At 72.6% G+C, this 224,991-nt stretch carries 186 protein-coding genes, 6 pseudogenes and 2 riboswitches; of the genes and pseudogenes, 92 read left to right on the forward strand and 100 right to left on the reverse strand.

Annotation, left to right across the window (positions count from 1 at the left end):
• Positions 1–200: 200 nt before the first annotated feature.
• Positions 201–704: pseudogene (locus AQI95_RS03365) on the forward strand (RNA polymerase sigma factor); the annotation flags it as partial.
• A gap of 163 nt (positions 705–867) precedes the next feature.
• The gene (locus tag AQI95_RS03370; RefSeq protein WP_067117103.1) at positions 868–2,010 is read left to right on the forward strand and encodes a CU044_5270 family protein; all 1,143 of its coding nucleotides are present in this window, start codon (positions 868–870) and stop codon (positions 2,008–2,010) included.
• Positions 2,011–2,096: 86 nt separating this feature from the next.
• Here AQI95_RS03370 and AQI95_RS03375 read toward each other — a convergent pair whose 3' ends face one another.
• The 3 genes from AQI95_RS03375 to AQI95_RS03385 form a co-directional block, all read right to left on the reverse strand.
• A complete protein-coding gene (locus AQI95_RS03375) occupies positions 2,097–2,945 on the reverse strand; it encodes a bifunctional 5,10-methylenetetrahydrofolate dehydrogenase/5,10-methenyltetrahydrofolate cyclohydrolase (protein ID WP_067117106.1) in 849 nt (282 codons plus the stop codon).
• A gap of 25 nt (positions 2,946–2,970) precedes the next feature.
• A riboswitch (ZMP/ZTP riboswitch) is annotated at positions 2,971–3,051 on the reverse strand.
• 338 nt (positions 3,052–3,389) lie between these two features.
• A complete protein-coding gene (locus AQI95_RS03380) occupies positions 3,390–3,755 on the reverse strand; it encodes a nuclear transport factor 2 family protein (RefSeq protein WP_067117109.1) in 366 nt (121 codons plus the stop codon).
• Between the two features lie 144 nt (positions 3,756–3,899).
• A complete protein-coding gene (locus tag AQI95_RS03385) occupies positions 3,900–4,679 on the reverse strand; it encodes an acyltransferase domain-containing protein (RefSeq protein WP_067117111.1) in 780 nt (259 codons plus the stop codon).
• Between the two features lie 284 nt (positions 4,680–4,963).
• Here AQI95_RS03385 and AQI95_RS03390 point away from each other — a divergent pair, with 284 nt between their 5' ends.
• The 5 genes and pseudogenes from AQI95_RS03390 (at position 4,964) to AQI95_RS03410 (ending at position 9,166) form a co-directional block, all read left to right on the forward strand.
• Entirely contained in the window at positions 4,964–5,476 is a 513-nt protein-coding gene (locus AQI95_RS03390; protein ID WP_067117114.1) for a cupin domain-containing protein, read from the forward strand.
• A 149-nt stretch (positions 5,477–5,625) separates the two neighbouring features.
• On the forward strand, positions 5,626–6,714 hold the full coding sequence (locus AQI95_RS03395) for an S-(hydroxymethyl)mycothiol dehydrogenase (protein ID WP_067117117.1): 1,089 nt from the start codon (positions 5,626–5,628) through the stop codon (positions 6,712–6,714).
• Positions 6,714–7,343 carry an MBL fold metallo-hydrolase gene (locus tag AQI95_RS03400; protein WP_067117120.1) on the forward strand — a complete coding sequence of 210 codons (630 nt, stop codon included), beginning with the start codon at positions 6,714–6,716 and terminating at the stop codon, positions 7,341–7,343. Before AQI95_RS03395 ends, AQI95_RS03400 begins: the two co-directional genes overlap by 1 nt.
• Positions 7,344–7,430: 87 nt before the next feature.
• Positions 7,431–8,345, forward strand: a complete 915-nt coding sequence (locus tag AQI95_RS03405; protein ID WP_067117123.1) for an SDR family oxidoreductase — start codon at positions 7,431–7,433, stop codon at positions 8,343–8,345.
• A 31-nt stretch (positions 8,346–8,376) separates the two neighbouring features.
• Positions 8,377–9,166: pseudogene (locus AQI95_RS03410) on the forward strand (SDR family NAD(P)-dependent oxidoreductase).
• Here the strand turns inward: AQI95_RS03410 and AQI95_RS03415 are convergent.
• Positions 9,120–10,181, reverse strand: a complete 1,062-nt coding sequence (locus AQI95_RS03415) for a LysR substrate-binding domain-containing protein (RefSeq protein WP_079071027.1) — start codon at positions 10,179–10,181, stop codon at positions 9,120–9,122. The pseudogene AQI95_RS03410 and the gene AQI95_RS03415 overlap by 47 nt on opposite strands.
• Before the next feature lie 70 nt (positions 10,182–10,251).
• Between AQI95_RS03415 and AQI95_RS03420 the strand changes: the two genes are divergently transcribed.
• Positions 10,252–10,902, forward strand: a complete 651-nt coding sequence (locus tag AQI95_RS03420) for a maleylpyruvate isomerase family mycothiol-dependent enzyme (protein WP_067117129.1) — start codon at positions 10,252–10,254, stop codon at positions 10,900–10,902.
• A 113-nt stretch (positions 10,903–11,015) separates the two neighbouring features.
• Complete coding sequence (locus AQI95_RS03425) at positions 11,016–11,711, forward strand: L,D-transpeptidase family protein (RefSeq protein WP_067117132.1); 696 nt, start codon at positions 11,016–11,018, stop codon at positions 11,709–11,711.
• Between the two features lie 43 nt (positions 11,712–11,754).
• Here AQI95_RS03425 and AQI95_RS03430 read toward each other — a convergent pair whose 3' ends face one another.
• Complete coding sequence (locus AQI95_RS03430) at positions 11,755–12,957, reverse strand: Gfo/Idh/MocA family protein (protein WP_067117134.1); 1,203 nt, start codon at positions 12,955–12,957, stop codon at positions 11,755–11,757.
• 127 nt (positions 12,958–13,084) lie between these two features.
• Between AQI95_RS03430 and AQI95_RS03435 the strand changes: the two genes are divergently transcribed.
• Entirely contained in the window at positions 13,085–14,233 is a 1,149-nt protein-coding gene (locus AQI95_RS03435) for an ROK family transcriptional regulator (protein ID WP_067117137.1), read from the forward strand.
• Positions 14,234–14,333: 100 nt separating this feature from the next.
• Complete coding sequence (locus AQI95_RS03440) at positions 14,334–14,528, forward strand: hypothetical protein (protein ID WP_067117140.1); 195 nt, start codon at positions 14,334–14,336, stop codon at positions 14,526–14,528.
• Positions 14,529–14,638: 110 nt separating this feature from the next.
• Here the strand turns inward: AQI95_RS03440 and AQI95_RS03445 are convergent, their stop codons facing one another.
• Together AQI95_RS03445 and AQI95_RS03450 are read right to left on the reverse strand one after the other, a co-directional pair.
• Positions 14,639–16,018, reverse strand: coding sequence for a S1 family peptidase (locus AQI95_RS03445; RefSeq protein ID WP_067117143.1), 1,380 nt, complete (start codon positions 16,016–16,018; stop codon positions 14,639–14,641).
• A 140-nt stretch (positions 16,019–16,158) separates the two neighbouring features.
• Positions 16,159–16,989: an SAM-dependent methyltransferase gene (locus tag AQI95_RS03450; RefSeq protein ID WP_067118618.1), complete on the reverse strand. Its 831-nt coding sequence runs from the start codon at positions 16,987–16,989 to the stop codon at positions 16,159–16,161.
• A 242-nt stretch (positions 16,990–17,231) separates the two neighbouring features.
• On the opposite strand from AQI95_RS03450, the gene AQI95_RS03455 reads away from it, so the two are divergent.
• Positions 17,232–17,627 carry a PPOX class F420-dependent oxidoreductase gene (locus AQI95_RS03455; protein ID WP_067117146.1) on the forward strand — a complete coding sequence of 132 codons (396 nt, stop codon included), beginning with the start codon at positions 17,232–17,234 and terminating at the stop codon, positions 17,625–17,627.
• 21 nt (positions 17,628–17,648) lie between these two features.
• Here the strand turns inward: AQI95_RS03455 and AQI95_RS03460 are convergent, their stop codons facing one another.
• The 3 genes from AQI95_RS03460 to AQI95_RS03470 all read right to left on the reverse strand — a co-directional run bounded on the left by AQI95_RS03460 (position 17,649) and on the right by AQI95_RS03470 (position 21,934).
• On the reverse strand, positions 17,649–20,420 hold the full coding sequence (locus AQI95_RS03460; RefSeq protein WP_067117149.1) for a hypothetical protein: 2,772 nt from the start codon (positions 20,418–20,420) through the stop codon (positions 17,649–17,651).
• Positions 20,421–20,621: 201 nt separating this feature from the next.
• A complete protein-coding gene (locus AQI95_RS03465) occupies positions 20,622–21,041 on the reverse strand; it encodes a Zn-ribbon domain-containing OB-fold protein (RefSeq protein WP_067117152.1) in 420 nt (139 codons plus the stop codon).
• A gap of 158 nt (positions 21,042–21,199) precedes the next feature.
• A complete protein-coding gene (locus tag AQI95_RS03470; protein ID WP_067117156.1) occupies positions 21,200–21,934 on the reverse strand; it encodes a TetR family transcriptional regulator in 735 nt (244 codons plus the stop codon).
• A gap of 185 nt (positions 21,935–22,119) precedes the next feature.
• On the opposite strand from AQI95_RS03470, the gene AQI95_RS03475 reads away from it, so the two are divergent.
• The 7 genes from AQI95_RS03475 to AQI95_RS03500 all read left to right on the forward strand — a co-directional run bounded on the left by AQI95_RS03475 (position 22,120) and on the right by AQI95_RS03500 (position 29,003).
• On the forward strand, positions 22,120–23,229 hold the full coding sequence (locus AQI95_RS03475; RefSeq protein WP_067117159.1) for a substrate-binding domain-containing protein: 1,110 nt from the start codon (positions 22,120–22,122) through the stop codon (positions 23,227–23,229).
• A 150-nt stretch (positions 23,230–23,379) separates the two neighbouring features.
• On the forward strand, positions 23,380–24,690 hold the full coding sequence (locus AQI95_RS03480; protein WP_067117162.1) for an ABC transporter substrate-binding protein: 1,311 nt from the start codon (positions 23,380–23,382) through the stop codon (positions 24,688–24,690).
• Between the two features lie 257 nt (positions 24,691–24,947).
• Complete coding sequence (locus AQI95_RS03485) at positions 24,948–25,940, forward strand: carbohydrate ABC transporter permease (protein WP_244188604.1); 993 nt, start codon at positions 24,948–24,950, stop codon at positions 25,938–25,940.
• Positions 25,937–26,863 carry a carbohydrate ABC transporter permease gene (locus AQI95_RS03490; protein ID WP_079071028.1) on the forward strand — a complete coding sequence of 309 codons (927 nt, stop codon included), beginning with the start codon at positions 25,937–25,939 and terminating at the stop codon, positions 26,861–26,863. Before AQI95_RS03485 ends, AQI95_RS03490 begins: the two co-directional genes overlap by 4 nt.
• A 2-nt stretch (positions 26,864–26,865) precedes the next feature.
• Positions 26,866–27,909, forward strand: coding sequence for a hydroxyacid dehydrogenase (locus tag AQI95_RS03495; RefSeq protein WP_244188605.1), 1,044 nt, complete (start codon positions 26,866–26,868; stop codon positions 27,907–27,909).
• Between the two features lie 33 nt (positions 27,910–27,942).
• The gene (locus AQI95_RS46265) at positions 27,943–28,110 is read left to right on the forward strand and encodes a hypothetical protein (RefSeq protein WP_425264856.1); all 168 of its coding nucleotides are present in this window, start codon (positions 27,943–27,945) and stop codon (positions 28,108–28,110) included.
• A gap of 50 nt (positions 28,111–28,160) precedes the next feature.
• Entirely contained in the window at positions 28,161–29,003 is an 843-nt protein-coding gene (locus tag AQI95_RS03500) for an ATP-grasp domain-containing protein (RefSeq protein WP_067117165.1), read from the forward strand.
• On the opposite strand, the gene AQI95_RS03505 is transcribed toward AQI95_RS03500, so the two are convergent.
• From AQI95_RS03505 to AQI95_RS03530, 6 genes are all read right to left on the reverse strand, one after another.
• Positions 28,990–31,407, reverse strand: a complete 2,418-nt coding sequence (locus AQI95_RS03505) for a polysaccharide lyase 8 family protein (protein ID WP_067117168.1) — start codon at positions 31,405–31,407, stop codon at positions 28,990–28,992. The two genes, AQI95_RS03500 and AQI95_RS03505, sit on opposite strands and share 14 nt — an antisense overlap.
• A gap of 477 nt (positions 31,408–31,884) precedes the next feature.
• Positions 31,885–32,265 (reverse strand): hypothetical protein, encoded by a 381-nt coding sequence (locus tag AQI95_RS03510; RefSeq protein WP_079071029.1) that lies wholly within the window; start codon positions 32,263–32,265, stop codon positions 31,885–31,887.
• Positions 32,266–32,728: 463 nt separating this feature from the next.
• On the reverse strand, positions 32,729–33,646 hold the full coding sequence (locus AQI95_RS03515; RefSeq protein WP_067117171.1) for a MurR/RpiR family transcriptional regulator: 918 nt from the start codon (positions 33,644–33,646) through the stop codon (positions 32,729–32,731).
• 78 nt (positions 33,647–33,724) lie between these two features.
• Complete coding sequence (locus AQI95_RS03520; protein ID WP_067117174.1) at positions 33,725–35,479, reverse strand: ArnT family glycosyltransferase; 1,755 nt, start codon at positions 35,477–35,479, stop codon at positions 33,725–33,727.
• A 92-nt stretch (positions 35,480–35,571) separates the two neighbouring features.
• Positions 35,572–35,751 (reverse strand): hypothetical protein, encoded by a 180-nt coding sequence (locus AQI95_RS03525; protein ID WP_067117177.1) that lies wholly within the window; start codon positions 35,749–35,751, stop codon positions 35,572–35,574.
• 30 nt (positions 35,752–35,781) lie between these two features.
• The gene (locus AQI95_RS03530; protein WP_067117180.1) at positions 35,782–36,681 is read right to left on the reverse strand and encodes a BadF/BadG/BcrA/BcrD ATPase family protein; all 900 of its coding nucleotides are present in this window, start codon (positions 36,679–36,681) and stop codon (positions 35,782–35,784) included.
• A gap of 199 nt (positions 36,682–36,880) precedes the next feature.
• On the opposite strand from AQI95_RS03530, the gene AQI95_RS03535 reads away from it, so the two are divergent.
• Positions 36,881–38,764, forward strand: coding sequence for a hypothetical protein (locus AQI95_RS03535; protein WP_067117182.1), 1,884 nt, complete (start codon positions 36,881–36,883; stop codon positions 38,762–38,764).
• Positions 38,765–38,767: 3 nt separating this feature from the next.
• On the opposite strand, the gene AQI95_RS03540 is transcribed toward AQI95_RS03535, so the two are convergent.
• Positions 38,768–39,430: a nucleoside/nucleotide kinase family protein gene (locus AQI95_RS03540; RefSeq protein ID WP_067117185.1), complete on the reverse strand. Its 663-nt coding sequence runs from the start codon at positions 39,428–39,430 to the stop codon at positions 38,768–38,770.
• 128 nt (positions 39,431–39,558) lie between these two features.
• Here AQI95_RS03540 and AQI95_RS03545 point away from each other — a divergent pair, with 128 nt between their 5' ends.
• Positions 39,559–40,299: an HAD family hydrolase gene (locus AQI95_RS03545; RefSeq protein WP_067117188.1), complete on the forward strand. Its 741-nt coding sequence runs from the start codon at positions 39,559–39,561 to the stop codon at positions 40,297–40,299.
• Complete coding sequence (locus AQI95_RS03550) at positions 40,296–42,659, forward strand: glycoside hydrolase family 65 protein (protein ID WP_067117190.1); 2,364 nt, start codon at positions 40,296–40,298, stop codon at positions 42,657–42,659. The genes AQI95_RS03545 and AQI95_RS03550 overlap by 4 nt, the downstream gene beginning before the upstream one ends.
• 36 nt (positions 42,660–42,695) lie before the next feature.
• On the opposite strand, the gene AQI95_RS03555 is transcribed toward AQI95_RS03550, so the two are convergent.
• Both AQI95_RS03555 and AQI95_RS03560 read right to left on the reverse strand, forming a co-directional pair.
• Complete coding sequence (locus AQI95_RS03555; protein WP_067117193.1) at positions 42,696–43,589, reverse strand: M56 family metallopeptidase; 894 nt, start codon at positions 43,587–43,589, stop codon at positions 42,696–42,698.
• Complete coding sequence (locus AQI95_RS03560) at positions 43,586–43,969, reverse strand: BlaI/MecI/CopY family transcriptional regulator (protein ID WP_079071030.1); 384 nt, start codon at positions 43,967–43,969, stop codon at positions 43,586–43,588. The genes AQI95_RS03555 and AQI95_RS03560 overlap by 4 nt, the downstream gene beginning before the upstream one ends.
• A gap of 177 nt (positions 43,970–44,146) precedes the next feature.
• On the opposite strand from AQI95_RS03560, the gene AQI95_RS03565 reads away from it, so the two are divergent.
• The 3 genes and pseudogenes from AQI95_RS03565 to AQI95_RS44425 all read left to right on the forward strand — a co-directional run.
• The gene (locus AQI95_RS03565; protein WP_079071086.1) at positions 44,147–45,631 is read left to right on the forward strand and encodes a hypothetical protein; all 1,485 of its coding nucleotides are present in this window, start codon (positions 44,147–44,149) and stop codon (positions 45,629–45,631) included.
• A 59-nt stretch (positions 45,632–45,690) separates the two neighbouring features.
• Positions 45,691–46,638, forward strand: coding sequence for a lysylphosphatidylglycerol synthase transmembrane domain-containing protein (locus AQI95_RS03570; RefSeq protein ID WP_067117199.1), 948 nt, complete (start codon positions 45,691–45,693; stop codon positions 46,636–46,638).
• A 65-nt stretch (positions 46,639–46,703) separates the two neighbouring features.
• Positions 46,704–46,982, forward strand: a pseudogene (locus AQI95_RS44425) (hypothetical protein); the annotation flags it as partial.
• A 15-nt stretch (positions 46,983–46,997) separates the two neighbouring features.
• Here the strand turns inward: AQI95_RS44425 and AQI95_RS03575 are convergent.
• The 8 genes from AQI95_RS03575 to AQI95_RS03610 all read right to left on the reverse strand — a co-directional run bounded on the left by AQI95_RS03575 (position 46,998) and on the right by AQI95_RS03610 (position 54,145).
• Positions 46,998–47,936, reverse strand: coding sequence for a sigma-70 family RNA polymerase sigma factor (locus AQI95_RS03575; RefSeq protein ID WP_067117201.1), 939 nt, complete (start codon positions 47,934–47,936; stop codon positions 46,998–47,000).
• Between the two features lie 10 nt (positions 47,937–47,946).
• Positions 47,947–49,137 (reverse strand): NAD(P)/FAD-dependent oxidoreductase, encoded by a 1,191-nt coding sequence (locus AQI95_RS03580; protein ID WP_067117205.1) that lies wholly within the window; start codon positions 49,135–49,137, stop codon positions 47,947–47,949.
• Positions 49,138–49,311: 174 nt separating this feature from the next.
• Positions 49,312–49,971 carry an MSMEG_1061 family FMN-dependent PPOX-type flavoprotein gene (locus tag AQI95_RS03585; RefSeq protein ID WP_067117208.1) on the reverse strand — a complete coding sequence of 220 codons (660 nt, stop codon included), beginning with the start codon at positions 49,969–49,971 and terminating at the stop codon, positions 49,312–49,314.
• Positions 49,972–50,130: 159 nt separating this feature from the next.
• Positions 50,131–51,504 (reverse strand): sensor histidine kinase, encoded by a 1,374-nt coding sequence (locus AQI95_RS03590; RefSeq protein ID WP_067117211.1) that lies wholly within the window; start codon positions 51,502–51,504, stop codon positions 50,131–50,133.
• A complete protein-coding gene (locus AQI95_RS03595) occupies positions 51,501–52,178 on the reverse strand; it encodes a response regulator transcription factor (RefSeq protein WP_067117216.1) in 678 nt (225 codons plus the stop codon). Before AQI95_RS03595 ends, AQI95_RS03590 begins: the two co-directional genes overlap by 4 nt.
• Positions 52,132–52,887 carry a phosphatase PAP2 family protein gene (locus tag AQI95_RS03600; RefSeq protein ID WP_067117219.1) on the reverse strand — a complete coding sequence of 252 codons (756 nt, stop codon included), beginning with the start codon at positions 52,885–52,887 and terminating at the stop codon, positions 52,132–52,134. Before AQI95_RS03600 ends, AQI95_RS03595 begins: the two co-directional genes overlap by 47 nt.
• Positions 52,884–53,486: a phosphatase PAP2 family protein gene (locus tag AQI95_RS03605; protein WP_067117222.1), complete on the reverse strand. Its 603-nt coding sequence runs from the start codon at positions 53,484–53,486 to the stop codon at positions 52,884–52,886. The genes AQI95_RS03600 and AQI95_RS03605 overlap by 4 nt, the downstream gene beginning before the upstream one ends.
• A complete protein-coding gene (locus AQI95_RS03610) occupies positions 53,483–54,145 on the reverse strand; it encodes a DedA family protein (protein ID WP_067117225.1) in 663 nt (220 codons plus the stop codon). The genes AQI95_RS03605 and AQI95_RS03610 overlap by 4 nt, the downstream gene beginning before the upstream one ends.
• Before the next feature lie 223 nt (positions 54,146–54,368).
• Here AQI95_RS03610 and efeU point away from each other — a divergent pair, with 223 nt between their 5' ends.
• From efeU to nicT, 3 genes are all read left to right on the forward strand, one after another.
• Entirely contained in the window at positions 54,369–56,399 is a 2,031-nt protein-coding gene (efeU, locus tag AQI95_RS03615; RefSeq protein ID WP_067117228.1) for an iron uptake transporter permease EfeU, read from the forward strand.
• 56 nt (positions 56,400–56,455) lie between these two features.
• On the forward strand, positions 56,456–57,730 hold the full coding sequence (gene efeB / locus AQI95_RS03620; protein WP_067117231.1) for an iron uptake transporter deferrochelatase/peroxidase subunit: 1,275 nt from the start codon (positions 56,456–56,458) through the stop codon (positions 57,728–57,730).
• A 168-nt stretch (positions 57,731–57,898) separates the two neighbouring features.
• Complete coding sequence (gene nicT / locus AQI95_RS03625; protein ID WP_208614067.1) at positions 57,899–59,050, forward strand: Nickel transporter NicT; 1,152 nt, start codon at positions 57,899–57,901, stop codon at positions 59,048–59,050.
• A gap of 107 nt (positions 59,051–59,157) precedes the next feature.
• Here the strand turns inward: nicT and sthA are convergent, their stop codons facing one another.
• The gene (gene sthA, locus AQI95_RS03630) at positions 59,158–60,564 is read right to left on the reverse strand and encodes a Si-specific NAD(P)(+) transhydrogenase (RefSeq protein ID WP_067117234.1); all 1,407 of its coding nucleotides are present in this window, start codon (positions 60,562–60,564) and stop codon (positions 59,158–59,160) included.
• A 133-nt stretch (positions 60,565–60,697) separates the two neighbouring features.
• Here sthA and AQI95_RS03635 point away from each other — a divergent pair, with 133 nt between their 5' ends.
• Positions 60,698–61,831: a molybdopterin-dependent oxidoreductase gene (locus AQI95_RS03635; protein WP_067117237.1), complete on the forward strand. Its 1,134-nt coding sequence runs from the start codon at positions 60,698–60,700 to the stop codon at positions 61,829–61,831.
• Between the two features lie 93 nt (positions 61,832–61,924).
• On the opposite strand, the gene AQI95_RS03640 is transcribed toward AQI95_RS03635, so the two are convergent.
• Positions 61,925–62,131, reverse strand: coding sequence for a hypothetical protein (locus AQI95_RS03640; protein ID WP_067117240.1), 207 nt, complete (start codon positions 62,129–62,131; stop codon positions 61,925–61,927).
• A 147-nt stretch (positions 62,132–62,278) separates the two neighbouring features.
• Here AQI95_RS03640 and AQI95_RS03645 point away from each other — a divergent pair, with 147 nt between their 5' ends.
• The gene (locus tag AQI95_RS03645; RefSeq protein WP_067117243.1) at positions 62,279–64,120 is read left to right on the forward strand and encodes a glycoside hydrolase family 15 protein; all 1,842 of its coding nucleotides are present in this window, start codon (positions 62,279–62,281) and stop codon (positions 64,118–64,120) included.
• A 158-nt stretch (positions 64,121–64,278) separates the two neighbouring features.
• Here AQI95_RS03645 and AQI95_RS03650 read toward each other — a convergent pair whose 3' ends face one another.
• Together AQI95_RS03650 and AQI95_RS03655 are read right to left on the reverse strand one after the other, a co-directional pair.
• Positions 64,279–67,017 carry a SpoIIE family protein phosphatase gene (locus tag AQI95_RS03650; RefSeq protein ID WP_079071032.1) on the reverse strand — a complete coding sequence of 913 codons (2,739 nt, stop codon included), beginning with the start codon at positions 67,015–67,017 and terminating at the stop codon, positions 64,279–64,281.
• Between the two features lie 83 nt (positions 67,018–67,100).
• Entirely contained in the window at positions 67,101–69,611 is a 2,511-nt protein-coding gene (locus tag AQI95_RS03655; protein WP_067117246.1) for a SpoIIE family protein phosphatase, read from the reverse strand.
• A 386-nt stretch (positions 69,612–69,997) separates the two neighbouring features.
• On the opposite strand from AQI95_RS03655, the gene AQI95_RS03660 reads away from it, so the two are divergent.
• On the forward strand, positions 69,998–71,560 hold the full coding sequence (locus AQI95_RS03660; protein ID WP_067117249.1) for a hypothetical protein: 1,563 nt from the start codon (positions 69,998–70,000) through the stop codon (positions 71,558–71,560).
• A 156-nt stretch (positions 71,561–71,716) separates the two neighbouring features.
• On the opposite strand, the gene AQI95_RS03665 is transcribed toward AQI95_RS03660, so the two are convergent.
• Positions 71,717–72,004, reverse strand: a complete 288-nt coding sequence (locus AQI95_RS03665; RefSeq protein WP_067117252.1) for a DUF1232 domain-containing protein — start codon at positions 72,002–72,004, stop codon at positions 71,717–71,719.
• 4 nt (positions 72,005–72,008) lie between these two features.
• Positions 72,009–73,253 carry a hypothetical protein gene (locus AQI95_RS03670; protein ID WP_079071033.1) on the reverse strand — a complete coding sequence of 415 codons (1,245 nt, stop codon included), beginning with the start codon at positions 73,251–73,253 and terminating at the stop codon, positions 72,009–72,011.
• Positions 73,254–73,463: 210 nt separating this feature from the next.
• Between AQI95_RS03670 and AQI95_RS03675 the strand changes: the two genes are divergently transcribed.
• Positions 73,464–73,853: a PadR family transcriptional regulator gene (locus tag AQI95_RS03675; protein ID WP_067117255.1), complete on the forward strand. Its 390-nt coding sequence runs from the start codon at positions 73,464–73,466 to the stop codon at positions 73,851–73,853.
• Positions 73,850–74,851, forward strand: coding sequence for a hypothetical protein (locus AQI95_RS03680; protein ID WP_067117258.1), 1,002 nt, complete (start codon positions 73,850–73,852; stop codon positions 74,849–74,851). Before AQI95_RS03675 ends, AQI95_RS03680 begins: the two co-directional genes overlap by 4 nt.
• Before the next feature lie 221 nt (positions 74,852–75,072).
• On the opposite strand, the gene AQI95_RS03685 is transcribed toward AQI95_RS03680, so the two are convergent.
• Positions 75,073–76,437, reverse strand: coding sequence for an FAD-dependent oxidoreductase (locus AQI95_RS03685; protein ID WP_067117261.1), 1,365 nt, complete (start codon positions 76,435–76,437; stop codon positions 75,073–75,075).
• Positions 76,438–76,655: 218 nt separating this feature from the next.
• Here AQI95_RS03685 and AQI95_RS03690 point away from each other — a divergent pair, with 218 nt between their 5' ends.
• Complete coding sequence (locus tag AQI95_RS03690; RefSeq protein WP_244188606.1) at positions 76,656–77,714, forward strand: NAD-dependent epimerase/dehydratase family protein; 1,059 nt, start codon at positions 76,656–76,658, stop codon at positions 77,712–77,714.
• 48 nt (positions 77,715–77,762) lie between these two features.
• Here the strand turns inward: AQI95_RS03690 and AQI95_RS03695 are convergent, their stop codons facing one another.
• Positions 77,763–79,043: a C40 family peptidase gene (locus AQI95_RS03695; protein ID WP_244188607.1), complete on the reverse strand. Its 1,281-nt coding sequence runs from the start codon at positions 79,041–79,043 to the stop codon at positions 77,763–77,765.
• Between the two features lie 385 nt (positions 79,044–79,428).
• Between AQI95_RS03695 and AQI95_RS03700 the strand changes: the two genes are divergently transcribed.
• Entirely contained in the window at positions 79,429–81,426 is a 1,998-nt protein-coding gene (locus AQI95_RS03700; protein WP_067118642.1) for a DUF1996 domain-containing protein, read from the forward strand.
• On the opposite strand, the gene AQI95_RS03705 is transcribed toward AQI95_RS03700, so the two are convergent.
• Positions 81,420–82,127: a lipoprotein gene (locus AQI95_RS03705; RefSeq protein ID WP_067117266.1), complete on the reverse strand. Its 708-nt coding sequence runs from the start codon at positions 82,125–82,127 to the stop codon at positions 81,420–81,422. The two genes, AQI95_RS03700 and AQI95_RS03705, sit on opposite strands and share 7 nt — an antisense overlap.
• A gap of 92 nt (positions 82,128–82,219) precedes the next feature.
• Complete coding sequence (locus AQI95_RS03710; protein ID WP_244188610.1) at positions 82,220–83,230, reverse strand: GNAT family N-acetyltransferase; 1,011 nt, start codon at positions 83,228–83,230, stop codon at positions 82,220–82,222.
• 103 nt (positions 83,231–83,333) lie between these two features.
• Between AQI95_RS03710 and AQI95_RS03715 the strand changes: the two genes are divergently transcribed.
• Positions 83,334–83,792 carry a flavodoxin family protein gene (locus tag AQI95_RS03715; protein ID WP_067117269.1) on the forward strand — a complete coding sequence of 153 codons (459 nt, stop codon included), beginning with the start codon at positions 83,334–83,336 and terminating at the stop codon, positions 83,790–83,792.
• A 179-nt stretch (positions 83,793–83,971) separates the two neighbouring features.
• Positions 83,972–85,849, forward strand: a complete 1,878-nt coding sequence (locus tag AQI95_RS03720) for an acetoacetate decarboxylase family protein (protein WP_067117272.1) — start codon at positions 83,972–83,974, stop codon at positions 85,847–85,849.
• 40 nt (positions 85,850–85,889) lie between these two features.
• On the opposite strand, the gene AQI95_RS03725 is transcribed toward AQI95_RS03720, so the two are convergent.
• The 4 genes from AQI95_RS03725 to AQI95_RS48275 all read right to left on the reverse strand — a co-directional run bounded on the left by AQI95_RS03725 (position 85,890) and on the right by AQI95_RS48275 (position 89,074).
• Entirely contained in the window at positions 85,890–86,441 is a 552-nt protein-coding gene (locus AQI95_RS03725) for a GNAT family N-acetyltransferase (protein ID WP_067117274.1), read from the reverse strand.
• A gap of 84 nt (positions 86,442–86,525) precedes the next feature.
• The gene (locus AQI95_RS03730) at positions 86,526–87,341 is read right to left on the reverse strand and encodes an SAM-dependent methyltransferase (RefSeq protein WP_279616992.1); all 816 of its coding nucleotides are present in this window, start codon (positions 87,339–87,341) and stop codon (positions 86,526–86,528) included.
• Between the two features lie 68 nt (positions 87,342–87,409).
• Positions 87,410–87,967 (reverse strand): GNAT family N-acetyltransferase, encoded by a 558-nt coding sequence (locus AQI95_RS03735; RefSeq protein WP_244188611.1) that lies wholly within the window; start codon positions 87,965–87,967, stop codon positions 87,410–87,412.
• 501 nt (positions 87,968–88,468) lie between these two features.
• Positions 88,469–89,074, reverse strand: coding sequence for an ATP-binding protein (locus AQI95_RS48275; protein ID WP_244188612.1), 606 nt, complete (start codon positions 89,072–89,074; stop codon positions 88,469–88,471).
• A 453-nt stretch (positions 89,075–89,527) separates the two neighbouring features.
• On the opposite strand from AQI95_RS48275, the gene AQI95_RS03745 reads away from it, so the two are divergent.
• The 4 genes from AQI95_RS03745 (at position 89,528) to AQI95_RS03760 (ending at position 92,581) form a co-directional block, all read left to right on the forward strand.
• Entirely contained in the window at positions 89,528–90,403 is an 876-nt protein-coding gene (locus AQI95_RS03745) for a helix-turn-helix domain-containing protein (RefSeq protein ID WP_067117281.1), read from the forward strand.
• Between the two features lie 55 nt (positions 90,404–90,458).
• Positions 90,459–91,274 carry an SAM-dependent methyltransferase gene (locus tag AQI95_RS03750; protein ID WP_067118654.1) on the forward strand — a complete coding sequence of 272 codons (816 nt, stop codon included), beginning with the start codon at positions 90,459–90,461 and terminating at the stop codon, positions 91,272–91,274.
• A gap of 139 nt (positions 91,275–91,413) precedes the next feature.
• Positions 91,414–91,902 (forward strand): SRPBCC domain-containing protein, encoded by a 489-nt coding sequence (locus tag AQI95_RS03755; RefSeq protein ID WP_067117284.1) that lies wholly within the window; start codon positions 91,414–91,416, stop codon positions 91,900–91,902.
• Positions 91,903–92,080: 178 nt separating this feature from the next.
• Positions 92,081–92,581, forward strand: coding sequence for a hypothetical protein (locus AQI95_RS03760; RefSeq protein ID WP_067117287.1), 501 nt, complete (start codon positions 92,081–92,083; stop codon positions 92,579–92,581).
• 176 nt (positions 92,582–92,757) lie between these two features.
• Here AQI95_RS03760 and AQI95_RS03765 read toward each other — a convergent pair whose 3' ends face one another.
• From AQI95_RS03765 to fae, 6 genes are all read right to left on the reverse strand, one after another.
• Entirely contained in the window at positions 92,758–93,909 is a 1,152-nt protein-coding gene (locus AQI95_RS03765; RefSeq protein ID WP_067117291.1) for a PP2C family protein-serine/threonine phosphatase, read from the reverse strand.
• A 165-nt stretch (positions 93,910–94,074) separates the two neighbouring features.
• Entirely contained in the window at positions 94,075–95,232 is a 1,158-nt protein-coding gene (locus AQI95_RS03770) for an iron-containing alcohol dehydrogenase family protein (RefSeq protein WP_067117294.1), read from the reverse strand.
• 29 nt (positions 95,233–95,261) lie between these two features.
• Positions 95,262–96,197 carry an NAD(P)-dependent oxidoreductase gene (locus AQI95_RS03775; RefSeq protein WP_067117297.1) on the reverse strand — a complete coding sequence of 312 codons (936 nt, stop codon included), beginning with the start codon at positions 96,195–96,197 and terminating at the stop codon, positions 95,262–95,264.
• A gap of 53 nt (positions 96,198–96,250) precedes the next feature.
• A complete protein-coding gene (locus AQI95_RS03780) occupies positions 96,251–97,771 on the reverse strand; it encodes an aldehyde dehydrogenase (RefSeq protein ID WP_208614068.1) in 1,521 nt (506 codons plus the stop codon).
• Positions 97,768–98,880: a mandelate racemase/muconate lactonizing enzyme family protein gene (locus AQI95_RS03785; protein WP_067117300.1), complete on the reverse strand. Its 1,113-nt coding sequence runs from the start codon at positions 98,878–98,880 to the stop codon at positions 97,768–97,770. The genes AQI95_RS03780 and AQI95_RS03785 overlap by 4 nt, the downstream gene beginning before the upstream one ends.
• Positions 98,877–99,422, reverse strand: a complete 546-nt coding sequence (gene fae / locus AQI95_RS03790) for a formaldehyde-activating enzyme (RefSeq protein WP_067117304.1) — start codon at positions 99,420–99,422, stop codon at positions 98,877–98,879. Before fae ends, AQI95_RS03785 begins: the two co-directional genes overlap by 4 nt.
• Before the next feature lie 234 nt (positions 99,423–99,656).
• On the opposite strand from fae, the gene AQI95_RS03795 reads away from it, so the two are divergent.
• From AQI95_RS03795 to AQI95_RS03815, 5 genes are all read left to right on the forward strand, one after another.
• The gene (locus AQI95_RS03795) at positions 99,657–100,442 is read left to right on the forward strand and encodes an IclR family transcriptional regulator (protein ID WP_067117307.1); all 786 of its coding nucleotides are present in this window, start codon (positions 99,657–99,659) and stop codon (positions 100,440–100,442) included.
• A gap of 130 nt (positions 100,443–100,572) precedes the next feature.
• On the forward strand, positions 100,573–102,051 hold the full coding sequence (locus AQI95_RS03800; RefSeq protein ID WP_067117310.1) for an NAD-dependent succinate-semialdehyde dehydrogenase: 1,479 nt from the start codon (positions 100,573–100,575) through the stop codon (positions 102,049–102,051).
• 34 nt (positions 102,052–102,085) lie between these two features.
• Entirely contained in the window at positions 102,086–103,444 is a 1,359-nt protein-coding gene (locus AQI95_RS03805) for an MFS transporter (RefSeq protein WP_067117313.1), read from the forward strand.
• A gap of 431 nt (positions 103,445–103,875) precedes the next feature.
• Positions 103,876–104,766: a hypothetical protein gene (locus AQI95_RS03810; protein ID WP_067117316.1), complete on the forward strand. Its 891-nt coding sequence runs from the start codon at positions 103,876–103,878 to the stop codon at positions 104,764–104,766.
• A 158-nt stretch (positions 104,767–104,924) separates the two neighbouring features.
• Positions 104,925–108,299: a pyruvate carboxylase gene (locus AQI95_RS03815; protein ID WP_067117319.1), complete on the forward strand. Its 3,375-nt coding sequence runs from the start codon at positions 104,925–104,927 to the stop codon at positions 108,297–108,299.
• Between the two features lie 77 nt (positions 108,300–108,376).
• Here AQI95_RS03815 and AQI95_RS03820 read toward each other — a convergent pair whose 3' ends face one another.
• From AQI95_RS03820 to AQI95_RS03850, 7 genes are all read right to left on the reverse strand, one after another.
• Positions 108,377–109,354: an SMP-30/gluconolactonase/LRE family protein gene (locus AQI95_RS03820; protein WP_067117320.1), complete on the reverse strand. Its 978-nt coding sequence runs from the start codon at positions 109,352–109,354 to the stop codon at positions 108,377–108,379.
• Between the two features lie 142 nt (positions 109,355–109,496).
• Positions 109,497–109,961 carry a hypothetical protein gene (locus tag AQI95_RS03825; RefSeq protein WP_067117322.1) on the reverse strand — a complete coding sequence of 155 codons (465 nt, stop codon included), beginning with the start codon at positions 109,959–109,961 and terminating at the stop codon, positions 109,497–109,499.
• A 93-nt stretch (positions 109,962–110,054) separates the two neighbouring features.
• The gene (locus AQI95_RS03830; RefSeq protein ID WP_067117325.1) at positions 110,055–110,831 is read right to left on the reverse strand and encodes a polysaccharide lyase family 7 protein; all 777 of its coding nucleotides are present in this window, start codon (positions 110,829–110,831) and stop codon (positions 110,055–110,057) included.
• 111 nt (positions 110,832–110,942) lie between these two features.
• Positions 110,943–112,151, reverse strand: coding sequence for a carbohydrate-binding protein (locus AQI95_RS03835; RefSeq protein ID WP_067117327.1), 1,209 nt, complete (start codon positions 112,149–112,151; stop codon positions 110,943–110,945).
• Between the two features lie 130 nt (positions 112,152–112,281).
• On the reverse strand, positions 112,282–114,903 hold the full coding sequence (locus AQI95_RS03840) for a glycoside hydrolase family 31 protein (RefSeq protein ID WP_067117330.1): 2,622 nt from the start codon (positions 114,901–114,903) through the stop codon (positions 112,282–112,284).
• 278 nt (positions 114,904–115,181) lie between these two features.
• Positions 115,182–115,397, reverse strand: a complete 216-nt coding sequence (locus AQI95_RS03845; RefSeq protein ID WP_067117333.1) for a tautomerase family protein — start codon at positions 115,395–115,397, stop codon at positions 115,182–115,184.
• A 42-nt stretch (positions 115,398–115,439) separates the two neighbouring features.
• Positions 115,440–116,093, reverse strand: coding sequence for an SDR family oxidoreductase (locus AQI95_RS03850; RefSeq protein ID WP_067117335.1), 654 nt, complete (start codon positions 116,091–116,093; stop codon positions 115,440–115,442).
• 141 nt (positions 116,094–116,234) lie between these two features.
• Here AQI95_RS03850 and AQI95_RS03855 point away from each other — a divergent pair, with 141 nt between their 5' ends.
• The 3 genes and pseudogenes from AQI95_RS03855 (at position 116,235) to AQI95_RS03865 (ending at position 121,240) form a co-directional block, all read left to right on the forward strand.
• The gene (locus tag AQI95_RS03855; RefSeq protein ID WP_067118660.1) at positions 116,235–117,107 is read left to right on the forward strand and encodes a helix-turn-helix transcriptional regulator; all 873 of its coding nucleotides are present in this window, start codon (positions 116,235–116,237) and stop codon (positions 117,105–117,107) included.
• 276 nt (positions 117,108–117,383) lie between these two features.
• Positions 117,384–118,502, forward strand: a complete 1,119-nt coding sequence (locus AQI95_RS03860; RefSeq protein ID WP_067117339.1) for a GNAT family N-acetyltransferase — start codon at positions 117,384–117,386, stop codon at positions 118,500–118,502.
• A 105-nt stretch (positions 118,503–118,607) separates the two neighbouring features.
• A pseudogene (locus AQI95_RS03865) lies at positions 118,608–121,240 on the forward strand (beta propeller repeat protein).
• A gap of 59 nt (positions 121,241–121,299) precedes the next feature.
• Here AQI95_RS03865 and AQI95_RS03870 read toward each other — a convergent pair.
• The 6 genes from AQI95_RS03870 to AQI95_RS03895 all read right to left on the reverse strand — a co-directional run bounded on the left by AQI95_RS03870 (position 121,300) and on the right by AQI95_RS03895 (position 127,367).
• Positions 121,300–122,052, reverse strand: coding sequence for an ABC transporter ATP-binding protein (locus tag AQI95_RS03870; protein ID WP_067117342.1), 753 nt, complete (start codon positions 122,050–122,052; stop codon positions 121,300–121,302).
• 3 nt (positions 122,053–122,055) lie between these two features.
• A complete protein-coding gene (gene mdlC, locus AQI95_RS03875) occupies positions 122,056–123,663 on the reverse strand; it encodes a benzoylformate decarboxylase (RefSeq protein ID WP_067117345.1) in 1,608 nt (535 codons plus the stop codon).
• Positions 123,660–124,490, reverse strand: a complete 831-nt coding sequence (locus AQI95_RS03880) for an ABC transporter permease (RefSeq protein ID WP_067117348.1) — start codon at positions 124,488–124,490, stop codon at positions 123,660–123,662. Before AQI95_RS03880 ends, mdlC begins: the two co-directional genes overlap by 4 nt.
• Positions 124,487–125,287 (reverse strand): ABC transporter permease, encoded by an 801-nt coding sequence (locus AQI95_RS03885; RefSeq protein WP_067117351.1) that lies wholly within the window; start codon positions 125,285–125,287, stop codon positions 124,487–124,489. Before AQI95_RS03885 ends, AQI95_RS03880 begins: the two co-directional genes overlap by 4 nt.
• Positions 125,284–126,249, reverse strand: coding sequence for an ABC transporter substrate-binding protein (locus AQI95_RS03890; RefSeq protein ID WP_067117354.1), 966 nt, complete (start codon positions 126,247–126,249; stop codon positions 125,284–125,286). Before AQI95_RS03890 ends, AQI95_RS03885 begins: the two co-directional genes overlap by 4 nt.
• A gap of 110 nt (positions 126,250–126,359) precedes the next feature.
• On the reverse strand, positions 126,360–127,367 hold the full coding sequence (locus tag AQI95_RS03895; RefSeq protein WP_067117356.1) for a Ppx/GppA family phosphatase: 1,008 nt from the start codon (positions 127,365–127,367) through the stop codon (positions 126,360–126,362).
• Positions 127,368–127,563: 196 nt separating this feature from the next.
• Here AQI95_RS03895 and AQI95_RS03900 point away from each other — a divergent pair, with 196 nt between their 5' ends.
• From AQI95_RS03900 to AQI95_RS03920, 5 genes are all read left to right on the forward strand, one after another.
• Entirely contained in the window at positions 127,564–128,745 is a 1,182-nt protein-coding gene (locus AQI95_RS03900; protein WP_067117360.1) for an FAD-dependent oxidoreductase, read from the forward strand.
• Positions 128,746–128,923: 178 nt separating this feature from the next.
• Entirely contained in the window at positions 128,924–130,702 is a 1,779-nt protein-coding gene (locus tag AQI95_RS03905; RefSeq protein ID WP_244188614.1) for an RICIN domain-containing protein, read from the forward strand.
• 68 nt (positions 130,703–130,770) lie between these two features.
• Positions 130,771–131,586, forward strand: a complete 816-nt coding sequence (locus AQI95_RS03910; protein ID WP_067117363.1) for an inositol monophosphatase family protein — start codon at positions 130,771–130,773, stop codon at positions 131,584–131,586.
• 44 nt (positions 131,587–131,630) lie between these two features.
• Positions 131,631–132,986 (forward strand): FAD-binding protein, encoded by a 1,356-nt coding sequence (locus tag AQI95_RS03915; RefSeq protein WP_067117366.1) that lies wholly within the window; start codon positions 131,631–131,633, stop codon positions 132,984–132,986.
• A gap of 145 nt (positions 132,987–133,131) precedes the next feature.
• Positions 133,132–135,303, forward strand: a complete 2,172-nt coding sequence (locus tag AQI95_RS03920) for a discoidin domain-containing protein (protein ID WP_067117369.1) — start codon at positions 133,132–133,134, stop codon at positions 135,301–135,303.
• A gap of 235 nt (positions 135,304–135,538) precedes the next feature.
• On the opposite strand, the gene AQI95_RS03925 is transcribed toward AQI95_RS03920, so the two are convergent.
• Positions 135,539–136,558, reverse strand: coding sequence for an acyltransferase family protein (locus AQI95_RS03925; RefSeq protein ID WP_244188615.1), 1,020 nt, complete (start codon positions 136,556–136,558; stop codon positions 135,539–135,541).
• A gap of 591 nt (positions 136,559–137,149) precedes the next feature.
• On the opposite strand from AQI95_RS03925, the gene AQI95_RS03930 reads away from it, so the two are divergent.
• The 3 genes from AQI95_RS03930 to katG all read left to right on the forward strand — a co-directional run bounded on the left by AQI95_RS03930 (position 137,150) and on the right by katG (position 141,433).
• On the forward strand, positions 137,150–138,310 hold the full coding sequence (locus tag AQI95_RS03930) for an abortive phage infection protein (protein ID WP_067117374.1): 1,161 nt from the start codon (positions 137,150–137,152) through the stop codon (positions 138,308–138,310).
• 441 nt (positions 138,311–138,751) lie between these two features.
• A complete protein-coding gene (locus AQI95_RS03935) occupies positions 138,752–139,189 on the forward strand; it encodes a Fur family transcriptional regulator (protein ID WP_067117375.1) in 438 nt (145 codons plus the stop codon).
• 33 nt (positions 139,190–139,222) lie between these two features.
• The gene (gene katG, locus AQI95_RS03940) at positions 139,223–141,433 is read left to right on the forward strand and encodes a catalase/peroxidase HPI (RefSeq protein ID WP_067117378.1); all 2,211 of its coding nucleotides are present in this window, start codon (positions 139,223–139,225) and stop codon (positions 141,431–141,433) included.
• 115 nt (positions 141,434–141,548) lie between these two features.
• Here the strand turns inward: katG and AQI95_RS03945 are convergent, their stop codons facing one another.
• Positions 141,549–142,115 (reverse strand): GlcG/HbpS family heme-binding protein, encoded by a 567-nt coding sequence (locus AQI95_RS03945; RefSeq protein WP_067117382.1) that lies wholly within the window; start codon positions 142,113–142,115, stop codon positions 141,549–141,551.
• A 265-nt stretch (positions 142,116–142,380) separates the two neighbouring features.
• On the opposite strand from AQI95_RS03945, the gene AQI95_RS03950 reads away from it, so the two are divergent.
• Together AQI95_RS03950 and AQI95_RS03955 are read left to right on the forward strand one after the other, a co-directional pair.
• Positions 142,381–143,526, forward strand: a complete 1,146-nt coding sequence (locus AQI95_RS03950; RefSeq protein WP_067118663.1) for a sensor histidine kinase — start codon at positions 142,381–142,383, stop codon at positions 143,524–143,526.
• On the forward strand, positions 143,523–144,176 hold the full coding sequence (locus AQI95_RS03955) for a response regulator (RefSeq protein ID WP_067117385.1): 654 nt from the start codon (positions 143,523–143,525) through the stop codon (positions 144,174–144,176). The genes AQI95_RS03950 and AQI95_RS03955 overlap by 4 nt, the downstream gene beginning before the upstream one ends.
• Before the next feature lie 127 nt (positions 144,177–144,303).
• On the opposite strand, the gene AQI95_RS03960 is transcribed toward AQI95_RS03955, so the two are convergent.
• Together AQI95_RS03960 and AQI95_RS03965 are read right to left on the reverse strand one after the other, a co-directional pair.
• Positions 144,304–145,239, reverse strand: a complete 936-nt coding sequence (locus AQI95_RS03960) for a serine hydrolase (RefSeq protein ID WP_067117388.1) — start codon at positions 145,237–145,239, stop codon at positions 144,304–144,306.
• Entirely contained in the window at positions 145,236–146,222 is a 987-nt protein-coding gene (locus tag AQI95_RS03965; RefSeq protein WP_067117390.1) for a LysR family transcriptional regulator, read from the reverse strand. The genes AQI95_RS03960 and AQI95_RS03965 overlap by 4 nt, the downstream gene beginning before the upstream one ends.
• 203 nt (positions 146,223–146,425) lie before the next feature.
• Here AQI95_RS03965 and bla point away from each other — a divergent pair, with 203 nt between their 5' ends.
• Entirely contained in the window at positions 146,426–147,328 is a 903-nt protein-coding gene (gene bla / locus AQI95_RS03970) for a class A beta-lactamase (RefSeq protein WP_067118666.1), read from the forward strand.
• Positions 147,329–147,431: 103 nt separating this feature from the next.
• On the opposite strand, the gene AQI95_RS03975 is transcribed toward bla, so the two are convergent.
• The 4 genes from AQI95_RS03975 to AQI95_RS03990 form a co-directional block, all read right to left on the reverse strand.
• Positions 147,432–147,821, reverse strand: a complete 390-nt coding sequence (locus tag AQI95_RS03975) for a VOC family protein (protein ID WP_067117392.1) — start codon at positions 147,819–147,821, stop codon at positions 147,432–147,434.
• 101 nt (positions 147,822–147,922) lie between these two features.
• On the reverse strand, positions 147,923–148,552 hold the full coding sequence (locus AQI95_RS03980; protein WP_244188616.1) for a hypothetical protein: 630 nt from the start codon (positions 148,550–148,552) through the stop codon (positions 147,923–147,925).
• A 277-nt stretch (positions 148,553–148,829) separates the two neighbouring features.
• A complete protein-coding gene (locus AQI95_RS03985) occupies positions 148,830–150,401 on the reverse strand; it encodes an amidohydrolase (RefSeq protein WP_067117398.1) in 1,572 nt (523 codons plus the stop codon).
• A 35-nt stretch (positions 150,402–150,436) separates the two neighbouring features.
• Positions 150,437–151,987, reverse strand: coding sequence for an APC family permease (locus AQI95_RS03990; protein WP_079071039.1), 1,551 nt, complete (start codon positions 151,985–151,987; stop codon positions 150,437–150,439).
• Positions 151,988–152,123: 136 nt separating this feature from the next.
• Between AQI95_RS03990 and AQI95_RS03995 the strand changes: the two genes are divergently transcribed.
• Both AQI95_RS03995 and AQI95_RS04000 read left to right on the forward strand, forming a co-directional pair.
• Positions 152,124–152,744 (forward strand): TetR/AcrR family transcriptional regulator C-terminal domain-containing protein, encoded by a 621-nt coding sequence (locus tag AQI95_RS03995; RefSeq protein ID WP_067117402.1) that lies wholly within the window; start codon positions 152,124–152,126, stop codon positions 152,742–152,744.
• A 135-nt stretch (positions 152,745–152,879) separates the two neighbouring features.
• Positions 152,880–153,062, forward strand: coding sequence for a hypothetical protein (locus AQI95_RS04000; RefSeq protein ID WP_067117405.1), 183 nt, complete (start codon positions 152,880–152,882; stop codon positions 153,060–153,062).
• 5 nt (positions 153,063–153,067) lie between these two features.
• On the opposite strand, the gene AQI95_RS04005 is transcribed toward AQI95_RS04000, so the two are convergent.
• The 6 genes from AQI95_RS04005 to AQI95_RS04030 form a co-directional block, all read right to left on the reverse strand.
• The gene (locus tag AQI95_RS04005; RefSeq protein ID WP_067117408.1) at positions 153,068–154,057 is read right to left on the reverse strand and encodes a hypothetical protein; all 990 of its coding nucleotides are present in this window, start codon (positions 154,055–154,057) and stop codon (positions 153,068–153,070) included.
• A 176-nt stretch (positions 154,058–154,233) separates the two neighbouring features.
• Positions 154,234–155,271 carry an aminoglycoside phosphotransferase family protein gene (locus AQI95_RS04010; protein ID WP_067117410.1) on the reverse strand — a complete coding sequence of 346 codons (1,038 nt, stop codon included), beginning with the start codon at positions 155,269–155,271 and terminating at the stop codon, positions 154,234–154,236.
• An 87-nt stretch (positions 155,272–155,358) separates the two neighbouring features.
• On the reverse strand, positions 155,359–157,182 hold the full coding sequence (locus AQI95_RS04015; protein ID WP_067117413.1) for a phospholipase C: 1,824 nt from the start codon (positions 157,180–157,182) through the stop codon (positions 155,359–155,361).
• 176 nt (positions 157,183–157,358) lie between these two features.
• Positions 157,359–158,585: an iron uptake transporter deferrochelatase/peroxidase subunit gene (gene efeB, locus AQI95_RS04020; RefSeq protein WP_067117416.1), complete on the reverse strand. Its 1,227-nt coding sequence runs from the start codon at positions 158,583–158,585 to the stop codon at positions 157,359–157,361.
• Entirely contained in the window at positions 158,582–159,790 is a 1,209-nt protein-coding gene (locus AQI95_RS04025) for an EfeM/EfeO family lipoprotein (protein WP_067117419.1), read from the reverse strand. The genes efeB (AQI95_RS04020) and AQI95_RS04025 overlap by 4 nt, the downstream gene beginning before the upstream one ends.
• Before the next feature lie 158 nt (positions 159,791–159,948).
• Complete coding sequence (locus AQI95_RS04030) at positions 159,949–160,728, reverse strand: polysaccharide deacetylase family protein (protein ID WP_067117421.1); 780 nt, start codon at positions 160,726–160,728, stop codon at positions 159,949–159,951.
• A gap of 186 nt (positions 160,729–160,914) precedes the next feature.
• Here AQI95_RS04030 and pip point away from each other — a divergent pair.
• Both pip and AQI95_RS04040 read left to right on the forward strand, forming a co-directional pair.
• Positions 160,915–161,880: pseudogene (gene pip, locus AQI95_RS04035) on the forward strand (prolyl aminopeptidase).
• Positions 161,881–162,071: 191 nt separating this feature from the next.
• Positions 162,072–162,698 (forward strand): DinB family protein, encoded by a 627-nt coding sequence (locus AQI95_RS04040; protein WP_067117424.1) that lies wholly within the window; start codon positions 162,072–162,074, stop codon positions 162,696–162,698.
• An 18-nt stretch (positions 162,699–162,716) separates the two neighbouring features.
• Here the strand turns inward: AQI95_RS04040 and AQI95_RS04045 are convergent, their stop codons facing one another.
• Entirely contained in the window at positions 162,717–163,316 is a 600-nt protein-coding gene (locus AQI95_RS04045) for a TetR/AcrR family transcriptional regulator (RefSeq protein WP_244188617.1), read from the reverse strand.
• On the opposite strand from AQI95_RS04045, the gene AQI95_RS04050 reads away from it, so the two are divergent.
• Positions 163,297–164,163: an alpha/beta fold hydrolase gene (locus AQI95_RS04050; RefSeq protein WP_067118669.1), complete on the forward strand. Its 867-nt coding sequence runs from the start codon at positions 163,297–163,299 to the stop codon at positions 164,161–164,163. The two genes, AQI95_RS04045 and AQI95_RS04050, sit on opposite strands and share 20 nt — an antisense overlap.
• 51 nt (positions 164,164–164,214) lie before the next feature.
• Here AQI95_RS04050 and AQI95_RS04055 read toward each other — a convergent pair whose 3' ends face one another.
• A complete protein-coding gene (locus AQI95_RS04055; protein ID WP_067117430.1) occupies positions 164,215–164,979 on the reverse strand; it encodes a GNAT family N-acetyltransferase in 765 nt (254 codons plus the stop codon).
• A gap of 369 nt (positions 164,980–165,348) precedes the next feature.
• The gene (locus tag AQI95_RS04060) at positions 165,349–166,140 is read right to left on the reverse strand and encodes an SDR family NAD(P)-dependent oxidoreductase (protein ID WP_067117433.1); all 792 of its coding nucleotides are present in this window, start codon (positions 166,138–166,140) and stop codon (positions 165,349–165,351) included.
• Between the two features lie 83 nt (positions 166,141–166,223).
• On the opposite strand from AQI95_RS04060, the gene AQI95_RS04065 reads away from it, so the two are divergent.
• Positions 166,224–166,844: a TetR/AcrR family transcriptional regulator gene (locus AQI95_RS04065; protein ID WP_067117436.1), complete on the forward strand. Its 621-nt coding sequence runs from the start codon at positions 166,224–166,226 to the stop codon at positions 166,842–166,844.
• Here the strand turns inward: AQI95_RS04065 and AQI95_RS04070 are convergent.
• Both AQI95_RS04070 and AQI95_RS04075 read right to left on the reverse strand, forming a co-directional pair.
• Complete coding sequence (locus tag AQI95_RS04070) at positions 166,821–168,752, reverse strand: glycoside hydrolase family 5 protein (protein WP_067117439.1); 1,932 nt, start codon at positions 168,750–168,752, stop codon at positions 166,821–166,823. The two genes, AQI95_RS04065 and AQI95_RS04070, sit on opposite strands and share 24 nt — an antisense overlap.
• A gap of 147 nt (positions 168,753–168,899) precedes the next feature.
• Positions 168,900–170,963 (reverse strand): SpoIIE family protein phosphatase, encoded by a 2,064-nt coding sequence (locus AQI95_RS04075; protein WP_079071041.1) that lies wholly within the window; start codon positions 170,961–170,963, stop codon positions 168,900–168,902.
• 185 nt (positions 170,964–171,148) lie between these two features.
• Between AQI95_RS04075 and AQI95_RS04080 the strand changes: the two genes are divergently transcribed.
• Positions 171,149–173,608 (forward strand): SpoIIE family protein phosphatase, encoded by a 2,460-nt coding sequence (locus AQI95_RS04080; RefSeq protein ID WP_067117442.1) that lies wholly within the window; start codon positions 171,149–171,151, stop codon positions 173,606–173,608.
• 86 nt (positions 173,609–173,694) lie between these two features.
• Entirely contained in the window at positions 173,695–174,510 is an 816-nt protein-coding gene (locus tag AQI95_RS04085; protein ID WP_067117445.1) for a maleylpyruvate isomerase family mycothiol-dependent enzyme, read from the forward strand.
• Positions 174,511–174,551: 41 nt separating this feature from the next.
• Here the strand turns inward: AQI95_RS04085 and AQI95_RS04090 are convergent, their stop codons facing one another.
• Together AQI95_RS04090 and AQI95_RS04095 are read right to left on the reverse strand one after the other, a co-directional pair.
• A complete protein-coding gene (locus AQI95_RS04090; RefSeq protein ID WP_067118676.1) occupies positions 174,552–175,646 on the reverse strand; it encodes a PP2C family protein-serine/threonine phosphatase in 1,095 nt (364 codons plus the stop codon).
• Between the two features lie 145 nt (positions 175,647–175,791).
• On the reverse strand, positions 175,792–178,692 hold the full coding sequence (locus tag AQI95_RS04095; protein WP_244188619.1) for a lectin: 2,901 nt from the start codon (positions 178,690–178,692) through the stop codon (positions 175,792–175,794).
• Positions 178,693–178,964: 272 nt separating this feature from the next.
• On the opposite strand from AQI95_RS04095, the gene AQI95_RS04100 reads away from it, so the two are divergent.
• Positions 178,965–180,800, forward strand: coding sequence for an arabinofuranosidase catalytic domain-containing protein (locus tag AQI95_RS04100; protein ID WP_067117450.1), 1,836 nt, complete (start codon positions 178,965–178,967; stop codon positions 180,798–180,800).
• A 4-nt stretch (positions 180,801–180,804) separates the two neighbouring features.
• Here AQI95_RS04100 and AQI95_RS04105 read toward each other — a convergent pair whose 3' ends face one another.
• Together AQI95_RS04105 and AQI95_RS04110 are read right to left on the reverse strand one after the other, a co-directional pair.
• Entirely contained in the window at positions 180,805–182,241 is a 1,437-nt protein-coding gene (locus AQI95_RS04105) for a HAMP domain-containing sensor histidine kinase (protein ID WP_244188620.1), read from the reverse strand.
• Positions 182,238–182,960 (reverse strand): response regulator transcription factor, encoded by a 723-nt coding sequence (locus AQI95_RS04110; RefSeq protein ID WP_067117453.1) that lies wholly within the window; start codon positions 182,958–182,960, stop codon positions 182,238–182,240. The genes AQI95_RS04105 and AQI95_RS04110 overlap by 4 nt, the downstream gene beginning before the upstream one ends.
• 64 nt (positions 182,961–183,024) lie before the next feature.
• Between AQI95_RS04110 and AQI95_RS04115 the strand changes: the two genes are divergently transcribed.
• Both AQI95_RS04115 and AQI95_RS04120 read left to right on the forward strand, forming a co-directional pair.
• The gene (locus AQI95_RS04115) at positions 183,025–184,191 is read left to right on the forward strand and encodes a UDP-N-acetylglucosamine--N-acetylmuramyl-(pentapeptide) pyrophosphoryl-undecaprenol N-acetylglucosamine transferase (protein ID WP_067117456.1); all 1,167 of its coding nucleotides are present in this window, start codon (positions 183,025–183,027) and stop codon (positions 184,189–184,191) included.
• Between the two features lie 129 nt (positions 184,192–184,320).
• Positions 184,321–185,319 carry an SDR family NAD(P)-dependent oxidoreductase gene (locus tag AQI95_RS04120; RefSeq protein ID WP_067117459.1) on the forward strand — a complete coding sequence of 333 codons (999 nt, stop codon included), beginning with the start codon at positions 184,321–184,323 and terminating at the stop codon, positions 185,317–185,319.
• A 158-nt stretch (positions 185,320–185,477) separates the two neighbouring features.
• Here AQI95_RS04120 and AQI95_RS04125 read toward each other — a convergent pair whose 3' ends face one another.
• The 3 genes from AQI95_RS04125 to AQI95_RS04135 form a co-directional block, all read right to left on the reverse strand.
• The gene (locus AQI95_RS04125; protein ID WP_159056452.1) at positions 185,478–186,446 is read right to left on the reverse strand and encodes a trypsin-like serine peptidase; all 969 of its coding nucleotides are present in this window, start codon (positions 186,444–186,446) and stop codon (positions 185,478–185,480) included.
• Between the two features lie 186 nt (positions 186,447–186,632).
• Positions 186,633–187,922, reverse strand: a complete 1,290-nt coding sequence (locus tag AQI95_RS04130) for an alpha/beta hydrolase family protein (RefSeq protein ID WP_067117465.1) — start codon at positions 187,920–187,922, stop codon at positions 186,633–186,635.
• Between the two features lie 121 nt (positions 187,923–188,043).
• On the reverse strand, positions 188,044–190,038 hold the full coding sequence (locus tag AQI95_RS04135; protein ID WP_341849450.1) for a glycoside hydrolase: 1,995 nt from the start codon (positions 190,036–190,038) through the stop codon (positions 188,044–188,046).
• 281 nt (positions 190,039–190,319) lie between these two features.
• On the opposite strand from AQI95_RS04135, the gene AQI95_RS04140 reads away from it, so the two are divergent.
• Positions 190,320–190,892 (forward strand): hypothetical protein, encoded by a 573-nt coding sequence (locus AQI95_RS04140; RefSeq protein WP_159056453.1) that lies wholly within the window; start codon positions 190,320–190,322, stop codon positions 190,890–190,892.
• 234 nt (positions 190,893–191,126) lie between these two features.
• Here the strand turns inward: AQI95_RS04140 and AQI95_RS04145 are convergent, their stop codons facing one another.
• A complete protein-coding gene (locus AQI95_RS04145) occupies positions 191,127–191,678 on the reverse strand; it encodes a TetR/AcrR family transcriptional regulator (RefSeq protein ID WP_067118688.1) in 552 nt (183 codons plus the stop codon).
• Positions 191,679–192,037: 359 nt separating this feature from the next.
• Here AQI95_RS04145 and AQI95_RS04150 point away from each other — a divergent pair, with 359 nt between their 5' ends.
• Entirely contained in the window at positions 192,038–193,057 is a 1,020-nt protein-coding gene (locus tag AQI95_RS04150; protein WP_067117471.1) for an aldo/keto reductase, read from the forward strand.
• Between the two features lie 106 nt (positions 193,058–193,163).
• Positions 193,164–194,042 carry an LLM class flavin-dependent oxidoreductase gene (locus AQI95_RS04155; protein ID WP_067117474.1) on the forward strand — a complete coding sequence of 293 codons (879 nt, stop codon included), beginning with the start codon at positions 193,164–193,166 and terminating at the stop codon, positions 194,040–194,042.
• A gap of 95 nt (positions 194,043–194,137) precedes the next feature.
• On the opposite strand, the gene AQI95_RS04160 is transcribed toward AQI95_RS04155, so the two are convergent.
• On the reverse strand, positions 194,138–194,473 hold the full coding sequence (locus AQI95_RS04160) for an antibiotic biosynthesis monooxygenase family protein (protein ID WP_067117477.1): 336 nt from the start codon (positions 194,471–194,473) through the stop codon (positions 194,138–194,140).
• Between the two features lie 636 nt (positions 194,474–195,109).
• Here AQI95_RS04160 and AQI95_RS04165 point away from each other — a divergent pair.
• The 3 genes from AQI95_RS04165 (at position 195,110) to AQI95_RS04175 (ending at position 198,298) form a co-directional block, all read left to right on the forward strand.
• Positions 195,110–196,309 (forward strand): CaiB/BaiF CoA transferase family protein, encoded by a 1,200-nt coding sequence (locus tag AQI95_RS04165; protein ID WP_067117480.1) that lies wholly within the window; start codon positions 195,110–195,112, stop codon positions 196,307–196,309.
• A gap of 218 nt (positions 196,310–196,527) precedes the next feature.
• Positions 196,528–197,694 (forward strand): acyl-CoA dehydrogenase family protein, encoded by a 1,167-nt coding sequence (locus tag AQI95_RS04170; RefSeq protein WP_067118691.1) that lies wholly within the window; start codon positions 196,528–196,530, stop codon positions 197,692–197,694.
• A gap of 121 nt (positions 197,695–197,815) precedes the next feature.
• Positions 197,816–198,298 carry a carboxymuconolactone decarboxylase family protein gene (locus AQI95_RS04175; protein ID WP_067117483.1) on the forward strand — a complete coding sequence of 161 codons (483 nt, stop codon included), beginning with the start codon at positions 197,816–197,818 and terminating at the stop codon, positions 198,296–198,298.
• Between the two features lie 439 nt (positions 198,299–198,737).
• Here AQI95_RS04175 and AQI95_RS04180 read toward each other — a convergent pair whose 3' ends face one another.
• A complete protein-coding gene (locus tag AQI95_RS04180) occupies positions 198,738–199,559 on the reverse strand; it encodes an NAD(P)H-binding protein (RefSeq protein ID WP_067117486.1) in 822 nt (273 codons plus the stop codon).
• 97 nt (positions 199,560–199,656) lie between these two features.
• Here AQI95_RS04180 and AQI95_RS04185 point away from each other — a divergent pair, with 97 nt between their 5' ends.
• The 3 genes from AQI95_RS04185 to AQI95_RS04190 all read left to right on the forward strand — a co-directional run bounded on the left by AQI95_RS04185 (position 199,657) and on the right by AQI95_RS04190 (position 201,916).
• The gene (locus tag AQI95_RS04185) at positions 199,657–200,271 is read left to right on the forward strand and encodes a TetR/AcrR family transcriptional regulator (RefSeq protein WP_244188621.1); all 615 of its coding nucleotides are present in this window, start codon (positions 199,657–199,659) and stop codon (positions 200,269–200,271) included.
• Positions 200,272–200,641: 370 nt separating this feature from the next.
• The gene (locus AQI95_RS50280; RefSeq protein ID WP_351032151.1) at positions 200,642–200,722 is read left to right on the forward strand and encodes a tryptorubin family RiPP precursor; all 81 of its coding nucleotides are present in this window, start codon (positions 200,642–200,644) and stop codon (positions 200,720–200,722) included.
• Between the two features lie 147 nt (positions 200,723–200,869).
• Positions 200,870–201,916, forward strand: coding sequence for a cytochrome P450 (locus AQI95_RS04190; protein ID WP_067117492.1), 1,047 nt, complete (start codon positions 200,870–200,872; stop codon positions 201,914–201,916).
• Between the two features lie 88 nt (positions 201,917–202,004).
• Here the strand turns inward: AQI95_RS04190 and AQI95_RS04195 are convergent, their stop codons facing one another.
• The 5 genes from AQI95_RS04195 to AQI95_RS04215 all read right to left on the reverse strand — a co-directional run bounded on the left by AQI95_RS04195 (position 202,005) and on the right by AQI95_RS04215 (position 207,270).
• Positions 202,005–202,886, reverse strand: a complete 882-nt coding sequence (locus AQI95_RS04195) for a DMT family transporter (RefSeq protein WP_067117495.1) — start codon at positions 202,884–202,886, stop codon at positions 202,005–202,007.
• A 247-nt stretch (positions 202,887–203,133) separates the two neighbouring features.
• Positions 203,134–203,913 (reverse strand): SDR family NAD(P)-dependent oxidoreductase, encoded by a 780-nt coding sequence (locus AQI95_RS04200; protein WP_067117498.1) that lies wholly within the window; start codon positions 203,911–203,913, stop codon positions 203,134–203,136.
• Between the two features lie 7 nt (positions 203,914–203,920).
• Complete coding sequence (locus AQI95_RS04205; protein ID WP_067117501.1) at positions 203,921–204,601, reverse strand: TetR/AcrR family transcriptional regulator; 681 nt, start codon at positions 204,599–204,601, stop codon at positions 203,921–203,923.
• 104 nt (positions 204,602–204,705) lie between these two features.
• Positions 204,706–206,454 (reverse strand): carbohydrate binding domain-containing protein, encoded by a 1,749-nt coding sequence (locus AQI95_RS04210; protein ID WP_067117504.1) that lies wholly within the window; start codon positions 206,452–206,454, stop codon positions 204,706–204,708.
• Between the two features lie 207 nt (positions 206,455–206,661).
• The gene (locus AQI95_RS04215) at positions 206,662–207,270 is read right to left on the reverse strand and encodes a flavin reductase family protein (protein WP_067117507.1); all 609 of its coding nucleotides are present in this window, start codon (positions 207,268–207,270) and stop codon (positions 206,662–206,664) included.
• A gap of 131 nt (positions 207,271–207,401) precedes the next feature.
• Between AQI95_RS04215 and AQI95_RS04220 the strand changes: the two genes are divergently transcribed.
• The gene (locus tag AQI95_RS04220; protein WP_244188622.1) at positions 207,402–208,304 is read left to right on the forward strand and encodes an EamA family transporter; all 903 of its coding nucleotides are present in this window, start codon (positions 207,402–207,404) and stop codon (positions 208,302–208,304) included.
• Between the two features lie 46 nt (positions 208,305–208,350).
• Here AQI95_RS04220 and AQI95_RS04225 read toward each other — a convergent pair whose 3' ends face one another.
• On the reverse strand, positions 208,351–209,139 hold the full coding sequence (locus AQI95_RS04225; RefSeq protein WP_067117510.1) for a thioesterase family protein: 789 nt from the start codon (positions 209,137–209,139) through the stop codon (positions 208,351–208,353).
• 70 nt (positions 209,140–209,209) lie between these two features.
• Between AQI95_RS04225 and AQI95_RS50285 the strand changes: the two are divergent.
• Positions 209,210–209,536 (forward strand): annotated as a pseudogene (locus AQI95_RS50285) (AzlC family ABC transporter permease); the annotation flags it as partial.
• Between the two features lie 200 nt (positions 209,537–209,736).
• Positions 209,737–209,895, forward strand: coding sequence for a hypothetical protein (locus AQI95_RS04230; RefSeq protein ID WP_425264865.1), 159 nt, complete (start codon positions 209,737–209,739; stop codon positions 209,893–209,895).
• A gap of 57 nt (positions 209,896–209,952) precedes the next feature.
• Here AQI95_RS04230 and AQI95_RS04235 read toward each other — a convergent pair whose 3' ends face one another.
• Positions 209,953–210,603, reverse strand: a complete 651-nt coding sequence (locus AQI95_RS04235) for an FMN-dependent NADH-azoreductase (RefSeq protein ID WP_067117513.1) — start codon at positions 210,601–210,603, stop codon at positions 209,953–209,955.
• 145 nt (positions 210,604–210,748) lie between these two features.
• Between AQI95_RS04235 and AQI95_RS04240 the strand changes: the two genes are divergently transcribed.
• Positions 210,749–211,141: a winged helix-turn-helix transcriptional regulator gene (locus tag AQI95_RS04240; RefSeq protein ID WP_067117516.1), complete on the forward strand. Its 393-nt coding sequence runs from the start codon at positions 210,749–210,751 to the stop codon at positions 211,139–211,141.
• 143 nt (positions 211,142–211,284) lie between these two features.
• Positions 211,285–212,658, forward strand: a complete 1,374-nt coding sequence (locus AQI95_RS04245) for a S41 family peptidase (protein WP_067118694.1) — start codon at positions 211,285–211,287, stop codon at positions 212,656–212,658.
• 6 nt (positions 212,659–212,664) lie between these two features.
• Here AQI95_RS04245 and AQI95_RS04250 read toward each other — a convergent pair whose 3' ends face one another.
• Together AQI95_RS04250 and AQI95_RS04255 are read right to left on the reverse strand one after the other, a co-directional pair.
• Positions 212,665–214,143 carry a glutamate-cysteine ligase family protein gene (locus AQI95_RS04250; RefSeq protein ID WP_067117519.1) on the reverse strand — a complete coding sequence of 493 codons (1,479 nt, stop codon included), beginning with the start codon at positions 214,141–214,143 and terminating at the stop codon, positions 212,665–212,667.
• Between the two features lie 393 nt (positions 214,144–214,536).
• Complete coding sequence (locus tag AQI95_RS04255; protein WP_067117522.1) at positions 214,537–215,340, reverse strand: SAM-dependent methyltransferase; 804 nt, start codon at positions 215,338–215,340, stop codon at positions 214,537–214,539.
• Positions 215,341–215,457: 117 nt separating this feature from the next.
• A riboswitch (cobalamin riboswitch) is annotated at positions 215,458–215,669 on the forward strand.
• A 64-nt stretch (positions 215,670–215,733) separates the two neighbouring features.
• Here AQI95_RS04255 and AQI95_RS04260 point away from each other — a divergent pair.
• From AQI95_RS04260 to AQI95_RS04270, 3 genes are read left to right on the forward strand one after another with little or no spacing between them, the layout of a single operon-like run.
• The gene (locus AQI95_RS04260) at positions 215,734–216,771 is read left to right on the forward strand and encodes an ABC transporter substrate-binding protein (RefSeq protein WP_067117525.1); all 1,038 of its coding nucleotides are present in this window, start codon (positions 215,734–215,736) and stop codon (positions 216,769–216,771) included.
• Entirely contained in the window at positions 216,768–217,781 is a 1,014-nt protein-coding gene (locus tag AQI95_RS04265; RefSeq protein ID WP_067117528.1) for a FecCD family ABC transporter permease, read from the forward strand. Before AQI95_RS04260 ends, AQI95_RS04265 begins: the two co-directional genes overlap by 4 nt.
• On the forward strand, positions 217,778–218,641 hold the full coding sequence (locus AQI95_RS04270; protein ID WP_067117531.1) for an ABC transporter ATP-binding protein: 864 nt from the start codon (positions 217,778–217,780) through the stop codon (positions 218,639–218,641). The genes AQI95_RS04265 and AQI95_RS04270 overlap by 4 nt, the downstream gene beginning before the upstream one ends.
• A gap of 224 nt (positions 218,642–218,865) precedes the next feature.
• Here the strand turns inward: AQI95_RS04270 and AQI95_RS04275 are convergent, their stop codons facing one another.
• Positions 218,866–219,993, reverse strand: a complete 1,128-nt coding sequence (locus tag AQI95_RS04275; RefSeq protein ID WP_067117534.1) for a 4Fe-4S binding protein — start codon at positions 219,991–219,993, stop codon at positions 218,866–218,868.
• A 161-nt stretch (positions 219,994–220,154) separates the two neighbouring features.
• Between AQI95_RS04275 and AQI95_RS04280 the strand changes: the two genes are divergently transcribed.
• From AQI95_RS04280 to AQI95_RS04290, 3 genes are all read left to right on the forward strand, one after another.
• The gene (locus AQI95_RS04280; protein ID WP_067117537.1) at positions 220,155–220,859 is read left to right on the forward strand and encodes an SDR family oxidoreductase; all 705 of its coding nucleotides are present in this window, start codon (positions 220,155–220,157) and stop codon (positions 220,857–220,859) included.
• 310 nt (positions 220,860–221,169) lie between these two features.
• On the forward strand, positions 221,170–222,156 hold the full coding sequence (locus tag AQI95_RS04285) for an aldo/keto reductase (protein WP_067117540.1): 987 nt from the start codon (positions 221,170–221,172) through the stop codon (positions 222,154–222,156).
• Between the two features lie 152 nt (positions 222,157–222,308).
• Positions 222,309–223,274, forward strand: a complete 966-nt coding sequence (locus AQI95_RS04290) for a threo-3-hydroxy-L-aspartate ammonia-lyase (protein ID WP_067118697.1) — start codon at positions 222,309–222,311, stop codon at positions 223,272–223,274.
• A 111-nt stretch (positions 223,275–223,385) separates the two neighbouring features.
• Here the strand turns inward: AQI95_RS04290 and AQI95_RS04295 are convergent, their stop codons facing one another.
• Positions 223,386–224,171, reverse strand: coding sequence for an SDR family NAD(P)-dependent oxidoreductase (locus AQI95_RS04295; RefSeq protein WP_067117544.1), 786 nt, complete (start codon positions 224,169–224,171; stop codon positions 223,386–223,388).
• 160 nt (positions 224,172–224,331) lie between these two features.
• On the opposite strand from AQI95_RS04295, the gene AQI95_RS04300 reads away from it, so the two are divergent.
• A complete protein-coding gene (locus tag AQI95_RS04300) occupies positions 224,332–224,991 on the forward strand; it encodes a TetR/AcrR family transcriptional regulator (protein ID WP_067117547.1) in 660 nt (219 codons plus the stop codon).

Genomic DNA, 224,991 nt, shown 5'->3' on the forward strand with positions numbered 1-224,991 from the left:
CGGTGACCAAATAGAGCGTTCCGATCGTCTTGTGATCGGTGGTGGTGAGCCACCGCACGGCCCTGCTGCCCCTGATGTCTCTGATCCTCTTCACGCCCCGCCTGTGTCCGCGCCGGGCCCACCGGTCACACTCGGACGACGCGAGGAGCATCACGGAAGAAGGGTGTGACGATCCGGGCCGTGCCGGACACGAACCGAACATGAGCAACGACGAGATCTTCGCCGCTGCCTATCGCGAGCACTACTGGGCGGTCAGCCGCTATGTCGCGCGACGGCTGCCCGGACGGGCCGACGAGGTGGAGGAAGTGGTGGCGGAGGTGTTCACGGTCGCCTGGCGGCGCCGGAGCGACCTGCCGGACACACCGCTGCCCTGGCTGTACGGGGTGGCACGCAACTGCCTGGCGAACGCGGTACGCGGATTCGGGCGCAGGCGACGGCTGGTGGACCGGCTCGGCAACGACGAGGCCGCGCACGGCAGGCACATCGTGGACAGCCCGGACGCGGAGGGACCGGGCGCCTGGGTGCACGAGGCCCTGGGCCGGCTCTCCCCGCCCGACCAGGAGGTGCTGCGCCTCGCGGCCTGGGAGGAACTCGACGCCGAGCAGATCGCGGTCGCGCTGGGCTGCGGCAGACGCGCCGCCACGATGCGGCTGCACCGCGCCCGCCGTCGGCTGCGCGCCGAGATCGACCGGATGCGCCCCGCGGCGCCCACGGCTCCCTCACCCCCCGGGCAGGTGCCCGGCGACGGACGCACCGCCGTACCCGGCCGTGGCGACGACGGACCGTCCGCCGGGCAGGGCGGCCTCTCCCGGCACCTGTCGTATGCCGCCGGACCCGCCGCCGTACCCCCGCGCGAGGACCCCCGCCATGTCTGAAGAACTCGACCTCCTGCGCCGGGCCGACCCGGTACCGGCCCACGGCCCGCACTTCGGCGACGGCCCGCTGGACCACCGCGCCGAGCAACGCCTGGAGTTGCTGCTGCACGCGGACGACGAGCGCGGCACCCGGCGCGGAACCCCGGGCACCCGACCGCCGATCCCGGGTACCCGGCCCCGAATCCCGCGTGCCCGGCCCCGAATCCCGCGTGCCCGGCCCCGAATCCCGCGTGCCCGGCCCCGAATCCCGCGTGCCCGGCCCCGAATGCTGAGCGCCCGGCGCCGGACGCCGCGCGCCCGGCTGCTGTGGGGTCTCGCCGCGACCGCCGTCGTCCTCGCGACGACCCTCACCGCACTGCTCGCCGGCCCGAACAGCCAGCCCGCCGTCGCCGCGCCCCGGCCGCTGGCCGTCCGGGCGCACTCCACCGCCGTACCCCTGCACCAAATGGCCGAACTGGCCGCCGCGGCCGCCGCCGACGGCTCTCCCGGTCTGCGCAGGGGCACCCATGTGCAGTCCTGGAGCCTCGCCATGAGCGACGGCAAGCCGCCCGTGACCCTCCCCGAGGAGCGCGTCGTGCGCTGGAACGCGGACGACAGCCACACCGAGGTCGTCGTGGCCACCGACCCGAGCCGTCCGGGCCGCCCGGTCCTCACCGACGGCGACGAGGACGGCGCTCCGCGCCTGGTGGAGGACGGGAAGGTACTGAGCCGGACCACTTACCCGCCGAGCTGGAGCGATGCCCCGCCCGAGGCACGCCCCCCGCACGATCCGGCCGCCCTGCGCGCCTATCTGGCGGAGACGCTCCACCCCCGAACAGGCTCCCTGGCGACGCCCGAACTCCTGGACACCGTGAAGGAGTTGCTGGATCACTGGACCCTGGGAGCCCGCGAGTCGGCGGCGCTGGTCCGGATCCTCACGGACGCGGGGGGCCTGCGCCCCGTCGGACAGGTGACGGACCGGCTCGGGCGACCCGGGCAGGCCTACGTGAACGACGGCCCGGGGGAACGGCGCATGCTGATCCTCGAGCCGCGCACCGGTGCCGTCCTGGGGATCGAAACGACCTTCGCCCGGGACGACCCCCGGTACGGGGTGAAGGCCGGTGACGTGATGGAGTACAGCGCCTGGATGCGCTGACCCCCGCAGCCCCCGGCCCCGCCCCGGCCGACTCATGTGCGCCGCCCCGTGTGCACCCCGTGTGCGCCGAGCCGCGGGGCGGGCGGCTAGGCGCCGATCTGCCGGGCGGCGGCCTCCACGGTCTGCTCCAGGAGCGTGGCGATCGTCATGGGCCCGACACCGCCCGGCACCGGAGTGATCAGCGAGGCCCGCTCCGCGGCGGAGTCGAAGTCGACGTCGCCGACGTTCCCGGGGTTGTAGCCGGCGTCGATCACGACCGCGCCGGGCTTGATGTCCTGCCCGCGGATCAGCCGCGGCCGGCCCACGGCGGCGACCACGACGTCCGCCTCGCGGACCGCTGCCGACAGGTCCGCCGTCCGAGAGTGGCAGTACGTGACGGTCGCGTCCCGGGCCAGCAGTAGCATGCCCACCGGCCTGCCGAGGATCGCGCTGCGGCCCACGACCACGGCCCGCTTGCCCGCGGGGTCGACGCCGTACTCGTCCAGCAGTCGCAGGATGCCGCCGGGCGTGCAGGAGACGAAGCCCGGCAGGCCGAAGCTCATCGTGGCGAAGGAGGCGAAGGTGACGCCGTCGACGTCCTTCTGCGGGGCGATCGCCTCGAACGCGGCCCGCTCGTCGATGTGGTCGCCCACCGGGTGCTGGAGCAGGATGCCGTGCACGGCCGGGTCGGCCGACAACTCCCGCAGCGTGCCGACGAGTTCGCCGGTGGTCGTGGTGGCGGGCAGGGTCACGTGCCGGGAGGCGATGCCGGCCTTGCGGCAGCGGTTCTGCTTCATGCGGACGTAGGTCACGGACGCCGGGTCCTCGCCGACCAGGACGGTCGCCAGACACGGGGCGGTACCGGTCCGCTCCGTCAGGTCGGCGGCCTTCTTCGCGGTGTCCTCGACGATGCGGCGGGCGAGAGCGGTGCCGTCCATGAGACGGGCCTGGGTCATGCTGCACACTCCTGAGCTGGATCGACTCTCTCGCCCAGGCGCGCGGCATCTCTCCCGGGCCGCTCCCCGGTGGTACTCCACCTCAGCGCCAGTCACGGCCCGGGTACAGCGTAGCCGAGCCCGCGCACGGCTCCCGGCCCGCGCCCACCGACGGGTGCGCGGCCGTCGGGCCGGGACGCTCGCCGCGGTTCACCGAGGCCGGCCGTGCCGCGTCCGCACCGCGTGCGGCAGCGGCGGGCGGGGGCGACGGCGCGCCGCCCTCAGGGCCGAGCGCAGCAGGGCGGCGGGCACGGGCACTACCGCCGCGGAACCCGGTACGGGCCGTCGGGCGTGGGCCCGGGGCAGCCGCCCCAGGCTCGCCCGGACCGAGAAGGTCCAGGTCAGCCGGGAGGTGACCTGGACCCTGGCGAATCTTCTTCCGGCGCCTGCCATATCGGGGTGTGCCTACTCGTCCCAGGCCTGGATGATCAGCTGGTCGGCTATCTTGCCGTCCCGCAACGTGACCATCGACTCGGCGAGGACACGGGTGCCGTCGCCGTACTGGCAGGACTCGGTGAAGGCGGCGTGCTCACCCTGGACGACGCACTGGTCCAGCTTGTGGGTCATGTCGCGGCGGTAGATGTCGTCCAGCAGCACGGCGATCTCACTCCGGCCGCGCAGGACGGTGGGGTGGCTGGGCTGGCTGTTGTGGTCGACGATGCGGATCACGGCGTCGTCGGCGTAGAGGGACAGAAGGGTGTTCCCGGTGGTTCCCTCTATGCCCCGGCGCAGTGTCTCGGTGTCGAAGGCGGAACCTGTCGCGGTGCCCATGGTGACCTCCTTCGGGCGCCCTCGGCCCGGTGGGGCGCGGACCGCACGGACCCCCACCCTTCGAGACTCCTCCGGCCCGGCGGCCACGGCAAGCCCGGATGACGGGCTCCACCGCTCGCGGAGAGGGGTCGCGGAGGGCGGCGCTCAGCCCGGTGCGGTCCCGGAGTCCGCGCCCGGACCCGACCGCAGCGCCGCCCAGTCGCGGGACAGCGCGAAAGCCGCGGCCGTACCGTCCGGGAGGCACTGCGGGAGCAGCCGGGTGAGCCGGTCCCCGGGGCCCAGCTCCAGCCAGGTGCGCACGCCCGATCGGTGCAGCAGGCCGACGGCCTCGGCGAGGCGCACCGGTGCGCGCCGCAGCCAGAACTCCGGCTCGGCGGTCTCGGCGCCCACCGGGCGGGCGGTGACGTCGCAGACGAGGGGGAGGCGTGGCGCACCTGGGCGCAGGGTGGCGAGCGTACGGCCGTAGGCGTCGAGGATGCCGTCGAGGCGCGGGGGGTGCGGCCCCTGGGCGGGCAGGCCGCCCAGGAGGCGGGCGAGGGTGCCGACCGCGTGGCAGGCCTCGGCCAGCGAGAACACACCCGCGGCATATGCGGCGGCCATCCGCCCGGCCGCCTGCCCGAGGACGACGTCCGGCCGGACCCCCCAGCTGCGCACCAGCCGGTACTGCGCCACCTGGAGCGCGAAGACCGCCGGCCCGGCGAACGACTCCCGATCCAGCAGCGCGGCCGTCCGCGTGCCGTCGTCCGCGAACATCACGCATTTCAGGGGGAGTTCGAGATACGGATCGAGGCGTGCGCAGACATCGTCCAGCGTGTCGGCGAACACCTGGCCCGCCGCCAGGAGTTCACGGCCTGTTCCGGGTCGCGGTGCGGCGCCGGACGAGAACAGGAATGCGGTACGTCCGAGCGGGCCGTCGAGGGACATGCCCCCATTGAGGCACGACCGGGCCGACGCCCACACCAGGCAAACTCATGCACCCAGCAAAAAGATTGTCATCATGGAATGACGATATTCGGTCATATTCTTACTCGATTCGAAGTGCTCCCGGAGAGCCGGGTCTCAGGACCCAGGACCCGAGACCGAGAACTCCTGGTCCCGCCGTCCGCGTGATCGATACTGCGGTCCGATGCCGCCGGTGGGTGCCGGGGGGAGACAGTGGCGCAGTCTCTTACCGAAGAAGGCGCCATTTCTTACGAAGGAGTCGGCACATGTCGAATCCGCACCCGCGCTACCTCGGCGACAAGGGCGAGATCAGCGCGGTCTTCCGGCCCGCGGACACCGCACCCGACCTCACCTCCGGCGCGACCGCCACACATTGTCTGGCCAGTCACGCCACCACCGGCGGCGAATTCGGCCTCTACCGCGTCGACATGGGCCCCAAGGCCCCCGGCGCCCGGACACACTTCCACCGGGCCATCTCCGAGTCCTTCTACGTCCTCTCCGGCGAGGTCCGGCTCTACGACGGCAGCGATTGGCTCACCGGACGGCAAGGTGACTTCCTCTACGTCCCCGCCGGCGGGCTGCACGCCTTCAAGAACGACACCGACGAACCCCTCTCGATGCTCACGCTGTTCGCCCCGGGCGCACCCCGCGAGGAGTATTTCGAGCGCGTGGCGGAGTTCGCGCGGCGCGGCCCGCAGGAGCTGAAGGCCTTCCAGGTGAAGCACGACAGCTACTTCCTCGACACACCGGAGGAGCCCGGCCCCGAGACCGCCCGCTGATCCGGGCCCGGCCCGGCCGGCGCGCTCGCGCCCTTCCGGGCCGCGCGCCGGGCGGCCCGAAAGATCCACGATCACCGCCGTGGTCCACCCCCTCTCGATCGGTCGCGCGTAGGGTCGGCCGGGAAGACAATCGAGGAAGGGGCCAGTCCATGGCGCAGGAAGTACGCGGCGTGATCGCATCGGGGAAGGACGAGCCCGTGCGGGTCGAGAAGATCGTGGTGCCGGATCCGGGGCCCGGTGAAGCCGTGGTGCGCGTCCAGGCCTGTGGCGTCTGCCACACCGATCTGCACTACAAGCAGGGCGGCATCTCGGACGACTTCCCCTTCCTCCTCGGCCACGAGGCCGCCGGTGTCGTGGAGTCGGTCGGCGAGGGCGTGACCGACGTGGCGCCCGGCGACTTCGTCATCCTCAACTGGCGTGCCGTGTGCGGGAACTGCCGGGCCTGTCTGCGGGGCCGCCCCTGGTACTGCTTCAACACGCACAACGCCAAGCAGAAGATGACCCTCGCGGCCACCGGCCAGGAGCTGTCCCCGGCCCTCGGCATCGGCGCGTTCGCCGAGAAGACCCTCGTCGCGGCAGGGCAGTGCACCAAGGTCGACCCGGCCGTGTCCCCGGCCGTCGCCGGCCTGCTGGGCTGCGGCGTCATGGCCGGCCTCGGCGCCGCCATCAACACCGGCGGCGTCGGCCGGGGCGACTCCGTCGCCGTCATCGGGTGCGGCGGCGTCGGCGACGCGGCCATCGCCGGATCGAACCTCGCGGGCGCGGCGCGGATCATCGCCGTCGACATCGACGACAGCAAGCTGGACAAGGCCCGCACCCTGGGCGCCACCCACACCGTCAACTCCAAGGAGACCGATCCGGTCGCGGCGATCCGCGAGCTGACCGGCGGCTTCGGCGCCGACGTCGTCATCGAGGCCGTCGGCCGCCCGGAGACCTACCAACAGGCCTTCTACGCCCGCGACCTCGCCGGCACCGTCGTCCTCGTCGGCGTCCCCACCCCCGAGATGAAGCTGGAACTGCCCCTGCTGGACGTCTTCGGCCGCGGCGGCGCCCTGAAGTCCAGCTGGTACGGCGACTGTCTGCCCTCCCGCGACTTCCCCATGCTGATCGACCTGCATCTGCAGGGCCGGCTCCCGCTCGACGCGTTCGTCACCGAGACCGTCCGACTGGACGAGGTGGAGCAGGCGTTCGAGCGGATGCACCACGGCGACGTGCTGCGTTCGGTGGTGGTGCTCTGATGACCGTGCGCATCGAACGCCTCGTCACCTCCGGGCAGTTCAGCCTCGACGGCGGCACCTGGGACGTGGAGAACAACGTGTGGATCGTCGGCGACGAGCGGGAGGTGATCGTCATCGACGCCGCCCACGACGCCGAGGCCATCGCCCGCGCCGTCGACGACCGGCGCCTGACCGCCATCGTGTGCACCCACGCCCACAACGACCACGTCAACGCCGCACCGCGACTGGCCGAACTCACCGGTGCCACCATCTGGCTGCACCCCGACGACCTGCCGCTGTGGAAGATGACCCACCCGGACCGCGACCCCGACCGGCATCTCCTCGACGGCCAGGTCATCGAGACGGCCGGCGCCGACCTGACCGTGCTCCACACCCCGGGTCACGCCCCCGGCGCCGTCTGCCTCTACGACCCCGGGCTCGGCACCGTCTTCACCGGCGACACCCTCTTCCAGGGCGGACCGGGCGCCACCGGACGCACCTACTCCCACTTCCCTACGATCATCGACTCCATCCGCGGCAAGCTCCTCACCCTCCCGCCGGACACCAAGGTCCTCCCCGGCCACGGCGACTCCACCACCATCGGCGCCGAGGCACCCCACCTGGACGAGTGGATCAGGCGCGGACACTGAGAACGCCCCCGTAAGACCGACAGAGGATGTCCGGTTTCCCCGGGACAGTGGACGGCGACAGCAGTCGCACCACACGGGAGGCCGGACATGTCGGGACCGCTGCAGGACAAGGTGGCGCTGGTCGCGGGCGCGACCCGGGGCGCCGGACGCGGCACCGCCGTGGAACTCGGCGCGGCCGGCGCCACCGTCTACGTCACCGGCCGCAGCACCCGGCAGCGCCGCTCTGAGTACGACCGCCCCGAGACCGTCGAGGACACCGCCGAACTCGTCACCGCGGCCGGCGGCCACGGCATCGCCGTCGCCGTCGACCATCTCGACAAGAACGCCGTACGGGCCCTGGTGGACCGCATCGCGGACGAGCGGGGCCGTCTCGACGTCCTCGTCAACGACATCTGGGGCGGCGAGAAGCTCTTCGCATGGGACACCCCCGTGTGGGAGCACGACCTCGACAACGGGCTCAGACTCCTCCGGCTCGCCGTCGAGACCCACGCGATCACCAGCCACTGCGCCCTGCCCCTGCTGCTGCGCCGTCCGGGCGGCCTGGTCGTGGAGATGACCGACGGCACCGCCGACTACAACCGCGACACCTACCGCGTGAACTTCTTCTACGACCTCGCCAAGGCCTCCGTGCTGCGCATGGCGTTCGCCCTCGGTCATGAACTCGGCCCGCGCGGCGCCACCGCGCTCGCCCTCACCCCGGGCTGGCTGCGCTCGGAGATGATGCTCGACGCGTACGGCGTGAGCGAGCACGACTGGCGCGACGCCCTCGCCCGCCAACCGCACTTCGCCATCTCCGAGACCCCGCGCTACGTCGGCCGCGCCGTCGCCGCCCTGGCCGCCGACCCCGACGTGGCCCGCTTCAACGGACACTCCCTCTCCAGCGGCGGCCTCGCCCAGGTGTACGGCTTCACCGACCTCGACGGCAGCCGGCCCGACGCCTGGCGGTACCTGGTCGAGGTGCAGGACGCGGGCAAGCCGGCCGACGTCACCGGATACCGGTGAGACGGCGCCCGCCGGGCCGTACGGTCGGCGCATGACCGATCACACCCGCTTCGCAGGACACGGAGTTCTCGTCACGGGCGCGGCCCGCGGCATCGGCGCCGCCGCCGCCCGCAGGCTGGCCGAGGAGGGGGGGACGCATCCTGGTCACCGACCGGGATCTGCCCGAGGCCGAGCGGACCGCCGCCGCGCTGCGCCGCGACGGCCTCGCCGCCGAGGCAGCGGTCTGCGACACCGCCGACCGCGCCTCGGTGGAGGCGGCCGTCGCCCACGCCGTCGCCGTGTTCGGCTCGCTCGACGTGCTGGTCAACTGCGCCGCCCACTGCTCCCCGGACGTGCCGCTCTTCGAGGACGACCCCGACGACGCGTGGGCGCTCGACCTCGATGTCACCCTCACCGGCGTCCACCGCTGCTGCCGTGCCGCGCTGCCCCATCTCGCCGCCACCGGTCGCGGCGCGATCGTCGGCATCGGCTCCGTCAACGGCCTGCAGGACTTCGGCAACCACGCCTACAGCGCCGCCAAGGCCGGCCTGGGCTCGCTCACCCGTACCCTCGCCGGGCACGCCGCGCCCCGGGGTGTGCGGGTGAACCTCGTGGTGCCGGGCACGGTCCGCACCTCGGCGTGGGAGGGGCGCGGCACCGAACTGGACGCGCTCCGCCCGCTGTACCCGCTGGGCCGGGTCGGCGAGCCCGAGGACATCGCCGCCGCGGTCGCCTTCCTCGCCTCCCGCGACGCCGCGTGGATCACCGGCACCACCCTGGTGGTGGACGGCGGCCTCACCGCGGTGAACACCACGTTCCACGCGGCCCTGCGGCGCCCGTGAGCCGACGGCACCGAGGCTCCCCGAGGGGCCCGGCGCCGCATCGACGTCCGGCGCGCCGCGTGGGCGCGAGCCACCGGCCACGGACCCGCCCGCCGCGACGGCCGAGGACCTCTCCCCGGCGCTCACCCGCCCTCTCCCGCAGCCGTCGCAGAAGTTCCCGGGCCGCCGGAGCCATGGGCCCCTGGGCGCGCCAGGCCAGGCCCACCCGGCCGCGCGCGTCCGGCGCGTCGACGGGCAGGGTGCCGAGGCCGGGCCGGGGGCCGAGCCCGGGCAGCAGGGCGACCCCGAGGCCGCGGACCGCCAGGCGGGCCAGTGCGTCCGGGGTGGCCGCCTCGAACGCGATGTGCGGGCGGAAGCCGGCCTCGGCGCACAGCCGGTCCAGCACACCCCGCATCCCGGTCCCGCGGGGCATGCTGATCAGCCGGTGCCCGCGCAGGGCGGACGGCGGGGCCGCGCCGGCGTCCGCGTGCTCGACGAGCAGGGGATGTCCGGGCGCGGCCGCCGCGACCAGCGGCTCGTCGATCACCACATGCAGGGCGACGCCTGCCGGCGGTGTCCCCTTCGCGACCCCGATCACGGCGAGGTCCAGCTCGCCCCGGCGCAGCGCCGCCAGCATCCGGTCCGAGGTGTCCTCGGTGAGGGTGACCTCCACCTGAGGGTGCGCGTCGTGGAAGTCTGCCAGCCGCCCTGCCACGTCGAAGGCGTGGGCGAGGGTACCGGGGACGAGTCCGACGGCGACCCGGCCGCGCAGCAGGCCCGTGTGCTCCTGCACCGTCTGCCGCATCCCGTCCACGGCCGCGAGCGCGGCCCGCGCGTACGGCAGCACGGCCTCACCCACCTCCGTCGGCCGCACCGAACGCCCCGACCGGTCCAGCAACGGCTGCCCCAGCTCCCGCTCCAACTGCCGTATCTGCGCGCTCAGTCCGGGCTGGGCCAGCTGCAACCGATCGGCGGCCCGGGTGAACTGAGCCTCCTCCACCACCGTCACGAAGTACCGCAGCTGCCTCAACTCCACAACCGGTCATGCTCGGTGGCAGACGGATCATGTCTTGGACTTCCCGTCGCGGCGGCAACACGCTCAAGACATGGGGAAAACAGCACGCACCGCGCCGGACCGGGCCGCCATTGCCGCCGCCATCGCCGCCGAGCGCTACGAACTGGCCGACTTCTTCGAGTCGTTGACACCCGAGCAGTGGGACGCGCCCAGCCTCTGCGCGGGCTGGCGGGTGCGCGAGGTCGTGGCGCACCTCTCGATGGGGTTCCGGTATCCGACGGCGAAGGTGCTGCGGGAACTGGTCAAGGCACGCGGCAGCCTGCACCGCACGACCGACCGGCTCGCCCGCCGCGACGCGGCCGCCCACTCGGACGCCGAACTGGCCGGCTTCCTGCGCACCCATGCCCACCATCCCTGGACGCCCCCGATCGGCGGCCTCGTCTCGGCCCTCGGCCACGACGTGGTCCACGGCCTGGACGTCTCCGTCGCGCTCGGCGTGGACCGCGAGGTGCCCGAGGACCGGCTGCGGATCCTGCTCGACGCCGTCGACCCGCGGGCCTTCCGGATCTTCGGCACCGACCTCGCCGGTGTACGGCTGTGCGCGAAGGACCTCGACTGGTCCTTCGGCTCGGGTACGCCCCTGTACGGCCGTGGCCAGGACCTTCTGCTCGTCGCCTACGGCCGCGGCCTCCCCGCCGGCCGGCTGCGAGGTGACGCAGTTAACCGTTTCGTCACGGACTGACCGGAAACACAACCCTTACGCCCCCGCGGGGGTCTAATACTCCGACATCGCGGGCATCGCGCAGGGAAGCACCCGGGGCAGACCCTGGGCGACAAGGGGAGAAGAGGTTGTACATGGGGGTCATAGGCAGACGGGGCGTCGTCGGGCTGGGCGTCACGGGACTCGTGGCGCCGCTCACACTCGCCCTGACCGCGGCACCGGCCCAGGCCGCGAGCTGCACCACGCAGGCGGGGCCGCATCAGAAGCAGGTGGAGAAGTTCCTCGGCCGGCCGGTCGACGGCAAGCAGTCCGCCGCCGACTGCAAGGCGATCAAGGCCTTCCAGGACAAGCACGGCATCACGCCCGACATCGGCTACGCCGGCCCCGTCACCTGGGGCGTGATGGACCTGATGAACAAGCAGAAGGCCGTCGGGAGGAATCCCGGCAAGGACGGCGCGTGCCCGGTGAACAAGGGCCGTATCGCCTGTGTGAACCTCACGCTCCAGCTCAGCTGGATCCAGGACGGCAAGAAGCTCGTCTACGGCCCGGTCCCCGTGCGCACCGGCCGCAAGGGCTTCACCACCCGCACCGGCCTGAAGAAGATCTACTGGCGGGACGTCGACCACGTCTCGACGCTCTACAACGTGCCGATGCCCTACAGCCAGTTCTTCAACGGCGGCCAGGCCTTCCACTCGGTGGGTCTCAGCATGTGGAACCCGCCGGGCTCGCACGGCTGCGTCAACATGACCACCAAGGACGCCAAGGCGTACTGGTCCCTGCTGAAGACGGGCGACGACGTCTTCGTCTACGGCCGCAAGCCGGGCACCTGAGCCGCCACCGGGGCCGGCGCTCCTGCCGTCGCCGCCCCGGCCGTCACCCCTGCGGCGCGTCCCCGAAATCGGGGATGCCCAGCCGGACGCCACCCTGCCGCGCGGACTCGTGCGCGACGATGCCCGGCAGGGTGTAGCGGGCGGCCACCCATGCGTTCACCGACGGCAGGGAGCGGGTGTTGACGGCGGTGACGAAGTCGTCCGCCAGGAAGTGATGACTGCCCTCGTGGCCGTTGTGCAGACGATCGAACTCCCGGGGCAGTCGCCCGCGGTCGTGCACCGGCGCCGAACCCGAGGTGAAGGCGGCCCGCAGCTCCGGGGCGATGTGTGTCAGGGACGGATCGTCGGGGGCCAGCGCCGGCTTGGGCTCCAGCAGCTCGCTGATGTCCTTCACCCCGTTCTTGTCCTGCCACAGCGCCACCGTCGCCAGCTGCTCCATGCTGGCCTCCGTACCGAAGAACCGGAACCGGGACTCTCGGATGTGCGAGGGGTAGCCGACCCGCCGGAACTCGTTCGTACGGAACGATCCGCCGCCCGCCACCTCGAACAGCGCGGTCGCGTTGGACACGTCGTTGTCGAACTGGCTGACCGAACGGTCGAAGACGCCGTCGCCGCGATCGTCCCGCACGCCGATCGCCGACACGCTCACCGCGTGGGTCCGCCAGGCCCCGAGCACTCCGCCCACCGAGTGCGTCGGGTACAGCAGCGGGGGATAGCTGGCGGTCGCCTTCCAGTCCTCGCCGCCGCTGTACCGGTAGGCGTCGTAGAAGCCGAGGTCCATGTCGTGGACGTAGTCGCCCTCGGCGTAGAAGAGCCGGCCGAAGGCGCCGCGGGCGATCTGGTTGCGCGCGTGCACGGTCGCCGGGTTGTACTGGCTGGTCTCGCCCATCATGTACGTGAGCCCGGTCGCCCGTACCGCGTCGATGATCGCGGAGATCTCCTCCACGGTGATCGCCATGGGGACCGCGGAGTACACGTGCTTGCCGGCGCCGAGGCCCTGCAGGACCAGCGGACCGTGCGTCCAGCGCTGGGTGAAGATCGCGACCGCGTCGACCGCCTTCGACTCCAGCATGGCCTCGTACGACGGGAAGGTGCCGGCGAGACCCTGCGCGGCGGCGAGCCGCTCGGCCCGCTCGGGCAGCAGATCGGTGACATGGACGTCACGGACACCGGGATGGGCCTGGAACAGCGCGGCGAACCGGCCGGAGAACTGGCCGGCACCGACGATGCCGAGAGAGAAAGTCATGCCGATTACTTTTGTGGTGCAAGAATCTGACCGTCAAGTGGTGGGCGGAAGCTTCTGTGGTGCGCGTGGCGTGACGTAAGGTGACCTGGTTGCTTCTGGGTCGGAAGAAAAAGAAGGGCCGGATGCCATGACCAGCTGGCTGCCGCTCAGCCCCGCCGAACGGTCGGTGGCGATCGAGGTGCTCGTGCACGGTCCGCTGTCCCGCACCGAGCTGGCCCGGCGCCTCGGGCTCTCCCAGGGCAGCCTCACCCGGCTGACCAAGCCGCTGACCGAGTCCGGGCTGCTGGTCGAGGCCCCGGAAGCGGGCGGCGTGGCCCCGGCGCGGCAGGGCCGGCCGTCGCAGCCGCTCGGGGTCGTGGCCGACGCCTGCTCCTTCCTCGGCTTCAAGATCACCGGCGACATGGTCTACGGCGTCGTCACCACGCTGCGCAGCGAGGTCACCGGCCGGCTCGACCGCCCGCTGGCCACGCGCGACCCGGACGCCGTCGCGGCACTGCTCGCGGAGATGGCCGCCGCGCTCACCGAGGACCGCCCCGCCCCGGCCGGTATCGGCATCGGCGTGGGCGGTCTCGTGCGCGAGCGCGCGGTGGTCGCCCAGTCGCCGTTCCTCGACTGGCGGGAGGTGCCGCTGGCCGCACTGGTGCGGGAGCGCACCGGGCTGGCGGTCGTCGTGGAGAACGACGTCGCCGCCCTGGTCGAGGCCGAGACCTGGTTCGGCGCGGGCCGCGGACTCGACCGCTTCGCCGTCCTGACCATCGGCGCCGGCATCGGCTACGGACTCGTGCTCGGCGGCCGACGTGTGCCGTTCACCGAGGACGGCCGAGGCTTCGGCCGGCACTGGATCATCGACCCGGCCGGCCCGCTCACCCCCACCGGAGAGCGCGGCAGCGCTGTGTCCTTGCTCACCGTGCCCAGCATCGAGTACCAGATCCGCGCCGCCACCGGCCGTGACATCTCCTACGAGGAGATCCTCGCCGGAGCCGAGGCGGGCGAACCCATGGCCGCCAGGGTCGTCGGCGAGGCCGCCCGCGCCCTCGGCGTCCTGGTCGCGCAGATCGCCAACTTCGCGATGCCGCAGAGGATCCTGCTCGCCGGAGAGGGCGTCGGGCTGATGGATGTGGCCGGGAACACGGTCCACGAGACCATCCGCGCCCACCGGCATCCGCACGCCGACCCGGTCGACCTGGAGACCAAGGTGTCCGACTTCCACGACTGGGCGCGCGGCGCCGCGGTGTTGGCGATCCAGGTGCTCGTCCTCGGTGAGGGCGCGGTGTGAACTCCCGCCTCCCGCTTGACACATTGACGTGATGAGTAACACGGTCCGGAATGTCCCTATCCGGTGTGCTTGCTCACAGCGCCTTCACGTCGATCGGCATATGCTTCACAGCATGTCCACCACTGTTGAAGCCGCCATTGATCGCTCCGCGCGATCGGCCGCGGAGGTCAACGAGGAGATCAGGGCCCTGTGGCGCCGGTCTGGCGGGACACTGACCACCGAGCAGCGCGCGGAGTACCAGCGCCTCGTGATGGAGTGGGCCGCCGCGACCCCGCGGTCGCAGCGGGCGGCCTGATCGACCTCGCGCGGACCGCGCCGCCATCGCCGTATCGTCCAGGGCACCCGTGAGCGCACGGGTGCCCTTCTCGCCGCGGTTCCGGCGGGCGCAGGCCCCCCGTCCGCTCGTCAGCCCCAGGTCGCCGAGTAGTACCGCTGATAGGCCTTGCGGTCCCGTTCGGCCCGGATGTAGCGGGTCGCGACCAGCGCGATCAGACTGCCCGCGATGACCAGCAGCCCCGGACCGACGTTGCGGGTGTCCGTCAGCCGCGCCAGCAGCGTCTGCCCCGGTGCGCCCGTCACCGGCGCCGAGGAACCGGGCGAGGCCGCGCTCGGCGTGACCGCTCCTTGGGCGGCCGACGTCGACGGCGCGGGGGAGGCGCTCGAGCTGCCACCGCCGGCGTTCTGCGCCGCCACGATCAGCTTGACGTTCAGCGCCGTCATCGCCCTCGTCACCGGCTGGAAGAACGTCGTCCCGCCCTTCGTGCAGTCACCGCTGCCGCCGGAGGTCACCCCGAGCGCGATCCCGTCGGAGAACAGCGGCCCACCGCTGTCGCCCGGTTCGGCACACACATTGGTCTGGACGAGCCCGGTGACCGTGCCCTCCGGGTAGTTGACGGTCGCGTTCAACGCGGTCACCGTGCCGTCGTGCAGGCCGCTGGTGCTGCCGCTGCGGAACACCCGCTGCCCCACCGCCGCGTCGGCCGCCCCCGTGATCCGCACCCCGTTCCCGCCGCCGATCGCGACGACGTCGGCCCCGTCACCGGCCTTGCCGCTCGCGTACTGCACGAGCGAGAAGTCGTTGCCGGGGAACGTACTGCTCACCGTCCGCCCGAGCTGCTGATCGCCCTGGTTGTCGGCGAACCAGGTGGATCCCGAGGGGCCGCAGTGACCGGCCGTGAGAATGAAGTCGCTCCGCCCGTCGGTCACATTGAACCCCGCCGAACAGCGGCCGCCGGTCGACAGGATCGGCTGGGCGCCGTTCAGGCGCGTGGTGAACGTGCCCGTCGTGCGCCGCATCCGCACAAAACTGCCGATCTGCGCGGCGACCCGGCTCATCCGGGACCAGTCACCGGCGGACACCGTGCTGTCCGCGCTCACCACGACCCGGTTGGTCCGGTAGTCCACCGCCCACGCGGTGCCCGCCACCCGCGGCGCCGAACGCAGCGCGGCCGTCGCCGACTTCAGCTCGTTCATGCTGTGCGCGACGACCTTCGCCTCGGCTCCCGCGCGCCGTACCTCGCGCGCCGTGGCCTCGTCGGTCACCGCCACCACCGGCCGCCCGTCGGCGCCGATCCAGTCGCCCGCCGTCCGCGCCGTGCCGAGCCGCGCCACCAGCGCGCCGCCGGTGTCCCCGGCACCGGCGGCCGAGGAGAGCGTTCTGCCGGCCGCTGGTGGTGTCTGGCTCGCCATGGCCGCCTGGGTGACCATCGCGCCGCCGAGGAGGAGTCCGCCGACCGCCGCCAGACGTGTCACCCGCCTGACGATCCGTCGTCGTGCGTGCCGCATGCAGGGCTCCCGTGGCCGGACCGGACGCGCGGTGCCGGTGGCCGGCGGCGCGAGACCCTCGGGTCGTCGAGGGCCCGCACCTCCATACGCGGCCCACGGCCCTGGCGTTCAGCGACAGCGTGGATCGCCACCGGCAGGACTCAGTTCTTGCGGGCCACCCCGCCGAACATCGCGACCTCCTCCGCCTCGGCCCCGTGGTCGTGCTCCGGGCGCCAGCGCGAGCAGGACACCACACCCGGCTCCAGCAACTGGAGACCGTCGAAGAACCGGGCCACGTCGTCGGGCGTGCGCTGGGTCAGCTTCGGGGTGCCGTGCTCGTTCCAGAACTTCACCGCCTCGTCCACGTCCGGCATCGACGGATGGGTGACGGTGTGCGACAGCACCAGATGGCTGCCCGCCGGCAGCCGATCGGTCAACTGCCGCACCAGACGGTACGGGTCCTCGTCGTCGCCGATGAAGATGACCACACCGAGCAGCATCAGCGCCACCGGCTCGCTGAAGTCGAGGACCCCGGCGGCGTGTTCGAGGACCGCGTCGACGTTGCGCAGATCCGCGTCCAGGTAGTCGGTACGGCCCTCGGGCGTGCTCGTCAACAGGGCACGCGCGTGCGCGAGGACCAGCGGGTCGTTGTCGACGTACACCACCCGCGCCTGCGGGGCGATGCGCTGGGCGACCTCGTGCGTGTTGTCGGCGGTGGGCAGCCCGGTGCCGATGTCGAGGAACTGCCGGATGCCCACCTCGCCGGCCAGATGGCGCACCGCGCGGCCGAGGAAGAGCCGGTCGGCGCGCGCGTACTCCCCGATGCCCGGGTGCAGTCGGCGTATCTGGTCGCCGGCCGCGCGGTCGACCTCGTAGTTGTCCTTGCCGCCGAGCCAGTAGTTCCAGATCCGGGCGGTGTGCGGCCGGTCGGTGTTGATACGGGCGCGCAGCGACACGGCCACGTCGTCGGTGGCAGCCGGGTTGTCGGTCACGTGGGTCAGCTCCTGGGTACGGATGAGATGCCGGACGAGAAGGTGATGCACCGTCATGATGCAATCTAGACGCCCGAGTTCACCTCCGCGCCGATCCGTCCCGGGCATCCGGGCCGCTCACGCGCCCCCACCCCTCGCCGCACCTGCGCCCCCGCGCCGTCGCCGAGGCCCCCGCACCCGGCGACACCCGGGCGGACGACCTTGTCGTTCCCCCGTGCGGACCGGCTCCTAGACTGCCGGGCATGGACGACACACGGCTGGATCGGCTCGGCTCCGGCAAGTACCTGCTGGTGACCAGCCACCGCAAGAACGGCACCCCGGTCGCCACCCCGGTGTGGGTGGTGCGTGACGGCGGCACCCTGGGGGTCTGGACGGCCGCCGACAGCTTCAAGGTCAAGCGGATCCGGCGCCGCCCCGACGTCCTCGTCGGCCCCTGCGACCTGCGCGGCAACCCCACCGGCGAGCAGCTGCCGGCCACCGCGGAGATCGCCGACACCGCCACCACCGCCCGCTACCGGGACCTGATCGCCCGCAAGTACGGCATCGTCGGCCGTCTCACCCTGCTGGGCAGCCGGCTGCGGCGCGGCCTGGACGGCACCGTCGGGATCCGGGTGACCCTCGAGGAACGAGAACGGTGAGGGCCACCCGGGACACGCGCGCTACGACGCGTCGCGCACCGAACCGGTCAGCACCAGTCCATCGGGCTTCGGCTCACCGGTGCTCATGTCGACCTGCTGGAACCGCACCGACTCGGTCGGCTCCTTCACCGTGTCCTTGACCGTGGGCACGGCGACGTCCACGCTCGTCCTGCCCGGCTCGATGTCCACCCACACAGAGATGCCCGCCTTGGACAGCGCACGCTCCGGGTCGGGCTTCACCCCGCCGGCCTGCTGCAGCCAGCGCGCCGAGACGTCCTTCGTCGACAGCTCCGGCCCGGTGCCCGGCACCACGGTGAACATCTGGCTCAGACCCACGTCGACCGCCTCCGACAGGGTCAGCCGCCACTTCAGGGACTGCCCCTCCGCGACCCGGTCGGCGACCGGCGTGACGGTGATCTTCGGCGCCGGATCGTCGTCGTGGACCGTGATCCCGCCCCGGTAGGAGCCGACGACCGCACCGCGGACCGCCTTGACCAGGACGTCGTGCGACACGTCCAGGCCGTAGCGCGTGTTGCCCTTCACCCGGACCGGTACGTCGATGTCGTGCCCGCCCGGGCGCACTGTCACCAGCCGGTCCGTGGCCGCGCCGGTGGCCGGGTCGAATACGTACACCCGGACCTGTCCGCTGCCGTGGCCGCTCACCTGGACCGGGACGCGGTAGGTGCGCACACCCGAGTCGCCCTCGTTCACCGTCATACGGCCGACGTCCACGCGGGGCAGCACGGCCGCCCGCGCCGTCGGCGTCCCCGGCCGCCAGCCCCAGGCGTCCATCAGCCAAGCCTGCCCGGACGCCGAACGCGACGTCAGCTCCATGGACTTGACCGAGCCGAGCCTGAGCCCGGCGCGGGTGGCCGCCGTCAGCGGCACCCGGAACTCGCGCGCCCAGTACGACGCGGTCCGCCCGCTGCCGGGCAGTCCGTCGGCGCTGATGCGCCCCAGCTTCGCCTTCCGGCCCGAGGTGTCGGTCAGGGACACGTCCAGCTGCGTGCCCCGGGAGTTCGGCGGCACGAACAGCCGAAGCGCCAGCTCCTCGGCACCGGCCAGCGACACCGGCCGCGGGACGCTGACCCGCGCCGCGGTGCCGGCGCGCGTCCAGCGCAGCGCGATCGCGTGCCGGCCGGGCTCCCGGTCGGTCGCCCACTGCGCGAAGTGCGGCGACATCCCCTTCGCTCCCTCGCCCAGGCAGGACCTGGCCGGGCTGGGGTCGACCGCGTCGCACAGCCGGGCCCCGGTCACCGACACCCCGCCGTCCGGCAGGAACCCGCCACCCCGGCGCGCACCCACCGCATGGCTGAGGACCCGCGCAGGGTCCGCCGACGGCGCCCGCTTCCCGGAGCCGTCCAGCAGCGGCCGTACCCGGTCGTCCCCGGCCAGGAACAGCCGCGCGGCGGCCGCGATGTACGTCGAACCGGCCCGGTGCTGCTGGTCGGCGGTGAGCCGGGTCGCCGCACGCTTGTCGCACACCGCGTCCGGGTGGTGCGGGTCGTCGCCGAAGTCGTCCTCGGAGGGCGCCGCCGACTGGCCGGGCGTCCACTCGGAGTTGAAGAAGTTGTGATCGGCGCCGATGACATACACGGCGCTGTGCAGCGCGCTGCCGTTGCTCACCGCGCGGGTGCCGTCGACGTACAGCTCGCCCTGCAGATCGGAGACGTCACCGTCGCAGCCGGGCAGGATCGTCACCGACGGCACGTCGGGCGCCGGGTTCTGACCGAAGACGGTGGGGCCGATGAGGACCGTGCCGCGGACCTTCCAGCGGACCGGGCCGTGGTAGCCGTCCTCGCCGGCCGGGGGCGGGTACAGGCTGTCCAGGGCCGCCCGGTCGACGCCCTCGCCGCCCCGGGAGTGCCCGACGAGCAGCACCTCGGACAGATCGGCGCGCGGTGACCGGCGTACGACGGACGGCGCGGTCTCGGGGTGCGCGGCCCAGTCGGCCCAGCGGGCCAGGTGCAGCCGCACGAGCGAGGAGCGGGCCTGGGCGCCGCCGTCCTCGGCCGCGAAGTCCTGGCCGTTGATGCCGTTGGCGGAGATCGAGACGGTCATGTAGCCCTGCGAGGCGAGGAGCCTCTGGTCGCGCAGGTACCCGCGGTGGCTCGGTATGGGCTGCGTGCCGCTCTTGCAGGGCCAGGCGCCGGTGGTGTCGTGGCCCTTGTAGCAGGTGGAGTGACGGCCGTGCAGGAAGAGCGCGAGCGGACGCTTGCCCGACGCGCCGACGGGGGCGACGACCACCGCCCGCATCTCCACCGGCGCCGCGAGGCCCGGCAGTTTCACCGACTTCAGGCTGTACTCGCCCGTCCGCGTCCGGTACGAGCCGGGCTTGCCCGGATCGACCGGGTTCGCGGGCAGCGGGGCCGGCAGGGCCGACGGACGGGCCGCGGCCGTGGCGCCGGCCGCGGCGGGGTTCCGCTCGTCCAACCGCCGCCCGCCTGACCACACTTCGAGCCCGCTCAGCTCGCCGCCGCCGTGCCCGTCCAGCGGCAGTTGGAAGGTGTGCCCGTCGGCACCGGGCCGCGGCGCTCCCAACAGGCGCCCGTCCGACCGGAATTCGACCCGGGCGTCGCCCATCGGGACCGGCCGGTCCGACCGCCACTCCAGCTCGGGCGCGGACCGCCCGCCGGCGATCCGCCAGCCCGGTGGCAGTGCCGTGCCGTCCGACGCCGCCGACCTGTCCACCGGTGACGGTGGTTGCCCCTGTGCGACTGCCACCCCTGGGGACGCACCCGCCACCGCGAGCAGCGCGGTGGCGGTCACCCATATGCGCCGGGCACGGACCACAGTTCCTCCTCGACCCCCGACCTCTGGCGTCCCGGCCGTCCCGGGAGCCCCTCGCCCCCGGAGGACGGAAGGTGAAGCCTGTGGGTTGCCTGTGGAGAAGAAGTGATCGATCACATGGCCGAACTACGGCAACGGTGGCCTGAGTCCGTCCAGTTGCCCGGCGAGCCTCTCGCTCGCGGTCCCGGCCGTCGTACGGAGGCCTCAGGTCCAGGCGCCCCGGTACGGCTCGTCCAGCAACTGGAAGACCGGCTCGCCCCGCACCGGATCCTGGGCGGTGGACAGCCGGACCCGGTCGCCGCTGTGGATGCCGACCGGCGGGCCCATGACCCGGCCGCGCACGACGAACCCCTCGGCCATCTCTATCAGGGAGACATTGCGTGCCGCGGGTGTGTTGCGGTGCACCACGGTGGAGTGCCGTACCGTCCCGACGCCCTCACTGCGCTCGGTGCGCAGCTCGCTGCCCTGGCACACCGGACACAGCAGCCGGTGGAACATCGCGGTGGCGCACCAGGTGCACCGCTGGAAGTGGATGGCGTCCCTGGAGTCCGCGGGGACGGGATCGAGAACACCCGCCGCGGAGCCGGCCGCCGGATGCGAGGCATGTGATGAGTGGTGGTACACGCTGGTCAACTCCCTGCGCTCGGCCGGAATCCCGCGTGCCCGGCGCGCACCGGGCACACGAGTGCGCGGCGAACGTGCCACCGTGCACGGCGCCAGCGTATGGCACTCAGTGTCACTCGTAAAGGCACTCCGTACCCCCATTTTGCGACGCGAGAGGCTCACGTCCGGCCCCGTGCCGCCTCCAGCTCCTGCACCACCCGCCACAACGGGGCGTCCCGCCGGGACACCAGCACCACCACGTCCTCGGGGCGCCCCGTCGGGAGCGGGCCGATGCGGGTGGGCGCCGACGCGGGCCCGGCCGCCCGCCCGAACGTCTTCTGCACATGCCCGAGCGCGTGGTCCAGCGCCGCGCCCGCGTCGCCCAGCCCGTCCGAACGCAGCCAGGAGCGCAGGGCGTTGTTGTGTGCGGCGACGACCGCGGCCGCGACGACGTCCGCCCGCAGCGTCCCGTCCGGCCGGTCCGCGAACCGGTCGCGCAGATACCCGGCGAGCGCGCGCTCGTAGCGCCACACCACCGACAGCTCGTAGGCCCGCAGGCCCGGCACCTGTTTGGTGAGGCGGTAGCGCTGCACCGAGAACGACGGGTTCTCCGCGTACATCCCCAGTACCAGCCGGGCCGCGTCGCACACCCGCCGCACCGGTTCGTGCTCCTCGTCGTCCGTCGCGAGGAAGGCGGTCATGTCGGCCAGGCAGCGCTCGTGGTCGGGGAAGACCACGTCCTCTTTCGAGGGGAAGTAGCGGAAGAACGAACGCCGGCCGACCCCGGCCAGGGCGACGATGTCGTCCACGGTGGTCTGCTCGTAACCGCGTTCCAGGAAGAGCTGGAAAGCCGCCGCGACGAGGGCCTCCCGCATCGGCGGCTTCGCGGCCGGCGCCGCGCTCGTGGAGCTCATGGAGGGGAACGTAGCACCCGGATGGGACGTATGGCACTCAGTGCAGTCCGAGTGACCTCATGGGGGAACTGAGTGCTTTTGGAGTGTGCGACCGAACACGGGAGCGATCGATTTGATTGGAATCGATCGATACGATTGTGGGCGTAGAGTAGGCGACTCGGGATCACTGTGCCAGGGGGAACCCCATGCGACTGCATGTCGACCAGCGCCACGAGCGGGTGCTCGAACTCGTCCGGGAGCGGGGCAGCCTCCGTGTGGCCGAACTGGCCGCCGAACTCGGTGTCTCCGCCGTCACCCTGCGGCGCGACGTGGAGGCGCTCGCGGCCCAGGGTCGGGTGCAGCGCCTGCACGGCGCGGTGGTCTGGCCCGGCGAACGCGTTCCCGCCCCCGCCGCGGGCGCCGGACCTCGGCAGGAGTCCCTGGAGGGCACCGTCATCGGCATGATCGTGCCGACCACGGTCAACCTCTTCGCCGACATCGTGCGCGGCGCCCGCGAGGCCGTCGGCGCCCGGGGCGGACGGCTCGTCCTCGGCCTCTCCGGCTATGTCGACACCGAGGACTGCGTGCAGGCGGAGCACCTGATCGCGGGCGGTGCGCAGGGGCTGCTGGTGGCGCCCAGCTGGTTCGTCGGCGTCCCCCGGGACGGTCAGGAGAAGTGGCTGATGGAGTGCGGGGTGCCCACCGTCCTGGTCGAGCGCTCCGCCCCGCCCGGCAATCCCGCCGCCGACCTCGACCGGGTCCGCACCGACCGGGCCCACGGCGCGGCCCTCGCCGTCGGCCATCTGGCCGCCCTCGGGCACCGCAGGATCACCGCCGTCCTCCAGGAGGGTCCGCACGCCGTCCAGATCGACGCCGGTTTCCGGGCCGCCGTCCGCGCGCGTGGCATCGAGGTCGACGACAGCGCCCCGAACGTGCGCGAACACGGCGACTACGACGCCTGCGTCGACTATCTCGTCCGCGCGGTCCGCGAACGCGGCGTCACCGCGGCCCTCGTGCACAGCGACGAGGACGCCATCGTGCTCGTGCCGCGGCTCCAGGCGCACGGCGTCCGGGTGCCCGGGGATCTCGCCCTCATCGCCTACGAGGACCAGGTCGCCGGCCTCGCCGACGTCCCGCTGACCGCCGTCGCGCCGCCCACGCGCGCGGTGGGCGAGCTGGCCGCGAGCCTGCTGCTGCGCCGCCTCGCCGAGAAGGGCACGGGCGAGCGGCCCGGTCCGCGTCAACACGTCGACCTGCTCCCGGAGTTGCACATCCGGTCTTCGTGCGGCGGACAGGCCCCGGCCGACGGCTCCTGATCTTCTGGTCGACCCATCGCACGCCATGAATCGATCACTATGGCGATCGTTTTGATTATGTTGGTCGAATGCTCTTGACGCTGATCGCACCTGCACAAAAGATGTCCTGCGACCGCCTCTTCCCGTACGAGGTCTCGTAGGAGCCGTGCCATGACGCGTACGTCACGATCGTTCCGCACAGTCGCCGCCACCGCCGCCCTCGCCGCGCTGGGTCTGCTCGCCACCGCCTGTGGCGGCGGTGGCGGCTCGACGGACGCCGCTTCCGGCGGCAAGCCCGTGACCATCGACTACTGGACCTGGACTCTCGGCGCCAAGTCGACCGTCGACGCCTTCAACCGGACCCACAAGGACGTCAAGGTCCGATTCACCGAGATCCCGAGCGGCACCGAGGGCTACAGCAAGCTGGCCAACGCGGTGAAGGCGGGCAACGCGCCCGACGTCGCCACGATCGAGTACCAGATGGTCCCCGAGTTCGCCAGCCAGGGCAATCTGATCGATCTGACCAAGTACGCCGGCGAAACGGTCAGGACGAAGTTCCCGAAGTCCGTGCAGTCCATGGTGACCTTCGGCGGCCGTACCTGGACCGTCCCGTACGACATGGCACCGCAGCTGCTGTACTACCGCACCGACCTCTTCAAGAAGTACGGCATCGCCGTCCCCAAGACCTGGGACGACTTCAAGAAGGCTGCCGAGAAGGTGAGGAAGGAGAACAGCGGCACCCGACTGGCCTCGATGCCGAAGAACGACCCCGCCCTGCTCGCGGCCCTGGCCTGGCAGGCCGGCGGCAAGTGGTTCGGCACCCAGGGCGACGCCTGGCGGACCGGCGTGGACGACGCCGCCACCAAGAAGGTCGCCGCCTACTGGGACGGCCTCGTCAAGGACGACCTCGTCCAGACCTTCACCGGCTACAGCCCCGAGGAGACCAAGGCCCGCGCCCAGGGCACGACCCTCGCCTTCCTGGGCGCCTCCTGGTCCGCCGGCGGAATGAAGACGGCCCTGCCCGACCTCAAGGGCAAGTGGGCCGCCGCCCCCCTGCCCAACTGGGGCACCCCGGCCAGCGGCAACTACGGCGGCACCTCCTACGGCGTCCTCAAGGGCAGCGAGCACGTCGAGGCCGCCGCCGAGTTCATCACCTGGCTCACCACGAACAAGTCCGGCGTCGAGGCCCGGCTCGCCGACCTGACGTCCCCGAGCAGCGCGCTGCCCGCCGACCAGGACATGCGCAAGGTCGCCGCGGCCAGGTTCGACACCTCCTACTTCGACGGCCAGGACCTGTACGCCCTCGCCTCGCAGCAGGCCGACACCATCGTGCCCGGCTGGACCTGGGGCCCCGACCAGATGGACGTCTACACCGCCGTCCAGGACACCACCGCCACGTCGGGCTTCTCCGCGGGCGTCGAGGCGGGCGAGCGCAAGGCCGAGTCCGGCATCACCGACCGGGGCCTCAAGCTCCGCAAGTGACGCGCCCTCCGGGGCGAGGGGCCGTTCGTCCGCCCGCTGGAGCCGTCCGCCGACCGGGGGCACCCGGCGGCTGGTCCCGCCCACGCGGCGGAACCGCACCTCGTAACAGCCCCGCGCCCCCAAGGGAGTTGCCGTGCCGTCGGGCCTCAGGGTGCCGCCCCGCGCCCACCGCAGCCCGTCCCACCGCAGCTCGCACCCGCAGCCTGTCCTCCACCCCTTCCTCCCGCCCCCCTTCCCTCGACCTCGAAGGAGCCGCCGTGGCAACACCCTCGGCACGAACCGCCGGACCGCCGGCCGGACACGCCGCCCCGGCCGGGCCGGGACGGTCCGCCGCCGGCGAGCCGACCGGCGGCGTGCGGCCCGGGCGCGGCCGGCGCAGAGCCGCGGCCCTGCTCATCACCCCGTTCTTCGTCCTGTTCGGCGCCGTCATGGTCGCACCGATCGGCTACGCGCTGTGGATGAGCCTGTTCCGGGAGCGCTCGTCGGGGCTCGGCTTCGGCGGCACCCGGAGGGTGTTCGCCGGACTCGGCAACTACACCACCGCGCTCTCCGACGCCGGATTCCGCGCCTCCTTCGCGCACATCGCGCTCTACTGCCTCCTGTACATCCCGGTGATGATCGGCGGTTCGCTCGCCCTCGCCCTGCTCGTCGACTCCGCCCTCGCCCGCGCGAGACGGTTCTTCCAGCTGGCGCTCTTCCTGCCCCATGCGATCCCCGGACTGATCGCCTCGATCATCTGGATCTACCTCTACACCCCGGGACTCAGCCCTGTGCTCGACTGGATCCAGGCGGCCGGCGGCAGTTGGGACTTCTACGCCAACGACCATGTGCTGCTGTCGATGATCAACCTGTCCGCCTGGCAGTGGACCGGCTACAACATGGTCATCTTCTACGCCGCACTGCAGGCCGTACCGCGTGAAGTGATCGAAGCGGCCGTCGTGGACGGCGCCGGCGCACTCCGCACCGCCCTGCGCATCAAGATCCCGATGATCGCCTCCGCGATTGTCATGACCGTCCTGTTCACCTGTGTCGGCGCGATCCAGATCTTCACCGAACCGAAGGTGCTCAATCAGCGCGGTGCACCCTCGATCGACACCGAGTGGTCGCCGACCCTGTTCATCTGGAAGGCGGGATTCGTGCAGCACGACTACGGCCTCGCGGCCGCCGCGTCCCTGATGCTCGCCGCCCTCGGCATCGCCCTGTCGTTCGTCGTCACCCGGCTCGGAAACCGCTGGAAGGCGGCGGTATGACCCTCCTCGCCCGCGGCACCGCCGCCCCCGCCCGCCGGCCCTCCCCGGGCAGCCCCGCCAGGACCGGCGCCCGGCGGCGCGCCCCCGCGCACGCCCTGCTGTCGAAGACCGTCGTCAACGGGCTGCTCGCACTCGCCGCCTGCTACACCCTGCTGCCCGTCAGCTGGCTGCTCATCGCCGCCACCAAGAACCACCGCGACCTCTTCGCCACCTCCGGCTTCGCGTTCGGCGACGTCGACCTCGTCGCCAATCTGCGGCACCTGTTCGCCTTCGACGACGGCATCTATCTGCGCTGGCTCGGCAACAGCGTCCTGTACTCCGTCGTCGGCTCCGCCGCCTCCAGCCTCATCTGCGTCGCCACCGGGTACGCCTTCGACAAGTACGACTTCAAGGGCAAGGAGAAGCTGTTCGCCCTCGTCCTCGGCGGTGTCCTGGTTCCCAGCACCGTCATCCAGCTGCCCATGTACCTGCTCGCCACCAAGGCCGGCGTGGTCGACACCTACTGGGCGCTGCTGCTGCCCGCCCTCGTCAACCCCTTCGGCGTGTATCTGGCCCGGGTCTTCTCCGAGGGCTATGTGCCCGACGAGGTGCTGGAGGCCGCCCGCGTCGACGGCGCCGGCGAACTGCGCACCTTCGCCCGCATCGGCCTGCCCATGCTGGCCCCCGGCTTCATGACGATCTTCCTGTTCTCCTTCACGGCCAGCTGGAACAATTTCTTCGGCGCGCTCGTCATGCTCAACGACGACCGTCTCTACCCGGTCAATCTGGGCCTGTTCATGTGGAACAGCGTCACCCAGCAACAGCCCGAGTACTACGCGCTCGTGATCACCGGCTCGCTCGTGGCCGTCCTCCCGTTGATCGCCGTCTTCGTCTGCCTGCAGCGCTTCTGGCGCTCCGGCCTGACCGCCGGCGCGGTGAAGTGAAGGTGACCGTGACTTCCGCCCCCGCCCGTACCTCGCCCCGCCCGCGCACCGCCCTCGCCATGGGAACGGACATCCACCGGGCCCTGCTCGCCGACGACCTCCTCGACCGCCTCCGCGAGGTCGCCCGCGTCGACACGACCACCACGATCACGACGATCACCGACGCCGACCCGGCCGCGGCCCTCCGGCTCGCCCACGCCGAAGTGCTCTTCACCCACTGGGGCGCACCGCCGCTCACCGAGGAGGCGCTGCACCGCATGCCCCGGCTGCGGGCCGTCGTGCACGCGGCCGGTTCCGTCAAGCACCATGTCACCGAAGCCGTCTGGGACCGCGGCATCGCGGTGTCCTCCGCGGCCGCCGCCAACGCCGTCCCGGTCGCCGAATTCACCCTGGCCGCCGTTCTGTTCGCGGGCAAACGGGTCCTCGACATCGCCCGCGACTACGCCCGCGCCCGCACCGCGCCCGGCCTCCTGCCGTACTACAGCGGGCACGGCAACTACCGGCGCACCATCGGCGTCGTCGGTGCCTCCCGGGTCGGGCGCCGGGTGATCGAGCTGCTCCGCCCGTTCGACCTGCACGTCCTGCTGTACGACCCCTACGTCGACCCCGTCGAGGCCAGGGCGCTGGGCGCGGAGCCGACGGACCTGGACGAACTCGCCGCGCGCAGCGACGTGGTGACCATCCACGCCCCCCAACTCCCCGAGACCCGGCACATGTTCGACGCGCGTCGCCTCGCCCTCCTGAAGGACGGCGCGACCTTGGTCAACACCGCCCGGGGCTCCCTGGTCGACACCGCCGCCCTCACCGAGCACCTGCTCACCGGCCGTCTGCACGCCGTCCTCGACGTCACCGATCCGGACGTGCCCCCCGCCGAGTCACCCCTCTACACGCTGCCGAACGTCCTGCTCACACCGCACATCGCCGGCTCGCTCGGCAACGAACTGGGCCGCATGACCGACTGGGCCGTCGACGAACTCGACCGCTACGCCCGCGGTCTGCCCTTCGCCCACCCCGTCGGCCCCGAGGAACTCACCCGCTCCGCCTGAGAGCCACGACCCGCGCCTCCCGAAGGGACGTCCATGCCGGCCCGCCGCGTCCTCGTCGTCGGCATCGGCGGCGTACGCCTCGACCCCCTGGGCCGTCTGTCCACCCCGCACCCCGACGCGCTCACGGCCGGCGGCTTCCTCGCCCCGGTCGAGGCGGACGACGGCACACCTCGCGGAGGCGACGGTCACGCCCCGGCGTAACCTTTCCTCACCCGCCGCCGACACGGCCGAAGCGCCCGAGGAGATCCCGCATGCCCGCCGCCCGCCCCCGCCTGCTCTACGTCACCGACCTGGCGTACGAGGCCCGCGGGCGCCGCTACTGCGACGAGGACATCTTCCTCACCTCCCGGCTCCGCGCCCGCTTCGACCTCGCCCTGTGCCATCCGATGGACGCCGCCGCGCTGATGGACGGCTTCGACGGGGTGGTCGTGCGCAACAGCGGGCCCGTCCTCGGCCATCAGCAGGCGTACGACGCCTTCCGCGCGCACGCGCTCGCCACCGGCGCGCGCGTGTACAACCCGCTCACCGGCAAGGCCGACATGGCGGGCAAGGGGTATCTGCTCGACCTGAGCGCCGCGGGCTTCCCCGTCATCCCGACGGTCGGCCGCGCCGAGGACCTGCGCCTGCTGCCCGCCGCCGAGCGGTACGTGGTCAAGCCGATGCTCGGCGCGGACTCCCTCGGCCTGCGGATCGCCCCGGCCGAGCGGGTCGCCGCGCTCGCGGTCGGCGAGGTCCTGATCCAGCCCTGTGTCGACTTCGTGCACGAGGTGTCCTTCTACTTCGTCGACGACGACTACCAGTACGCGCTGTACGCCCCCGACCCCGAGCGCCGCTGGGAGCTGCGGCCCTATGCGGCCACCGCCGCCGACCTGGAGTTCGCGCGGCGGTTCATCGACTGGAACGATCTCGGCCACGGCATCCAGCGCGTCGACGCCTGCCGCACCCGCGACGGCGACCTCCTGCTCGTCGAACTGGAGGACCTGAACCCCTATCTGTCCCTGGCGGCCCTGCCGGAGGAGGCCAGGGACGCCTTCGTGACCGCGTTCACGGCGTCCCTGAGCCGGTTCGTGCACGGAGCGCTCAACCCAGCCTGACCGTGACCCGCTGGGAGGCGCCCGCCATGCCCGTGAGATCGCCGAAGGACAGCGTCAGGGCGGCTCCGGTGGCCGCCGAGGCGAGCGTGCCCGGCGCGGACGTCACCGCGGTGACCGCCCGCCGCCAGGTCAGCGTGAGGCTCGTGCGCATCCGCATCGGATCGCTCACGGCGATCACGGCGGTGCCGTCGTCGCTCTCGCTGATCATCACGCAGCACGGATCGCTCGCGGTGAGCGTTCCGACCGTACCGCCGAACCAGAAGTTCACCCCGGTGAAGCCGAGCGAGCGCACGAGGACGCCCTGCTGACTGTCGGTGTTGGCGAGCACGGTCAGCCAGTTCGGGTCCGCGGCCCGCGCCCGCGTACCGGCCGCGGTGGCCCCGGGCAGCAGGAGGTAGGCGTACGAGGCGTTCACCGGGTCGGTGCCGTGATCGACGTACATCGTCAGGTACTTGCGGTTGAGCACGGTGGTCGAGCCGCCCTTGTTGATGGTGCTCCAGCTGCCTTCACGGGCCTCGCGCAGCGCGCGCACCGCCGCCCCGCCGGGGAAGACATAGCCGCCGTGCCCGCCGATGTGCGCCCACTTCGCCCCGGTGAGCGTCGCCGACCAGGGGTAGGAGGCGGGCTCGACGGTGCCGTCGACGGTGAAGGGGGCGCCGCCGGTGGGGCCGAGGTTGCGGTTCTCGACCGTCGTCTCCACGGCCGTGCCGTCGGTGCAGCCGATGCCCGCGCCGAGGCAGACGACCGTGTCGTCCAGGAAGAACCACGACTTCTTCGCCACGAGCGTGGACTGCAGGCCCTTCAGATACTGCCCGACCGCGGCCCGCTGACCGTCGGTCGCACCGCCCACCCAGTTCACGTCCGGTTTCGAGGCGCCCCAGTCGCCGCCGGCCGCGTCCGCGAGCGCCTTGCGCGAGGCGGTCGTACCGGGCAGCCGGTAGGGGTCGACCGTGGGCCAGAAGGCGTCGCTGTACTGGCCGTTGGCGAAGGTGTCGCCCCACCAGTACAGCATCCCGGAACCGGTGTGCCAGCCGCGCAGGTTCTCGCCGTTGCCGGTCTCGTAGTACGTGATCCGCTTGTCGGCCATGCTCAGCGAGGCCGCCCAGCCGGGCCTGCGGTGCGTGGCCCGCTCCATGGACGGGAACAGCCGGTGCCCGGTCGGCTCGGCGACCGCCGTCACCGACCCGTCGTCCTGAACTGCCTTGAGCCGGGCCAGATGGGGCAGGCTCAGCACCGGGTCGGCGAGCGGCGCACTGTAGTAGTCGCGCTGCATCCAGCCCTTCACCAGAGCACGCCAGCGGGTGCTCTCGGCCGTGCTCGCACCCTGCCCGAGCAGCACGATCGAGGCGAGGATCGGATGGCCGCGCAGATGGTCGTCCTGCTGGATCTGCTTCGGGTCCGCCGCGGTGAGCCCCCGGCTGATCGCCCGGCCCGCGACGCCGTCCATGACCAGGCCGTTGTAGAGGAACGGCGCCCAGGCGTGCTCCACCGAGTCGAACACGATCTGCCGGTTCGGGTCCGTCACCGCCCAGGTGGAGCCCGCCAGCAGCGCGAACAGCAGCCCCAGCCCACCGAGCATGACCGAACCGTAGGAGCCGGTGTACGGCACCGTGGTGTGCTGGACGAACGAGCCGTCGGCGTACAGCCCGTCGCCCGAGGTGACGTACGGGTACACGGCGGAGAGGGCGTCGCGGGCGAGCGCCACCTTGGCCGCGCTCGCCCCGAGCACGCCGCGCAGCGCCAGCACCCGGCACAGATCGACCCGGTTCGCGCCGGTGCTGGTCCCGCTGTAGCTCGCCACCGCCGAGTCGGGCACGAAGTGGTCGACGGCGGCGAGGTAGTCGGCGAGCTGCGCGGCCGACAGGGCGTCGTACAGCAGCACGCAGGTGTCCAGCAGCGCCTGCGGGGCGCCGATCTGCCAGTTGTACCAGTTGCCGTAGCGGGTCTGGCCCGCGTTGTAGACGTCGTCGTGCAGATGATCGAGACCTGCGACGATCGCCGCCCGCAGGCCCGGGTCGCCGGTCAGGCCGGTGCCCGGCTGGGAGTAGGCCTGGGCGAGTGTGCTCAGCCGCGTGTAGCTGGTGTTCATGTTGCCCGAGTAGCCGTACGACTCCTGGTCGGTGTCCGGATCCGGGTCGGCGTAGACCAGGTCCGGCCACAGGGAACCGGTGGCGGGGGCCATCGTGGCCCGGTACTGGCTCGCTGTCGTGCCCAGGTCGGCGAGCCTGCTCTTGAAGGGGTCGGCGGTCGGGTCGAATCCCTCGCCGAGGGTCAGGGTGCGCCATCTCGCGCGGAGCGTCGCGAACTCGTCCGTCGCGGCCAACGCCCGGGTGCCGAGACCCAGGGCGACAGCGGTTCCCGAACAGACGGTCAGAAAGCCACGGCGTGACCAAGGAGTCGTCATGACGGCGCTTTCTAGCACGCGCTTTCTTAAACGCTCAATGGTTTAGGCAGAGTTGAGCGTTTCGATCGTTCGGTAGTTCTGGCTGGGGGAGGGGCGACACTCCCCGTCGAACGTCGGGCAAGGCTCAGGGAAAGCCATGGATGCGAGCGGGGCTCAGGCCTCATCATGGGCAACCCGCGGCCGACGGTCGCGTGCTCCGCCGCACCACAGAAAGCCAGGCCGATGACCGGCTCCCGCATTCCGGGCCTGATCGTGCCCGCCGTGTTCCTGCTGGCGCTGGTCGTCGGCGTGTACTGGTACTGGCGCCACCGCGACGACGACTGACCCTCGCCCCGGCCTCGTTGCCCGCTCCGGCGCCCTTACCCGTTCAGCCCCCCTGCGCGCACGCGCCTGCGCGTCCGTGCCCGCCTTCGCGCCTGCCGCGCGACTCCCGGCGGCACGCCTGCCCGCGTCCAGCGGCGGTGCGGAAGCTGCCGGTCAGCGGCCCGCGCCGCGGCCGGCCAGCGCCTCGCTGACCGCGCGCACGCTGCGGGCGATGTGCTGCAGCTGCATGACCTCGGCGGCGTACAGCTTGATCGTGTGCTCGATGACCGACTCCGGCAGCCCGAGCATCGGCAGCTCCGCCCGCGCCGTCTGCAGCGCGGTCCGGGCCACCCGCACCTCCTGCTGCACCTGCAGCTGGGCGTGCCGGGCGAGCAGCACGGGGTGGCGGATGAGGGCCGGATAGCTGGCGTAGCGCGCGGGGATCAGCTCGCGCAGCCACCTGGCCGCCGAGCGCTCCCAGTCGAACGAGCCCGGGGGCTTCACCTGACAGGGCCAGTCGGTGCTGATACGCGTGCTGGTCAGAGGCATGATCATCGCTTCCGGTGGGCGGCGTCGTGAGGGTGGTCCGACGGGTGCGGGGCGGCCCCGGCCTAGGGGATGGCCGGGGCCGCCCCGGGCGCGTCGCGCAGACGATGCGCCCCGGTACACCCCAGGCGCCGACGTGGGTAGGAGACGGCGGCCGGGAGTGTCCGTGTGGGAGCCCCGGGCATCGGGAACCGGCAGTGCGTGAAGGCTTGCGTACGCATGGGCGGTCCGTCGGCTTTCTCGGGGCGGTGTGCGAGCGGTGAGTCCGCTGGTGCGGAACGTGCCCGGAGTGAGCCGGGGCGATCCGTGAGCAGTATTTATATATGCCGTCCGCTTTGCAAGGCGTATGAAAACATTCATGCGTGATTTGTCGTGGATGATCCCCGTCCATGGCATGGGAGACCGCAAGATCTTCACCGTGCCCGGCCCGTGCGGGCGCGGCCCGCGCGTGCGCGGACCGGCACGGCCGGAGTCAGTCCTTCAGGAAGAACTGGTGCTGGTCGGAGAGCTGCTCGTACTTCTCCAGCCGGGCCTGGGTGCGTTCCGGATCGGCGTCGGTCATGGCCTGCAGCAGGGCGGCCGCCATGATGCCCGGCGCGGCGTAGGAGTCGAACACCAGCCGGGATCCGGTGCCGGTGGCGAAGGTGATGTCGGCCTCGTCGGCCAGCGGTCCGAGCGCCAGATCGGTCACGAGCGCGACCTTCAGACCGGCGCCGCGCGCCACCCGGACCGCCTGCAGCGTCTCCTGGGAGTGCCGGGGCATGGCGAAGGCGAGCACCCAGGTGCCGCCGGCCTCGCGGCACTGCAGCAGCACGTCGTAGGCCACGCTGCCGCCCCGGGTGACCAGCCGGACGTCGGGGTGGATCCGGCGGGCGGCGTAGCCGAAGTACTCGGCCAGCGACACCGAGATGCGCAGGCCCAGCACGGTCAGCGGGGTGGAGCGGGACAGCTCGCGGCCGATCCGGATGATCTGGTCGGGGTTGCCGAAGTCGCGCCGCAGGTTCTCCAGGTTCGCGATCTCGGCGTCGACGGCCGCCTGCAGCTCGTTGGCCCGGTTCTCCTCGCCCGCCCCGCCGGCCAGCGTGCTCAGCGCGATCGACTGGAGCTTCTCGCGCAGCGCGGGATAGCCGCTGAAACCGACGGCGGCGGCGAAGCGGGTGACGGACGGCTGGCTGACCCCGACACGGTCGGCCAGCTCGGTGATGGACAGGAACGCGGCCTCGGTGATGTGCTCGATCAGATACTGGGCGACACGCCGCTGCCCCGGCGACAGACGGGGGCCGTCGAAGAGTTCCCGGAGCTGCGAGGTCGGCGCGGCCTCGGTCGCGGGCACGGTCTTGCCGGACGTGATCGCTGATGCCTGTGCGCGTGCCTGCTGCGGCGAGGGCACCGGCTCGCCTCCTTTGTCTGCCACAAGCATTCAACATAGCTCACCCAGTGTCATGAACAGGGGGTTGAGCAGGAGGTTTCAACGCCGGAAGAGGCTGATCGAATGGCCCACGTCACCGGCCGGACGGCTGCTGTCGATCAGCTCGGCGAGCCGTCCGCGCGCCTTGGCGAGCGCCGAGTCCGACACCGCCAGCAGACCGTGCACCCGCCGCACCGGCACCGTGCGCGGATCGGCTGCGTGGATGCCGTAGTACGACGGCACGCCGCTGCCCTTGTACACCAGCCACACCCGCTCGCCCGGATACCGCCGGCGGAGCCGGACGGCGAGCCGGCCGAGGTCCTGCCCCCAGTCCACATTGGAGTCGTGCAGCAGCCGGTGGGTGTGCGCCGGGCCGCCGAAGGCCTCGTTGGAGTACGGCAGGTAGTACGGGAACGTCCGCAGCGAACTCACCGCCGTGCACAGCACCAGCGCGGCCGTCGCGACGACCGTCCACCGCCGGCCGGGCCGCGGCGCACAGGCCGCCGCCACCGCGAGGAACATCGGGACGAACAGCGCGTACCGCGTCCCGAAGTCCCGCGACCCCGTCATCGCCGCCGCGAGCAGCACGCCGGGCGGCAGCAGCAGGTACGGCGCCGAGGGCCGCAGCCGCCGCACCGCCACGGCCGCGACGGCACCGGCCGCGCCCAGCGCGAGCAACCCGAGCGGCGTCTTCACCGCCAAAGCCGCCGGCAGGTAGTACCAGAGCGAACCGGTGTACAGATGCCCGAACAGATAGCCCTGCCACGGCTGGTCCTCCAGCCCGAACTGCACCCGCATGCCCGCTCGGTAGGCATCCGGCACCGGCAACAGGTCCACCAGCCGGCCGCGCAGCCCGTGGAGGGTCGGCACCGGTTCGGCGGGGGAGAACCGCAGACGCGGATCGACGGCGAGGTACGCGGCCCAGACGACGGCGACCGCCACCAGCGCCACGACGGCCGCACCGCCCAGTCCTTCCGCCACGGTCCGCCGCCGACCGCCGACAGCACCGGTGACCGGAAGCGGAACCTCGCGCCGACGGCTGTCGGCCCCGTTCATGAGGGCGGGCAGGTCCCGCCCCCGCCCCGCGGCGACGGTGGACACCGCTGCCAGTCCCATCAGTACCGGCACCGCCGGCAGTGCGCTCATCTTGGTGGCGACGGCCGCGCCGAGGGCGGCGCCGGCGAGGGGCAGATACGGCACGGGGCGCCGCCGCGCCCGCCACACCAGCCAGGCCGACGTCAGCACGAACCCGGCCGTCGGCACGTCCAGCGTGGCCAGCGAGCCGTGGGCGACGAGGTCGGGCGAGAACGCGTACAGCGCGAGCGCCGCCAGACCGCCCGCCGTGCCCGTCAGCTCACGGGCGAACGCGAAGGCGACCAGCCCGAACAGCAACGTCAGCACGATCACCGGGAGCCGTGCCCACAGCATCAGCCGCCACGGGTCGTTGCCCGACTCGTACAGCAGATGGCGGCCCACGTCCCCCTGGGTGCCGGGGGACGAGGGGTCGTAGTGCGGGCCGGCCACCGCCACCCCGGCCGCGATCAGCAGTTTGCCGAGCGGAGGATGCTCGGGGTTGTAGCGGATCCGGTGCTCGCGCAGATAGTCGGTGGCCGTCGCGACGTACACCGGCTCGTCGATGGTGGGTGTCTGCCGAACGGCCGTCGTCACCATCGCCGCGGCCATCTGTGCCAGCAGCAGCGCCACGAGCAGCGGCACCAGCCGGCGCCGATGCCGGCGCACGGCGGCGTACGGGCGGGCCGCTGCTCCGGCGGGGGCCGTCCGGCCGAGGACCAGGTGCTGTTCGCGCGCCATCATCCGCCCTGCGGCGACACCGGCCGAGGGGCGGCGGGAACGGTCGAGGACCCGATCATGGCCCTACTGTCGCACCGCTCTCGCCGCTTGCGGCGTCACCGCTGCACGAGTCGTACCGGCAGACCTTCTGCCGTGTACACGGGTACGGCCCGCAGCCGGTCGGAGTTCACCTCGGTCCGGGTGAACCGGCCGTGCGGCCGGGGCACGTCGACGACCGGCAGGGCGCTGCCCTCGGCCGGGGGCCGTCCGGTGTCCAGCCGCAGCGGCAGTCCCACCGGGGACGCGCAGGAGATCCGGCCGCGGACTCACAGCAGCGAACGCGCCAGTGCCACCGCCCCGTCGACCGGTGGCACGCGCAGCGGTCGCGGCCGGGTCGCCGGGAGCGTCCCGGCGAGGGCGGCGGTGAACGCGTCGTAGAGCAGCGGCTGGGCGAGGACCGTGGTGCCCGCGACCACCACGTCGTCGGCCGCCGCTCCGCGCCGGGCCAGCAGCGCCACCAGCGCGGCCAGGGAGCGGCCCTGGGCGGCGATCACCGCGCGGGCGAGTGCCGAGCCCGCCTCGGCGGCGGCGAAGACGGCCGGTGCCCGCCCGCCCCACTCGGCCGAGGGGTCCGCAGCGCTCTCCAACGCCGCGCCCAGCGCGGGCACTTCGGGAACACCGAACGCGTCGAGCAGGGCCGCCGCCAGCGCGTCGGGAGGCTCGCCGCGGTCATGGGCCGCCCAGCAGACGCGAGCCGCCTCCCGGACCAGCCCGGCCGCGCCGCCCTCGTCCCCGAGAACCGCGCCCCAGCCGCCGACCTGCACGGGCGTGCCGTCGGCACGCCGGCCCACCGCCACCGAGCCGGTACCGGCGACCAGAGCGATGCCCCGGTCCAATCCGGCTGCGGGCAGGAGGAGTTCGGCGTCGCCCACGACCAGCGCGGGCGCGTCGACGTGGCCGCGCAGGGCCGTGCGTATCTCCGCGCACTGGCGCGGGGTCTCGCAGGCGTGCCCGCCCACGGCCAGCGCCGCCGGGCGTACCCCGGCCGGCAGCGCGTCGGCGGCCAGCGCGGCCAGCCAGCCGGCGGCGGCCGCGGGGTCGTGCGGTCGCCAGCCGCCGCTCGCGCGGACGTGGTCGGCGACGGGGGCTCCGTCGGCCACGGCGCGCAGATGCGTCTTGGTGCCGCCCACGTCGATGCCGACCAGGACGGGCGCGGAGTGCTGCACGGGACCTCCTTCGTCGGGGCGCGCTGATCCCGCAGTACACGATCTTCCAGAACCTGACCTGGATCAACACCCTTCTGACGGTGCGGTTCCCGCGCTGCGGCCCGCGCGAGCCGGACCCGGCCGTCATGATGGACGGGCCGACCCGCCGCAGAGACTGGTCGAAGGCCTGGCGACCACCGGAACGAAGGGCTGACCCACCGTGCATCTGCCCTACCAGCGCGGCCCGCTGCACGACCTGCCGGACACCCCGCAGGCGTACGACTCCGTCCTCGCCGACGCGAGCGAAGAGGCCCTCGCCCGTCTGACCCCCGAGGGCAGTCTGGAACACCCCGACGCCCACGACGACATCGGCGACACCTCCCTCGGCATCACCTCCCTGCTGGCCCTCGCCTGGCAGCGCGGCAAGGACCCCCGGCTGCCGGAGGCGGTCCGCCGCAGCCTCGACTTCCATCTGCGCGAGCGCATGTACACCACGGACAACCCCGGCTACCCGAACCTGCGCAAGCCCGGCTCCGGCCTGCCCTACGCCCGTTACGTCCTCGAAGCGGGCGCCCACCCGATCGGCGACTGGCCCAGTACGGTCTGGGCGCTGCTCCAGGCCGTGAACGTCCTCGACGCGGCCGACGGCCTCCTGGAGGACGAACAGTACGCGCGGCTACGGCAGTTGGCGCACGGCTACTGGCGCTGGCTGACCGAGGCCACCTTCTTCAACCCGCAGCAGGCGGGCAACCAGGCCATCGGCTGCGTGGTCGGCGGCCTGATGCTGGCCCGCCATCTGCCCCCGGAGGACGCGGCACCCGTCCGCTCCCGCGCCCTCGCCCTGTACACCGACGAGATCCGCGCCCACCGGGTCCCCGACCGCGGCGCCCTCCTGCCGCCCGAGCACGGCGGCGCCTACGACAACAACTACGGCCCGATCTCCCTGTCCTTCCTCGCCCAGGCCCACCGGGTCAGCGGCGAGGAGACGTTCGCCGAGGACGGCGACACCCTCGCCCGCTACATCGACGCCCGTGTGACCAGCGGCGGTTACGACTACGGCGGCCCCCGCTACAGCGAACAGCACTCCGGATTCGAATCCGTCCTGGGCCTGCGCCGCTTCGGCGCCCGCATCGGCGCCGACCTCGGCCGCTACCGGGGCGACACCCGCTGGGGCCGGCACGCCGACCGGCGGGACGGCCGGATCGACGGGCACTTCGCCTTCATGCTGGTCTGGCAGATCCAGGACACCACCCGCTGGCACCGCACCCCCTCGGCCGCGCCCGTCCGCCACCAACTGCGCTCCGGCACCGTCTCGGTGGCCTTCGACCACCGGATGACCCCCGCCCTGATCGAGGCGGCCGGCACCTACTACCTGCCCGCCGCCGTGCGCCGCCAGCACGGGTTCGGCCCGGTCACCGACGGCTTCCTGCTGTGCCGCCCGATGGGCGAGGTGCGCGTCGCGGACGCCCGCGCCGACGGACTCGCGGCGAAACTGGTGACCAAGCCGGTCGTCGGCCGCGACCACGTCCTGCGGCATGTGCGTTCGCTGTACGTCACCGACGGCACCAGCCTGTGGGTGACGGTCGCCGTGGAGCGGCTCGGCGGGGCGCCGTACCTGCTGTCCGGGCTGCCGTACGCCGCCGACGACGGCGACCGGGTGCGCCGCAGTGCCGAGGGCGAGGTCGTCTCGGCGGGCGGGCTGCGCCTCACCCACCCCGCGGACGGGGGCCCCGACCACTTCGACGCCCGCGCCGCACTCACCCAGGAAGAGGCCGCGTTCGCGCTCGCCGCCGACCCGCGCGGCTACGGCAACCCCGACGAGGGCTGGCGCCACCTGGTCTCCTCCACCGCGCTGGAGGCCGCCCCGGCACCGGGCGCCCCGGACGGGCTGCATGTGTTCGCCGTACGGTACGGGCCCGGCGGAGCGTTCGCGCCGGTCTTCGAGGCGAGCCCCGGCGCGCCCGGCGCGCCCGATGAGTCCGATGAAGCGGTCGAACCCGGCGGTTCCGGCGGGCTGCTCGTGCGCACGGAGGCGTTCACGGCGGTCGTCGGTCCCGTGGCCGGAGACAGCCGAGGAGAGCCCTCGCTCACCGTGCGCCGCTGAGCCTCATCCCTCAGGCAGCGCGACGGCGGGCAGCGCGGCGGGCGGCACCAGCAGGTCCGCCCGCCCGCGGGTCGTCGCGACCAGGTCGGCGTTGGCCTGGTCCGTGCCCAGGACCCAGGCCACGGCGGTCTCGTGGTCCTTGCCGAACTCCTCGTGGCGGGCGATCAGCCGACGGATCCGCTCGTCCTCGTCCGCCTCGCAGAACCACACCTCGTCCAGGCACGGCCGCACCCGCCCCCACGAACCCTCCGCCAGCAGAAGGTAGTTGCCCTCGGTGACCACGATCCGCGCGGCCGGCGGCACCGGGATCGCGCCCGCGACCGGCTGCTCCAGCACCCGCTCGAAGCCGGGGGCGTACACCACCTCGTCGGGGTCCTCGCGCAGCCGCCGCAGCAGCGCCGCGTACCCGGCCGGGTCGAAGGTGTCCGGTGCCCCCTTGCGGTCCCGGCGGCCGAGCCGCTCCAGTTCGGCATCGGCGAGATGGAAGCCGTCCATGGGCACGTGCGCGGCCCGGTGCGGCCCGCCGGCGTTCAGGGCGCGCACCAGATGCTCGGCGAGGGTGGTCTTGCCCGCGCCGGGGCCGCCCGCGATGCCGAGCACGGCACGCCGGCCGTCCCGTACGAGGCCACGGGCGCGATCGAGAAGGTCGTCGAAGGTCAGCGGCACAGGGGACAGTGTGGCACCGGCGGGTTCGCGCCGGGACAGGGGACCGGAACCGGAATCTTTGCCGAGAAGTGCGGCCGCTGTGGCGCGCGCCACCCACTGGAGCGCGGTCGATGGGGAAGAGTGCCGGTATGACTCAGCTCGGTCTTCCCGACGCAATCCAGGCCTGTCTGTTCGACCTCGACGGGGTCGTCACCAAGACGGCCGTCGTGCACGCGGCGGCCTGGAAGGAGACGTTCGACGCGTTCCTGCGGGACTACGAGGGGGAACAGGGGCGACCGTTCGACGCGGTGGCCGACTACGACGAGTACGTGGACGGCCGCCCCCGCGCCGACGGCGTCCGCGCCTTCCTCGACTCGCGCGGCATCCGCCTGCCCGAGGGCACCCCCGAGGACCCGCCGGACGCCCCTACTGTGCACGGCCTCGGCAACCGCAAGAACGTCCTGCTGCTGGAGAGGATCCGCACCGGCGGCGTGGAGGCCTACGAAGGCACCCTGCGCTATCTGGAGGCGGTCCGCGCCGAGGGGCTGCGCACCGCGATCGTCTCCTCCAGCGCCAACTGCCAGGACGTGCTCCGCTCCGTCGGCGCCGAGCACTTCTTCGACGTACGGATCGACGGAGTGGTCGCCGCCGAACGGCACCTGCCCGGCAAGCCGCACCCCGACACCTTCCTCGCCGCCGCCCACGACCTGGGCGTCGAGCCGGCCCGCGCGGCCGTCTTCGAGGACGCGCTGGCAGGGATGGAGGCCGGCCGCGCGGGCGGCTTCGGGTACGTCGTCGGGGTGGACCGCGTGGGCCAGACCGACGCGCTCTACGCGCACGGCGCGACCGTCGTGGTGAAGGACCTGGCGGAGCTGGGAGGCAAGCGGTGATCACCGACCGGTCGTACAGCGTGGAGCCGTGGGCCGTCCGCGAGACCGCCCTGGATCTCGATGTGCTCGCCCAGAGCGAGTCGGTGTTCGCCCTGTCCAACGGGCACGTCGGCTGGCGCGGCAACCTCGACGAGGGCGAACCGCACGGCCTGCCCGGCAGCTACCTCAACGGCGTGCACGAGGTGCACCCGCTGCCGTACGCGGAAGCGGGCTACGGCTACCCGGAGTCCGGCCAGACGGTCATCAACGTCACCAACGGCAAGGTCCTGCGGCTGCTGGTGGACGACGAGCCGTTCGACCTGCGCTACGGCCGCCTCGTCGCCCATGAGCGGATCCTGGACCTGCGCCGCGGGGTGCTGGAGCGGACCTGCGAGTGGACCTCCCCGGCGGGCTCCACGGTCCGTGTGCGCTCGACCCGGCTGGTGTCGCTGACCCAGCGCGCGGTGGCCGCGGTGGCGTACGAGGTGGAGGCCGTCGGCAGCCGCAGCCGCGTCGTGATCCAGTCCGAGCTGGTCGCCAACGAGACCCTGCCCGAGGCCGACGGCGACCCGCGCGCGGCCATGGCGCTGCAGTCCCCGCTGGAGCAGGAGGACCACTTCGCCTCCGACAGCCGGCTGCGCCTGGTGCACCGCACCCGGCGCAGCGGCCTGCGGGTGGCGGTGGCCGCCGACCATGTCGTCAGCGGCCCCGAGCGCACCACCACGCGCAGCGAGAGCGGCACCGACGTGGCCCGCCTGACGGTCACCTCCGTGCTGGAGCCCGGACAGACGCTGCGCGTGGAGAAGCTGGTCGCGCACGGCTGGTCCGGCACCCGCTCGCTGCCCGCGATGGCCGACCAGGTCGACGCCGCGCTCGCCGCCGCCGCGCACGACGGCTGGCAGGGCCTGCTGGCGGACCAGCGGACCTGCCTGGACGACTTCTGGGCCCGCGCGGACGTCGAGGTGGAGGGCGACGAGGAGGTCCAACAGGCGGTCCGCTTCGCCCTGTTCCACGTGCTGCAGGCCGGCAGCCGCGCCGAGCAGCGCGCGATACCCGCGAAGGGCCTGACCGGCTCCGGCTACGACGGGCACGCCTTCTGGGACACCGAGATGTTCGTCCTGCCCGTGCTCACCCACACCGCCCCCGCGGCCGTCGCCGAGGCCCTGCGCTGGCGGTACAACACGCTGGACGAGGCCCGTGAGCGCGCGGCCCAGCTGGGGCTCGGCGGGGCCGCGTTCCCCTGGCGGACCATCGCCGGACCGGAGGGCTCGGCGTACTGGCCGGCCGGCACCGCCGCCTTCCATGTGAACGCCGGCATAGCCGACGCCGTGGTCCGGTACGTCGAGGCCACCGCGGACACCGTGTTCGAGCGCGAGGTCGGCGTGGAGCTGCTGGTCGAGACGGCCCGGCTGTGGCGCTCGCTGGGCCACCACGACGCGCACGGCGTCTTCCACATCGACGGCGTCACCGGCCCCGACGAGTACAGCGCGGTCGCCGACGACAACACGTACACCAACCTCATGGCCCGGCAGAACCTGCTCGCCGCCGCCGACGCCGTCGAACGCCATCCGCGCGAGGCGGAACGGCTCGGCGCGGACGAGGACGAGAGCGCCGCCTGGCGGGACGCCGCCGAGGCCATGCACATCCCCTACAACCACGAACTCGGCGTCCACGAGCAGCACTCCGGTTTCACCCGCTACCAGCGCTGGGACTTCGCCGGCACCCGCGCCGACCAGTACCCGCTGCTTCTGCACTTCCCCTACTTCGACCTCTACCGCAAGCAGGTCGTCAAACAGGCCGACGTGGTGCTGGCCATGTACACCTGCGGCGACTACTTCGACGCGGGACGCGACCAGGGGGGCGCGGACCAGGTCGCCCGGAACTTCGCCTACTACGAGCCGCTGACCGTCCGGGACTCCTCGCTGTCGGCCTGCTGCCAGGCCGTCATCGCCGCCCAGACGGGCCATCTGGACCTCGCCCACGCCTACACCACCGAGGCGGCCCTGATGGATCTGCAGGACCTGGAGCACAACACACGCGACGGGCTGCACATCGCCTCGCTCGCCGGTACCTGGATGGCGCTGGTGGCGGGCTTCGGCGGGATGCGCCGCGACGGCGAGCGCCTGCGGTTCGCGCCACGCCTGCCCGAGCGGCTGAGCCGCCTCGCCTTCAACGTCGAGTTCCGCGGGCGGCGGCTGCGCGTCGACATCGGCGCGGACAAGGCCATGTACGCGCTGCTGGACGGCCCGCCACTGACTCTGCGCCATCACGGCGAGCCGCTGACGGTGTCCACCGACGAGCCGGCCGTGCGAGCCGTACCGCCGACCCTCCGCCGCCCCACCCCCGAGCAGCCCCTGCACCGGGCGCTGAACGGAGGCTGAGCGCCCCGCCGCACGTGCGGGCGGCGACGGCTCGGCTCAGTACAGCGCGCCCGACAGCTGACGCAGCAGGTCGCTCGTGGCGTCGGCGGCGAGCAGCGCGGACAGGGTGCCGAGGAGGAGGACGGCCGCCGCGGCCGGCCACAGCGGTGGCGGCGGGCTCGTCTGCAGGGCCGCGATCCGCCGGGTCACGGCCCGGTCGGTGAAGTGCAGGGCGCAGGCGCCGCGGGAGCCGCCCGCGGTGAGCGCGGCCCGGGCCAGCGCCCGGGCCGTGGTCCGCCGGTCGCCGACCGCGGCCGCCGCCTGCTCGTCGGCCCACCGCTCCACGAGGAAGCCGACGGCTCTGCGCACCGGTCCGAGCAGCGGGTCGGCTGCCGCCGCGAGCGTCGCCGCCGTGACCAACGGGCCGTGCCGGTGGGCGAGATGGGCGCGCTCGTGCGCGAGCAGCACCCGCCGCTCGGCCGGATCGAGCGCGCTCAGCATCGCCGAGGTGACCAGGATCCGGCCCGGCCGGCCCGGGACGGCGAACGCCTGCGGCACCGGGGAGGCGGCGACGATCAGCTCGGTGTCGGCCGGGTGTCCCGCGCACAGCCGGCGCAGGGCCCGCCGGGTGCGGTGCTCGGCGCGTACGGCGCGGGTCACGCGCACGGCGATCGCGACCAACGCCAGGCAGGCCGCGAGTCCGATCGCCTCGGGTACCGGATCCGCGACCGTGCGCCCGTCCTCACGGGCCTCGCGGATCACCGGCGGCGCGTCCCCGAGCAGCGCGGCGGCCAGTAGGACGAGCGACCAGGCGGTGGCGGCGGCCGTCACCACGGCCGCCGAGGTCAGCACGCGCACGGCGAGCGCCGGAGCGACCCGGCGGCCGATCACCGGCCCGAGCGCCGACAGCAGCAGGGACAGCGCCAGCGGGCTGTACACGTCGAACCTCATGCGCCTTCTCCGGCGAGCAGCTCGCGCAGCGCCCGTTCCTCCTCGGGGCTGAGCCCGGTCACGAACTGCTGGAGCGCGGCGATCGGGTCCGGGCCCCGGTCCAGGGCCTCGTGCATCGCCTCGGCGGTCAGCTCGGCCGCGTTCTTCGCCGGCCGGTACGCACCGCGCCGCCCGTCGGCGTCCCGGAGCACCAGACCCTTGTCGTAGAGGCGTTTGAGGATGGTGTGCACGGTGTTGTAGGCGAGTCCGCCGTCGATCTCGGCCTGGATCTCCGCCGGGGTCAGCGGCCGCTCGGTGGCCCAGAGCGCGGCCAGCACCTCGCTCTCCAGCGCACCGGCGCTGCGCCGCTCCGCCCTGCCGCGGGACCCTGTGCCAGCCATGCCCCAACCTTACAGCGCGTAGTGCCATCGGCCGGATGGCCCCGTCTCCCCGGCACAGGGCCGTGAATCGGGGTACTTTGTCGCTGTTTCTCCCGTGGTTGGACGGCGCGTTCGCCTGCCACCCTACGAGCTGTAGGGTGGCAGGGGTTCCGCATGCCGCGGGGCAGAGGGGTGATGATGACCGGCAGCGTGCACGCCACACTCGCCGGGCTGCGGCGCGAGCGCTCCCACCGAAGGTCCGAGGACCCCCGGTGGTCCGGTGCCACGGCCGCACCCGCGGCGGTGGCGGTCGCCTTCACCCTGGCCCAACTGCTCCTCGTCCGGCCCGGCATGGGCCTCGGCTGGGACGAGACGGTGTACGTCAGCCAGGTCGGCGCCCACGCCCCGGCCGCCTTCTTCAGCGCGCCCCGGGCGCGCGGCGTCTCCCTGCTCGTCGCGCCCGTCGCCTCCTGGTCGTCCTCCACCGCACTGCTGCGGATCCACCTCGCGCTCCTGTCCGGTCTCGCCCTGTTCCTGGCCCTGCGCGCCTGGCGCGGCCTGTTCCCGGTCCGCGTCCTCGTCCTCGCCGGCGCCCTGTTCGCCTCCCTGTGGGTGACCCTGTTCTACGGCCCGCAGGCCATGCCCAACTACTGGGTCGCGGTGGGCGCCTCGGCCACCGTCGGCTGCTTCCTGCGGGCCTGCGACGGCCCGGGGCGGGCGCCATGGTGGGGCCTGGCGGCGAGCGCCGCGCTCATGGCGGGGATGCGGCCCACGGACGCCGTCTGGGCGGCGTCGCCGCTCGTCGTCCTCGGCCTGGTCCGCCGCCACCGGCGGGCCCTGGCGGTGCTGCTCGCCGGGCTCGCGGCCGGCGCCGCCGAGTGGGTGATCGAGGCCTACGTCCGCTACGGCGGCCTGCTGCACCGGCTGTCCGAGGGCTCGGCGATCCAGGGCGGCCTCGGCTGGCACCTCGCCGTCGCCGACCAGTGGCGCAGCCTCGGCGGCCGGTCGCTGTGCCGCCCCTGCACCGGTGCACCGCCCCACCCGGTGGTCACCTTCTGGTGGCTCGTCCTGCCCCTGCTCGCCCTGCTCGGGTGCGTCGTCGCCGTCCGCGCCCGGCGTACGACGCCCACCCTGCTGCCCTCGGCCTGCGCGGCCACCGCCGCCTTCCCCTACCTCTTCCTGATCGACTACGCGGCCCCGCGCTTCCTGCTGCCCGCCTACGCCCTCCTCGCGCTGCCGGTCGCCGACGCGCTGGTGCACCTGGCCGGCGCGGCGCACGGGCGCGGGCGCCCGGTCGTCGCGACACTGCTCGGCCTCGCGCTCGCCGCCCACCTCGCCGTCCAACTCACCGTCCTGACGCACGTGGTGGACGACGCCACCGCCCAGCACCGCGGCTGGTCCCGCACGGCCGGTGCCCTGCACCGGCTCGGCGTGCGCCCGCCCTGCCTGCTCACCGGGGGCGACGCCATCCCCGTCGCGTTCGCCGCCGGCTGCGCGTCGGCCGCGACCGCCGGGCACAACGCCGACACCACCGAGCACGCCATCGCCGCGACGGCCCGGCGGATCCCGGTCGCCGTACTGGTGTCCGCGGGCGCCCGGCCCCCCGGATACGCGCACACCTGGCCGACCGCGCCCTTCGACGGAGGGCGGCTGTACTACTCCGTGCCCGGGAGCGGCCCATGACGGCACCGGACCACCGCGTGCGCAAGAAGCCGCCACCACCGCCTGCCAGGGAGCCGCAGATGACCTCACCGGTTTCACTCGCCGTCTCCCTCGGCCGGCGCCGCGCCTACTGGCACGCCGGCGTCCTGCTCGCCGTCCTGCTCGGCGGGCTCTACCTCGCCCGCCGGCACTGGCCCGCCCTGGAGAGCGGCGCCGGACGCCTGGCCGGCGCCGACCAGGGCTGGCTGCTGGTCGGCGCGACCGCGGCCCTCGCCACCTGGGCGGCGTCGGCGCTCGCCCAGCAGGGCGCGGTCCTGCGCCGACTGCCCCGACCCCGGCTCGTCGCCGCCCAGTTCGCCGCCTCCGCCGTCGGCCATCTGCTGCCCGCAGGGCTCGGCGCCGGCGCGGTGAACCTGCGCTTCCTCATGCGCTGCGGACTGCCCGCGGGCCGCTCGGCCAGCGCTCTCGCGGTCAAGGCCACTGCCGGGGCCGTCGTCCGCCTGGCGCTGATCGCACTGCTGGCCCCGGCCTGTCCGGGTCTGCTGCGCCCGCCGCACCTCACCGCGACGGCCCTCGCCGTCGCCGTGGGCGTGCTCGTGCTGCTCGGCATCCTGCCGATGACCCCCTGGTGGACGCGCTGCCGCCGGGCCCTCTGCGCCGTCCGGGCCGACATCCGCGCCCTGCACGGCTGTCCCGCGCGGGCGGCGGCCCTGTGGGGCGGCTCCCTCGCCTTCGCCGCGCTGCACTGCCTGGTCCTCATCTCCGTCACCCAGGCCGTCGCCGTGCCGCTGCCCCCGCTGCAGGTCGCCCTGGTGTACCTCGCGGGCAGCAGCGCCGCCGCCCTGCTGCCCACCCCGGGCGGCCTCGGCTCCCTGGACGCGGCGCTCGCCCTCGGCCTCACCGTCTCGGGCGCCCCCGGCGCGGCCGCCGCCTCCGCCGTGCTCGGCTACCGGCTGCTGACCGTGTGGCTGCCGCTGCTCCCGGGGCTGCTCGTGCTCGGCGTGCTGGTGCGGCGCAAGGCCCTGTGACGGACCAGGCGTCGCCGTGCGCCCCTCCCCGGGTCTCCCGAGTTTCTGACTGAGCCGGGAGATGGGGCTACTGGGTGCCCGCCCTGCTGTTCGCCGTCGCCGTCGCCGTCGCAGCCGTCGCCCTCGCCCTCGCCCGGTTCGCCCTCGGCGTGAGCGCCGTGACCAGCTTCTGGATCGCGTACGTCCTCACCCGGCCGCTCGGCGCCTCCATCGGCGACTACCTCTCCCAGCCCACCGGCGACGGCGGACTGGGCCTCGGCACCGTGGTGACCGGCGCACTGTTCCTCACGGTCATCCTCGCCCTGGTCGTCCACCTCATCGTCACCCGCAAGGACGTGACCGAGGATGCGCAGCTCTGGTCACCATGCCTCGATGACCGGCGCGTCGGGTTCGTACTGCTGCCAGGCCTCGTTGAGGCGCGTGAGCCGGTCCGCGGTGGCGATGCCGAGCAGGGACGCGACCTTGCCGTCGCCGATTTCGAACGCCACGGCGCCCACGACCCGGCCGTCGGTCACCGCGAGGACGGCTGGGGAGCCGTTGACCAGCGCGATGTGGAACGCGGGGGAGCCGCCTGCCAGCCGCCGCTTCGCCGGCGTGGGCTTGAAACCGGCCCGCACGTAGGAGGCGACGCGCTCGCGCGTGTTGTGCCGCAGCAGCCGCCTGGCCAGACCGTAGCCGTCCGAGACCGCGGTCGCGTCGTCGGTGAGCAGCGCCACCAGCCGCTCGGTGCGCCCCGACGTGGCGGCGGCGAGGAACTCCTCGACGATCCGGCGCGCGGACACGGGATCCACCTCGTCGCCGCCGCGGCGCTCGGCGGCGATCCGGATCCGGGCCCGGTGGACATGCTGCTGGCTCGCGGACACGGTGATGTCGAGGATCTTGGCGATCTCGGCGTGGGGACAGGAGAAGGCCTCGCGCAGGACGTAAGCGGCCCGCTCGACCGGAGAGAGGCGCTCCATGAGGGTCAGGACGGCCAAGGACACCGATTCGCGCTGCTCGAAGGTCTCGGCCGGGCCGAGCATCGGGTCGCCATCGAGGAGCGGCTCGGGCAGCCAGGCTCCGGCAGCTCGCTCGTGGCGTGCCCGCGCCGAGCGGAGCCGGTCGAGGCAGAGGTTGGTGACGGCCTTGGTCAGCCAGGCCTCCGGCACCTCGATGCGTTCCCGGTCTGCAGTCTGCCAGCGCAGGAACGTGTCCTGCACGGCGTCCTCGGCGTCGGCGGCCGAGCCGAGCAGACGGTACGCGAGCGAGGCCAGCCGGCCCCGGCAGGCCTCGAACCGATCGATGGCTGCGCTGTCCATGCGGAGCAGCCTATGCGGCGGCCCTCACACCGCCCCGGTCGGGCGCGGTGGCCAGACGGCGCTTGCGCTTGGGCATGCCGAAGGTCGGGTGGTCGATGCCCCACCCGGCCCCCTTGAGCACGCCCGACTTGAGCCGCGCGGCGGTCCGGCCGCCCAGGTACCAGGACTTCGACCGGACGTCCCCGTCCACCATCTGGAAGATCGCGTCCCGCCGCCCGAGGCTGATGTGGTTGCCGTGGTACTTCAGCCCGGTGGTGGGGACCTTGCCGCCCGTCAGGCGCGCGACGATCGCGGCGGTCGCCTGCATGTTGGTGTAGCCGGCCGAGGCGCAGGACATCGGCAGCGGCCGGCCGTTCTCGCCGATCGCGTAGGCGCTGTCACCGGCGGCGTAGACGTCCGGGTGCGAGATCGAGCGCATGGTGCGGTCGACGGCGATCTGGCCGGTCTCGGCCACCTCCAGGCCGCTGGCGGCCGCGATGGGGTGTACGGCGAACCCGGCCGACCACACGGTCACGTCGGCCGGGACGGACGTACCGTCGGCGGCGATCGCCCGTGTCGGCTCGACCGCTTCGATGCCGGTGTGCTCGTGGACGGTGATGCCGAGTCGGTCGAAGGCCCGGTGCAGGTGACGGCGGGCCTTCGGAGAGAGCCAGGCGCCCAGCTCGCCGCGGGCGGCGAGCGCGACCGAGAGGTCGGGCCGGGACTCGGCGAACTCGGTGGCGGTCTCGATGCCGGTCAACCCCTCACCGACGACCAGCACGGTGCCGCCCTCGCCCAGGCCGGCCAGGCGTTCGCGCAGACGCAGCGCCGAGGACCGGCCGGTCACATCGAAGGCGTACTCGGCCGCGCCGGGGACGCCGTGGTGGGCCACGGAGCTGCCGAGCGCGTAGAGAAGGGTGTCGTACGCGAGCTCGCCGTCGCCGTCCTCGCCGGTCGCGGCGACGGTCCTGCGCTCGGGGTCGACGCAGGTGACGCGCGCCAGGCGCAGCCGTACGCCGGTGCCCGCGAACACGTCGACGAGCCTGCGGGACGCGAGATCCTGGCCGATCGCGAGCTGGTGGAGCCGCATCCGCTCGACGAAGTCGGGCACGGCGTTGACGACGGTGATCTCGGTGTCGGCCGGAGAGAGCCGGCGGGCCAGGTTTCCGGCGGCGAAGGTCCCGGCGTATCCGGCGCCGAGTACCACGATGCGGTGCTTCATGGCGTTGCTCCTGTCTCGTTCGCGTGCCCCCTGAACGAGACGGAGCCCCGATTGCTGACAGGAACCGGGTGTGACGCGGGTCACCGCGCCGACGGGCTGCCCCGAGATCGGTCTCGGGGCGTGCCGGTCCGGGAGTCCGGCGGGCCGGTGGTTCGGCAGTCGCTGGTCGGCCCGCTACTCGTACCGGTACTTCAGTGAATCCGCCTCCGCCTGCTCGATGTCGGCGATCGTCAGCTCCGGCATCCGCAGCTGGGCCAGCGTCACCTCGGCCGAGGTCGGCTGGGCGTCCGCCGGCAGCCACTGCTCCGGCTTCCAGGCCGCGCTGCGCAGGAGCGACTTGGGGCAGTGCGGGTAGACCTCCTCGACCCCCAGCACCAGCGCACTGGCCGGCGGTTTGCCCACGGCGGTCAGCTGCGACAGCAGTTCCGGGCGGGTGGAGACGCAGGCCCGGCCGTTCACCCTGAGTGTCGTGGTGCGCCCCGGGATGACGAACAGCAGCCCGGCCCGTCCGGTGGCGACGACGTTCTGCAGGGTGTCCAGACGCTTGTTGCCGGTCGCGTCCGGTATCGCCACCGTCCGTGCGTCCAGGACCGCGACGAACCCGGCGGGGCCGCCGCGCGGGGAGACGTCGCAATTGCCCTCGGCGTCCGCGCTCGCGACCAGGACCAGCGAGGAGCAGCCGATCAACCGCCGGGTCTGCTCGGTGAGTTCGGTCATCTGCTTGCGCACGGCCGCGTCGCTGGGGAGTTCGTAGGCCCGGCGCAACGCCTCCTGGTCGGCCACCGCGTCGAGGCGGAGCGAGTCGAAGGCACTGCCGGCAAGGGGTGTTGTCATGCCTGCGACCCTAACCTCCCTGTTTCGCGTCGAGTGGCTGAGCTGGGCCGATGGCGGCGGACCGGCGGTACGGGCGCCGAACGCACCCCGCCGGTCCACCCGATGGTGACCCACGAGGACGTCACCGAGCAGCGGGCCGTCGCGCCGAGCCGGGCGGGATCAGCCCGCCGGCAGGATCACCACGAACCGCGCCCCCGGCCCGTGCCCGGGTTCGTAGGACACCTCGCCCCCTGCCGACCTGGCCAGGCGACGGGCCAGCGGCAGCCCGAGGCCCGCGCCGGTGTGCCCGTCGCCGGGGTCGGCCCGCCTGCCGGGCTGGAAGAGCAGCTCGGTGAAGGCGGCGGGTACACCCGGGCCGTCGTCCGTGACCTCGACCCGTATACCGCTCTCCGACCGGGACGCGCTCAGCGTGACCGTCGTACGGGCATAGCGCACCGCGTTGGCCAGCAGCGGGCTGACGATCCGTTCGAGGAGCGCCGGCTGCACGCCGACGGTGAGCGGCACCGGCCCGTCCGGTACGACGATCCGCACCGCACCGGGAGCGTCCGCGCGTGCCGCCAGCCGGTTGAGCACCAGCGGCGCGTCGGCGGTGCCGGGGGCCGTGGGCATGCCCTCGCGGGCCTCGTCCAGCAGCGTGTCGCAGATGGTGCGCATCGACTGCGCGGCCTCCGCCACGACCTCGTGCGAGGCCCGGGTCTCGGCCCCGGAGCGCGGGCGGGCACGCCACCAGTCCAGCTCGGCGACGATCCGGCTGAGCGGAGTGCGCAGTTCGTGCGACAGCTCGCCGGTCAGCTGCCGCTCGTGCCGCAGCACCGCCCGGATCCGGTCCAGCAGGGAGTCCAACGAGGCGCCCAGTGCGGCCAGTTCGGCCGGACCGCCCCGGCCCGCGAAACGCTCCTCGGAGCCCACGGCGCTCCACTGGGTCGCCTGGTCCGTCATGGCCCGCACCGGCCGCAGCGCCCGCCCCACCGCCAGCCGGGTCAGCGCATAGGTGCAGGCGAGCATCACCGCGTCCAGGGCGAGCGAGCCCAGTAGCAGTGTCCGGGCCGAGCTGCGGAACGGCGCGAGGTCCAGCGCCGTGACCACGGTGGCCCGTGCCGTGGCCCCGGGCACCGGCTGCGCGCACAGCCGTACCGTGTCGGGGCCCTGCACCGTGCGGCAGCCGCGCCGGCCCGCGGCGGCCAGGGCGTCGGCGGCACGGGTGAGCGCGCCGGACTCGGACGGGGGCTGCTCCAGCAGTCGGCCGCCGGCGTAGATCCAGGCGTTGGTGTCGAGGAGCCGGTCGCCCGAGGTCTCCAGGACGCGCACCCGGTCGTCGTGGATGTCGACGGTCGTGGCGACGGCCGCCGCACGGGTGCGCAGTTCGTCGTCCGCCTCCCGCTCCAGGCGATGGCGGACCACGGCGTTGAAGGCCACGGTGAGGATCACCATCAGCAGGGCCGCCGTGGTCAGTGCGACCAGGGAGAGCCGGCCGCGCAGGGTGCGCGGCGCGAGGCGGGCGAGCACGGACCGGGTGCGTGCGGGGAGGTTCATGTCAGGCGGTGGCCGACGCCGCGCGCGGTGGCGATGGTCAGCTCGCTGCCGGCCGCGCGCAGCTTGCGGCGCAGCCGGGTCAGGTACTGGTCGAGCGTGTTCTCGCTGACCTGTGCCCCCTCGGGCCAGCCCGCGCGGAGCAGATCGCGGCGGCGCACCAGCTCCCCGCCGGCCGCGGTGAGCGCCGCCAGCAGCCGGAACTCCGTCGGGGTGAGCTCGACGCGGCTGCCGTGCACGGTGGCGCTGTGCCGGACGCCGTCGAGCACCAGGCCGCCGGCTGCGGTGACAGGGGCGGCGGGCGTGGCCGACGGTGCCGCCCGCCGCAGGGCGGCCCGGAGCCGGGCGGCCAGCTCGGCGAGGTGGAAGGGCTTGGGCAGGTAGTCGTCGCCGCCGGCCGAGAAGCCGGACAGCCGGTCGGTCAGCCCGTGCCGCGCGGTCAGGAAGACGACCGGGGCGAGGAAGCCGTTGGCGCGCATGGCCTGGCAGACGTCGCGGCCGTCGGCGTCGGGCAGCCCGACGTCCAGCACGGCGGCTGCCACGTCCGCCGTCGCCAGCCGCAGGGCGGTGGCACCGTCGGGGGCCACCGCCGTGTCGAAGTCCTCGTCGTGCAGTCCACGGCGCAGCACGTCACGCAGGGCGTGATCGTCCTCGACGATGAGGATCGTGGGACGCATCGCTCTCCATCGGCCCGTCGGCCGTATCGCTCGGGTGGGATGTGCCCGGTTCGGGGGCACGGGGGACGTGGCGCTCGGGCAGCCAGTGGGCCACCGCGCCGATGAAGACGCCGAGCAGGCCGGCGGCGAACAGCCAGCCGCCGAGCACGTCGGTGAACCAGTGCACGCCCAGGAAGACCCGGGTCAGCCCGACCCCGGCCGCCCAGCAGGCGACCAGTACGCACAGGGCGGTCCGGCCGCGTGGGGCGCGCAGGCACAGGGCGGCGATCAGCAGGCCGGCCGTCAGCGCGGCCGTGGTCGCGTGCCCGGAGGGGAAGGACCAGCCGGAGGCATGTGTCTGCCAGTCGTACCCCGGCGGCCGCACCCTGTCGATCAGCTCCATCACGCCGTAGCGCATCGCCTGGCCGGCGCCGAGGCAGAGCGCGCCGAGCGGCACGGCCACCAGCCGCTGCCGTGCGGTGCGTCCCGCGATCAGTCCGGCCACGGCCACGAGGACGTACGGTACGACCCCCGTGCCCGTGGTGGTCAGTCCCCGGGCCAGTGCCACCGCCACCGGCGGGCGGTGCCCGACGGACCAGGACAGCAGGCCGCGGTCCAGATAGAGCGGGGCGCCCTGGTTGCTCACCACCACCGCGGCCAGTACCGCGAACGCCATCCATGTGCCGAGAGCCATGGTGCCCGCCGGTTCCTTGATCCGGCTGCGGTTCATGACACCAGGAAAGGACGCAGCCATGTCCCCGACAGCCGTTCCGCGAGGCCCGCCGGCCGGCGCCGTACGACCAGCATCGTCAGGTAGCCGACCAGCCCGCCGAGCGCCGCCCCCGCGACGACGTCGTGGGGGTAGTGCACCCCGACCCACACCCGGGAGGCCGCCATGGCGAGCGCGCACACCGACGCGACGGCGCCGAGGCGCCGGGAGACGAAGAACAGGGCGACCGCCGCGGCGCAGGCGATCGCGGTGTGATTGCTCGGGAACGACCAGTCACCGCGCGCGGGGCACGCCTCCAGCGTGCGGAAGGGCAGGCTCCGGCACGGCCGGTCCTCGGCCACCAGCGGTTTGACGGCGCTGGTCACGGCGAACGCGGCCACCACCACCAACGGCACGGCCAGCGCCGTCATGGCCGCCCCCGCCCCGTCCCGGCGGGCCTGCCACCAGCCCACCGCCATGAGCAGCGCGAACACCGCCAGGCCGTACGCCGACCACACCGCGACGGTGTCGTCCAGCCAGGCGGGGGAGTGGTGGGCGAGGTTCACCACGTCGGTGTAGAGCGGCCCGTCGACCGACGAGCCCGTCAGGGCGGTCATCATCCGCGGGCCTCCTTCGCGGCCCTGCGGGAGCGCAGCACCTCGGCGGCGAGCGGGAGCAGCGACACGACGACGATCAGAGCGATCAGCGGCAGCAGATACTTGTCGACGTTCGGGATCGAGGAGCCCAGCGCGTATCCGGCGAGGGTGAGGCCGAGGCTCCACACGAGTCCGCCCGCCGTCTGCCAGAGGGTGAAGGTCCGGGCCGGCACGCCGAGCGCGCCCGCCATCGGGTTCAGCACCGTGCGCACCACGGGCACGAAGCGGGCCAGCACGATCGCCTTCGCGTGGCCGTAGCGCTCCAGCAGCTCCTCGGCGCGCCGGGCACCCTCGCGCAGCTTGGCCGAGCGGGTGCGGGCGAGCAGGGTGCCGCCCGCCTTGCGGCCGATCAGGAAGCCGCACTGCGAGCCGGCCAGCGCACCGGCGGCGGCCGCGACGAGCAGCGGGCCGAGCGAGAGGTGCACCCCGCCACCGGCGGATCCCGTGCACAGCAGCCCCGCCGTGAACAGCAGCGAGTCCCCGGGCAGGAAGAACCCGATCAGCAGGCCCGTCTCCGCGAAGAGCACCACGCCGACGCCGAGCACGCCGAAGGCGGCGAGCAGGGAGTGGGCGTCGAGCACATTGACCGCGAGCTGCGACGCCAGGTGGGGGGAAGCGGCCATCGCCGTACACCCTTTCCATCGACTTTTCGTCGACTTCCTCGACAAGATCCGACTACATATTTGTAGACGGTCTACTGGACTGTAGACGAACGGAGAGTGCCGATCGTTCCGTGACTTTGCCTGTCCATTGCCGCTTCATGACTGACCGACTACACGGCCGTAGTCATGATGGTCCGCGAAGGTAAGGCATGCCTTCACTAAGTAGCAGGGAGGGCAGCAGGGCATGTGGGACGACGCGTTTCCGAGTTTCCTGATCGGACTCAGGGAGGGGCTCGAAGCCGGACTGATCGTCTCCATCCTGGTCGCCACCCTGGTGCGGGCCGAGGCGCGCTCCCGGCTGCCCCAGGTGTGGACCGGTGTCCTCGCCGCCGTCGCCGTGGCGATGAGCTTCGGCGCGGTGCTCACCTTCACCGCCGCGTCCATGCCGCAGACCGCCCAGGAGGCGTTCGGCGGCACGCTCAGCGTGATCGCCGTCGCGTTCGTCACCGCCATGGTGTTCTGGATGCGCCGCTCGGCCCGCGGCCTCTCCGGCGAGCTGAAGGAGAAGGTGACCGGCGCCCTCGCCATGGGCTCCGGCATGCTGATCCTGACCTCGTTCCTCGCGGTCGGCCGTGAGGGCCTGGAGACGGCCCTGTTCCTGTGGACCACCGCCCGGGCGGCCGGCGAGTCGGCCGGACCGCTGACCGGCGCCGGAATCGGCCTCGTCCTCGCGGCCGGCCTGTGCTGGGGCCTGTACCGGCGCGTCCTGAAGATCAACCTGACGAAGTTCTTCACCGCCACCGGTGTCGTCCTGATCGTCATCGCGGCCGGCGTCCTCGGCTACGGCCTGCGCGACCTCCAGGAAGGCGGTGTGCTGCCGGGCAGGACGGCCTACGCGGTCGACCTCGCGAGCAGCGTCGACGCCGGCTCCTGGTACAGCACCCTCGTCCAGGGTGTCCTCAATCTCACCCCGACCATGACCTGGCTCCAGGTGGTGGCCTACGTCGCCTACCTCGTCGTCGTCATGACCCTGTTCGTGCGCGGTGTACGGGCCTCGGCGCCGGGGCCGGCGAAGGAGCGCCCCGCGCGCGAGCCGAAGGCCGACCGGCCCGAGCGGCGCCGCCCGGTCTGGGTCGTGCCGGCCGCCGTGGTCGCCGTACCCGTCGTGATCGCCGGACTCGTCGTCGCGCTCTCCCGGCCCAAGCCCGCGGGCGACCAGACCGTCGCCGTCTCCGAGACCGAGTGCGGCAAGGGCTTCACCGCGCCCAAGCCCGGCCGGCAGACCTTCCAGATGCACAACACCGGCGGCAAGACCTCCGAGGTGTACCTGGTCGACCCGTCCACCAACGCCGTCTACGGCGAGATCGAGGGCCTCGCCCCCGGCACCACCCGTGACCTCGTCGCCACCGTCGCGGGCGGCACCTACGCCTGGCGGTGCGTGCCCACCGACGGCAAGGCCGTCACCTCCGGGTCGGTGACCGTCACCGGCGGCGGCGCGGCCAAGCCGGTCGTCCCCGTCTCCGAACAGGACCTCGCCGCCCCCCTGAAGGCGTACAAGGCCTACGTCGAGCAGGGGCTGGACACCCTCGTCGGCCAGACCCGCACGCTCGCCGACGACATCCGGGGCAACCACCTGGACAAGGCCCGCACCGACTGGCTCACCGCCCACCGCACCTACTCCTCGCTCGGCGCCGCCTACGGCACCTTCGAGGACTTCGACAAGAAGATCAACGGCCGGGCCGACGGGCTGACCGACGGCGTCCAGGACAAGGACTTCACCGGCTTCCACCGCATCGAGCACGGCCTGTGGCACGGCCGGCCGGCCAAGGAGCTGACCGGCCCCGCCCAGCAGCTCGTCACCGACGTCGCCGGACTGCGCAAGGCCTTCCCCGGCCAGGACTTCGACCCCGGCGACCTCCCGCTGCGCGCCCACGAGATCCTGGAGAACACCCTCCAGTTCGAGCTGACCGGCGACACCGACGAGGGCAGCGGCACGGGCCTCGCCACCGCCGACGCCAACCTGGCCGGCACCCGCGAGCTGCTCACCGTCCTCAAGCCGCTGCTCACCCCCCGCGCGCCCAAGCTCCTCCAGGCCGTCGACACGGACATCGCCCGCCTGCAGAGCCTGCTGGACGCCGCCCACCACGGCACCGACTGGACGCCCGTCGACCGGCTCGCCGCGCCCGACAAGCAGCGTCTCGACGGCGCCACCGGGCAGCTCCTGGAGGACCTCGCCCCGATCCCGGACCTCCTCGAGATCCGGAAGTCCGCCTGATGACCGACAGCCGCCCGACGACGCCCGCACAGCCGCACCACGAAGGGAACCCTCCGATGTCCACTGCCGAACCGTCGGCCTGCCCCGTCGGCCCCGCTCGCCGCTCCTTCGTGCGCACCGCACTGGGCGCCGGTGCCGCGGGCGCGGTCCTGGCCGGCGGCGGCTTCGCGCTCGCGCAGGAGAGCGGTGGCACCGCCGAGGCGCAGCCCTCGAACGCCGACGGCACGGCGAAGACCCCCTTTCACGGCGCCCACCAGGCCGGCATCGTCACGGCGGCACCGGCCGCCGCCACCTTCGTCTCGCTGGACGTCATAGCCGACGACCGCAAGGGCCTGACCGACCTGCTGAAGACCCTCACCGAGCGGGCCCGCTTCCTCACCTCCGGCGGCACCCCCACCGACCTGGGCGTCGGCGCGCCGCCCTCCGACAACGGCATCCTCGGCCCCGCGGTCCCCTCGGACGGCCTCACCGTCACCGTCGGCGTCGGCGCCTCCCTCTTCGACGACCGCTACGGCCTCGCCAAGGCCAGGCCCGCCCGGCTCACCCCGATGCGGACGTTCCCCAACGACAACCTGAACGCGGCCGAGTGCCACGGCGACCTGTCGCTGCAGATCTGCGCCCAGAGCCAGGACACGGTGCTGCACGCGCTGCGCGACATCGCCCGGCACACCCGCGGCGCCATGCAGATCAAGTGGCGCATCGACGGCTTCCAGAACGCCCCGCGCCCCACCGGCGCCCAGCGCAACCTGCTCGGCTTCAAGGACGGCATCGCCAACCCGGACGTCACCTCCGCCCGTGAGACGAACAAGCTGATCTGGGTCGGCGACGGCCAGGGCGAGCCGGCCTGGACGGCGGGCGGCAGCTACCAGGTCATCCGGATCATCCGGATGCTCGTCGAGTTCTGGGACCGGGTCTCGCTCACCGAGCAGGAGAAGATGTTCGGCCGCCGCAAGGACACCGGCGCCCCGCTCGACGGCGCCAAGGAGACCGACGTCCCCAACTACGCCAAGGACCCGCACGGCACCGCGATCCCGGTGGACGCCCACATCCGCCTCGCCAACCCGCGCACCGCCAGGACCGACAGCTCCCGCATCCTGCGCCGCGGCTACAACTACGACCGGGGCGTGGACAACGTCGGCAACCTCGACATGGGCCTGGTCTTCTGCTGCTACCAGCAGGACGTCAAGCGCCAGTTCGAGGCCGTGCAGACCCGGCTGATCGACGAGCCGCTGGTGGACTACATCTCACCGACCGGCGGCGGCTACTTCTTCGCCCTGCCCGGCGTCAGGGACACCGAGGACTGGCTGGGCCGGGGCATGCTCTCCGCCTGACCACCCCGCTGATCTCGCGTTTCGGCACGGCAGGCCTTTTCCTCCGCATGGGAAAGGCCTGCCTTTGCCTTTACCGCACGCGTACTGCACATGGTTTGCAGGTAGGAGAAAATGGCACGAGGCTGCGACGCGCGGCCGTACCCGCACCACCGAAGGATGCCCCTCCCGATGACGGCCGCCCCTGGTTCCGCTCCGTCCCTCCCCGTCCAGGCCGACGCCAAGCGTTCGGCCTGGCAGCGTGTCCGAGGCTCCATGACACGGCAGGAGTGGACCAGGGTCGGCGGCATGGCCGCCTTCGTGCTCGCCCTGCACGTCATCGGCTGGGGCACCCTCGTCGGCATCATCGCGCCCCAGCACTTCAGCGTCGGCAACGAGTCCTTCGGAATCGGCATCGGCGTCACCGCCTACACCCTCGGGATGCGGCACGCCTTCGACGCCGACCACATCGCGGCCATCGACAACACCACCCGCAAGCTGATGGGCGAAGGGAAGCGCCCGCTCTCGGTCGGCTTCTGGTTCTCCCTCGGCCACTCCAGCATCGTCTTCGGCCTCGCCCTGCTGCTCTCGCTCGGCATGAAGACGCTGGCCGGCCCCGTCCGCGACGACAACTCGCATCTGCACGAGGTCACCGGCCTGATCGGCACGACCGTCTCCGGCACCTTCCTGTACCTCATCGCCGGCATCAACCTGGTCATCCTCGCGGGCATCTGGAAGGTCTTCCGGCAGATGCGCTCCGGCGCCTACGACGAGGCCGCCCTGGAGCACCAGCTGAACAACCGCGGCTTCATGAACCGCCTGCTCGGCCGCGTCACCGGCTCGATCAGCAAGCCCTGGCAGATGTACCCGCTGGGCCTGCTGTTCGGCCTCGGCTTCGACACCGCGACGGAGATCGCCCTGCTGGTCCTCGCCGGCTCCGGAGCCGCCTCCGGCCTGCCCTGGTACGCCATCCTGACCCTGCCGGTCCTGTTCGCCGCCGGCATGTCGCTCCTCGACACCATCGACGGCTCGTTCATGAACTTCGCCTACGAGTGGGCGTTCTCCAAGCCGGTCCGCAAGGTCTACTACAACCTCACCATCACCGGCCTGTCCGTGGCCGTCGCCCTGATCATCGGCACCGTGGAACTCCTCGGCCTCCTCGCCGACAAGCTGGACCTCCACGGCGCCTTCTGGGACTGGATCTCCGGCCTCGACCTCAACACCGTCGGCTTCGTCATCGTCGGCCTGTTCTTCGCCACCTGGGTGATCGCCCTCCTGGTGTGGAAGGCCGGACGCATCGAGGAGAAGTGGACGGCGAACCTGGCGGAGCAGTCGGCGGACTGACCGAGCGCTTCAGCCGAGGCACGTCTCACCCACCCAGCGGCGCGGGGAACTGCGCGACCGGCCACGAAGGACCCGCGCCCGGCGACGAAACAAGAACCCCCACGGCGCTAGTCCAGTCGGTCGATCTGGCGAAGCCGGTTCGTCGCGTCCAGTGCGGCGACCTTGTACGACTCCGCCAGCGTCGGATAGTTGAACACCGCGTTGACCAGATAGTCCACCGTGCCCCCGCACCCCATCACCGACTGCCCGATGTGGATCAGTTCGGTCGCGCCCGAGCCGAAGCAGTGCACCCCGAGGAGGGTGCGGTCCACGGGGGAGACCAGCAGCTTCAGCATGCCGTGCGAGTCCCCGATGATCTGCCCGCGGGCCAGCTCCCGGTACCGGGCCAGGCCCACCTCGAACGGCACCCGGTCCTCGGTCAGCTGGTCCTCCGTCCGGCCGACGAAGCTGATCTCCGGAATGGTGTAGATGCCGATCGGCTGCAGATCGTGCATCCGCCCGGCCGGCTCCCCGTACGCGTGGTACGCGGCCGCGCGGCCCTGCTCCATGGAGGTCGCCGCGAGCGCGGGGAAGCCGATGACGTCACCGACGGCGTAGATGTGCGGCACCTCGGTGCGGTAGTTCTCGTCCACCGTGATCCGGCCGCGCGCGTCCGCCGTGAGGCCGGCCCGGTCCAGGTCGAGCTCGTCGGTGAGGCCCTGCCGGCCCGCCGAGTACATCACCGTGTCCGCGGGGATCTTCTTGCCGCTCTCCAGCACGGTGAGCGTGCCCCGCGGATGACGTTCGACGGCGGCGACGGTCTCGCCGAACCGGAAGGTGACGGCGAGGTCCCGCAAGTGGTACTTGAGCGACTCCACGATCTCCACGTCGCACAGGTCCAGCATCCCGGGACGCCTCTCCACCACGGTGACCTTGCTGCCCAGCGCGGCGAACATGGAGGCGTACTCCATGCCGATGACACCCGCGCCGACGATCACCATCGACCGCGGCACCTGCTCCAGCGAGAGCACGTTGTCGGAGTCCATGATCGTCCGGCCGTCGAACGCGACGGTGTCCGGGCGGGCCGGCCGGGTGCCGGTGGCGATGACGACGTGCCCGGCGGTCAGCAGCCGCTCCCGTCCCGAGATCTCGGACAGGGCGACGGTGTGCGGATCGGCGAAGCGGGCCGTGCCGGAGTAGACGGTCACCTGGTTTCGGGCGAGCTGGCTGCGGACGACGTCCACCTCACGGCCGACGACGTGCTGGGTGCGTGCGGTCAGATCGGCGACGGTGATGTCGTCCTTCAGCCGGTAGCTCTGCCCGTACAGGTCGCGCTGGGTGAGACCGGTCAGGTACAGCACCGCCTCGCGCAGGGTCTTGGAGGGAATGGTCCCGGTGTGCAGGGAGACCCCGCCCAGCATGTCGGGGCGGTCGACGACGGCGACGCTGCGGCCGAGCTTTGCCGCGGCGATGGCCGCCTTCTGACCGCCGGGTCCGGATCCTATGACGAGCATGTCGAAATCGAAGTCGGGCACCTTCGGGAGTCTGTCAGCCCTCCGGCCCGCTCCGGAAGATCCCGCCGCCGTCGAAATCCCCCGGACCGAAGGGGAGTTGCCGCCGGCCTTGGCCGTCCTCGCCGGACCGGTGCCCCCGGAGGACAATGGCGCCATGGGCCAGCGAACCGGCGACCTCAGCGCCCCCGCCCGGCCGGCCGCCCCTGACGAGGGGATCGGCGCCGACGAACTCGCGCTCGCCACCCGCAACCACGGTCTGCCGCTGGAGGCGCTGCGGCACGACATCACCCCGCCCGGGCTGCACTACGTTTTCACGCACTACGACATCCCGTACGTGCCCAGTGCCGGCGCCTGGCGGCTCACCGTCGACGGGCGGGTACGCGCCCCGCTCGACCTGTCCCTCGCCGACCTGCTGTCGTTCCCGCAGATCACCACCCGGGTGACCATGGAGTGCGCCGGCAACGGCCGGGCCCTGCTCACACCCCGGCCGGTCGGCCAGCCGTGGCTGACGGAGGCCGTCGGCACCGCCGACTGGACCGGCGTACCGCTCGGGCTGCTGCTCGCCGAGGCGGGCGCCGACCCGGCGGCCGTGGACGTCGTCTTCACCGGCGCCGACCACGGCGTGGAGCGCGGAGTCGAGCAGGACTACCAGCGCGCCCTGCCCCTGGCCGTGGCCCGGGGCGACGACCCCCGGGTGCTGGTCGCCACCGCCATGAACGGCGCGCCCCTGCCGCCGCAGCACGGCCGGCCGCTCCGGCTGATCGTGCCCGGCTGGTACGGCATGGCCCAGGTGAAGTGGCTGCGCTCGGTCACGGTGAGCGACGTCCCCTTCACCGGCTTCCAGCAGTCGGTCGCGTACCGGATCCGGCGCAGCGCCGACGACGAGGGCGAGCCGGTCACCCGGATCGCACCGCGCGCCCTGCTGGTGCCTCCGGGGTTTCCCGACTTCATGTCCCGCACGCGGGTGCTGCGGCCGGGTCCGGTGAGGCTCTTCGGCCGCGCCTGGTCCGGGCAGGCACCCGTCTCCTCGGTGGCGGTCAGTACCGATCACGGCGCGAGTTGGGCGCCGGCGGTCCTGGACCCTGCCGGGGGCGGGCACCGGTGGGCCTGGCGGGCCTGGCACCACGACTGGGTCGCGTCGCCCGGCACCCATGGGGTGGGCGCGTGCGCGACGGACGCCGACGGTCGCACCCAGCCGCTCGACCCGTGCTGGAACCGGAGTGGTCTCGGCAACAACGCGGTGTGCTGGGTGCGGGTGGTGTGCGGTCCCCGGGCCTCTTCGCCGTAGGGCCAGGGCCCCTCTTCCGGATCGTGCCGGGGTCGCGGGGCCGGCACCGGCTGCCCGGCCCCTTCGAAAGGGCCCTGGTCTCCCCGGAACGCCCTACGGCATCAGCCGCTCGATGGCTGTCGGGCCGTCCTTCTCCATCTTGCGGCGTGCCCAGTCGAGGTTCTTCGGTGTGACGTCCCTGCCCGCCGCCATCAGATAGTCCTCAGCGGTGACATCCCGCGCGGGAGCGGAGTGGAGCAGGGCGTCCGGGGTGCAGTGGTCGTCGGACGACCTGGACTCATCGGGTGTGGTGGTCGACATGATGCCTCCTCCTCGGTCCGGATGACCGCATCCGTGCCGGTGCCGCCGAACGGCGCACACTCTCACCATTGCCCGCATCGACGCACCCTGCATCTCCAGGCGCCCTAAGCTGGATGGCATCTCGCACTCCGCACCGGGAGGCCGCCGATGGCCGAGACCCCGTTTCCCGAGGCAGTCCGCCCCAGCCCCCGCTATCTGCCGATCGCAGAGCACGGGCTCATCGGCGACCTGCGCAGTGTGGCCCTGGTCGGCACGAACGGCACGATCGACTGGTACTGCTGTCCGTCCTTCGACGCACCCAGCGTCTTCGCTGCCGTTCTCGACGCAGAGCGCGGCGGCAGCTTCGAGCTCTCCGCCGCCGTACCCGCCCGCACCAAGCAGTTCTACTTCCCCGACACCAACGTACTGATCACCCGGTTCTTCACCGAGGACGGCGTCGGCGAGGTGCAGGACTTCATGCCGGTCACCTCCGACGGCGCGGGCGACGCGGGACGGCACCGGCTGATCCGGCGCGTGGTCTGCGTCCGCGGCACCGTTCCCTTCCGGGTGCTGGTCGCCCCGAGGTTCGACTACGGCGCCGCACCGCACACCCTGCGCACCGTCGACGGCACCCTCGTGTTCGAGTCCGCCGTGCAGTCTCTGGCGCTGACCTCCACGGTCGTCCTGGAGTGCGACGCCCGGGACGCGCGCGCCGACTTCAAGCTCGGCGAGGGCGAGACCGCGGTGTTCGCCCTCGACCAGGTCGGCGACGAGGTGGCTCCCCGCTGCTGCCCGCACGCCGAGGCCGAGCACGAGTTCAACGCCACCGTCGCCTACTGGCGGCGCTGGCTGCACCAGTCCCGCTACCGGGGCCGCTGGCGCGAGATGGTGCACCGCTCCGCGCTCACCCTGAAGCTGCTCACGTACGCCCCCACCGGCGCCATCGTCGCCGCCCCGACCACCAGCCTGCCCGAGCAGCTCGGCGGCGAGCGCAACTGGGACTACCGCTATGTGTGGGTGCGTGACGCCGCCTTCGCCGTCTACGCGCTGCTGCGGCTCGGCTTCCCCGGCGAGGCCGAGGCGTTCATGCGCTTCCTCACCACGCATGTCAGCCCCTGCGACGGCGCCGACGGCACCCCGCCGCTGCAGATCATGTACGGCATCGACGGCCGCACCGATCTGCCCGAACGCGTCCTGCCGCATCTGGAGGGCCATCTAGGCTCCGCCCCGGTCCGGGTCGGCAACGCCGCCGCCGACCAGCTCCAGCTGGACATATACGGCGCCCTGATCGACTCGATCTACCTCTACGACAAATGGGCCCAGCCGATCTCCAGCGGCCAGTGGGACGACGTGTGCAAGCTGGTCGACTGGGTGTGCCTGCACTGGGACCAGCCGGACGAGGGCGTGTGGGAGACCCGCGGCGGCCGCCGGAACTTCACCTACTCACGGCTGATGTGCTGGGTCGCCATCGAACGGGGCATCCGGCTCGCCAACCGGCGCGGGCTGCCCGCCGACCTGCCGCGCTGGCGGCAGGCCCGCGACGCGATCTACCGGCGGATCATGGACCGCGGCTGGTCTGAGCGGCGCGGCGCCTTCGTGCAGTACGAGGGCGGCGACGTCCTGGACGCCTCGCTGCTGATGATGCCGCTCGCCAAGTTCATCGCCCCCACCGACCCCAAGTGGCTGTCGACCCTGGACGCCCTCGCCGAGGACCTGGTCTCCGACTCCCTCGTCTACCGCTACGACCCGCAGTCCAGCCCCGACGGACTCCGCGGCGACGAGGGCACCTTCTCCATCTGCTCCTTCTGGTACGTCGAGGCCCTGGTGCGAGCCGGCCGGCTCGACGAGGCCCGACTGGCCTTCGAGAAGATGCTCACCTACGCCAACCACCTCGGCCTGTACGCCGAGGAGATCGGCCGCACCGGCGAGCAACAGGGCAACTTCCCGCAGGCGTTCACTCATCTCGCCCTGATCAGCGCCGCGTTCAACCTGGACCGCGCCCTCGGCTGACCCGCCCCCGCGCTCAGGCGAACCGGGAACTCGGCACGGGCCCGGCCGACCGCACCCGCGCCCGGCCACCGCGCAGCCAGGTGCCCCCGACCGCCCCGGCGAACGCGGCGAAGTCCGTGTCGTCCTCAACGCAATTCCCGCACACCCTTCCCGGCGGGCTACGGCAGCGGCTGCTCCGCCCAGATGACCTTGCCGTCGGGGGTGTACCGGGTGCCCCAGTGCTCGGCCATCTGCGCGACCAGGAACAGCCCCCGGCCGCCCTCGTCGGTGCTCGCCGCGTACCGCAGATGCGGCGAGGTCGTGCTGCGGTCGAAGACCTCGCAGATCAGCGTGCGGTCGCGCAGCAGCCGTACGGCGATCGGGCCGCGCCCGTAGCGGATGGCGTTGGTGACCAGCTCGCTCAGGATCAGCTCCGTCGTGAAGACCAGCTCCTCCAGACCCCAGTCGGACAGCTGCCGGGTCACCGCGGACCGCACCTGGGACACCGCCGCCGGTTCGGACGGCACCTGCCACTGCGCGACCCGGTCGGCGCCCAGCACCCGGGTGCGGGCGACGATCAGCGCGACGTCGTCGTCCGGCCGGGCCGGCAGCCGGTCCAGCACCGCGCGGCAGGTCTCCTCCGGCGAGGCGTCCGGCGCGCCGCTCAGGGCGTCGCGCAGCAGGCCGAGCCCCACGTCTATGTCCCGCTGACGGTCCTCCACCAGCCCGTCGGTGTACAGCACCAGCCGGCTGCCCTCCGCCAGCTCCAGCTCGGCCGTCTCGAACGGCAGCCCGCCCAGCCCCAGCGGCGGCCCCGCCGGCACCTCCGGGAACTCCACCCGGCCGTCGGGGTGCACCACCGCGGGCGGCGGATGGCCGGCCCGGGCCAGCGTGCACCGCCGCGAGACCGGGTCGTAGACGGCGTACAGGCAGGTCGCGCCGCTGATCGCCGCGGCGCCGTCCGCGGACGTCTCGTCCTGGTCGATGCGGCCGACCAACTCGTCCAGCAGACCGAGGAGTTCATCCGGCGGCAGGTCCAGCGAGGAGAAGTTGTGCACCGCCGTGCGCAGCCGGCCCATGGTGGCCGCCGCGTGCAGCCCGTGCCCCACCACGTCCCCCACCACCAGCGCCACTCTGGCACCCGACAGCGGCAGGACGTCGAACCAGTCGCCGCCCACCCCGGCCTGGGCCGGCAGATAGCGGTAGGCGATCTCCAGCGCGCCCTGCTCGGGCAGCGTGCGCGGCAGCAGACTGCGCTGCAGGGTGACCGCCATGCTGTGCTCGCGCGTGTACCGGCGGGCGTTGTCGATGGACACCGCGGCCCGCGCGACCAGCTCCTCGGCCAGGGCCAGCTCCTCGGCGTCGAACGGCTGCGGCTTCTGCGAACGCCAGAAGTTCGCCACCCCCAGCACCAGGCTGCCCGCCCTCAGCGGCACGGTGATCAGCGAATGGATGCCGTACCTCAGAACCTTGCCGGTGCGCTCCACGTCCTGTGCGCGCCAGCCCGGCGCCTCCCGCAACCGGGGCACCAGGACCGACTGCCCGGTGGTCAGACTGCGCGCCTGCGGCGATGTCGCCACGAACCGGATCCGCTCGCCGACCGGGTACAGCGGGGAGTCCTCGCGGATGCCGGAGCAGGCGGCGCGGCGCAGCGCGGTGCCGGGCTTCGGCTCCTCGCCGTGCAGCACGGCGTCGAACAGATCCACCGTCGCGAAGTCCGCGAACCGGGGCACCGCAAGCTCGGCCAGCTCCTCGGCGGTACGGCTCACATCCAGGCTGGTGCCGATGCCCACCCCGGCGTCGTACAGCATGTTCAGCCGCTCGCGCGCCACCTCCGCACGGCCCGACAGGGCGCGCAGCTCCGTGGAGTCGCGCAGCGTGGTGACGCTGCCGGCCGGGCCGCCGCGCAGATCGGTGGGCCGCTGGTTGATCGCCAGCAGCCGGTCCTTGACCAGATGCACCTCGTCCGTGGCCACCCGGCCCGAGGCCAGCAGCGCCGCCGTCTCCTCGTCCAGGCCCAGCTCCAGCACGCTGCGCCGCTCGGCGTCGGCGGGCAGGTCCAGCAGCCGGTGCGCCTCGTCGTTGGCGAGCAGCAGCCGCCCGTCGTCACCGACGATCAGCACACCCTCGCGGACCGCGTGCAGCACCGCGTCGTGGTGCTCGTACATCCGGGTCATCTCGTGCGGTCCGAGGCCGTGCGTCTGCCGCAGCAGCCGTCTGCTGACCAGGGCCGTGCCCGCGGTGGCCAGCACGAGCGCCGCCGCTGCCGCCGCGAGCAGCAGCGGCAGCTGCTGGTCGGCCGCCCCGCCCACATGTGCCGTGGTGATCCCGGCCGCCACCAGGCCCACCACCGTGCCGGCCGCGTCCTTCACCGGCACCACGACCTGCACCAGCGGTCCGATCGTGCCGTTGACGTGCTCGGTGACCGTTCCGCCGGCCAGCGCCGGGCCGATGGTGCCGACGAACTTCTTGCCGATCCGGTCCGGTTTGGGGTGTGTGTAGCGGATGCCGTCGGTGTTCATGACGACGACGAAGTCCACCCCGGTCGCCTTGCGGACCGCTTCCGCACGGGGCTGCAGCACGGCGGTGGGGTCCGAGGTACGCAGCGCGGCCGCCGTACCCGGCGCGTGCGCGAACGACTCGGCGACGGCGAGGGAACGGTTCTGCGCCTCCCGGTCGGTGTCGTGCTGCACCTGCAGCACCTGCGCCACCACCGCCGAGACGACCAGCAGCAGCACGATCACCACCTGGAGCAGGAACACCTGGCCGGCGACGCTGCGCCCGGTGACCGCCGACCACAGGGCTCCGGCCCTGCCCCGGCCTCGGCCCGCACCCTCAGGCCGCAGGGCCCGTGATGCGCGCAGATCCCCGACGGGACGGGGCGGCCGTGTCGCAGACCGGCCGGGCAGTCGCACCATGTGCCCATGTCTACACTGCCCGGCTCCCTGAGGCGAGACCGTCACCCGAGGCGGCGGCCGCCGATCGGAGCGGCGTGATCCGGTCATGGGCGGCACACGGGAGCAGAACGGCGGGCGGCGAGCAGCAGCGCCACGTCGTCGGGGCGGTCGGTGGCATGCCGGGCGCCTCCCGTGAGCCGGTCGGCGACCTCGGCCAGCGACCGCCCGCCCGGCGGCCCGGCGAAGGCCCCGGCCCCGGCGAGCGCCCGCCGCAGCGCGGTGATGCCGTCGTCGATGTCCGTGCCCGGCCGCTCCACCAGCCCGTCCGTGTACAGGGCGAGGATCGCGTCCGGTTCCAGCAGCAGCTCGGTCACCGGGTACCGGGCGTACGGATCCACCCCGAGGACCACACCGCCCGGCACGTCCACCACCCGGGTCCGCCCGTCGGGGGAGCGCAGCAGCGGCGGCGGATGCCCGGCCCGGGCGATCCGGGCACGCCCCGTCGCGGGGTCCAGCCGCAGATAGCAGCAGCTGGCGAACTGACCGGGGTCGAGGTCGATCAGCAGATGGTTGGTACCGCTCATCACCTCGTCCGGCGGCCGGTCGCTCAGCGCGAACGCGCGCACCGCACTGCGCAGTTGCCCCATGGTGGCCGCCGCCTGCACCCCGTGCCCCTGGACGTCGCCGATCACCAGGGCGAGCCCGTCGCCCGCCTCCACCACGTCGTACCAGTCGCCGCCCACGTCCATGCCCTGCGTGCCCGGCAGATACCGGCCCGCGGTCTCCACCAGCGGATGTGCCGACAGCCTGCGGGGCAGCAGGGCCTGCTGCAGTCCGCGCGCGAGCGCCGCCTCGCTGTCGTAGCGCTGCGCACGCTCCATGGCGTGCGCGATGAGCCCGGCGAGTGCGGTGAGGACCGTACGTTCCTCGGTGCTGAAGCCGCGCGGGCGGTCGAAGCCCAGGATGCACGAACCGACCGGCCGCCCGGAGGCGATCAGCGGCAGAAAGGCCCGAGCCCCCTCGTCGGCGTCCAGCGCGATGCCCGGATAGTCGGCCGGCAGCTGCTGCATCGACTCGAAGAACAGCGGCCGCCCCGTGGTCAGGCACTCCACGCCCGGCAGCCGCGCGTCCAGGCCGACGCCCTCGAACGGGGCGAGGAACCCCTGCGGGAAGCCGGTCTCCCAGGCGAGATACAGATGCCGCTCCTGGAGCAGGTAGATGGCCAGGCGCCGACCGCCGAACGCGGGCAGCAGCTCCTGCATGATCACCGCCGACACCTGCCGGGCGGTCACCGCGTCGGTCAGCGCGATCGCGAGGGCGATCGGCCGGTACAGCGGCGCCAGCGCGTGGTCGCCCGGCACCGCGTCCTGCGGGACGTGCTCCTCGGCCACCGGCTCCACCGGCGTGCCCACGCGGCTGGTCGGCACGAGCGTGCAGGTCAGCAGGTCCTCGCCGGGATGCACCGACACCGCGAGCCAGTCGCCCGCCCCGGGCTCGTCGCCGGCGCAGGCCGGTCGGCGCACATGGAAGTGCACCGGATCCGGGGTCAGCAGGGCGCCGCGCAGATGGTCGTCGCACGGCGGACCGGTCAGCCACGGCAGCGCCTCCCACAGTGTCCGCCCGATCAGCCACTCCCGCGTCCGGCCGGCGAGCCGGGCCGCGGTCCGGTTGACGTACACGACCAGTCCCAGCCGGTCCAGGCACAGCACGCCCTGCGGCAGCAGGTCGGCCGCGCCGTCCGCGCACACGGCGGGACCGGGGTCGAACACCATCCCGCCGACCCGCGTCGCGCCCGGGTCCTCCGTGACCTGCCACAGGTCCAGCAGCCGTGGCGCGCCGTCCCGGGCCCGCAGGGCCAGCGGCTCGGCAGGCGGTCTCCCGGCGGCGGTGTCGCGCAGCGCGGCGAGGATCCGGTCCGCGTCGTCCGGGGCCAGGGCGTCCGCGAGCGCCGTGTCCGTCCCCGCGAACTCGCCGGGACACAGGCCGAGAAGGGGGTACAGGCGCTCGTCCGCGCGCACCGCACAGGTCACCGGATCCCAGCCGAAGCGCGCCACGGCCGCGCGGGCGGGCCGCCACGCGGGCGGCCGGACGCACAGCGGCTCGGCGTCCCAGACGACCGCGCTCGCGTCCCCGTCGGCCAGCCTCAGCAGCTCGGCACCCAGACCGTCGGCCAGCCGCGCGAGCAGCTCCATGTCCAGCACCTCGTCCACGGAGTCGGCCACCGCCGGGCGCAGCACCGTGAGCACCCCGAGCGGCTCGCTCCCGCCAGGCACCGGCACATGCACCGACCCGAACGGGAAGGGCAGGCCCGCGGCGAACTGCGGATACCGGCGCACCGTCTCGGTGGCGTTCGCCAGCACCACCCGTACGCCGAGGCGGTAGGCGTCGGCGACCGGGAACGGACGGCCGACGTGCAGCCGCCACCAGGGCTGGAACAGCGGACCGGGCAGACCCGCGAGCACCGCGAGACGCAGCAGGCCCGGGGTGCCGGACCGCAGATAGACACCGGCCACGCGGCCCCCGGCCGCACCGAGCGCGCCGGTCGACGTGTCCGCCAGCAGCGTGGCGAGCCGGGCCCGCGTACGGACCGGCTGCTCGCCACCACTCCCAGTCATCGCCCCTACCTCGTCCCGTGCGCCTTCGGGTGGATGACACAGCAAGAATGCGCCAGGAGCACCGTGTGCCGCACCTGGGAGAAGAGGCGGAAGGACGGAATCCGTCCGCAGGAGCGGGTGCCGTCGGGCTGAGGTGTCCGCCGGGCCGGGGGAGGACACTCACTTGGCCTATCCGCTCCCACGGCCCATGCGCGAGGCGCGCGCACGGGGCGGGTGCGTGCCGTGCGGCCGCAGACGTCCTGCCCGGCCCTCGGGGGGCACCCGACCTCCTGGTACGCCGTCGCACCCGAGTGGCGGGCCCACCGACCGGATCCTAGTAATGGTGCGTAATGCCGCGGCTGGAGCCAGGGGCGCACACACGGCCGCATCCTTCGTCTGGAGGCGAGATGACACGATCTCCCACCCCCCGTCCCGACGACGCGTTCATATCCTCCATATCCTCCGCGCCGCTCCCCACCGGCGCCGCCAGTCTGTACCCCCACCTCGTCATGTGGCCGTCGCTGCACGTGAAGCCGTTCACCGACGCCCCCCACATGGGCCGGCCCGAAGTCCCCCTGGCCATCGACGAGGTCGCTGAGGCGCCCGACGAGGTCGATCAGGCGGTCTCCGACGTCGCTCCGGCCGATGACGCTCCGCTCGGCGATGCCCCGCACGAAGGTGTCCCGCACGACGGTGTCCCGCCGGACGGTGCTCTCCCGTACGGCGATCCCTTGCCCGGTCTGGTCCAGGCCGCCGTCGCCCACCGTACGGTCGAAGACGTCGTCCGGCTCATCACGTTGCTGGAGGGCTCCCCCGAGCACGCGCGGACGACGGCCGACGCGCTGCACGCGGTCGGCGTCGACCGGTCCGTGGAGGACCTCGCCCGGCTCGTGACTCTGCTGACCGAGTCGCCCCGGGACACCGCCAGCGCCGACGAGGCGATCCGGATCGCCGCCGAGCGCCGTCCGCTGGACGACGTGAGCCGGTTGATGCAGTTGCTGCACAGCACGTCGGTGGGACCGTACTGCGGGCAGGCCGCGGTGCGGGCCGTGGCCGTCAGCCGGCCGGTGGAGGAACTCCACGAGCTGATCGGCCGGCTGGCCGCGGACCGCACGGTGCGCGAGGCCCCGGGAACCCCGCTGTCCGACCCGCCGTCCGCCGACCTGCCGACGGCCGTCCCCTCGGGCGCCGACGCGGCGTCCGCCTGCCCGCCGGACGCCGTACCGCTGACCACGCAGACCGTGTCCGCGTTCGACGCCTGGGCCGCGGCGACCACCGGTGGGACGGCCGAGCGCGCCGAAGGGCATCAGAACGAAGACCTTCGGAACGAGGACCGCCGGAAGGAGGAGGCACGCAAGGAGGAAGGGCCGACGGAGGCAGGACGAGTCGAGGAAGAGCGGACCGAGGAAGGGCGGACGGAGGATCGCTCCGCGAAGGAGCGGTCGCCGGTCAAGGAGCGAGCCGCTGAGCGACATCCCCCGAAGCAGCGGTCGGTGAAGGACAGGTTCGTGAAGGACCGGCTGGCGAGGGCCTGTTCGGTCGACGACCGGAACCGGGACGGCCGCAGGGCCGCGGCTCTCCTGTGGGGTACCCGTGGCGCCGCGCTGCTGGTCCTGCTGTGCGGCGCGGCCCACGCCCCGCGCCAATGGGCCGGAGCGTCCCACGGCGTCCTCGCGGGCACCGTCCTCGCCGCGGGCCTGTGCGGGCTCCTGGCCTTCGTACTGCCCGTCCGGACGGCACCGGCCCGGCTCGTCGCGGCGACCGCCGCGTTCGGCGTCACGGCGGCGCTCGGTGTCGGGCAGCTGCTCGGCGGGCGGTTCGGCCTGCCGGACGCGCACCGGCTGTGGGACGCGACCCTCGCCCCGCCGTGGCTCGCCGCCACGGCGGCGGCAGCCGCCGCGCTCATGGCCCTGACGGTGCTGCTGGGCGCCTTGTTCACGCGCGACGCCCGCCGCGAGGGCGCGGGCTGACCCGGGCCGCCGGGCGCGCCGGATCCGCAGGCTGCGGCACCGCGCTCCCGGCGTCCACCGGACGCAGTACCTGGTGGCCGTCCTCCCGGGCGGCCACCATGGCGAACGCGTCTCGGGCGAACCGGTGCACCCGGAGCGTGCAGAGTCCTCCGTCGCTCAGGACTCGGTCGGGCCCGGCGGCAGCGGGCGGGCGGCGCGCAGGCTGCGCAGCGCGAGCAGCAGGACGCCGATGTCGTCCAGGTAGACGGGATCGGGCAGCAGGTCGGTGGGGAGCAGCAGATAGGCCACCGCGCCCCAGAACACCCAGCGCGGGCCCGTCGGCAGCCCGGCCCGCAGCAGTGTGCGGCGGGCCCGCACCAGCCGCACCAGCAGGCCGATGGCGACGGCGAGCAGCCCCGCCGCGACGACGGCGCCGATCACCAGCACGGTCGTGGTGGTGTCCATGGCGCTACGCGGGCCGGTCGGTGCCGTCGGCGGTCTCCTGGCCGCCGCTCTCCGCCGCGCGCCCGGTCGCCGAGGCCTCGGCGGGATCCTGTGGTGCTGGTGCTGGTGCTGGTGCTGGTGCTGGTGCTGGTGCTGGTGCCGGGTCCGGCTGTCGCTGGCCCTTGAACCGCAGCCGCTCGAACGTCCGGGTCAGCTGCTGCAGCGCACCCGGCGTCCGGGACTCGGGCCGCTGCTGCGGCAGCGCGGGCGCCGGGACGTCACGGTAGGCGGCGAGGGCCTCCAGGGCCTGCTCGGCGGCCTCCTTGTACAGGTCCCGTGACCTGGTCATCGACTCCAGCGCCTCGGCGTACATGGCGACCCGCTGCCGTTCGCGCTCCAACTCCTCCTGCGGGGTCATCAGGGTCCAGTTGTCCCGCAGGTCGGTCAGCGCCTCCTCGACCTCCCGGGGCATCGGCCGTGGCAGGGCGGCGAAGCGGCGCACGGCGGCGACGAGTTCGGTCGGCTCGGAACCGTCCAGGAAGACGCTGCGTACGCTGTGCTCCCGGCTGTCGTAGCCCTGCGGAGCAGGGTCCGGCGGCAGCAGCACCGCGCCGCCGCGCGGCACCTCGCAATCGAGGGCCTTCAGCGCCCAGTTGACGGCGCGGAACTGGTGCGGCGCGGCACGGTGCTCCACCACGCGGTGCCTGAGACCCGGCGGCAGCAGCCGGGCCAGCGGCAGCCGGCCCTGCTCGTCCGGGGTCATCGCCTCGTGCACGACGACGTTCACGCTCCACGCCTCGCGGGCCGCGTCCCGAAGTCGGCGCCGCATCTCCTTGTCGTCCGCGGGCAGCGCGTTGACCTGCCGGAAGCGCAGCCCGGTGACCGTGGCGTGGTGGTCCCAGGAGCCGTCGTCGCCGGTGCCGCCCTCGGGCCAGAACAGCGTCGCGGGCGACGGCCAGGCCTCGTCCCAGGGGCGCTCCGCCTCGGCGACGAGCCGCCATTCGTGCCCCTGCCGTCGGCCCTCGCAGGGTACGAGGGTGAGCCGGGCCCGCACGGTGACCGTGCCGCCGGCCCGCCAGCGCGCCTCGAAGACCCGCAGGGCCGAGTCCTCGGGCACGGCGGGTTCGGCGAAGTCGTCGATGTCGCCGCTCTCCTTGTGCCGACGGAGGGTGCGGCGGACGACCTCCTCGGGATCGGGACCGGTGTGGCGGCCGTGGGCCGTCCAGAGGGTCTGCGGGATGGTGGCGCGGTCGCCGGCGGAGTTCGACATGAGCCAATCTGCTGATGGAGGCGGGTGCGCCTTCCAGTATCACCGCTCGGCCGGGTGGCCCGTGGTCCGGGGGCGCCCGGCGGCGCGTCGCGGCCGCCGGGCGCCCCCGCGCAAGGGACGCGCGCCATGCGCCCAGCGCACAGGGATGGGCCGCCCCCTCTCGATATATATCGGCGCTCGATATATCCTGGCCGCATGACAGCGAAGAGCATGACCCGGGCGGCGTTCTTCGTCCTCACGGCGCTCGCAGACCAGCCTCGGCACGGATACGGCATCCTGCGCGAGACGGAGGAACTGTCCGGCGGCGAGGTCCACTTGCGGGTCGGCACGCTGTACGGCGTGCTGGACCGGCTCACCGCGGACGGCTTGATCGTGCTGGACCGGGAAGAGGTCCAGCAGGGCAGACTGCGGCGCTACTACCGGCTCACCGACGACGGCGTGGCGGCCCTGGATGCGGAGGCCGAGCGGATGGCCGCCGGCGCCGGGGCCGCCAGGCGGCGCATCGCGGAGGGCCGCCGTGCCGCCGCCCGCCCCGCCGCGCAGGACCCGGCCGGGCTCGAACCCCCCACCGCACCCGGACTCGCGGGAGGCTTCGCATGACCACGCTGCTGGAGACCCGCTACCGCACCGTCCTGCGCCTGCTCCCCGCCTACTACCGGCGCGAACGGGAGGAGGAGATGGTCGAGACGTACCTGGAGGACCTCGACCGCGACACACAGGACCAGAGCCGGCCCACGCTCGGCGAGGTCGTGAGCATCGCCGCCCTGGCGGTGCGCAGCCGCCTCGGCGCCGCCGGGGCGCCCCGACCCTACGTCGTCCTCGGTTCCGTCACCCGTCTCTTCGCGCTGGCCGCGGTGCTGCTCCTGGCGGCCTCCGCCGTCGTCGCACCGGTGCTTCGGCTGACCTGGTCGTTCACCCGAGGCGGTGCGCAGCGGCGGTTGTTCCTGTCGGAGTTCACCGACCACGGTGTGCTCGCCGGGACGGTCGCCGTCGCCCAGTGGGTCCTGCCGCTCGGCTGGGCGGTCGCCTACTTCGCCCTCCTGCGCGACCGTCCCCGCCTCGCCCGGCTCGGCGTCCTGGCGGCCGCGCTGCCCAGCCTGTGGCCGCTGCTGCGCTCGGTGACGGACGCGACGCCCCTCCCGGAGCCGGCGTTCGTCACGATGCTGGCGCTCCTCGCCTGGCTGCCGGCCCTCGCGCTGTGCACCGCCCACCACCGTGACGCACCCCCGGCCCGGCTGCCCGCCGGCACCCCCGGTCTGGTCTTCATGGCGACGTGCGTGGTGACGGGGGCCTCCCTGGTGCTGCTGCCCGCCGTCTCCGACCTGGTGTGGGGGCCCGTCAACTGCTTCGTCGTCGGCGCCCTCGGCCTGCTCCTGTGGAGTGTCCGGCGCACGGACCGGGGCGTACCCGGCGGCGCCCTCGCCCTCGCCGTGCTCGGCCTGCTCCTCCTGGCCGTGCGTGTCGCGGCCCTCTACCCATGGCTCCGGGTGCCCGGAGCCGCCGCCTACATCGCAGGCGGTCTCGCCCAGGCAGGCGCACTCGCCCTGCTGACCGCGGTCCTGGCAGTGGCCGGCCGCCGCGAACTCGCGGCGCGCTGAGCCGTTCCCGGGGCGCCGGCGAGTCCTTCCGGGCCGTGCCCTGGCTCCGGCCCGGCCCGGCCTGGAAAGGCTGCGACTCGCCCGGCCGCGCGGGCGGCGGCAGCCACGGCCTGGAGGGGACGGCAGCCACGGCCTGGAAGGGACGGGGGCCGGCCGGAACGGGACGAGGGGCCGGCGCAGTGGCGCCGGCCCCTCGTACGGGCCCTACGGGACCCGCGTCCTCACGCTCCGCTCTCGCGCAGCATGTCCTCGCGCTCCACGAGCTTCACGCGCTCGCGGCCCTGCGGCTCGCCCAGCGCCCGCTCGGCGGCGTCCAGCTTGTACCAGCCCTCCCAGGTGGTGAAGCGGACCTCGCGCTCGGCGAGGAAGGCGTCCACGGCCTCCGGGGCGGGCGAGGCCGGGGTGTGCAGCCTGCCGTTCGCGTGGTCGTCCAGCAGGTTGGCGACGGTCTCGTTGGCGTCGCCCTTGGTGTGGCCGATCAGACCGACGGGGCCGCGCCGGATCCAGCCGGTGACGTACGTGGACTGCAGATGCGTGCCGCCCTCCTCGACGACCCGGCCGCCCTCGTCCGGGACCGTGCCCGAGTCGATGTCCCAGGGCAGCTTGGGCAGCTTCTCGGAGAGGTAGCCGACGGCGCGGTAGACCGCGGTGACGTCCCAGTCCTTGAACTCGCCGGTGCCCTTGACGTTGCCGGTGCCGTCGAGGGCCGTGCGCTCGGTGCGCAGGCCGACGACCTCGCCGTCCTCGCCGAGGATCTCCGCGGGGGACTCGAAGAAGTGCAGGAACAGCTTGTGCGGCCGGTCGCCGACATCGCGGATGGCCCAGTTCTCCAGGGTCTTGGCGACCATGTCGGCCTGCTTGTTCCCGCGTCGGGTCTCGATCGAGCCGCCGTCGTAGTCGATGTCCTCGGGGTCGACGACGACCTCGATGTTCGGCGAGTGGTCCAGCTCGCGCAGCTCCATCGGGCTGAACTTCGCCTGGGCGGGGCCACGGCGGCCGAAGACGTGGATCTCCCTGGCCTTGTTGGCCTTCAGACCGTCGTGGACGTTCGGCGGGATCTCGGTCGGCAGCAGTTCGTCCGCGGTCTTGGCGAGGATGCGGGCCACGTCGAGGGCGACGTTGCCGACACCGAGCACGGCGACCTTCTCGGCCTCCAGCGGCCAGGTGCGCGGCACGTCCGGGTGGCCGTCGTACCAGGAGACGAAGTCGGCGGCGCCGTAGGAGCCGTCCAGCTCGATGCCGGGGATCGGCAGCTCGCGGTCGGCCGTCGCGCCGGTGGAGAAGATCACCGCGTCGTAGAAGGCGCGCAGGTCGTCCAGGCTGATGTCGGTCGGATAGTCGACGTTGCCGAAGAGGCGGATCTGGGGCTTGTCGAGCACCTGGTGCAGGGCGGTGATGATGCCCTTGATGCGCGGATGGTCCGGCGCGACGCCGTAACGGATCAGGCCGAACGGGGCGGGCATCCGCTCGAAGAGGTCGATGGACACACCGGGGTCGGCGGCCACCTCGGACTTGAGCAGGGCGTCGGCGGCGTAGATCCCGGCGGGACCGGCTCCGACGATGGCTACCCGCAGGGGGCGCGGCATGATCAGGTTCCCTTCGCGTCTGAATGGGCGACTCGATCGGGAAGCCTAAACTAAGGCAGACCTAAGTTGGTACGCGGGTCCGGTCTATGACCTCATAAGGGGATCTTATGACTTGCCCAGCGACTTCTTATGGTCGGGGGTGTTCCCCCGTCGCTGCCGGTGCCCGACCCTGTTCTGTGCGGGAGGCGGGAGCCGGACGGGACGGTGCGGGGGCGAGCGTGGACGGACGTGCGGGAACGACCGTGGCGGTGACGGGCGGCAGCGGCTTCGTCGGCAGCCATCTGGTGCGACGCCTGCTCGAACGCGGCTACCGGGTCCATGCCACTGTACGGAACAGGGCCGACCCGCCGAAGGCGCGGCCGCTGTGGGAGCTGCAGGAAGCGTTCCCCGGCCGGCTGGAGCTGTTCGAGGCCGACCTGCTGAGGGACGGCACCTTCGACGCGGCCTTCCGCGGCTGCGCGGTCGTCTTCCATGTGGCCTCGCCGTTCCTGATGCCGGAGCGGATCGGGGACGGCCGACGGGACGTCGTGGACCCTGCGCTGCTGGGCACCCGCAACGTACTGGCATCGCTCGAACGGACCCCGGACGTCCACACGCTGGTGTTCACCTCGACCGTCGGCGCGATCTTCGGCGACTACGCCGATGTGCTCGCGATGGACGGCCAGGTGCTGTCCGAGCGGTACGTCAACACCACGAGCACCGCCGAGAACAATCCCTACCACTACGCCAAGACGCTGGCGGAACGCGCCGCCTGGGACGCCGAGGCGGCGCAGGACCGCTGGCGCATGGTGTCGGTCAACCCCGGACTGATCCTCGGACCCTCGTTCACGCCCGCCTCCGACTCCGGCAGCCTCTTCCTGCTCGAGGAGCTGTTCAAGGGCTGCTTCTGCTACGGCGCCCCGGACTTCAGCTTCACCACGGCGGACGTCCGCGACGTGGCCGACGCGCACATCGCCGCCGCCGAGCACCCCGCGGCGCGAGGGCGCTACATCGTGGCCGCCGAGACCATGACCTCGTTCCACGAGATGGCCCGCATCATCCTCGCCCGCCACCCTCTCGACCTCCGGCTGCCGCGCACCAGGCTCCCGCACTGGCCGGTGCGCATCCTCGGCCCCTCCTTCGGCCTCACCCAGGACTACATCCGCAAGCACCTGGGCATCCGCTTCCGGGTCGACAACAGCCGCAGTGTGCGCGAACTCGGGCTCACCTACCGCCCGTTGGCGCAGACCCTGCTGGACCACTACGAGAGCCGCCGGGCACGCCGGCCCCGACACTGACCCCGGTTCCGGTTCCGGTTCCGGTCCCGCTCCCGGTGCGCGTGCCGGTCAGGCCGGCCGGACGACGCGGTGGATCGCCGACTCCCCGGCGCCGTAGATCGACTCCTCCCGGATCGACGACCCCGGGCCGGGGGCGTGCACCATCACGCCGCCGCCGACGTGGAGGCCCACGTGCCGGTCGTCGTCGAAGAAGAGGACGAGATCACCGGGCTCGATCCCGTCGAGGGCGACCGGAGTGCCGGCGAGCGCCTGCTGGTGCGCCGCCCGGGGCAGGGTGACCCCGGCGGCCTTCCAGGCGGCCTGGGTCAGGCTGGAGCAGTCGTACGAGTCCGGCCCGGTCGCCCCCCAGACGCACGGCTTGCCGAGCTGCGCCCGCGCGAACGCGACGGCCTTGGCGACGCGTACGACTTCCGGCGACTCGACGACCGGGGCGAGCGAGCCGGTGTCGGTGACGGAGGCCATGGGGGCGTGGGCCGCCGGATCCGGTGTCACGGGGACCGTGGGGGCGGCCCAGGTGTCCGTGGCCGTGGGCGCGGTCGTGAGGAGGGTGGACTGGACGGCCGCGGCAGACGTGACGAGTCGGGCGGCGTATCGGGAGATCACATCGCTCGCGGCGGCCAGCTTGCGCTGGTTGTTCGCCTTGGACACGGCGGGGGAGGGGCGGTCCGGCGCCGTGGTGCGGGGGAGCGTTCTCGGTTCCTGGACCGGGGCGTCCTGCGCGGCGGCGATCGCGGCCACGGGCAGAACGGCCGTCTCGACGGCGCCGAGACCGGCCGCTCGCACTGCCTCGAGGTCGGCCGAATCCGTTGATCCGCCGGGTAGTTCAGGGCGGCGAGGGCCGGGCAGCGCCGGGCGCCCGCTCCCGCGTGCGGCCAGGGCGAGGCTCTCCGGGTCCGTCGCGCGGCCGGCCGTCAGCTCGGCCACCACCCGGTCGACGGCCCGCTCCAGCGCCTCGGGCCGTCGCGCGGACCGGCCGGGCTCCAGGGCGTTCCGCACGCCGTCCGGGGCGCCGCCTTCCATCCGTTCCCGGGAACGCCCCGGAGCCACCGGGCGGTCGGGGAGCCGGTCGGCGGGCAGGACGGCGGGCACGGTCGGGCCGAACTCGGCCCGTACCGCGGCGAACCACGTCCGGGTGACCTCGTCCGCAGCGGGATCCCGGCGCCGCCCCGACCGGTCGGTCGCCGCAGCGCGCCGCGAGCGCGCCGCCGACGCCATGGCCCGGGTCGCGTTGTAGTTCCCGGTCGCGTTCTCGGCCCGGTCGTAGAGGGACTCGATCCGCTGCCGGACCTCGTCCCGCTGGGCAACCTCGTCGCGGCTCTCCGGCGCCATGGAAGACACGCTCCTTCCTTGCCCCGAAGGGCAGTTGGGCCGATTCGTCCGGACTCCTTCGAGCGCCGGGCGGCCTCGCGTCAACCTAGCCAAGGTGTGTACCTCGTGTGAAGGTCGAGGCGTGGAATGTCCGATACGTAATTGTGATGTTCGCGATGGTGTTCGAAAGGGAAACGGGTGAGGCTCACGCCTTCCTGTGAGATCCGGGTGAATTCGCGAACCCGTTGAACACGCCGGCACCGCCGCCCGTATGAGGCCGGGGCGCTCCATGTCCGGCCGGAGCCCCCGTACGACCGGCGCACACCTACAGGGGACGACCTTGGTACGCAACAGGCGCAGACGCCCGACCGGCGCACGACGCGCGACCTTCGCAGCGATGGCCCTGATGCTGGGCGGGGGCGGCCTCGTCGCGGCGAACGTCTACGCCTCGGCGACCGAGAGCTGGGGCGACGGGTCCGCCACGACCGGCACCGGACACGTCCTGTCCGCGGGCATGGCGACGATCGACTGCCCCGACGTCGGCAGCCGGCTGACCGCCGTACCGGACGCGGCCCGTCCCGACGTGGACCGCGAACTCGCCCTGCTGGACCGGCAGACGGCGACGGCCTACCGGCAGCTCCAGCAGGCGGACCGGACCGGCGGCCAGGACTCCGGCTCCGTCGACGACACGATCATGAACCCGCTGAAGGAGCAGCGGACCGCGGCGATCGGGCGGATATCCGGCGCCATCGACCGGGCCGGAGATCCCCCACAGGGCCTCGACGATTTGGCCGCCTGCACACTGCGCCCCGGCGACGACGGCGCGGGGGGCGGCGACCAGGCCACCGGCACCGCCGCGGCCACCGTGCCCGCCACCCCGACCCAGGGCGCCCAGCAGACCGGCGCCGGCCAGGGCGGCAACGGACCCGTCGTCTCCGACTACGCCGACATCACCTCCGCACAGCCCGACGTGCCGAACCCGCCCCAGCAGGCCGACGCCTCGCGCGGCAGCTTCACCTCCGAGTGCGGTGTCAACGCGAACGGCCTGTTCAACTCGGACAACGTCATCGTCGCGCCCGGTGTCTCCAACGGCGCCCATCACTTTCACGACTACGTCGGAAACCAGGGCAACAACGCCTTCGCCAGTGACGACGACCTGGCGAAGGCCGGGACGAGCTGTGCCGACCAGGGAGACAAGTCCTCGTACTACTGGCCGGTGCTGCGCCTGCAGAACGGCACCCAGGAGCGCGACGCCGGATCCCCGGGTGGCGGCACCGAGGGCAACGCGGGCCGGATCGTCACGCCCCGGCAGGTCACGCTGACGTTCGAGGGCAACCCGCGCGGCAAGGTCACCGCCATGCCGCGCCTGCTGCGCATCATCACCGGTGACGCCAAGGCCTTCGTCAACGGACCCGGCAACGCCAACGCGTCCTGGAGCTGCACCGGTTACGAGAACCGGCAGCTGAAGGACAAGTACCCGCTGTGCCCGCAGGGCAGCGACGTGGTGCGCACCTTCCGCTTCCAGAGCTGCTGGGACGGCCGCAACATCGACAGCGCCAACCACCGCACCCACGTGGCCTTCACCGGTCTCGACGGCTCCTGCCCGGCCGGCTTCCGCCCCATTCCCCAGCTGGTGCAGCGGATCGTCTACGACGTCCGGGCGCCGAGCCTGCAAGACGGCGGCCGTACGGTCCCGCTCTTCGCGGTCGACTCCTTCCCGGAGCAGCTGCACAAGCCGGTCACCGACCACGGCGACTTCATCAACGTCTTCGACGAGGACCTGATGGGCGAGATGGTCGACTGCATCAACTCCGGCCGCAGCTGCGGCCCCGACGGCGGCGGTTCCGGTACGACGGCGACGCCCACGGCGGGTTCGGGCTCGGGCCCGACGGCCGCCCCCGGGGACGGCACGACGGCGCAGCCCGGCGGCGACACGTCCGCCTCGGCCTCCGCGCCCGGTGCGGAACCGAGGACCGACGCGACGACCACACCGGGCCGCACCGGTGAACAGCCCCGGCCCACCGGGCAGTCGCACACCGGCGGGCAGCCCCGGGCCACCCGGGAGGCCCACCCGGCCAAGGAGACCCACGCCGCCGAGCGCGACCACGCGCAGCCCACGGCCACCCAGCAGGACCGGCCCTCCGCGTCGGCCTCACCCGCGGCGTCCGCCGAGGCACCTCGGCCGACCCGGCCCGCGCAGGCCACCCGGTCCGCCGAGACCATCGCGTCCGCCTCCGCCGCGGCCACCGCCGCCGGACAGGTCCCGCCCGCCGCCGCCCAGCCCCAGGGCACGCAGGGCGCGCTCGCGGAGACCGGGTCCCATCTGTGGCCCGCGGCCCTCGGCACCCTGCTCGCCCTGTCGGGCCTGGTCATGCTGGTCAGGGCCAGGCGGTTGCGCTACTGACGCAGCTGGAGCGTCCGCTTGGCGAGTTCGTACGCGGGTCGCATGGCGTCGTGCTCCTCGGTGTCCATGCCGCCGAGGTGCACGACGACCGGTCCGCCGGGCGTGCTGACCGCGAAGGCGGTCTCCTGCTTGGACTCGCCGAGGAGTTCGCTGGTGCAGAGGTACTCCACCTCCACGCCGCGCAGGCCGCCGCCCGTCGTGACGGAGTGGTACCGCTCCTTGCCGACGCCACCCTGCGCGGCGACGAACTGCCGTAGCACGCCGCCCGCGTCGGCGTTCCCCGGCTTGCCGGTCCACACCCGCAGAAAGCCGACGCGGCCCGCCGGCCGGGCGTCGATCTCGCACGCGGCGGTGACCGGCCCCTGGCGCAGGAGGGCCTCGGCGAGCGCCCCGCTCAGGTCGCCGTCGGAGCCCTTCGACGCCTTCGACGACTCCGCCCCGGAGTCGATCGCCTCGGCCTTCCAGTGCTCGGCGATGTCGAAACGGACGGGCAGTTCACAGCCCGACCCGGCCGCCCCGATCGAGCCGCCGCGCACCGTCGGCGTCGCCGTCCTCCCGGCCCCCTTGCCCCCGGCGGTCGCAGCCGAGCCGGTGGCCTTCTCCTCGTCACCGTCCGCCGATCCCACGCACCCGCCGAGCACCGCAGCCAGCGCCACCGCCACGACCGCTCTTCCCCGTACGGAACCCACCCTGACCTGCACTTCCGGCTCCCCTCCCGTTCAGGGGCGCCACTGTAACCGAGGGCACCGACAGCGCGGCACGGCATGTCCCGCGCGGGCGGGCCCGATCAGCCTCACACGAGTGCCTTGCCGTAGAGCGTGGAACTGCGCCGGACCGTCATGCCGAGACGCTCGTACATCGCGAACGCGCCGGTGCCGGAGTGCGTCCACAGCGTGCAGGCGGGCCTGCCTCGGCGGTGGAAGGTGTCGAACGCCTGCAGCAGGAGCGTGCGGGCGATGCCCCGCCCGCGGTGGTCGCGCCGTACCGCGACCCGCGCGACGTACCCTTCGGCGTCCCCCTCGATGCCTTCCGCGGCGCACCCGTCGGCATCCGCCTCGGCGTACCCGTCGGCGCCCTCCTCGCCGTGGGCCGGGATCTCCAGCGACAGCACGGCCCCGACCATCTGTTCACCGGCGAAGGCCACCGGCGATGCCGCGGGCACGAACGTGGGCCGTTCGACGGTGCGCCGGGCCCACTGCGCGTAGGTCTTCCGGCGCGGCTGCCACTCGTCGAAGGCGTCCTCGGTGAGCTGGTGGGCAGCCTGTTCGTCGCCGGGTCGGAACGGGCGTACGGTGATGCCCGCCGGCGGATCGGGCACGTGCGGTCCGTGCGGCAGCGCGACCTCCAGCAGCCACTCGGTGACCAGCCGGGAGTACCCGGCGGCCCGCAGGAGCGCGGTCGCGGCGCGATCGGTGTCCGAGACGGTCTGCGCGAGCCGGTCGCCGCCCGCCTGCCGGGTCCGGTCCTCGGCCCAGCCGAGCAGGCCGCTGCCGAGTCCCCGCCCCTGGTGGCCGGGGTGCACATGAACCCTGGCCCGTCGCCCCTGCACCCAGCAGTAGCCGACCGGTCCACCCGTGCCGTCCCGCACGAGCAGCGTGTCGGACTCCGGCCGCAGTCCGGGCAGGGACAGCTCGGCGGCGAGCCGGTCGGCGCCGGTCGTGGGGCGGCCGTGCAGCTCGCGTTCGCAGGAGGCGACCAGCCGGTGGATCGCGGCCACATCGGCGAGGGACACCGAGCGGCACCGGTAGCCGTCCGGCAGCCACAGCGGACGAAGAGCGGTCGTACGCGCACCCACGCCGGTCACGGCAGCCCCTTCCGTCCTTCCCGTGCACAGCGTCTACCCCGCCGCGCCGACCGGCACGCCCGCCGTTTGCGAGGCGCCGCCGACGCACGGCAGGGTGCGGTGTGTGCCTACCTTGCTGATCGTCCACCACACCCCGTCGCCCAACTGCCAGGCCCTGTTGGAGGCCGTCGTCGCCGGAGCCACCACACCGGAGATCGAAGGCGTCCGCGTCGTGCGGCGGGCGGCCCTGTCCGCGACCGCGTCCGACGTCCTGGAGGCCGACGGCTATGTGCTCGGCACACCGGCGAACCTCGGCTACATGTCCGGCGCGCTCAAGCATTTCTTCGACCAGATCTACTACCCCTGCCTGGACGAGACCCGGGGCCGGCCCTTCGGCTACTACGTCCACGGCGGCAATGACGTCACCGGCGCCGTCCGCGCCGTCGAGGCCGTCACCACGGGCCTCGGCTGGCGGCGCGCCGCCGACGCGGTGGCCGTCACCGGCGAGCCCGCCAAGGCCGACACACAGGCGTGCTGGGAGCTGGGGGCCACGATCGCCGCGGGTCTGATGCCCGGCGTCTGAGCGACGGGCCGACGTCCCACCGCACACCCCGCGCCGCACGCCCTGCCCGGAGGGAAGAAGGTGCGGGCCCGGTGTCCCTGGCCGACGATGGGACGGGGCCGGGTGCCGACGGCGTGGCCGTGGCCCGTGGCCCGTCCCATTCGTCGTACGTCGTACGTCACAGAGCGAGGGAGCGTCGGATGCGAGCGGACGGCCACGCACCCGGACGGCCCACGCCGGACGGCCGGGACCCCGGTCAGGTTCCCGGCCGGGACAGCCGCCAGGACTACGGGAGCCTGCCGATGCTGCGGCGCGTGCGCCGGCTGACGGCGGCCGTCGCCGATCACGGCCTGGCCGCCGCAGGGGCTCTGCGCGCGCTGCTCCGCGACCGCGGACCCCGGCGCGCCCTGTCCGGGCCGGCTCGGTCGATGGCCGAACTCGGGCTCGTCCGCGTCCTGTTGGACGAGGGTCCCGAGAGCGGTGGGACCGGCCGGACCCTCATGGCGGGGCGTGCGCCGTCGGCCGGCCCGCCGCACCGGATCCGCGCACCCCACCCCGGGCACAGGGCGAGGGGCGACGGTGCGGCCGAAGCCGTCGAACTCGTCGACCAGGAGAAGCAGTTCATCGCGACCGCGGGTTCCTTCCTCGGTTTCCTGCGCAACATCGAGGTGCTGTCCGCCGGCGGACGGATCCTCGTGCAGAACGTGCGCGGGCCCGACGGGATCGTCCGCTATGTCGTCCAGGCGCCCGGCATCGCACCGGGCCGCCCCCGCAACGACTCCCCGCAGTACCTCGCCGGCACTCGGCCCGGCGCGGACAGGGCGGCCGACTCGCCCTACATCCGCTCCGTGCTGCTCGCCCTGGAGGACTACGGCATCCCGCGCGGCGCCGACCTCGCGCTGATCGGACACCGCGAGGGCGGGCTCGCGATGCTGAACCTCGCCCAGGACGAGGAGTTCTGCCGCACCTACCGGGTCACGCACGTCGTCGCCGTCGGCTCCCGCGGCGGCCACGGCAGGCCCGCCGACCCGCGCACCTGGATCGCCGGCATCACCAACCAGTACGACGTCCTGCCCGGCCAGGACGGCCAGGACGCGGCCTCCGCGTGCGAGCCGCATCCGAACCGGTACGACGTCGACTACGCCGGGCCCACCCGCGCGGTCCCGCTGTGCCAGATGCTCCGCGAGTACATCGAGCACCTGCGCACCGTCGTCCCCGGTGCCCGCGAAGCCGTCGACACGGCGCTCACGCCGTACCGGGGCCCGATCGTGCGCACCCAGGCCTACCGGCTCAAGGACCGCGCCCGCCCGCCCGAGGGCTACCCGTTCCTCACCCTGCCGACCGGCTCGATCGCGACGACGGTCGGCCCGGTCGACGTGCCGGTGCGCTACTCCGACTCCTCCGCCGCCCACCTGTGCTTCCCCGTCTGCGCCGACACGGCACGCGGCCTGCTTCCGGACGTCCCGTGGCTGACCCCGAGCCGGCTGGGCGGGCGGGCCCTCGCCGTGCTCTCGCTCCACGAGCACCGCCGCACCACGATCGGCCCGTACACCGAGATCGCCCTGTCCGTCCTGGTCGACGACCTGTGGCGGCCCGGCCCCTACGACCTCGCCGCCGACCTGCTGCGCCGTGCCGACCTGCGCCGCACCGGCCGCCATGTCCTCTCGGTCGCCGTGACCAGCGAGGAGGCCCGGGTGGTCGCCCGGGAGATCTGGGGCCAGCCCGCGATGCGGACGACCGCCGAGGCGGACCTGACGGGCCGGGAGATCGACGTCCGCTCCCGGGACCTCGGGCTCACCGTCCGGGGCCCGCTCGGTCCGGGCATCCGCTGCCCGGAGGCCGACTGGGTCCTCTACGGCCGCCGGGGCGAGAGCACGGTACGCACCCTCGTCCGGGCCCGCGGCAGGCTGCGGCTGCACCCCGGCACCGGTGTCCGGCTGCGACTGGGCACCGCGGCGGCCGAACCGCTCGCCGGACAGCTGCGGCGGCTCGGCATCGACGCGGCCCGGCCCCTGTTCGTGCTGGCCTGCCCCCGGTTCATGCTCCACCGCAGCGCCGGCGCCGTCCTGCCGCGCTGACGGTCCTGCCCCTCGACCGGCATCCGTGTCGCGGCGGGCCTCAGCGCACCCGTTCGGCCGCCGCCCGGGTGAGGTGGCGGCGCGGTGCGGAGGCGTCACGGGCCCGCTCCGAGCCGCCCTCGGCGCCCTCGGTGAGCGGCCGTACGAAGAGGCTGACCGTGGCCTCCTCCGCGAAGCCGTTGCGGCGCATCAGCTCGGCGGAGGCGGTGTTGCGCCGCTCCACGTCCGTGACCACGCACACCGCCCCGGCCGCCGCCAGCCGCGCACAGCACTCCTTCACCAGCCGGGAGGCCACCCCGCGCCCCTGATAGGCGGGGTCGACGGCGATCCACTCGAGATAGCTCCAGTCGGCGCGCTGCTCGAAGGACGGCGAGCCGAGCACGAACCCGGCCACCCGGTCGCCGTCGAGCATCACGAGGCAGGCGGAGTCCGGCGCGTCCAGATGCTCGGCGACGGCGGACAGCGACCAGCCGGTGTAGGGCATGGCGTCCGTGTCGTACACGCGGTGGCCGAGATCGAGGACGGCGGCCAGGTGCTCGAAGCCGAGGGGCTGCAGCGTCAGCTCGTCGGGGGTGCGCGGGACGTCGGCCATGAGTACTCCCTTCGGGGCGGCATTTCGCAGCATATGTCCGCCGTGGCCGTCCGGCACGACCGACCGTTCCACGGCCTGCCCCCGTCAGGACTTGCGAGCCACCCCGACGTACACCGGCTGCTCCCGCTGGACCCGCATGCCCGGCTCGGGGTGCCAGCTCGTGGCCGGTACGACACCCGGATCGCACAGCTCCAGGCCGTCGAAGAACTGGGTCACCGCGGCGTGCGAGCGCGCCTGCACCGGGGTGCCTCCGGCGCGGTAGACCGCCTCGACCCGCTCCCGGACCACGGGGTCGAACTCGCCGCTGCCGTGGGACAGCAGCAGGTGGCTGCCTGCGGGCAGGGGGTCCAGCAGGGTGCGGACGACACCGTAGGGGTCCTGTTCGTCGGTGACGAACGGCAGCAGCGCGATCAGCGACAGGCCCACGGGCCGGGTGAGGTCCAGGTGCTCGCGGGCGTACTCCACGATCCGCTCCGGCTCGCGGACGTCGGCGTGCAGATAGGTGGTACGGCCCTCGGGCGTGCCGTGCAGCAGGGCCTCGGCGTGCCGCAGCACGATCGGGTCGTTGTCGGCGTACACCACCCGGGCGCGCGGGGCGACCGCCTGCACGACCTGGTGCAGATTCGGTTCGGTGGGGATCCCGGTGCCCACGTCCAGGAACTGGTCGACGCCCTGGCGGGCGACGAAGCGGGCGGCCCGGTGCATGAACTCGCGGTTGGCCCAGGCCGTGTCCTTGACGCCGGGGAACAGCTCCATCACCTTGCCCGCCGCCTCGGCGTCGATGGCGTAGTGGTCCTTGCCGTCCAGGAACCAGTCGTACATCCGGGCGGAGTGCGGCTTGCCGGTGTCGATCCGCTCCGGGCTGAATCCGGTGTCTGTGCTGGATCCGGTGTCTGTCACGTCGGCTCTCCGTGAAGGGTGGGGGGTGGGTGGGTGCCCCGGCGCCGGTCGTGCGCCGGAGCGGAGGGTCAGCGGCAGCGGGAGGCCGCCGCGTCGTCGTGCCGGTGCCAGACGGCCTCGACCACACGGCCGTCGGGCAGGGTGTGCCGGGGTGGCCCCTCGTCCGGCGCGAAGCCGGCGTGGAGCAGGGCGCGCCGGCTCGCGGTGTTCCCGGGCTCCGCGCCCGCCCGGACCGTGGTCAGCCCGGCGTGGGTGTGCGCGAGCGCGACTCCCGCGCGAAACAGCTCCGCGCCCAGCCCCTGGCCGCGGCAGGCCGGGGCCAGCCAGCCGCCCATCTCGCCCGTGCGGTGCTCCAGTTCGAGCGCGCCGGCATAGCCGAGGTCGGATCTGCGCACACAGACCAGGAGCAGCGGGTCGTCCGGGCCGGGCACATACGGCTGGGCCAGCTTCCGGGGCACCCGGCGGCCGTCGTCACCGGTCGGCCGCCAGGCGAGCAGTGCCCTGCGGGCGCGGGGATCGGGGACGACCTCGTCCGCCTGGGTGCCGAGCCAGCGCTGTGCCTCGGCGTCGGCGCAGGCGGCGAGCGCCGCGGCCACGTCCAGCCGGGTGCGGGGCGTGAACAGCAACAGCCGTGGGGTGGCGAGGACATGTCGGCTTGCCTCGGGCCGGCACCGGCCGGGCACGGGAAGCCCGGACGCGGCCCGCCTCCGGCGGATCAGCGACCAGACCACCCTGCACACTCCCGACGCGACGGCCCGCGCGGCGAACACGAGGCCCGTAGGGCCCCGGTTCCCCGCCCGATGCGGACGACCCGCACCGGCGGCGAATGTACCGGGGTTCGGGGGTGGATGGGGTGGAGGTGGAGGCGGTTTTGGGACAGCGCGGGGACGGGGCGCGGCGGTTCGCCGCGGCCGGGGCCGGGTGAGCGGGGGCAGCGGCGCGCGAGGGGTGTTCCGGTGCGCTGCGTCGGGGGTCAGCCGGCCTGTTCCTGGGAGCCGGGCTTGGGGCGGGTGCGGGTCCAGGACGGGTCGGCGGCCGGGGCGGGGACGGGAGCGGTGCGGTGCGGGTGCATGGGAATCCTTCGGACGAGTGGGGGATGGTCCGTACGGTGGGGGCGGATCGCGGTGTCAGGCGTGGTCGGACGACAGCTCCGCCCAGACGACGCGGGCGGGCCGGCCGGGTATCGGTGTCACGCCCCAGTCCCGGCTCAGCGCGTCGACCAGCAACAGCCCGCGTCCGTGCGGGTCGTCGGGTCCGGGGCGGCGGGCCGCCGGCGGCACGGGGCCGCCCTCCCGGTCCTCGACCTCGATGCGGACCCGGTCCGCCGTGTCGTGCAGCCGACAGACGATCCGGTCACCGGCCGTGTGCACGAGGGCGTTCGTGACCAGTTCCGAGGTCACCAGGGCCGCGTCGTCCCGGCGGCCTTCCGGTGTTCCCCAGGCGGCCAGCAGCTCCCGCACGACACGGCGGGCCGCGGCGACGGCCGCCGGCTGGGCCGGCAGCTCGAAGGCGGCGGCGCGTGGCAGCGGGGCCCCGGAGGCGAGCCGGTCGGGGCCGACGGGCCCAGGGAGTCGACCGAGCTGCTCGCCTCCGGGTGGTCCGAAGGGGGCTGCCGGGACCGGCGGTCGGTGCGGACGCTCCGTGCCGTCCGGGACGGGGCGGGTCCGCCGGGGGCCGTCCAGGGCCCGGTGCGGGCGGTCCGCCGCGGCGGGGTCCCGGTCCGGGTGGTTCACGGAGTCCGGCGTCCCGTCCGGGTCGGCGGCCGTGGACCGGCACTGGCGGGGTACCGCGGGCAGGCGCAACGGGCCGGCGGCCAGGGGCGGTTCCCCGGGTGATCGGTGCAGCGGTGGGGGGAGAGAGGGCGGAGCCATCGCCGTGTGCCTTTCGTCCGGCCTCACGCGTGGGGTGTCGGTTCCGGGCCGACCGCTCGCGCAGCAGACGACACACCGCCTGCGACGAGGCCGTACCGCGGCCCGGTCTCCCCCAACCCGGCCGTGCCGCCCGCTCCTTGGTCGGCCGGAGCAGTAGGTCCACTGTGGCATCCGCCGACAACGCTCCGCAACCGGCAAGTTGAAATTTGCAAGTGGCCAAGTGCATGCTGCTTCGGCCGGAACGTGATCGAATGGTTCGGGAAAGCGATCGCGGGTGACGGTGTCCCTGTGTGACCGGGAGAGGGGGGTGTGCGTATGACCGAGGAGACCGACTGGGGCGGTGCACCCTCCGTCCTGCGCATGATCCTCGGGCGGCAGCTGGAGGAGCTGCGCACCCGGGCCGGGCTCAGCTACGACGAGGCGGGCGCCGCCATCGGGGTCAGCCACTCCACGATCCGCCGCATGGAGGCCGCCAAGGTGGCCCGGCTGCGGCTCCCAGACGCCGAGAAGCTGCTCCAGGTCTACGGCGTCAGCGACCAGGACGAGATCGACACCTTCCTGCAGTCCGTGCGCGAGGCCAACAAACGCGGCTGGTGGCACACCTACCGCGACGTGATGCCCGACTGGTTCGCCGCGTATCTCAGCCTGGAACAGGCCGCGTTGCAGATCCGCGCGTACGAGAACCAGTTCGTGCACGGCCTGTTGCAGACCGAGGACTACGCCCGCGCCCTGCTCGGCGCCGAGAACCCGCACGCCTGTGCCGAGGCCACCGAACGCCGGGTCGCGCTGCGTATGCGGCGCCAGGAGCTGCTCGTCCGCGAGGCACCGCCCAGGCTGTGGGTGGTGATGGACGAGACCGTGCTGCGCTGGCCGGTCGGCGGCGCCCGGGTGATGCGGGCGCAGATCGACCATCTGATCGAGGTCAACCGGCTGCCCCAGGTGACCCTGCAGCTCATGCCGTTCACCCACGGCCCGCACCCGGCGATGCGGGCGGGCGCGTACCACCTCTTCCGCTTCCGGGCCCGCGAACTGCCCGACATCGTCTACCTCAACGGCCTGGTCGGAGCCGTCTACCTCGACAAGTCCGCCGACGTCGTGGTGTACCGGGAGGCGCTGGACCGGCTCGGCGCCCAGGCCGCGCCCGCGAGGAAGACCGAGTCCCTGCTCGGCGCGATCCGCAAGGAGCTGTGACGCACCAGTTCGTACGCAAGTCCCCGCCCCCCCGACCCGAATGGGAGACACGGCGTTGCCCGACAACGGATGGCCGGCCGACCGGATCGACACCGAGAACGCCCACTCAGCCCGCATCTACGACTACATCCTCGGCGGCAAGGACTACTACCCCGCCGACCAGGAGGCGGGCGACGCCATGGCACGGGAGTGGCCCGCGCTCCCGGTCCACATGCGGGCCAACCGCGACTGGATGAACCGCGCCGTGCGCCGGCTCGCCGAGGAGGCGGGCATGCGCCAGTTCCTGGACATCGGCACGGGCATCCCGACCTCACCCAACCTGCACGAGATAGCCCAGGCCGTGGCTCCCGAGTCCCGGGTGGTCTACGTCGACAACGACCCGATCGTCCTCACCCTCTCCCAGGGCCTGCTGGCCAGCGCGCCCGAGGGCCGCACCTCGTACATCGAGGCCGACTTCCGTGACCCGGCGGCCATCCTGGACGCTCCGGAGCTGCGCGAGACCCTGGACCTGGACGAGCCGGTCGCGCTCACGGTCATCGCCATCGTCCACTTCATGCTCGACGCGGACGACGCGGTCGGTGTCGTGCGCCGGCTGATGGAGCCGCTGCCGTCCGGCAGCCACCTGGCGATGTCCATCGGCACCGCCGAGTTCGCGCCCGCGGAGGTGGGCCGGGTCGCCCGCGAGTACGCGGCCCGCAACATGCCGATGCGGCTGCGCACCCTCGACGAGGCCCACGAATTCTTCGAAGGGCTCGAACTGGTCGAGCCGGGCATCGTCCAGGTGCACAAGTGGCACCCCGACGGCACCGGCGAACAGGGCATCCGCGACGAGGACATCGCGATGTACGGCGCGGTCGCCCGCAAGCCCTGACAGACGACCGGCAGGCCCGCACAGACCCGGGGCCGGGGTCCGACCCACCTCCCGGACCCCGGCCCCGCCTCCTTCTTGCGGCGGGCCGGGCGTACCCAGGTCCCGTACGGCGGACAAGCCGGCCCGCTAGCGTGAGCCCGTGTACGCCACCCGAGTCACCCGGCATGTGCAGGCACCCCCGGACGCCGTCTACCGGGCCCTGACCGATCCGGATGCCGTCGCGGCCTGGCGCGTCCCGGCCGGCATGAGTGCCCGCGTCCACACCTTCGACGCCCGGGAGGGCGGCACCTTCCGAGTCTCACTGACCTACGACGACACCGCCGCCACCGGCAAGTCGGGCGGCCGCACCGACACCTACCACGGCCGTTTCGCCCGGCTCGTGCCCGGCGCCCTGGTCGTGGAAGAGGTCGAGTTCGAGAGCGACTCCGCCTCGGTGCGCGGCCTCATGACCATGACCACCACGCTCACCGGGGCCGACGGCGGCACGGACGTCGAGATCCTGCACGAGGGGGTCCCGGACGACATCCGCCGCGAGGACAACGAACTGGGCACCCGAATGGCCCTGGACAATCTCGCCCGGTTCGTCGAAGGCCGTATCGGTGCCCGTCGGTCGCCCGAGCTGGAATGACCGAAAGGGCGCCGAAACCCGACCGGAATTCGGCCCAACCTTCCGGCTTCCTCATGTTCCGGGAATTGCGTGGAAAAAATGCGGAGGGAATCGGAACCGGTGCGAGGGAAATGCGGTCTTAAGGTCCGTCGACGGCCGGGATCGGCCTGGTCGTAACGAAACCGGGGGAATGACGCATATGTCTGTCCGGAACCACAAGACCCTGCTCACCGCCGTCGCCCTCGCCGGCGGACTCACCCTGGCCGCCGTGACGCCCGCCCTCGCGGGAACCACCGCGAGCCACACCCCCCGTGCCGCCGCCGTGTCCTCCGCCCAGGGCGACCCGCGCAACGTCACCCAGCACGTGGCCGACTTCTACGGCGCCTACATCGACGCCGTCTGGGCCACCGACGACAAGTCGGCCGGCGACGCCGCCCAGGCGCTGCGGGCCTTCTACCTCTCCGCCGCCGCCCAGAAGAAGGTCGCCGCCTTCGAGAAGAAGGAGCACGCCGACGGCATCCTCTTCGCGCAGGACGTGCCGGTGAAGTGGAAGGTGACCTACACCGGATCCGGCGCCGGCCACGCCACCAGCCGGGTCACGCTGACCTGGGGCGACGGCCCGCACGCCGAGGTCAGCAAGATCGACGTCCAGTCCAGCCTGAAGACCCTGAAGATCACCGACCTCACGTCGGTCCGCTGACCGGGGGCGTGCGTCCCGCCCCGCCCCCACTCGGGGCGGGCCTCACGCCTGCCGTGGGTACGGCCGGGGCAACGCCCCGTCGGAGGAGGGGGCGGTCACGCCGGGCACGCCGGTGCGACCGCCCCTGACGACGCCCCCGCCGTCCCCGCTCTCCGCCGCCGCGGGGCCGGCCCTTCTCACCTGGGGTGAAGGGCATCCGCGTCGGCGACCCGGCCGTGATGGCGCCGCCGGTCGACGGCCGTGCGGTGCAGCGCGATGAGGGCGGCGTCGTCGCCCAGCCGGCCCCCGGCATGGGTCAGCAGATCGCGCCGCACATGGTGCATCAGTGCCTCGGGGCTGTCGTCGGTCCAGCGCACCACCCGCTCGGTGAACGGATAGAACCGGCCACGCGCGTCCCTGGCCTCCACCACGCCGTCGGTGTAGAGGAGCAGGGTGTCGCCCGGCTCGAAGGAGAACACGTCCAGCGTGTGCTCGCTGGGAGCGTGCACCCCGAGCGGGGGTGAGGGGTGCAGGCTCGGCACGGTGACGGCGTGGCCGGGGCTCAGCAGCAGGGGCGGCGGATGGCCGCAGCTGGTCATCCGGGTGACCGGATCCCGGTCCGGGATCTCCACCAGCAGCGCGGTGGCGAACCGCTCGCCCGCCTCCTCCGACGGTTCCAGGTCCGCCGCGTAGCGGGTGACGCTCTGCTCCAGCAGTGCGGCCAGATCCGGGAGCGGAATGTGCCGGTGCGCGCTCTCGCGGAACGCGCCGAGCAGCAGGGCGGCCTCACCGACGGCGGACAGCCCCTTGCCGCGTACGTCGCCGATCAGGACGCGCACCGCGCCTTCGCACCGGGTCGCCGCGTACAGGTCGCCGCCGATCTGTGCCTCGTCCTCGGCGGCCAGGTACAGCGAGGCGATCCGCAGCGGACCGATCTGCTCGGGCAGCGGCCACATCAGCACGTGCTGGGCGGCCTCGGCGACCGTGCGGATCTGGGCCAGCTGGGCCTGCCGGCGCTCGCGCAGGGCGCTGTAGACGACCAGCAGCACCGACAGCACCGCGAGGGTGATGATCTGCACGACGTGGTTCGTCGTGCCGAGCCCGCCGTGGGTGACCCCGATGAGGATCTGGGCGGCCAGGGCGAGCGCTCCGACGGCCGCCGTGCTCCGGGGCCCGGCGATGGAGGGCGTGAGCGCGGGCGCGATCACCAGGGCCGGACCGAGGTGGACGTTGTAGGGGGCCTGCATGTCCACCACCGTGATCAACACGATGAGTGCGACGGGGAGCAACAGCAGAGCGTGCGTCGACTGCCACGGCTGCCCTGAAAACGCCCTGAGCCGGGGTCTCATTCCTACAGCGTGCTCCTGGGCCGGACGCGACGCACGTCACACCGGACGAAAAGGAATCGGGCACTGTGCCGTGACACGGACGGCGGTGCGGCCGCAGACCTACGAGGAGCCCGTCGGCGGTTCGGAGACACCCGGCCGGGCCGCCCTGATCGTCGTGTGCCCGCTTCAGAGGACCGCGTCGAGGATCTCCAGCACCTCCTGCTCCCGCGGCAGCCGCGGCGCGTTCTTCGTGACCGCGTCCGCGACCGCGCCCGCCGCGACGGCCGGCAGCAGGGCACGGTCGGCGCCCAGCTCGCGCAGGGGCCGCTTGATGTCCAGCGCCCCGGACAGCTCCCGTACCGCGGCGACGGCCGCCCGCGCCCAGTCGCCGTCGGCGGGCGGCGGCACCCGCAGCGCCCGCGCCGTCTGCTCGTACGCCTCCTGCGCCGCCGGTGCGCTGAACTCCATGACCTCCTCCAGCACGGCGGCCAGGGCGACGCCGTGCGGGGTGCCGGTGTGGGCGGTGAGCGCATGGCCGATGCCGTGCACGAGGCCGAGCCCGGACAGAGTGAGGGCCTGACCCGCGAGATGCGCGCCCATCATCAGCTCGGCGCGCGCGTCGAGGTCCGAGCCGTCCCGGTGGGCACGCGGCAGGGCACGGCCGATCATGGCCACGGCCTGGCCGGCGTACGCCATGGAGAACGCGTCGGCGCCGCGCGAGGCCAGCGACTCGATGCCGTGGACGAGCGCGTCGATGCCGGTCGCGGCCGTGGCGGCCGGTGGCAGACCGAGCGTCAGCTCCGGGTCGAGCAGGGCGACGCGGGGCTTGACGGACGGGTGGCCGATGTACACCTTGCGGCAGGCCGCCGCGTCCTCGATGACGCCGAAGCCGTTGGTCTCCGCGCCGGTCCCGGAGGTCGTCGGCACGGCGATCAGCGGCAGCCCGTCGGCCGCCTCCCAGAGGTGGTCGGCGTCGGCGGCGACCGCGTCCGGATTGCCCACCAGCAGGGATATGCCCTTCGCGGCGTCCAGCACCGAGCCGCCGCCGAGCGCGACGACCGCCGCGGGACCGAAGGCGCGGGCCCGGGCGGCGCCCGCGTCGACGTTCCCGGTGGACGGATTGGGCGCCACCTCGTCGTACACGGCGTACTCCACGCCCGCCGCGTCCAGGATCTTCAGGACGCGCTCGGCGATCCCGGCCGCGCGCAGTCCCCGGTCGGTGACGACGAACGCGCGGTGCCGGCCGGTGTCCGCGATCAGCTCGGGCAGCAGCCCGATCCGGCCGGGGCCGAACTCGACCCGGCACACGGTGTCGAGGCTCACAGGGGTGAAGCTGTCGGTCATGGGTGCGGCTCCTGAGAAGAGGGGTGGCGTCAGACCGTGACGGCGGTGGCGTCGAACGCGGCGGTCGGGGAGGGCAGCCTGAACTCCCGCCCGGCCAGCGCCTCGTAGAGCCGGACCGGACTCATCTCGCCCGCCAGTTCCCCGTGCTGGGCCTTGGAGCGGCGGTAGATCTGCTCGACCAGCGCCGACAGTTCCGTGGAGACGCCCAGGTCGCGGCCGAGATCGACGGCGAGCCCGAGGTCCTTGCAGGCCAGTGACATGGCGAAGGAGTCGTCGTAGTCGCCGTCGGCCAGCACGCACATGATGTCGCTCTCCAGGAAGTGCGACGCGGCGGGCGACGCGAGCAGGGAGTTGCGCAGCACCCCCAGGTCCACTCCCGCCTTGACGCCCATCGCCAGCACCTCGCTGGTGGCGACCAGATGGCTGAACCACAGCAGGTTGATCATGAGCTTGACGGTGTAGCCGGCGCCGAGCGGGCCGACATGCAGTACGCGGTCGGGGTCGCCGAGCGCCTCGAAGACCGGCAGCGCGATGCGGAAGTCGTCGTCCGCGCCGCCCGCGAAGATCTGCAGGGTGCCCGCCTCGGCACCCCGCGCCATGCCGCTGACCGGCGCGTCCAGCCGGCGTATGCGGCGCGCGTCCAGCACCTCGGCCGCGACCCGTTCGGCGGCGGCCGGGGTCGACGTCGACATGTCGATCCACAGCGCGCCCTCGGGCAGCGCCCCGGCCGCCCCGCCGCGCAGCAGCACATCCTCCACGATGCGCGGATTGGGCAGCATGGTGATCAGGAACTCGGCGTCCCGGGCGCAGTCCGCGGGGCTGTCCGCCCAGCGCGCGCCGAGCGCCAGATGCTCGGCGGCGGCCTCGGGCCGGGTGTCGTGCACGGTGACCAGATGTCCCGCGTGGACCAGGTGCCGGGCCATGTGGCGTCCCATGTTGCCCAGGCCGATGAAACCGATCCTCATCAGTTGTCCTCGCTCAGAAGAGAGAAGTGGTGCAGGAGAGTGTGTTCGCCGGGTCAGGCGAGGGCGATCCATGTCGTCTTGAGCGCCGTGTACGCGTCCAGCGCGTGCAGGGACTTGTCACGGCCGGCGCCGGTCGCCTTGAAGCCGCCGAAGGGGGTGATGACGTCGCTGGCGTCGAAGGTGTTGATCCACACCGTGCCGGCCCGCAGCCGGCGCGCGGTGCGGTGGGCCACGGTCACGTCCCGGGTCCACACGGAGGCGACGAGCCCGAAGTCGCTCTGGTTCGCGAGCCGTACGCCCTCGTCCACGTCGCCGTCGTACGACACGACGGCGAGCACCGGTCCGAAGATCTCCTCCTGCCCGACCACGGAGGTGTTCACCACCCCGTCCAGCACCGTCGGCTCCACATAGCTGCCGCCGGTCTCGGCGAGCACCTGCTCGCCGCCGAGCAGGACGGTCGCGCCGTCCTGGCGGCCGCGCTCGATGTAGCCGAGGACCTTGGCGAGCTGGGCCCGGTCCACGATCGGGCCCATGACCGTGGCCGGGTCCAGCGGGTCGCCGACGCGGAAGGTGCCGACGGTGATCCGGCGTACTGCGGCGAGGAGTTCGTCCTTGACGGACGTGTGCACGACGACCCGGGAGCCCGCGTTGCACGTCTGGCCCGCGTTGTAGAAGATGCCCCAGGCCACGGCCGAGGCGGCGGCCTCGATGTCGGCGTCGGCCAGGACGAGCTGGGGCGACTTGCCGCCCGCCTCGACGGCGACCTGTTTGCCGTTGGACTCGCCCGCGTACACCTGGAAGAGCCGGGCCACCTCCGCCGATCCGGTGAAGGCGATCTTGTCGACGTCCGGGTGCCGGCCGAGTGCCTGCCCGGCCGCCTCACCCCGCCCGGGGACCACGTTCAGCACACCGTCCGGCAGCCCTGCCTCGGTGGCGAGCGCGGCCAGCCGCAGCGCGGCGAGCGAGGTCTGCTCGGCCGGTTTCAGCACCACGCTGTTGCCGGTGGCGAGGGCCGGGCCCAGCTTCCAACTGGCGATCAGCAGCGCGTAGTTCCACGGCACGACGGCGCCGACGACACCGAGCGGTTCGCGGGTGATCAGCGCGAGCGCGTCACCGGGCGTCGGGGCGATCTCGTCGTAGGTCTTGTCGACGGTCTCCGCGTACCAGCGGATCGTCTCCGCCGCCTTGGCCACGTCCACGCGCAGCGACTCGGTGATCGGCTTGCCCATCTCCAGCGTGTCGAGCAGCGCCAGTTCCTCGGCGTTCGCCTCGATCAGCTCCGCCCAGCGCAGCAGGATCCGCTTGCGCTCCTTGGGCGCGAGGTCGCGCCAGCGGCCGTCCTCGAAGGCGGCCCGTGCGCAGCGCACGGCGCGGTCGACGTCCTCGGCGGAGCCGGCCTGCACCTCGGTCAGCACCCTGCCGTCGCGCGGCGAGACGCTCGGGAAGGAGTCGCCGGAGGTCGCGTCCCTGAACGCGCCGTCGATGTAGGGACGGGTCTCGAAGGCGAGCTTGTCGGCCGCGGCCCGCCACTCGTCGTACGAGCGGCTGAGCAGCTCTTCGATGCTGTACGTCACTTCACCCTCCAGCGGTCGATCGCGTCCTCGTCCAGCTGCACGCCCAGTCCGGGCCGGTCCGGCACCTCCAGGCAGCCGTCGGCGGCCACCCTGAGCGGCTCGGCGAGCATGAAGTCGCGGCGCTCGGGGGTCCAGCCGGGCGGGTCGTAGGGGAACTCGAAGTACGGGCCGGCGCCGACGCCCGCGGCGACGTGCAGGTTGGCGAGCATTCCGATGCCGTTGGTCCAGCTGTGCGGGGTGAACTGACGGTGTTTCAGCTGGGCCAGTTCGGCGAGCGTGCGGGCGCGGTGCATGCCGATCGCGAGGACGACGTCCATCTGGTAGATGTCGAGGGCGTCCTCCTCCAGGCAGCGCAGCAGCTCGGGGACGGAGTGGTGCATCTCGCCGGCCGCGATGCGCACGCCCGGGTTCTCGGCGCGCAGCCGCTTGAAACCGTCCAGGTCCGCGTAGGGCAGCGGCTCCTCGACCCAGAACACGTCCAGCTCGGCGAGCCGGGCGATGATCTTGCGGGTCTTGGCGAGATCGGAGGCGGGCGCGGTGTCGCCCGCCATCCGCCAGGACTGGTTCAGGTCGACCATGATCTCGAAGTCGTCGCCCAGCTCCTCGCGTACGGCCCGGACCGCCGCGACGCCCTCGTCGACCCGGTCCCGGTCGATGCGGATCTTCATCGCCCGGAACCCGGCCTGACGCACCTTCAGCGCGGTCGCGACCCGCTCCTCGGGGGACTTCAGCTCGCCGGAGGAGGCGTACGCGGGCAGCTTCTTCGCCGCGTTGCCGAAGAGTTCGGCGACCGGACGGCCGTGCACCGTGCCGATGATGTCCCACAGGGCGGCTTCCAGCGGCCAGTAGGGGGCGCCGTGGAAGCTGGCCGTCTCCAGCGCCCTCACATGCCGGGTGATGTCGAGCGGGTCCTCGCCGACGAACAGGTGCTTGTAGCTGTCGAAGCCGTCCATGAGATCGCCGGAGCCGATGCCGGTGATCCCCTCGTCGGTGTGCACGCGCACGATCGTGGCGTCGAAGTGGCGGCGCGGCACCGGGTCCCAGGCCGCACGGAACGGCGGGTCCAGCTCCAGGCGCAGCCGGTCGAGCGTGATGTCCGTGATCTTCATCGGGCGAGCACCTCCGCGGACGGCGTGTAGAACGGGTTCGCCGGTCCCTTCTCGGCCGCGTCCAGCACGTCGGCCACCGAGGGCGCGCCCGTCACCGCGGCGCGGACCGCGCCGTACGCCGCCGCGCGCTGGTTGCGGAAGGAGGCGTCGAGGTCGTCGACGCCCGGGTTGACCCAGACGGCCGCGATGATCAGCAGCTCGTCGGCCTCCTCGGCCGGCAGCAGCCCCTCCACGACGGCGTCGAGGACGCCCTGCGCCAGCCCCGCCTGGGCGCTGCCCCAGGTGGCCCGCTCGTGCAGCTCACCGGCTGCGGCGGCCTTCGTGACGAACAGGGTCGCCGGTTTGACCGGCACCGACGGCCGTAGAACCGTCAGGAACGGCACGTGTCCGGCGCTCGGCGTGGCCAGCGCGGTCGCCCAGGCCGTCCCGACCGGGCCGCCCTTCCGGCCGATCACGACGTTGGTGTGCGCGGCGTTCACGCCGTCGCCGACGAACGACTCGCCGATCAGCGCGCTCGCGGCGAAAGAATCCGGGGAAGGCATCGGAACTCCAGGACCTTCGGTGGCGGGGTTCGACGGGCGAACCAGGGCACGAACGGGCCGAAAACGCGTGAACCTCGCATTCGGATCACTTCTTCCGGCCCGATGCGGCGAATCTAGGTCGGGCGCCTGCCGTCGGCAAGGCGGTCCAGGGAATCGCAATGCCGGTTGCTCTCCGGACAACTCCAGCCCTGACCTGGGGGTTCTCTGCCGGTTCGACGTGCCTAGGATGGCGCCGTGACGGACACCCCCACCGCGCGCGGGCACGGTCTGCGCCGGGACATCGACCTGCTGGAAGCCCTCGCCTCCGACGAGGCGCAGCGCACCGGAGGCCTCGGCGTGGTCCGGCTCGCCCAGCTCGTCGGCCGGGAGAAGACCCAGATCTCCCGGGCGCTGAAGGCCCTGGCCGCCGAGGGGATCGTCGAACGCGACCCCGACACCCTGGAGTACCGCCTGGGCTGGCGGCTGTTCTCGCTGGTCGCCCGCACCTCCGAGAGCCGTCTGGTGCGCGTCGCGGAGCCGGTGATGCACGCGCTGTCGGCGGACCTGGAGGAGACCAGTCACCTCTGTGTCCTGCACGACCGCGAGGTGCTCACCCTCCTGTCGGTCTCCGGGCACTCCTTCCGCGTCCACGGCTGGGAGGGCCGCGGGGTGCCCGCCTGGCGGCTGTCCGCGGGCCGGGTCCTGCTGGCCGACGCCACCCCGGACGAGCTGTACGTCCGCTTCGGCACGACGGGCGAGATGCCGGTGCCCGCGCTGTGGTCGCTGATCCAGGAGGCCAGACGGCGTGGATACGCCAGCGTCAGCGAGGAGTTCGAGGCCGACCTGGTCGGGGTGTCCGCGCCGGTGCGGGACTTCCGCGGCCGGGTGGTCGCCGCGCTGAACATCTCCGCGCCCAAGGCGCGCCTCGGCGACCGGCTCGCCGACGCCGGACGGACGACCGCACGGGCGGCGGCCCGGGTCTCCGCGCTGCTCGGCTGGGAGCCACGCCTTGTGGGTCCGCCCTTCAAGACGTCCTCGTGACCGGCGAGTTGCCGTCACAGCAACCCCCGTTGCGATCCGGCTGAGTGGCCTTGTCGGCCGTATGACGCGCTCGTAAATTCACCGCGCACCGGACGGAACCCCGTCCGGCACGGAGGAGAAAGAGCAGCTCATGAACCTCGCCGGCATCGACACCCTCGCCAAGGCCCCGCTCGCCGACGGCGATGTGTTCCTCGGCGGCCGCTGGCTCCCGGCCGCCGACGGCCGGACGTACCCGGTCTACGACCCGGCCACCGGCGAGCCGGTGCGCCGGGTGTCCGACGCCGGAGCCGAGGACGCCCGCGCGGCGCTCGCCGCCGCCGAGGAGGCCGCGGCCGGCTGGCGGGCCACCCCGCCCCGGCGCCGCTCCGAGATCCTGCACGACACCTTCCGGTTGATGCTTCAGCACCGTGACACGCTCGCCGACCTGATCGTGCGGGAGAACGGCAAGGCCCGCCGGGACGCGCTCGCCGAGGTCGGGTACGCGGCCGAGTTCTTCCGCTGGTTCGCCGAGGAGGCCGTGCGCATCGGCTCCTCCTTCGGCGACGCGCCCGGCGGCGGCTTCCGGCACGTCGTGCGCCGGCACCCGGTCGGCGTCACCGCGTTCGTCACACCGTGGAACTTCCCCGCCGCCATGGCCACCCGCAAGATCGCCCCGGCGCTCGCGGCCGGCTGCCCCGTGCTGCTGAAGCCGGCCCCCGAGACCCCGCTCACCGCACTCGCGGTCGCCGCCCTGCTGGCCGAGGCGGGTCTGCCCGACGGTCTGCTGAACGTGCTGCCCACCGACCGCGCCCCCGAGGTCGTCTCCGTATGGCTCGGCGACGAACGGGTCCGCAAGTTCTCCTTCACCGGCTCCACCGCCACCGGCAAGGTCCTCCTCGGCCGGGCCGCCGCGAACGTCGTCAACGTGACCATGGAACTCGGCGGCAACGCGCCGTTCGTCGTGTGCGCGGACGCCGACGTCGACGCGGCCGTGCGCGGGGCGATGGACGCCAAGATGCGCGGCGGCGGCGAGGTCTGCATCGCCGCCAACCGGTTCTACGTCCATGAGTCCGTGGCCGCCGAGTTCACCGAGAAGCTCGGTGCCGCCATGGCCGCCGTACCCACCGGACCGGGCTCCCAGGAGGGCGTGGCCCTCGGTCCGATGATCAACCGCGCCGCCGTCGACAAGATCTGCTCCCTCGTCGAGGACGCGCTCGGGCGCGGCGCACGGATCGCCGCCCGGGGCACCGTCCCGCAGGGACCCGGCTTCTACCACCCCGCGACCGTCCTGACCGGCGTCCCCGACGACGCCCGCATCCTCCACGAGGAGGTCTTCGGGCCGGTCGCCCCGCTCACCACCTTCACCGACGAGGACGAGATGGTGAGCCGGGCCAACGCCACCGTCCACGGCCTCGCCGCCTATGTCTACTCGCGCGACGTCGGCCGCGCCCTGCGGCTGGCCGAACGCCTGGAGGCGGGGATGGTCGGCGTCAACCGGGGCCTGCTCTCCGACCCGGCCGCGCCCTTCGGCGGGGTCAAGCAGTCCGGGCTCGGCCGGGAAGGCGGCCGCGAGGGCATCGAGGCGTTCCTGGAGACGCAGTACATCGCGCTGGACTGGCCCACCGACTGAACTCTCCCGCCGTCCCCTGAAGCAAGGACCGCTCATGGCAACGACGCCTACTGCTGAACACCAGTTCGACATCCCTGAAGTCCCGTCCCCTGAGCTGCTGCGCGAACGCCGCCGCCTGCACACGAAGCTCAAGCTCGCCACGCAGATCGGCGAGGGCATCGACGGCTACATCATCGGCGGCATCGGCATGGCGATGGGCGCCCTGACCACCGATCTGCACCTGTCCACGGTCATGGAGGGCCTGGTCGGCGCCTCCCCGCTGATCGGCATCTTCGTCGGCGGGCCGCTCTTCGGCCGGCTCGCCGACCGCTACGGCCGCCGTCCAGTCTTCCTCGTCGACATGCTGATCTTCCTGATCGGCTCGGTGCTCCAGTTCTTCGTCACCGACGGCCTCCAACTCTTCGTCATCCGGCTGGTGATGGGCATCGCCATCGGCGGCGAGTACGCCATCGGCGCCCCGCTGCTCTCCGAGTACGCCCCGCGCAAGGGCCGCGGCCGGCTGCTGGCCAGCCTGGAGATCAGCTGGTACCTCGGCTACGCGCTCGCCACTGTCGTCGGTGCCGTCTTCGAGAACGTCCACGGCGGCTGGCGGTACACGCTGGCCAGCAGCGCCGTCATCGCCGTGGCCTGCGTGGCACTGCGCGGCGGCGTCCCGGAGTCGGCGCGCTGGCTGCTCAGCAGGGGCCGCCGCGAGGAGGCCGAGCGGCTCATCGCGCGCTACGGCATCGACATCGACGTCGATGCCGAGCTGGCGGACACGGCCGACGCCCAAGCGCAGGGCCTGCGTGCCCTGTTCAGTCGCCGCCACCTGCGCAGCACGGTCTTCGCGAGCGTGTTCTGGGCCGCGCTGGTGCTGCCGTACTTCGCCATCGGCACCTTCTGGACCCAGGTCTTCGACGCCCTGAACATGGGCGACAACGCGGTCGCCGCGCTGCTCGTCTACTCCTTCACCGCGGTCGCCGGTGTCACCGCCGGCTGCCTCGTCGTCGACCGCATCGGCCGCCGCAAGCTGCTGATCCCGCCGTTCTGGATCACCGCGCTGGCCCTCGCCGTGGTCGCGATGTGGCCGAAGTCCACTCCCGTCATCGTCGGCGGCTTCCTGTTCTTCATCTTCCTCAACGCCGCCTCCAGCGCACTCACCGCCGTCTACCCGCTGGAAGTGTTCCCGACCTCGCTGCGCGCCACCGGAGTCGGCTTCGCCAGTGCCATGAGCCGGGTCGGCGCGGCCATCGGCACCTTCCTGCTGCCGATGGGCCTGGACCGCTACGGCGCCCGGTTCGTCCTGTTGGTGGGCGCCGGGGTCCTCGCCCTGGGCGGCCTGGTCTCCCACTTCCTGGCCCCGGAGACGACGGACCTGGACCTCGCGAAGGCGGCGCGGACGTCGGCGCCGTGAAAGAGCGCGGGAACCGCAGCCCGCGAAGAGGCCTGTACTGAAGGACGGATCCACGGGGGCGCAGGTTGCCTGCCGCCCCCGGATTCCGGCGTCGTGGACCTGTGGGTCTTCCCACACCCGTGTGCTTCAGCGATGGATCTTGACGCCCGCCTCCCGGCTCGCTGAACTGTCACCGATCGGGCTTCACCACCACAGAGGTCCACACCCGGGGAGGGATCGGGCGCATGTCGGCACAACCGCGGCACGACCAGCCCACGAACGACGGTTTCCGGACCGCCCGGCCCCCGACGGAGCAAGATCCGTCCATCTATACGATGATCGCTCAAACGGGTGGATGACGGAAAAGTGCCCCGCGACCGGAATGCCGGCGGCGGGGTGGAGGGGGCGATGGAGATGCCGGGTGAGCCGAAGGCGATGGGCTGCCGTGCCTCATGACGACTGAAGGGCGCATCCCGTGGTGCCGCTCGCTGCCCGCACGGCTCGCCCGTTTCACCGGGCGCACCCTGTGGGCCGAGTGGCACTCGATCGTCGTCGACCCGGTGCGCCGCCTCCTGCGCCGCGGAGTCTTCGGGCTCCTGCTCGGATTCGTCGCCGCGTTCGGCGTCGTCTTCTTCCACGACATCGCCCAGCACCCGCTCGGCGCGACATGGGTGGAGCGGCTCGGCGGCGTCCGGGCCGATCTGCCGCTCTGGCTCTCCCTGTTGCGCACGCCCGTGTCGCTGTACGTCCCGGCGCTCGACCTGCCCGTGTGGGCGGGCATCACCCAGCTGTTCCTCGCCTTCGCCCTCGCCGAAGTCGTCCTGGGCCGGGCCCGCACCCTGGCGATCGCCTACGCCACCACCGTGGCGGGCACCCTCACCGCCCGTGTCATGATCGCGATGGGTCCCGGCTGGTGGGGCCTCGGGCTGCCGCCCGACTGCGCGCACGTCCTCGACACCGGCCCCTCCGCGGCCGTCGTCGGCCTGTTCACCTATCTCGCCGTGGTCAGACGCGCGCCCGTGGTGTTCACCCTGACTGGGGGTTCGATGGTGTGGGAGTCCATCGCCGTCCCCAACCTCGCCGGACGCGAGCATCTGATCGCGGTGGGCTCGGCCATCGTCCTCGGGCTCCTGCACGGCCACCGCCCACGCCTCCAGGCGCGTCTGCGGTCCCTGCTGCGGATCCCGGAACGCGGATACGCGCTCGCGCAGCCGTCGACGTCCCCGGCTCCCGGCACCGCCGGGCCGCCGGCGAGCCCGGTGCCCGCCCCGGCCGGGTCCGTGCCCCCGCCGCCGGCCGCCGGCCGCGCCCAGGACGCGGCGATGACGTCCCTGGAACGCTGACCCCCGCGCACCGGACTGTGGCGCGGCCCACTCCGTCAATGTGATGGTTTTCGCACGTCGACACGCGCGGGCACACCCTAAGGTGTGCCGCGAGGTACGGCAGGGCGTGGCTGACACCATGGTGTTCGTCGCCGGCAGGCAGCTGAAGGGAATCCAGGATGTTCCGCAAGGTGCTGGTCGCCAACCGTGGAGAGATCGCGATCCGCGCGTTCCGGGCGGGCTACGAACTCGGCGCGCGCACCGTCGCCGTGTTCCCGCACGAGGACCGCAACTCACTGCACCGGCTGAAGGCCGACGAGGCGTACGAGATCGGCGAGCCGGGGCACCCGGTGCGGGCCTACCTCTCCGTCGAGGAGATCGTGGGCGCCGCCCGCCGGGCGGGCGCCGACGCCGTCTACCCCGGTTACGGCTTTCTGTCCGAGAACCCCGAACTGGCCCGCGCCTGCGAGGAAGCGGGCATCACCTTCGTCGGCCCCGACACCCAGACCCTGGAGCTGACCGGCAACAAGGCCCGCGCGGTCGCCGCCGCCCGCGCGGCCGGCGTACCCGTACTGGGTTCCTCCCAGCCCTCGACCGACGTGGACGAACTGGTGCGCGCCGCCGAGGAGATCGGCTTCCCCGTCTTCGTGAAGGCGGTCGCGGGCGGCGGCGGGCGGGGCATGCGCCGGGTGGAGGATCCCGCCCAGCTGCGCGAGTCCATCGAGGCCGCCTCCCGGGAGGCAGCCTCCGCCTTCGGCGACCCGACCGTCTTCCTGGAGAAGGCCGTCGTGGACCCGCGCCACATCGAGGTGCAGATCCTCGCCGACGGCGAGGGCAACGTCATCCACCTCTACGAACGCGACTGCTCCCTCCAGCGCCGCCACCAGAAGGTCATCGAGCTGGCGCCCGCGCCGGGCCTCGACCCGCAGGTGCGCGACCGCATCTGCGCCGACGCCGTCCGCTTCGCCCGCGAGATCGGCTACCGCAACGCGGGCACCGTGGAGTTCCTCCTCGACCCCGACGGCAACCACGTCTTCATCGAGATGAACCCGCGCATCCAGGTCGAGCACACGGTCACCGAGGAGGTCACCGACGTCGACCTGGTCCAGGCCCAGTTGCGCATCGCCGCCGGTGAGAACCTCGCCGACCTCGGCCTCGCCCAGGACACCATCACCCTGCGCGGCGCCGCCCTGCAGTGCCGCATCACCACCGAGGACCCGGCCAACGGCTTCCGCCCGGACACCGGCCGGATCAGCGCCTACCGCTCCCCGGGCGGCTCCGGCATCCGCCTGGACGGCGGAACCACCCACGCCGGTACGGAGATCAGCGCGCACTTCGACTCGATGCTGGTCAAACTCACCTGCCGGGGCCGGGACTTCAAGTCCGCCGTGGGCCGCGCCCGGCGTGCCGTGGCCGAGTTCCGCATCCGCGGCGTGGCCACGAACATCCCGTTCCTGCAGGCCGTCCTGGACGACCCCGACTTCCAGGCGGGACGGGTCACCACCTCCTTCATCGAGCAGCGCCCGTATCTGCTGACCGCCCGCTCCTCCGCCGACCGCGGCACCAAGCTGCTCACCTACCTCGCCGACGTGACCGTGAACAAGCCGCACGGCGAACGCCCCGACCTGCTCGACCCCGTCACCAAGCTGCCGCCGCTGCCGGCCGGCGAGCCCCCGGCCGGCTCCCGCCAACTGCTCGTCGACCTCGGCCCCGAGGGCTTCGCCCGGCAGCTGCGCGAGTCGCCGACCACCGGCGTCACCGACACCACCTTCCGCGACGCCCACCAGTCCCTGCTCGCCACCCGCGTACGCACCAAGGACCTCCTCGCCGTCGCCCCGGTCGTCGCCCGCACCCTGCCGCAGCTGCTGTCCCTGGAGTGCTGGGGCGGCGCGACCTACGACGTGGCGCTGCGCTTCCTCGCCGAGGACCCCTGGGAGCGGCTGGCCGCCCTGCGCGAGGCCGTGCCCAACATCTGCCTGCAGATGCTGCTGCGCGGTCGCAACACCGTCGGCTACACCCCGTACCCGACCGAGGTGACCGACACCTTCGTGCAGGAGGCCGCCGCCACCGGCATCGACATCTTCCGCATCTTCGACGCCCTCAACGACGTCGGCCAGATGCGCCCCGCCATCGAGGCCGTACGCGAGACCGGCACCGCGATCGCCGAGGTCGCCCTCTGCTACACAGCCGACCTGGGCGACCCGTCCGAGCGGCTCTACACCCTCGACTACTACCTGCGCCTGGCCGAGCAGATCGTCGAGGCCGGCGCGCACGTACTCGCCGTCAAGGACATGGCCGGACTGCTGCGGGCCCCGGCCGCGGCCAAGCTCGTCTCGGCGCTGCGCCGCGAGTTCGACCTGCCCGTGCATCTGCACACCCACGACACGGCCGGCGGCCAGCTCGCCACCTACCTCGCCGCGATCCAGGCGGGCGCCGACGCGGTGGACGGCGCGGTGGCCTCCATGGCCGGTACGACCTCGCAGCCGTCGCTGTCGGCGCTCGTCGCCGCCACCGACCACTCCGACCGCCCCACCGGCCTCGATCTGCAGGCGGTCGGCGACCTGGAGCCGTACTGGGAGGGCGTCCGGAAGGTCTACGCCCCGTTCGAGGCGGGCCTCGCCTCCCCGACCGGCCGGGTCTACCACCACGAGATCCCCGGCGGCCAGCTCTCCAACCTGCGCACCCAGGCCGTCGCGCTCGGCCTCGGCGACCGCTTCGAGGACATCGAGGCGATGTACGCGGCCGCCGACCGCATCCTCGGCCGCCTGGTGAAGGTCACCCCGTCCTCGAAGGTGGTCGGCGACCTCGCCCTGCACCTGGTCGGCGCCGGTGTCTCCCCGAAGGCCTTCGAGGAGACACCCGACCGGTTCGACATCCCGGACTCGGTCATCGGCTTCCTCCGCGGTGAGCTGGGCACCCCGCCCGGCGGCTGGCCCGAGCCGTTCCGCACCAAGGCGCTGAAGGGCCGGGCCGCGCCCAAGCCCGCGCCCGAACTGTCCGCCGAGGACCGCGAGGGCCTCGCGAAGGACACCCGGGCGACCCTCAACCGGCTGCTGTTCCCCGGCCCGACGCGGGAGTTCGACACCCACCGCCAGGCGTACGGCGACACCAGCGTCCTGGACAGCAAGGCCTTCTTCTACGGTCTGCGCCCGGCCAAGGAGTACGCCGTCGATCTGGAGCCCGGCGTCCGGCTGCTGATCGAGCTGCAGGCGATCGGCGAGGCCGACGAACGCGGGATGCGCACCGTGATGTCCACGCTCAACGGCCAGTTGCGGCCGATCCAGGTGCGCGACCGGGCTGCGGCCTCGGACGTACCGGTGACGGAGAAGGCCGACCGCGCCAACCCCGGCCATGTGGCGGCGCCGTTCGCCGGCGTGGTGACCCTGGCGGTGGCCGAGGGCGACGAGGTCGCCGCCGGTGTCACCGTCGCCACCATCGAGGCGATGAAGATGGAGGCCACCATCACCGCCCCCCGGGCGGGCCGCGTCTCCCGCCTGGCCATCAACCGCATCCAGCAGGTGGAGGGCGGCGACCTGCTGGTCGAACTGGCCTGACGTACCGCCGACGCGAGGTACGGGCATTGCCGTGCCCACGGTTCGGGCACGGCACGGCCCTGCTCACGGTCTGCCCGTCATCCGGCTTCCCGCGGAGTGCTCCGCAGGTGAGCGAGGAGCAGGTTCGGGTCCCGTTGCGTGTAGTAGGCCGCGTTCGCCACGTACACGGTCCGGCCGCTCACGGCCACGGCCGTCGGGTTGGACAGCCCGTCCCGCGCGGACAGGACGGTCGTGGTGGCGCCGTCCGGACCCACCAGCTCCAGGGAATTGGCGGTGTCGGCCGTGGCCAGCACGCTCGTTCCGGGGCCGAGGAAGGCGAAGTCGTCGATGCCGGCGAGCCCGGTGGCCCGTGTCTCGACCGGACCGGCGGAGCCGTCCGCACGGACCGGGATGCGCAGCAGGGTGCCTCGGTCGCTGTTGGACACCCATACGGTGTCGCGGCGGATCTTCACGCCGTTGACGCCGAAGCCGCGGGCAGGATCCGGGAGCGGATCGAGGGCCGGACCGGTCGCCCACGCCGTGGCCGGGCCGCCCTGCCGGGGGAGTCGCCAGACCGTGCCGAGGACCGAGTCGGTGGCGTAGAGGACGCCGCGCTGTTCGTCGAGAACCAGGCCGTTGGGGAACCCGGTCGGCGGCAATTCGGTGATCTGCTCGGGTTCCTCGCCGGGGACCAGGCGCCAGATGCCGGTCTTCCTGGTGCCGGTGGCGTAGCCGACGTACAGCGTGCCGTCGTGTGCGCGGGCGATTCCGGTGACGACGGCGCTGTGCACCAGGGGGGTGGACGGGTCGGGCACGTCCGGCAGCGTGGCGAGGATCCGGGTGGTGCCGTCGGCGTCGACATGGGCGACCTGCCGGGCGAAGGCGAGGGTCAGGTCGGCGGAGCCGTCACGGTCGAGCGCGATGTTGTCGGGGGTCTGGCCGAGGGTCGGATCGAAGTGGGCGACGACGTGTGCGTCGTCGCCAGGGGGTTCCTGGCCGGCGGCCGGGGCCGCCGCGACCAGGCCGAGCGCGAGCACGGCCGTGGCGGCACCGGCCAGTTGAGGGAGACGGGGCATGTGACCTCTTTTGGGACGGCGCGCGGGGCGCCGCGGACAAGGTCACACCAACATGACGGGGCGCGGGTCGACGGTCCAGAGCGTCGGGGCGCAATGTCGCCCGCGCGGACCACCGACCGGCGCCGGAGGGGGTGTCAGGGTGTCAGTCCCAGAGCGGGTAGGTCACGACCTGTTTGAACGTGTCCGGCCGACCGCCGGTGTAGGTCAGGCTGATGTCGGCGAACCGCTGGAAGGAAGGATGCCTGTGCCACTTCTGCTGGCCGTTGAGCCGGATGACGACCGGGTACGCGTGGAACGTCCCGGCCGCGCAGTACGGCTTGCAGTCGTTGACCATGTTCACGCCGATGGCCTTCGCCCCGTCCGGACCCCACTCGGTCCAGTGCAGATCGATCAGCCGGCTGTTCCCGTCGCCGCACGCCAGGATGAAGTCCTCCGGGCGGACGTTGCGATGGAAGTAGCAGTCGACGAGCACCGTCGGTGCCGGCGAGGCCTTGGCGGGTGTGGAGGCCGCGGTCGGCGGACTGGCTGCCGCCGTCGTCGTCATCGCCGCTGCCAGCAGCGTTCCCGCCGCGAGGGTGACCGCCGTTCCCATCACTGATCCGCGCATGGCCGCTCCCACCGTTGTGCTGTGTCCGACCGCGTCTTCTCGACGCTACGACCCTACGGCCGTTTGCACCAGTCGCGCAGGTCGGGCCGCGTGTCAGCCGTGTTTGACGGTCAGGCCGTAGAACGCGACACGGGCGCCGTTGGTGGTGCTGTCCGACGAGGACTGGTTGTAGGAGCCGGCCTTGAAGTACTGCTTGTACTGGTCGAAGGACGACGGGATGCCGTAGTGGGTGGTGGTGCCGTTGACGGTCAGGTCGATGGTGTCACCGCCCGAGACGGCGATGGTGTAGCTCCAGGTCTTGCCGATCGACACATGGCCCACGGTGTGCGGAGTCTGCCCGCCGGAGGGCGAGTTCTCCGTGCCGAGGACGATGTCGCCGTTCGCGTGGTAGTACAGCTCCAACAGCGGCTTGGTGGAGGAGCCGCCGGTGCCGAGGTGGATCTGCCCGACGCACACGTTCTTCGTCACGGACACCACGCGCAGGGTCGCGCTCATCTTGTGCGTGCCGGACAGCGCCCAGTCGGCGGCGCTGCCGTCGCGGTTCATCTCGCGCAGCTCGGAACGGGCGTAGTTGGAGTTCGGCGTCGTGACGCCCTTCTCGGGCGCCCAGAAGGCCATCGCACCGTCGCGGGTGTCGGTGTAGAAGTACGCGTCCTGGTAGCCGTTCGCGCCCTGGAGCCTGGACGAGGCGATGGTGGTCGGGTGGCCGGGGGAGCCGACGGGCTCCTGCAGCTCCCAGACCGAGAGGTCGAAGTTGCCGCCGGGCGCGACATGCGGATCGGCGGCGCTCGCGCCGGTGCCGCCGAGCACGGTGAGCGTGAGGGCGAGGCCCGCGGTGAGCGGCATCGCGAGGAGCCGGGATCGGGTCATGGGGGGTCCCTTCGTCGGACCAGGATGCGTTCAACATGATGAACGCTGAACGCATCCTTGGTCGCCGGTGACCCGAGAAGCTAGAGGTCTGAACCAGGCACGTCAAGAGGTTCAGCAGCTGCCCTCGTCCTGCCAGGGCCCCCATTCCGAGGCGCCGGGCACCTCGTTCTGGGTCCACCACTTGGCCTTCCAGTTGTGCCGGCCGTACGAGACCTCGTTGCCGGCCGTGTACACCGCCGATGCGCTCCAGGCGGTCTGGCAGGAGGTGGGGGTGGGTGTCGGAGTGGGAGTGGGGGTGGTGGTCGGCGGGGTCACCCCGGCGAACTGCACCGAGTACTTGGCGAAGTCCCAGGAGTTCTGCGCCACGCTGGAGCATGTGCCGGAGGTGCGGCCCCCGTTGTCGGGCGGGGTGCACTGCCGGTCACGGTTCAGGGACCAGAATGTGAACCGGTCCATGTTGTGGCTCGTCGCGTAGTCCAGCACGGTCTGGAAGTCGGACTGGGTGAAGATCTCGCCCGTGTCGCTGCGGCCGTTCATGCCGGAGAAGCCCTCATGGGCGTACGCGGTGGCCTGGTCCCAGCCGAAGGTGGACTGCAGGATCGAGTTGAAGTTGGTCAGCGCGCTGGTCTGGCCGGCCGCCCCGTTGAATCCGCCGTCGAACGGCATGATGGAGAAGTTGTTCGGGGTGAAGCCCTGCGACTTCGCCTCCAGCAGCATCTGCTTGCCGAACCAGCCGGTGCCGTCCGCGGTGCCGGCCGTCGTCACCGAGACGTACAGTCCGGGGTTGTTCTGCTGGAGGATCTTGGCCGCGCCGATCTCGTTGTGGATCGCCGCCGTGTTCTCGTACTCCGGCTCCTCCAGGTCGAAGTCGATGGCGTGCAGCCCGTACTTGGTGATGACCTGCTGGTAGGCCGCCGCCGTGGACGCGGCGTCCGCGCAGGCCTGGCCGAGCTTCGTGCCGCCGTAGCCGCCGATCGAGACCGACACGTCGCCGCCCTTGGCGCGGATCGTGTTGATCATCGACTGTACGGCCGTGTCCGAGTCGACGGACGCGGTGCCGCCCCAGGTCGGGGAGCAGCCGCCGCCGTTGGGGGCGAGGATGAAGGCCAGCTGGAAGGCCTTGAGACCGGTGGCGTCCATGATGGCGGCCGGGTCCGGCGGGTCGTTGTCCAGCGGCATCAGATAGGGGGCGGCGGCGTACCACCGGTCGCCGAGCGCGGTGGTCGCGCCCGAGGCGTTGCTCGCGACGAGCGCGGTGGTGCCGGCGGCGGCGAGCGTGACGGCCGCCGCCGCGCCCAGACATGCCCGAAGACGTCTCACTGCGTGCCTCCAGAGGGTGGGGGTGGGGAGTCCCCAGGGCAGGGGAGCCCCACCCTCCGGGAGCTGTTGCGGTCACGTCAATAATCTGGACTAGACCAACGCGCTCTTTGGACTAGACCATACGATTCCTTTACCTCTTGTCGACCAGGCGCACGGTGAAGCCCCGGTCCAGCGGCAGGGCCGGCGTGGTGAGGGTCGTGACGTGCGTGCCGGCGTCGTACGACCAGGCGGAGTCGGGCAGTTGGCGCCGGTCGAGGAGGATCCGCCGGGGCGCCGCGTCGCCGTGCACCGTGAACCGGTAGCCGCGGGCGTCCACCTTGCCGGCGTAGTCACCTCGGCTCGCGCCCACCGAGACGGTCGTCCCCTGGCCGTCGGCGCGCACGGAGACCTGCTGGGCGGCGGCGGCACCCTTGGCGAAGTCGCGGGTCGCCCCGTCGTCCTCGTAGAGGGTGTAGCGGTTCGTGCCGTGGGCCGCCGGATACAGGTCCCAGTCCAGCTCGTGGGTGTCCCTCGTCTGCCAACTCGTGGTCCCCTTCGGCCACATCGGCACGATCGCGCCCTCGCGCACGAACAGCGGGAGCGTGTCGAGCGGGGCGTGGTAGCCGTTGAGCGTGGTCGGGCCCTGATAGGTGCGGCCCGTCCAGTAGTCGGTCCAGGTGCCCTTGGGCAGATAGATGCCGTCGCGGGTGTCGGAGTCCTGGTAGACCGGGGCGACGAGGAAGTCGGGCCCGGACAGGAACTCGTACTTCGCCTGGTCGGACAGGGTGCCCGGGTCGTTCGGATACTCCAGCCACAGAGGACGCACCGCGCCCACCCCCGTCTTCGCCGCCTCGGCGGACAGCGTGTACATGTACGGCAGCAACCGCTCCTTCAGCTGGAGGTACTTGCGGTTGACGGACGTGTACGGCTCGCCGTCCAGCCAGGGCTGCTGATCGGCGGGCTTGCCCGTGGTGATGTCGCTCGCCCAGCCGTCCATGGTCATGATGGCCGGCAGGAACGCCTTCCACTGCAGGTCGCGGGCGTACATCTTGGCGTCGTGGCGGTAGATGCTGCCCACGTCACCGGTGTTGTAGGCGATACCGGACATGGTCGCCCCGGCGTACGTCGGGATCTGCCAGCGGATGTAGTCCCAGGACAGCTTCTGGTCGCCGCTCCACAGCACCCCGCAGCGCTGGGCGCCCGCCCAGGACACCGGCAGCCAGACGAAACCGCGCGCGTCGCTGTTGTCCTCGATGCCCTTCTTCGCCGCGTCGCACGCGTCCAGCGCGAACTTGTAGCCGTTGCCGACCCAGGCCACGTCCAGCTTGGCCACCCGCTGGCCCGCCTTGACCTGCTCGGCGAGCTTGTCGATGCCGTCCTGGGTCCACAGGCCGAGCTGGGCGTGGTGGTCCTCAAGGCCCTTGGCGGTCTGCGCCAGGTTCTCGTAGCCGCACCCGTAGCCGTCGTTGACCAGCATCCAGCCGAGCGGCATCTGGTGCTCGGTGTACCCGTCGGCGATCTTCAGCGCGTCCAGGGTGTGCCGCTCGCCCCGGTTGGCGTTGTGCAGATAGCAGTCGGAGTCGCCGGGTTCGAGGCCGTACACCGGAGGCATGAACGGCTTGCCGACCAACGACGTGTACTTGCCGATCACCTGCTTGGCGTCACCGAGGAAGTAGTAGGCGTCCAGACGCCGTTCCTGCTGGCCCGTGGTGACCGGTTGGCCGAAGGTGTACACGCCGGGGGCGAAGGTGTTGCGGAAGACGCCGTAGCCCGCGCTGGAGAGGTAGAACGGCTGGGAGTTGTTGTAGCCGCCCTCGTCCCAGTCGAAGCTGTTGGACACGTACATGGTCTGCCCGCGGTGCGAGAAGCTGCCGTTCTGCTCGCCGCCGCCGAAGAACTGCTCGTCCGCGCCCCGTGCCAGGCTCTGCCGCATCCCGCCGGTCGACCAGCGCAGCGGCTTGTCCTCCTGCCAGATCCGGGTGCGGTTGTCGGGCTTGTACAGCCCGAAGCGCAGCGGCTTCTTGTACACCCGCAGCACGGCCTGCGGGGAGCGGATGCCGTAGTAGTCGCCGGCGTCGAAGGACGAGGTGTGCCGCTGGAGCGCGGGTTCCTTGCGGACGATCGCGGTCCCCGCGGGATCGCTGAGCGAACCGGACGGATCGGCCTGGAGCCGGAGCTGACCATCGGTCAGGAAGTCTGCCTGCGCCGTCAGTTGCCCGGCCTCGACGCGGTAGCTGCCGTCGCCGCCCGAGAAGGACGTGAGATCGCCCGCGTCGGTGGTCGCGGGCAGGTACGCGGTGCCCGTGAAGGAGTTGTCGTGCACGTCGTACGGCACGACCAGGACGTGGTACGTCCCCGACGCCCGCGGGACGACCGTGGCCTCCGGGTCGGCGGTGCCCGCGCTGGACGCCACCTGCTTGCCGTGGTCGTCGTACACGTACAGGTCGAAGTCGTCGGAGGGCTTGTCCCATTTGATCGACAGCGGGACGCCGCCCTCGGGGTTGTCGTCCCAGTAGCCGTCCGGCACCGAGACGGTCAGGTCGAAGCGGTCGCAGACCTTGTTGTCGGGGTCGGCGGCGGCGTCGGGACAGCTCTCCGTGCCCCCGCCGGTGCCCTTGGCGTAGACCGGGCTCTGCCAGCCGACGCTGCCGTGGGCCGGGTCGAGCACGGCACCGGAGGCGGTGGCGGCGGCCTGGGCGGATGCCGGGGCGGAGAGCACGGTCGCCGCCAGGGCGGTCGCCAGCCCCAGCGGTACCCAGGCCGGCCATGGCACACGGTGGCGCAGTCTTCGTGGTCTTTGCACGGCGGAACAGCTCCCCTCGCAGCACTGCGGACTGACTGTTCTTGCAGTTGATGCTCGGATGCGCTTGAAACAAGCCTCAATCGAGCAACTTCACGCACGAAGACTCGGGGCTGGCGCAGGTTCATGTCAAGGGCGGGGTGTACGGGACCCGAGCCGGACACGACGGGGGCCGGCCCCCCGCGGACAGGGGCCGGCCCCCGACGTACCCGACGCACCCTCGGGCGGATGCGGGTGGGATCGGCCGGTCGTCAATCCCGCGACGGTCGACGGAGCTCGGCCAGGGTCAGCACATCGCCCCCGATGCCCCAGCCGCCGTCGGCGACCTCCTCGACCAGGACCATCGTGGCGGCACGGGCCCGCTCGCCGTAGATCTCGACGTACAACTCGGTGGTACGGGTGACGATCAGCTCCTTCTGCTCGTCGTCCAGGGATCCGGCGGGGACCTTGAAGTTCGCGAAAGGCATGGAGGACTCCTGAGGTGAGAGGGTGTCGGTCGGCAGGACGGGTCAGACGATGCCGCCGTTGGCGCGCACGACCTGACCGTTGACCCAGTGGCCGGCCGGTGAGGCGAGGAAGGCCACCACGTCGGCGAGGTCCACGGGCGTGCCGAGGCGTTCCAGCGGCGGCTGCGCGGCCGGCCGCGCGACGGTCTCCTCGTCCTTGCCGTCCAGGAACAGATCGGTGGCCGTGGGGCCCGGGGCGAACGCCAGGCTCACGACGGAGCTGGAGAACCCGACGAAGGCGCCGCCCCGGCGCAGCGTGCGGGCCGCCTCGCGGGCGACCACGAACGTGCCCCGGATGTCGCTGCGGTGCATCGTGTCCAGCTCCGCGAGGTCCAGCTCGGCGATCGGCGCGAGACGCATCCGGCCCGCCGCGTGGACCACGACGTCGACTCCGCCGAACTCGGTCGCGGCCGCCCGGAACAACTCGGCGACCTGCCCCTCGTCGGCGATGTCGGCGCGCACGGCGACCGCACGGCCGCCGACCGCGGTGATCCCCCGGGCGGCGGCCTCGGCCAGGTCGCGGTTGCCCGCGTACCCGATCACCACGGCGAAGCCGTCCGCGGCGAGCCGGGCCGCCGTCGCCCGGCCGATGCCGCGCCAGCCTCCGGTGACGACGGCGACCCGGGGAGCCGAGGGGCTGGTTGGTTCGGCGGACATCGGATCTCCCGTGGCTGTGGGGCGTGCTGCCCGGTGCGTGACTCCACCCTGGGCCGCCGCGCCGGCGCGGACCACGGCTGCGTTCACCCTGGGGTCGGCGACCCCTGGCTACGCGTCCCGAGAAGCGTGACGATGGACGGCGTGAACCATGCCGAGCTGGCCGCCTTCCTGAAGTCCCGCCGCGACCGGGTCCGCCCCGCCGACGTCGGCCTGCCCACGGGCCCCCGCCGCCGGGTGCCGGGCCTGCGCCGGGAGGAGGTCGCCCAGCTCGCCGGGCTGTCGGCCGACTACTACACCGAGCTGGAGCGCGGCCGGGGTGCCCAGCCCTCCACGCAGGTGCTGGCCGCGCTCGCCCGCGCCCTGCGGCTCGGCGGCGACGAACGCGACCACCTCTTCCATCTCGCCGAGCGCCCGCTGCCGCTCGCCGCGAGTGGACCCACCGCGCTCGTCCAGCCCGCCCTGCTCGGCCTGCTGGACCGGCTCACCACGACCCCCGCCCAGGTCATCACCGACCTGCACGAGCCGCTCGTGCAGAACCCTCTTGCCAGGGCGCTGCTCGGCGTGATGCCGACCGGGCGCGGGCCCGAACGGAGCGTCGTGTACCGGTGGTTCACCGACCCCGCCGCCCGCGGCCTGTACCCGGCCGAGGACCATCCGCACCACTCCCGCGTCTTCACCGCCGACCTACGGGCGGTCGCGGCCCGGCGTGCCAAGGACGCGGACGCCACCCGGCTGGTGGCCGTGCTACGCCGGCGCAGCACGGAGTTCGCCGAGCTGTGGGAGCGGCGGGAGGTGGCTCTGCGGCGCACGGACCACAAGCGGATCGTCCACCCCTCGCTCGGCGTCATCGAGCTGGACTGCCACAGCCTGTTCAGCGAGGACGGCCGCCAGCGGCTGCTGTGGTTCAGCGCCCCGCCCGGCACCGAGGGAGCCGCCCAGCTCGAACTGCTGTCGGTGATCGGCACCCAGGACCTGAGCGCCGCGGCCGACGGCCTGGGGCACCGGCCCCGCTGAAGAACCGACGACTTGTCACCGATGTCCGCAGACCCGTGGCGGACCGTCCGCCGACTGAGGCACCCTTGACGGAGTGCGTACTGTTTGGCGAGGTTTGGGCAGTGGCGCACGGAGGGGAATTCTGCGCACATCGGAACCAGTGGCAGGACGCGCCCGGCGCGTCGTGGGGGGAGCGATCGCCGATGCGATCCATCAGCCATGATCCACACGCCTCACCGACCCGTGCCGGCTTCGGCACACCGCTCGTGGAGCCGGCGGAAGGGCGGGCGAACTGAGGTGGAGATCACCATCCACAGACCCGGCGAGCTGACGCCCGAGCTGCGCGGGGCCTGGCACCGCGCGATGGACGAGTCGCCCGAGTACGCCAACCCCTTCCTCGCACCGGAGTTCGCGATCGGCGTCGGCCGGTACCGGGCCGGGGCGCGGGTGGCGGTGCTGCGCGAGGGCGGGGAGCCCGCCGGCTTCTTCCCGTACGAGCGGGGCCCGTTCGGCACCGGACGGGCCATCGGGCTCGGGCTGTCCGACTGCCAGGCCCTCGTGCACCGGCCCGGAGTCACCTGGAACGCCGAGGAACTGCTGCGGGCCTGCGGGCTCAGCATCTTCGAGTTCGATCATCTCGTCCAGGAGCAGCGGCCGTTCGCCCCGCATGTGACCGGCACCTTCGCCTCGCCGGTGATCGATGTGAAACCGGGCGACGGCGGCTATCCGGAGTGGCTGCGCGGCACCTATCCGGGGCTGGCCAAGACGACCCTGAAGAAGGAACGGCGGCTCGGCCGGGACGTCGGCGAGGTGCGGTTCGTCTTCGACGAGCGCGACCCGGAGATCCTGCGCACGCTCATGCGGTGGAAGTCCGCGCAGTACCGCAGGACCGGCCGCATGGACCGGTTCGCCCGGCCCTGGATCGTCGCTCTCGTCGACCATCTCTTCCGCCTGCACGAGGAGCACTTCACCGGAGTGCTGTCCGTGCTGTACGCGGGCGACCGGCCGGTGGCGGCCCACTTCGGCCCCCGGTCGAGCACCGTGCTCGCAGCCTGGTTCACCGCGTACGACCCCGAACTGCACTACTACTCCCCGGGGTTGATGATGCATCTGCGGACCGCCGAGGCGGCCGCGCGGGCCGGGGTGACCCTGGTCGACCTCGGCCGTGGCGACAAGGAGTACAAGGACTGGCTGAAGACCCGCGAACTGCGGGTCGCCGAGGGCTTCGCCGCCCGCGCCCATCCGATGGCGCTGGCCCAGCGGTTGTGGCGCCGGCCGGTCCGCGGGCTGCGCAACACGGTGCTGGCCCATCCGGGCCTGCGCGATCCCGCCGACCACCTGCTGCGGACGGTGGGCCGCCTCCGCGTCCAGGGTGCGCCGGCGGCCGCCCGGAAGAACCGCCTCCCGGACGGCTAGCTACTGACAGGTTCTCGTCAAGAATTCGCCAAGCGGCGGACGATTTCGCGCCGGAGTGGTCGGGTCTCCTGCGTCGGCAGTGTCGATGCATCCCGGAGGTCCCTGGTGTCCGTACCATCCCGCAGAAGACGGTGGTTCACACTCTGTGCGCTCACCGCTTCCGCCGCCCTCGTCACGATCCCCCCGTCCGCCGCCTCCTCTCACTCGCCGAGCCCCTTCGGCGTCCGCGCCGTCCGGCAACTCGCCGCGGAGCGCGAGCAGTCGGTGGGCGCCATGTCCCCGCATGCGGCGGCGGACGATGGCGACGGCAACGAGGCGGACGAGATCGCCGAGGGCGCGGACCAGTACGCCGAGGCCCGCACCTCACCGGGTGTGGTCGCACCGGGCGCGTACGGCGCCGCCTGGCACGACCTCACCAACCTCCCGAGCACCGGCGGCAGTTGGCGCAACATCACCGACCTGCCGTACGACTCCGACGACCCGCGCTACCGCGACGTCGACTCCAACTCCAGCGGCGGAAGCGGCAACGTCACCGGCCGGATGGCGGCGATCGCCGCCGACGACGACGGCTACGTCTACGCGGGCAGCGCCGGCGGCGGCGTGTGGCGCTCACGCACCGGGGGCGGCCACTGGCGGCCCATCAGCGACCGGCTGCCCGCCCAGTCCACCGGCGCCCTCGCCCTCGACGGCGCGGGCCGGCTCTGGCTGGGCACCGGCGAGGCCACCACCAACTCCGACGCCTACCTCGGCAGCGGCGTCTACGTCCTCACCCACCCGCACCACGGCACCTTCTCCGAGCGCAGCCGGGTCGGCGGGGACGAGCTGGAGAGCACCACCATCCACGAGCTGCGCTTCGGCGGCGGCACGGTGTGGGCGGCCACCAGCGAGGGCGTGTGGAGCCACTCCACCCGGCGGCTGAGCGGCCCCTGGAAGCTGGAGTTCGCGCCCAACCCCGACTTCCTGCCGGGCGGTTCGCAGGCCGGCGACCCGGACGCCCCCTACAAGAACATCGCCAACGACATCGCCATCGACCCGGCGGACCCCTCCAAGGTGGTCCTCGCCGTCGGCTGGCGCGGCGGTGACGACTACAACGGCTTCTACACCAAGGTGAACGGCGCCTGGACCCGGACCACCGGCGGCCTCGGTGACCTGCCGGCCGACGCGGACGACATCGGCAACGTCACCTTCGCCCGCTCCGCCGACGGCTCCCGCTACTACGCCATCGACCAGTCCCCGAAGCAGCTGAGCACCAACCCGGACAGCGGCCTGGAAGGCATCTACGTGGCCAGGTCCGGTTCGCCGGCCGGCCCCTGGACGAAGATCGCCGACTACAAGGGCCTGGCCGCCGACAACTCCGCGCTGACCACGGCCGGTTACATGCCGGGCGTCCAGGCCTGGTACAACCAGTTCCTCGCCGTCGACCCGAGCGACGCACAGCACGTGTACGCCGGCCTGGAAGAGGTCTACGAGACCAAGGACGGCGGCGGCAGCTGGTCGACCGTCGGCCCGTACTGGAACTTCCCCTTCTCCTGCTGGAGCATCGACCCCTCCCGGCAGACCGGCGCCTGCCACCAGACCACCCACTCCGACCAGCACGGCGTCGCGATCGGCCAGTACCACGGCAAGAGCTTCGTGTACGTCGGCAACGACGGCGGCGTCTACAAGCGCCCGGTGAACGGCGCCCAGGACGGCTCCGGCCATGCCACCGACTGGACGTCCCTCAACGACGGCACCATCGACACCCTGCAGTACTACTCCGTGGGCATCGGCAAGGACCTCGACCACGGCGGGGTGTCCGTCACCGGCGGCCTGCAGGACAACGGCCAGTCCGTCCTGCGGAGCAACGACACCGTGATGGGCTCGAACTTCGGCGGCGACGGCGGCGACACGCTCACCGACCCGGCGAACGGGTGCGACATCGCGCAGGAGTACGTCTACCTGGCCGTTCAGGTCACCCAGAACTGCGCGCTGAACAACGGCAGTTGGAGCACGGACCCGACCAAGGCCACCTCGTACTCCGTCGCCCCGCCCGACAACGCCACGAGTGAGGCCCGCTTCATCGCCCCGCTCGCCACCGACCTGAGGAACGGCGACACCTGGATCGCCGGCGGCCGCCACATCTGGGTCCAGACCCATGGCTACGCCATCCGCAGCGGCTCCGAGTGGACCAGCGTGCACGACTTCGGAGCCGGCCGCACCGCGACCGCCGTCGCCGCCTCCGGCGGGAAGATCTACGCGGCCTGGTGCGGCCCCTGCAACAACCAGGGCTTCGCCCGCGGCATCGCTGTCGGCAACGCGGACGGCAGCGGCTGGCACGACATCAGCCTGCCCGTCGACGGGACCGTGCCCAACCGCTACCTGAGCGGCTTCGCCGTCGACCCGCACCACGCCGACCACGTCTTCCTCGCCGTCAACGGCTTCTCCCGGCACTGGACCGAGGGCCCCGGCGCGGGCGTCGGCCACGTCTTCGAGTCCACCGACGGCGGCACCACCTGGAAGGACATCTCGGCGAACCTCCCCGACGTGCCGGCCAACTCCCTGCTGGTGACGGCGGCCTCGCCGTCGCCACCGACCTCGGCGTCGTCCACCGCGCGCCGGGCCGCACCACGTGGCAGCGGGTCGGCAGCCTGCCCGCCGTCGCGGTCCTCCAGCTGAAGACGAGCCCCGACGGCGGCACCTTGTACGCCGCCACGCACGGCCGGGGCATCTACACCGTCAAGGTGCGCGACATGCGCTGACCGCCGCGTGCCCCGGGTGGCCCCGGTCCTGCGGGGCCACCCGTGCCGCGGCGGGAGGCTCAGCCGCCGCCGCGGACCGCACGTCCCACCTCCGTGCGCAGCGCCACGAAATCCGGCAGGCTCCGTGTGCCGATCTGGTCGCGCTCGCCCGGCAGGTCGACCCGCAGGTCCCGGACGACACGGGAGCCGGGGCCGGGGGAGAGCACGACGACGCGGTCGCCGACGTACACGCTCTCGTCGATGTCGTGGGTGACGAACACGATGGTCGTGCCGTCCGCGCGGTGGACCTCCAGCAGCAGGTCCTCCAGATCCTCCCGGGTGCCGGCGTCCAGCGAGCCGAACGGCTCGTCCATGAGCATCAGGGACGGCCGGCAGACCAGGGCACGGGCGATGGCGACGCGCTGCTGCATGCCGCCGGACAGCTCGCGGGGACGGCGCCGGGCGACCCCGTGCAGCCCGACGCGTTCGAGGATCGCCTCGGCCTCGGCCCGCCGGGCGGCGCGCCCGAGGCCCTGACGGCGCAGCGGCAGAGCCACGTTGTCGCGGACGGTGAGCCAGGGCAGCAGCGAGCGGCCGTACTCCTGGAAGACGACCGCGAGGTGCTCCGGCACCCCGGTCACCGGCGCCCCGTCCAGGGTGATGGTGCCCTCCTCACCGGGCAGCAGCCCGGCGACGGAGCGCAGCAGCGTGGACTTGCCGCAGCCGGAGGGCCCGACCACGCTGAGGAGCTGCCCGTCGGGCACGGTGAGGCTGATGCCGTCCAGGACGTGCTGGTCGCCGAAGTGCCGGCTGACGGAGTCGAGGCGCAGCATCCCTCACCCCGCCCAGGGCTCGTACAGGGTGCCGGCGCTGCCGGTGACCCGCAGGTGCAGCAGGAAGGGGCCCGCGTCGTCGCCGCGGCCGAGGGCCGCCTCCAGCGCGGCCGGCAGCTCCTCGGCGTGTTCGGCACGGGCCGCCGGACAGCCGAAGGACTCCGCGAGCGCGGCGAAGTCGATGCCGGTGATGTCCGTCCCCGGGACGGGCGCCACGCCGATCCGGCGGCCCAGCGCGCGCACGGCCGCGTAACCGCCGTTGTCCACCAGGACGTAGGTGACCGGGGCCGCGTGCCGGGCCGCGCTCCACAGCGCCTGAACCGAGTACAGCGCCGATCCGTCGCCGACCACGCACACCACCCGGCGCCGGTCGGCGAGCGCCCGGCCGACCGCGAGCGGCAGGCCCCAGCCCAGCGCGCCGCTGCCCGTCGTCAGGAAGCCTCCGCTCAGCTCGATGGGCACGCGCGCGTGCAGCGCGTCGCGGTGGCTCGGCGCCTCCTCGACGAGGACCCGGTCGTGCGGCAGCCGGGCGCGCAGCAGATCGAAGAACAGCTCGGGGGTGATGTGCCCCTCGGCGCGGGCCGGGGCGGGAGCCGGCCGGGGTGGCGGCGGATCGCGGTCGGGCTCCTTCAGCAGTTCCGTCAGCCGGGCCAGGGCCGGCCGCAAAGTGGTGACGAGGCTGGTGCCGGCGGGCAGCCAGGCGGCCTGGCCGGGGTCGCAGTCCAGGTGGAACAGCTCGGTGCCGGGCGCGAGCGGCGGCCCGTCGTCCGCCACGTGATAGGTGAACACCGGTGCGCCGAGGGCGACCACCACGTCGTACGGGGCGAGGCGCGCGGCCAGTTGACGTGCGACCGGCGGCAGGAACCCCTGGAACAGCGAATGGGACTCCGGGAACCCGGAGCGGCCCGAGAGCGGGCTGATCCACACCCCGGCCCGGAGCCGCTCGGCCAGCGCCCGCACCTGCTCCAGCGCGTCCTCGTCGTCCACGCCCGGACCCACCACCAGTGCCGGGCGCGCGCTGTCGGCCAGCCGCGCGGCGAGCGCGGCGAGGGCCTCGGGGTCGGCGGTGAACGCCGAGTGCACCGTACGGGGCGCGACGGGCTCGGCGGGCCGGTCCCAGTCGTCCTCGGGCACGGACACGAACACCGGGCCGCGCGGATGCGTCATCGCGATCCGGTACGCCTCGGCGAGCACGGCCGGCACGTCCGCGGCCCGCTCCGGCTGGCGGGCGGACTTCACGTACGGGCGGGGGAACACGGCCGGTTCGTCGGCGCCCAGGAACGGTCGCAGCTGGAGCAGTGAGCGCGCCTGCTGGCCCGCCACGATCACCAGCGGCACGCGGTCGCGGAAGGCGTTGAACACCGCGCCGAGCGCGTGCCCCACCCCGCCGGCCGAGTGCAGGCTGACGCAGGCGGCCCGCCGGGTGCCGAGGGCGTGTCCGGCCGCCATCCCGACGGCGACGGACTCCTGCAGCCCCAGCACATAGGTGAAGTCCTCCGGCCAGTCGCGGAACATCCGCAGCTCCGTGGAGCCCGGGTTGCCGAAGACCGTGGTCATGCCGGTCTCGCGCAGCAGCCGTACGACCGCGTCGCGGACCGTGGTCGTCGTCATGCCGTCCTCCCTGCGGACGTACGGGGCCCGAGGAGCCGTTTCTCGACCGCCAGCAGACCGGTGTTGAGGAGATGTCCGAGCGCGCCGAGCAGCAGCAGCGCCGACCACACGGTGAGCAGGTCGGAGCGGGTCTGGGCGTCGGTGAGCGTGAAGCCGATGCCGTTGTCACTGCCCGGCAGCAGCTCCGAGAACACCATCAGGATCAGGCACAGCGACAGGCTGAGCCGAAGCCCGGCGAAGATCCGGGGCAGTGCCGAGGGCAGGATCAGGAACCACAGCCGTTCGGGCGCCGTCAGCCGCAGCACGGCCGCAACCTCCAGCCGCAGCGGGTCGGTGGCCCGTGCGCCCTCGGCCGAGTTGACCAGCACCGGCCATACGGCGCTGAACGCGATCGACGCCACCTGCATGGGCGTACCGAAGTCGAGGACGACGACGAACACCGGCACCAGCGCGGGCGGCGGCACGGCCCGCGCGAACTGGAGCACCGGGTTGCACAGCGCGTACGCCCGGCGCGAGCGGCCCATCGCGATCCCCAGGGTGATCCCGGCGACGGCGGCGAGCGCGAACCCCGCCGCCATCCGGCAAAGGCTCGGCAGGATGGTGTCGACGGCGGCCGAGGTGAGGAACAGATGGCCGACGGGCCCGGAGAACCACAGGTCACGGGCGTGCCGGACGATGCGCAGCGGCGGCGGGAAGTAGACGCTGCCCCGCGCGCGGGCGGCCAGCTCCCAGCAGGCCGCGGCGACGAGCAGCACCGACCAGCGCAGCAGGAAGGGGACGGCGGTGGCGCGGGGCGCACCGGGCGCGGAGCCTCGTCCGTACCTCACGCTCGGCTCCGAGCCGGCTTCCGTTGCGCCGGGCCCGGTTCCCGCGCCCAGGCAAACAGCCGCCGCTCCGCGCCGACCAGCACGCCGTTGATCACCAGCCCGAGCACGCCCGCCCACACCACCCCGGCCAGCACGTCCCGGGTGCCGTCCGGCTCCGTCTGGGCCTCGGCGATGAAGATGCCGAGGCCCTGCCCGAAGCCGGAGAGGATCTCCGTCGCGACGGCGAGGATCAGGGCGACCGATGCCGAGATCCGCACGCCGGCGGCGATGAACGGGGCGGTGGCCGGCAGCTCCACCCGCAGCAGCACGGCGACCCGTCCGAACCCGAAGGCGCGCAGGGTGTCCTTGGCCAGCGGGTCGGTCTCGGCGAGGCCGTAGACGGTGTTGAACAGCACCGGCCAGAGCGAGGCGTAGGCGATCAGCGTCACCTCCGTCCGCGTGCCCGACCCGAGCAGCAGCGACACCAGCGGGATCAGTGCGACGGACGGCAGCGGCCGCAGGAACTCGATCAACGCGCGCACGGCGGCCTCCACGACCGGCACCGCGCCCAGCAGCAGCCCGAGCGGCACGGCGATCGCGCAGGCGAGTCCGAGGCCCAGCGCCCACGCCCGCAACGTCACCCCGATCCCGTCGAGAAAGGCCCGGTCACCCGCCAACCGGGCGGCACGGGCGAGGACTTCGGAGGCGGGTGGCAGATAGGCGCGCCGCACGATCCCGGCCCGGGAGACCGCTTCGCAGGCTCCGAAGGCCGCCGCCGCGCCGAGCACGCCGAGCAGGAAGTCCTGACGTCGTGTCATTTCACCAGCAGGGGCGCCGGGTCGATGTCCTTCTTCAGCAGCCCCTCGGTGCGCATGAGGCGGACGAGCCGGCGCAGCGCTGCGGGGTCGGCGCTCACCGGATAGGCCGGCAGATGGATCGACGTGGCCTGGCCGGCGCTCACCTTGGCGTACCTGGGCAGCTCCGTACGCACCGCCCCCGGGTCCTCGGCGGCGAGCTTGGAGGCGGCCTCGACGGCGCGCCGGAAGCCCTCCGCCGCCTCGGGGTGCTTCTTCACGAAGTCGCCCGTGGTGATGTATCCGCTGGCCGGCAGGCCCCGGGCCGGCCCCGAGCCGCCGTCCAGCAGCACCCGGGCCCCCGACTCGCCCTGGACGGCCGTGTCGAAGGGCTCGACCACGTGCGCGGCGTCCACCTGGCCCTTCTCCAGGGCGGGACCCATCTGCGGGAACAGGATCTGCCGGTAGACGGGCCGCCCGGCGCCCCGGGCGTCGAGGATCGCGTTCAGGGTCAGGGACTGGATGTTGTTGAGGACGGCGACGGCGACCTTCTTGCCCGCGAGGTCCGCGGGCGATTTCAGGGCGGAGTCCTTCGGCACGAGGACGTCCATCATGTGCGGGGCGATCCGGACGCCCTCGGCGAGGATGCGCAGATCCAGGGTGCCCTTCTCGTACGCCTGGAAGTAGGTGACGTAGTTCGCGCTCGCGATCACGCTCACCTGGCCCTTGAGCAGGGCGGGCAGCGCCTGGATGCTCTGCTGCACGGGCTGGATGCGCACGTCCAGGCCCTCCTTGGCGAACAGCCCGCGGTCCCGTGCGAGATAGAGGGCGGCGGAGTCGGTGAGCGGCAGTGCCGCGACGGTCAGCTGCTGCCGCCCGTCGGCGGCCGACGTGCCGCCGCTGTCGCAGCCCACGAGGACCAGCGCCGCCGCGGCCACGAGAGAGGCGAGCCGTTTCGTTCCCGAACGTGATCGACGTGATGCCATACGGGCATGACTACCCCGACATTGTCATGATCGCTACAGATCGGGCCGGATTTCGGGGCCTTTGGAGAAATACGCGGCGAGTTCGGGACCCCGGGCAGCCATGCGCCCGGTCAGACCCGTGGACCGGCGACGCGCAGGGCTGCCGCGCCGGACGGCGGCGCGGTGTCGGCGGCACCCGTGACGGCCGTCCACCAGTCCGCGCCGTCCTCGACATAGCGCAGCAGCACACCCTCGCGGACCGCCCAGGGGCAGACGACGGCTCTGCGCAGCCCCATCAGCTTCAGCGCCGTGTGCCCGACGACGGCCCCGGCCAGGCTCTGCGCGGCGCGCGGCGCGGAGATGCCGGGCAGCCGGGCACGCTCGGCGGCGGGCATCGCGGCGAGGGTGTGGACCGCCTCGCGCAGATCCCGGCAGTGCAACTCGCGCTGCACGAACGGGCCGTGCCGCCCGGGAGGCGCCCCGCACAGCCGGGCCAGCTGCTGGAACGTACGGGAGCTGACCGCGGCGGTGCGCGGCCGTTCCCAGCGGATCCGTGAGGCGACGTCCCGCAGCTCGTGGCGGATGCGGCGGCGCAGCTCCTTCAGCTCCGCGGGCCCCGGCGGGTCCTGGAGGCCGAGGTACTCCCGGGTGAGCCGGTTCGCGCCGAGCGACAGGGCGGCGGCGAAGTCGGGCAGCCGGCCCCGGCCGAAGGCCACGTCCAGCGCACCGCCGCCGATGTCGAGCACCGCGAGCGGGCCGGCCTGCCAGCCCAGCCAGCGCCGGGCCGCCAGAAAGGTCAGCTCCGCCTCGGTCGCCCCCGGCAGGGTGCACATGCGGATCCCGGTCCCGGACACCACCCGGCGCAGCACCTCCTGCCGGTTCGGCGCGCTGCGCACCACCGCGGTGGCGAAGGCCAGCGGCCCCGGCGCATGCCACATCCGGGCCGTCGCCCCGGCCGCGGCCACCGCCTTCTCCAGCCGCTCCACCGCCTCGTCGGCGATGGTGCCGTCCGGACCGACGTGTTCGGACAGGCGCAGCTTCCACTTGACGGTGTGCACCGGCAGCGGAACACCGCCCCGCACATCCGCGATCACCAGCCGAACCGTGTTCGACCCCGCATCCACCACACTCACCCGCATGGCCGGGGACTACCCATTACGCCGCCAAAAACCCGTCATGTGCGCGTTGCCTCCGCGCACGGCACGGCCCGGCGTGCCGCACGGACCCGCCGGCCACCCGCTGTCCGGATCCGGGCCCCCGGCCGTCCGGAAGCCCGCTCCCCGCCCTTGGATGCCCTTAGATGGTCACCACCACTGTCGGCGCGAGGAGCGGCACTTGAGCACGACGCAATCGACGAGGGTACTGGTCATCGGCGGCGGCATCGCGGGCACCGCGACGGCGCTCGGACTCCACAAGGCCGGGTTCGACGTCACCGTGTGCGAGGCACAACCGGACACGGCCGAGGACATCGGGGCGTTCCTGACCCTCGCGAGCAACGGGATGCGCGCCCTGGCCGAGCTGGACGCCTCGGACGCCGTCACGGCCGTGGGATTTCCGCTGACTTCGCTGCGGCTGCTCGACCACGAGGGCACCGAGCTGACGCACGCACCGCTCGGGGAGGTGGCCGACCCCGCGCTGCGCTACCGCTGTCTGCGGCGCGGCGACCTGAACGCGGCCCTGCAGGGCGAGGCGGTCCGGCGCGGCATCCGCCTGCGGCACGGCACCCGTCTGGTCGCGCTCACGGACGGCCCGCACGGCGTCACCGCCGCCTTCGCCGACGGCAGCGCGACCCACGCGGACCTCGTCGTGGGCGCCGACGGGCTGAACTCCACCGTGCGCCGGATCCTCACTCCCGGTGTCCGGCCCACGTACGCGGGCCAGCGGGTCTTCTACGGCTACTGCGGCACCGCACCCGTCGCGGACGGCACCGGTGTCATCACCATGGTCCGGGGCAGCGAGAGCGCGTTCGGCTACGCGGTGTCGCCGGACGGGCAGACGTACTGGTTCGCCCGCGTGGGCACGGAACCGCTGCCCGCGGGCCGGTCCGCGCACCGGGCCCCCTGGCGCGAGGAGTTGCTGCCGCTGCTGCGCAAGGACGCCACCCCCGCCGCGGACATCGTCGCGGCCTCCCAGGACCCCGTCATGGTCACCAACGCCACCGAGATGCCGCTCGGCGCGTTGTGGCAGAAGGGGCGCGTCCTGCTGATCGGCGACGCGGCCCACGCGGCCTCACCGGCCACCGGCCAGGGCGCCTCGATGGCGCTGGAGGACGCCGTCGTCCTCGCCAAGGCACTGCGGGACCTGCCGGACGCACCGGCGGCGTTCACCGCCTACGAACGGCACCGCCGTCCACGGGTGGAGCACAACATCACCGTCAGCGGCGGTATCTCCCGAGGCGGCCGGAACCCCTCCCGCCCGGGGCCGATCGCGACCCGGCCCGCGGCTCCGGACGAGGCACTGATCCGCCAACTGGTCTGGGACAGCAGGCTGTCCGCCGCCCCGCCCGAGGAGGCCTGAGCGGCGCACACCGGGCGGACACGCTCGGGCGGGAGTACGCAGACGGCGCCGGAGCATGCCGGGACCGTGCGCGAAAGTGCAAGAGGCGGAGCACTGGAGTCCATTGCCGGGGAAAGCGCCGGAGCCGGATCGTTCCGTGCAACCGGCCCTTCGGCAACAAGGAGCACAGTTGCGACTCTTGAGCAGAGCAGGCGGCGCCCTGGCCGCGACCGCCGCCCTGGTCCTGGGCGGCGGCATCGCGTCCCCGGCGTCGGCCGCCCCGTCCGCCGACGCCACCTACACCGTGACCGTGGGGACCCCGGTACCCTTCACGCACCCCACGGACACCCCCGCCAGCCCCTACCTGGACCGGGACGGCACCTTCCACTACCAGCAGTCCGCCGCCCTGTACGGTGCCGCGGACCCGCGCACCTGGGACTTCTACACCGGCAAGGACTTCGACTCCGCGCGCTTCGACACCGCCCTGAGCAAGGCGGTGAATCCCGCCAACTCCGCCGACCGCAACGACGACACCACCTGGCGCTGCAACAACAGCCCCACCGGCCGGGAGGCCACCTACGCCCCGAGCGGCTCCGGCTACGCCCAGAAGAACTACTGCGACCTGTCCGGGGTGTGGGTCGACCCCGACACCGGCGACTGGTACGGGCTGGTCCACAACGAGTTCACGCCGCAGCCCTTCGGCGACGGACTGCACTACGACGCCATCGACTACGCCGTCTCCACCGACCGCGGCCGCACCTGGACCGTCAGGGACCATGCGATCACCTCGCCGTACAGCACGAAGCGCGGGGACACGACGGCCTTCCCGAACCAGACGTACTCCTACGGCGACGGCGACCAGCGCCTCTTCGTCGACACCGCCTCCGGCTACTTCTACGTCTACTACGGCTCCCGGATCATCGACAAGAGCGGTGGCTGGAAGGCGTTCTACGAGCATGTGGCCCGCGCCCCGATCTCGGCCAAGATGGCCCCGGGCTCCTGGCAGAAGTGGTACGACGGCGCCTGGTCCCAGCCCGGCACCGGCGGCAAGGAGAGCAACATCGTCCCCGTCGACGCCGACCACCCCACCGGCCACACCCCCGCCTCCGCCGAGTACGACCCGGCCAACACCGGCACCGCGGCCCAGCAGATCGCGGCCGGCACGATGCCCCCGACCTCGCCGCTGTTCGTCATGAACATCGCCTACGACGCCTATCTCGGGCTGTACATCGGCGAACCGCAGGCCGTCGACCAGAGCGGGAAATCACCGCAGTACCTCTACGCCACCGACGACCTGACCACCCAGAAGTGGCACCTCATCGGGGACACCGGCAGCTACACCAACGCCTCCTGGTACCGCTGGTTCCTCGACAGCGCCAACCGCACCAGCTCCACCGTCGTCGGCAAGTCCTTCCGGTCCTACTGCGCCTTCGGCTGCTCGCACGACGCCTCCGGCGAGTACGTCGACCTCACCGTCGACTCCACCACGCCCGCCGCAGCCCCCATGGACACGGGCCGCGCCTACCGCATCGCGAGCGGCGCGGGCCGGATACTCGCCCAGTCGGCCGGCGGCAGCGCCACCACCTCGCTGACGCGGCCCGCCGGACACGGCCGCGACACCTGGGTCTTCACCCCGACCGGCGACGGCGCCTTCACCATCGCGGGCGCGGCGAACGGCCGGCTGCTCGGTGTCGACTCCTCCTCCGGCGCCGGACGCGCCTGGGGCGCCAAGCCCACCGTCACCGCGCCCCGGGCCGGCGGGCCGTCGGTCGGACAGCAGTGGTTCGTGATCGCCGACGCCACCGGGGGCGGCTACCGTCTGGTCAACCGCTACAGCGGTCTCGTCCTCGGGCTCTCCGGCAGGTCGGGCCGGCTCGCCGAGACCACGCCCGTGCGCGACTGGACGGACAGCAGCGGGAGTTCCGTCGGCGCCGGACGCACCGCCGCCGAACAGACCCTGTCGCTCACCGCGACCTGAGCGCCCCCCTGACTCTTCGGAGCGCTCAACCCTCCTGGACGGCAAGGACGTCCGACTACTCTGCGCACATGACGATCATCAACGGGGAATCCGACGCCCGCCTGGCCGTGGACGCGGCCCAGGCGGGCGCCGCCGTGGTCCGCGACCTCTACGGCAGCCGCCTCGAACGCCACGAGAAGTCCGCCGGCGACTTCGCGACCGAGGCGGACCTCGCCGCCGAGCGGGCCATCCTGGACGTGCTGCGCGCCGCCCGCCCCGAGGATGCCGTGACCGGCGAGGAGAGCGGACGCTCCGGCGCCGCCGACGCCCACCGCCGCTGGCTCGTCGACCCGCTGTGCGGGACCCTCAACTACGCCGTGCGGACCATGCTCGTCGGCGTGAACGTCGCCCTGCGCCAAGGGTCCGAGGTCACGGCCGCCGCGACCGCCGACCCGTTCGGCGACGAGGTGTTCTGGACCGACGGCGACACGGCCTGGGTCCGCGGACACGGCGCCGACGAGCGGCTGACGCCCTCCGCCGGGTCCGCTCTGGTCGACGTCAACCTCGATCCGCCCTTCCTCCACGCACCCGGATTCCACCCGGCCCGGCTCCTCGCCGACCCGGGCTTCGGTGCGCGGTTCCGGCCCCGGGTGATCTCCAGCACCCTGGCGGTCGCCTGGGTCGCCGCCGGCCGCCGGGCCGCCTATGTCACCGACGGCGACCTGCGCGACAGCGTGCACTTCGCGGCCGGTGTCGCCCTGTGCCGCGCGGCCGGCTGCACGGTCACCGGCCTGCACGGCGAGCCCGTGCTCACCGGCGCGGACGGGCTCGTCGCGGCGGCCGACGCGGACACGCACGCCGCACTCCTGGACCTCGTCAAGAAGCAGGAGGCGCAGACGCGTTGAAGGCGATCTCGACGCACCGCGCGCCCGTCTGATGTGATGCCGGCATGACGACGGCCCACGACCTCGCGGCCCGCTTCGGCCCGGCCCTGGACATCCGCCCCGAGAGCCTCGGCGAGGCCGCACAGGACTTCGGGCACCTCGTACGGGCCGAGCCGCTCGGCGTGCTGCGTCCGCACTCCGCCGCCGAGATCGGGGACCTGCTGGAGTTCGCCGGCCCCCGGGGCATCCCGGTGAGCGCGCGCGGCGGCGGCCACTCGATGTACGGCCAGGGCCAGGCGGGCGGCGGGATCGTGCTGGACCTGCGGGCGCTGGACCGGATCGGCCCCGTGACGGACACTCAGGTGACCGTGCAGGCGGGCGCGTTGTGGCGGGACGTACTGGCCGCCACCCTGGCGCACGGGCGAACCCCGCCGGTCCTCACCGACTACCTCGGCGCGGGCGTCGGCGGCACCTTGTCGGCGGGCGGGCTCGGCGGCGCCGGCCACCGGCACGGCCTGCTCGCGGACCAGGTCCTGGAACTGGAGGTGGTGACCGGATCCGGGGAGCACCACTTCTGCTCGCCCGGCCGAGAGCCCGAGCTGTTCCACGCCGTGCTCGCGGGCCTCGGCCAGTGCGCCGTCATCGTGGCCGCCACCCTGCGCCTGGTGCCCGCCCCGGACCGGGTCCGCCGCTACTGCCTGTACTACGCGGACCTCACCCGCTATCTCGCCGACCAGCGGCGGCTCGCACACGAGCAGCGGTTCACCCATCTGGAGGGCCAGGCCCGCCCGGTCGGCGAGCACGGCTGGCAGTACATGATCGAGGCCGTGGCCCCGCACACCGGGCTCGGCCCGCCCGACGACGGCACCCTGCTCGACGGACTCGCGCACGACCCCGCCGCCCTGGAGACGGAGGACCTCGCATACGGCGAGTTCGCCCACCGTGTGGACACGGACGAGGAGGTCCTGACGACGACGGGGGAGTGGCTGTGTCCGCATCCTTGGCTCAACCTGCTGCTCCCTGACGGCAGCGCCGAGTCCGTGGTCCGTGCCGTACTCGCCGATCCGGCCTTCGCCGACCTGCGCGAGACCGGCCTCGTCCTGCTGTACCCGCTGCTCTCCGACCGACTGCGCGCCCCCTTCTTCCGCCGCCCGTCCGGTCAAGTCCTGTACCTTCTCGCCCTGTTGCGCACGGCGCCGCCGGACAGCCCCGGGACCGCCGCCGCGATGGTGGCCGCCAACCGCGCCGCCTACGAACTCGCCCGAACCCAGGGCGCCGTCGCCTACCCCGTCAACGCCCTGCCCCTGTCGGACGCCGACTGGCGCGACCACTACGGGGATCGCTGGCCGGCCCTCGCCGACGCCAAACGGCGCCACGACCCCCATCTCGTCCTGGCCCGGGGACACGGCATGCGGTTCTGAGGGGCCGACGGTGCTCCAAGCCCCGCGGTTCTGAAGGTTCTGACTCCCGAAGGCTTGCCGCCCGTTTGCCTCACCACTTAAATCAACACCTGAACTAAGCCGTCGGGTCGGCCCGTTCGACCCCTCTTCCCGTTGGGAGCCGCCCATGAGAACCCGGAACAGAAGCCGTACGGGACCGAGATGCCTGGGTGTCGCGCTGGCCGCCGTGGCGGCGCTGATCACCCTGCCCCTCGCCCACCCTCCGGCCGCGGCCGCGGCCCAGACCTGCGACACCGCGAACGCCGCCCAGGGCAGGCCCGCCACGGCCTCCTCCACCGAGAACGCCGGGACCACGGCCTCCGCCGCCTTCGACGGCGACGCCGCCACCCGCTGGTCCAGCCGGTTCGCCGACCCGCAGTGGCTCCAGGTCGACCTCGGCACGGTCGAGGACCTGTGCGGGATCGACCTGAACTGGGAGGCCGCCTACGGCAAGGACTTCCAGCTGCAGGCCTCCACCGACGGGCAGAACTGGACCACCCTCAAGACCGTCACCGGCGCGACGGGCGGCACGACGTCGTACGACGTCAGCGGCTCCGGCCGCTACGTCCGGATGTACGGCACCGCGCGCGGCACCGGCTACGGCTACTCCCTGTGGGAGATGGCCGTGCACACCACGGCCACCGGAACGACCGGGCCGGTCCAGGGCGGCGGCGACCTCGGCCCGAACGTCATCGTCGTCGACCCCTCCACCCCGAACCTCCAGCAGAAGTTCGACGACGTCTTCAAGCAGCAGGAATCGGCCCAGTTCGGCACCGGCCGCTACCAGTTCCTGCTGAAGCCGGGCACCTACGACGGCATCAACGCCCAGATCGGCTTCTACACCTCCGTCTCCGGACTCGGCCTCAACCCCGACGACACCCGGATCGACGGCGATGTCACGGTCGACGCCGGCTGGTTCAACGGCAACGCCACACAGAACTTCTGGCGCTCGGCGGAGAACCTCGCCATCAAGCCCTCCGCCGGGACCGACCGCTGGGCCGTGGCCCAAGCCGTCCCCTTCCGCCGCATCCACGTCGAAGGCGGCCTCGACCTCGCCCCGACCGGCTACGGCTGGGCGTCCGGCGGCTATGTCGCCGACTCGAAGATCGACGGCACGGTCGGCCCGTACTCCCAGCAGCAGTGGTACACCCGCGACAGCTCGGTCGGCGGCTGGACCAACGGCGTGTGGAACATGACCTTCTCCGGCGTCCAGGGCGCTCCCGCGACGAACTTCGACAGCGGCCCGTACACCACGCTGGACACCACACCCGTCTCACGCGAGAAGCCGTTCCTCTACCTGGACGGCAACGACTACAAGGTCTTCGTCCCCGGCAAGCGCACGGACGCCCGGGGCGTCTCCTGGCCGAACACCCCGGGCACATCGATCCCGCTCGACCGGTTCTACGTCGTCAAGCCGGGAGCCACCGCCGCCACCATCGACGCGGCCCTCGCCCAGGGCCTCAACCTCCTCTTCACGCCCGGCATCTACCACCTCGACCGGACGATCGAGGTCACCCGCCCCGACACCGTCGTCCTCGGACTCGGCCTCGCCACACTGGTCCCGGACAACGGCGTCGACGCGATGCACGTGGCCGACGTGGACGGCGTACGGCTCGCCGGATTCCTCATCGACGCCGGACCGGTGAACTCCGACACGCTGCTGCGCATCGGCACCCCGGGCACCCACGCCGACCACTCCGCCGACCCCACCACCATGCAGGACGTGTTCATCCGCATCGGCGGCGCCGGACCCGGCCTCGCCACCAACTCCGTGGTGGTCGACAGCGACGACGCCATCGTCGACCACACCTGGATCTGGCGCGCCGACCACGGCAGCGGCGTCGGCTGGGACACCAACCGCGCCGACTACGGCCTCACCGTCAACGGCGACGACGTACTCGCCACCGGCCTGTTCGTCGAACACTTCAACAAGTACGACGTCTCCTGGAACGGGGAACGCGGCCGGACGATCTTCTTCCAGAACGAGAAGGCGTACGACGCCCCGAACGCCGCCGCCGTCACCCACGACGGCATCGTCGGCTACGCGGCCTACAAGGTCGCCGACTCCGTCACCACGCACGAGGCCTGGGGGCTCGGCAGCTACTGCAACTACACCGCCGATCCCGGCATCGTCCAGGCCCACGGCTTCCAGGTCCCGCGGACCGGCGGCGTCACGATGCACGACCTGCTGGTGATCTCCCTCGGCGGCAACGGCCAGTACGCCCACGTCGTCGACAGCACCGGCGCCCCCACCTCGGGAACGAGCACCGTACCGTCCAAGGTGACGTCCTTCCCGTGACCCGTGCCGCCCCGGTCAGCCGCCGGACGGGGTTGTGCGCGCCGGCTGCCCGGGGCGGCGGAACAGGGCCGTCCGGAGGACATCCGCCCTCGAAGTGCCCGCCGGGTGTCTGGGAGGACGGGGGAGGGGAGCGGGGCCCGCTCCCCTCGGAGGCGGCCGGCGGGCCCTCACAGGCTCAGGACGCGCCGGTACGAGGCCTTCCGCCGAGCAGCCGAGGGCACTATCCGTCCGCCGGTCAGGGCGTCCGGGCGGGACCCGGGCGGCGGCGCCGGCGCAGCAGCAGACGTCTCGCCGGACGCTCCACCGCCTCGTACAGGATCCAGGACAGCCCGAGCGACACCGCGAACGCCGTCGTGGTGACGGCCACCCCCGCCAGCAGCCCGAAGTGCGGCTTCGTCCCGAGCAGTTGGGTGGCGGAGCGCAGCACCAGCAGATGGATCATGTAGAAGGCGAACGACAGCTCGCCGAGCCGCACCAGCCGCCGGCGCCGCCACAGCGAGGGCAGCCCCTGGACGTCAGCGACGGCCGCAGCCGGGATGAGCAGCGCGAACCCGGCGATGGTGCACACGGTCGAGGAGTAACCGGGGGCGACCTGCGGGACGAGGAAATAGCCGATGATCGCCAGGGCCAGCGACGCCTCCAGGCCGGGCCCGCGCCACCGGCCGAGCAGCACCAGCCGCGCGGTGACCGCTCCGAGGACGAACTCGGGCAGCCGGGCCGCGGGGAACGAGTACAGCTCATACGTCCACCAGTGGTGGGCGTTCGCCCAGGCCAGCACCGTCACCGCCACCACCGACAGGCCGCCCACGGCCGCCGAACCGCGTGTGCCGAGCCGGCGCAGCAGCAGGATCAGCAACGGGAAGGAGGCGTAGAAGAACGCCTCGCAGGCGAGTGACCAGCTGACCGGGTTCAGCGTCTGCCACCAGGGGCGCCACCAGGAATGCAGCAACAGCACGTTGGACAGCGCCTGCTTCGGCGTCGGCCTCGGCTGGTGCGCCAGCGTGTACGCCATCACCAGGGCGAGGGCCAGAGTGACCAGATGCACCGGGTAGACACGGGCGATCCGCCGTCTCCAGAAGGCGAGTGCACGGTCGTGGGGGCGGGCCGACCAGGTCAGTACGAAGCCGGACAGCACGAAGAAGAACGACACTCCGGTGGCACCGGCACTGAATCCCCAGTTGACGAGGCGGCCACCGGTGCCTCCGAAGTAGCCGAAGTTGTTCACGTGCAGTCCGAACACCAGCAGTGCCGCCATCCACCGCAGTCCCGTCAGAGACGGGAGCGAGGGCATGAGGGCGGCCGGGGAATCCCTGGCGCTCGTATCGCCTGTACGGGCGGGCGGCGTCGTCCGGAGCGCCCGGGTCGTCGCCGTGGTCATCGAATCACCTGCGCAGAGGGTTGGCATGGGGCATGAAGGGGTATGTTGCCCGTTCGAGCCCGGTCAATTACGTCACATGGCAAACATCACACTGCTGCCGAACGACAGACCTTTCCGGATGCCACGGACGGCAGGTCCGGGTGCACCCGGACGAGTGACGCCCCACGCACCGCCTTGATCGGCCCGTCCGGGGCGAGGCACACGACCTCCCGGACGAACCCTCGGGGTTGAGGGGGTCCGAGCGGTGCACGTGCCGCAGCTGTGTCGCCGGTGAGGACGGTGACAGCTGCGTGAAGGTTCCACGCGAGAACAACCCGGCGTGTTCGAGGCCGAGTTGTTCCCCCCCTTGCGCCCGGTGCGCCGGCGGCGGTGCTCGCGACTTTCGGCGCCGGATCTCCATCCTTCGGACCCCCGCCGCAGACCGTCGGCCGACGGCGCCCGCGCGGTCGGGCCCGGCAGGGTGGCCGTATGCAGAGGACCGAGGGGATCAAACGCGCACAGTTCCTGGCCGGCATGGCGTCCGCGGGGCTCGCCGCGGCCGTGCTGCCGTCGGGCCCGGCCCGCGCCGCGCAGGGCGGCCCGGGGCGGGCCCCCGCCGCACACGGCGCGCTGCGCCATCACGGGGTCGTGTACACCGTGGGCGAGGGGGAGACTCCGGGTACGGCCTTCAGCGCCGCCCGGATGCGCAAGGACATCCGGGCCGTCCGCGACGAGCTGCACGCCGACACCGTCGACGTCACGGGTGACGGCGTCGAACGGCTCACGGCCACCGCGGCCGAGGCGGCCGAGCGGGGGCTGCGGGTCTGGCTCCAGCCGACCCTCGGCGACGCCCCCGAGCGGGACATCCTGGAACACCTCGCCGAGACCGGCCGGTTCGCGGAGGGGCTGCGTCGGCACGGTGCCGCCGTCGACCTCAGCGTGGGCTGCGAGTTCTGGCTGTTCGTGCCCGGGATCGTCCCCGGCGACACCGTCTTCGAACGCATCCGGAACCTGCTCGACGGCAAGGTCGACCCCGTGGCCATGCAACGCCGGCTGGACCGCTTCACGGCGAAGGCGGCCGCGGTCGGCCGGTCGGTCTTCCACGGTCGGCTGAGCTACGCCGCCGCCCAGGACGACAAGGTCGACTGGCGCCTCTTCGACATCGTGGGCATCGACTACTACTCGTACTTCCCCCGCAGGGCCGACTACGTGAAGGAGCTGAACCGCTTTCTCCGGTGGGGGAAGCCGCTGGCCGTCACCGAGTTCGGCACCTGCGCGTACGTCGGGGCGCCCAAGACCGCCGGCATGGGCTGGGACATCGTCGACTACGACAAGAAGCCCCCGGAGATCAAGGGCGACCTGGTGCGCAGCGAGCGCACCCAGGCGGCGTACCTGATGCAACTCCTCGACGCCTTCTCCTCGCTGAACCTGTACGCGGCGATGGCCTTCGAGTTCGTGACCCCCGACGCCCCGCACCGACCGGGCGACCCGCGCCACGACCTCGACATGGCGAGCTACGGCATCACCAAGGCCGTCAAGGACCGCCCGGACGACCCCGCCTCCGGCTGGCACTGGGAACCGAAGGAAGCCTTCCACGCCCTGGCCCACCGCTACCGTTCCGCGCGAACCGGCCGCCACCACGCCCCCTGACCCGCGCAGCCGCAGCCGCCGGGGTGCGGTCGCTCCGGCTCATCCCTTCGGAGGACCGTCCGGCTTGCCGCGCCGCCGTCGCCGATCCGGGGCCGGATGATGCGGGCATGTCCCCGCCCCGCCCCACGCTGCACCCCTCGCTCCACCCCGCGACCCGCCTCTCGACCGACCCTCTGGCCCGTCCCCTGTCCGACCTTCCCGCCTCCCGTGCCTGTGTCCGCCACGTTCGCCACGTTCGCCACGTCCGGCACGGAGACGCGGCGGCGGGAGCGTGCGCCTGGGTGATGCATGCGAAGGCAAATGTGAATGCAAATGTTCGGACGGGTGAGGGAGTGGGCGCCGGGGTGCAGGCGGAGGTGGACGGCGGGTGACGCCGCGCGACTCAAATTGCATCGTTCGTTTTCTTGAATCCCTCGTGTTTATGAGGGTAGGTTCGGCCTCATGACCGCCTCCCCGACCCCGACCACCGCCGAGGAGCTCCGCGGTGTCGGCCTGCGCGTGACGGCAGCCCGCGTCGCGCTGCTGGAGACCGTCCGGGCGGGCGACCACCTCGGCGTCGAGGCGATCGCCTCCGGGGTGCGCCACCGCGTAGGCCACATCTCCCTGCAAGCCGTCTACGAGGCCCTTCACGCGCTCACTGCGGCGGGTCTGGTCCGCCGTATCGAGCCGGCCGGTCACCCGGCCCGGTACGAGGGGCGTGTGGGGGACAACCACCACCACATCGTGTGCCGGTCGTGCGGCGCCGTCGCCGACGTCGACTGCGCCGTGGGCGACGCGCCCTGCCTCACCGCCTCCGACGACCGCGGCTTCGCCATCGAGGAGGCCGAGGTCGTCTACTGGGGTGTGTGCCCCGAATGTTCCACCGGCCGCAGTTCCTGAGCACCGAGTTCCGCACAGTTCGGAAGGAATGCCATGACTGAGAACAACGACGCGAACGTCGCAGACGCGAAGGCTGAGGGCGGCTGCCCCGTCGCCCATGGCCGCGCCGCGCACCCGACCCAGGGCGGTGGCAACCGCCAGTGGTGGCCGGAGCGGCTCAACCTGAAGATCCTTGCCAAGAACCCGGCCGTGGCCAACCCGCTCGGCGAGGACTTCGACTACCGCGAGGCCTTCAGCAACCTGGACCTCGCCGCGGTGAAGCGTGACATCGCCGAGGTGCTCACCACCTCGCAGGACTGGTGGCCCGCCGACTTCGGCAACTACGGCCCGCTCATGATCCGTATGGCCTGGCACAGCGCCGGTACCTACCGCATCAGCGACGGCCGCGGCGGTGCCGGCGGTGGCCAGCAGCGCTTCGCACCGATCAACAGCTGGCCGGACAACGCGAGCCTGGACAAAGCCCGCCGTCTGCTGTGGCCGGTGAAGAAGAAGTACGGCAAGTCCATTTCCTGGGCCGACCTGATGATCCTCACGGGCAACGTGGCGCTGGAGACGATGGGCTTCAAGACCTTCGGCTTCGCCGGCGGCCGCGTCGACGAGTGGGAGCCCGACGAGGACGTCTACTGGGGTCCCGAGACCATCTGGCTGGACGACAAGCGCTACACCGGTGACCGCGAGCTGGAGAACCCGCTCGCCGCGGTCCAGATGGGTCTGATCTACGTCAACCCGGAGGGCCCGAACGGCAACCCGGACCCGATCGCCGCGGCCCGCGACATCCGTGAGACCTTCCGCCGTATGGCGATGAACGACGAGGAGACCGTCGCCCTCATCGCCGGTGGTCACACCTTCGGCAAGACCCACGGCGCCGGCCCGGCGGACAACGTCGGCGCCGACCCCGAGGCCGCCCCGCTGGACCAGATGGGCCTCGGCTGGAAGAGCAGCTACGGCACCGGCGTCGGCAAGGACGCCATCACCAGCGGCCTCGAGGTCACCTGGACCGAGACGCCGACGAGCTGGAGCAACAATTTCTTCAAGAACCTCTTCGAGTACGACTACGAGCTGACCCAGAGCCCGGCCGGGGCCAACCAGTGGGTGGCCAAGGACGCCCCGGAGATCGTTCCGAACGCGTTCGACTCGTCGAAGAAGCAGCGCCCGACGATGCTCACCACCGACCTGTCGCTGCGCTTCGACCCGGTCTACGAGCCGATCTCGCGCCGCTTCTACGAGAACCCCGAGGAGTTCGCGGACGCCTTCGCCCGCGCCTGGTACAAGCTGACGCACCGTGACATGGGCCCGGTCGTCCGCTACCTCGGCCCGGAGGTCGCGAGCGAGGAGCTGCTGTGGCAGGACCCGCTGCCGCAGCGCACCGGTGAGCCGATCGGCGCCGCGGACGTCGCCTCCCTCAAGCAGGAGATCCTCGGCTCGGACCTCACGGTCTCCCAGCTGGTCTCGGCCGCCTGGGCCGCCGCCTCCTCCTTCCGCGGCAGCGACAAGCGCGGTGGCGCCAACGGCGGCCGCATCCGCCTGGAGCCGCAGCGGAACTGGGAGGTCAACAACCCGGACGAGCTGGCCCACGTGCTGCGCGTCCTGGAGGGCGTCCGGGAGTCCTTCAACGCCAAGGGCGGCAAGCAGGTCTCGCTGGCCGACCTGATCGTGCTCGCGGGCTCCGCGGCCGTCGAGAAGGCGGCCGAGGACGGCGGCGTCGCGGTCGAGGTGCCGTTCACGCCGGGCCGTGTCGACGCCTCGCAGGAGCAGACGGACGTCGAGTCGTTCGCCGCGCTCGAGCCGGCCGCCGACGGCTTCCGCAACTACATCGGCAAGGGCAACCGCCTGCCGGCCGAGTTCCTGCTGGTCGACAAGGCGAACCTGCTCCGGCTGAGCGCGCCCGAGATGACCGCCCTCGTCGGTGGTCTGCGCGTCCTCGGCGCCAACCACAACGGCTCCAAGCACGGCGTCCTCACCGACAGGCCGGGCACGCTGACGAACGACTTCTTCGTCAACCTGCTCGACCTGGACACCGAGTGGAAGTCGACCTCCTCCGCGCAGGACGAGTTCGAGGGCCGCGACGCCTCCGGCGCCGTCAAGTGGACCGGCACCCGGGCCGACCTGGTCTTCGGCTCGAACTCCGAGCTGCGGGCCGTCGCCGAGGTGTACGCCAGCGACGACGCGAAGGAGAAGTTCGTGAAGGACTTCGTCGCCGCGTGGACCAAGGTCATGAACGCGGACCGGTACGACCTCGTCTGACCGCCTTCGCGCCGAGCGTGACCGGCCCCGGCCGGTCCGCTGAACAGGACGTCCGGGCCCGCCCAGCAGGGCGGACCCGGACGTCCTCGTTTCGGCAGCGGCCCCGAGCGCCTCGTCAGCGGCCGAGGACCGCCGCACCGGCCTGCGCGTACCGCTCGTCCAGATCGCCGGACGGGGCACCCGCGACACCGATGCCCGCGACAGGGGCGCCCTTGGCGGTCACCGGCGCGCCGCCCGCCAGGAACAGCGTGCCCGGGATGTCCCTCAGGGTCGGCGCCTGCTCCAGCCGCTTGGCCAGCTCCGAGGTGGGCGCGTTCCAGGACACGGCCGTGAACGCCTTGCGCTCCGCGGACTCGTACGACTGCGGGCCCGCCCCGTCCCCGCGCAGCGTCACCAGGGCGTTGCCGCCCCGGTCGACGACGGCCACGGAGACCTGCCTGCCGTCCTTCGCGGCGGCGTCCACGGCGGCCTGCGCCGCCTTCGTGGCGGCGGCCAGGGTGAGATGCGTGCTCTGGGTGAGGTCGCCGCTCCGGGCCGCCACGGGGGCGGCCGCGGACGCGCCGCCGGTGGAGTCGGCGGCGTTGGCGGCGACCGTACCGACGACACCCGCGCCGACGACGGCCAGGGCGGCACCGCCCACGAGGACTCGGGTACGGCGGGAGGGCTTCTTGCGGCTGGACATGACGGGGGCCTTCCTGTGCGGGTATGTCGGGTCGGAATCGCTTCCGTCATCGATCCTGGGCCCTGATCCGCCCGCACCCCGTCGCCGGACCGGTTGTCCTGGGGGTCATCCGAACGGATGACCTCGCATGCTCCGGCCCAGGGAACAATGGAGGGTGTTTGCCCAGCTCAGCGCGGCGGCCAAGGAGGTGTCAGCGGTGCCCGTACCCGAACGCGACGACGCCCGCGCACCGGAACGCGACGACGCCCGCGCCCTCACCGTCGTCATGCACACCGCGTTCTTCGTGCTGCTCGCGGCTTCCCTCGCCCGCTATCTGGCCCGGCACGCCGACGGACCGCACACGCCCTGGATCATCGCTCTGTCCGCACTGCTGGCCGTGCTCTATGTCCTCGGTCCCGCGGTCGGCGCCCGGCCCGGCCCGCGCCGGCTGACCTGGCTCGGACTCGTCGTCGCCACCTGGGCGCTGCTCGTCGTGCTGGCCCCGAGCTTCGCCTGGTGCGCGGTCCCGCTGTTCTACACCGGCCTGCGCACCCTCCCGCCGCGCGCCGCGATCCCGCTCGTCGCGCTGCTGACGGCCCTCGCCGTGGCCGCCCAGCTCAGCCTCGCCGGCTGGCCCGACCCCAATGTCCTGCTCGCACCGCCGGCCGTCGCCGCCGTCGCCGCCACCGTGTTCGTCGTCATGCAGCGCCAGGCGGCCCGCCGGGACGCGCTGATCGACGATCTGGTGCGCACCCGCCGCGACCTCGCCGCCACCGAGCGCCGCGAGGGCACCCTCGCCGAACGCGAACGGCTCGCCCGGGAGATCCACGACACCCTCGCCCAGGGCCTGTCCAGCCAGCGCATGCTGCTGCAGGCCGCGGACCGCCTGTGGGACACGGCTCCCGGAACCGCCCGGGACCACGTCCGCACCGCGGCCGCCATCGCCGAGCGCAGCCTCGCCGAGGCCCGCCGCTTCGTGCACGATCTGGCCCCGGCCGATCTGGCGGAGGGCGGTGGTCTGCTCCAGGCCCTGCGCGCCGTCGCCGAGCGCGAGACGACACCCACGCTCACCGTCCGCGTCCACTGCGAGGGCACCCCGCCCGACCCGCTGCCCGCGCCCGTGGAGGCGGCCCTGCTGCGCATCGCACAGGGCGCCCTCGCCAATGTCCGTGAACACGCGGCCGCCACGATCGCCACCCTCACCCTGACCTGTCTGGACGACCAGATCGTCCTGGACGTCACGGACGACGGCCGCGGCTTCGACCCGCACACCGCACGGGCCGCCCCGAAATCCACCACGAGCGAGTCGCGCGGCCACGGCCTGCCCGCCATCCGCGCCCGCCTGCGGCAGCTGGGCGGCACCCTCACCGTAGAGTCGGCACCGGGCGAGGGCACCGCCCTGTCGGCGGCGATCCCCCTGGAGCCGCGATGACCCACCCGCCCGAGCCGCCCGGCCGTACACCGGTCCGCATCCTCGTCTGCGACGACCACGCCGTCGTACGCGCCGGCCTGCTCGCCCTGCTGCACAGCGCCCCCGACATCGAGGTCGTCGGCGAGGCCGGCGGCGGCGAGGAGGCCCTCGCGCTGGCCCGCAAGACCGCCCCGGACGTCGTCCTGATGGATCTCCAACTGGGTGCCGGGATCGACGGCGTGGAGACCACCCGGCGGCTGCGCTCCCTCCACCCGGCCCCGCACGTGCTGGTGCTGACCACCTACGACACCGACGCCGACGTCACCCGCGCCGTGGAGGCCGGTGCCACCGGCTATCTACTGAAGGCGGAGCGCGCAGAGGACCTCTTCACCGCCATCCACGCCGCCGCCCAGGGCCGCCCGGCGCTCTCACCACCCGTCGCCGACCGCGTCATGTCCCGCCTCCGCAACCCGCGCCCCGCCCTCACCCCACGCGAACGCGACATCCTCGCCCAGCTCGCCCAGGGCCTGCCCAACCACGCCATCGCCCGTGCCCTCTACATCAGCGAGGCCACGGTCAAGACCCACCTGCGCCGCATCTACGACAAACTCGGCGTGGACACCCGAGCCGGCGCGGTGGCAGTGGCGAAGGAGCAGCGCCTACTGCCCTGACGGAACGTCCCGACACCGTCGGCGGCAACACCCCGAAGGGGCGCGGGGAACGCCGTGACCAGCTACGACACCCCCGCACCCGCCGCCGCACCCCCGCACCCGCTCCCTCACCCCCGCACCCGCTCCCTCACCCCCGCAACGCCTCGAACGCCTCCCGCCCGGCCACCCCGATCGCAAGCTCGACATCCGGCGCAAGCCCCGCGCAGCGGTCCGCACGGGTCAACGCCGCCATCGCCACCCGGTCCCCGGACTCCGCCTCGACCACGCCGATCTCGTGCCGCAGATGCAGAAACGTGCCCGTCTTGCCGCTCCACCGCAGCGTGTCCGCGCGCAGTTCGCTCGCCAGCCGCTGTGTGAAGACCTGCAGGCTCATCAGCCGGCGCAGTTCCGCCGTGGCCGAGGGGGCGGAGATCTCGTCGCACCACACCCGCCGCAGCAGTTCCACGAGCGCCGCGGCCGAGCCGACGTTGGCGTGGGCGGGGTCCAGGGTCTCGATGGTGTGCCGGTCCGCCCGCTCGTCCCGGAGGGCCAGTTCCAGCGCGAGCGAGAAGTCGTTGCCGGCGGCACCGGCGGCGCACTCGTACATGTGGTTCATCCGGTGCCGCACCCGGATGTCCCCGCACCCCCAGGCGCGCAGCCGCTCGTCCACGTCCGCCACCGGCACCAGGCCGAGCACGGTGTCCGCCGCGGCGTTGTCGCTCACCGACAGCATCATCAGCAGCAGATCGCCGACGGCCACGATGGCCGGGTACCGGAACGCCGCGAGCCCGGTGTGACCGACGCTGCTTCGCGCCGGGTCGACGGGCACCGGGGTCGCCGGGTCGAGGTCCCCGGCCGCGATCCGGTCCAGTACGACGAGGGCGAGCGGCACCTTGACCACGGAGGCGAGCGGGATCAACTCCTCGATATCGAAGCCGAGTTGCTCGCCCGTGTCGAGATTCCGGGCGAGGAAGGAGCCGCGCACCCCGAGGGCCGCCCAGTCCGTGGCGATCGCCTCGGCGACGTCCCTCAGGGCGCCGTCGTCCCCGACGTACACCGGACGGCGCACCCCTGCCGCGCTCATCCGCGTGCCGCCAGTCGCGCCGTCGCGTCCTCGGTACGGGGCCCGGAGGGCGGCCCCTTCGGCCCGCGGGCGGCGCCCACCGCCGAGGCGAGCAGCGGGACCAGCCAGTCGGGCGCAGCCGCCGCACCGGCCCGGTCCGGGGCGGCGCGCACGTCGTACCCCCGGTGCAGCGACCGGTCGCCCAGCGGCGCCCACCGTGCCCCGTGCTGCCGGGCGAACGGCTCGGCGCACAGCAGCAGCGCGCGCCCGGCCAGTGTCTCGGCCAGCGCGGTGGCCGCGGACCCTGCCGGCCGGAACCGGCCCGGGGGCAGACCGGCTCGGGCCGCGGCACGCTCCAGCCGTTCCTCGTGCGCGGGTATCTGGTCCTCTGGCAGGGTCAGCACCGGCAGCGGGGCACCGGGTTCGGCGCCGCGACCGCGGCGGGGCCGCAGGTCCTCCAACTGGACCGCGCGCCGCGCGCCGGCGTACGCCGGGGCACACTGTCCGTCCTCCGTCTCCGGCGGGGACGCCAGGCCGAGCGGTACCCGGTGGGCGCCCCGCTCCGCGGGTACCCGCACCAGCGCGTAGGCGAGCGATCCGTCGGCCAGCCCGGAATCCCTTTCCCGGGGCGGCAGTTCACGCATGCCGAGGGTGACGCCGCGCTCGCCGGCGGCACGGATCGCGCGCCCCAGCGCCGCCGGGGCGCAGTGCGCCGGCACCCCGACGGCCCGCACGCGCGACCGCCCGGCCGCCCCCGCGACCTGCCGCAGCCGCTGGGCCCGGTCCAGCACGTCCCGCGCGTACGCCAGCAGCAGCACCCCCAGTTCCGTGGTCGTGATCTGCCGCCGTGAACGGTCGAACAGCAGTCCGCCGAAGTGCTCCTCCAGGGTCTTGACGCGGCGGCTGAGCAGCGGCTGCGCGATGCCGAGCCGGTCCGCCGCCCGGGAGAAGCTCGTTTCGTCGGCCGTCGCGACATACGCCTCTAGGTGCGCCAGGAGATCCATCCAGCACTCATATCAATAGGGAATGAGATGTTCAAAGTTCCCTCTTGGACATGAGCGCGGCCCCGGTGTTTCCCTGTCCGAGCCGAAGATCCACCAAGCCGCTCCCGGACGACCGGAGGACCGCGCCCATGGCCCGCCCCCTGCCCCATTCGAACCCGAACCCGAATCCCGACTCCGCATCCGGATCCGACCGCTCCGCCCCGATGGCCCGGCGCGGCCTGTTCAAGGCGGGTCTCGCCCTCACCACCGCGGCCGTCGCGGCCGGAGCGGTCGCCGCGCCCGCCGCGTCGGCCGCCCCGGACGGCGAACGGCGGCGCGCCGAAGCCGAGTTGGCCGAACTGGAGCGTCGGCACGGCGCCCGGCTCGGTGTGTACGCACGCAACGCGCGCACCGGGCGGACCGTGTCCCACCGTGCGGGGGAGCGGTTCGCGATGTGCTCCACGTTCAAGGCGTTCGCCGCGGCGGCGGTGCTGCGCGACCAGACCTGCCGCACCCCGCTGGACACGGTGATCCACTACCCGCCGCGCGACATCCTGGCGCACTCGCCGCGCACCGAGGAGCACGTCGACACCGGTATGACGGTGGCGGACCTGTGCGCGGCGGCGATCCAGTACAGCGACAACGCGGCGGGCAATCTGCTGCTGCGTCAGATCGGTGGGCCCCCCGGGCTCACCCGGTTCTTCCGCTCGCTCGGCGACGAGGCGAGCCGGCTCGACCGGTGGGAGCCGGACCTGAACACCGCGATCCCCGGCGATCCGCGCGACACCACGACTCCCGGGGCGCTCGGCCGCAGCTTCGAGCGGCTGACCCTGGGCCGGGCGCTCGCCCGCGCCGACCGGGAACGGCTCGTCACCTGGCTGAAGGGCAACACCACCAGCGGTGCGCGGTTCGGCGCCGGACTGCCGCGCGGCTGGGCACTCGCGGACAAGACAGGTACCGGCGACTACGGCACCGCCAACGACATCGGCGTGGCCTGGACGACCCGCGGGACGCCGGTCCTGCTGACCGTGCTGTCCACCAAGAGCGCCCAGGACGCGACGGCGGACGACGCGCTCGTCGCGGAGGCGGCCCGCATCCTGGCCCGTGTCCTCGCGCCGGGCGAGTGAGCGCCCGTCGACCGCAACGGCTCCGGGCCCTGCGGCGACGGCCCCGCGCACGCGCCCGTGAGCGAGGCGTTCGGCGCATGAATTCGGCGCACGAGGGGGTCGGCTACGACGGCCAGCCGCCGTACGGCACGGTGAGCAGCTCCATGGCGTGGCCCGCGGGGTCCAGGAAGTACACGCCACGGCCGCCGTCGTTGCGGTTGATCGTGCCGGGCTGCTTCTGGTGCGGGTCGGCCCAGTGCTCGATGCCGCGCTCGACGATACGGCCGTACGCGGCCTCGAACTCCTCCTCGGAGACGAGGAACGCGTAGTGCTGTGGTGCGATGTGTTCCTCGGGGACGCTGGCGAAGTCCAGCGTGACTCCGTTGCCGAGGCTGACCGCGACGAACGGGCCCCACTCCGGGGCGGTCTCGAGGCCGAGCAACTCGGTGAAGAAGTCGGCGGACTCCCGGTTGTTCCGGGCGTGGACGATGGTGTGGTTCAACTCGACTGACAAGGAATCCCTCCTGGTCATGTCCTGGCACCTCCATGCCTCACCCGGCCGGTGACCGACACGCGATGCCACTGTCGATCTTAGCCCGGCGGACCGCGGACGGCTCAGCCGAGTGTGTCGGACGCGGCCACGGGGTGCGCCTCCAGGTCGGCGGCGGCGAGCAGGTCGGCGATCAGTTCCTCGGACCCCCCGACATAGGTGCTGGTCAGGTCGACGTCACCGCCCAGGCACCAGGCCCGGTCCGCGGGCCACCACAGATCGGGCAGCTCGGCGAACTCGTCCAGCGACACCGGTGAGACGGCGTCGGCGAGGGCGCCGCCGAGCAGCACCTCGTCGCGGCCGGGAGTCTCGAAGCAGGGGAACCGGTCGAAGTCCCAGCGGCCGTAGCCGCTCCACAGCCCGAACCAGCACCGCTGCGCGGTCGTGGTGTGCCGGGCCAGCACGGGAAGGAGGTCCCGCGCGACCTCGGGCGGGGTCGGTCCCTCACCGGGATGCTCGTCCCAGACGCCGGGCAGACCGTATTCGGCGACGTCGTGATAGGCGCCGCCCATCCCCGCGACCTCGTGCCAGCGCGAGCCCGGCGCGACGCGGGTCCCGCGTGCGGCGGCCACCGCCGACCAGCGCACGGGCCGCTCCGCGAGGGAGGCCGGGTGCAGGATGCGGGCGTACGCGGCGAAGCCCGGACCGCTGACGCCCGCGACTGTGCCGAAGGCGCCGCGGCCCGACGCGGACACCGTCAGCCAGCGGGCGGGGGACAGGTCGTCGGTACGGACCCGCAGGCGTCCGTAACCACTCGGGTGCGGGCTCGCGGTGCACCGGTCGGAAGTCGTCCATCCGCACAGTGTGCCGGGTGGGGGCGGGCCGGTCCCGGCCCGCCTGATGGGACCCGTGGAGCGCGGCGGGCGGGACGATACGGACCGGCGTGGGTAGCGGTGGGGCCCGAGCCGGTCACCGCGGGCATCGCGGCCGGAGCCGCCGCCCGCCGCGCCGACCCGCCGCTGACGAGGGACGTCAACCGCCGCGGTGCACCACGTGTCCGCCGGTCACGGTCAACGCCACAGGCGCATCGGCGAGTTCGTCGCCGGGCGCGTGCACCGGGTCGACGGCGAGCGCGGTGAGGTCGGCCCGGCAGCCCGCCGCCACCCGGCCGGCGACGCCGGACTCGCCGCCGGCGGCCGCCGCGTGGCTGGTGCAGCCTTCCAGCGCCTGCAAGGGAGTCAGGCCCGGCCGGTGGGCCGCCGCGCCCTTCGGCCGCCGGGCCGTCGCCAGCACGGCCCGCACGTCGTAGGGGGCGATCGGCCAGTCCGAGCCGAGGGCGAGCGTCGCGCCCGCCTCCCGCAGATCGCGCAGCCGCCAGGCGCGGGCGGCCCGCTCGCCGCCCAGCCGGCGGGACCACTCGTCGGTGCCGTCGTCGCGGGTGTAGCCGGTGTGCGGCGGCTGCAGGGAGGCCGCGACCCCCAACTCGGCGAAGCGGGGAAGGAGTTCGTCGGGGACGGTCTCGATGTGCTCGATCCGGTGGGCTCCGCGCCCGCTCGGCCCGAGGGCGGCGACGGTGTCCAGGACGTGGCGGACGGCCGCGTCCCCGATCGCGTGCGTGGCGGTGCGGACGCCGGCGGTGTGCAGGGCGTGGACGGCCTCCGCGTAGCGTCGTGGGTCCGGCCAGAACGCGGCGGTGCCCTGACCGTGGCAGTCGGGGTGTTCGAGCCAGGCGGTGCCGCCCTCGACGGTGCCGTCCATGAAGAACTTCACCCCGCCGACCAGCCAGTGCCGCCCGCCCGTGCGCTGGAGCCGCACAAGCTCCCGCAGCGCGTCCTCGTCGGCGCCCGGCATGCACCAGGGCGCGAACCGCAGCCGCAGCGGCAGGACCGTCTCCTGGGCCACCTCCCGCACCAGGCCGAGGTCGCCGCCGTCCATCACATGGGCTCCGGTGAGCCCCGTCGCGGCCATGGCGGACAGCAACTCCAGCAGTCGGGCCCGCCGTTCGGCGTACGACGGCCGGGGTACGACGTCCGCCACCAGATCCATCGCGGCGTGCTCGACCAGATGGCCGGTGGGCCGGCCCGCGGCGTCGCACACCACCTCCGCGTGCTGGGCGAAGGCGCGCGGCCCGGTCACCCCGGCGGCGGCGAGCGCGGTGGCGTCGGCGAGGGCGGAGTGGCCGTCGTACAGGCGCAGGAAGGCAGGGCCGGCGCCGAGCACGTCCGCCACCAGGTCGTGATGGATGGGACGGCCCTCGAACGCGTTGTGGTCCAGGCCGTGGCCGACGATCCAGCCGTCGATCCGCTCGGCCCCGGCGAGCGCCGCGCGGAGCCCGGCCAGATCGGTCACGCCCGACAGATCCGTGCCCGTCGCCATGTCCAGCCCCCACACCGGATGGCTGTGCGCGTCGACCAGGCCGGGCACGAGGTGCGCGCCGCGCAGGTCGACGACCTCGGTGCCGGGACCGCGCCAGTCCCGTACGTCCTCCGTCCCGCCGACCGCAGTGATCACCCCGTCCCGCACGGCGACGGCGGAGGCGGTGGGGCGGGCGGGGTCGAGGGTGCGGACCTGGGCGCCGGTGAGGACGAGGTCGGCAGCGGGCATCGGATCAACTCCTGTACGCCGGGAGGGCATCGGGGTCATTCGGCGGGGGCGGTGACGGGGGCCGGTGCGGTGTCCCGGCCGGGACCGGCCCCTTCACGGGGACCGGCGGCTCCGCCGGGTTCGGTGGCTGCGTCGGGTTCGGTGGCGAAGCGGGCGTAGACGTCGGGCCGGGAGCGGCGCAGCCACCACGCCAGCGGCAGGCCCAGGGCGAAGACGGCGGGTGCCACGACGACGAGGAGGACGTTCACGGCCCGGGACGCGCCCGTGAACAGGTCGATGTGGGTCACGACCAGCGCGATCGCCGTCGTCAGCAGGACGGCGGCGAGCGCCGGCGCCAGCACCGTGCGCACCACGCCCTCGCCGTGTCGCACCCGCCGGAAGTAGCACGGGACGGCGATCGCGGCGAGCAGCTGCAGCAGCAACAGGCCGATCATTCCCGGGGTGTTCACCCACAGCAGCAGCTGCTGGTACGGGTCGGCGTCCGCGGCCCGGAACGCGAGGACCACGACGGCGCCGAGAAGGGTCTGGGCGGCGCCGGCGACGTACGGGGAGCGATGGCGCGGGTGGATCCGGCCGAGCCGGCGCGGGAGCACCCCTTCCTCGGCGAGGGCGAGGACATAGCGGTTGATGGCGTTGTGGAAGGCCAGGAGGGACGCGATGACGCTGGTGACGATGAAGACGTGCATCAGATCGGCGGCCCAGCCGCCCACATAGGTGGTGATCGCGGTGAAGAACAGCCCGGCCGGGTCCTTGCCCGCCGCGCGGACGACCTGGTCGTCGCCGAAGGCCTGGACGGCGATCCAGACGACGAACGCGTAGAACAGGCCGAGGAATCCGACGGCCAGATAGGTGGCGCGCGGCACCGTGCGCGCGGGATCGCGGGCCTCGCGGCGGTAGATGACGGTCGACTCGAAACCGGTGAACGCCGCGAAGGCGAAGGCGAGGACGGCCGCCATGCCGGGGACGAGTACGTGCGAGGGAGCCAGTGAGGCCAGGGACAGTCCGTGCGCGCCGCCCTTCACCAGCACCCCGCCGGCGAGCAGCACGAGTATGCCGGTCTCGGCGACGAGGAGGACGCCGAGGACCTTGGCACCGAAGTCGATCGAGCGGTAGCCGCCGTAGCCGATCAGCACCAGGCCGGCCAGGGAGACCGGCAGCCAGGGCACGTCGAGGCCGGCGAGGGTGTGCAGGGTGTCGCCGGTGGTGGTGGCGAGCAGGCCGTAGACGCCGATCTCCATGCCGTTGTAGCCGATCAGCGCCAGCAGCGCGGCACCGATGCCGACCGTGCGGCCGAGGCCGCGGGAGATGTAGGCGTAGAAGGCGCCGCCGCTGGTCACATGGCGGCTCATGGTGGTGAAGCCGACGGCGAAGACCGCGAGGGTCAGCCCGGCGAGGAGATAGCCGACGGGCGCGCCGACGCCGCCCAGCAGGAGCGCGAGCGGAGCGACCCCGGCCATGACGGTCAGGGGTGCGGCGGCGGAGACGACGAAGAAGGCGATGTCGGCGGTGCCGAGTGAGCCGGACCGGAGACCGGCCGTACCGGAGGGCGCTCTGCCCTCAGGCGGCTCGGAGGGGGACACGGACATGCGGGGAGCCCTTCTGGCGGCGGAGGGGAGGGGTCCCGGTGGTGGGGGCAGCCGGAGCCGTAAACCTAAAGCCTTTCGGTTTTCGCAATGTAACCTGCCGTTGGGCATCCGGGAAGACCTCAGGGGGACGCTGACCATGGGACGGCCGCGCACACCGCTCCTCGACCGCGAGCGCATCACGACGACCGCGCTCCGCCTGATCGACGAGACCGGTGACTTCAGCGTCCCGCAGATCGCCCGGCGGCTCGGCGCGCAGACGGGTTCCGTGTACCACCACGTGGACGGCCGCGACGGCATAGTGGAACTGCTGCGCGAGCGCGTCTGCGCGGCGATCGACCCGGGCACCCTCGAACTGACCCCGTGGGACACGGCCGTCGAGGCCTGGGCCCGCTCCTACCGCGCCGCGTTCGCCGCGCACCCCCGGACGATCCCGCTGCTCATGACGTCGCCGGTGCGCGCGCCACGGGTCCTGGAGCAGTACGAGCGCGCGGTGAGCCTGCTGCTCGCGGCCGGCTTCGACCGCGCCGAGGTCATGCCGCTGATCATCGCGCTGGAGAACCTGGTGCTGGGCTCCGCCCTCGACCTCGCCGCCCCCGAGACGATGTGGGAGCTGACGGACCGTGCGTCCACGCCTCGCCTCGCGGACGCCCTGGCCGCCGTCGGCGAGGGCCGGGCCGACCGCGCCTTCGAGGTGGGACTGGCCGCCTTCATGAACCACGCGCGTGCGCTGCTGCGACCGCCGGACGGTGCCTGCTGACGGGTGCCGCGGCACGGCGGTGGCGCGGACGGTACGAGTTTCCCAGTACCGCCAGTAACATGATCACCTTGTCTCTGGGTGTACCAGTCAGTCAACTAGGCGCTGTCCAAGGACGCGCCCTGCCCGGAGATCTCGATGTCCTCTCTCAACGACGTGTTGGAAAACGCGCGCCTCACCTATGAGCAGCACGTGCGGACGTGCCGTCAGTGCCATGCCGACGGCGCGGCCTGTGCCGTCGCCAAGCATCTCCTGCGGATCTACAACAACGCACGCAGGGACCACATGCGCTCGGGAGGGCAGCACGCGGCGACGGACTGACCGGGTCAGGCGCGGAAGCCGACGTGCACATGGTCGTGGTGGGTGGCGTCGCTGAAGAACTGGCCGGCGCCGCCGCCCGGCAACAGCACGGGACCACCCACGTTGTACGACCCGGCGGCCGCCGCGTCCCGCATGAACCGCTCGATCAGGCCGCGTGACGTCGCCGGGTCGACGACCGCGTGACCGTCGATCCGCCAGACGTCGAAGGCCCGCCCGCGCGGATGGTCGCTGGGCCGGCCGGTGCCGAACACGTCCAGCGGGTGCCCCGACCGCACGACGCTCACCTCCAGCCGGTACGTCCGCGCCAGGGCGAGCAGCGCCCGGGCCGCGCTGGTGTGCACCTGACCGCTGCGCAGGTCCGCCACGGCGGCGGGCGGCAGCACGATCCGGTCGTCGGACAGCGCGGTCCGGATGTCCGGCGCCAGTGACCGCAGGGCCGGTCCGGGGCGCGCCGGATACAGCGCGTCGACCGTCCAGTCGGACCCCGACCGGGACAGTCGCACGTCGACCGTGCTTCCGCCCGCGCGCGTCGTGCCGCCGCGCCGGGTCCACTGCCGGCACACCACCAGCACACTGGCCGACCGGGACAGAATCCCGCCGTACTGCGCGTACACGACCTGCAGCGCGGCCTCGTCGGCCGTCGGCAGCAGCGGTCCGGCCCGGCCCACGAGAGCCGTCGGCAGTCCGAGCGCCGCGACCCGTGCGCGCGCCGCCGCCGCACCGCCCTGCCCGGCGGCCCACGCGCCGATCGCCTCCACCAGCCGCACGGCGCGCAGCTTCGCCGCCGGCTGGACCTCGGCGGACGTCGGCCGCCAGAGCACGGTGTGCGGCAGGCCGGGGGAGGGCGACGGCGAGCCGCCGCGGGTCGGGTCCTCCTGGCGCGGGTGCCCGGCCGGTGCCGCGGTCCGGGAGCAGCCGGCCGCGCCGAGCGCGGCTGAGACGAAGGCGCCCAGCACGGCACGGCGACGGGGCGAGGAAGGGCCCGTCGGGGTCATGGGGCCCAGTGTCCGCCGGGCGGCACGGCAGGGGCCAGTCGGCGCCCTGCCGTCGGATCGGACCGGCTCGAGCCGACGGTGCCCGTCGCAGGCGTCGGCGCCGACGCGTCCGGATCGGCGGGTCGCACGCGCGGTGACGAGGACCCTGCACCGACCGTCGGAAACCCCCAACTCGCTCAGAACGGTGGGGCGTCGAGGATCTCCACCAGGGATTTCGCGCTGTGCTCGTCGCCCGAGGCCGTCCCCGACGGGTCGGGGAACGTACGGCCCCAGGACGCGGCGCGGCTCAGGGCGCTCAGCCGCCAGGCGAGGTGCGCGGCGCGCCGCAGATCCGCCGCCGTGCGGCCGGGGCCCGTCCAGGGATCCAGATACGCGTCGAGAAGACGGTCCAGGACCTGCGGGCCGTAGCGCGCAAGAGCCTTCTCGGCGGGGATCCGCAGGCTGCAGAACGGGTGGGACACGGCCGCGTCGCCCCAGTCGAAGAAGGTGAACCGGCCCGGTGCCGGCCGGAACAGCTGGCCGTCGTGCAGGTCCGCGTGGTCCAGGGTGTCCTCGACGCCGATGGAGGCGAGTTCGGCACACCACTGCGCGAGACGGGGGCGCAACCGCTCCAGCCGGGCGCGGTCCTCGGCGCCCAGCACGGTGTTCCTCGCCAGCAGCCCGTCGAACGTCTCGGGCAGGCCGAGGGTCCGGGCGGCCGGCACTCCGAGCTGCTCGATCTCGTGCCGGTGCGCGGTCACGGCCCGCTGCAGGCGCGCGTACCGGCGCAGCAGGTCCTCCCAGGCCACCGGCTCGACCGGCGCGCGGGCGAGCGCGGTGCGGAACAGCTCGCCCCCGTCGGGCAGCAGCACCCAGGCCCGCTCGGCGTCGACGGCCAGCGGCTCCAGCACATGCTCCGGCACCCAGCGGGCCAGCGCGGCGGTCAACGGGCCCTCGAAGGCGCTGCCCGGCGGATTGGCCTTGAACCAGACGGCGTCGCGCCCCTGGACGGGCACCCGCACCAGCACGGACCACGGCCGCAACCGCACCCGCAGCTCAGCGCCCATGCGCAGACCGCGCGCGGCGAGCCGCTCGGCCACCCAGTCGAGGGCCGCGTCCCGCCACGACTCCCGCTCCCACGGGGTGGCCGCGTACTGGTAGGTGTTCCGGTCCACGACGATCGAAGACTCACGGGCGATCGGACTTCCGCGGCCGGTTCGGCTCTCCCGCTCCATCGCGCCATCCCACCATCGGCCGGACGCGGCGCGCAAAGGGGCGCGCCCCCGGTCACCGACCGGGGGCGCGCCGTTGTGCGGGGAGGATCAGGCGCGCTGCTTGCGGCGCATCGTCAGGTAGGTGCCGGTCGCACCCGCGGCCAGCAGGGCACCGACGCCGAGGCCGACCGGCAGGGTCGGGAAGCCGGAGGCGTCGGTCGTGGCGGCCGTGTTCTGCATCGTGCCCCCGGTGATGCTCGTGGCGACCGGGGCGACGTGCTTGATCGGGCCGACGTGCTTGACCGAGCCGTCGGAGTTCAGCAGCACCTGCCTGTTGTTCGGGTGCCGGAAGTCGAACATGCCCGACAGGGAGCCGGCCGTCGCGTCGAAGGAGTGGTCACCGACCCGGCCGGTGCGCCAGTTGTCCTCGATGAACCGGGTGATGGAGGCCTGGTTCGACAGCGTGTGGTCGACCTTGTTCACCTTGCTGAACGGCGAGACGACGAGCAGCGGCTGACGGGTGCCCGGGCCACAGCGGTCCGCGTAACCGCCCGACGCCTTCGGGCCCTTCTGGCAGGCCGGGCCGTCGGTGGCCTTGCCGTTGGAGCCGACCGAGGAGTCCGTCGAGCCGTTCTTCGGCAGGGCGTAGGCGTGGTCGTACCAGCCGTCGGAGTCGTCGTAGGCGACCACGATCGCGGTGGACTTCCACTGCGGTGAGCTCTGGATCGCGTTGATCTGCTGCACCAGGAAGTGCTGCTCGTCGGTGGGGTCGGAGTACCCGGCGTGGCCGTCCTGGTACTCACCGGCCTTGAGGAAGCTGACGGCCGGCAGCTTGCCCGCCTTGAGCGCGGCGGAGAAGTCGGTCAGGTCGTAGTTGTGGTTGGCCTGACCGCTGTGGCCGATCTCGGAGACGCTCTTCGGGGCCAGGTGGTGCGGGTTGGCCGTCGACTTGTAGTACGAGAACGGGTTGTGGTGCGGGCTGTAGTCCGCCACGGCCGCGCCGCCCACGTTGGTGTGCGTGGTGTCGCACTTGGCGTACGAGCCGGACGTGCCGTTCCACGCGGTCGACGGGCGGAAGCCGCCCTGGAACCAGCCCCAGGACACCTTCTTGGTGTTGAGCAGGTCACCGATGTTCTTGCCCTGCAGCGACGCCAGCGCGTTGGTGCTGGTGTGGTCCTTGCCGGAGCAGTCGTCGAACGCCGGGTCGGGGTCGTTGATCACCGTGCCGACGCCCTTGGCGTCCGGCGACTGGATCGCGTACGCGTCCGGCTTCGAGGTCTGCTTGCCGGTGACGGGGTCCACGGAGACCGCGCCGTGCGTCTGACCGGAGATCAGGTTGAGGGCGCCGGGCGTCGAGGGGCCGTAGACCGAGCTGTAGGCGCGGTCGCTCAGGGAGTAGTGCTGGGCGTAGTTCCACAGCGCAGTGACGGTGTTGCCGTCGTAGTAGTCCATCGCCAGGCCGGGCTCGCCGAACAGGCCGCCGCTGCACTTGTCGACCTCGGTGTTCTGGACGAACTGGTCGGCCTTGCCACCGTTGTAGGCGTACTGCTCGGCGCCGTAGGAGTGGTTCTGGTCGCAGGTCATCGCCTGCGACGGGGAGAGCCGCTTGGGCGCGTACTGGTTCGGGTTGTGCTTCAGCAGGCCCGCGTGCGCCAGGGTGTCGATGTCCTTCGGGGTGTTCTTCGACGCGGTGAACTTCGTGCCGTCCGTGTTGGCGGCCTTCGGGTACGTCGCGAAGTAGTGGTCGAAGGAGATGTTCTCGTCGAAAAGCACGACGACGTGCTTGATCGGCGTCACGGTCGAGGAGTGCCCGCCGTGCCCGGAGGGCGTTGCCGCCCAACCGGGCGCGTTGCTGCCGAGCACGGTCAGCGCCGCGGCTCCCGCGAGCGCGCCCAGGCTCCGCATCGCGGCTCGTCTTCCTCTGCTGGCCATGGTGGTCTACCCCTTTGGACAGAACGTCTGTGCGTCGTACGAGCACGCATGCTGCGCCCACTGCGGAGCGCGTCGGCGGAGCCATGATGGCGCCCAGGTGAACACCGAGTCAGGGATGTTAGGGCAAAACTTGACGGTGTGTTGACCCTATTGGCTGATGAGTTGTCCGGACAGGTTCAGCCGAACAGGGCACGTCCGTACCAGTCCGAGGGATCCCGGACGCCGGGCAGCGCGAAGAAGTATCCGCCGCCGAACGGCGTGATGTAGTCCGTCAGCGGCTCGCCGGCCAGCCGGTGCTGCACCGCCTCGAACTGCCGCTTCACATCCTGCTGGTAGCAGCAGAACAACAGGCCCATGTCCAGGTTGCCGTTGGCGTCCATGCCCCGGTCGTAGTTGTACGCCCGGCGCAGCAGGCGCTGGTCGGTGGTCGCGGACGTGCGCGGGTTGGCGAGCCGGATGTGCGCGTCCAGCGGGATGACGTCACCCTTCGGATCGTCGGCGTAGTGCGGCGTGTCGTGCTCGTGGTCGCCGTCCAGCGGTGCGCCGGAGGAGCGGGCGCGGCCGAACATCCGCTCCTGCTCGCTGAGCGAGACCCGGTCCCAGAACTCCACCAGCATCCGGATCAGCCGCACGACTTGATAGCTGCCGCCGACCGCCCAGTCCGGCTCGCCCATGCCCTTGCCCACCCAGATCAGACGGTCCATCTCACGGCCGCTGGTGGCGTCCGGGTTGGCGGTGCCGTCCTTGAACCCCATGAGATTGCGCGGGGTTCCGGAGGGCCGGGGCGGGCTGGAGAAGCCGTCCAGCCGCCAGCGGACCTGAAGGGCGCCCCGGGTGTGCCGGGCGATGTCACGCAGTGCGTGCAGGGTGGTGTCCGGGTCGTCGGCGTGCAGGTGGAGGCTGACGTCGCCGTGGCACCAGTCGGCCCGGAGGTCGTCGTCGGGGAACCCGGGCATGGCGGTCAGCCGCCGCGGCTTCGACGCGGCAAGCCCGAACCGGTCGTCGAACAGCGAGGCGCCGACGCCCACGGTGACGGCCAGTCGACCGGACGGCACCCGGTCGCCGAGGACACCCGAGTCGCTGGGCGGGGCGGTGATGCCGGCCGGGGCCGGCGTACCGCCGGAAGTGAGGAAGCGGGCCCGGTCGGTGAGCGTGCGCAGCAGGTCGCTGAGGTCCGCACGGCTCTCGGCGGTCACGTCGAGGGAGGCGAACACGCTCGTACGGCGCGGGGCCGCGATCGCCGAGGCCTGGTGGACGCCGTGGAACGGGGCCAGGGCGTCCGCCGCGGTCGCCGGAGCGGCGGCGGGTGCCGCGGCGCTCGTGGCGAGGCCGGCGCCCGCCAGGGCGGCGCCGCGCAGAAAGCGGCGCCGGCCCACGCCGTCGGGTCGTTCGGTGCTGCTCATACGGTCCTCCGCGGGTCGCACAGGGTGGCCACCGAGGCCAGCCGCTCCACCAGATCGCCGAGCACCGCGTCGGTCTGCTCGCGCTGCGCACGGCTCAGCCGGTCCAGCGGGGTCCAGCGAGCGCCGTGCCGGAAGCCGTCGAGGGTGTGCCCGGCACGGTCCACGTCCGCCTCCAGGCCCGGCAGATCGGTGTACCGGGTGGTGAGCAGCGGACGCAGCCGGGACAGCACCTCGCGCGTGCCGTCGAGGTTGGCGCGGGCGGTGGCGAGATTGCTGCCACTGCCGTAGTCGCTGCGGCCGGTCAGCTCGAACTGCACGGTGTTCTCCAGGATCTCGTGCGCCCGCAGTCCCAGCTGCGCGGGGTCCATCCGTGTCTGCGACCAGCTGTCCCGCAGCCCGGTCACCGCCTTCACCAGGGCCGTGGCCGGAGCGCGCAGCCCGGCGGCGGATGCGCCGTGCCACAGCCCGTACTCGATGCGGTGGAACCCGGCGAAGTCCTTGTCGCGCACCCCGCCGGGCAGGCCGGCGTCGGTGCCGTTGATCGCCGCGTCCACGTCCCCGAAGGCGTCGTACGCCGCACCCAGCCGCTCGTACTGGAGATGGGCCGGCAGCCAGGCCGACCGGGCGGTCGCGAGGTCTCCCGCGTCGATCGCGTCCTTGAGTTTCGCGGTCAGCCGCACGACGTCGTCGAGGCCGCCGCCGACCCACTTCTGATAGGCGAGGGCGGGCGGGATCAGATCGTGCTCGGTGACCGGCGCGGCGCCCGGTCCGCGCTCGCCGCCGGTGATGTGCACGGTGGGCCCGGTCACGGCGTCGGCGTCGTCGGGCACGCACTTGAAGGCGTACGCCCCCTTGCCCAGCCGGACGGTCAACTGCCGTGTCGTACCGGGCCCGATGCCCTCCACCTCGCCGTACACCGCCTGGCTGCCGGGGTCCTCCAGGTAGACCTCGGCGGCGCCGTCGGAGGAGTTGTGCAGGTCGAAGGTGCGCACTCCGGGCTCGGGCCGGGTCCAGCCGTGGCCGCAGCGGCTCTGCGAGACGTCGATGACGACATGGTCCGAGGGGGCGCCGGTGGTCCGGCCGTGTCGCGGCCCGCCCAGCGTGGATGCGAGCAGCGTGCCCGCCAGGGCCACGGCGAGGACGACGAACACCGCGGGCGCCGTCCGGAGACGAACGGACCGCGTGCCGAGGCGAGGCAACGGCATGGCGAGCCTTTCCGGAACGATGTACGCAACGGCCTCATGGTAGGCGCCGTTCCGGAACCGAACATCCGTCCAGGGCGTTCGATGGCCAAGAATTCCCCTGGGGTTCACCGGCGCTTTCACGGTGAGCGGCTGGCGCCGCGTGCCGCGGTGGCCGGTGCTCAGCTCACCGGGAAACCGAAGGAGTGGCCCTGCTGCTTCAGCCACGGCAGCAGAGTGCGCAGCGCGGCCACGGTCTGCGAGCGGTCGCCGCCCGCGTCGTGGAAGAGGAGCGTCGGCCCGTTGGCCAACTCGCGCTTGACGGTGCTGATGATGGCGGCGGTGCCGGGCCGCTCGAAGTCCTTGGAGTCCACGTTCCACCCGAGCGGAAGCATCCCGTGCGAGGCCGCCAGGTGGCGGCTGTACGGGGTGAAGGCCCCGCCCGGAGCCCGGTAGTACATCGGCCGTACACCGCCGGACGCCTTGGTGATCTGCTGCTCGGCCTCAAGTATCTGCTGTGACTGGTAGGCCTCGGACTTCTTGTCCATCGTGGTGTCGTGCGACACCGTGTGGTCGCACAGTCTGTGCCCTGCCGCCACCACCTGCCGGACCAGGTCCGGGTGCGCCTCGGCCTGCGGGCCGATCATGCAGAACGTCGCCTTCACGCCGTTGGCGCGCAGGACTTGGAGCACCTGCGGGGTCCAGACCGGGTCCGGTCCGTCGTCGATGGTGATGTTGACCGCGTTCGCGCCCCCGTCCGAGGCGTGAGCGATCGCGGCGGACACGGGTGGTGTCTTCGGCGTGGTGGCACGGGCCGAGGCGCTCGCCCGGGGCGCGGGCGCGTCGCTGCCCGACTGGCCGGCCTGCGCGGTCCACACCGACGTGGCGGCCGCCACCGCCGTGACCCCGACCGCCGCCGCGATCATCCGACCGTGCCATCCCCGCCCACCATGCCCCGCCATGTCCCGCCCCGATCTCGTCCGTGTCTGTTTGGCCCCATGCACCCGTGTTCTGTGCACCTGTCAGGACGGCGAGGGTTCGAAGGGGGATCCGATTGTTACGGATCACGGACAATTCCGGGGCGGTTCCGCGACAGTGGGCCTGAGCGCGCACGGCCGGTCGGCCGGCGGAGTCGGTACGGTGCCCGGATGGCTCTCTATCCGGAGATCGAACCGTACGCGCACGGCCTGCTGGATGTGGGCGACGGCAACCACGTCCACTGGGAGACCTGCGGCAACCCGGACGGCAGACCGGCGGTCGTCCTGCACGGCGGACCGGGATCCGGCTGCTCCCCTTACCCCCGGCGCCTGTTCGACCCGGCCGCCTATCGGATCGTCCTGCTCGACCAGCGCGGCAGCGGCCGGTCCACGCCGCACGCGAGCCGCCACGACACCGACATGAGCGTCAACACCACGGCGCATCTCATGGCCGACCTGGAACTGCTGCGCCGGCACCTGGGCATCCAACGGTGGCTGGTGTGGGGCGTGTCCTGGGGGTCGGTGCTCGCGCTGCGCTATGCGCAGACCCACCCGGGTGCCGTCTCCGAACTGGTGCTGACGGGCGTCGCCACCGGGTCGAACGCCGAGGTCGAGTTGCTGACCAGGGGACTTGGCCGGATCTTCCCGGACGCCTTCGAGCGGTTCCGGTCCGCGCTGCCGGCCGGGGAACGGGACGGCAACCTCGCCGCCGCCTGCAACCGGCTGCTCGAATCCCCCGACCCCGAGGTGCGGGAGCGGGCCGCGCGGGCCTGGACCGACTGGGAGACGGCCACGATCCCGGCGCCCCCGCGCTCCGTCGACCGCTATGAAGACCCGGTCTTCCGCATGGGCTTCGCCCGCACCGTCACCCACTACTGGGGCAACGACCACTTCCTCGGCGAGGGCAACGACGAGGGCGTGGTGCTGCGCGACGCACCCCTGCTCAAGGGGATCCCCGGCACCCTGGTCCAGGGCAGCCTGGACTTCGGCAACCTCCTCGGCACCGTCTGGCGGCTCCATCGGGCCTGACCCGAGAGCGAGTTGGTGATCGTGGGCGACAGCGGCCACAACAGCGGCGCGCCGGGCATGGCCGAGGCCCTGGTGGCGGCGACCGACCGGTACGCCGCTCGGGTCTAGGACGCCGAAAGATCTCCCCGGTGCCGGAACGTGGTGGGTGCGGCGGGTGCGACCTCCGTCGAGACGGGCGCTGCCCGTGCCGGGAAACCGGGGCGCGCAGTCGGGGCGGATGTGTCAGGCTGGCCCGTCGGCACAGCCACGCACCGGCCGGCTCCGGCACGTTCCGGGGCCTTCACCTCCAGGAGTGTCCGATGACGCCGTCACCGCCCCGACTCCGCCCGCTGCTGGCCCAGTTCGACTTCGCGTGCGAGCGCCTCCTCGGCCGACTGGCCGGGCCCGTCACGGACAGCGGCGACGGCACGGACACCGAGGTCGAGCCCCTGACCGACGACGAGTACTTCTGGGAACCGGTCCCCGGCTGCTGGACGGTGCGACGGCGCGCGGACGGGCCGGGACCACGGGCGGCCTTTCTGGCCGGCGGCGGCCCGTGGGGGCGGGACGCCGCGCCGTACCCGCACCCGTGGCCGCCGCCCGTGACGACCCTCGCATGGCGCCTGAGCCATCTCACCGAGATGCTGGTGCTGCGCGCCGACCACACCGCCGGCAGCCGCTCGGCCACCCGCGACGAGCATCCCGTCAGCGGCGACGCCGCCACCGCGATCGAGGCCTTCCGCACGGGCGCGGCCGCCTGGCGCCAGGCACTGCTCGGCGCCGACGACCCGGCGCTGGACACGGTGGGGTACTGCGCCTACCCGTACGGCAGCGACGCGGAGGAACCCTTCCTCGACATCGTGTGGTGGGTCAACCAGGAAGTGCTGCACCACGGCGCCGAGATCGCCCTGCTCCGCGACCTCCACCGGGCGCACCGGCAGGCCTGACGGCCGGGTCCGGCCCGCTCACTCCCCGGCCGGTGCCGCTCGTACGATCGCCGCGGCCGCCGTGCCCGCGGCCCGCACCGGTTCGGTGCTGCGCGCGGCCCGGCCGAGCATGAAGGCGCCCTCCAGCAGGGCGATGACCGAACTCGCCGTCCTGCGGGCGACGGGCTCGGGGATGCCGCCCTCGGCGTAGTAGGCGGCCAGATGGCCGATCCAGCTGTCGAACACCTCCGAAGTGGCCTGCCGCAGCGACTCGTTGGTGCTCGCCACCTCCAACGCGACCGTCGCGATGGGGCACGGGTCGGCGAAGTCCAGTTCGGCGAGGGTGCCGGCCGCCGCGGCGAAGGCGTCGGCGGTGGCCGCCACGCGGTCCTCGTACGGCGCCATGAGTGTGGTGACGAGTTCCAGGTGGACGGCGCCCGAGGTGCGGACGACCTCCTCGCCCAACTGGGCCTTCCCGCCGGGGAAGAAGCGGTAGATCGAGCCGAACGGCGCACCGGCCGCCTCGGCGATCTGCTTCATCCCCGTGCCGGTGTAGCCCGAACGCCGGAACAGCTCGGTACCGGCGTGCACGATGCGCCGCCGCGTCTCATGGGTGCTGATGGCCTTGCCGTCGCTCACGGTGGCACCTCCGGGAAGTCGCTGCACCATCGACTACCAGGACACCGGGGGCGACGGGCTCACCGTGGTCCTCGCCCACGGCCTCGGCTTCGACGAATCGGTCGGGGCCGACGTCGTCCGCGCGCTGAGCCCCGACTTCCGTGTCCTGGTGCCCGTCCTGCCCCTCGGCAGCCACCGGCGCCCGATGCGCCCGGACGCGGACCTCTCCGCGCACGGCGTCGCCCGTGTGCTGGCCGACTTCATGGACCGCCTGGACCTGCGCGACGCCACCCTCGTCCAGAACGACGCCGGTACGGCCCAACTCCTCGTCGGCGTACGGGACGAACGCATCGCCCGGCTCGTCCTGACCTCCTGCGAGGCCCTGGACAACTACCCGCCCGGCATCCAGGGCCGGATCCTGTCCGTGGCCTGCAAGGTCCCCGGCGGCACCTTCCTCCTCGTGCAGTCCTTCCGTTTCCCCTCCCTCGTCCGTATGCGGACCTCGCTCGGCGGCATGGCGAGGACACGGCTGCCGAAGGAACTCATCGGGCGCTGGTACGGGCCGCTGTTGACGAACCGTCATGTTCGCCGGGACTTCACCCGGTTCCTCCACGCGACCCGGAAGGACTGCTATCTGCGGGCGGCCCGCAACCTCCCGGGGTTCACCCGCCCGGCACTGGTCGCCTGGGGCGCCGAGGACCGCATGATGCCGCCCGCGGCGGGCCGCCGCCTGGCCGAGCTGCTGCCGAACTCCCGCTATGTGGAGATCCCCGGAGCCCGCACCCTGGTCCCGCTGGACAACCCGGCCGCGCTCACTGACGAGATCCGCCGGTTCGCCAAGGACCACCCCCTGCCCGACGAGCGCTGACCCCGTGCGCGGGCGGGGACGTGGGTCCGTCCCCGCCCGCGCACGGGCAGGTCACCCTTCGAGGGAGACGTACAGGCGCGTGCCGCCGGGCCGGAAGCCGACCCTCTCGTACACGCGACGGGAACCCTCACCCCCGTACTCCAGCCACACGGAGCCCGCGCCGCGGCCGAACATGGTCGCGGCCAGGGTCGAGGTGACCGCGGCGGCGATGCCGCGCCCCCGGTGTGCGGGCAGGGTGCCCACGCCCGCCAGCTCGGCCGTGCCCTCGGCGGGCGCCGAGCACAGGGCGCCCCCGGCGCAGCCGCCCGGCGCGCGGACGAACCGGACGGCTCCGCCGCTCTCCTCGGTCCGCCGCAGCCGTGCCGCGCTCTGCGGCGACGGCTCCCACTCGCCGCCGAAGGCCGCGGCCAGCGCCTTGTCGAGCGCGGCGTAGTCGGCGTCCGTGGCCGGGGCTTCCACCTCGAAGGGGGCCGCCGGGCCCGGGCCTGCGCCGGGCACGGTCAGCGTGGCGGGGGTGCAGACCAGGTAGTCGTGCACCGCCTCCGTGCCGAATCCCGCCCGGCGCAGCGCGGGTTCCACGGCGGGCGCGGCGTCCGGGGCGAACTCCAGCCGGGGCTTGAGCCCGCGCTCGCGGAACGCGGCGATCAGGTCGGCCACGTCCCGGTCGGTGGGCTCGCTGCCGGGGCGGGGGGTGGCGTAGTTGACGTACGGGCTGGTCGTGGAGGCGTCGAACCCCACGACGAAGCCGCCGACTTCACGCGCCGCCGGGCGGCGCAGGAGGTTGGCGACGGCAAAGCTCTGGACATCGGTGCGCACGACGAAGACCTCATGGTGAAAGGGGCCACGGGCTGATGTGGGCCGGTGCGTGGCCGGGCATACGGGAACGGCCTCTGCGAGGAGAGGGCGGTGCAGGGGACACCGCGTCGTCGGACCGCCGTGAGAAGAAGCGAGGGGTACCGCGGAGCGCTGCCTCGGGGCAGACGGCTCAGTACCGACGGCGGCCGCTGGGGGACGCCGGAACCATGGACTTCAGTCCTTCATGAGAACGGAACGGATGCGCCTTCGAGCACAGCGATCTTGGCACGGCGGGGGAAGCGCCGACAAGCGCCGGCCCGGCGGGAATCCGCCTCGCGAGCCGGGCGTCGGTCCGCGCTGCCGGGTGCTCCCGCGAGCCGGCGCTGACCGTCACCGGCTGGAGCGCTGCGCGGCCACGATCGCGGTCACGGTCGGCTCCGCCCCCGCCAGTCGCTGCACCCGCTCCGCGAACCCCGGGAACTGCGACGCGACCTTGGTGAGGAAGCGCAGCTCGGGCGGTGCCACGTTGACCTCGGCGACATCGCGTTCGATCGCCCTGACCACACCCTTGCAGACCTGCTGCGGCGAGACGGTGCGGACCCGGCCGGGCGTCGCCGAGCCCGTCTTCGCGAACATGCCCAGCTCGCGTACGAAGCCGGGCTGGACGATCGAGACGCCGACGCCCGTGCCGTGCAGATCCTGGCGGAAGGCCAGCGAGAAGCCGCGCAGCCCGAACTTCGTCGCGGTGTACAGGGACGACGACTTGGTGGCCGCCATTCCGGAGAGGGACCCGACGAAGCAGAGGTGGCCGCGTCCGGCGGCGACCATGCGGGGAGCCAGCAGCCGGGCGAGCATCGCCGGGGCCCGCAGATTCACCGCGAGGGCCCGGTCGATCTGCTCCGGCGTGTAGTCGAGGACGTCACCGCTGGAGGGCAGGGCCGCGTTGGCGATCAGGATGTCCGTGTCCGCGGCCTCCTCGCCGAGCCGTCGCACATCGTCGGCGTCTCCCAGATCCGCCGCGATCGTCCGGGCTCCGTAGCGCTCGGCGAGGGGTTCGAGCGCGTCGATGCGGCGGCCGGTGAGCACGAGACGGGCGCCGCGGGCGGACAGTTCGGCGGCGAGCGCACCGCCGATGCCGCCGGTGACGCCGGTGAGCAGAACGGTTGACCCGGCAATGTCCACGACTACCCCTCCGTCTTGTTCGTTCGAACGAACACTAGGGACTCCGGACGTCCCTGTCCACCGGTGATGGAAGAATGCACGCCATGCCGCACGCCGCCCAATCCGCTCCCGCCGCCCCGATGCGCCAGCGCATCATCACCGCCGTCCTGCGGATCATCGGTGAGGACGGTGTCGCGGCGGTCACCAACCGGCGGATCGCCAGGGAAGCGGGCGTGTCCCTCGGCTCGGTCACCTACCACTTCGCCACCCAGCACGACCTGTTGCGCGAGAGCCTGCTGCACTTCGTGCGCGAGGAGGCGCGGCACTTCACCGAGCTGGCCGAGCAGTGCCAGACGGAGGGCCTCGCCGTCGAGGACGCGGCGTCCCTGGCCGGCCAGGTCGCCTGCGGCTCGGCGCTGGACAGCGCCCATCTCGCGCCGTTCGAGCTGTACATCCACGCCGGGCGCGACGAACGGCTGCGGGAGGCGGCGGCCGAGGCGTTCCGGGCCTACGACCTGCTCGCCGCCCGCATCCTCACCGCGCTGGGCGTACCGGACGCGCAGCGCCTGGCCGCCACCACCGTCGCCCTCGTGATGGGCCTGCAGCTGCGGCGGCTGGCCACGGGCAGTCCCGTGGACGACCTGGTCGACGCCCTCCTGCTGCTGGTGCGAGGAGCCGCCGACCGGCCGTCCACGGCCGCCTCAGGGGAGCCGGCGGCACAGTAGGGCGTCGGGCCCGGGACGGCTGCCCACCCGGGTGGTGTAGGCGATTCCGGCGGCGTATTCGTCGTCGCCGCACTGGCCCTTGTAGTCGCCGTACGCGAAGTCGCCGCCGGATGCGGCGGTGGGGCGGTTGTCGGACCGGTCGAACCACACCGTGCGGCCCGCTCCCGCCAGCGAGGTCCGGGCGGGCACGCACAGGGCCGCCGACACCCGCTCGCCGCGGACGCTGTAGCCGATGAGGAAACCGCCCTCAGGGCACTGCAGCTTGGTGTACCCCGAGGCCCAGTCGCCGCCGGCCGGGACGTAGCGCTCGTCCGTGACGACCGTCTGGCCGGCGGAGGCGGCACGCAGATCGCCGCCCGGTCCGCTGCCGTTGCCGTCCGTGCACAGGCCGCGGCCGCTGGTGTGGCCGAGGCCGGTGAGCCGCAGCCCGTCGGGGCAGGCGGCCTTGCGCGCCCCGGAGTCCCAGTCGCCCGTGGCCCGCACGCGCACCGACTCCACCGCGTCGCCGTGGTCGACGGCGAGCATCCGCCAGACCGGGACCGTCGGCACCGGACCGCTCTCGCTCGCCGCGGTCATGAGGTGCTGCCAGGCCGAGGCCCGCCAGTCGCCCGAATCGAGGATGCCGGAGCGATGTCCCGACGCGTCGTACTGCAACAGCGCCCAGTCGTCGTGTCCCGTGAAGCCGACCAGCGGCCAGAAGGCGAAGTCGGTGTCGTGGTCGGCGAAGTAGTCGGTGATGTTGCCGAACCAGGTGCGGGCGACGGGATTCGTCTCGCTCGCGCCGATGCCGAACTCGCTGACCCAGACGGGCGCGGTGTAGTGCCGGCCCGCCTCCTCCACGAAGAACGCCTCGTCCCGCAGCGCCGCGTACAGGTCGTCGCGGCTCAGGTCCTGGTAGCGGGGGTCGTGGGTCTCGCCGATACCGGTCGCGCCGCTGTGGTGGGGGCCGGTGTAGCCGTAGAAGTGCGCGGAGTAGACCAGCTTGTGGGAGTCGACGAGGGTGTGGGACAGGGTGCCGGCGGGGGTCAGCACGGGCCGGCCGTGGGGGAGTCCGTCGGCCGGGATGCCGGTCCAGTTGATGCCTTCGACGACGATGAGCAGGCGCGGGTTCGCCTCGGTGAGGATGCGGTCCGCGGCGAGCTGGGCCGCGGCGTACCAGTCGTGGTTGTCGCCCAGGCCCCAGTTGGGGTCGTCCAGGACGTCGCGCCGTACCTCGTTGTACAGGTCCGCGCCGACGACCCGGGGGACGGAGGCGTATCGGCGGGCCATGAAGACCCAGTCGTCGGCCCACGCCTGCGTCGACTGCGAGCTGTTCCAGCGCTCGTTGCCGTCGACGCCGCAGCACCAGCGCGAGGTGTTGGTGTGGTTGTTGAGGATCACGGCGAACCCGCTGTCGCTGAGCGCGTCGACGACGGCGTCGTAGATCTCCAGCGGTGTCCTGCCGCGCAGTTGGGGATTGGCGGCCACGGCGCTGTCGGGCACCGGGGTCGTGCTGTGGATCATCTCGTTCGAGAACGGCAGCCGGATGGTGTTGATGCCCGACTGGTGGAAGTCGCCGAGCAGTTGGTCCAGCGGGACGCGGTCCAGGCCGAGGGGTATGCCGTGGGAGTTCTGGCCGGCGTGGTGGTTGGCGGGATCGTCGATGCTGCCGCTGCCCGTCCAGGAGCCCTGTGCGCCGTCCCAGTTGGCACCCTTCAGCCGGAAGCGGTTGCCCTGGCTGTCGACGATGTAGCGGCCCTGCGTGGAGAGCGGGGCGGACCAGGAGGCCGGGACCGTGGCGTCAACTGCCTTTGAGGCATGTGTGGTCGGGTCCTCGGGGAGGGCGGAGGCCGTGGTGGACGTGGCGGTGACGAGCAGGAAGCCCGCGACCGCGACGGCCAGGCGCAGGACGGCAGGTGCGATCGGCATCTGGGGAGCCCTTGACGGTAGGGGGGTGGGGGAGGGCCGTGCGACCAGGGTGGCGAAGTCGGCCCGATGGGCGGAGTGTCCACCATGCGACACGGTTCAGGGAAGAGGCACGTTCTCCCGGGCGGCCGGCGGGACTTGGCGGGCGGCCTACAGGGCGCGGGCGACGAGCAGGGCCACGTCGTCGTGGTCGTCGGGGTTGCGCAGTCCGTACAGCAGGACGTCGCAGGTCTCCTCCAGCGACCGCTGCGGTTCGTCGAGGAGGTCCAGCAAGGCGTGCAGCCGGTCGTCGATGGCGTGCTGCCGGGTCTCCACAAGGCCATCGGTGTAGAGGACCAGCAGGTCACCGGGGTTCAGTGCGACCGTCGTGGTCTCGAACCGGACCCCGCCGACGCCGAGGGGCACCCCGGCCGGCAGGTCCAGAAGTCTCGGCGAGGCGTCGGGGCGTGCGAGCGCGGGCGGCATGTGCCCGGCGTTGGCGATGCTGCACCGCCCGGTGCGCGGGTCGTACACCGCGTACAGACACGTGACGATGTAGTGCTCCAGATCGCAGGTGATCTTGTCCAGGTGCTGGAGCACCGCGGCGGGGGCGAGATCGACATCGGCATAGGCGCAGGTGGCCGTGCGCAGCCGGCCCATGGTGGCGGCGGCGTCGATGCCGTTGCCCATGACGTCGCCCACGACCAGGGCGGTCTTGTCGTCGGCCAGCGGGATGACGTCGTACCAGTCGCCGCCGACCTCGCTGGTGGCCTGCGCAGGCTGGTAGCGGGAGGCGAGTTCCAGGCCCGTGTGGTGCGCCGAGTGGTCGGGCAGCAGACTGCGCTGCAGGGTGAGCGCGGTGTTGCGGACGCTCTGGAACCAGCGGGCGTTGTCGATGGCCACGGCGGCCCGGCCGGCGAGTTCGGCGGCCAGGACCACGTCGTCCTCGTCGAACGGCGCCGGGTTGTCGGTCCGCTTGAGATCGAGGGCGCCGAGCACCTCGCCGTGCGCGATCAGCGGCACGGCGAGATACGAGTGGACACCGGCCTGGGCCAGCAGGGCGCCGGCGGTGGCGTCCCGGGCGATGCGCGGCAGATCGTGCGGCCCCACATGGGACACCAGGACCGGCCGTCCGGTGTGCACACACAGCGTGACCAGGCGGTCGCCCGCATAGGCGGCCACGTCGCCGGGCGGATCGGCGGCACGCAGCGCGACCGTGGGGTGGGCCGCCTTCAGGGCCAGGGCCCGGAACAGCTCGGGGCCGTTGCCTCTGCCCTTGCGACGGCAGGACAGCGCGGCGTCCAGGACGTCCACGGCCGCCACGTCGGCCAGCGCCGGCGCCGCGATCTCGGCCAGCTCACGGGCCGTCTGCTCCACGTCCAGCGTGGTGCCGACCTGGGCGGAGGCGTCCGCGATGAGCGCCAGGCGTCGCCGCGCCCGGTCGGCCTCGGCGGCCGCCCGGTGCCGCTCGGTGACATCGACGACGGAGGCGGCCGCGCCCAGCACCCGCCCGCCGGGATCCTCCAGCCGGTAGAAGGACAGCGACCAGGCGTGTTCATGACCGGGATCGGCGGGGGGACGGCCGACGTGGTACTGGTCCAGCAGAGGCGTACCGGTGGTGAGCACCTGGCGCAGCGCGGACTCGACCGTGTCGACGTCCGGGAAGGGCAGCGTCTCCCTCAGCCGACGGCCGATGTGCTCCTCCGCGGGAATGCCGTCGATCCGCTCCAGCGCCGGGTTGACCAGGAGATACCGCAGGTCGGGGTCGAGCAGGGCCAGCCCGATCGGGGACTGGTTGATCAGCTGCTCGCACAGCGCCAGATCGGTCTCCACGCGCTGCAGCAGCGTGTGGTCGGCCGCGATGCCGAGGGCGTAGACGTCTCCGAGGTCGTCCAGCAGCCGCATGGTCCGGAACTCCGTCAGCCGGCTGCTGCCGTCCTTGTGCCGGACGGGAAAGGCGCCGGCCCAGCCCCGGCCGGTCTGCAGCACCTCCGTGAACAGACTCACCACGGACTGCAGATGTTCGGGGTGGATGAGCAGGCGCGCCGCGTGCTTGCCGAGGGCCTCCTCCGCGGAGTACCCGAAGAGTTCCTCGGCCTGCGGGGTCCAGAAGACGATGCGGCCGCGGGTGTCCAGGGCCACCGCCGCCACACTCAGCACATCCAGCAGTCCGGTCGGCCGGGGCAGCTCGGTTCTCTGCTTGTCATGGCCGGCTTCGAAGGAGTCCACTGCCATGCCGGGTCACCTCCACCGGCCGGACGGCCACGCACTGGCGCTGGGGGCCGGTCCTTCCATGGTCGCCCCGGCCCGGGCTCGGTCCAACCCCACGACGGCACGAGGCGCGGTCCCGGGCAGGGTCTCGGGCGGATCTCTGCACATCAGCGGACAAACAGGCCCATAGTGGTGTAAGGGTGTAACTGATGGAATCCGCGCGAGAGGGCTTCGCCGCAGGCACACCCGGGGCACCGGGTGATCCCTTCGACGCGTCCACCGACGCGGCTGCGGTGATATCGGAACACGGCGTCGTGGTCGGCTGGACCCGGGGCGCCGAAACACTCCTCGGCCACGCGGCAGCGGACGTCGTCGGCGCCTCCGCCGCGCGCCTGCTCGTCATGCCCGCGGACCCGGCACGGCTCGCCGGCGTCGTGGAGCGGTGCCGCGCAGGCAACGGCTGGAGCGGGCAGATCGCCGTACGGCACCGGGACGGCGGCAGCCTCGACCTCCAGCTCCGGGTCTCGGCGGCGTTCCGCATCGGCGACACCGAGTGCTTCCTGGTGTCGGCCCGCGCACAGCGGCAGCCGTGGACCATGGGCCAGTCGGTCCTGGGCGGGTTCCTCACCCGCTCGCCGGTCGGCATGGCCGTCATGGACACCGAGCTGCGGTACATCTGGCTGAACGACACCCTGGAACGCTTCGGCGGGGTCCCCCGGGACGAGCGGCTCGGGAAACGGCTGAGCGAGATGCTGCCCGGACTGCAGGCGGAGGCCCTGGAGGGCCTCATGCGCAAGGTGCTCGCGACCGGCGTGCCGGTGACCGACTACGAGTACGTGGGCTGGAGCTGGGCCGACCCGCACCGCCAGCGCGCCTACGCCACCTCGTTCTTCCCGCTGGTGGCCGCCGACGACGCCGTCACCGGCGTCTGCTACATGGTCCAGGACGTCACCGAGCGATGGAACGCCCGCCAGCTGCTGACCATGGTCAACGAGGCCGGCACCAGCATCGGCACGACACTCGACGTGATGCGGACCGCCCAGGAACTCGCCGACTTCACCGTCCCGCGCTTCGCGGACTTCGTCATCGTCGACCTGCTGGAACCCGTACTCAGCACCGAGGGCCACGGGGCATGGCTGAGCGACGCCGGACCCGCGCCCGCCAGGCCGGCCATGCGCCGTGCCGCGCTGCGCTCGGTGCGCGACGGCACCCCCGAGGCCGTCGTACAGGTCGGTGACGCGGTCGACTTCCTGCCGCCGCCGCACGACACGCACCTGCTCATCGAGGGCGAGCCGCTGCTCATCCCGATCCTCGACCCCGCCGACGAGCTGTGGGCCACCCGGGCACCCCTGCGCGCGGCACGCATCCGAGAGTTCGGCCTGCACTCGGTGATCTTCGTGCCGATGCGGGCGCGGAACACCGTCCTCGGCCTCACCACGTTCGCCCGGTCCCTCAACCCGGTCTCCTTCGGCACCGACGACGTCCTGCTGGCCCGGGAACTCGTGGCACGCGCGGCGGTGTGCGTGGACAACGCCCGCCGCTACACCAGGGAGCACACGGCGGCGATCACCCTCCAGCGCAGTCTGCTGCCACCGGCCCTGACGGGCGGTACCGCGCTGGACGTGGCCTCCTCCTACCGGCCGGCGGACCCCTCCGGCGGCGTCGGCGGCGACTGGTTCGACGTGATCCCGCTGTCCGGCGCCCGCATGGCCCTCGTCGTCGGCGACGTGGTGGGCCACGGCATCACCGCGGCGGCCGGCATGGGCCGGCTGCGCACCGCGGTCCAGACCCTCGCCGCCATGGAGATGCCCCCCGACGACCTGCTCGCCCATCTCGACGACCTCGTGCTGCGGCTGAGCGACGAGGAGGCCGTCGCGGGCGCGGCCGCCCGGAGCACCTTCATCGGCGCGACCTGCCTCTACGCCGTCTACGACCCGGTCACCAGACGGTGCGCGATGGCCCGCGCGGGACACCCGCCGCCCGTCGTCGTGGCACCCGGCGGACCGGCCTACTTCCCGGAGATCCCGGCCGGACCCCCGCTCGGGCTGGGCGGGATGGCCTTCGAGGCCACCGAGATCGAACTGCCCGAGAACAGCCTCTTCGGCCTCTACACCGACGGCCTCATCGAGGGCTGCGACCAGGACTTGGAGCGCGGCATGGCGCGGCTCGCCAAGGCCCTCAGCCGCTCCGGCGAGGACCTGGAGGCGCTGTGCACCTCCGCCGTGCGGGGGCTCGTGCCCGTGCCGCAGTCCGACGACATCGCCCTGCTCCTGACCCGCACCCATGTGCTCGGCGCCGACCGGGTCGCCTCCTGGGACGTACCCCCCGACCCGGCCGCCGTCGGCGATCTGCGCGCCCGCGCCACCCGCCAGATCGAGGCCTGGGGCCTCGGTCCGGAACTGGCCGTCACGACGGAACTCATCGTGAGCGAACTCGTCACCAACGCCCTGCGCTACGCCGCACCGCCCATCCGGCTACGACTCCTGCGCGACGCCCGCCTCACCTGCGAGGTGGGCGACGCCAGCAGCACGGCCCCCCGGCTCAGACACGCCCGGAGCACCGACGAAGGCGGCCGTGGGCTCTTCCTGGTGGCCCAGCTCGCCCACCGCTGGGGCTCCCGGTACACCGCCGAAGGGAAGATCATCTGGGCCGAACTGGAGATTCCCTGAGCCCGGATTTGCCTTCGAGCGGACTCGAGCCGACAGACTGACGGTGACGGAACCTCGGCTCACACAGAACAGGACGGCGCCGGCTGATGACAGCGACGAACGGGGCGGTGCACCCTCTGCCGTACGACACCTACCGCGAGGCCATCGCCCGCGAGACCCTGCGCTTCACCGAGGCGGTCCAGGCCGCCGATCCGGCGACCCCGGTGCCCTCCTGCCCCGGCTGGACGGTGGCCGACCTCACCCGGCACGTGGGATCGCTGCAGCGCTGGTTCGCCACCCTGCTGACGCAGCTGGTCCAGGAGCCTCCCCGCAGCCGCGACATCGAGCTGGGGCTGCCGGAGAGGGCCGAGGACTATCCGCAGTGGGTGGCGGCGGGTGTGCCGGGCGTGGCGGCGGTCCTGCGGGACACGGACCCCGACGCACCGATGTGGACCTGGGGCGAGGACGGGTACGCGCGGTTCTGGGCCCGGCGGATGCTCTTCGAGACGCTGGTCCACCGGGTGGACGCCGAGCGTGCCGTCGGCCTGCCCGGCGACATCGACCCCGTGCTCGCGGCGGACGGCGTGGACGAGTTCCTCGTCAACCTGCCCTACGCGGGTCTCTTCGCCCCCGGTGTGACGAAGCTGCGCGGCGACGGCGAGACCCTCGCGTTCCGGTGCCAGGACTCCGACGGCCCGGCCGCCGAAGAGTGGCGGGTACGGCTGGAGCAGGACGGCTTTCGCCCGGTGCCGCCGGCGGACCACGAGGCCGACGCGTCCGCGCCGGTCACGGCGGCGGTGCGCGGCCACGCGGCGGACCTGCTGCTGCTCCTGTACGGGCGGCGCTCCCACCAGGACCCCGTCTTCGAGGTCTCGGGGCAGGCCGCGGTCCTCGACAACTGGTTCGCCCACACGGCCTTCTGACACGGCGGCCGGGCCGAGGCGGCGGTCCGCCTCGGCCCGGCTCACGCGGCCGGTGACGCCACCGAATGCTCCTCGGGCACCAGGCAGACCGCGAGCGCCGCGGTGTCGTCCTGAAGACTGTTGCGGCTGTAGGAGAGCAGATCGTCGTGGAGCCGCCGGAGCAACTCCTTCGGCGGGAGCGGACCCCAGGCGCGCAGACGCTCCAGCAGGGGATAGAAGGTGCCCGTCGCGTCCCGCGTCTCCGTGACGCCGTCCGTGTACAGCAGCAGTTGATCGCCGGGCCGGAAGGGGTACTCGTCGATGTGGTAGGGGTCCTCGACCAGCATGCCCAGGTTCAGCGGCGGGGCCGACCGCCCGCTGTCCAGTTCGCGCACCTCGCCGCCGCGCAGTGAGATCGGCGGCGGATGGCCGCAGTTGACGATGCGTACGACATGGCCGTCGGTGGGGATCTCCGCGAAGACCGCCGTGATGAACCGTTCGCCCGTCTCGGTGCCGCCGAGCTGCCTCGCCCTGCGGCGCATGCTCGCCTCCGCCCGCCCGGCCAGCGCCGGGAGGTCGAGTTCGTCGTAGGCCGCCTCGCGGAACGCGCCGAGCAGGGTGGCGGCGGTCTCGACCGCCAGCAGGCCCTTGCCGCGGACGTCTCCGATGAGCAGCCGGACCCCGAAACGGGTGGGGACCGCCTCGTAGAGATCGCCGCCGATGCGGGCTTCCGCGCTGGCGGAGAGGTAGAGGCTCTCCAGGCGGAGATGGCCGAGCCGGTGCGGTACGGGGCGCAGCAGGACGCGCTGCGCGGTCTCGGCCACGAACCGCACGTCGGCGAGCGTGCGTTCCCGGCGGGTCCGGTGGGCGGCCAGGACCGTGCCGAGGCCGCCCACCAGCACCGTGCAGATGTAGGAGGCGACGTAGTGCCGGTCCCACAGATAGCCGACGGCCCGGCCCGCACAGCACGGCGTGCCGGCCAGCACCCCTTCGAGGCCGACGGAGAACACCGTGGCGGCGGCGACGACCCCCGGCCCGTGCGCGAACGCGGTCAGCACGGGTACGCAGATCAGCGCGAAACTCACCGGCCAGTCCACGGGCGTGACCGGCTCCAGCAGCAGCACGGCCACGACATAGAGGACCGGGAGCCAGCGCATCCACAGCGGAGGCGCCGGCAGCCCGGGTCGGGGCACGGCGATGTCCTCCGGCTCCCGGCCCACAGGTTCGTCCTTCACCCGACCAGCCTGGTGCGCCGCGCCGCCTTATGCCGGTATTGCTCCACTCAGCGGCATGTTCCGCCGATCAGCTCCGCCGCGGCGTCGAGGACGCTCCGCCGAAGCCGATCGCGAAGACGTGCAGGCCTCCCGACGCCACGTCGGACGGCAGCCGCACGCTGTCGACCGTCTTGCCGGGGCTCAGGGCCACGGGAGCCGTGGCGAACACATACGTCTTGGTGCTGTCGGACGCGGTGCCCGCGTGGTTGCGGTACGGCAGGGTCACCGCGACGGTGTTGTCGGCGAGCGGTGAGGCGGCGCCCGCGCTCAGCGTCCAGTCGGACAGGGCGAGCGTGACCTGCTGGGTCGTACCGTCCGTGTAGGTGACGGTCGCCGTCCCGGAGACCGGGCCGTTGTTCGCGGCCCCCAGGAAGGAGATGCCGCCGGAGCCGGAGGCCCGTACCGTCTGCCCGTTCGCCTCGTAGTTGTCCCGGGCGCCGGCCGCCACGTCCGGCCAGGTGAAGGTCACCCCGCCGACGGCGACCTTCGCACCGGGGGTGACTCCCGCGGCGGCCAGGGCGTGCGCGGAGTAGCTGAAGCCCGCGCCGTCGAAGTTCGCCGAGCCCGCGGCGGTGTCGCCGGAGGTGCCGACGCCGCTGTAGGTGGGTGCGCCCGGGTAGGAGCGCGGCGCCGCGGAGGCGGCCGATGCCCAGGAGGTGTTGGCGGACGTGCCGAGCACGTAGGTCAGGGTGCCGCCGGCGCTGAGGGCGCCGTCGGGAGCGTGCGCCGCGTTCCACTCGGCGCCGTTCCAGGTGGCCGACTGGACGTAGGGAGCGTCGTCCGCCGCGCCCGTGCCGTCGATCGTGAGGGTGTGGCCCGACGGCAGGGTGAGCACCGCCTGGGGGAAGAGCGGGCTGCCCAGCGCCAGATCGGCGGTGCCGGGGGTCTCGGGATACATGCCGAGGGCGGACCACACGTACCACGAGCTCATCTCGCCCAGGTCGTCGTTGCCCGCCAGCCCGGACGGACTGTCGGTCCAGATCTGGTCCTGGACCTGCCGGACGACCTTCTGCGTCTGGTACGGGCGGCCGATGTAGTCGTACTCCCACGGGATGTTGAGGCTGGGCTCGTTGCCCAGGTCGGTGTGTCCGCCGGCGCCGGTCAGGGAGGACAGGTCCGTGTCCAGGAACGTGGCCATGGCCGCGTCTCCGCCCATGGCGGTGGCCAGTCCGTGCAGGTTGAACGGCACCATCGGCGTGTACTGCCAGGAGTCGCCCTCGACGAAGTTCTTGCCCGAGGTGGGCGAGAACCCGCCCGTCCAGCTGCCCGAGGCCTCCCGCGGCTGGACGAAGCCGCTGTTGAAGTCGAACAGGTTCCGCCAGTCCTGCGCCCGGTCCGCGAACCGGTGCTGGTCGGCGGTCTGGCCGAGGGCGCCGGCGAAGGCGGAGATCGCGAAGTCCGCCGAGTTGTACTCCAGCGTGGTGGAGGCCGGGCCGTAGAAGTTGCAGCAGCCGTACTTGCCGTTGCTGGGCAGTCGGCCGAGCTGCTGCATGTAGGCGAGGCCGGGTCGGTTGTCGTTGGCGACGGTGGCGCCCGCGATCATGCCCTTGAGCGCGGTGGCGGTGTCGAACCTCCGGGCCCCGAAGGCGTGGTAGTCGGCGATGATCTCGTCCGCCGGATCGCCCACCATGACGTGGGTCTCGCCGTTGTTCTCCGACCACTTGGGGAACAGACCGGTCTGGCGGTAGTCGTCGACCATCGACTGGGCGGTGTCGGAGGCGACCTGCGGGGCGAGCAGGGCTTCGAGCTGGGCCTGCGAGCGGTACACGTCCCAGCCCGAGTAGTTGGCGTAGGCGGCGCCGTGGCCCTGGTCGACGGTATGGACCTTGCCGTCGAAGCCGGGGTAGCGGCGGTCGGTGTCACTGATCACGTTCGGATGCAGCAGCGAGTGGTAGAGCGCCGTGTAGAAGACGGTCTGCCGATCGGACGTGCCGCCGGCGATCCGCACCCGGCCGAGCAGGGACTTCCAGGCGTCGTGCGCAGCGCCACGCACCTTGGCAAGGTCCCAGCCGGGGTTCTCCGCCCGGCGGTTGGCCACGGCGCCCGCGGCCGAGACGTAGGAGATGCCGACCTTGGCCTGAACGGCCCGGTGGGCGGTGGTGTCGAAGGTGACGTAGCCGTCGGAGCCGCTCGCCCGGGGTGCGAAGGTGTGCGGCGTACGGGACGCGGCACCGTGCAGCACCGGCTTGTTCGGCGCCTCGGGGGTGCTCGGGGAGGCGTGGGTCCTTGGCGTGGAGGGCGTGGCGGTGGCCAGCGCGGTGCCGCTGTGGCGGAACGGCTGGTCGAAGACCATGTCGTAGTAGACGGTGTAGGAGTTGCCCTCGCCGCAGAAGTTGCCGCTCGTGACCTTGCCTCTGATCTCCGTGTTGTTCACCACGTCGAACTCGGCGGCCGTGTCGCCGTTCTCGCTGGCCGTGAGTTTGAACAGGAGGTTCGCCCGGCTGGTGGACGGGAAGGTGAAGCGCGCCATGCCGCTGCGGGTCGTGGCGCCCAGCTCCGTCTTGACGCCGTTGTCCAGGGAGACCGTGTAGGAGCCGGGCGAGGCGGACTCGTTGTCGTGCGAGAAGGTGTCCGTGGCGCCCGTGTCGACGGCGCCGACGGTCGGCAGCACCGGGATGTCGCCGGCGGCCCGGCAGCCCGGTCCCGCGATGTGCGTCAGGCCGAATCCGGTGATGGCCGAATCGGTGTACTCGTAGCCACCGCCGTCCGGCCGGTGGGGGCTGGTGTCGGGGCTCCACTGCACCATCCCGAACGGGCTGTCGGCGCCCGGGAAGTCGTCGGCGGCGTTAGAAGTCCCGATGAACGGGTTCACGAGAGAGGCCGGATCGGTGACCGGCGCGAGCGAGTCGGGATCGGCATGGACGGGGGTGGAGGCGGCGCCCAAGGCCAGGGCGCCCGCGGCCAGCACGGACAGAAGTCGGAACGGCACCATCGTGACCATGTCCCTTCGACAACGTTGTCCCGAAAAGTGGTCCCTGCGGCCCCTGCTGTCAAGGATGCGCGGTGAAGAACCAGCCGTTCGCCTGACACCCTGTCATGTCGCCGGAGAGATCCCTGCCTTGGCTCAGACTCAGAACTTTTCAAAAGGCCAAAGCAACAAATCTTGACGGCAACCACCAGCATGCGTACGTTCCGCAACGGCCGCCCGACGCTCCGACTCGACCGCCATCAGGCCGCGATCCCCCCATCGAGGAGCCCAGCATGCGCGCAAACCCCAGATCGCTCGCGTCGCTCCTGGCCGTCATCGGCCTGGTCCTGGGCGCGTTGCTGGGCCTTCCCGGACCGGCGCGCGCCGCCGGTTCGCTGCCCTGCGACCTCTACGGCGACGCCGGCACCCCCTGCGTCGCCGCGCACAGCACGGTGCGCGCCCTCTTCGCCTCCTACGACGGCCCGCTGTACCGGGTCACCCGTGCTTCCGACGGAGCCGGCACCGACATCGGCCCGCTGTCCCCGGGCGGCTACGCCGACGCCGCCCAGCAGGACAGATTCTGCGCGGACACCACATGCGCCATCACGAAGATCTACGACCAGACCTCCCGGCACAACGACCTCACCCCGGGCCCGGCGGGCACCTCAGGCATGGGCGCGGACCGCGGCGCCGACGCCTCCGAGATCGCCGTCACCGCCGGTGGGCACAAGGCGTACGGCGTGTGGATCTCGCCGGGCGTCGGCTACCGGTACTCCGGAGCCGCCTCGGGCGTCGCCGTGAACGGGCAACCGGAGGGCGCCTACATGGTGGCCAGCGGTACACACGTCGGCTCCGCCTGCTGTTTCGACTACGGCAACGCCGAGAGCACACCGGCCGACACCGGCAACGGCCACATGGACGCGGTCAGCCTCGCGACCACCTGCTACTTCGCACCGTGCACCGGCTCCGGGCCCTGGGTCGAGGCCGACTTGGAGAACGGCATGTTCCAGGGCGACAACGGCTCCAACACCGCCAACCGGGGCAACGGCAGCACCTTCGTCACGGCGCTGCTGAAGAACGACGGGCAGACGCGGTACGCGCTCAAGGGCGGCGACGCACAGGCGGGAGCGCTCACGACCTGGTGGGACGGCGCCCTGCCCACGCGCGGCGGCTATCGGCCCATGCAACAGGAGGGCGGCATCATCCTCGGCACCGGGGGTGACAACAGCAACTGGAACATGGGCACGTTCTTCGAGGGCGTGATGGTCTCCGGCTATCCGAGCGACGCCGCCGAGAACGCGGTGCAGGCGAACATCGTCTCTGTCGGCTACTCCGGCCGGACCGATGTCCCGGGCGGCCCGCAGGGCACCGTCACCGGACCCGGCGGCAAGTGCGTCGACGTCGCCGCCGATGACACCGGCACCGACGGCGCCGCCGTACAACTGTGGGACTGCCAGTCGTACGCCGAGGACCAGCACTGGACGCACCGCGCCGACGGCTCCCTCGTCACCATCGGCCGGTGTCTGGACGTCGACGGGAACGGGACGGCGAACGGGACGCAGGTGGAGTTGTGGGACTGCAATGGTGTGGGTGGTCAGAAGTGGGTGCAGCAGGGTGATGGCTCGTTGCTGAATCCTCAGTCGGGGCGGTGTCTGGACTCTCCCAGTGGTGCGACGGGCAACGGGACGCGGTTGCGGATCTGGGACTGCAACGGGTCGGCCGCCCAGAAGTTCTCGGTGGACGGCGGCGCCCCCGTCGCGGCCCCGGGCGGGAAGTGCCTCGACGTGTCGGCCGACGACACCGGCACCGACGGGGCGGCCGTACAGCTGTGGGACTGCCAGTCCTGGGCGGTCGACCAGCACTGGTACCACCGGGCCGACAGCTCGCTCGGCACCCTGGACCGGTGTCTGGACGTCGACGGGAACGGGACGGCGAACGGGACGCAGGTGGAGTTGTGGGACTGCAATGGTGTGGGTGGTCAGAAGTGGGTGCAGCAGGGTGATGGCTCGTTGCTGAATCCTCAGTCGGGGCGGTGTCTGGACTCTCCCAGTGGTGCGACGGGCAACGGGACGCGGTTGCGGATCTGGGACTGCAACGGGTCGGCCGCCCAGAAGTTCCGGCTGGGCTGAGATGTCAGGCGCTCGTGGGCGTGTCCACGGGCAGCCGCAGCCGGAACAGGGCGCCGCCGCCCGGCGCCTGATGGGCGGTCAGTTCGGCGTGATGCGTGTGGGCGATCTGCCGGGCCATGGCCAGCCCGAGGCCCGAGCCGGGCAGGGCACGAGCGGCCCGGGCCCGGTAGAACCGGTCGAAGACATGCGGCAGATCGTCCGTGTCGATTCCGGGGCCGTGGTCGCGGATGGTGATCTCCACACGCGTGCCGTCCGGTGACCGGTGCGCCGCCACCTCGACATGGCCGCCCGGCGGGGAGAACTTGGCCGCGTTGTCGAGCAGGTTGGAGAACAGCCGCGTCAGCCGGCTCGGCACCGCCGCGGCCAGCGCGGACGCGGCCGAGACATCGGTGTCGAGCACGAACGGGACGTGCGGCCAGTGATCGCGGGCGGCCCCCACCGCGTGCTCCAGCAGGGCAACCGGCTGCACCGACTCCAAGGCCTGCTGCGGCTCTTCCCCGCGGGCCAGGTCGATCAGGTCGTTCACCAGCGTGGTCACCTCCCGCAGCTGCCGGGTGAGGGCGCCGGTCGCCCGCTCCCGCTGACGTGGCGTCAGCTGATCGGCGCGCAGCAGGATCTCGGCGTTGGCGCGCAACGCCGTCAGCGGGGTCCGCAGCTCGTGCGAGGCGTCGGCGACCAGCCGCCGCTGCGCGGCCAGCGACTCCTCCAATGCGTCGAGCATGGTGTTGAAGGTGACGGCGAGCCGGGTGATCTCGTCGTCGCTGCCCCGCGGCTCCACGGGCAGCTCGATACGGAGTCCGGCGTCCCGCGTCGCGGTGATGCGCTCCGCCGTCGAGGTCAGCCGGGTCACGGGAGCCAGACCCGAACGGGACACCCAGTAGCCCAGCAGCGCCGCGACCGGCACGCCCGCCCCGCCGATCGCGGCCAACAGCCCGGCCGCCTGCCGCTCGGCCCGCTGCACCCCGTCGGAGCGGAGCGCCACCTGCATCGCCAGCCCCTTGCGGGCCGGCGTGGTCAGCACCCGCACCGGATTGCCGGCCACCGAGGCCGTGCTGAAGTACGGCGCCCGACGGCGGCCGGCGACCTCGCGCACCGCGTCGGTGACAGGCAGCAGATAGGGCTCGTGCGGGTCTTCGGCGGAGGACTCGGGCACCAGTTGGGCGCAGGCGGGTGCGGCCAGGTACCGGCACTCGCCCGCCTGCACCCCCGGACCGTTCTCCTGATGCTGCTGGACGGCCAGCGTGGCCGCCTGCGTCAGCTGCAGGTCGAACTGCCGGTGCAGGGTGTACACGGTGACGGCGTACGCCCCCGCGCACACCGCGAGCGCCACGCCCGCCACCGCGGCCGACGCGGTCAGGGCGAGCCGGCGGCGCAGCGGAGGGCGCCGATGGCGGCGGGGCCGGCTCACCGCGCGTGCGGCCCCGGGCCGACGGCGGGTCACTGCTCGTCCAGCCGGTAGCCGACGCCGTGCACGGTGTGGACGAGCCGTGAGCCGCCGCCCGCCTCCAGCTTCCGGCGCAGATACCCGATGTAGACGGCCAGGGAATTGGAGTCCGGCCCGAGGTCCCGACCCCACACCCAGCGCATGATCGTCTCCCGCTCCAGCACCTGGCCGGGATTGCGCAGCAGCAGATCCAGCAGGCTCCACTCGGTGCGGGTGAACTCCAGTCGCCGCCCGCCCCGCTGCGCCGTACGGGTCTCCGGATCGACGACGAGGTCCGCGAAGCGCAGCACCGCGGCGGACGGGGCCGCTTCGCCCGGGCCGACGCGGCGCAGCAGGGCGCGCAGCCGGGCCGCCAGCTCGTCCAGCGCGAACGGCTTGACCAGGTAGTCGTCCGCCCCAGCGTCCAGCCCGTCGACCCGGTCGCTGACCGCGTCGAGCGCGGTCAGCACCAGGATCGGCGTACGGTCGCCCAGGGCCCGCAACTGCCGGCACACCGCGAGTCCGTCCACCACCGGCATCATCACGTCCAGCACCAGCGCGTCCGGCTCCCAGTCCGCCACGGCCGCGAGCGCCGCGTGCCCGTCCGCCGCGCCCCGGACGGTGAATCCCTCCAGGGCCAGCCCGTCCTCCAGGGCAGCGCGTACCTCGGGATCGTCGTCCACGACCAGCACACGCGCGGCACCGGCGGGGGACAGGTCCTGACCTGCATCATTCATGAGACCAAGCCTGCCAAACGACCTTCTTAAAGACCTCTTAGAACAGGCCGGGACCGTGCAGGGCATGGACATTCCGCTCTCCGTCGTGATCGGTGCCGGGGGCACCGGCGGCCATATCTACCCCGGGCTGGCGCTCGCCGACGCGTTGCGCCGCCGGGTGCCCGACGCGGTGATCTCGTTCGTCGGCACCGAGCGAGGCCTGGAAACAAGACTCATCCCCGACGCCGGCTACCGCCTGCACACGGTCGACATGATCCCCTTCGACCGCTCCCTCGGCGCCCGGCGGTTCACCCTGCCCGCCGCCCTGCTGAAGTCCGCCGGCCAGTGCCGGACCATCCTGCGGGAGCAGCGCGCGCACATCGCCGTCGGCATGGGCGGCTACCCGAGCGCCCCCGTCATCCTCGGCGCCCGCCTCGCCGGGCTGCCCAGCGTCATCCACGAGTCCAACGCCGTGCCCGGCCGGGCCAACGCCTTCGCGGCCCGGCTCACCCCGCATGTCGCACTCGCCTTCGCGGCGGGCGGCGAAGCCCTGCCCGCCTCCTGCCGGCCCGAAGTCGTCGGCATGCCCCTGTCCGGGCCGCTCGCCGCCCTCGACCGCGCCGCCGAATGCGCGGACGCCCGGCGTGCCCTGGGCATCCCGTCGGACACCAGGCTGCTGCTCGTCAACGGGGGCAGCCTGGGCGCGGCCCGGCTCACCGAGGCGGCCCTCGGCCTGGCCGAACGCTGGCGGGACCGCACCGACGTACGGCTGCTGATCAAGACCGGTCCGGCGGGCCTGGACGCCGCCCGTGCCCGGCTGATGACGACCGGCGCCGATCGTGTCGCCGAGGCGGTGGCCTACCTGGACCGGATCGACCGGACCTACGCCGCCGCCGATCTGGTGGTGTGCCGTGCGGGCTCGGCGACCGTCGCCGAGCTGGCCACCATCGGGCTGCCCGCCGTCCTGGTGCCGTATCCGCACGCCCCGGGCGACCACCAGACCCACAACGCCCGCGCCCTCACCGGGATCGGGGCGGGGGTCCTGCTGCGGGACGAGGACACCACCGCCGGTTCCCTCGAAGCCATGGCCGGCTCTCTGCTCGACGACCCGGTCCGGTTGCACCAGATGTCCGGGGCCGCCGCGGCGGCGGGCGTCGGCACCCACCACCGCACCGCCGCGGACCGGCTGGCCACCAAGGTGCTCCAACTGGCCGGACACCGCTCACTGGCCGCGGTCCCCAGCCAACGGTGACCGACACCGAAACGCTCCGCGCCGAATCGCCCGGCATCGAGACGTCCGACGCCGACAAGTCCGACGCCCCCAAGTCCGACCCCTGACAAGTCCGACACCGAGAGTTCCGACCGAAAGAAAGGCATCACCATGTACGCACCCGGCTTCTTCCACGGCCGTACCGTCCTCGTCACCGGAGCCGAGGGCTTCATCGGCTCGACCCTCGTGGATCTGCTCGTCGGCGAGGGCGCCACGGTCCGCGCCATGGTCCACTACAAGCCCTACGCGGAGAAGGGCAACCTCGCCCACCTCCTGGACCATCCCCAGGTGCAGCTGATCGCGGGTGACGTGCGCGACCCGGGCCGGGTGATGGACGCCGTGGCCGGCTGCGACACCGTCTTCCACCTCGCCGCCCTCATCGGCATCCCGTACAGCTACGACTCGCCGGGCGCCTACGTCGCCGTCAACGTCACCGGCACCGAGCACATCGCCGAAGCCTGCCGGCGCCACGGCGTACGCCGCCTGGTGCACACCTCCACCAGCGAGGTCTACGGCACCGCCCTGACCGTCCCGATCGCCGAGGACCATCCGCTGCAGCCGCAGTCGCCGTACTCCGCATCGAAGATCGGCGCCGACATGATGGTGCTCTCCCACTTCAACGCCTTCGAGCTGCCCGTGACGGTCGTGCGGCCCTTCAACACCTACGGCCCCCGCCAGTCCGCCCGTGCCGTCATCCCCACCATCCTCGCCCAACTGCACTCCGGCGCACGCGAGATACGCCTCGGCTCGCTCACCCCCACCCGCGACTTCACCTACGTCACCGACACCGCCCGCGGCTTCCTCGCCGTGGCCCAGTGCGACCGTGCGCTCGGCGAGGTCGTCAATCTCGGCACCGGCGAGGAGATCTCCATCGGCGACCTGGCCCGCAAGCTGATCGCCGTCTCGGGACGGGACGCGGAGATCGTCGTGGACGAGGCCCGCCTGCGCCCGGCCGGAAGCGAGGTGCACCGACTGCTGTCGGACAACTCCCGTGCCCGTACCTGGGCGTCCTGGAAGCCCGAGGTCTCCCTGGACGAAGGCCTCAGCAACACGTCGGACTGGATCAGCGCCAACCTGCACCTGTTCGCGCCGGGCCGCTACGCGGTCTGACGGGACCTCTCTGTACCGGGCCTGTACCAGGCCTGTATCAGGCACACCGCGCCTGTCCCCTTGGGCGCCGAAGAGCGGAAGCCTCGCGGTCGTGGCCACGGTGGCGCGGTCTCGGCAGTGGGACCCGCGGGCGCTGTTTCCCGGGCCCCGCTCTCTCGTCAACCGGTGGCGGAGCGGGGGCCGGAGGGCGGCGCGCCGGTGACGGCCGCGCGGTACAGGTTCCGGGTGGCGTCGCCGAAGTAGGCGCTGTAGGAGATCTGCGGGGTGTTGCCGCCGGTGTGATAGCCGCCGATCACTCCGATGACCGCCCATCCGCCCGGCCAGGGCACGAGCATGGGGCCGCCGCTGGTGCCGCCCACGAAGGCGTCGCAGGCGATGCGCGGGAACGTGCCCGGGTCGGCCGGGTCGTCACTGTCCCAGCGGGTGGTCCAGCTCCAGCACTCCAGGGGCTTCTCGGCTCCCGCCGGGTAGCCGATCATCCGCACCGGGATGTGGTGGTAGCCCGTCCCGGTGAGCAGGCGCACTCCGCCGACCGCGTCCTCCAGGAGCGTTCCGTCCTCGTTGGGCTCGGTGACCGCGAAGGCGAAGTCGTATGCGGCGCCCGCGTGCTCGCCCAGGTCGTAGTACTCCTGCGGGACATAGACACCGTCGGTCCGCACCGGAAAGATCCCGAACGGCTTGAGGGTGTCGTGGTACTGCGGGACGAAGGCCAGATGACGCTTGGGTGAGGTGCCCGCGTACCCCTTCAGACAGTGCCCGGCGCTCAGGACCAGGTCGTGGCCGAGGCTGTGCACGACGGAGCCGCTGCAGGTGCGGCCGGTGCCGGTGGCATCCGTCCAGAAGAAGGTACCGGCCTGCGGGATGCCGTCGAAGCTCCTGCTCGGCGGGATGTACTCGCCCGGCCGAGGTCCGTCCACCGCTGGGGACGCGGTGGTCGCGGGCGTGCCGGTCTCGGTGCCTTTGAGTGTGTCGGCGGGCTGTGCGGCCGCCATGCGGGCGGGGGTCCAGTAGGCGTCGAGCCGACCGGCGAGCGGGTTCGGGTCGGTCGGGGCGCTGTCGGCGGACGCCGTGCTGGTCAGACCGGCGCAGAGCAGAAGAGCGGCCGCGCAGACGGCGGCGTATCTCACGATCCTGGTCCCGGGCTCCATCGGTTCCCCTCAGAACGGACGCAAGTGACGGCCCACCATAAGCCCGCGGCCGACGGCACGACAGCGTGCACGGCCGCATCGAACCCATGGCGGCGGCCGAAATTCCCCGGCGTAGGGCAGAGCATTCTGACTACCGCCCCTGCTCCCTCCGCGACAGCCGTGTGATCACTTCACGAACGCCATGTCTGGATACTTCGGTGACGGTCCGTCCAAAAGCCGTCCGCTGCGGCCGCGCAGCCAGTGGTCGAAGTAGGCCGAGACATATGCCTCGTTGGTGCGTATCGCGGTGGCCGGATCGATGGAGCCGATGTCGCCGGTCTGTACGGAGGGCTTCAGGTGCAGCTGCGGTACAAGTGCCTCCGCGTCGGTGAACGAGGCGTGCTCCGAACCGAGCAGGGTGAGTTGACGGTTCCAGCCCGGAGTGTGGGCGCGGAACGCCTGCCAGCCCGGACCGGTGTCGGTCTCGCCGTCCTTGCCCATGAGGAGGAAGGGCCGGTCGAGGCCGTGCTGGGCGACCGGCATCAGCGAGCCGTTGATGTAGGTCAGATTGCCGTCCATGTTGATGCCCGCGGCGATCCGGTGGTCGGCGTCCATCGCCAGCGCGGCGGCCGTCCCGCCCATGGAGTGGCCGAACATGCCCACCTCGGCCAGATCCAGCGCCCCGGTCAGACCGTCCGCCAGCGGCTCTCCGTCCACGTCGGGATTCCGGCCGTCGTTCAGCTCCTGGAGCTGGTCCAGGACGAAGCTGGTGTCGGTGACCCTGACGCCCAGCGCCTTGCGTACGAAGGCGTCGCCGTCGCCTGAGGGCAGCGACACGGTGGCGAGGGAGCCGTTCGGGAACTGGACCTCGGGAGACTCGTAGGTGTTGTCGATGGTGACGACCGCATAGCCACGACTGGCCAGATCGGCCGCCGCCGTCGTGCCCCAGGTACGCGGTTCGCCGAGCCCGGGGGAGTAGAGCACCACAGGGAGCCGACCACCGCGCCCGGCGGCCACGGGGGCGCCCTGGGTCACCTGGGTGACGGTGCGGGCCCAGTCTGCCCGACCGGCCGGCACGCTCAGCATGAGGTACTGGTTCGCCGTGACCTTGTCGAAGTGCGCAGCCGCCTTGGGCAGCATGTACGGGGCCGCCGGACGGCCGGCCGTGTGCGTCGTGGGGTAGTACACACTGACCATCAGTTCGCGCCGGTGGTGCCCGGACTGCCACGGATCGGGTCGTGAGCGGTCCACCAGATGCAACTCCACCTCCCCGACCCCGAATCGACCGGTCGGGGCGGGAAGGGAGAGGGAGCGGGCGGACGGCGGGGTCGGGGAGGTGGGGGCGTCGCGTCCGGCGCCGGTGGCCGCGACCGCAGGGACAGCGGCGGTCAGCGTGCAGAGCGTGGCGACGGTGCAGACGGCGAGGGCCCTTCGACGGGTGCCCCTGCTGCGGTTGCGCGGAAGTGGATGTGTCATGGATCAAGGCTGACGGCTCGTCGGCTCTGCGCACATCCGGGGAAGCCCCCGATATTGCCCCTCAGGGGATCCGTAGGGGACTGCCCGTCGGGCCCCGGCCGCCTGCCGAGAGCCGGACGCCTCACAGACCCGTGGGGCACAACCGGTGCCTGGCACCGCCCTTGATCACCGCGTCGACACACCTGGCGGGCAGTCCGTCGTGAGTCCTGGCGGAGAAGTTGGCCGTCACGGTCAGCACGCCGTCGCCGAACGTGGTCCGCTGCACGAGACGGTCGTCCGTCAGCCTGCGGAAGTCCGTCATCGGCTGGGTCGCCGCCGCCTTGTGCAGCGGCTCGAAGTATTTCTGCAACTGCGCGATCTGCTTGCCGTGCCGGTCCAGTTCGTCCTGATCGAGGACCAGGTTGAGGGGCACGTTGTACAGCATCGCGAGAAGGGCCCGGGTACGGCTCTGGTCCGGCAGCTTCGACCACGACAGCTCCCAGCGCTCGGTGCTGATCACCGAGTCGTGCAGGACCGTCTGATAGAGCGGCACCCGATACCTCGGGTCGTACATCGTCTTCGCGACGTCGGACGGCAGACGGACGGGCTTGAAGAAGATCGCCGGCGCGCCGGCGGGGGTGTAGCCGCCCCAGGTCGGACGGTCCTTCTCCAGCTTCCACAGCCGGTCGTCCACCGGTGTGCCCGAGCCATGGCTGAAGGACAGCACGCCGTTCGCCCAGGAACCCGCGCTCTCCGAACCGAGGACCAGGCGACGGTCGCCGGACAGCCAGCCCATGCGCTGGACGCGGTTGTGCCGGTCCTGCGCCTTGGTCATCGGATGCGCCGGAGAGTGATCGGTGAACAGCTCACCCGCCGCGTCGACGTCCAGGAAGTAGCTCGTGGCGCCGTTGGCGGTCATCTGCCGGGTGCGGTCGGCCAGGTAGTGCCGCGAGGGCTCGGCGCGCCGCAGCGCCTCGGAACTCACGTAGCAGCCACGGCCGCCGAAACCGGTGACGATCGCGCCGTTCGCACCACGCACACAGGCGTCCTGCCACACCGGGGCGGGCCAGGCGGACACGGGGCTGTCGGCCGATGCCGGATCCTGGGCGTTGGCCCAGGAGTCGTAGGGTCCGACGAGGTAGCCGGCCTGCTGGGCGAGGCGCGTCGCCTTGCGGTCCATGGGGTTGGTGTCGGAGTCGTACCCCAGCCACATGCGGTCGATCCCCAGATCCCGCAGGCGGCGGACACCCTCGGCGGTACGCGCCTGGCCCCAGGTGTAGGCGTGGAAGGCGCCGACCAGCTTGGCGACTTCGGGGTTGCGGTCGATCTTCTGCCGAAGCGTCGTGATGCCACCGTGGCCCTGGAGCCAAGCGCGATAGTCGCGCGCCGCTGCGACGGGCGATCCGTCGGTGAGCGCGAACGTCACGGTGTAGTTCTCCGTGGCCTGTTGCGGAGAGAACGCGTGCTCTGCCTCGGTGTGCAGACGTCCCCCGGCGGAGACGAAGTTGAGGGTCGTGCCGATGTCGGACTCGACGAGGTAGCTCGCGCCGTGCCGTCCGGACTGGCTGGTGCCCCAGAAGGGCATGGTCAGGCCCTCGGCCATGTCGGCTCCGGTTCCCGCCAGGCCCGCCGACGCGGAGTTCCACCACCGGTCGCCGACCGGTACGGAAAGGCCCTCACCGCGTGGGATCTGCAGCTCCTGGGTCGACCGGTCCATGCCGGAGACCGGCCAGGTCAGGTTGGCCTGTCGGGCCGAGCGCACGGTGACGGCCAGCCGCCCGTCCCGCGCGGAAGCGGTCACGGTCAACCCTCTGTCGCCGTAGCGCCAACTGGCTTTCCCACCCCGGACGGTGACCTCGCCCGGGGCGCCCAGATCACCGGACGCCGGTGCCGAGAGCTGCCATGTCCGGCCGTCGTCCGCGCGGGCCCGCACCGCCAGGGAGGTGATGTCCACCGTGGCACGGCCACCGGCGACCGGCACGGAGAGCTGGGTCCCGTGCGCCTCGATGTGCCGGGTCTCAGGCTTGCCGGTACCGAACGCGGCGGTGGTACCGAGCGCGCCGACCGTCAGCAGCGCAGCGCTCATCGCGATGAACTTCGTCTGCGGCTTCGTCTTCTTGAGCTTCCTCGCCTTCACGGCCGTGGACTATCGCGACCAAATCTAAGAGAGATGTGAGAGCCGACCGTGTCGTCGTGGCACCACTCCCGCCCGGAGCCGCCGCCGCTCATGTCCGCTGTCGCGCAGGCAGCCTGACCGGGCGTTGTCAGTGCCGGTCGCCATCATGGCTGTACGGGCCTTCGGACCCGGCCATGACCGTGGCCGGGCGCTACGGAGCCGGCGAACTCGGACACGGGGGAAGGACGAGCGGCATGGGTCTGTCCAGCTGGTGGGCGGTCGGAGCGCTGAGCGACGAGGAGGTGGCGGAGATCGCCTCTGTCGCGGGGCCGAAGATCAAGGAGATGGGGGAGTCCGCATCGGCACGGGACGCCTGGTCGCGCTGGGAGCGGGATGCGGTCCGTGGCGGCGGGGCGGTGCGGCTCTGGCGGCCGGACGGCTACAACACCGACGAGGCGCTGCATCTGTACGACATGGTCAACGTATCGGCCTTCGATGCCTTGGACGACTTGTGTCAGTTGCATGTCATGGCGTGGTGGGAGCGGTTCGACGAGGATGTCGAGCCGTTCATCACCGCTGTACGCAAGGACAATCCCGTGGCGGCCCTGTTCCACGGACTCGGTCCGCAGCGAGCCCGAGTGCTGCCGGGGTGGGCGGGCGACGCGGTACTGACCGCCGCCGAGGTGCGTGATCGTCTGGCAGCCGTCGAGGCCGTGCTCGCCCTGTCGGGAGGGGAGCGGGAGAGAGTGCTCGGTCGCATCGACGACTGGCCGGGTGACAAGGAAGCCGTCGACCTCCTGGATCAGCCGCTGCGGGTGTGGAGAGAGGTTGCGGCAGCGGGCCTGGGACTGCTGACCTGCCGCATCTGGTTCTGACCGCGACTTCACACCCGCCGTCCGAACGCCGTGCCGCGCCTGTGGCCGTGGCCGTGGCCGTGGCCGTGGCTGTGCCGGACTGGTGGTCTCCGGTGGGTCGCGCCCGCTCGACCTGCCGTCGGCGTGGTCGAGCCACGCGCCGAGTTGCGGGCCGGGGCCCTGCGCTGTCCCCTCGGCCTGACCCCTGGCTCTTGGTCCCTGGCCCCGGCCGCTGCCGCAGACGGGGCCCGTCTCTCAGTTCCGGTTGCCCGATCGATGTTCCGTACGGTCGGTGCTGTCCGTGCGCAGGCCCTTGATCAGGAGCTCGACCAGGCGGCGAGCGTCGTACCGGGGATCGCTCTCCGCGCCGATGCAGAGGTTCCCGACCCCGCGCATGAGCTGATAGGCCTGCAGGTCGGAGCGGATCTCGCCGGCCGTGGCCGCGGCTTCGAGCAGCTCGGTGCAGATGGGCACGAGCCGGTCGAGGAAGTAGGTGTGCAGGGTTTCGAAGCCGGCGTTCTCGGACTTCAGCACGGCGGCCAGTCCGTGTTTCGTCACCAGGAAGTCGACGAAGAGATCGATCCATCGCCCGAGTGCGGCGTACGGGCCGGCACTGGTCTTCAGCAGGTCGGGACCGGCCTCGGCCAGGCTCTCCACCTGATGGCGGTAGACCGCGATGATCAGGTCCGAGCGTGCCGGGAAGTGGCGGTAGATCGTGCCCACCCCGACCCCGGCCCTGGCCGCGATGTCGCGTACCGGTGCCTCCACACCCGACGCCACGAAGGCCGCCGCGGCGGCCTCGAGCAGCGTCTCCTTGTTGCGCCGGGCATCACTCCGCTTGGACTGGGTCGCACGTCCTTCGGACGGGACCGCTTGTCCTTCGGGCTGAGCCGCCTGTCCTTCGGATTCGGCCCCACGTCCCTCGGACTGGGCCGCACGCCCTGCTCTCTCGCCGCTGTCGTTCACAGCGCCGCTCCTTCCACAGCCGCACTTGCTAAACGGAACAAGGTTCCGTATCGTCGTGACCGGAACGATGTTCCGCTTGCTCATGGTCTCAGAGCATCGGCCGGCAGCCAAGCCGTGCCCGGCCCTGCCATGGCCGCGACGCCCTCTTTTCCCGTCATCAGTTGCCACCAGCGTTTCCCCCTCGATGAGGAGATACGGACATGCAGTACCGCACCTTGGGCCGCACCGGCGTGCAGGTCAGCTCCCTCGCGCTCGGCGCGATGAACTTCGGCAGGCTCGGACACACCACCCAGGACGAGGCCACCGCCCTCGTGGACGCCGCCCTGGAGGGCGGGATCAACCTCATCGACACCGCCGACAAGTACAGCGACGGCGAGTCGGAGGAAATGGTCGGCAAAGCCATCGCAGGCCGCCGCGACGACATCGTGCTGGCCACGAAGGCGGCCCTGCCCATGGGTGACGAGCGAAACCATCGGGGCGGCTCGCGCCGCTGGCTGGTCACCGCGCTGGACGACAGCCTGCGCCGTCTCGGGGTCGACCACATCGACCTGTACCAGATCCACCGCTGGGACCCGAGCACCAGCGACGAGGAGACCCTGTCGGCGCTGACCGACCTGCAACGCGCAGGAAAGATCCGCTACTTCGGCTCCTCGACCTTCCCGGCCTACCGCATCGTCCAGGCGCAGTGGGCCGCTCGTGAACACCACCTGAGCCGCTATGTCACCGAACAGCCCAGCTATTCCATACTGCAGCGCGGGATCGAGAGCCATGTGCTGCCCGTGGCGCAGGAGTACGGGATGGGAGTGCTGATCTGGAGCCCGCTGGCCTCGGGTTGGCTGTCGGGTGCGGTCCGTGAGGGCCGGGACATCGCCACCAACCGGTCGGCGTTCATGCCGCAACGCTTCGACCTCACCGTGCCCGCAAACAGGGCCAGGCTCGAGGCCGTCGAGCAACTGGCCCGAGTCGCCGACGAGGCGGGCCTCACGATGATCCAGCTGGCCCTGGGCTTCGTGACCGCGCACCCCGCCGTGACCAGCGCGCTCATCGGCCCTCGCACCCTGGACCACCTGCACTCCCAACTCGCGGCCGCCGACACGGCGCTCCCCGCCGATGTGCTCGACGCCGTCGACGCGATCGTGTCCCCCGGTGTCGACCTGGCCCCCGGAGAGAAGTTCGACACCCCGCCCGCCCTGCTGGATGCGTCCCTGCGGCGGCGCTGAGCCTCGCGGAGCGGCGCCCATGTCCCTCGGGCCGGCTCCGCGTTCGCGGAATGAACGCCCGAGGGGCGGTGAGCCGAGTTCCCCACATCGAAAGGACCAGTAGCTCATGCCGCACACATATCGGCCCCGATTCGGAATCATGACCGCCCCCTCGCAAGTCGACTACCACGACGTTCTGCGGGTCTGGCGCGAGGCGGACACCATCCCGGAGATCGAGCACGCATGGCTGTTCGATCACCTCATGCCGATCTTCGGTGATCCCGGCGGACCGACCTATGAGGGCTGGACATTGCTGTCGGCCCTCGCGGCCCACACCCGGCGCCTGCGCATCGGTGTGCTCGTGACCAGCAATCGATTCCGGCCGCCCGCGATGCTGGCCAAGATCGCCACGACCGTCGACGTCGTCTCCGGCGGACGGCTCGACTTCGGCATCGGCGTCGGCTCACGCCCCAGCCATCCGCTGGCCCGGCGCGAGTACGAGGCGCACGGCCTGCCCTTCCATGACTCCGAACACGCCGTGGGGAGCCTTGCCGAAACCTGCACGGTGATCAGGCGGTTGTGGACGGAACCCGAACCTTTCGACTTCCACGGCACCTACCACCACCTCACCGGCGCGTTCGGCAGTCCCCGACCCGTCCAGCGCCCCCATCCGCCGATCCTCATCGGTGGCCGCTCGTCCGCCACGCTGCGCGTGGTCGCCGAGCACGCCGACCTGTGGAACATCCCCGGCGGTGGTGACATCGACGAGATCGCCCGCCGTAGCGCGCTGCTGGACCGCTACTGCGCAGAAATCGGCCGCGACCCCGCCTCCATCATCCGCTCGATCCACCTGCCGGTCTCCTACGCCCAACCCGGCAGTACCCGAGAGGCGATCCACGAATCCATAGGCGCCGGCTTCCGGCACATCGTCCTCGGACTCTCGTCGCCCTATCCCACCGGCGTCGCCCAGTGGGTCGCCGACGAACTCATCGACCCGTCGGCTTGAGCCCGCTTTCGGTGCCGAGGTGCTGAAGGGCTCGGGTACTGAGGGGCGGACGGAGGTGAGGGAGGCGAGGCGCGCTCGGGTCGTACGGGGGAGCCTCAGGCTCTGTAGTGGGCCGACCGGACCTCGAAGAGGCGCGGTTGCACATCCGTGGCGATCTTGGTGGCTTGGTCCATGTGGACGCGGGCCTCGGGATTGGCGAGCATCGCCCGGTAGTGCTCCGAGGTCTCCCACTGGGCGTAGTTGATCACGCGTTCGCCGTCGAGGGACGCGTGGAAGTTGGCGCAGATGAAGCCCGGTTGGCGCCGCAAGGTCTCATCGGTCGCGCGGGCGAGCAGGGTGATCAGCTCGTCCTGGCGGTCGGGTGAGACGGTGAAGACATTGATGAGGGTGCCGACGGGATGTGCCGTGTCGACCTGGACAGTAACAGCCATGCAGTTCTTTCTCCCCTTACCGCCCGCGGGCTTGTCGCCTACGGGCTCGCATTCCCCCGATCGGAGGTGGAGCGTCCGACGGGCTTGAGACCGGGCTCGCGACTGTCCGACGCTGCCCACACCGCCGGACGCCAGGATCGGACTTTGAGCCTGCGGGCGGCTCCGGGGAGGGGGGACTCGCGGCCATGGCACTGCCCCTGTGATCGGGGACGCGGTGCGGGCCACCAAGGTGAACTGCGCTTCCGCGCCTCCCGGGACCGTGGCCGACGGCTGGCTGGAGAGATCTCCACCGGCGGCCGTCCGGACGATCGGCGGCTCCTCGTCCGAGTCGCAGAAACCGGCGCAAGCACAACAAGGCTCTGGCCACCCGCTACGACAAACGCGCCCGCCACGACCAAGCCCTGGTCACCCTCGCCTGCCTCAAACTCTGCCTGCCCTGACCTTGTGGACAGGCCGTAGGAAGCGGCGGTGTCCTTCGCGCACATCAGCCCTGCCGGCACTCCATCAGCCTGCGCACCGGGGCACCGTCGACCGCAGTGGGCATGGACCCATCACGAGGTGCTGTTTCACGCTCGCCACCCCATGTGGTCATGATGGCACTCCAGCGTGTCGAGCCCAATTCCCGGAGGTCGGTTCATGCGCGAACACCCAGCAGCCCTGCCCCTGTCCGGCATCACGGTCGTCAGCGTCGAGCAGGCGGTGGCGGCTCCCTTCGCCACTCGGCAGCTCGCCGATCTCGGTGCCCGTGTGATCAAGGTGGAGCGCCCGGGAGACGGGGACTTCGCCCGCCGGTACGACACCACGGTGCACGGCGAGTCCAGCTATTTCGTCTGGCTCAACCGTTCCAAGGAGTCCGTGACACTCGACCTCAAGTCCGGGCCCGGCCGGCGGATTCTCGAGCAACTGCTCGCGCGGGCCGATGTGTTCGTGCAGAATCTGGCGCCCGGGGCGGCGGGGAGGATGGGGCTGGGGGCAGACGCCCTGCACGAGCGGTTCCCGTCGCTGATTCCCTGCTCGATCTCCGGTTACGGCACCACCGGACCCTGGGCCGACCGCAAGGCGTACGACCTGCTGGTGCAGTGCCAGACCGGTCTGGTCTCCCTCACCGGCAGCCCCTCGGAGCCCGCGCGCGCCGGTATCTCCGTCGCCGACATCGCGGCCGGCATGTACGCCTACTCGGGCATCCTCACCGCCCTGTTCACGCGCGCCACCACCGGCGTCGCCCGCGCCGTCGAGGTGTCGCTGTTCGAGGCGCTCGCGGAATGGATGCACCAACCCGCCTACTACACCCGCTTCGGCGGCACCCAGCCTCCGCGCATCGGTACCCAGCACGCCACCATCGCACCGTACGGCGCCTACCCGTGCGCCGACGGCAAGGACGTCCTGTTCTCCATCCAGAACGAACGCGAGTGGGCCGCCCTCTGCAAGCGATTCCTCCACGACCCCGGACTGGTCGATGATCCGCGTTTCGCCACCGGCTCCGCGCGCGTGGCCCACCGCGACGAACTGAACGCGATCGTGGCCGAGCGCTGCGCCGGGTCGGACAGCGCCGAGGTGAAGAAGGCGCTGGACGAGACCGGGATCGCCAACGCCGGGGTCAATGACGTCGAGGAGTTCCTGGACCACCCGGTGCTCGCCGGCCGCGGTCGTTGGCGGGACGTGTCGATTCCCGCGGGCGTCGAGGTCCCTGCCCTGATTCCGCCGGCCGACCTGGAAGGCGTGACACCCCGCATGGATGCCGTCCCGGCTGTCGGGGAGCACACCGCAACCGTCCTCACCGAACTGGGCTACGGCCCGGCCGAGATCGAGGTCCTGCGAGCCGACGGAGTTCTCTGACACGGTCGACGCGGTCCACCGCCCGCGAGCACACAGACGACGACGGACACGCGTAACGACGGCACCCATCACGACGTGCACCCATCACGACGTGCACCCATCACGACGGACACGCATGACGACGGACACGCATGACGACGGTCACGGATGACGACGGCTCGCATGACAGCGGACACACATGGCGGCGCCACACACATGACGACTGGGAGCGACACGGCATGAGCACTCTCGGCACCCTCTCCGAGGACGAGCAGTTCGTCGTACGCACGGTGCGCGACTTCGTGGACAAGGAGGTCAAGCCGGTCGCGCGGGAGCTGGAGCACGGCAACACCTATCCCGAGAGCCTGATCGAGCGGATGAAGAAGCTCGGCATCTTCGGCCTCGCCGTCCCCGCGGAACACGGTGGCACCCCCGTCTCCATGCCCTGCTACGTGCTGATCACCGAGGAACTGGCGCGCGGCTGGATGAGCCTGGCCGGTGCGATGGGCGGCCACACGGTCGTCGCCACACTCCTGCTGCGTTTCGGTACCGAGGAGCAGAAGCGCCGGTACCTGCCGAAGATGGCCACCGGCGAGATCCGCGCGACCTTGGCCCTGACCGAGCCGGGCGGCGGCTCGGATCTGCAGGCGCTGCGCACGGTGGCCGCCAAGGACGCCGACGGATACGTGGTGAACGGCGCCAAGACCTGGATCACCAACTCCCGGCGCTCCCGGCTGATCGCGCTGCTGTGCAAGACCGACCCGGAGGCGAGCCCCGCGCACCGGGGCATCTCCATCCTCCTGGTCGAGCACGGACCGGGGCTGACGGTCTCTCGTGACCTGCCCAAGCTCGGCTACAAGGGCGTCGAGAGCTGCGAGTTGTCGTTCGACGACTACCGGGCTCCGGCGGACGCGCTTCTCGGTGGGGTCGAGGGCGAGGGGTTCGCGCAGATGATGAAGGGTCTGGAGACGGGCCGGCTGCAGGTCGCCGCCCGGGCGCTGGGAGTGGGCCGGGCGGCGCTGGAGGACGCGCTGGCCTACGCCCGGGAGCGCGAGTCCTTCGGCAGGCCGATCTGGCAGCACCAGTCCATCGGCAACTACCTGGCCGACATGGCGACGTCACTGACCGCGGCCCGCCAACTCACCCTGTACGCGGCCCGGGAGTCGGAGGCCGGGCGCCGGGTGGACATGGAGGCAGGGATGGCGAAGCTGTTCGCCTCCGAGACCGCGATGCAGATCGCCCTCAACGCGGTCCGTATCCACGGGGGTTACGGCTATTCGACCGAGTTCGACGTCGAACGCTACTTCCGTGACGCCCCGCTGATGATCGTCGGAGAGGGCACCAACGAGATCCAGCGGAACATCATCGCGAGGCAGCTCGTCGAGCGAGGAGGGCTCGACAAGTGAGCGACACACCGCCATGATAGTTTTCTATTCAACGAATATGGTGTGATCGCAGTCCGGAACCGGCCCCGCGTCCGCTCGACGGCGTGGCGTCTGCCGGTCACCGTACCCGGAGGAGTTCAGGTTGAGCAGTCCCGTTCCGGCCGGCGTCACGCGGCGGATCTTCATCGACAAGCAGAGCCCCAAGGCGTATCACGCGCTGGTGCAGACGTCCGAGGCGGTCCGGGCCACCGCCGCCGACGCCGGCCTGGAGCGGACCTTGGTGGAGCTGGTCAACCTGCGCGTGTCGCAGATCAACGGCTGCGCCTACTGCCTGCATGTGCACACCAGGGCCGCACTGCGTGCCGGTGACACCCCCGAGCGTCTTGGAGTGCTCGCCGCCTGGCGGGACACCGAGCTGTTCACGCCGGTCGAACGGGCCGCCCTGGCGCTGGCCGAGGCGACCACCGCCGCCGCGGACGCCGGGGCGCAGGACGCGGCCTACGCGGCGGCCCGGGAGGTGCTCAGTGACGATCAGACAGCGGCGGTGATCTGGGTGGCCGTCACCATCAACGCGTTCAACCGGGTCTCGATCATGAGCAGGCATCCGGTGCGCCCGGAGCACTGACGGCGCTCGCGACGATCGGCCAGGGCCCGGACGGTGTGCCCCGGCTGATCGCCGCGAGCGGCCGGGCGACGCGAGCGGCCGGGCACGCGAGGGGTGCGGTTGCCCCTGCGCCGTGCGACGGCGACCCGGGGCCGCGCCGTTCCGGGATCGATCCGGCGGAAGGCCAAGCCCTTGAGCCGGATGCGGCGAGTGCTTGCCGGTGCCACGGACACCTCGGCCCGGCGCCCATCAGGCAGCACACCTGTGCCGATCGTCCCGGCGCGCAGGGCGTCGAGTTGCGGTGCCATGGCCATCTCGTGGGTGGCGAGATGCGTTCCGGGTACGGCCTACGGAAGTCGCCCGCCAGACATGGCAGGTCCGGTAGGTCCGGCAGGCACAGCAGGCCCAGCAGGGCGATCAGGGTCGGCGAGGCCGCGAGGAAGAGCGCGTTCCCGGCGGATCAGCGGAACGCCGCCGCGTTCCGTGCCGCCCACGTGGAGAAGGGGGCGGCGGGGCGGCCGAGCAGTCGCTCGACGTCCGTGCTCACCGTCTGCTCCTCCGGGGTGGGCGTGCCGAGAACGGCGAGCGTGCCCTCGGCGACGGCGGGCGGCATGAACCGGACCATCTGCGCGTGGGCCTCCTCGCGGCTCTGCTCGACGAACGTCACCGGCTCTCCGAGTGCGGTGGCGATGGCAGCGGCCCGCCCGCGCGGGGTGGTGGGTTCCGGGCCGGTCAGTGTGTAGGTGGCGCCGTCGTGTCCGTCCCCGCGCAGCACGGCCGCCGCCACCGCCGCGACGTCGTCCGGGTCGACGAACGGCAGCGCCACCTCGGCGAAGGGCGCCGCCGCGATGCGGTACCGGCGGATCGGCTCCGCCCAGGCCAGCGCGTTGGAGGACAGGCCGCCCGAGCGCAGCACGGTGAAGGGCAGCCCCGACTCGGCCGCGGCAGCCTCGAAACGCGCCGCGTGCGCATACGCTTCCGGCCGGGTGCCCGCGCCCTGCGAGGACAGCAGCACCACCTTCGCGACTCCAGCCGCAGCGGCCTGGCTCAGGATGCCCGCCGGATCCTCGCCGGCCACCAGCAGGAAGAGTGCCTTGGCGCCCTCCAGCGCGGGCGCGAGGCTCAGCGGTCGCCCCAGGTCGGCCGGGACGGCCCGCACCTGCGTCGGGACGTCCTCGGTCCTGATGTGCCGGGCGACGGCCGTCACCGTCTCCCCGGCCTCGATCAACTCGGCGACCAGGGTCCGTCCGACGTTCCCCGTGGCGCCCGTGACAACGATCATGGCAACAGCTCTCCCGACTGAGTTACGCGACTTAGTTAGTTGACTGACTAAGTCGAACGTTAGCCCGCGACGGCCTTCGGTGTCTATCCTTAGTCAGGTGACTGACTCAGAATCTGCGGTGACGGCCGAGACGGCGAGGCCGGGGCGATCGGGGCGGAGCGGCAAGCGTGAGCGTCTGGTGCGGGCGGCCGTCCAGGTCTTCCATGAGCAGGGCGTGGAGAAGACCACCCTCGGCGACATCGCCCGTGCGGCCGAGGTGCCGCTCGGCAATGTCTACTACTACTTCAAGGCCAAGGATCAGCTCGTCGAAGCCGCGGTGGCCGCCCACTGCGAGCAACTCGACGCGCTCACTGCTCAGTTGGATGCTCTCCCGGACCCGGCGGTTCGGCTGAAGACGCTCGTCGCCGGCTGGGTGGACCAGCGGGAGACCGCGGCCCGCTTCGGTTGCCCCTTCGGCACCCTCGCCACCGAGCTGGACAAGCGTGACGACGGCCTGGACCGGGCCGCCGCGAAGGTGATGCGAGCCCTGCTCGACTGGGTGGAGTGCCAGTTCACGCAGTTGCGCCGCGCCGACGCCGCCGCTCTCGCCGTCGAACTCGTCGCTGCCTACCAGGGCATGTCCGTCCTCACCAACACCTTGCGCGACCCGGACCTGATGGCCGTCCAGGGGGAGCGCCTGCGGTCCTGGATCGACGGGATCGCGAGTCGGTGAGCCATGCGGATCCGGCCGAACTCCGGCAGGACTTCGGCCGTTGAACCGCTGAACCGTCGAACGCCGAACCCTCAGGTGTCCGCTCCCGTTGCCGAGCCGTCCGGCATCCGGACGGCGGGCGCGTTCCCTCACCAGCACGTTTGGGCCGGTGCGGGTGTGGGGCGTGCACACTCCGGGGGGCGTGGTCAAAGCGGAGCGCCGATGAACGGAGAAGGTCTGAAATCGGCCATGTCTGAAGGATTTTGATCGCTGGGGCGATTATCGGCCGGTCGGACGAGGGAAGTGTTCCGAAGTCATCGGCACACGATCTTGACCTGAGGTTCCGGCTTCGTCGTGTGTCACTCGTCCACCCTCTCCAGGAGGTGCAGTGATGAAGCTTCTCTTCGCCATCCGCAACAAGGTCGCGGCCACCAAGAGCCTGAAGGCGAACGCCTGGTACCTCTGGTACTGATACGAGGCCTCGCCGCGCAGGTGAGGTGACATCGTTGTCCGGCCGAGCGTGGTCACAACCCGGCCGGACAACGGTGGTACGCCGGGCGCGGCAGCCTGTCCTCTCACGCGCCCTTTCCCGACTGCCCGTTGACCACCGGGAGCATCCATGCCGCCGTCATCCGTCACACGTGCGCGCACCACCGTGTTCGCCCCGCGGCTCGCCGCGCTCATCGGCGCCCACACAGGACAGGACGTCTTCCGGCTGGAACCCGACACCATCGGTGTCGCAGGACACGAGGTCGCCGATCGCATCCTCGCCGCGCGCCGGGCGACAGAGACCGAACGTCCCACCTTCAAGCCGCTGCACGGGCGCTCCATCACGCGCGCCGAGGCGTCCACGGTCACCCGCACGATCGGCAACGACGTGCGCGAAGCCCTGGCCGGGCCGCTGCCCGAGGACGTGGACCTCGCCGGATCCTGGCCGCTGACCGGGCACCTCTTCCTGCGCGACCTCATCCTCGGCCAGGACCCCTACCGGCTGCGCATGCTGATGAGTCGCAATCTCGAACTCACCCCGAAACTCACCTGGTCGGTGATCGCGATCGGCGCCGCCCTGCCCGGCTGGCCCCGGCCGGGCGACCGGCTCACCACTCTCGCGGGCCGGGCCGCGCAGGCCACCGGCTACCAGGAACGCCGGTACGCCATGGGCATGTACCGCAGGGCGGCCGCTCCCGTGTGCTTCACCGTCTCCACGCTGGTGGCCAATGCGCTCTGGCTCGGTGCGCCCTTCGACGAAGCCGTGCCCCACCGCAACATCATCCTGGAGTCCCTGCGGCTGCTGCCGCCCTCCTGGAACATCCTGCGCAACGCCTCGCCCGAGTACCCGGCCGTCGACGACCGGATCGGTGCGCGGGACGACGTCCTGGTGCTGCCCCTGCTGTCCCACCGCGACCCGGCCCTGTGGGACGACCCGGACACCTTCCGCCCGGAGCGCTGGAACGACCTCGACCCCGACACGGCTCCGGGCTACCTGCCCTTCGGGCACTCCTCCGAACGCTGCTGGGGCCGGCACATGGTGATGCCGCTCGCCGAGCTGCTGCTGGACCGGGTCCGCGGCTCGGGACTCGTCGTCGACCCCGGCCGGAGCAGCGGAAAGGTCCCGTTGCTCGGCCTGCTGGGCGTGGCGGACGTACGGCTGACGCACCCCCGCTGACCGCACGGCTCGCCACCGGCAGGCCCGCGCGGGCGCGGTCGGTCGGGCGCGGTCGGGCGGCGCCCCCTCCCGCCCGCCCAGGCCGGGCTCAGGTCGCCAGACGGCGCTGTTCCGCCGGGACCGGCACCACTGTGATGTGCTGGACGGCCCGGCTGAGCACCACCACGCCCACCACGATCAGCAGCGCACCGCACACCCCCGGTACGAGCCACCAGCCGGTGCGGATCCGCTCGTCGAACAGGGTCATCCCGAGCGTCAGGCTCACCACGGCGTCGCCGATGGTCAGCGCGGGCTGCGCGGCGGCCAGCGGACCGGCCTGGAGCGCGTTCTCCAGCAGCACCACGGCGGCGACGCCGGTCAGCGCGAAGCCGTACGTCTGCCAGGACCGCAGGAACGCCGTGAACCCGTGGTCGGCGAAGGTGCCGGTGGCCGACTTCAGCAGGGCGGCGGTGAGCGCGTTGCCCGTGGCGGACGCGGCCGCGAGGAGCGCGGCGCGCCGGGCCGGCGAGTGCCCCTGGCCGGCCAGGACGACGGCCGCGGCCATCCCGCCCAGGCACAGGCACAGGGCCGGGATCCAGCGGGTGAGCGGGGCGTGGTCGACGGCGCCGTGCGGGGCGGCGGCGATCAGCAGGACCGCGAGGCCCGCCACGCAGCCGCCGACGCCCCACCAGCCCGAGCGGGGCAGCCGCTTGTGCATCAGCGGGGCGGCGACGAGCAGCGCGAAGGGCAGCTCCAGGATGAACAGCGGCTGGACCAGCGAGAGCGGGCCGTTGACCAGGGCCAGGCTCTGGAACAGCGCGGCGCAGACGACACCGCACATGCCGATCACCCAGAACGGGCGGCGCACCAGCTCGGCGAGCAGCCGGAGCCCGCCGCGACTGCTGGCGGACGCGGCCTTGCGCTGGAAGGCGGTGCCCACGGCGTTGCTCGCCGCACCCGCGACGGCGAACGCCGCGGCCAGTTCGATCACGACCGGTCTCCTGCCTGCGCACGGCCTCCCGGAGGAGCTTCGGGTCTCTTCAGCCTACGAAAGCCCGCGCCCCGGCGCCGGATCGGGCGGCGGGGGTCCAGGAAGCTGTGCGTGGCGCAGGGTGACCGCGCGGCACGTCGACGGTGCCGTCGCGCAGGCGCCGATGGGCCACGGGCGCCTCGTGCCGCGGAGAAGGCCTCCGCGTGCACCGGCACGGCGGGCTCCTGCTGCCTGCGTGCGCCGCGGGTCAGACGGTGGTGTAGGCGCCGTCGATCAGGTGGTAGCTGCCGTGGACGAAGGCGGCCCGGTCGGAGAGCAGGAAGGCGATGAGTTCGGCGACCTCCTCGGGCCTGCCGAGGCGGCCGGCGGGGTGCAGGGCCACCAGGGCCTGGTGCGCGGACTCGTTCATGGAGGTGCCGAGCAGCGGGGTCTCGATGAAGCCGGGTCCGACGGCGTTGACACGGACGCCGCGGGCGGCGTACTCGGCGGCGGCCGTCTTCGTCAGACCGACCACACCGTGCTTGGCGGCGACGTAGGCGGGTGAGCCGGCGAAGCCCACCGAGCCGAGGATCGAGGCCACGTTGACGATCGCGCCGCCGCCCGCGGCCTCCAGCACCGGAAGCTCGTAGCGCAGCGAGTAGAAGACGCCGTCGAGGTTGGTGCGGATCACCCGCTGGTAGGCCTCGATGTCGTACGCGCCGGTCGGTGTGCTCGGCCCGCCGATGCCGGCGTTGTTCACGGCCAGGTGCAGCGCGCCGAAGGCGTCCTGGGCGAACGCCACCGCCGCCTCCACGGACGCGGGCTCGGTCACGTCGACGTGCACGGCGGCGGCCGAGGCGCCCTCGGCGGTCAGGTCGGCCGCGGCCTGCTCGGCGGCCTCGGTGTGGAAGTCGGCGAGGACGACGTGCGCGCCGCCGGCTGCGAGCCGGCGGGCGGTGGCCAGGCCGATGCCGGAGGCGGCGCCGGTGACCAGGGCGGTACGGCCGGTGAACTCGGTGGCGTAGTCGGGCAGGGGCGGCGTGGTCATGATGCGCTCACTTCTCGGGGGTGCGGTCGGCGGCCGCGGACGCGGCCTCCGTGGTCAGGGCGTCGTAGGCCCGCTCGACCAGAGCGGCGAGGTCTGCGGCTCCCGTGTCGTGGTCCGCGCCGCCGCGCGCCCACAGGCGCAGCGCGGCGACGAGGACACCGGCGGCGGCGTCCACGACGACGGCCGGGCGCAGGTCCCGCAGGCCGTCGGTGCCGAGCCGGGCGGCGATGATCCGGGTCGACTCCTCCTGGGCGTCGACCCGGATGCGTTCGTAGGCGGCGAACAGCGTGGGCTCGCGCTCCAGCAGGGCGAGCAGGCGCCGCATTGCGGGGCGTGCGTGCCAGGCCGGGGAGTCCCGGTCGGCGAGCCAGGCCCGGACGGCCCGGCGGTAGGCGAGCAACGGGGGCTCCTGCGGCGGGCGTTCACGCAGCAGCGCGTTGATGCGGTCGCCGTCGGCGCGGACGAAGTCCAGCGCCGCGTCCTCCTTGCCGGTGAAGTGACGGCTGAAGGTGCGCCGGGTGACATCGGCGCGGTCCGCGATCGCCTCTACGGTCGTCTCCGCCAGGCCGCGCTCCAGGATCAGCTCCGACGCGGCCGCCGCGAGCGCGGTGCGGGTCCGGCGCGCCCTGCGGCGCCGACGGTCCTCGGGGGCGTCGGAGAGGGGCTCGGGTGGCTGCGTCGCCGTCATGGTTTCACCGTACACCTAGTAATGTCCCGAGGGGACACTTGTCTCTCCGGGACATGACTCGGCCCCGCCCGGTGAGCAGCGGGCGGGGCCGAACGGAAGCGGGATCAGCTGACGCTCAGGTCGTCGGCGGACACCGCGCCCTGGCCGTACCAGCCGTGGACGTACACCGTGACCGTGCCCGAGGTGCCGGTCGTGAACGGCACCGTGAGCTTCGACCACGACGAGGAGGAGGCCCAGGAACTGGCCGTTGCGCCCCCGCTGACGCCGAGGTAGGCGTACGGACCCTGCACCCAGCCGCTCAGTGTGTAGGCGGTGTCGGGCTTCAGGGTCAGGGTCTGCGCGCACTGGCCGGTCTGTGAGGCCGAGGGCGTGGTCTTCAGTGCGTGCGAGCCGCCGTGCACGGGGGAGGAGACGACCGCGGCCCCGGCGTCACAGGTCCACGGTGTGAGCGAGCCGCTCTCGAAGCCGCCGTTGGCGAGGACGGCCGAGCCGCCGGATCCGTTGACGGTCAGGGTGAGTGCGGAGCTGTGCCGGGTGGAGCCGGCCGTGCCGGTGACGGTCAGCGTGTAGGTGCCGGGTGCTGTGCCGGCGGCCGTCTTCACGGTGAGTGTGGAGGTGCCGCCCGCCGTGACGGAGGCCGGACTGAGGGAGGCGGTCGCTCCGCTCGGCGCGCCGCTCACCGCCAGATCGACGCTCTGCGCGCTGCCGGAGGTCACGGACGTCTTCACCGTCGCGGTCGCGGTGGCACCGGGGTCGACCGAGGTGGTCGCGGGGGACAGCGAGACGGCGAAGTCGTCGGCCGGCGGGGTCGTCGTGCCGCCGGTGAACGGCGCGAAGGTGTGGCTGAAGTACCAGGTGTCCTGGGCGATGCCGGAGCAGGCGTCGGAACCGCCGGTGCCGGGGCAGCCGCCGTTGTCGCGCTGGAGGGCCCAGAAGGAGAGGGTGTTGATGCCCTTGGCGACCGCCCAGTCGTAGACGCTCGTCGCGTCGGCGGTGGTGAAGGTCTCGGCGGCGCCGTAGTCGTCGATGCCGGGCATCTCGGTCACGCCGATCAGGTTCCACAGCTGACTGTCCGACAGGTTCGGGTACAGCGAGGCGAGTTGGTCGTGCAGTCCGCTCGCGGCCGTCTCGGTGTCGGTCGCCATGTGGTGCGTGGCCCCGTCGTAGTAGTCGAACGTCATGATGTTGACCACGTCCACCTTGGCGCCCGCGTTCTTCGCGCTGCGCAGTACGGCGAGGCCGCTGTCGGCGAGCCCGGTCGTGGTGGTCGGCAGGGTGTACGAGAACTGCACCGAGCGCCCGTTCGCGGCGGCCCAGTCCTGGACCTTCTTGATGGCCTGGTTGCGGCGGTCGATCCCGGCGGTGTCGGTGAGGGAGTTGTCCTCGACGTCCATGTCGAGCCGCGAGACGTCGTACGTCGTGATGATCTTCTCGTAGGCGGCGGCGACGGAGTCGACGTCGGTGCAGCTGTCGGCGATCTCGGTGCCGCCGTTGTCGGCCGCGTAGCCCCCGAGCGAGGGGATCACGTCGCCGCCGCGCGAGCGGATGGTGGTGAAGTCGGCGCCGAAGACGGAGGAGGCGACGGGCGTGCTGGTGTCGCCGTTCCAGTACGGGGTGCAGGAACCCTTCTTGTCGGCCTGGAGGAAGGCCATGGTCAGGTACTTGGCGCCGGAGGCCTGTGCGAGCGCGGCGGGGCTGTCGCCGTTGTAGGCCTCGAAGTAGGGCGCGAAGACGTGTGCGGGCAGCGGGGTCGCCGCGTGCGCGGTGCCCCCGGCCCCCAGGGCGAGCCCGGCGGAGGCGGCCAGTGTGGCCAGGCCTGCGAGCAGGGCGCGTACGGGTCTCGGACGTGTCATCGGGTACTCCCGGATAGCGAACGACACTGTGCGGCCCGGCCGGGGCTATTGGTCTAGGCCATGATTGGTCTGGACCAAACCTCGGTCAAGGTGCGGGACCCGCCTTTTGCTCGTTCATGGGAGAACCAACCGGTTGGATCCTGGCGGGAGTTGACGACAGCACCTCAGTCGGATGGTGAGGGGTGCCGGCCTGAGGAGACGGGTGGCTCAGTCGTGGCCGCGGTCCCGGTACGGCACCCTGGCCAGCTCATGGACGTCGCCCACCGTGCCCCACTCGTTACCGCCCAGCCGCGACAGCGGCCGCAGCCGCCCGATGTCGGGGCGGCCGTCCACCAGTACGTCCTCGCTGACCACGGCGTGCACGACCCGGCCGAACACCACCGTCGAATCGCCCAGGCGCAGCGTCGAGTGCAGCGTGCACTCGAGGGCGACCGGAGACGCCGCCACCCTCGGCGGCCGCACCCGCAGCGACGGTTCCCGCTCGATGCCCACGGCGTCGAACTCGCCCCGGTCGCGCGGGAAGTCGGTCGCGGTCGCGTTGACCTGGGCGAAGAGCGGCTCCGGGGCGAAGTTGACGACGAACTCGCCGGTCGCCTCCGCGTTGCGCAGCGAGTCCTTCCGGCCCACCGAGGTGAACTGGACGATGGGCGGATCGGTGCAGGCCACGGTGAAGAACGAGTGCGGGGCCAGGTTCGCCGGCCCGCCGTCGGGGGCGAGGGTCGAGACCCAGGCGATCGGCCGGGGGACGACGACGGCCGTGAGCAGACGGTAGAACGCCCCGGCCGGCAGGGAGTCGGGTGAGTAGTCGACGCGCATGAGAGCACGTTATGCCCTGACGGCAGGGCCTAAGGTGCGAGGGCAGTCGCACAGGAAGTTCGATACCCATCGCTCAGTACCTCACCCCGCGTGCCCGTGCCGCGCGCGCCGTCGGCCGGGGGCTCGGCGCCGTGCCGGCTCCGGGGCTCGTCCTCGGCGGGATCCTCGGTCTGCAGGGCGGAGCCGCGCTGACGACCCGGCTCTACCCAGCCGTGGGCCCGGCCGGCGTGGTCACCCTGCGGCTGGCCGTCGCGGCACTCGCGCTGACCGCGCTGTGGCGGCCGCGGATCCGCGGCGACCGGGCCACCCTCGTGGTCGCGGCCGCCGCCGGAACCCTGCTCGCCGTGCACCATCTCGCCTACTACGAGGCGGTCGCCCGGCTGCCGTTGGGCGCCGCCACCACCCTGGAGTTCCTCGGCCCCCTCGCCGTCGCGCTGTGCGGCTCGCGCCGCGCCCCCGACCTGCTGTGGGCGGGCCTCGCTGCCACCGGCGTCCTCCTGCTCGGCGGCTCGGGTACGGCCCTCGACACGACCGGCGTCGTCTGCGCCACCGTCGCCGGATGCTGCTGGGGCGGATACATCCTGGTCGGCAAGCGGCTCGCGGAGCGCGTCCCCGACGGCCGCGGCCTCGCGCTCGCCGTCGCCTGGGGAGCACTGCTCAGCCTTCCGTACGGCATCACCCAGGCGGGCACCCGCCTGCTGGACCCGGGCATCCTGGCCGTGGCCGCGGCGGTCGCCGTGCTCTCCAGCGTCCTGCCCTACACCGTCCAACTGGAGGCGCTGCGCCGGCTCACGCCCCGTGTGTTCGGCGTCCTCACCAGCATGGAACCGGCGATCGGCGCGCTGATCGGCCTGCTCCTCCTCGGTCAGCACCTGGCCGCACCCCAGTGGGCGGGGGTGGCGGCGGTGGGCCTCGCCGCGGTGGGCGCGACCCGGACGGAGGCTTCGGCGGACGCGATCCCTGCGGTGACAGAGCCTCTCGGAGAGGGCGGCGGGGACACCGGTCCGGCTGGCCGGATCGCGAGCGGCCGGTGAGCAGGGCGAGGGGACGCGGGTGAACAGGGGGCGGCCACCCCCGTCGTCACGGCCCGGGCAGCGGGCGCACCGTGAGGCTCTGCTGGGCCTGACCGACCGGGCCGTCGATGTCGTGCAGGACACTGCTGGTCAGGCCCAGGCCGGTGGGGCCGAACACGACCGTGGTGTCCAGGCCGACCCAGCGGCCCACCGGCTGCCGGTGCAGATGGATCGTCAGATCGACGTTGGGAAACATCCATTCGGTCGGGGGGCGGCGTACGGCGATGCCGTTGGCCGTGTCGATCAGCGCGACGTACGACGCCAGCGGGCTGCACGGCTCGCCGGCCACGAGGTCGAGGGCCGTGGAGATCCAGGCCGCGGCGCGGCCCGGCCGCGAGGGGCCGACCGGCCGGAAGTCGACGGACGCGCAGTGGCCGCCGGGCCAGAGCGCGCCCAGCGACCGACCCGCGAGCCCGTCCGGCGGGGTGAGGCGAGCCTCGGCACCGCCGGCCACGGCGCCGGTGTCCACCTCGGTGAGCAGCCAGGCGCGGGCCCGGACCACCGGGCGGTCCGCGATCCGTACGACCGCCTCCAGCAGCTCGATGGTGCGACCGGGCCGGACCGACTCCACCTCGATCTCGCACTCGTCCAGGGCGGGCCGCCCCAGGATGTCGAAGCTGATCCTGGACAGCAGCAGCCCGGCCGCCGGGCGCCCGGCGCGGTACCGGTCGATCGCATGGACCACGAGTCCGGCCAGCGGGCTGAAGTGCATCTCGTCGGGAGCCCAGGCGCCGCTCGCGTGCGGGGTGGGCTTGAAGCGCTGCCGATCGATGCGCTCGAAGTAGCTGGCGGCCAACGGGTTCCTCTTCTCAAGGTGTCCGGGTACCGGGGGAGTCGAGCAGATGGCTGCACCGTACACCTGGATGATGGCCGCTCATGGACCGGTCTTGATCGTCTTCGTCGTCGGATGGGAGTCGATCTTGGGTGTCGCCTTCGGCGTGCTCGTCGTCCACGCGGGAGTCGACCGGTGGTGGGCGACCCTGTCGAGTGCGCTGATCTACGGCGGGTCCTTCGAGTTCCTGCTGATCGGCATGGTCGCTGCCGCCGCGCTGCTGGCCTCGGTCGCCGTGTCGGCGTCCCTGGTGAACGTCCGGCACGTCTTCTACGCGCTCTCCTTCCCGCTGCGCCGGGTCGACGGCCCGCTCGGCAAGGCGTACGGCACCTTCGCACTGTGCGACGAGGCCTACGCGCTGACCGCCGGGGCGCTTCTCGGTTCGCTGATCCCGGACGGTGTCACCGGTCTGGACTTCGCGCTCACGGCGCTGTTCACGGTGCTGGCGCTCGATGCCGTCCGCGACCGGCGAGGCGACCTGCCCACACCGCTGTTCGCCCTGCCGAGCGCGCTCACCGCCCGGCTGCTCTTCCCGGGCAGTCTGCTGCGTCGTGTTATTGCTTGCGCGACCTGCCGCTCACCCACGCCGCCGTGCCGGCCCCGGCGGCGGCCCTGGCCGTCACGGTCGGTGTGCACCTGTGGCGCCGCAACGCCCCGCTGGGCATCCTGGTCGGCACCGCCGTCCATGCCGCGCCGGCCAGTACGGTCTTCGCAGGCTGAACGGACGGGTCCGGGCGCCGCACCGGTGCGGGCGGCGCCAGGACCGGGACGGAGGGTTCAGGCTGCGAGGCGCTCCGCGAGCTGCTTGGCCCTGGTCGCGGCCTCCTGGAGGGCGCGGTCGCGCGAGGCCTCGTACAGCGGGACCAGCTCGGACATCGCCGGGTTCTGCGGGGCCATGGTCAGCTCCGGGACGATGAAGTCGACATCCAGGCCGAGGCCGTCGGCGAGGACGGCCTTGAGGTAGTTCTGCACGTACTCGAATCCCTCGCGCGGGGTGCCCGGCCCGTACGCGCCGCCCCGGCTGGCGATCACGGTCACCGGGGTGCCCTTGGCCGACTGGGTCTCGCCCGCGGTGCGGCCGATGAGGATCACGTTGTCCAGCCAGGCCTTCAGGGTCGAGGGGATCGTGAAGTTGTACATCGGGGCGCCGATCAGCACGGCGTCCGCCCGCTCCAGCTCCTCGATCAGCCGGACGCGCTCGGCGAAGGCCGCGGCCTGCTCCGGCGTGTGCGACGCCGGGTCGACGAAGCCGGCGGTGTGCGCGGCGGCGGTGATGTGCGGGACGGGCTGCGCCGCAAGGTCGCGGTGGACGACCGTGCCGTCGGGGTGCTGCTCCTGCCAGTGCGTGCGGAAGGCCTCCGCCACGGCGCGCGAGGTCGAGACCTCGCTGGGGAACACGGACGAGTCGATGTGCAGCAGGGTGGCCATGATGACTCCCGAAAAGGATGAAAACGGGCAAGGGGTGTCAGGACCGACGGCGGTGCGCCGAGGCCTGAACTTTCGTACTGAACTATCTCTAACACAGGGACTTACTTTTTTTCATCCCCCTACGGCGAGGTAGTACCCTGATCACATGGCGGCGGACGTGAACCACGACAGTGCGGCGTGCAAACGGGTGGACGACGGCATCACCCGTGTCTTCCAGCTGCTCGGAAAGCGCTGGAGCGGCCCTATCGTGGCCGTTCTGGTGGAGCAGCCCGCACACTTCGCCGACCTGCGCCGGGCCGTCCCCGGCATCAGCGAGCGCATGCTGTCCGACCGGCTCGTGGAACTCGGCGCGGCCGGACTCGTCCTCCGCGAGGTCGACGAGGGCCCGCCGCTGCGCGTCTCCTACCGCCTGACCGCCGCGGGAGCCGCCCTGGGGCCGGCGCTGCGGGAACTGGGCGAATGGGCGAAGCTCCATCTCCCGGACGCACCACCGTGCCCCGGCGCGGCACGCGAGGGGGCCGCGGGGGCACCGGCGTAGGTCCGGTGAGCGGTGTGACCGGGGGCGCGCGAGCGCGTGCGGGGGTTGTCCCCCGCATCGACCCACCAGGTCGCCCGATGGTGCCGGGCAGGCGATTTCGGCGACGGTGGTCTCCCATGGACACTCGCCGGAAGGACCCGCTCGTGCGCATGCTCACGGCCACCGTCGCCGCCCTCACCCTTGCCGCCGCAGCGGTACCGGTCGCCGCCGCCGCGCAACCGGGCCCGCCCGCCACCGACGGGGTGTGGCGCATGGACGGCTACGGCACCGTCCTCGTCCTCGGCGGGGGAGCGCTGCAGGAGTACCAGACGACGTCCGTCAGCTGTCTGAAGGGCGACACCTCGCGGCAGACCGGTCCCGGCACCTATGCGACGACGGACGGTTCGGCGCTCACCGTACGCACCGCGCACGACCGCGATCACGCGCTGCTCGCCGCCGACAGCTCCGTGGGGCACCGCAAGCTGCACCGCCTGAGCGCCCTGCCCGCCGACTGCGGCCGCCCGGCCGCCACGGACCCGCGCACCGCCTTCGACGTCTTCTGGCAGACCTTCGAGGAGAACTACCCCTTCTTCGCCCAGAAGCGCATCGACTGGCAGGCCGTCCGCGACCGGTACCGGCCGCTGGTGCACAAGGACACCACCAAGGACGAACTCTTCGGCATCCTCAGCCGCATGGTGCGTCCGCTGTACGACGCCCACGTCGTGGTGGTGGACGGCGACCGCCGCTTCGGCCAGGTCCGCCCCGGCACGCAGATGCCGAGCCCGCAACTCGACGCCAGGGTCAAGAAGTTCATCGAGGCGCGCGACCTCAAGAACGCCTCCCACCGCCAGGACTTCGGCGCGGGCCGGATCACCTACGCCGACCTGCCGGGCGACCTCGGCTATCTGCGCATCTCCGGATTCGGCGGCTATGCCGGCGACGACGCGCCCTACACCGCCGAACAGGCCGAACTCGACCGGGCGTTGAACACCGTACTCACCGCGGGCCGTACCGAGCGCCTCAAGGGACTCGTCATCGACGTGCGCGTCAACGGCGGCGGCGCCGACACCCTCGGCATCCGGATCGCCCAGCGGCTCACCGACACGCCGTACACCGCGTACGCCAAGCGCGCCCGCAACGACCCGGCCGACCCCGCCCGGCACACCCGCCCCGAACCCGTGCCCGTCGTCCCGGCCGCAGCGCCCCGCTACACCGGCCCGGTCGCCGTCCTCACCAGCGGCTCCACGGTCAGCGCGGGCGAGACCTTCACCCAGGCGCTGATCGACCGGCCCGGGCGGACCGTACGCATCGGACAGGCCACACAGGGCGTCTTCTCGGACGTCATGGTGCGCTACCTGCCCGACGGGCTCGTCTTCGCCCTGCCCAACGAGGAGTTCCTGACCCGCACCGGACGCACCTTCGACGGCACCGGCATTCCGCCGCAGCTGACCGAACCGGTCTTCACGAAGGAGGAGTTCGCCAAGAACCGCGACTCGGCCTTCGACCGGGCGGTCGGTCTGCTGGGTGGCCGCGGTTGAGCCGGTTCAGTCCACCGGCCAGGTGTGCACCGGGGCGTTGAGGTGCATGTAGTCGATGTACAGCTGGGTCATCCGGCGCAGCGCCTCGTGGCGGCCCCTGCGCGTGGCGGCGTCGAGGTGGTGGAGCGTCTCCTTCTGCCACACGGCGCCGTTGCGGGCCGTCACACAGCGCTGCTCGATGATGCCGAGCAGCGGCTCGCGCCAGGCGTCGTCCATGCCGGACTGCTCCAGACCCCGGTGCGCCAGCGGCAGCAGTCGCCGCAGCACCAGTTCCGGCACCGGCACCTCGCCCATCCCCGGCCAGTACAGCAGGGCCTCGATGCCCTGCCGGGCGGCGGTGTGCAGATTGTCCTCGGCCGCCGAGAAGGACATCCGTGACCACACCGGCCGGTCCTCCTCCACCAGGGCCCGGGTCAGACCGTAGTAGAAGGCCCCGTTGGCGAGGATGTCGGCGACGGTCGGGCCGGCGGGCAGCACCCGGTTCTCGACCCGGATGTGCGGGACGCCGTGGGAGACGGCGTACACCGGGCGGTTCCAGCGGTAGATCGTGCCGTTGTGCAGGGTGAGTTCGCCGAGTTCGGGAATGTCGCCGCGATCCAGTGTCTCCGCCGGGTCCTGCTCGTCGCGCAGCGGGAGGAGGGCCGGGAAGTAGCGCAGATTCTCCTCGAACAGGTCGAAGACACTGTTGATCCACCGCTCCCCGAACCACACCCGGGGCCGTACCCCCTGCACCTTGATCTCCTCCGGCCGGGTGTCCGTGGCCTGCTCGAACAGCGGCACCCGGGTCTCGTGCCACAGCTCCTTGCCGAACAGGAACGGCGCGTTCGCGGCCAGGGCGACCTGGACCCCGGCGATCGCCTGCGCCGCGTTCCAGTAGTCCGCGAATTCCTCGGGCGAGACCTGGAGATGGAACTGCGTGCTGGTGCACGCGGCCTCCGGGGTGATGGTGTCGGCATAGGTGCGCAGCCGGTCCACGCCGTCGATCTCGATGTGCAGGTCCTCGCCGCGGGCCGCGAAGATCTGATCGTTGAGCAGCCGATAGCGCGGGTTCTCCGACAGGCTCTCCGCGCCGATGTCCTCCTGCCGCAGGGTGGGCAGGATCCCGATCATGATCAGCCGGGTGCCGATCGACCCGGCCCGCTCCTCGGCGTGGTTCAGCGCCGCCCGGATCTCCGACTCCCAGGCATCGGGACCGCCCGCGGTCAGCCGCCGGGGCGGGACGTTGATCTCCAGGTTGAACCGGCCCAGTTCGGTGGACCAGGCCGGGTCGGAGATGGCCTGGAGCGCGTCGCTGTTGCGCATCGCCGGCTCGGCGGTGTCGTCCACCAGGTTCAGCTCGATCTCCAGGCCCACCTGGGGCCGCTCGGACTCGAACCGGGACTCGCGCAGCATCTGCGCCAGCGCGTCGAGGCACGCGTGCATCTTGACCCGGTACCGGCGACGGTCCTCGCGGGTGAAGACGAGCGCCGGGACGTCGCGCCCCATCGGCCCTCCAGCAGTCCCCTCGTCCCCCTGGTCGGACACCTCTCCACCCAGCGTCGCACCATCGCACGACGCCCACCATGCGGGCGGCTCGCACCGACCCCGTGCGGCGGCCGGCTCGCACCGACCTCCAGCGGCGGGTGGGCACACCGGGCACGGGCGTCAACGCGGCCCCGACGCGCCGTCGTCGGAGCGGCCGCGAGGCGGTCTCACGCGGTGCTGGTCCCACGAGCCGTACGGCGACCGGCCAGGTCACCGTACGGGTCCTCGGCGGTGGTAGGCCTCAGACGATCCCGAGGACGAGGGCCGGACGGTCGCGGCCCTCGTCCCCCGGCCGGGGCGGGCCGGGATTCCACGCGGACGGCCGCGCCCGGCACGCGGTCACGGCGGACCCGGTCACTCGCCGCTCTTGCGGGCCACCCCGCAGTAGAAGCCGATCTCCTCGGAGCCGGGCGCCGGGGTGGCGTCCGGGCGCCAGAACGGAACCTGGGTCAGGCCGGGCTCGACCAGTTCGAAGCCGTCGAAGAACCGCTCGACCCGGTCGCGGGAGCGCAGGTTCATGGTGGCGGTCGCGCTGTTGTAGACGGCCTCGGCGTCGCTGCGATCGTCGGCGAAGTCGCCCGTCGCGTGCGAGAGCACGAGGAGGCTGCCGGCCGGGAGCGCGTCGCGCAGGGTGGCCACGATCCGCTCGGGCTCGTCCGTGTCGCGGATGAAGTGGAGTATGGCGACGAGGAACAGGGCGACCGGCCGGTCGAAGTCGATGATCCGGCGGACCTCGGGATGATCGATGATCGACTGAGGATCGCGCAGGTCCGCGAGGACGATGCTGGTCGTGCCGGCCCGGCTCAGCAGCGCGTCGGCGTGCGCCTTCACGATCGGATCGTTGTCGACATAGGCGACGCGCACGTCCGCGGCCAGCTCCTGGGCGACCTCGTGCACGTTCGGCGAGGTGGGCAGCCCGGTGCCGATGTCGAGGATCTGCCGGACGCCGCTGTCGACGACGTAGCGGACCGCACGGTGCAGGAAGGCGCGGTTGGCCCGCACGGCGATCCGTGCCTCGGGCGCCGCCGCGGCCAGCCGGTCGCCCGCCACCTGGTCCACCTCGTAGTTGTCCTTGCCGCCCAGGAGGTAGTCGTAGATCCGCGCCGGATGCGGCCTGCTGGTGTCGATGCGCACGGCCCGGCCACCGTCCTGAGTCACACTGGGCTCCCCTCCACGACCGCCACGGCCTCGGCACCGCAAACGGTTGGCCAAAGCTTCCCATATCAACTGCCCAGCCGGTGACCACAGTTCCGGCGACAGCGGGAAAGGACGTGCTGGTAGCCTTCCGGAGCCAGTCGTGCCACAGCCGAGGCCAGGGAATCCGGTGCGAATCCGGAACTGACGCGCAGCGGTGAGGGGGACGGGCGGGGCACAGCATGCCACTGGGAGGGACGGGCCGCCGTGAGGGCGGTGACGGACCCCTGCCGGGAAGGCGTCCCGTCCGGGCGAACCCGAGTCCGAAGACCTGCTGGCACCTTCGCGCCCCGGGCGCGGAGGACGTCCGTAGGCCAGGCTCCGCGTACGAGCCCCGACATCCTCCGAGGCACACCCGTGTTCCGTACCCCCTTCCGCCCCGCCGTGCTGCTCCTGGCCCCGGCTCTGCTGCTCACCGCCTGCGGCGGCTCCACCCGTGGTGCCACCGACCGCGCCGGGACCGCCTCCGGCTACCCGCGCACGATCACCGACTGCGGTCACCAGGTCACCCTGAAGGCGCCGCCGAAGCGGGCCGTCTCGCTCAACCAGGGCACCACCGAGATCCTGCTCTCGCTCGGGCTGGCCGACCGGACGGCCGCCACCGCCACCTGGACCGACCCGGTGATGAAGGGGCTGGAGAAGGCGAACGCGCGCGTGCCCCGGCTCGCCGACGACAACCCGTCCTTCGAACGGGTCCTGGCCGCCGAACCCGACTTCGTCACCGCCTCGTTCGTCTCCACCCTGGGCCCGGGCGGGGTCGCCGAGCGCGAGCAGTTCGAGAAGCTGGGCGTGCCGACGTACGTCTCGCCCTCCGACTGCGCCGAGGGCAAGGACAACGCGAGCGGCGGCGACGGCTCCCGGTCCGAGCCGCTGACCCTCGACGCCGTCTACGGCGAGATACGCGACCTGGCACGGGCGTTCGGTGTCGAGCGGCGCGGGGAGAGGCTCGTCGCCGCGCTGAAGGAGCGGGTGCGCAGGGCCACCGCCGGCCTGGACGCCTCCGGAGTGTCCCTCGCCTACTGGTTCTCCGACTCCCGCTCGCCGTACCTGGCCGGCTGCTGCGGTGCCCCCGGCATCATCACCCGTGCCGTCGAGGCGCGGAACGTCTTCGCCGACACCCACGACGAATGGCCGCAGATCAACTGGGAGACCGTCGCCGACCGCGACCCCGACGTCATCGTCCTCGGCGACCTCACCCGAAAGATGCAGACGGCGGAGAGCGCCCGGGCCAAGATCCGCTTCCTGGAGACCAACCCCGCCACCCGCAATCTGACGGCGGTCCGCGAGAAGCGGTACGTCCTGCTCAGCGGCCAGGCGATGAACCCGAGCATCCGCACCGTCGAGGGCATCGAGCAGGTCGCCGCCGGACTGCGTGCATTCGGACTCGCCAAGTGAGCCCGCGTACCACCGTGTCGACGGCCGTCGGGCTGTGCGCCCTGGCGCTGTCCGTCGCCGCCGCGGTGACCATCGGACCGGCCGACATCTCCGCCTCGGACGTGTGGACGTCCGCCGCCGCCCATCTCGGGCTCGGCGAGAGCCGGTTGGCGCCGCTGCGGGACGGGATCGTATGGGATCTGCGCATGCCCCGCACCCTGCTGGCCGCCGTGTGCGGTGCGGGGCTCTCGCTGTGCGGGGCGGTGATGCAGTCCCTGCTGCGCAATCCGCTCGCCGACCCGTTCGTGCTCGGCGTCTCCTCGGGCGCGTCCACCGGCGCGGTCGCCGTCGTCGTCCTCGGCGTGGGCGGGGGAGCGGTGTCGTTGTCGGCGGGCGCGTTCACCGGGGCACTGCTCTCCTTCGGACTGGTGCTGCTGCTCAGCCACAGCCTGGGCGGCAGCACCGACCGGGTCGTGCTCTGCGGCGTCGCCGCGATGCAGCTGTTCTCCGCGCTCACCTCCTTCACCGTGCTGACCTCGGCCGACGCCGAGACCACCCGGGGCGTGCTGTTCTGGCTGCTCGGCTCGCTGACCGGGGCCGGGTGGACCGACGTCCTGCTGTGCGCCGGCGTTCTGGTGGCCGTCCTCGGGGTGTGCCTCGGGCACGCCCGCACACTGGACGCGTTCGCCTTCGGCGAGGAGGCCGCCGCCTCCCTCGGGGTCCGCGTCGGGCGCGCCCGGCTGATCCTGCTGTGCGCGACCGCGCTGCTCACCGCGGCCCTGGTCAGCTGCGCCGGGGCGATCGGCTTCGTCGGCCTGGTCCTGCCGCACGCCACCCGCCTGCTCACCGGGTCCGGGCACGCCCGCCTGCTGCCGGTCACCGCGCTCGCCGGTGCCGTCTTCCTGGTGTGGGTGGACACCGCCGCCCGTACCGTCCTCGACCCGCAGGAGGTGCCCGTGGGCGTCGTGACCTCCCTCATCGGCGTCCCCGCCTTCGTGGCCGTGCTCCATCGGGGCAGGAGGACCGCATGACCGGCCGGACAGGGCTGGGCGCCCAGCGGGTCACCCGGCGCACCGGCGACCGGCTCGTCCTGGACGGCCTCACCCTCACCCTGCGCCCCGGCGAGACGGTCGGGCTGATCGGCCCCAACGGCTCCGGCAAGTCCACCCTGCTGCGCCTGCTCGCCGGCGTCCTCGCCCCCAGCGGCGGCGTGGTCACCCTCGACGGCCGTCCGTTGGGCGAACTGGGCCGCCGCACCGTAGCCCGGCGCGTCGCCGTCGTCGAGCAGCACGCGCACACCCAGACCGAGCTGACCGTCCGCGACGTCGTCGCGCTCGGCCGCGTCCCGCACCGCCGCGCCTGGACGGCCGCCACGGCCGCCGACGGCCGGGCGGTCACCGAGGCGCTGGACCGCACGGGCCTCACCGACCGCGCCGACCAGTCCTGGCACACCCTGTCCGGCGGCGAGCGCCAGCGCACCCAGATCGCCCGCGCCCTCGCCCAGGAACCCCGCGAACTGCTCTTCGACGAACCCACCAACCACCTCGACATCCAGCACCAGCTCGACCTGCTGGACCTCGTCGCAAGCCTGCCGGTCACCACTCTCGTCGCCCTGCACGACCTCAACCTCGCCGCGATGTACTGCGACCGGCTGCTGGTGCTCGCGGGCGGACTGGCGGTCGCCGAGGGCACCCCGGGCGAGGTGCTGACCGCCGATCTGATCAAGCGGGTGTACGGCGTCTCCGCCGAGGTCACCGCCGCGGACGGCCACCCGGTGATCCGCTTCCTGCGGCGCGGCGCACAGGGCCCCGCACGAGGCGCGTCACCCGGGCGGCCCGGCTCCGGTGGCCCGCGCGCGGCCCACGTTGGAGGGTCTGAACGAGATCGGTGAGTCGAAACTTCGTCCGGCCGGTCGTCAGTCGTCCCTCCGTTCCGTGACGAGGCGGGCCGACGCACCGGGGGCGGGGAACGGTTGAATCCAAGCGCTCGGGTCCGTCCCCGCCCCTCCCGCACGGGCCGTCAGGCCGCCGCACTCCCGGCAGCAGGGCCGCGCCGTAAGGCCCCCGTCGCCGCACCGCACGCAACGCCGCCGGAACCCGGACAGGGCGTCGGCACTCAGGGTGTGTCAGGTGTGTCAGGTGCGTCGGGCGTGTGCGTGTTCCGTCCCGTGGGGGATCGCCAGCCGCCGGAGACCTCCTTGGTCGGCTTGTGCGGGAAGCGGCGCTGTGCGTACCGCTGTGCCTCGGAGCCGGGAAGGACGTACAGGGTCTCGGTCTTGTCCTGGAGGGGCCGGAGCACCGTGTCCAGGTAGGCCCGGCGGTCGTCGAGGTAGGGACCGAGCACGTCCTCGCCGGCGGGACAGACCGCCAGGCAGTACCCGGACTTGTAGCTCGGCTTGAAGGCGAGGCTCTGCCACATCGACGCGTTCTCCGGGTCGGTGACCCGGGCACGGAAGTCGGCGGCGTCCGCGCTGTCGGCCACGGTCTGCGCCCAGTCGGTGAACCCGCTCATGAACTCCCGGTAGTTGTGGGTCGTACACGCCAGGGCGTCGAACGAGCCGTCCTTGCCGATGGCGCCCACCGGGCAGGCGGCGACGCACAACCTGCAGTCCACGCACGGGCTGTAGTCCAGCTCCTGCCCGTACGCGCTGACCGGGGCGTCCACGAGCACCGTGGCGAGCAGCACGAAGTTGCCGAACCGCGGATGGATGACATTGCGGTGCAGGCCCATCACCCCCAGCCCGGCGGCCACGGCGACCGTCTTGTGGGCCACCACCCAGATGCGGCCCGGAAACCGCTCCATCTCCTGGGGAAACCCCGCAGAAGGGTTCAGCGCGTGATAGCCGGCGTCCTGCAGCGCCCGGGCCACCGTACGGGCGGCGGCGTTGACCTGTTCGTCGGTCTGGTGGAACTCCTGGTTGGCCACGCTGCGCGCGGGCGAGCGCGTGTTGTCGCGGTTCATGCGGACCATCAGCGAGACCAGCGAGCGCGTTCCCGGCAGCGCGGCCAGGACGTGCTCGCGCTCCCCGGCGAGGTCGGGATGGTCCAGGCTCACCGCCGCCGCGTCGTCCGCGCCGGCCTCAAGGCACAGCGCACGCAACCGGTCCGCGTCGATCACGGGCGGCGGCGCGGCCCGGCCGCCGGCCGATCGAGCGGCCAGCACGGCCCGCACGGACGGGTGGCCGGAGAGTTTGGCGGGCAGCTTCCGGCCTTCCGTCTCCTCGGCGGCTTCCTGCTTGCTCATCCTGCCCCTTCCGGCTGGGTTGGAATTTCAAACTTACTATGGCGGCGGCCGGGCGTCCGGGCAAGGGGTGGTGCTCCGCGCGTTCGACCAGCCCGCTTGAAGTATGAAACCGATCGGTTTACGGTGATGGAAACCGATCGGTTTCACATAGGAGGCGGAACATGACTGCGATCAAGGACTCGGTCGTACTGGTCACCGGCGGCAGCCGCGGCCTGGGCAAGGCGCTGGTGGAGGAGTTCTACGCACGCGGTGCCGCGAAGGTGTACGCCACGGCCCGCGACCCGCGCACGGTGACCCACCCCGACGCCGTGCCGCTCGCCCTCGAGGTGAGCGACCCCGCATCGATCCAGGCCGCGGCGGCGCAGGCCCGGGACGTCACGATCCTGGTCAACAACGCCGGGGTCTCGCTCGGCGCGAGGTCCTTCCTCGACGCCCCGGTCGACGACGTGCGCCGCGAATTCGAGATCAACTTCTACGGGCCGCTGCTGGTCACCCGCGCCTTCGTCCCCGTCATCGAGCGCAACGGCGGCGGTCACCTCCTCAACGTCCACTCCGTGCTCTCCTGGCTCGGCGTCGCCGGCTCCTACAGCGCCACCAAGGCCGCTCTGTGGCAGCAGACCAACTCCCTGCGACTCGAACTGCGTCCACGCGGCATCACGGTCACCGGACTGCACGTCGGCTACATCGACACCGACATGACCACGGACGTCGACGCCCCCAAGTCCGTCCCGGAGGACATCGCCGCCCTGGCCCTGGACGGCGTCGAGGCCGGGGCGTACGAGGTGCTGGCCGACGAGATCACCCGGAACGTGAAGGCGGGGCTCTCCGGGGACCTGGCGGCGCTCTACCCCCAGCTGACCGCATAGCCGGCCGGCCGTCCCCATGGCCGACCGGCCGTCCGCGGGCGCCCGTCGGCCGCATCGGCAGAGCCCCTGGCCCCCTGTGCCGACGGGCGGATCCCCCCGCGCCTGGTGGCGGAGGCCTGGCGGGGCGCTCGTCTCCGCCGTGTGCCGGGTGGGAGCCGGGGCCGGGTGAGGGGAGTGCGGCCCGTAAACGGAAGCGGGGCCCGGTCTCGCCGCCGTACGATCATGATCGCGTTGACGAGACGTCCCGCCGGTTCGCGGACCTGTGCCGCGGCCCGCTCGGCGGGACAGTACCGACGAGGGGAATCGAATCATGGAGTACGTCAAGCTCGGCACGAGCGGCCTGGAGATCTCCCGGGTGGCGCTGGGCTGCATGAGCTACGGCGTGCCCGACCGGGGGCCGCACCCGTGGACCCTGGACGAGGACACCGCCCGCCCGCACATCCGCCAGGCCCTGGACGCGGGAATCACGTTCTTCGACACCGCCAACAGCTACTCCGCCGGGACCAGCGAGGAGATCGTCGGCCGGGCGCTCGGGGAGCTGACCCGGCGTGAGGACGTCGTGATCGCCACCAAGGTCTTCTTCGCCGTGGCGGACGGCGCGGCGCGCAGCGAGCGCCCCAACCGGTCGGGGCTGTCCCGCAAGGCGATCATGACCGAGATCGACCACAGTTTGCGCCGCCTCGGCACCGACTACGTCGACCTCTACCAGATCCACCGCTTCGACCCCCGTACCCCGGTCGAGGAGACGATGGAAGCGCTGCACGACGTCGTCAGGGCGGGCAAGGCCCGCTACATCGGGGCGAGTTCGATGTACGCCTGGCAGTTCGCCAAGCTGCAGCACACCGCGGAGCGGCACGGCTGGACGAAGTTCGTGAGCATGCAGAACCACTACAACCTCCTCTACCGCGAGGAGGAGCGCGAGATGCTGCCGCTCTGCGCCGACCAGGGTGTCGGCGTGATCCCGTGGAGCCCGCTCGCCCGGGGCCGGCTCACCCGTGACTGGGACACCGCCAGCATCCGCAGCGAGACGGACGTCGTCAGCCGCGCGCTGTACCAGCCGGACGACAAGCAGATCGTCGACACCGTCGCCGCGATCGCCGAACGCCGGGGCGTCCCGCGGGCGCAGGTGGCCCTGGCCTGGGTCGCCTCCAGGCCGGGCGTCACCGCCCCCATCGTGGGAGCCACCAAGGCGCACCACATCCCGGACGCGCTCGCCGCGCTCGACCTCCGGCTCACCGACGACGAGGTCCGGGAGCTCGAGGAGCCGTACACGACCAGGGGCATCAGCGGCCACTGACACCGGCCGCACCCCTCATGTCACCGCACACCCGTCTGGCTGTTCCCTGGACAGACGGGCGTCCGGGTTCCTAGAGTTCCTGTCCAGGAATGGAAAATCAGTCCAAATGGACTGGGTGCTCAGTGGACCGAAGGAAGGACGAGGAGACCGTCATGGCCCCCGTATCGCCCGTAACGCCCGACGACGTCCGTGCGGCCGCCGCACGCCTCGAAGGCGTCGCCCACCGCACCCCCGTCCTCACCTCGCGCACCCTGAACGCTCTCGTCGGTGCCGAGGTGTTCATCAAGTGCGAGAACTTCCAGCGGGCCGGCGCCTTCAAGTTCCGCGGTGCCTACAACGCGGCCGCCCAGCTCTCCCCGGACCAGCTCGCCAAGGGCATCGCCGCCTACTCCTCCGGCAATCACGCCCAGGCCGTCGCCCTCGCCGCCCGCGAGCTGGGCACCAGTGCCGTCGTGCTCATGCCCGAGGACGCCCCGCGCTCCAAGCGGGAGGCGACCGCCGGATACGGCGCCGAGATCGTCACCTACGACCGCTACACCGAGGACCGCACCGCGCTCGGCACGGCGCTGGCCGAGGATCGCGGCCTGGTCCTCGTCCCGCCCTACGACCATCCCCATGTCATCGCCGGACAGGGCACCGCGGCCCTCGAACTCCTCGACGAGACGGGCCCGCTCGACGCGCTGCTCGTGCCCGTCGGAGGCGGCGGTCTGATCGCCGGCAGCGCCACGGCCGCCACGGACCTGCACCCCGGGATCCGGGTCATCGGCGTCGAGCCGGAGCAAGGGGACGACACCAAGCGCTCGTTGGACAGCGGTGCCCGGGTCACCGTGCCCGTGCCCAGGACCATCGCCGACGGGCAGGCGCTGCCCACGCCCGGTGAGATCACCTTCGAGATCAACCGGCGGCTGGTCGACGCCATCGCCCTGGTCGGCGACGCGGAGATCGTCGCCGCCATGCGGTTCGCCTTCGAACGGCTGAAGATCGTCCTTGAGCCCAGCGGCGCCACCGGCCTCGCCGCGCTCCTGGCCGGTCGCGTCGACGGCCTCCCGCCCCGCATCGGCGTCATCGCCTCGGGCGGCAACGTCGACACGCGACGATTCGGTGAACTTCTGGCGTGAGCGCAGCGGGAACGCCATGTGCGTCCGACCTGGTCGCCCTGGCCTGGGGCCCGGCAGGCGTCGCGTGGCGCCGGGGCGCCCTCGCCCGGACCCGGAGCGGCGTGCTCGTGCTCAGAAGTGGGTGCCGCCGTCGATCCGGATCTCGGTGCCGGTGACGAACCTGCCGTCCGCCGAGGCGAGCATGGCGACCACCGAGGCCACGGTCTCGGGCCCGGCGAAGCCCTGCCCGAGCGCCGGGGAGAGCTTGGCGAACAGCGACATGTCGGCATCCTCGGGCAGGCCGGGTCCGGCGCTCTGTCCGCTGGCGCCGCTGCCGTCGGTCATCCCGGAGGAGATGGAGCCGGGCTGCACGGCGGTGAAGCGGACGCCCCGCCCGGCGTACTCGGCGGCGAGGGTGTGCGTCATCGACTGGATCCCGCCCTTGCTCGCCGCGTACGCCGCCATGTAAGGGTGCGCGAACTGGGCGGAGGTGGAGCTGAAGTTGACGACCGCCGCGTCGCGGCCCGCCAGCAGTGCCGGTACGGACTCGCGGATGACGAGGAAGGTGCCGACGAGATTGACCTGCAGAATCCTGGTGAAGTCCGCGAGGCTCGTCTCGTGGGTGTGCGAGGAGCGCAGGATCCCGGCCGCGTTGACCAGCACGTCCAGACCGCCGAGCGCGGCGACGGCGGCGGCGACCCCCTCCTGGACGGAGGTCTCGTCGGCGATGTCGACGACGAGGGTGGTGAGCCGGCCGGCATCCGCCCCGGCCTTCTCGACCGTGTCCTTCAGGCCCCGCTCGCTCACGTCCGCGGCCACGACGGTGCCACCCTCGGCGAGGAGGCGCAGCACGGTGGCCTGCCCGATGCCCGAGCCGCCCCCGGTGATCAGCGCGCGGCGGCCTTCGTAGCGGTTCATGTCTTCTCCTGCCCGCCCTGCCGCGGTGCGGCCGGGCCTTCACGACGCCGGATCTCTTGCCCGCCGGCGTCCTCACTCGCTTCACGTTACGCCTAAGTGGCACGATTTGCCATAACGTCAATGAGTGCCATCCCGTAGGGGTGAGCCGTACCCTTCTGGGGTGAGCACGAAGCCGCCCTCTTCCCTGACCGAGCGCCGCAAGGCCGCCACCCAGCTCGAGATCGCGCATGCGGCGGCCGAGCTGTTCGCCACCCAGGGGCCGCACGCGACCACGGCCGAGGAGATCGCCCGGCACGCGGGCGTCGCACTGCGCACCTTCTACCGCTACTTCCGCTCCAAGCAGGACGCGGTGAGCCCGCTGCTGGCCGACGGGGCGGACCGCTGGCGAGCCCTGCTGGAGGCGGCTCGGCCGGGCGCCGACCTCTCGCTGGCGCTGGAGACCGCGGTGGAGCGGTCGTTGGCGGCGCCGGACGAGGAGGCCGCGGGGGCGCTGCTGCGGACCCGCGGACTGCTGCGGGCGGCGGCCGACGATCCCGCCCTGCGCGCGGTCTGGTACCGCGTCAACCAGGAGTCCGAGGAGCGGCTCGTGCCGGTGGTGGCCCGCCTAGCGGGCGGGCATCTGGAGCCGATGCAGGTGCGCCTGGTCGCGGCGGCGGCCACGGACGCGATCCGCATCGCGCTGGAGACCTGGGCCGACACGGAGGCGGGCGTCACGGGCGAGGCCTCACCGGCCGCCCTGGCAATCGACTGCCTGCGCCAACTGGTCGGCGGAATGACCACGTTGAGGCCGCGTGGCGAAAGCGGGAGCCAGGGGCACTAG

This window comes from Streptomyces yokosukanensis (assembly GCF_001514035.1).
In the GTDB taxonomy this organism is placed as follows: domain Bacteria; phylum Actinomycetota; class Actinomycetes; order Streptomycetales; family Streptomycetaceae; genus Streptomyces; species Streptomyces yokosukanensis.

Excerpts from the sequence above, each read along its gene's own strand:
- AQI95_RS03500 (WP_067117165.1), top strand. The coding sequence starts at position 28,161 with ATGCCCGCCGCCCGCCCCCGCCTGCTCTACGTCACCGACCTGGCGTAC.
- AQI95_RS03545 (WP_067117188.1), top strand. The coding sequence starts at position 39,559 with ATGACTCAGCTCGGTCTTCCCGACGCAATCCAGGCCTGTCTGTTCGAC.
- AQI95_RS03810 (WP_067117316.1), top strand. The coding sequence starts at position 103,876 with ATGACGACTGAAGGGCGCATCCCGTGGTGCCGCTCGCTGCCCGCACGG.
- AQI95_RS03430 (WP_067117134.1), bottom strand. The coding sequence starts at position 12,957 with ATGACTTTCTCTCTCGGCATCGTCGGTGCCGGCCAGTTCTCCGGCCGG.
- AQI95_RS04070 (WP_067117439.1), bottom strand. The coding sequence starts at position 168,752 with ATGCCGATCGCACCTGCCGTCCTGCGCCTGGCCGTCGCGGTCGCGGGC.
- AQI95_RS03870 (WP_067117342.1), bottom strand. The coding sequence starts at position 122,052 with ATGCTGCGCCTCGACTCCGTCAGCCGGCACTTCGGCGACCAGCACGTC.
- katG (WP_067117378.1), top strand. The coding sequence starts at position 139,223 with ATGACTGAGAACAACGACGCGAACGTCGCAGACGCGAAGGCTGAGGGC.
- AQI95_RS04080 (WP_067117442.1), top strand. The coding sequence starts at position 171,149 with ATGGAATCCGCGCGAGAGGGCTTCGCCGCAGGCACACCCGGGGCACCG.
- AQI95_RS03480 (WP_067117162.1), top strand. The coding sequence starts at position 23,380 with ATGACGCGTACGTCACGATCGTTCCGCACAGTCGCCGCCACCGCCGCC.
- AQI95_RS03475 (WP_067117159.1), top strand. The coding sequence starts at position 22,120 with ATGCGACTGCATGTCGACCAGCGCCACGAGCGGGTGCTCGAACTCGTC.
- AQI95_RS03675 (WP_067117255.1), top strand. The coding sequence starts at position 73,464 with ATGACCCGGGCGGCGTTCTTCGTCCTCACGGCGCTCGCAGACCAGCCT.
- AQI95_RS04065 (WP_067117436.1), top strand. The coding sequence starts at position 166,224 with ATGCCGCACGCCGCCCAATCCGCTCCCGCCGCCCCGATGCGCCAGCGC.
- AQI95_RS03670 (WP_079071033.1), bottom strand. The coding sequence starts at position 73,253 with ATGTCGAACTCCGCCGGCGACCGCGCCACCATCCCGCAGACCCTCTGG.
- AQI95_RS04120 (WP_067117459.1), top strand. The coding sequence starts at position 184,321 with ATGTACGCACCCGGCTTCTTCCACGGCCGTACCGTCCTCGTCACCGGA.
- AQI95_RS03470 (WP_067117156.1), bottom strand. The coding sequence starts at position 21,934 with ATGAGCTCCACGAGCGCGGCGCCGGCCGCGAAGCCGCCGATGCGGGAG.
- AQI95_RS03680 (WP_067117258.1), top strand. The coding sequence starts at position 73,850 with ATGACCACGCTGCTGGAGACCCGCTACCGCACCGTCCTGCGCCTGCTC.
- AQI95_RS04100 (WP_067117450.1), top strand. The coding sequence starts at position 178,965 with ATGCGCGCAAACCCCAGATCGCTCGCGTCGCTCCTGGCCGTCATCGGC.
- AQI95_RS04110 (WP_067117453.1), bottom strand. The coding sequence starts at position 182,960 with ATGAATGATGCAGGTCAGGACCTGTCCCCCGCCGGTGCCGCGCGTGTG.
- AQI95_RS04270 (WP_067117531.1), top strand. The coding sequence starts at position 217,778 with ATGACCGGCCGGACAGGGCTGGGCGCCCAGCGGGTCACCCGGCGCACC.
- AQI95_RS04285 (WP_067117540.1), top strand. The coding sequence starts at position 221,170 with ATGGAGTACGTCAAGCTCGGCACGAGCGGCCTGGAGATCTCCCGGGTG.
- AQI95_RS03885 (WP_067117351.1), bottom strand. The coding sequence starts at position 125,287 with ATGACACGACGTCAGGACTTCCTGCTCGGCGTGCTCGGCGCGGCGGCG.
- mdlC (WP_067117345.1), bottom strand. The coding sequence starts at position 123,663 with ATGACGACGACCACGGTCCGCGACGCGGTCGTACGGCTGCTGCGCGAG.
- AQI95_RS03770 (WP_067117294.1), bottom strand. The coding sequence starts at position 95,232 with ATGACCGACAGCTTCACCCCTGTGAGCCTCGACACCGTGTGCCGGGTC.
- AQI95_RS03565 (WP_079071086.1), top strand. The coding sequence starts at position 44,147 with ATGACCGGCAGCGTGCACGCCACACTCGCCGGGCTGCGGCGCGAGCGC.
- AQI95_RS03895 (WP_067117356.1), bottom strand. The coding sequence starts at position 127,367 with ATGCGGGTGAGTGTGGTGGATGCGGGGTCGAACACGGTTCGGCTGGTG.
- AQI95_RS03950 (WP_067118663.1), top strand. The coding sequence starts at position 142,381 with ATGCACACCGCGTTCTTCGTGCTGCTCGCGGCTTCCCTCGCCCGCTAT.
- AQI95_RS03575 (WP_067117201.1), bottom strand. The coding sequence starts at position 47,936 with ATGGACAGCGCAGCCATCGATCGGTTCGAGGCCTGCCGGGGCCGGCTG.
- AQI95_RS50280 (WP_351032151.1), top strand. The coding sequence starts at position 200,642 with ATGAAGCTTCTCTTCGCCATCCGCAACAAGGTCGCGGCCACCAAGAGC.
- AQI95_RS03945 (WP_067117382.1), bottom strand. The coding sequence starts at position 142,115 with ATGTCCAGCCGCAAGAAGCCCTCCCGCCGTACCCGAGTCCTCGTGGGC.
- AQI95_RS03580 (WP_067117205.1), bottom strand. The coding sequence starts at position 49,137 with ATGAAGCACCGCATCGTGGTACTCGGCGCCGGATACGCCGGGACCTTC.
- AQI95_RS04180 (WP_067117486.1), bottom strand. The coding sequence starts at position 199,559 with ATGATCGTTGTCACGGGCGCCACGGGGAACGTCGGACGGACCCTGGTC.
- AQI95_RS03825 (WP_067117322.1), bottom strand. The coding sequence starts at position 109,961 with ATGCGCGGATCAGTGATGGGAACGGCGGTCACCCTCGCGGCGGGAACG.
- AQI95_RS03650 (WP_079071032.1), bottom strand. The coding sequence starts at position 67,017 with ATGGTGCGACTGCCCGGCCGGTCTGCGACACGGCCGCCCCGTCCCGTC.
- AQI95_RS03435 (WP_067117137.1), top strand. The coding sequence starts at position 13,085 with ATGACCAGCTGGCTGCCGCTCAGCCCCGCCGAACGGTCGGTGGCGATC.
- AQI95_RS03850 (WP_067117335.1), bottom strand. The coding sequence starts at position 116,093 with ATGTCCGCCGAACCAACCAGCCCCTCGGCTCCCCGGGTCGCCGTCGTC.
- AQI95_RS03645 (WP_067117243.1), top strand. The coding sequence starts at position 62,279 with ATGGCCGAGACCCCGTTTCCCGAGGCAGTCCGCCCCAGCCCCCGCTAT.
- AQI95_RS03375 (WP_067117106.1), bottom strand. The coding sequence starts at position 2,945 with ATGACCCAGGCCCGTCTCATGGACGGCACCGCTCTCGCCCGCCGCATC.
- AQI95_RS04130 (WP_067117465.1), bottom strand. The coding sequence starts at position 187,922 with ATGACACATCCACTTCCGCGCAACCGCAGCAGGGGCACCCGTCGAAGG.
- AQI95_RS03965 (WP_067117390.1), bottom strand. The coding sequence starts at position 146,222 with ATGGATCTCCTGGCGCACCTAGAGGCGTATGTCGCGACGGCCGACGAA.
- AQI95_RS03400 (WP_067117120.1), top strand. The coding sequence starts at position 6,714 with ATGACCGTGCGCATCGAACGCCTCGTCACCTCCGGGCAGTTCAGCCTC.
- nicT (WP_208614067.1), top strand. The coding sequence starts at position 57,899 with ATGACGGCCGCCCCTGGTTCCGCTCCGTCCCTCCCCGTCCAGGCCGAC.
- AQI95_RS03440 (WP_067117140.1), top strand. The coding sequence starts at position 14,334 with ATGCTTCACAGCATGTCCACCACTGTTGAAGCCGCCATTGATCGCTCC.
- AQI95_RS03995 (WP_067117402.1), top strand. The coding sequence starts at position 152,124 with ATGGGACGGCCGCGCACACCGCTCCTCGACCGCGAGCGCATCACGACG.
- AQI95_RS04280 (WP_067117537.1), top strand. The coding sequence starts at position 220,155 with ATGACTGCGATCAAGGACTCGGTCGTACTGGTCACCGGCGGCAGCCGC.
- AQI95_RS03915 (WP_067117366.1), top strand. The coding sequence starts at position 131,631 with ATGACGACGGCCCACGACCTCGCGGCCCGCTTCGGCCCGGCCCTGGAC.
- AQI95_RS03555 (WP_067117193.1), bottom strand. The coding sequence starts at position 43,589 with ATGAGGTTCGACGTGTACAGCCCGCTGGCGCTGTCCCTGCTGCTGTCG.
- AQI95_RS04235 (WP_067117513.1), bottom strand. The coding sequence starts at position 210,603 with ATGGCCACCCTGCTGCACATCGACTCGTCCGTGTTCCCCAGCGAGGTC.
- AQI95_RS03505 (WP_067117168.1), bottom strand. The coding sequence starts at position 31,407 with ATGACGACTCCTTGGTCACGCCGTGGCTTTCTGACCGTCTGTTCGGGA.
- AQI95_RS03685 (WP_067117261.1), bottom strand. The coding sequence starts at position 76,437 with ATGCCGCGCCCCCTGCGGGTAGCCATCGTCGGAGCCGGTCCCGCCGGG.
- bla (WP_067118666.1), top strand. The coding sequence starts at position 146,426 with ATGGCCCGGCGCGGCCTGTTCAAGGCGGGTCTCGCCCTCACCACCGCG.
- AQI95_RS04150 (WP_067117471.1), top strand. The coding sequence starts at position 192,038 with ATGCAGTACCGCACCTTGGGCCGCACCGGCGTGCAGGTCAGCTCCCTC.
- AQI95_RS03820 (WP_067117320.1), bottom strand. The coding sequence starts at position 109,354 with ATGCCCCGTCTCCCTCAACTGGCCGGTGCCGCCACGGCCGTGCTCGCG.
- AQI95_RS03490 (WP_079071028.1), top strand. The coding sequence starts at position 25,937 with ATGACCCTCCTCGCCCGCGGCACCGCCGCCCCCGCCCGCCGGCCCTCC.
- AQI95_RS03520 (WP_067117174.1), bottom strand. The coding sequence starts at position 35,479 with ATGATGGCGCGCGAACAGCACCTGGTCCTCGGCCGGACGGCCCCCGCC.
- AQI95_RS04015 (WP_067117413.1), bottom strand. The coding sequence starts at position 157,182 with ATGGCCAGCAGAGGAAGACGAGCCGCGATGCGGAGCCTGGGCGCGCTC.
- AQI95_RS03700 (WP_067118642.1), top strand. The coding sequence starts at position 79,429 with ATGCTGGGCGGGGGCGGCCTCGTCGCGGCGAACGTCTACGCCTCGGCG.
- AQI95_RS03845 (WP_067117333.1), bottom strand. The coding sequence starts at position 115,397 with ATGCCTTTCGCGAACTTCAAGGTCCCCGCCGGATCCCTGGACGACGAG.
- AQI95_RS04040 (WP_067117424.1), top strand. The coding sequence starts at position 162,072 with ATGACGCCGTCACCGCCCCGACTCCGCCCGCTGCTGGCCCAGTTCGAC.
- AQI95_RS03785 (WP_067117300.1), bottom strand. The coding sequence starts at position 98,880 with ATGAAGATCACGGACATCACGCTCGACCGGCTGCGCCTGGAGCTGGAC.
- AQI95_RS03610 (WP_067117225.1), bottom strand. The coding sequence starts at position 54,145 with ATGGCCGCTTCCCCCCACCTGGCGTCGCAGCTCGCGGTCAATGTGCTC.
- AQI95_RS04240 (WP_067117516.1), top strand. The coding sequence starts at position 210,749 with ATGGCGGCGGACGTGAACCACGACAGTGCGGCGTGCAAACGGGTGGAC.
- AQI95_RS04050 (WP_067118669.1), top strand. The coding sequence starts at position 163,297 with ATGGCCTTGCCGTCGCTCACGGTGGCACCTCCGGGAAGTCGCTGCACC.
- AQI95_RS04000 (WP_067117405.1), top strand. The coding sequence starts at position 152,880 with ATGTCCTCTCTCAACGACGTGTTGGAAAACGCGCGCCTCACCTATGAG.
- AQI95_RS04215 (WP_067117507.1), bottom strand. The coding sequence starts at position 207,270 with ATGCGCGTCGACTACTCACCCGACTCCCTGCCGGCCGGGGCGTTCTAC.
- AQI95_RS03925 (WP_244188615.1), bottom strand. The coding sequence starts at position 136,558 with ATGGCGGCACTGCTGGTGTTCGGACTGCACGTGAACAACTTCGGCTAC.
- AQI95_RS04075 (WP_079071041.1), bottom strand. The coding sequence starts at position 170,963 with ATGGCAGTGGACTCCTTCGAAGCCGGCCATGACAAGCAGAGAACCGAG.
- AQI95_RS03370 (WP_067117103.1), top strand. The coding sequence starts at position 868 with ATGTCTGAAGAACTCGACCTCCTGCGCCGGGCCGACCCGGTACCGGCC.
- AQI95_RS04205 (WP_067117501.1), bottom strand. The coding sequence starts at position 204,601 with ATGACGGCGACGCAGCCACCCGAGCCCCTCTCCGACGCCCCCGAGGAC.
- AQI95_RS03425 (WP_067117132.1), top strand. The coding sequence starts at position 11,016 with ATGGGGGTCATAGGCAGACGGGGCGTCGTCGGGCTGGGCGTCACGGGA.
- AQI95_RS03510 (WP_079071029.1), bottom strand. The coding sequence starts at position 32,265 with ATGATCATGCCTCTGACCAGCACGCGTATCAGCACCGACTGGCCCTGT.
- AQI95_RS03635 (WP_067117237.1), top strand. The coding sequence starts at position 60,698 with ATGGGCCAGCGAACCGGCGACCTCAGCGCCCCCGCCCGGCCGGCCGCC.
- AQI95_RS04090 (WP_067118676.1), bottom strand. The coding sequence starts at position 175,646 with ATGCGCTGGCTCCCGGTCCTCTATGTCGTGGCCGTGCTGCTGCTGGAG.
- AQI95_RS03955 (WP_067117385.1), top strand. The coding sequence starts at position 143,523 with ATGACCCACCCGCCCGAGCCGCCCGGCCGTACACCGGTCCGCATCCTC.
- AQI95_RS04290 (WP_067118697.1), top strand. The coding sequence starts at position 222,309 with ATGGCCCCCGTATCGCCCGTAACGCCCGACGACGTCCGTGCGGCCGCC.
- AQI95_RS03775 (WP_067117297.1), bottom strand. The coding sequence starts at position 96,197 with ATGAGGATCGGTTTCATCGGCCTGGGCAACATGGGACGCCACATGGCC.
- AQI95_RS04010 (WP_067117410.1), bottom strand. The coding sequence starts at position 155,271 with ATGGAGCGGGAGAGCCGAACCGGCCGCGGAAGTCCGATCGCCCGTGAG.
- AQI95_RS04165 (WP_067117480.1), top strand. The coding sequence starts at position 195,110 with ATGCGCGAACACCCAGCAGCCCTGCCCCTGTCCGGCATCACGGTCGTC.
- AQI95_RS04030 (WP_067117421.1), bottom strand. The coding sequence starts at position 160,728 with ATGGCGGGGCATGGTGGGCGGGGATGGCACGGTCGGATGATCGCGGCG.
- AQI95_RS04115 (WP_067117456.1), top strand. The coding sequence starts at position 183,025 with ATGGACATTCCGCTCTCCGTCGTGATCGGTGCCGGGGGCACCGGCGGC.
- AQI95_RS04200 (WP_067117498.1), bottom strand. The coding sequence starts at position 203,913 with ATGACCACGCCGCCCCTGCCCGACTACGCCACCGAGTTCACCGGCCGT.
- AQI95_RS03725 (WP_067117274.1), bottom strand. The coding sequence starts at position 86,441 with ATGGCCGACGTCCCGCGCACCCCCGACGAGCTGACGCTGCAGCCCCTC.
- AQI95_RS04155 (WP_067117474.1), top strand. The coding sequence starts at position 193,164 with ATGCCGCACACATATCGGCCCCGATTCGGAATCATGACCGCCCCCTCG.
- AQI95_RS03760 (WP_067117287.1), top strand. The coding sequence starts at position 92,081 with ATGTCTGTCCGGAACCACAAGACCCTGCTCACCGCCGTCGCCCTCGCC.
- AQI95_RS03420 (WP_067117129.1), top strand. The coding sequence starts at position 10,252 with ATGGGGAAAACAGCACGCACCGCGCCGGACCGGGCCGCCATTGCCGCC.
- AQI95_RS03640 (WP_067117240.1), bottom strand. The coding sequence starts at position 62,131 with ATGTCGACCACCACACCCGATGAGTCCAGGTCGTCCGACGACCACTGC.
- AQI95_RS03600 (WP_067117219.1), bottom strand. The coding sequence starts at position 52,887 with ATGAACCGCAGCCGGATCAAGGAACCGGCGGGCACCATGGCTCTCGGC.
- AQI95_RS04170 (WP_067118691.1), top strand. The coding sequence starts at position 196,528 with ATGAGCACTCTCGGCACCCTCTCCGAGGACGAGCAGTTCGTCGTACGC.
- AQI95_RS03815 (WP_067117319.1), top strand. The coding sequence starts at position 104,925 with ATGTTCCGCAAGGTGCTGGTCGCCAACCGTGGAGAGATCGCGATCCGC.
- AQI95_RS03765 (WP_067117291.1), bottom strand. The coding sequence starts at position 93,909 with ATGAGACCCCGGCTCAGGGCGTTTTCAGGGCAGCCGTGGCAGTCGACG.
- AQI95_RS03920 (WP_067117369.1), top strand. The coding sequence starts at position 133,132 with ATGAGAACCCGGAACAGAAGCCGTACGGGACCGAGATGCCTGGGTGTC.
- AQI95_RS04295 (WP_067117544.1), bottom strand. The coding sequence starts at position 224,171 with ATGAACCGCTACGAAGGCCGCCGCGCGCTGATCACCGGGGGCGGCTCG.
- AQI95_RS04005 (WP_067117408.1), bottom strand. The coding sequence starts at position 154,057 with ATGACCCCGACGGGCCCTTCCTCGCCCCGTCGCCGTGCCGTGCTGGGC.
- AQI95_RS03910 (WP_067117363.1), top strand. The coding sequence starts at position 130,771 with ATGACGATCATCAACGGGGAATCCGACGCCCGCCTGGCCGTGGACGCG.
- AQI95_RS03935 (WP_067117375.1), top strand. The coding sequence starts at position 138,752 with ATGACCGCCTCCCCGACCCCGACCACCGCCGAGGAGCTCCGCGGTGTC.
- AQI95_RS03560 (WP_079071030.1), bottom strand. The coding sequence starts at position 43,969 with ATGGCTGGCACAGGGTCCCGCGGCAGGGCGGAGCGGCGCAGCGCCGGT.
- AQI95_RS03405 (WP_067117123.1), top strand. The coding sequence starts at position 7,431 with ATGTCGGGACCGCTGCAGGACAAGGTGGCGCTGGTCGCGGGCGCGACC.
- efeU (WP_067117228.1), top strand. The coding sequence starts at position 54,369 with ATGTGGGACGACGCGTTTCCGAGTTTCCTGATCGGACTCAGGGAGGGG.
- AQI95_RS03570 (WP_067117199.1), top strand. The coding sequence starts at position 45,691 with ATGACCTCACCGGTTTCACTCGCCGTCTCCCTCGGCCGGCGCCGCGCC.
- AQI95_RS03695 (WP_244188607.1), bottom strand. The coding sequence starts at position 79,043 with ATGGCGCCGGAGAGCCGCGACGAGGTTGCCCAGCGGGACGAGGTCCGG.
- AQI95_RS04210 (WP_067117504.1), bottom strand. The coding sequence starts at position 206,454 with ATGACACGTCCGAGACCCGTACGCGCCCTGCTCGCAGGCCTGGCCACA.
- AQI95_RS03745 (WP_067117281.1), top strand. The coding sequence starts at position 89,528 with ATGACCGAGGAGACCGACTGGGGCGGTGCACCCTCCGTCCTGCGCATG.
- AQI95_RS03455 (WP_067117146.1), top strand. The coding sequence starts at position 17,232 with ATGGACGACACACGGCTGGATCGGCTCGGCTCCGGCAAGTACCTGCTG.
- AQI95_RS03930 (WP_067117374.1), top strand. The coding sequence starts at position 137,150 with ATGCAGAGGACCGAGGGGATCAAACGCGCACAGTTCCTGGCCGGCATG.
- AQI95_RS03395 (WP_067117117.1), top strand. The coding sequence starts at position 5,626 with ATGGCGCAGGAAGTACGCGGCGTGATCGCATCGGGGAAGGACGAGCCC.
- AQI95_RS03800 (WP_067117310.1), top strand. The coding sequence starts at position 100,573 with ATGAACCTCGCCGGCATCGACACCCTCGCCAAGGCCCCGCTCGCCGAC.
- AQI95_RS04190 (WP_067117492.1), top strand. The coding sequence starts at position 200,870 with ATGCCGCCGTCATCCGTCACACGTGCGCGCACCACCGTGTTCGCCCCG.
- AQI95_RS03985 (WP_067117398.1), bottom strand. The coding sequence starts at position 150,401 with ATGCCCGCTGCCGACCTCGTCCTCACCGGCGCCCAGGTCCGCACCCTC.
- AQI95_RS04160 (WP_067117477.1), bottom strand. The coding sequence starts at position 194,473 with ATGGCTGTTACTGTCCAGGTCGACACGGCACATCCCGTCGGCACCCTC.
- AQI95_RS04085 (WP_067117445.1), top strand. The coding sequence starts at position 173,695 with ATGACAGCGACGAACGGGGCGGTGCACCCTCTGCCGTACGACACCTAC.
- AQI95_RS04025 (WP_067117419.1), bottom strand. The coding sequence starts at position 159,790 with ATGCCGTTGCCTCGCCTCGGCACGCGGTCCGTTCGTCTCCGGACGGCG.
- AQI95_RS46265 (WP_425264856.1), top strand. The coding sequence starts at position 27,943 with ATGCCGGCCCGCCGCGTCCTCGTCGTCGGCATCGGCGGCGTACGCCTC.
- AQI95_RS03385 (WP_067117111.1), bottom strand. The coding sequence starts at position 4,679 with ATGTCCCTCGACGGCCCGCTCGGACGTACCGCATTCCTGTTCTCGTCC.
- efeB (WP_067117416.1), bottom strand. The coding sequence starts at position 158,585 with ATGAGCAGCACCGAACGACCCGACGGCGTGGGCCGGCGCCGCTTTCTG.
- AQI95_RS03660 (WP_067117249.1), top strand. The coding sequence starts at position 69,998 with ATGACACGATCTCCCACCCCCCGTCCCGACGACGCGTTCATATCCTCC.
- AQI95_RS03390 (WP_067117114.1), top strand. The coding sequence starts at position 4,964 with ATGTCGAATCCGCACCCGCGCTACCTCGGCGACAAGGGCGAGATCAGC.
- AQI95_RS03585 (WP_067117208.1), bottom strand. The coding sequence starts at position 49,971 with ATGACAACACCCCTTGCCGGCAGTGCCTTCGACTCGCTCCGCCTCGAC.
- AQI95_RS04250 (WP_067117519.1), bottom strand. The coding sequence starts at position 214,143 with ATGGGGCGCGACGTCCCGGCGCTCGTCTTCACCCGCGAGGACCGTCGC.
- AQI95_RS03960 (WP_067117388.1), bottom strand. The coding sequence starts at position 145,239 with ATGAGCGCGGCAGGGGTGCGCCGTCCGGTGTACGTCGGGGACGACGGC.
- AQI95_RS03720 (WP_067117272.1), top strand. The coding sequence starts at position 83,972 with ATGCGAGCGGACGGCCACGCACCCGGACGGCCCACGCCGGACGGCCGG.
- AQI95_RS03590 (WP_067117211.1), bottom strand. The coding sequence starts at position 51,504 with ATGAACCTCCCCGCACGCACCCGGTCCGTGCTCGCCCGCCTCGCGCCG.
- AQI95_RS03445 (WP_067117143.1), bottom strand. The coding sequence starts at position 16,018 with ATGCGGCACGCACGACGACGGATCGTCAGGCGGGTGACACGTCTGGCG.
- AQI95_RS03990 (WP_079071039.1), bottom strand. The coding sequence starts at position 151,987 with ATGTCCGTGTCCCCCTCCGAGCCGCCTGAGGGCAGAGCGCCCTCCGGT.
- AQI95_RS03380 (WP_067117109.1), bottom strand. The coding sequence starts at position 3,755 with ATGGGCACCGCGACAGGTTCCGCCTTCGACACCGAGACACTGCGCCGG.
- AQI95_RS03655 (WP_067117246.1), bottom strand. The coding sequence starts at position 69,611 with ATGACTGGGAGTGGTGGCGAGCAGCCGGTCCGTACGCGGGCCCGGCTC.
- efeB (WP_067117231.1), top strand. The coding sequence starts at position 56,456 with ATGTCCACTGCCGAACCGTCGGCCTGCCCCGTCGGCCCCGCTCGCCGC.
- AQI95_RS03605 (WP_067117222.1), bottom strand. The coding sequence starts at position 53,486 with ATGATGACCGCCCTGACGGGCTCGTCGGTCGACGGGCCGCTCTACACC.
- AQI95_RS03665 (WP_067117252.1), bottom strand. The coding sequence starts at position 72,004 with ATGGACACCACCACGACCGTGCTGGTGATCGGCGCCGTCGTCGCGGCG.
- AQI95_RS03595 (WP_067117216.1), bottom strand. The coding sequence starts at position 52,178 with ATGCGTCCCACGATCCTCATCGTCGAGGACGATCACGCCCTGCGTGAC.
- AQI95_RS04275 (WP_067117534.1), bottom strand. The coding sequence starts at position 219,993 with ATGAGCAAGCAGGAAGCCGCCGAGGAGACGGAAGGCCGGAAGCTGCCC.
- AQI95_RS03830 (WP_067117325.1), bottom strand. The coding sequence starts at position 110,831 with ATGACCCGATCCCGGCTCCTCGCGATGCCGCTCACCGCGGGCCTCGCC.
- AQI95_RS03890 (WP_067117354.1), bottom strand. The coding sequence starts at position 126,249 with ATGGCATCACGTCGATCACGTTCGGGAACGAAACGGCTCGCCTCTCTC.
- fae (WP_067117304.1), bottom strand. The coding sequence starts at position 99,422 with ATGCCTTCCCCGGATTCTTTCGCCGCGAGCGCGCTGATCGGCGAGTCG.
- AQI95_RS03805 (WP_067117313.1), top strand. The coding sequence starts at position 102,086 with ATGGCAACGACGCCTACTGCTGAACACCAGTTCGACATCCCTGAAGTC.